Origin of the sequence: Streptomyces sp. NPDC098101 (assembly GCF_044760185.1) — a bacterium.
Classification (GTDB): Bacteria; Actinomycetota; Actinomycetes; order Streptomycetales; family Streptomycetaceae; genus Streptomyces.
In genome coordinates, this window is record NZ_JBIWAS010000004.1 from 771,426 (window position 1) to 995,020 (window position 223,595).

Consider the following 223,595-nt stretch of genomic DNA (forward strand, 5'->3'; position numbering starts at 1 on the left):
CGCGTAACGGGTGAGTCGGGCGTACGTTGGCGAGGTGGCCATGGAGACTGAACGGCCCCTCCGCGTTCCCGTGGGGCGGGACGCCGAGCGGTGGCGGACCTTTCCCGGCGAGCGGACGCTCGTCGTCGCCGCGCGGACCGTCGTCTCCACCACCCGGGTCCTGGAGTGCCTGCCCGCCGTCCTGCGCGACGACAGCCGGGTGAACGTCGTCTTCGCGTACGACCCCACCTCCGCCTTCAACGGCGGCGTCCTCGACCTGCTCCACGACTCCGGCTGCCGCGTGATGCCCTGGTCGCAGTTGGGCGACGTCTCCCCGGACCTCGTCCTCACGGCGAGCGAGAACGTCGACGTCCCCGAGGGGACGTGCCCCGTCCTCGTCCTCCCGCACGGGATCGGCTTCCAGAAGTACGTGCCGGACTCGCGCGCCGACCGCGTGCGGCTCTCGGGCCTGGTGCCCGACGCGCTCCTGGAGGCGGGGCGGGCGTGGCTCGCCACCTCGCACCCGGACCAGGACGAGCAGTTGCTCGCCGCGCACCCCAAGGCCGCCGGGCGGACGCTGCTGGTGGGCGACCCGTGCTTCGACGAGCTCGCGGCGAGCGCCGCGCTGCGCCCCGCGTACCGCTCGGCGCTGGGCGTCGGGGACGACCGGCGGCTCGTCGTGGTCAGCTCGACCTGGGGGCCGACCTCGCTGCTCGGCGAGCACCCGGACCTCCCGGCGCGGCTCCTCGCCGCGCTGCCCCACGACACGTACCGGGTGGCGGCGATCGTGCACCCCAACGTGTGGGCGGCGCACGGCGCCTGGCAGCTCCGGCGGAACCTCGCGGCCGCGCTCGACGCGGGCCTGCTGCTCGTGCCGCCCGCGCACGCGTGGCGCTCGGTGCTGCTCGCCTCGGACCTGGTCGTCGGGGACCACGGGTCGGTGACCCTGTACGGCGCGGCGCTCGGGCGGCCGGTGCTGCTGGGGGCCTTCGGGAGCGACTCGGTGCCGGGGACGGCGGCCGAGGTCCTCGGCCGGCACGCGCCGCGCCTCGCACCGGGCCGGGACGCGCGCCGCCAGGTGGAGGACGCGTTCGAGCCCGCCGCGCGCGCCGGGTACGCGGGGGTGGCGGAGCGGGCGTTCAGCGAACCGGGCCGGGCCCTGGTACGGCTGCGTGCGGTCCTGTACGAGCTGCTCCGGCTGCCCGAGCCGTCGTCGGGGCCGCCGCCGGTCCGGGCCCTCGCCCCCGTGCGGGTCCCGGCCGAGCCGGTCACGTCGTGGCGGGTGCGCACGCGCGTGGCGGTCCGGGACGGCGGGGCGGGCGCGGTCGTCGGGATGGAGCGGGTCCCGGCTGTGGTGGCGCCCGGCCACCGGCCGGAGCCCCCGGGCGTGTTCGAGCACCTCGCCTGCACGGACGCGGAGCGCGACCTGCGGACCGCCGAGAGCGCGTCGGTCGTCCTGGCCGCCGCGCCCGCCGCCTCCGGGGCGGCCGCGCTGCGCTGGATCGACGGGACCCTGGCCTCCCGGCCGGGCTGCCTCGCGGCCGCGGTCCCGCTCGGCGCGGGCGGCCACCTGGTGGGCCTGCGCGACGGCCGGGTCGTCGAGGCGACCGGGCCCGAGGGCGCGCACGGCCCCGAACGCGCGGCGGCGCTCGTGTACGCGTACCTGCGCGCCGGCCTCCCCCTGGCCGGGACGGCGTCCCTGCGCGTCGACGGCCGGCCCGGCGAGGACTTCGTCCTGCGCGTCCGCGCCGTGGAGGGGACGACGGGGCGCGGCTGAGCGGGAGACGGCGCCCTGCCCGGGGGTCTCGTCCCGGGGCGAGGCCCCCGGCTCAGGCGTGGTCGTCTTCCGTCACGCGCAGCACGATCTTCCCCTGGAGGTGCCCCCGTTCGGCGCGGAGGTGGGCCCGGGCCGCCTCGCGCAGCGGGAAGACGGCCTCGATGCCGACCCTCACGCGGCCGGAGTCCAGGAGGGCCGCCAGTTCGGCGAGTTGCCCGCCGTGGGAACGGACCTGCCGGCCCCCGACCGTGACGCCGAGCGCGGCCGCGCGCTCCGGGTCGTACTCCCCGAAGAAGACCGGGGCGAGGTGGCCGCCGCGGCGCACCAGGGGCAGGAGCCGGTGGCCGTCCGGGCCGCCGACCGTGTCGACGAGGAGGTCCACGTCGCGCACGGCCTCCGTGACGTCGGTCCGCGTGTAGTCGACGAACCGGTCGACGCCCAGGTCCTTCAGGAAGGTCTCGTGGCGGCCGGAGGCGACGCCGACGACCGTCCCCGCGCCGGCGACCCCGGCCAGTTGCACGGCGAAGTGGCCGACCCCGCCGGCGGCGCCGTTGACGAGCACGGTGCACCCCTCCCGGAGGCCGGGGTGTTCGAAGAGGAGCTGGTACGCGGTGAGGCCGGCCATCGGTACGGCTGCGGCCTCCTCGTGGCTCAGGGAGGCGGGCTTGCGCGCGAGGTGGGCGGCGGGCGCGGTGGCGTACTCGGCGTAGGCCGCCGACCGGCCGGGGAAGTTCACCAGACCGAACACCTCGTCGCCGACCCGCCACTCGGTGACCCCCGCGCCCACGGCCGCGACGGTCCCCGAGAGGTCCGAGCCCGGGACGAACGGCAGCGGCCGGGCCGGGCGCACCGCTTCGGGGATGTCCACGAAGCCCCTGCGCGCGTACCGGTCGGGCGGATTGAACGCGGCCGCGCGCACCCGGACCAGGACCTCGCCCGGCCCGGCCGCCGGCCTCGGGACCTCCTCGTGCACCAGTCGCTCCGGCCCGCCGAAAGCGTGCACGCGCACGGCCCGCATCGTCTCCGCACCCATGGTGTTCGTCCCCCGTCGTCATGCCACGTGCTCCGCCCGATAGGATCCCGACAGGATGCGGAGCACTGCTCCGCTTAGTAAACGGAGCAGTGCTCCGCTTGTCAACGCGAGGGATTCACATGCCGGATGAGCCGATGCGGCCGGGACGGCGGGCCGACGCCCTGCGCAACCGGGAACGCATCCTGGAGGCCGCCGCCGAGGTCGTCGGCGCGGAGGGCACCCAGGCCTCGCTGCGGGACGTGGCCCGCCGTGCCGGAATCGGCCTGGGGACGCTCTACCGCCACTTCCCCACGCGTGACGATCTGCTGGAGGCCCTGCTGCGCACCGGTTTCGACCGTCTCGCGGCCCGCGCGGACGAACTCCTCGCCGACGACCTGCCGCCCGAGCGGGCGCTGTCCCTGTGGCTCGGCGAGTTCACCCTCCGGTCCGGCTCCTTCCGGGGGCTTCCGGCATCGCTGATGGCGACGCTCGGCGACGAGGAGTCCGCCCTGCACGCCTCCTGCGCGGCGATGCGCGCGGCGGCCGGCCGGCTGCTGCGGGCGGCCCAGGACGACGGGCGGATCCGGCCGGACGTCGACGGCACGGACCTCTTCGCCCTGGCGAACGCGGTCAGTTGGGCCGCCGACCAGGCTCCTTCCCTGGCCGCCCGGCGCGAACACCTGCTCGCCCTGGTCCTGGACGGCCTCGCCCGTCCGGAGGCGTCCTAGCCGCCGGCCCCCGCTACTCGCCCTCCAGAGCGCGCAGGCGTGCCCGCAGGGCCGGGGCGAGGGGGCTGCCGCCCTCCTCGTGGATGCCGGCGGCGCGGTCCAGCCAGCCGGGGACGTCGGCGCGGCGCAGGCCGGTGCGTTCGGCGACGTCCGCGAGGGCGACGAGGGCCTGGGCCTCGTAGTGGGTGGCCCGTGCCGCCCGGAGGGTGGCGGCGGCGTCCTCCAGGACGCGCATCGCCTCCCAGGGGTCGCCGAGGTGGTCGTGCGCGACGCCGAGGGCGGCCGTGGCGCGGGCCGCCATGCGCGGGTCCCGGCACTCCGTCAGCATCCGGTGGGCGTCGTTCAGGGTGGCCAGGGCGGTCACGTGCTGACCGGCGGCGTCCTGGGCGCAGCCGAGGAAGTACGTGGCGATGGCCGCGCCGCGCGCCTCCCCCGCCCGGGTGTTGAGCTCCAGGGAGGCGCGGTAGGAGGCGACGGCGCGGGCCGGGTCGTGCCGGTCCCAGTACCGTCCGTCGAACTCGCGCACCGAGGCGCTGACGACGGCGTCCCCGGCGACCTCGGCGCAGGCGAGGGCCGCGTCGAGCTCGGTCCGGGCCCGCGCGTCCTCCCCCAGGTCGAGCAGGGGCCGGGACAGCAGGCTGCGCAGGCGGGCCTCGGCGGCCGGGGCGACGGCCGTCGCCGCGGCGGCGGCACCCAGCGCGAGGGACTCCCGCCACGGACCGAGGGCCCGCCGGTGGAGGAAGAGCACGCTGTACGCCTCGGCCAGCTGCCACACGGGGGTGTCCAGGCCGCCCCGGGCGGCTCCGGCGCGCAGGACGGCGAGGACGTCGGCGCTCCGGCTCTCCAGCCAGGCGAGCGGATCGGCGCCGGTGGGCCCGGCGAAGGGGTTCGGGGCCTCCGCCAGGAGCGCCCCGAGGTCGGCGACGCGCAGCCTGTCCTCGCGGATCGCCCGGTCGGCGAGGGCCGTGAGGAGCAGGTGGTGGGTGAGGACCCGGGCGACGAGGGCGGACTCCGCGCCGGGCGGCTCCTCGGCGTCGGCGCGCTCGCGGGCGTGCAGCCGGACCAGGTCGTGCATGTGGAATCGGCCGTCGGCGGTCCGCTCGATCAGGCCGTCACCGGCGAGGCGGCGCAGGAGCGGGGCCGTCCCGGCGGGCGGGGCGTCGAGGGCGGCGGCGGCCGACTCGACGTCGAAGGTGGCGCACGGGTACCGGCCGAGGCAGCGGTAGAGGCGGGCGGCGTCGGGCGGAAGCAGGCGGTACGTGGGGTTGAGTACGGCGGACATGGAGTGCTCCTCTCCCAGGGACAGGGCGTCGAGCCGGCGGTTCTCGTCGGCCAGCTCCCCGGCCAGGTCGGCCGCCGTGAGCGAGGGGTCGGTGGCGAGGCGGCCCGCCACGATCCGCAGGGCGACGGGCAGGCCGCCGCACAGCTCGACGAGGCGCTCGGCGGAGTCCGGGTCGGCGGTGATCCGCTCCCCGCCGTGCTCGGCGAGCAGCCGCAGGGCGCCGGCCGGGTCGAGCGGTTTGAGGGCGAGGATCCGCGCCCCGTCCAGGGCCAGTTCGCCGAGCGCCGACGTGCTGGTGACGAGGACGGCGCTGCCGGGGCCCTTGGGCACGAGGGGCCGGACCTGGGCCGGGTCGCCCACGTCGTCCAGGACGACGAGCAGGCGCCGGTCGGCCGTGCGGGTGCGGAAGAGCGCGGCCCGCTCCTGGAGCGAGTCGGGCATGTACGTGTCGAGGACGCCGAGTCCGCGCAGGCACATGGCCACGGCCTCGGAGACGTCGCCGCCGGACTGTCCGCGCAGGGCGGCGAAGTCCACGTACAACTGGCCGTCGGGGTAGCGCTCCCGGGTGCCGGCGGCCCAGTGCCAGGCGGTCGCGGTCTTGCCCACGCCGGGCAGCCCGTGGAGGACGCCGATGCCGACCGGGGGCGTCCCCGGGGCGGGCGGGCCGAACCAGCGGTCGAGTTCGGAGAGGTCGGCGGTGCGGTTGACGAAGGCGGCGGTGAGCGCGGGCACCTGGTCGGGGCGCGGCCGGGGGGCGGGGGGCTGGGGCACGTAGACGTTGATATCGCCGTGGACCGGCGATCCCTGGAAGACCGGGCCGTGGTTCACCCCGGCGCTGACGTACGCGACCGTGCCCGGCGCCCCGAAGGCGGCGACGATCTCCTGGAGTTCGGTCACGGCGGCCGGGTCGTCCCGGAGGGTCCGGAGGAACCTCTCCCGCCACCGCTCCTCGATCGCGGCGGCGGCCGCCTCGTCCCCGGCGGCCCGCGCGGTCGCGACCTCGTGTCCGGCCGCCTCCAGCTCGGCGACGACCTGTTCCGCGTCCCGGTCGGCGCCCTCCCGGGTCCCCCCGTCGGAGCCCCGTCGGCGGAACAGGCGCCAGTCCCGCGCCTTCGCCTGCTCCCAGAGGTCCGAGACGACGAGCCCGAGCACGGTCGTCGCTCCCGACATGGCGAGCACCGTCAGCTCTTCCACCGCTCCCCCATCGTGTCGCGCGGGACGCCGACGAGGCGTCCCGGCTCCACCGTAGAGAGATCGACAAGCCTTTGAACAGCCCGCTCGCCGTCGTTCCGGGACGAGTTCGTGGCGCGTTCCGCTCGCTCGGGGCGGGGCGGTCAGGCCTTTCCGGGGGCCGTGAACGTGACGGCCGCCGCCGGTGCGGTGATCTCCGCGTCGCTTCCGAGGGCGTACGCCGCGACCCGTGAGGCCGTCGCGGCCGGGATCGTCCCGGCGATGCCGGGTGCCGCCGGGACGTCCTGGGTGGCGTGCGCGTCGTACGGCACGACGACGCGGTAGCCGCGGGCCAGGGCCGTGCGGGCGGTCGCCTGTACGCACATCTCGGACATGACCCCGCAGACGGCGACCGCCCGCACGCCCGCGTCGGTGAGGACGCCGCCCAGGGGGGTCCGCCGGAAGCCGTCGTCCTCGGGCTTGCGGATCACCAGTTCCAGGGGGCCCGGTTCCACCGGGTGGTGCAGCTCCCAGCCGGGGGTGTGGGGTTCGTCCTCGGAGCCGGGCGGGCCGTCGTTCTGGAGGTGGACGACGAGCGCCCCGTCCCGCCGGGCCCGGGCGATCAGGTCCGCCGTCCGGTCGACGAGCCGTTCCGCCGCGGGCACGGCTCCGGCGCCGGTGACGAACGCCGACTGCACGTCGACGACGATCAGGGCGTCGACGGGCGGGATCTGTGCGGGCTGGGCGCTGTCGGTCATCCCGTCATCCTCGTCCCCCACCGGGCCGTGCCGCCACGGGATTTCGGCCCGGGAGACACGGCGGGCGGTCAGCCGTCCGTCGTGCGGGACGCCCTGGTCAGGAGCCACCGGCCGGAGGCGCCCATCACCAGGAGGCCGGCGAGCAGGGCGACGAGGGAGGCGCCGGGGCCCGACGCCCAGTCGACCTCCGGGGCGTGGACGGCGAGGACGACGGCGGCGGCGAGGGCCACGGACGGCACCGCGAGGAGGGCCGGACGGAGGCGGGTCAGGTCGTCCTCGACCAGGGAGGCGAGGACGCCGACGCCGAGGGCGAGCGCCCACACCCCGAGGCCCTGCGCGTCGGCGCGGTTCACCGTCCAGGGCACGAGCGGGCCCCAGAAGGCGGGGAAGGCGAGGAGTCCGGCCCCGATGCCGAGCCAGCCGGAGCCGAGCACGGCGAGCGGCGGCTTCGACCAGCCGGGCAGCGGGGCGGCGGGCTCCCGCCGGCCCGCGTCCGCCGGCCGGGCCCGCACCCGGTACTGCGCGACGAGGCAGCCGACGGCGCCGAGCGCGAGGACGCCGAGGGTGGCGACCCAGCCGAGGCTGAACAGGACGAGGAACAGCGGGCCGCCCTTCGCCGCCCGGAGGCTTCCGCCGTTCAGCAGGCTCACCGCGAAGAGGCCGACGAGGACGGTCGCGAGCGGCAGGACGAGGCTGCGGACCTCCTCCCAGAGCCGGGCCCGGCCGACGGTGAGGAGGGCGGGCGCCACCCCGGCCATCGCCGCGCCGACGAGGCCGGGGCTGAGCGCCTCCGGGGACACCCAGGCCCCCGCCGCGTATCCGGCCAGACCGGTGACGGCGAGCAGGGCGCCGACGGTGAGGCTGATGCCCCCGACGACCTTGCTCAGGACCACGACGCCGGGCGAGAGTTCCCGGCCGCCGGGCGTTCCCCGGTCCGCGGCGGTCCGTTCTCCGGTGGTGCTCATGCCCGTTCCCCTTCTCCTCCGGTGACCGGTACGGGAACCGTGGGGACGGGGGCCGGTCGCTCCCCCCGCCGCTTCACGGCCTCCCGGGCGTGCAGGATCCGCAGGCTCACCACCGTGACGGCCGCGTACGCGAGGACGCCGCAGCCGATGCCGACGCCCGCGATCAGGGCCGTCGGCCGGTCGAGGCCGAAGGCCCGCTCCAGGACCGGGGCCGCGACCGCCGAGAACGCGGGGGCCAGGCACAGGGCGGCGAGGTGCAGGGTCCACTCCTCGGCGGCCCAGAGGGACCCCCGGGCGCGGGCGCGGGCCGCCCGCACGGCGATGACGGCGTACATCACGGCGTACGGGACGAGGTACGCGAGCAGGAGCCGCCTTCCCGCCGTGCCCCCGTCGAGGAACGGGACGGCGAGCAGGGCCAGGCCCGCGGCGCCCGCGAGGTGGACGGCGACCAGGACCGGCGCCGGACACCAGGTGCCGGTCAGGCCGGGGACGGCGGTGCGGTGGTCGAGGGCGCGGGAGGCGAGCAGCGCGCCGAAGGAGACGAGCGCGCCGAGGTGCATGATCGCGACGCGGTTGACGTCGAGGATGTCGAGCCCCGGGTGGAGCCGGGGCAGCGCGCCCCATTCGAGCCGCAGCAGCGGAGCGGTCATCAGGAAGCCGTAGCAGAGCAGCATCCAGCGCTGGTGCAGGTCGGGGAAGCCCCGGACGGCGGCCAGGACGCCGAAGGTCACGCTGCCGACGGTGCCGACCAGGATGGTGGCGAGGACGATCCAGAACGCGGCCCCGCTGAACGCCTCCTCCGGCGGGGTGCGCACCAGGTAGAGGGCGGCGCCCGCCATCGACGCGTAGACCGTGACGGCGAAGACGGTTCCGGCGGCCCGGTGCAGCCGGATCCGGCGCCGGACGGCCGAGAGGAGCTGCACGGGCCCGAGGAGCATCAGGAGGCCGCCGAGGACCGAGTGGACGATCAGCGGGACCAGGCTGCGTGCGTACGGTTCCGTCCGGTCGCGGACGGCCTCGGCCACGAACTCCGGCGAGACGGTCCGGCCGAGGACCCATTCGCCGAGGGCGGGCGCGCCCGGTCTCGCGTACGGCCAGAGTTCGGTCACGGCGATCGGCGCGTACGCCAGGCAGACCACCGTCACCGCGAGGGCGGCCGCCCGGCCCCGCCTCGTGCTCGCCGGACGTCCACGTTCCACGGCGGTTCCCCCCTGTCGCCGTCCCCGCGCCCATGTACGCGATAGTCCTGTCTGGACCATGGAGGGACTACGGAGGAAGGTAGGGCCGCCCCGGGGCGGGGTCAACCGGTCGGTAACAACAATCCGCGACGGGGGTCCGCGGCGGCCGTCAGGGCTCGCGGCTCTCGACCCACTGCCAGAAGTCGACCATCATCCGCTCGTAGCGGATGCCGAACTCCAGCGCCTCGCGCTGTCCGCGCGTCAGCAGTTCGCCCACGTCGCGGGCGAGTTCCTCGTACGCGTCGAGGGTCCGCCGGTGCTCGTCGACCTGGACCGGGGCGTGGACGCGGGGACTGGCGCCGAACCACAGCTTGAGGATGCCGCGTTCGCGGGCCTCGACGGGGACGAAGGCCGGGTCGGCGAGCCAGTCGCGCAGGGCGGCCGCCCCTTCTCCGGTGAGGCTCATCAGCCGCCGGTTGCGGCCTCCGGGCTGCCGCACCTCCGAGAGCAGCCCCGCCTCCAGAAGCCGGTCGCACTGCGCGTAGACCTGCGCGTGGGGCATGGACCAGAACGGCGCCACGGTCCGCGCGGCCTCGACCTTCACGTCGTACGGAGTGGCCTCGCCCAGCTTGTCGATGATGCCGAGCACGAGGTAGGAGGGCGTGGTCAACCGGACTTCAGACATGCGGCGACCGTACCCCGGGGCCCCTTCCGCCCGGCGGGCCCGCGCCACGGCCACCGCTCACGCGGCGGGGCCCACCGCCCCCGGCCCCGGTTCCGGTCCCGGCCCCAGCCCGGGAGCCCGTTCCCGCCGGGGCACGGGCACGCCCGGCAGCACGGTCTCCGGCCGGAGGAGGTCGCCGAGGGCGGTCAGGCGGATGAGCCGGAGGATCCAGGGCTGGTCGCAGAGCAGCCGCCAGCGCCTCCCCCGCTCGCGGGTGCGCTCGGCGCAGCGGGCCAGGAGGCCGAGTCCGGTGGCGTCGCAGAAGGTGAGCCTGCGGACGTCGAGGGTCAGGTCCCCGGACCCCCGGGCCAGGGCGTCGAGTTCGGGGCGCAGGTGCCGCACCAGGACGAGGTCGAGCTCGCCCCGGAGCGCGGCGACGGTGAGTCCGTCGGCCGAGCGGACGACGAGATGCGGTTCATGCGGTTCATGCGGTTCGTGACGGGTGATCGGCTGCACAGGCCCCTCCACCGGTTGGCTCCACGTGTCGGGTCGAGCCTGACCGATTCCCGTACGGAAGGGATGTTTCCCCCGTTCCGTCATCACCTGAATCGGTGAAAATCCGGCCCGGATCCCCTCCGCCCGGCATCGGGCCGGCCGTTCAGCGCCCGTCCGCCGCGAGGGCCGCGGCGGCCTCCTCCTGGATCCGGCCGAACTCGGCGCCCATGGCGGCGGCGAGCGCCTGGGCGGCGGAGAGGGGACGGACCATGACGGTGAACTCGTCGATCCGCCCCTCCTCGTCGAAGTGGAGGAAGTCGCAGCCGTTGATCTCCTTGTCCCCGACCTTCGCGGTGAAGACGAGGGCGTGGTCGCGGCCGTCCGCGCCCTCGATCTCGCGGACGTACCGGAAGTCGGTGAAGACGCGGAGGACCCCGCGCAGGATCGCGGCGGTGAGGGCCTTGCCGGGGTACGGCTTGAAGGCGACGGGGCTGGTGAAGACGACGTCCTCGGCGAGCAGGGCCTCGACGGCGTCGAGGTCGCGGTTCTCCACGGCGGTACGGAACGGGTGCACGGCGCGACTCCCTAGACAACTAGTTGATTAGGTGCAGGATCAGCTAACCGCATGGCACGCGCCCGCGTCCAGGGAACGCGGTCAGCCGGCCACCCGCGCCATCCACGCCTCGACCTCGTCCGCCGAGCGCGGCAGACCCGCCGACAGGTTCTCGTGGCCGTCCCCGGTGACCAGCAGGTCGTCCTCGATGCGGACGCCGATGCCCCGCCACTCCTCGGGCACGGTCAGGTCGTCGGGCTGGAAGTACAGGCCCGGCTCGACGGTCAGGACCATGCCCGGCGCGAGGAGGGCGTCGACGTACTCCTCCGTGCGGGCCCGCGCGCAGTCGTGGACGTCCAGGCCCAGCATGTGGCCGGTGCCCGCCATGGTGAAGCGGCGCTGGAGCCCGAGGGCGTACGCGCGGTCCACCGGGCCCTCGACGAACCCCCACTCGACCAGCCGGGCCGTCAGGCTGCGCTGCGCCGCCTCGTGGAAGGCCCGGTAGGGGACGCCCGGCTTCACCGCCGCCATCCCGGCCTCCTGCGCCTCGTACACGGCGTCGTACACCCGGCGCTGGACGGGGGTGAAGGTGCCGTCGATCGGGAGGGTGCGGGTGACGTCGGCGGTGTAGAGCGTGCGGGTCTCCACTCCGGCGTCGAGGAGGAGCAGGTCGCCGGGGCGGACCGGTCCGTCGTTGTCCGTCCAGTGCATGATCGTGGCGTGCTCGCCGGCGGCGCAGATCGAGCCGTAGCCGACGGAGTTGCCCTCCAGGCGGGCCCGGCGGAAGAAGGTGCCCTCGATCCAGCGCTCGGAGGTGGCGACCGCGCGGGAGAGCTCCGCGACGCAGTCGGTGAAGCCGCGCACGGTCGAGTCGACCGCCTTGCGCAGCTCGCCGACCTCCCAGGCGTCCTTGACGAGCCGGAGGCCGCTCAGCGCCTCCTCCAGCTCCTCGTCACGCTTCTCGTCGGTGGTGACGGCCGCTTCGAGGGCCGGGTCGATCCCCCGGACGATCCGGGTCGGGACGCCGGAGCCGGCGGCCAGGTCGGCGGCGGCGGTGCGGACGTCGCGGCAGGGCAGCCCGAGGACGGCGCCGGACTCGGCGAGGGAGGGGCGGCGGCCCGTCCACAGTTCGGCCGTGTAGCCGAGCCAGAACTCGTCGTCCTCCCGGCTGTCGCGGGGCAGCTGGTAGCAGTACGCGTCGTGGCCGCCGCCGGGGCGGGGTTCGAGGACGAGGGCGCCGTCGCGGGCCCGGTCGCCGGTCAGGTGTACGTAGCCCGAGTACGGGCGGAACGGGTAGACGTCGTCGTTGGAGCGGTACTTGAGGTTGCCCGAGGGGACGACCAGGCGCTCGCCGGGGAAGAGCGCGGAGAGCGCGGCGCGGCGGCGGGCCGCGTACGGGGCCTGCTCGCCGGGTGCGAGCCCCTGCCGTTCGGTGTCCGCCCATCCCGTCCTCATCAGGGCGGAGAGCTCCTCGGAGACGCCTTCGTAGAGACCGTTCTTGCGACCCTTCGCCACGTCCTGCTCCTTCTTCCGGTTCTTCGGGTTCTTCGGGTTCTCGTCGGGGAGGTGCACGGCCGCCGGACGTCGACGGCCCCCGGACGGTACTGCGCCCGGCGCCCGCCGGTGGCCGGGGTCCGCCAGTGGCACGGATCGGCCACCGCGAGGTGCGGCGGGCGCCGATAATGCGGTCATGGCGAACGACGCGAGGCTCGGCGAGGCGCTCCGGCTGCTGGGGGTCGGGGAGGGGGCCCGGCGGCTCTATCCGCGCCTCCTGGAGCTCGGGCCCGCGCCGCTGGACGCGATCGGCGCGGCGGCCGGTCTGACCGGCGACGGCCTCGCGGCGGCGTACGGCGAGCTGGTCGACGCGGGGCTCGCGAGCGCCGTCGCGGACGGCGGGGACCCGGTGGCGCCGGTGCCCCCGGCGGCGGGTCTGGAGATCCTGGGCCGGCACCGGGCGGCCGAGCTGGACGAGTCCCGGATCACGGTCGGCGGGGCGTTCGAGGCGTTCCGTCGGCAGAGGCTCGCGGCGTACCACGACGACCTGGTGGAGGTGGTGACCGGGGAGGCGGTCGGTCCCCGGATGCGGCAGGCCTGGGCCAGCGCGCGGCAGCAGATCCGGCAGCTGGACTCGCCCCCGTACTTCCCGCTGCCGGGCGCCACCGAGGACGCCCTCGCGACCCTGGCGCGCGGGGTGACGCAGCGGGTCGTCTACTCGCAGGCGTCCCTGGAGTTCCCGGGGCAGCTGGAGGAGTCGATCGAGCCGTGCGTGGAGGCGGGCGAGCAGGCGCGGGTGCTGCCGTCGGTGCCGGTGAAGCTGCTGGTCATCGACGAGGCGTACGCCCTGGTGTCGCTCTCCATCAGGGAGGCCGACGTCCACAACAGCATGGTGGTCGTGCAGCCGTGCGGCCTGTTCTCGGCGCTCGTGGCGCTCTTCGAGCAGACCTGGCGGAGCGCGCTGCCCCTGCACGGCCGCTCGGTGCGGCCGGCGGGGCTGCTGCCCGCCGACCGCCGGCTGCTCCGGCTGCTCGCGGCCGGGGCGGGCGACGACGTCGTCGCCCGGGAGCTCGGGGTCAGCCGCCGTACGCTCTTCCGCCGGATCCAGGTCCTGATGGCCCGGCTCGGTGCTACGAGCCGGTTCCAGATGGCGCTCCAGGCGCAGCGCTCGGGGTGGTTGTGACGCCGCCGGGGGCGGGCGTGAGGTTCTTCCACAGGAAGGTGTGCAGGAGGGCGCTGTTGTGGGCGGCCTGTTCGTTGTCGCCCGCGCCCGCGTGGCCGCCGCCGGTGTTCTCGTGGAACAGGACGGGGTGGCCGAGCTCCCGGAGCCGCGCGGCCGTCTTGCGGGCGTGGCCGGGGTGGACGCGGTCGTCGCGGGTCGAGGTCGTCAGGAGGACGGGCGGGTAGGCCCGGTCCGCCTCGATGCGGTGGTACGGGGAGAGGTCCCGCAGGTGCGGCAGGTCGGCCTCGTCGTCCGGGTCGCCGTACTCGGCGATCCAGGAGGCGCCCGCGAGGAGCTTGTGGAAGCGGGTCATGTCGAGGAGCGGGACCTGCGCGACGATCGCGCCGAACAGCTCGGGGTACCGGGTGAGCATCGCGCCCATGAGCAGGCCGCCGTTGCTGCCGCCCACCGCGCCGAGCCGGTCCGGGGTGGTGATGCCCCGGGCGACCAGGTCCTCGGCGACGGCCGCGAAGTCCTCGAAGGCGCGCGGCCGTTCGGCGCCGAGCGCGGCCTGGTGCCAGCCGGGGCCGTACTCGCCGCCGCCCCGGATGTTGGCGACGACGTGGGTGCCGCCGCGCTCCAGCCAGGCCAGGCCCCGCACGGCGCCGTAGGAGGGGGTGAGGGAGACCTCGAAGCCGCCGTAGCCGTAGAGCAGGGTGGGGCCGGGGCCGGTGGCCGTGCGGTCGGGGCCGATGACGAAGTACGGCACGCGCGTGCCGTCCCGGGAGGTCGCGAAGTGCTGGGCGACGCTCAGGCCTGTCGTGTCGAAGCGGTCCGGGGCCTGCTTGAGGACCTCCGCGTCGCCGCCGACGCTCCCCCGGTGGAGGGTGGAGGGCTGGAGGAACCCGGACACGTCGAGGAAGTACTCGTCGGAGACGTCCGGGTCGGTGTCGACGACGTCGACTGCGGAGAGGGGCGGGACGCCGACGAGGGGCGCCCGGTCCCAGGGGCCCGCGTCGGTCGGGGTGAGGACCTCGATGCGGGTGGTGACGTCCCGCAGCCTCTCCAGGATCAGGTGGTGGCGGGTCCAGGCGTGCCCGGCGAGGGCGGTCCGCTCGTCGGGGGCGAAGAGGACCTCGAAGGTGCGGTCGCCCGCGAGGAAGGCGTCGAAGCCGAACGCGAGGAGGGAGCCGCTCGGCTGCCCCAGCCACGCGGACCTCGGGGTGACGATCAGGTGCCGCCGGTGGGCGTAGACGACGGCGTCCTCGGGCACGTCGATCCGCACGGGCGTCCCGTCGGGCTCCAGGAGGTACGTCTCGCCGCGGAAGAAGTCCAGCGAGCGGCCGACGAACTCCCGCTCGTAGCCGGGGGTGTCGTCGCGGTAGCCCCAGGCCGACACGTCCCCGGCTTCGGCCTCGAAGACCGTCGCGGCCTCTTCCAGGGGGGTGCCGCGCCGCCAGCGGCGGACCGTGCGGGGGTAGCCGGAGTCGGTCAGGGAGCCCGGTCCGGTGTCCGTGCCGACGAAGACGGTGTCGGCGTCGATCCAGCCGATCTGCGTCTTCGCCTCCGGCAGCCGGAAGCCGTCCGCGACGAACTCCTTCGTCCCCAGGTCGAACTCGCGGACCACGGCGGCGTCGGCGCCGTCCCGCGACAGGCGCACCAGGGCCCGGTCGTGGTCGGGCCGGCGCACGGTCGCCCCGTCCCACACCCACTTCTCGTCCTCCTCGGCGGCGAGCGCGTCGACGTCGAGGAGGACCTCCCACTCGGGCCGGTCCTTGCGGTACTGCTCCAGGGTGGTGCGCCGCCACACCCCGCGCACGTGCTCGGCGTCCTGCCAGAAGTTGTAGAGGTGCGCGCCGCGCCGGGTGGTGTACGGGATGCGGTCCGAGGCGTCGAGCACCTCCCGCAGGCGCTCCTTCAGCGGGGTGAAGCCGGGATCGGCGGCCAGGGCCTCCGCCGTCTCGGCGTTCCGCTCGGCCACCCACGCGAGGGCGGCGTCGCCGGAGACTTCTTCCAGCCACAGGTACGGGTCGTCATCGCTCACCCCCGTATTGTGCGCGACCGGCGCGCGCGGCCTCAGGCGGTCCGGTGGAGCCGTGCGCCCAGGTGGTGCTGGAGGGGGCGGCCGACGGCCGCGAGGTCGTGGACGAAGTCGAGCGTGTCCGGGCCGGCGAGGGTGTAGCGGCGGCGGGTGGCGTCGACCCGCTTGGCGGTGGGGGCGAGGGCGACCTCGTGGGTGGCGAGGTCGACCGTGCCGCCGTCCGCGCGGCCGACGGAGATCTCCGCGATGCCGGTGGGCTGGGTGATCAGCGCCTCGACGCGCCCCTCCGGCTGGAGCCGCCACCAGCCGCTCTCCCGCGCCGAGGGCCGCAGCGGGGCGCCGTCCCCGTCGACCAGCCAGGCGCGCGCCTCGTAGTGGAGGAAGGGCCGCCCGTCGTGGCTGAAGACGACCTCCTGCTCGTACGCGAAGTCCTCGTCGAGCGACGGATATCCGCCCTTCCCCCGGCCGGTCCAGACCCCCAGCAGCCCGAGGACCGGCGCGAGCAGGGGGTGCGGCACGGGCACCGCGTCCGGCCGGAGGGCGTCGGGGTAGGGGTGGGTCCGGTCGCGGTCGGTCATGGGGGTGCTCCTGGGTCGTGGCCTGTGCGGTTCGCAGCCTAGGGCCTGCCCGGCGGCGCGCCGGAACCGGCGCACGGCGACCGGGCGGGGTCCGGCTTACGTTCCGTGTTCTTCCGTGGCCTCGGGGCGGGGTCGCCGGCCGGGGCGCGGACCGTGCGCCGTGGCCGGGCTCGGATCGCACGCGCGCCGCAGTCCGTGCGGCCGACGCCGGGGCCGGGTGGCACGCGGGAAGGACCGGACCGTCCCCGGCCGCCCCGGGCCGGTACGGGGCGGGGTCGTGACGCGGACGTGCCCGCTCGTGGAACGGGGGTCATCCGTGCGCGGCGACGCAGCGGGCGTCCGCCTCTCCCCCCGCGCAGAAGATTCCGTGCGGCCGGCCCGCCACGGTCATCCACACCGCGCTGTAGGGCGCCCGTCGCAGCTCGACGACCGCGTTCCGGCGGTAGCCCTCCTCGTCCGGCCTGTTCGTCGTCTCCAGGCGGCCGCGGAGGACTCCCCCGGCGGCGGGCGTGAGCTTCCCCGTGGCCCTGCCGCCCCACTCCGGCCCGTTGTCGCAGGGCGCCGGCTCCGTGGCGCAGTCCTTGTACAGACGCCACCGGTAGGTGAACCGTCCCTCGGGGTCGATCACGATGTTGCCGTGGCCCCAGCTCCAGGTCCCCACGAAGGGCGCGAGCCCCGACGGCCGGTCGAGTGCGGGCCGGGCGCCGTAGCGGCCGATCCAGAGACGCGTCGGCGCGGGTTCCTCGCTGCCGTCGGGCGCGGATCCCTCGCTGGTGTCGGGCGCGGCTCCCACGCCCAGCGCGATGACCGTTCCGTCGAGTTCGGCGGCGCCGTCCAGGCCGTAGACCTCGTGGAAGAGGTTCTTCCCGGTCGGCGCCTTGGTCCAGCGCCGGCCGTCCGCCGACGTCCACAGGGCGCCGACGGACTCCCCGTGGAGGGCGTCGAAGGCCCGGCCCGAGGCGATGTAGCCGCCGGTGACGGCGCTCACCCCGCTGACGGACTGGAACTTCCTCGGGACGACCCCCTGATCGGGGAGGCGGCCCACGTCCATCGGCTCACCGGCGGTCCACGTCTCCTCGCCGCCCCGGCTCCAGAAGGTGGACACGTACAGGCCAGGTTCCTCGTCCGTGCTCTCGGGGTGACTGATCAGGACGCTGCCACGGGGACCCGTCGCCCCGGCGCCGTTCAGCTCCCCCCTGAAGAGCTCGGGACGGCTCTTCCAGGTCGTGCCGTCGGCGGAGGTGAGGACGACGCGCTTCGACGTGAACGCCTTGTCGGTGCACTGCGCCGACACGACGAAGCCGTGTGCGTCGGCGAGGACCGACACCTCGGGTTCCAGCTTCGGTGACGCCGGACAGGGCACCACGTGGGGCTGGCCGAAACCCCCTCCCTTCCCGGCGGTCCACAGACGCAGGGACTCTCCCCGGTAGGAGTCGTCGGAAGGCTGCTCCTCGCCGAACGGTCCGCCGTCGTGCGCGACGACGACGCTGCCCCGGGGGCCCCGGGCCAGGCCCAGCACCTCGTCGGACGGGCCGCCGCCGGCCAGGATCTCCGCGGGGCCCCACTTCCCCTTCCCGGTGGACCGCCACACGGCCGGCACGGTCGTGCCGGCGTTCGGCGCGTTGCCCGCCAGGGTGGCGCCGTCGGCGGTCGCGGCGACGTGGTCCACGAACGCCGCCTCGGGGCCGGTCTCGTACCAGGTCCGGCCGTCCCGGGAGCCGTAGAGCCCGCCCGTCCTCCGGTACGGAACGCCCAGGACGAGGAACTCCGTCGAGGTCGCGGTGACCTGGAGGGGCCGCAGGCCGTGGAAGACGTACGACGTGTCCTCCTGGGGCACCCGGACCCACTGGATGGTCGCGGGGTCCGGCTCGCGGTCCTTCCGGGAGTCCCCGGATCCCTGGCACGCCGGCACCAGGAGGAGGGCCGCCGCCACCGGGGCCAGGAGCCGTCCGCCCCGGCGGGTCCGGGACCGGCCCCGCGCGGCCGGTGCGGCGCGCATCAGCTCTTCCCCGGGCAGCGCGGTGACGCCGCCGGCAGATGGCGGTATGCCCCGTCCGGGTCCTGGACCACGCACAGCGGGTCGGCGGCGGTGGTGGCGGTGTAGCGGAAGGGCTTGCCGTGGTCGTCCAGGACGACCTCCCCCTTGGACCCTCCGCTGCTCCAGTGGACGACGATGCGGAACTCGGTGTCGTACTTCATGGTCTTCGGGCTGATGACGAAATGTTCCGCGTCCCCCTCCTTGATGGCGTACGGCCATCTCGTGACCCTCTTCTGCTCGGCGTCCGGACGGGGGTCGGGCACGGGCACCAGGGGGGCGCCGTCGACGTCGAGGTCGACTTCGAAGGCGCGGACGGGGACGTCCGACGCGCAGACGGCGGCCAGGTGCGGCCCCTTGAGGGGCGGGCGCCGGGAGACGATCACCGTGCGTGCCCCGGTCAGGACGAGTTCCTCCTGCGTGGTCCCCTGGAGGACGACCGTGATGACGCTTCCGTCGGCCTGGACGCCGCCACGGGGGAACGCGCGCACCATGGGCAGGCCCTCGGCTCCGACGTCGAGGCCGGGCACGACCGCCGAGTCGCCGCATTCCCAGTTGTTCGTGGTGGAGTCGGCCACGGCTTCGGTCCTCACCTTGGCGTCGGCGGTACGGAGCGGCCCGGGATCGTCCTGCCGGAGGGCGAGGACGCCGCCCACCGTCGCGAGGACGGCGAGGACGGGCAGGCCCGCGAGGAACAACCACCGTTTGGACGGCGAGGAGTCGACCAGGGTCCCGATCTGGACGATGCCGCCGTCGACCCTCCCCCTGACTTCGTTGCGGGTGCCGGAGTCCTCCTCGCGCCGCGGGTCCATACGTCTCGCCTCTCCTCGTCGGTGGTCACTCCTCGTGCGCGGGCGCGCGGCTGCGGGAGGTCATTCGTCCGTTCGTCCGCCGGCCGGGTGCGGGGCGTCGCCGAAGGTGTCGCGGGACTGCGTCAGATCGCCCCGCACCGTCGAGTTCTCCACCGAGTTGGAGACGCCACCGGGGTACGGGGCCCTTCCGCGAGGACCCCGCCCGGCCGTCACGTCCCGTGCCTGGAGGACCGCCCCCTCCACCGTCGCGTCGCGGACGACGTTGACGACGTCCCCGTGGTGCCCGGCGGGCGGACCGGAAGGGGTCCGGCGGGTCTGCACCGTTCCGTAGGCGGCGAGCGCCAGGCCGGCGATTCCCACGAACACCCCGATGACACTGGCCAGACGATCGGCGGACTCCAGACCGGAACGGACGAAGAACACCCCCAGGGCGACCAGGCCGATGCCGCCCAGAACCGCCCCGGCCCATGCCCGTACACGCCGCGATGCCACAGCGCCCTCCCCGTTCGACGAGCTCCGGCGGCCATTCTGGCCCGGCCGTGGCTCCGCTGTTCCGCGAACGCGCCAATTGGCTTCGCCTCCGGCCGCGTTCGTCCGGTCGCCGGGCGCCCCACCGGTGCGAGGGGCACGGCCGCACCCCGTTCCGACCGGCGGGACGGCGCGTCCACCCTCCGAGACGCCGTTGACCCGGTGCGGGGTGGCCGCTACGTTCGCGCCATGTTGCGTACAGCCCTGCTCACCACGCGCGGTCACATCGACCTGCTGCGGGTGGCCTCCGCCGCGTGTCGCCGCGGCCGCTGACGCCCTTTCACCGTTCTTCGCCCCCTCCTGACGCCCTGATCGCCGTGTGCGCGCGCCCGTTCCGCGCCCACGGGCGCTGACGCGTACCCTCGCCGCCCCCTCCCTCCCGGAGTCCGTCATGACGGTCGACCATGCCCCACCCCCCTCGGCCCCTGCCGCGCCCGACATATCGGTTCTGCCCGATCCGGACGTCGAGTCCCTCACTCCCGCACGGGGGCCCGGGCGCGGCTTCTCCGTCCCCCGCTGGCTGCGCCGGACCGTGGGACCGCTGCTGCTGCTCCTCGGCTGGCAACTGTCGAGCTCGGCCGGGGTGTTGCCGGCGGACGTGCTCGCCTCGCCGGGGACCATCGCCCGGGCGGCCGGCGAGCTGATCGGGGACGGCACGCTGCCGCACGCGATGGGGGTCTCGCTGCGGCGGGTCGCCGTGGGCCTGCTGCTCGGCGGGGCGGTGGGGATCGCGCTCGCCCTGGTCTCCGGGCTCTCGCGCCTCGGGGAGGACCTCGTCGACGCCCCCGTGCAGATGCTGCGGACGGTGCCCTGAGTCGGGCTCATCCCGCTGTTCATCATCTGGCTGGGCATCGGGGAGGCCCCGAAGGTCGCGCTCATCGCCCTGGGCGTCGCCTTCCACCTCTATCTGAACGTGTACGCCGGGATCCGGGGCGTCGACGCCCAACTCGTCGAGGCCGGCGAGTCCCTGGGGCTCGGCCGGTGGGGCCTGGTCCGGCACGTCGTCCTGCCGGGCGCGCTGCCCGGCGCCATGACCGGTCTGCGGTACTCGCTCGCCACCGCCTGGCTCGCGCTCGTCTTCGGCGAGTCGATCAACGCCGACGCCGGGATCGGCTTCCTCATGAACCAGGCCCGGGAGTTCTTCCGCACGGACGTGATCGTCGTCTGCCTGGTCGTCTACGCCTTCCTCGGCCTGCTCGCCGACGCCCTCGTCCGCACTCTCGAAAGGCTGCTGCTGCAATGGCGACCGACCTTCACCGGGCAGTGACCGTCCAGGGTCTCACCCGCTCCTTCGACGGCCGTCCCGTGGTCGACGGGCTCGATCTGACCCTCCACGCCGGGCAGTTCACCGCGCTGCTCGGGCACAGCGGCTGCGGCAAGTCCACGCTGCTGCGCGTCCTGGCCGGGCTCGACCGGGAGATATCCGGGACCGTCCTCGTCCCGCGCCGCCGCGCCGTCGCCTTCCAGGCGCCGCGCCTCATGCCCTGGAAGAAGGTCTGGCGCAACGTGCTGCTCGGGCTTCCGGGCAAGCCGGGCCGGGAGGTCGCGGAGAAGGCCCTGTCCGAGGTCGGCCTCGGCGAGCGCTCGGGCGCCTGGCCGAAGACCCTCTCCGGCGGCGAGGCCCAACGCGCGTCCCTCGCCAGGGCGTTGGTACGGGATCCGGACCTGCTGCTGCTCGACGAACCGTTCGGCGCGCTGGACGCGCTCACCCGGATCAAAGCACAGCGCCTGGTGGCCGAGCTGTGGCAGCGGCGCGGCTGCACGGTCCTGCTCGTCACGCACGACGTGGACGAGGCGCTGCTGCTCGCGGACCGCGCGCTCGTGATGCGGGACGGCGTCATCGCGTACGACACCGCCGTCGACCTGGACCGGCCCCGCTCCCCCGGTGATCCCGCGCTGGCCGCGCTCCGCACCCGGCTGCTCGCCGAACTCGGCGTGGAGGAGGGGGAGTCGACCGGGAAGGCGGCGTGACCTCCGCACCTCCCCCGCCCGCCCGCGCGCGTCTCCCGGCCCCGCCCTCGCACCTCCCCCGATCCCGCCTTCGTACGTGCCCGCCGCCCCCTCCGTACGCCTCCGTAGGTCCCCATACGTCCCCGTGCATCTCCCTGCACCCCTCTGCATCCCCTGCGTCCCCCTGCGTTCCCGAGGAGAGAACCCCCGTGAAGTCCTTCCGTCTGTCCGCCGCCGCCCTGCTCGTGCCGCTGGCCCTCCTCGCCTCCGCCTGCTCCGGCGCCTCCGCCGCCGGTGAGGGCTCGAACACCGACGGCAAGGGCTCCCTCGTCCTGAACGTCGGCGACCAGAAGGGCGGCGCCGAGGCCCTGCTGCGCGCCGCCGGTGAACTCGACGACCTGCCGTACCGCGTCACCTGGTCGACGTTCACCTCGGGACCACCCCTCCTGGAGGCGGTGAACGCCAAGGCCGTCGACATAGGATCCGTCGGCAACACCCCGCCCGTCTTCGCCGCCGGCGCCGGCTCGAAGATCACCGTGGTCGCCGCGAGCCACGGCGACCCGGCGGGCGAGGCGGTCCTCGTCCCCAAGAACTCGCCGCTGCGCACCGCGCGCGACCTGAAGGGCAAGAAGGTCGCCGTCGCCCAGGGCAGCTCCGCCCACTTCCAGCTCGTCGCCGCGCTCGCGAAGGCCGGGCTGAAGCCGTCCGACGTCCAGGTCACCCTGCTCCAGCCGGCCGACGCCCTGGCCGCGTTCACCACCGGCAAGGTGGACGCCTGGGCCGTCTGGGACCCGTACACCTCGCAGGTCCTGCTCAGCGGAAAGGGCCGGATCCTCACCGACGGACGCGGGACCGTCAACGGCCTCAACTTCCAGGTCGCCGCCCCCTCGGCGCTCGCCGACGAGGAGAAGGCGAAGGCCATCGGCGACTTCGTCGAGCGGCTGCGCCGCGCCCAGGACTGGGTGTACGAGCACCCCGAGGAGTGGGCGACGGCCTGGGCGAAGGAGACCGGCCTGCCGTACGAGGTGGCCCTGGCCTCCGTGAAGCGCAGCAACGGCACCCGCGTCCCCGTCGCCCTCGACGAGGCGGCCATCGCCTCCGAGCAGAAGATCGCCGACACCTTCGCCGAACTCAAGCTGATCCCCAGGAAGTTCCGCTTCGCGGACTACGTGGACACCCGTTTCAACAAGGACCTGCCGCCGTCGACCACCGCGGCGCGCAGCTACGGAAAGGCCTCCTGATGAGCGTCCATCTGCACTGGTTCCTGCCGACCGGCGGCGACGGCCGGACCCTCGTCGACCGGCACGCCTACACGGACGGCGGGATCACCCGGAACCGGACCGTGTCCGGGGTGCGCGCGCCCGACATCGACTATCTGGTCCAGATCGCCAAGGCCGCCGAGCAGTTGGGCTTCGAGGCGGTGCTGACCCCGACCGGCACGTGGTGCGAGGACGCCTGGCTGACGACGGTCGCGCTCGCCCAGCACACCGAGCGCCTGAAGTTCCTGGTGGCGTTCCGGCCGGGGGTGATCTCGCCGGTGCTCGCGGCCCAGATGGCGTCCACGTACCAGCGGATCACCCGGGGACGGCTGCTGCTCAACGTGGTGACCGGCGGCGACTCGGCCGAGCAGCGGCGCTTCGGCGACCACTTGGACCACGACCGGCGGTACGCGCGCACGGCCGAGTTCCTCTCGGTGGTGCGGGGCGTGTGGGGCGGGCGGCCGTACGACTTCGAGGGCGAGCACTTCCGCATCGAGGGCGGACTCACGGCCCTGCCGCCGGACCCGCTGCCCGAGATCTTCTTCGGCGGCTCGTCCGAGGCGGCCGGGCCGGTGGCGGCGGAGCACGCGGACGTGTACCTGACGTGGGGCGAGCCGCCGTGGCAGGTGAAGGAGAAGATCGACTGGATCCGGCGGCTCGCGGAGGAGCGCGGCCGGACGGTCCGGTTCGGCATCCGGCTGCACACCATCTCCCGGGACTCGGCCCGCGAGGCCTGGGCGACCGCCGACCGGCTGCTCTCCGACCTCGACGCCGAGACGGTCGCCGCCGCGCAGGAGCTCCTCGGCCGCAGCGAGTCGGTCGGCCAGCAGCGGATGCTGGCGCTGCACCGGGGCGGCGCGCTCGACCGCGACCGGCTGGAGATCTCGCCGAACCTGTGGGCGGGCGTGGGGCTGGTGCGGGGCGGGGCCGGGACCGCGCTCGTCGGCAGCCACGCCGACGTCGCGGACCGGATCGAGGAGTACCACGACCTCGGGGTGGAGCACTTCGTGCTGTCGGGCTATCCGCACCTGGAGGAGGCGTACTGGTTCGGCGAGGGCGTGACGCCGGAGCTGGCCGCGCGCGGACTGCTCCCCTCTCCCCCGGCCTCCCCGCTCCTGGGCGTCCCGGCGGCGAACGGGCGTCCGGCCTCGGCGCCGGGCGGCGCCCCGCTGCTCGTGCCCGGCGGCCGGTAGGAACCGGCGGCGGTCGTCGGAGGCCGTCGGGGGCCGCCGGGGCCGTCGACCGGGGCGGGGACGCGGGAAGATCCGCGCCCCCGCCCCGGTTGGTAGAAGCGTGAACGATTTCGTGAGGGAAGAAGCGGCGGTCGGGGAAGCCCGCGCGGTGGACGTCGTCGTGATCGGCGCCGGACAGGCGGGCCTCTCCGCCGCCTTCCACCTGCGGCGCACCGGCCTGGAGCCGGACCGGGACTTCGTCGTCCTCGACCACGCCCCGCGCCCGGGCGGCGCCTGGCAGTTCCGCTGGCCCTCCCTCACGTACGGCAAGGTCCACGGGATGCACGCGCTGCCCGGGATGGAGTTGACCGGCGCGGACCCCTCGCGCCCCTCCTCCGAGGTGATCGGCGCCTATTTCGACGCGTACGAGCGGACCTTCGGCCTGCGGGTCCACCGGCCCGTGGACGTCACCGCCGTCCGGGAGGGCGAGGGCGGCCGGCTGCGGGTGGAGACCTCGGAGGACGTCTACGCGACCCGGGCCCTGATCAACGCCACCGGCACCTGGGACCGTCCCTTCTGGCCGCGCTACCCGGGCCAGGAGACCTTCCGGGGCCGTCAGCTGCACACCGCCGGATACCCGGGCCCGGAGGAGTTCGCCGGCGCGCGGGTGCTGGTGGTGGGCGGCGGGGCCTCCGGCACCCAGCACCTGATGGAGATCGCGGAGGTCGCCGCCGACACGTTCTGGGTGACCCGGCGCGAGCCCGTCTTCCGCGAGGGGACGTTCGGCGAGGCGGAGGGCCGGGCGGCCGTCGCGCTCGTGGAGGAGCGGGTGCGGCGCGGACTTCCCCCGAGGAGCGTCGTCTCGGTCACCGGCCTCCCCCTCAACGACGCGATCCGGGCGGCCCGCGCGCGCGGGATCCTGGACCGGCTCCCGATGTTCGACCGGATCACCCCGACCGGGGTGGCCTGGGACGACGGCCGGAGCGTCGACGTGGACGTGATCCTGTGGGCGACCGGCTTCCGGGCCGCGATCGACCACCTGGCCCCGCTGCGGCTGCGGGAGCCGGGCGGCGGCATCCGGCTGGAGGGCACGCGCGCGGTACGGGACGAGCGCGTCCACCTCGTGGGCTACGGCCCCTCGGCCTCGACGATCGGCGCCAACCGGGCCGGGCGCGCGGCGGTCTCCGGCGTCCGGCGGCTGCTGCGCCGCGAAGGGGACCGGGACGGCACTCGCGAAGGGGACCGGGCGGCCGTGCCCACCGGTTGATCCGTCCCCGTCGGCCGACGGATTTCCGCCTGCTGACGCGTTCGCGCCGACCGACGGGTTCCCGCCGTCTCAGGGTCTGCCCGACCTCCGGTTGGCGTTGAACTCGGCCACGTTCGCCTGGTGCGAGGCGTAGTCGGCGGTGAAGCGGGTGTCGCCCGGGGCCACCGTGACGAAGTAGAGCCAGTCCCCGTCCGCCGGACCGACCACCGCGTCCAGGGCCTGCTCCCCCGGGTTGCCGATGGGGGTCGGCGGCAGCCCCTTGTGCGCGTAGGTGTTGTACGGGCTCGTGGAGCGGGTGTCCTCGCGGGTGGTGTCCACGGTGCTGCGGTCGAGCGCGTAGTTGAGGGTCGAGTCCATCTGGAGGGCCATGCCCCGGGCGAGCCGGTTGTGGACGACCCGGGCGACCTTGGCCATGTCGTCCGGGTTGTCGGCCTCGGCCTGGACGATGCTGGCCGCGGTCACCGCCTCGTACACGCTCATCCCGTGGGCCTTGGCGCCCTCGGCGACCTTCGCGGTGCCGAACCGCTTTCCGGCCGTGTCCACCATGAAGCGCAGCAGTTCCTCCGGCGTGGTGGTGGAGAGGACCGGATAGGTGGCGGGGAAGAGGTAGCCCTCGGGGTTGCCGCGGGCCTCGGCGGGCAGCGGGAGGGCGGTGCCGGGCGCGGTCGCGGTCTTCCGGGCGGTGCCCCCGGGCAGTCCGAGGGCCCGGTCGACGGAGGCGTAGACCTGGGCGGAGCGGCGGCCCTCCGGGACGAGCAGGGGGCGGGGCCGCTCGGCGGCCGGGCGCTCGTCGCGGGCGAGCAGCAGGGGGACGGCGACCGCCGCGGCCACGGCGAGGACGGCCCCGAGGAGGAGCACCAGCCGTCCTCGGCGGGTGAGCCGGGGGCGGGGGCGGTGCGGGGGTGCGTACGGTGTCGGCCGGTACGTCATGGCCGCACGCTAACCCGGCCCGTACGGGAATCCGGGGAACCCCGCACGCGACGGCCCCGTACGGCGGCCGGGCGCCCGCCTTCCGGAACGCTCACGCGGACCGGGAGACGGCCGCCTCGAAGGCCGTGGCGCCGTCCCTGCGGACCAGGGCCGCGTACCGTCCGTCCCGGGCGAGCAGCTCCTCGTGCGTCCCGCGCTCCGCGATCCGCCCCTCCTCCAGGACGACGATCTGGTCGGCGTCGCGGACGGTGGAGAGCCGGTGGGCGATGGTGATCGTGGTGCGGCCCGCCGACAGGGCGTCGATGGCCTGCTGCACGGCGTGCTCGGTCCGGGTGTCCAGGGCGCTGGTCGCCTCGTCGAGGATCAGCACGGGCGGGTCGCGCAGGATGGTGCGCGCGATGGCGAGGCGCTGCTTCTCGCCGCCCGAGAAGCGGTAGCCGCGCTCGCCGACCAGGGTGTCGTAGCCGTCCGGGAGCGAGGCGATGTGGTCGTGGATCTGGGCGGCGCGGGCGGCGGCCTCGATCTCCTCGTCGGTGGCGTCCGGCTTGGCGAAGCGGAGGTTGTCGGCGACGGAGGCGTGGAAGAGGTACGTCTCCTGCGAGACGACGCCGACCGCGCGGGCGAGGGTGTCGAAGTCCAGGTCGCGCACGTCGACCCCGTCGAGGGTGACGCGCCCGTCGGTGACGTCGTACAGCCGGGGCACCAGGTAGCTGAGGGTGGACTTGCCGGAGCCGGTCGGGCCGACGACGGCCAGGCTGCCGCCGGCGGGGACGGTCAGGTCGACGGCGTCCAGGGTCGGGCGGCCGGGGGCGCCGGGCTCGTAGCGGAATCCGACCTTCTCGAAGGAGACCTCGCCGCGGACCTCCGGCAGCCGGACCGGCTCGGCGGGCTCGGTGATGTCGACGGGCAGGTCGAGGTATTCGAAGATGCGCTGGAAGAGCGCGAGGGAGGTCTGCATCTGCACGCCGGTGGAGAGCAGGCTGACGGCGGGCCGGAAGAGGCCCTGCTGGAGCGAGACGAAGGCGACGAGCGTGCCGAGGGAGATCGTGGTGCCGGCCGGTCCGGTCGTCAGTCCGGCGACCCAGTAGATCAGGGCGGGCATGGCGGCCATGACGATGCCGATGACGGACATCCGCCAGCGCCCGGCCATGGAGGAGCGCACCTCCAGGTCGACCAGGCGCTCGGACTCCTCGGCGAAGGCCCTGGTCAGCGAGTCGGAGCGACCCATGGTGCGGCCGAGCAGGATGCCGCTGACCGAGAGGGACTCGGTGACGGTGGCGGCCATGGCGGCCATCTGCTTCTGGCGCCGGGTGGTGATCCGCTTGCGCTCGCGGCCGACGCGGCGGCTGATCCAGACGAAGACCGGCAGCAGGAGCAGCGAGACGAGGGTGAGCCGCCAGTCGAGGGCGAGCATGGCGACGACGGTCGCGACGACGGCGGTGAGGTTGGAGACGAGGGAGGTGGCCGTGGAGGTCACGGTCGCCTGCATCCCGCCGATGTCGTTGGCGATGCGAGACTGGACCTCGCCGGTACGCGTGCGCGTGAAGAAGGCGAGCGGCATCCGCTGGAGCTGCTCGTAGACCGCGGTGCGCAGGTCGTGCATGACGCGCTGGCCGACGGTGGTCGAGATCAGGGTCTGGAGGACGCCGAAGACGCTGGTCAGGACAGCGGTGACGATCATGCCGAGGGCGAGCAGGGTGAGCAGGCCGGTGCGGCCCTGGGGGATCGCGACGTCCAGGATCTCCCTGAGGAGGAACGGCGAGGCGACCGTGACGAGCGAGGCGGCGCCGACCAGGAGGCCGACGAGCGCCAGGCGCGCGCGGTAGGGCCGGAAGAGCCGCAGGATGCGCCGCACCTGGGCGGGCTCCTTCGGTTCTCCGGGGTCACGGGGCGGGGGCGTCCATTCGGGCGGGTCGTGGGGGCGCATGGGCTCCTTCGGGGGTGCGGTGTCGATCAGAGCATAGGTCACTGTTACCTATACTCACAATGAACGGCGTCCTGATATTGTTCCCGTCATGAGCACTACCGACCGTACGAGTGATCCGGACGCTCCCGACCGCACGAACGGAGCGGACGGGACGGACCGCGCGGACGAGACGTGCGGGATGGGCGAGACGAACGGGACGGACGGGACGGGCGAGGTCCGTGTCCCCGGCCGCACCGGCGGGCCGCGCGCCTCCGACGCCGACGGGCTCCTCGCCGAGCAGCTGCTCCGGCTCACCCGCCGGCTGCACCGCATCCAGAAGCGCCATCTGGAGCCGGTCGGCATCACCCCCGCGCAGTCCCGGCTCCTGCGCACGGTCGCCGCCTTCGTGGAGCCGCCCCGGATGGCCGACCTCGCGGCCCGTCTGGAGGTCGTCCCCAGGGCGGTGACCAGCCTCGTCGACGGCCTGGAGGCGGCCGGCCGGGTGCGCAGGGCACCCGACCCGGACAACCGCCGGGTGATCCGGATCGAGCTCACCGACGCGGGCCGCGCCACGCTGCGGGAGCTGCGCAGCGCGCGCCGGGCCGCCGCGGAGGACATCCTTGCTCCATTGACCGCCGAACAGCGCGAGGTGCTCGGGGGCCTGCTGACCGCCCTGGTCGACCCCGGCCCGGAGGGCGGCCGCTGACCTCCCGGGGACGGGATCGCGCCGAAGGGGAGCCGTGCCATGCCGCTGCTGGAACCCGACCCGCAGGCCCTCCGTCCCGGCCGGGAACGGACCCCGGCCCCGGACCGGGTCCCGGAGCTGCACGCCAAGGGGACCTCGCGCCGGCTGCGCGAGGAGCTGACCGGGATCCTCGGCCCCGGGAAGGTGCTCGGAAGGATCTCCGACCTGGTCCGCTACGCCTCGGACGCGAGCCCCTACCGCTTCGTCCCGCAGGTCGTCGTGGTCGCCGAGGACCTGGACGACGTCTCCGCCGTCCTGTCGTACGCGCACGGCAAGGGCCGCGAGGTGGTCTTCCGGGCCGCCGGGACCAGCCTCAACGGGCAGGCACAGGGCGAGGACGTCCTGGTGGACGTGCGCCGCCACTGGGCCGGCGTCGAGGTCCTGGACGGCGGCGCCCGCGCCCGGATCCGCCCCGGCACCACCGTCGTCCGGGCCAACGCGGCGCTCGCCCCGTACGGGCGGATCCTCGGCCCCGACCCCGCGAGCGCCATCGCCTGCACGATCGGCGGCGTCGTCGCCAACAACGCCTCGGGCATGACGGCCGGGACGACCCGCAACTCGTACCGGACCGTCGCCTCGCTCACCGCCGTCCTGCCGAGCGGCACCGTGGTCGACACCGCCGGCCCGGACGCCGACGAGGAGCTGGCGCGCGCCGAGCCGGCGCTCTGCGCGGAGCTGCTGGCGCTGAAGGCCGAGATCGAGGCGGACGCCGAACTGACCGCCCGCATCCGGGCCAAGTACACCCTCAAGAACACCAACGGCTACCGGCTCGACGCCTTCCTCGACGGGGACACCCCGGTCGAGATCCTGCGGGGCCTCATGGTGGGCTCCGAGGGCACCCTCGGCTTCCTCTCCGAGGTCGTCTTCGACACCCTGCCGCTGGACCGCGAGGTCTCCACGGCCCTGCTCTTCTTCCCCTCGCTCCCGGCCGCCGCCGCTGCCGTGCCGCCGTTCAACGACGCCGGGGCGATCGCCGTCGAGCTGATGGACGGCAACACGCTGCGGGCCTCGGTCAGCGTGGCGGGCGTGCCCGCCGACTGGGCGGAGCTGCCGAAGGACACCACCGCGCTCCTGGTCGAGTTCCGGGCCCCGGACACCGCCGCCCTGGAGGCGTACGAGCGGGCGGCGGACGCGGTCCTGACCGGGCTCGACCTGGTCGCCCCGGTGGCGTCCGTGGAGAACGCGTTCACCCGCGACCCGAAGCGGATCGGCGGCTACTGGAAGGCCCGCAAGGCGTTCGTGACGGCGGTCGGCGGCTCGCGCCCCTCCGGCACCACCCTGATCACCGAGGACTTCGCGGTGCCGCCGGCCCGGCTCGCGGAGGCCTGCGCCGCGCTGCTCGACCTCCAGGCCCGGCACGGCTTCGACGCGGCCGTGGCCGGTCACGCGGCCCACGGCAACCTCCACTTCCTGCTCGCCTTCGACGCGGCCGACCCGGCCGACGTCGAGCGGTACGCGGCCTTCATGGACGAGTTCTGCAAGCTGACCGTGGAGCGCTTCGACGGCTCCCTGAAGGCCGAGCACGCCACCGGCCGCAACATCGCGCCCTTCCTGGAGCTGGAATGGGGGACGCGGGCGACCGAGCTGATGTGGCGGATCAAGGAGGCCTTCGACCCGGCCGGGGTGCTGGCCCCGAGGATCATCCTGGACCGCGACCCGCAGGCCCATCTGCGCGGCCTGAAGACGATCCCGGCCGTGGAGCGGATCGCCGACCCCTGCATCGAGTGCGGCTTCTGCGAACCGACCTGCCCCAGCCACGACCTGACGACCACTCCGCGCCAGCGGATCGTGCTGCGCCGGGAGATGCTGCGGCAGAACGACGGCTCGCCGGTCGAGACCCGGCTCCTGGAGGAGTACGGGTACGACGCCGTCGACACCTGCGCCGGTGACTCCACCTGCAAGCTGGCCTGTCCGGTCGGCATCGACACGGGCGCCCTCATGAAGGAGTTCCGGCACGAGCGGCACTCGCCGGGCGAGGAGCGGATCGCCGCCCTGACCGCGAAGAACTTCCGGGCCGTGGAGGCCTCCGCGCGGCTCGCGGTCGCCGCCGCCGACCGGATCGGCGACCGGGTCGTGGAGTCGGTGACCGGTCTCGCCCGCCGGGCCGTCCGCCCCGACCTCGTACCGGAGTGGCTGCCGGAGGTCCCCGGAGCGGCCCGGCGCCGGCTGCCCCGTACCCACCGCCCGGCGGCGGTCGCCGTCTACTACCCGGCCTGCGTGAACCGGATCTTCGGCGATCCGGACGGCGAGCCCGGCCCCTCGCTGCCGGAGGCCGTCGTCGCGGTGTCGGCGCGGGCCGGGCGGCCGGTGTGGATCCCGGACGACGTGGCCGGCACCTGCTGCGCGACGATCTGGCACTCCAAGGGGTACGAGCGGGGCAACGAGGTGATGGCGAACCGGATCGTCGAGGCGGCCTGGGGGTGGACGGCGGGCGGACGGCTGCCGCTCGTGGTGGACGCCTCCTCGTGCACGCTCGGCATCGCGCACGAGGTGGTGCCGTACCTGACGGAGGAGAACCGGGAGCTGCACGCCGGACTCACGGTGGTGGACTCGCTCGTGTGGGCAGCGGACGAGCTGCTCCCCCGGCTCGACGTGCGCCGCCGGGTCGGCTCCGCCGTCGTCCATCCGACGTGCTCGATGCGGCACCTGGGCGACGAGGACCGGCTGACCGAACTGGCCGGTGCCTGCGCGGAGGAGGTCGTCGTCCCCGCCGACGCGGGCTGCTGCGCCTTCGCGGGCGACCGGGGGATGCTGCACCCGGAGCTGACGGCGTCGGCGACGGCCCGGGAGGCGGCCGAGGTCACGTCCCGGCCGTTCGACGCGCACCTCTCGGCCAACCGGATGTGCGAGATCGGGATGGACCGGGCGACGGGCCGGACCTATCTGTCGGCGCTGATCGCCCTGGAGCGGGCCACCCGCCCCTGACCCCCCGTCAAACCCCTTGCGTTCCCCGGTCAGCAGGGCCCCTCACCCCGGACGGTGAGGGGCCCTTCGTCCGTTCGGGTGAGGTGCGCAGGCGGGTACGGCTCCGCGCGGGGTCCGGAACAGTACAGTCCGATCATCCGTCTGCCCGTGTCCCGCCGGCGCCCCCACGGGCCGCCGGCCGCCGGGGCCAGGGTCCTGTGCGGGATTCGCGCGACAGCCGTGCACACAGCTCCGGGAGGTTCCGTGAACGAGCAGACCCCGCCCACCCCGAGCCGCCGCAAGGTCCTCAGGACCACGGCGGGAGCGGCCGGAGCGGGCCTCGGCCTCGCCGCCGGAACGGGAACCGCCCGGGCCGTCGCGCCCGCCGGGCCCGCTCCGGCCGCCGTCCCCGCGCCCGCCGCCCCGGTGGCGCCCGGACGCCGGAGCGCCACCATGGCCGGCGTCCCCTTCCCCGGCCGCTCGACGGTGCGGATCGGTCTGGTCGGCCTCGGCAACCGCGGCGGCTCCATGCTCGGCCTCTATCTGTCCCTGCCCTGGGTGCGGGTGGTCGCCGTCTGCGATCCGGTGCGGGAGAAGGCCGAGAAGGCCGCCGCGAAGGTCGTGGCCGCCGGACAGCCGGCCCCCGCCCTGTACACCAAGGGCGAGGAGGACCACGCGAACCTCTGCGCCCGCACCGACCTCGACTTCGTGTACGTGGCGACCCCCTGGGACAGCCACTTCGCGATCGCCCGGACCGCGATGCTGAACGGCAAGCACGTCGGCGTGGAGTGTCCGGTCGCGATGCGGCTCGACGAGCTGTGGGAGCTGGTCGACCTGTCGGAGCGGACCCGGCGGCACTGTATGCAGCTGGAGAACTGCTGCTACGGCCGGACCGAGATGCGGGTCCTGCGGATGGCGCACGCGGGCAAGTTCGGCACGCTGCTGCACGGGGCGGGGGCGTACAACCACGACCTGCGGTCCCTGATGTTCTCGCCGACGTACTACGAGGGGCCCTGGCGCCGGCTGTGGCACACCCGGCTGCGCGGCGACCTCTACCCCAACCACGGCTTCGGTCCGGTCGCCGCCTACATGGACATCAACCGGGGCGACCGGGCGGTGAGCATCAGCAGCTTCGGCACCCCGGCCCTCGGGCTGGCCGAGTACCGGGAGGAGCACGTGCCGTCCGGCGACCCGAGCTGGAAGGAGACGTACGTCGGGAGCGACCGCACGGTCAGCGTGGTCCAGACCGCCAAGGGCCGGGTGATCCGCCTGGAGCACGACGTGTCCACCCCGCACCCGTACAGCAGGGTCAACAGCCTCGGCGGGACGCGCGGGGTCTTCGAGGACTACCCGGCCCGGGTCTACATCGAGCCGGACCACACGGACGACCGGTGGGGGGACTTCTCGGCCTACGCCGCCGAGTTCGACCACTGGCTCTGGAAGGAGCACGCCAATCCGCCGGGCGGGCACGGCGGGATGGACTACATCATGGTCTACCGCCTGATGCAGTGCATGAGGCTCGGCCTGCCCCCGGACTTCGACGTGTACGACGCCGCCACCTGGACGGCCCCGGTACCCCTCAGCCACGCCTCGATCAAGGCGGGCGGGGCCCCACAGGAGATCCCGGACTTCACACGCGGGGAGTGGCAGCGGACCCGCCCGGGACTGGACTCGGTGAAGCCGACCTGAGGAACATGGCCGCGCCCGGCTCCCGTGAGCGAGGGGGCCGGGTAGGGGATGTGGCTTCTGAGCACTTGACCGCATGTTCGGGTCCTGCCGGGGCGCATGGCGGGGCCCGCTCTTCCAAGGAACGCCGAGCGCATTCCCTGGAGGAACAGACATCGTGTTTCCCGAAGTCACAGCACTCGCGCTCTGATGCGGAATATTCACGTTGTCCCGGATCCGAACAACGAACCCGTTCCGGCGGGGACACGTTCGCCACGATGGTGAGAAGGCGTGCCGAATCATGTGCAGTCGGTCTTGCCCTCCAGCAGCTCCAACGCCTCCTCCCACCGGAAGCGGTCCGCTCCCCCGCCCGCCTTCGGCCGGTGCGGCTCGTACGACCCGACCCTCACGCCCATCTCCCGCAGCCGCTCCAGGCTCCGCCCGTACGCCGGGTACGCGGCCATGGCGGCGTTCACGTACGGCAGCACAGCCGTCGGGATCCCCATTCCGTACGCCTCGCACAGGATGCCCAGCGCGAGGGTGTCGGCAATGCCGGCGGCCCACTTGTTGACGGTGTTGAACGTGGCCGGCGCGACGGCGATGGCGTCGGCGGGCGGGAGCGGACGCGCGTCGCCCGGTCTGCGCCACGCCGAGCGGATCGGAAAGCCGGTCTGGGCCTCGACCGCCTCGGTGTCAAGGAAGCCGAGTCCCTGCGGTGTCGCGACGACTCCGACGCCCCAGCCCCGCTCCTGCGCCTCGGTGATCAGCTTGTGGGCGTCGCCCGCGATGCCGGCGGCGCAGACGACGACGTAGAGGAAGGGCTTCCTCGGGTGGTCGTTCACCGCCCGTCTCCCCCGCCGGCAGTCAGGAGACTTGCGGCTTCTTCGGCACAGCCCCACGAGAGCGTGACGCCGGCACCTCCGTGCCCGTAGTTATGCAAGATTACGGTGCCCCCCTCCACCCACTCTGCTTCCACGCGGACCCGGGCTCGGGTCGGTCTGGCACCAATCCGGTGCTCCAGAACGCGGGCCCCAGCAAGGCGGGGTTCGACGGCGGCGCAGCGGGCCAGGATGCTGGCCGCCGCCGTGTCGTCGGGGGCGAGGTGACCTTCACTGTCAATGGCTGTGCCACCCAGGACGACGGTATCGCCGTGGGGGTAGAAGCACAGGAGGTCCGGGGAGAGGCCGGTGTCCTCGGAGAAGAAATCGGTCAATCCCGGGTTGGTGACGACGACGTGCTGTCCGCGGATGGGACGAAGGTCAGGGTCTAGGAGCAGATTCCTCGCACCAAGGCCCGTGCAGTTGACGATCACGGGAGTGGGCGCGGCGTCTGCGAGCGAGGCAAGGCGCCGCCGCTCGATCGTTCCTCCAGCGGTGTCGAGCCGACGCAGAAGGTAGGCAAGGTAGACGGGCATGTCGATCAGCGGCACCGTGAACCGGTAACCGGCCGAAAACCCTGCCGGCAGTTCGGCCGGCTCGCACGGTCGGAAGCCGGGCAGTGCGGTGGCCCAGTCCGGTGGAGCCTCGGCCGTACGGGACGCCTCGATGCCGCTGGTGAGCCGGACGCCCGTGGACGGGTCCTCGGCCAGCTTCCGAAAGATCTCCAGCGACCTTTGTCCCCACTGGTCGACCTTGTCCTTCGGCTCGACCAGGTACGGCCCCCACATCGCCCCGGCCGCCAGCGAGGTGACACCCGGCACCTGCTCGGCGACCACGTGCACCGAGACTCCGGCCTCGGCGAGAACGACAGCGGTGGTGAGCCCTGCCACCCCGGCCCCGACAACGACAACGCGCTCCCCTGCGATCATGATCCTGACCCTAACGACCGGGTTGCGTCGACGGGGCGTGTTCGGCGAGGGCGTGCTCCAGGACTGGCAGGAAGCTGCGCACGTGGGCGTTGCGCTGTCGGCGGCGCAGGTCTGCGGCGAGCTGGTGGAGCAGGGCCTCGCTGCGAGGCGAGCGCACGACGTCGAGGCGGTCAGCGACGATCTGGCCGACCTCGCAGGCGACCTCCAGGTCACCATGGGCGCTGTGGCCCAGGGCCAGCCAGGCCCCTTCGAACATGGCCCTGCGCTGGCTGGGATCGCCGCGCGGGACGCCGTACGCCCCGGACCGGAGCGTCTCCGCCCCCTGGGCGAGGAGGCGCCGTCCCCTCGTGCCGCCGTCCGCCTTCAGCTGGGCGCGGCCCATCTGGATGAGGCCGTAACCGGCCTGGCAGTCCAGGTGGTTGTCGGTGAGGAAGTACATCCATCGGGGTTCCTCTCGGCCGCCGTCCCGGCTGGCGATCAGTTCGCGAGCGGCCCCGCGGGCGTGGGCGAAGTCGTTGTCGCGGCCGGCGGTGGCGTACGCGTACGCGAGCCGGGACAGGACGGATGCCCGGACGACCGGCGGGGCGGCGTCGCTGGCGCGGCGGGCGGCCTCGCCGAGGGCGATGGCGTCTGCCGGGTGGCCCCGGCTGGCCGCCTGGAAGGAGAGGTCACCGAGGATGTGGGCGCAGAGGGGCAAGTCGTTGACCTGGTGTGCTGCCCGCAACGCAGTGGCGAAGTAGCGCTGCGCCAGACCGTGGTCGGCGGCGTCGAAGGCCATCCAGCCAGCCAGCTGGCCGATCTCCGCGAGCGCGCGGATGAGGCGGCTCGCGACGGCGGGAACATGACCGCCTTCGCGGATCAGCAGGCCGACCGCGCGGAACTGTGCACCCACATAGGGGAGATGACGTGCTCCACCGTGCTCGTCATCGAGGGCGGAGAGCATGGGAAGGTGCTGTTCGACTTGGTCCACGAGCGGATCGGCACCTGCGGACGGCGTGATCCTGGGCGCGTACTGGCCGCGCCCCGCGGTGCCGTCGAGGTACTGGGCGACGATCGCGAGGAGCCCCGCGCCCGAGATCGCGAGGAACCGGCGTCGGTCGACGAGCCCTCCCATCACCCAGTCCTCCACGATCGCCTCCATGCCCTGCACGGTCCAGGGCCGTGCGAGATCCGTGTCGGCCGGAACGAGCGCCGAGGAGTCGCCCACGCGGCCCTGCCAGAGTTCGGCCACCGAGACAGGTCTACCCAGTTCCTGGGAGAGCACGTAGGCGGCCATCATCGGTAACGGCGAGCGCGGCAGTGAACCGGCGTCCCGCCAGTGATACGGCGCCGACTCGGCCACCGTCCCCGCTCCGAAAACCCTGTTGAGCTTGCGAGCGAGCGCCTTCGGGCTCCACCCGAGTTCGTCAAGGCACCCAGCCAGTACGGCATTGGGTTCCCCTGCCTGCGGTGCCACGTGCGACCACCTCTTGCCCCAGTGGTTCGTCCATCATTTCTCGCGCTCCCTCATGGTGACGCCCATGGGCGGCCGTTTCACCTTCTTCTCAAGGAAGTTGACCGAGTTGACCCGTTGATCGGGTCCTGCGTGGCCGGCCTCCTCCGGTGTTCTTGGATCCCGGCGGAAGGCACCGCCTTCGGTGCCGACGGAGAAAGGGGTGGGCCTTGAGACACCGCACGAGCACCTCCCGAAGCCGTCCTGGCAGTGTGCTGGAGCGAGACGTCGTACAGTCGGCCTCCGTCGCCAGGCAGGACGACTTCGGCAGCGCCGGCACGACCTCACTGATCACGGATCTGCCGTACGGGCCGAAGGCAGCCGAGATCGCCCGGGAGGCTGTGGCGGTCGCCCTACACGGCGCCGAGGCGGACCTCCTCGATGACGCCCGGCTGATCACGTCCGAGCTCGCGACGAACGCCTTCGCCTCGGGCAGCCCGCCCCTTGTCCTGTGCGTCGACCGCACGACACCGACCACAGGTGGCCTGGAGGTTGAGATCACCGTCACCGACGGCGGCTGCTCCCACTCCCCGCCGTCCTCCCCTCCAGTTCCCGAGGAGGAGGCCGAATCGGGACGAGGGCTGGTCATCGTCGAGGCCCTGGCCGATGCCTGGTCGCTGACGACTGGCGCCCATGGCACCCGCGCCTGGTGCCGACTCACACGAGAGCCCAGCCCGTCGACCGCCAGCACCTGACGCCCACGCCCGCGCTCCCCCTCTTCGAAGGAGGCACCACACGGTGCGCATCGACCATGCCACTCCACCGCCCCCGCCCACGGCCGCTGTACCGGCGGCAGTTCGCCGGCCCCGTGTCGTCGTCGCCCTCCACGAGGGCTTCTACGGCGCGGCGTCGGGCACCGGCTTCAGTAACCGGGCCTTCCTCACGGCCCTGGCCCGCCTGCTGCCGCCTGGCTGCCTCTCCGTGATCACCCCGCGCGTGCCGGAGACGGCAGGAGCCCACGATCGGCGGTGGGCCGACGAGGTCCAGCAGATGTTGCGGCAGGCCGAGGCCGACGTCGTCACGATCCCGGAGGTCCAGGCGGCGCCGGACTCGATCCACGGTTCCACACAGCTGTGCGATCTGGCAGGCGAAGCGGCCATACGCATCGCTGATCGAGCGAGCCGGTGCCTCCTCATCGGCCTCGACGTCCCGTTCCTCGGGCTGGCCCCCTACACCTCGCCGACCACGGATCTGCTGCTCGTACCCCGCTCCACGACCGCGCTGACAAGGCCCAAGGACATGTCCCGCGTCCGCTGGGAGCGGGACGCACTGCGGGCAGCGACCGTCCGAGGCGGGCGGATCGGTGCCATCTCCTCCCACATGCGGGGCCACCTCGTCGTCAGTTACGCCGTCCCGCGAGGAAGCATCGTCAGCGTCCCGAACGGGCTGATTCAGGAAGAGATGGCCCCGCCCACGAGCGCACCGCCCCTGCCCTTCAAGGCCCGCGCCGGCTTCCTTCTCGCCATGGGCCGTGCCGTGCCGACGAAGGGCTTCGACGACCTCCTGGAAGCGCTGCGCATCCTCAAGGAGCGCGGGGTCCGCGCTCCGCACCTGGTCCTGGCGGCGGTGGCCTCGGACGAACACGAGCGCCCGACCTCGTACCAGGAGGACCTGGCGGCGCGCATCCGGGCGTACGGCCTGGACGCGACTCTGATCACCCGCTTCACCCCCGCGATCCGCGCCTGGCTGCACAACCCGGCCCTGCGTGCGGTTGTCGTTCCTTCGCGGGAGGAGCCCTTCGGTCGCATCCCTCTGGAGGCGTTCGCGGCCGGAGCGGGCCCGGTGGTGGCGACCACGGCCGGCGGGCTGGTCCAGACCGTCGTCGAGGGCGAGACCGGCTTCACCGCCGCACCCCGTGACGCCAGGTCCCTGGCCTCCGCGCTCCACCGCGCCCTGACCGTCCTGCCTCGCGAACGCGACCGGCTTCGGAGCGCAGGGGCGGCCCTGGTGCGCTCGCGCCACGACTACGAGGCCAGCATCGGTTCCGTCATCGAACGCATCGCCCCTTGGGCTCTGGTGCCGGCGTCCAGCGCGAAGGGCCGAGCGCGATGAACCGGCCGGTGGTCTTGATCAGACTGGAGTCCCCGCACTCCTTCTGGCGATTGTCCGCCGAGCACGAGCGCGCGCTGCTGGCCGCCTTCCCTGGTGTCGAGTTCCGTACGGCGAGCGAGGAGGCCGTGCCGCATCAGCTGGCCGAGGCGAACGTCTACTTCGGCTGGGTGTTCAAGCCGTCGTGGCTGTTCGGTGCGCCTCATCTGAGGTGGATCGCCTCCCCGGCCGCCGGCACCGACCATCTGCCCGTCGCCGAGGCCCACTCCGTCGGGGTGGCTCTGACTCGCTCGTACGGGTTCCACGGCAGGCCCATGGCCGAGCACGCCATGGGGATGGTCCTGGGCTTCTCCCGCGGGTTGTTCATGAGCCAGCTCGCCCAGCGGAACCGGACCTGGTGGAAGGACGACTTGGCCGAGGAGTTCTTCGACCTCGCGGGGGCAACGATGACCATCGTCGGCTGCGGCAGTATCGGCGGACACCTCGCTCGTGCGGCCCGCTCCTTCGGGATGGATGTCATCGGCGTACGGCGGACGCCGCCGGTGGCCGCCGAGGGCGGGATCACGTGGATGCACACGTCGGCGGTGCACCAGGCGGTCGCCGTCGCCGACGTGGTGGTCGATCTGCTGCCCGCCACCCGGGCCACGGACCGCTTCTTCGACCACGACCTCTTCACGGCGTTCAAGCCCAGGTCCCTCTTCCTCAACCTCGGCCGCGCGTCGACCGTCGACCAGGCTGCCCTCCTGGCCTCCCTCAACACCGGCCACCTTCGCGGCGCCGCATTGGACGTCTTCGACCCGAAACCGCTGCCCGCCCGCCATCCGCTGCGGCTCCACCCCCGGGTCGTCCTCACGCCGAAGAGCTCCACTCTCAGCCGCACGTACATGAACGAGGCGGTCGCGTTCTTCGCTGACAACCTGCGCCGCTACCTCACCGGCCAGCCGCTCAACGGTCTGGCCGAAGTGCCCGCTGCCCGTTCTCCCCTCGTAGGAGGCTGACCGATGCCCGCCACACGACACCGCGACCTGGCCGCCGCCTTCGCCGCGACCGGCCGCAACCACCCCTACCTGGCCTTCACCCTGAACTCGCTCTGCAACCTCGACTGTGTGTTCTGCAAGCCCCGCTGCATGCCGGACTACGGGCACAAGGACCGTCCCCTGGCCGCCTCCGACTACGCGGCTATCGCCGTCGAGGCCGGCGCCTGGAAGATCAAGAAGGCGCACTGCTCCGGCGGCGAACCGACTCTCCGGGCGGACATCCTCGACGTGATCGCGGGCCTGGCCGACGGTCTCGGGACCGGTGCCGCGATCGGCATGACCAGCCACGGCAACCTGCGCCGCGGCCTGAGCGTCGAACAGCTCCACCGCGCCGGCCTGACGTACCTCAACCTCAGCCTCCACAGCCTCGCCCCCGACCGATCCGCCGAGATCATGGGCGGCGGCGACCCGCGCATCACCCGGCGCACCCTCGACACCGCCCTCTCCCTCGGCCTGCGCGTGAAGATCAACTGCGTTCTCCAGCGCACCTATCTGGACGACGCCTTCGCCGTCGCCGAGCTCGCCCGCGACCTGCCCATCGCCGTCCGGCTGATCGAACTCCAGAACATCGGCCCCGCCCAGGCGCTCTTCGACACCGAGTTCATCAGCGAGGCCGAGGTCCGAGACCGTCTCCACGAGTGGTTCGCGAACGCCGGCGAGGTCTGCAGGGACGAGCTCGGGGTCCGCAGCCCCGGGCAGTACCTCCGCCCGGACGGCTGGGCGGGCTCGATCGGCTTCATCTCCAACTCCAGCTGCGCCACCTGCTCCGACGCCAACCGCATCAAGATCACGCCCACGGGCGTCGCCCGCCCCTGCATCCTCCACAATCGTGACATCCCCCTGAAGCCCCACCTCACCGAAGGTACCCTCGGCGACGCCTTCGCCCACCTCTTCCAGGCCATGCTCGACCGCAACGCCAACGACGCCTGGCAGGGCTTCCACTACGTCGACTACGACCTTCGCTGGGACCGGATGGAGCGTCCCGAGGGCGCCCCCGTACTGCCCGTACTGCCTCTGCTCACCACGGACGCGGCCCGGCCCGCCTGCGCCCGCGCCTCCTCGGGGGAACGGTGATGATGGTGGTCAAAGCGCCGTCCCTCTACCTGGGGCTCGGAGCGCTGTACGAACGCGAGCTGGACGCCCACGGCATCGGCGCGGTGATGCTCACACACAAGTGGCAGCCGGCCGACCTGCTGGCTCCCCACTCCGACATCGATGTCCGGGTTCTCCTCCCCCAGGCCCCTGCGGACTGGGAGGAGTGGAACCACCGCCTGGCCGCTGCGCACACCGCCGCAGTCGGTCGGGGGGTATCCCACCGACGCCTCCTCGAGCACCCGCCCGGCTTCGCGTTCACCATGGCCGAGGCGGACGGACGGCTCGTCTCCGCGCCCGAGCTCGCGACCTGGTCGCTGATCAGCGGGAGCCCCCGGGACTTCCAGCGCTGGAAGTCCCGCGCCCAGATGGCGTCGTGGTGCGACGTCGACGAGCGGTTCTACAGGGGCATCCTCCACGGGCGACTGAGCGGCCGGTACCAGCTGGCGGCGGACAGCACCGACAACGTGGCGGAGGACATCGTCTCGTACCGACGCCACTGCGTGGCCTGGCACTACCTGGCCCCGTGCTGGTTCGCCGCCGCCGCGCTCGCGACGCGGACCCGCTGCCCCGGCAAGACGGCTGCGCTCACTCAGTGGCGGCCGGAGGGGCTGGACGGGTACGCCGAGCTGTTCCTCGGGCACGCCGAAGATCGACCCGATGTCCGTCCGCGGAGTCCGCGGCACCTGCTCCGCACGGCCCATGTCGCCCTGGAAGCTGCGATGCGCCGCGTTCCCGCCGCGGGGCCCGCCGGTCAGAGCGACAAGCACGTCCATACCGACTGGGTGATGACCGCCGGGATGCTCCGCGTCCGTGTCGCCCGCTGGCTCTACTACCTCAACCCGCCACCCGGCGTGGCGACCGACTATCTGATCCGGCGCGAGGCGAAGGAACTCCGAACTGCCGCGCACGCCCTGAACGTGCTCGCGGCCGACGAGGCCACTTCCACCCAGCGGCTGGCCGCCCGGATGGCGGCGCTGATCCCCACCGGCCCGACCACCGCCGGCACCCTGCGCTCGACCCTCTCGCTCTGGCACCGGCAGAAGTCCACCGTGCAGGACTTCCTCAGCCTCACCCCCGGTGACGTCCATCCCTGACCCAAGGAGTCCCCGCCATGCCCGCGCGTGCACCCCTGCCCCGCATCCTGAAGACGGCCAAGGTCAAGATCACGACGAAGTGCAACCGGTCCTGCGACTTCTGCATTTTCGCCGACGGCGCCCAGGGCGAGAACATGTCCCTGGAGCTGTTCTCCACCATCCTGGCCCGGCTGGAGATCATCCCGTTCCAGCAGCTGCACATCAACGGCGGCGAGCCCACTGTGCACCGGGACTTCCCCGCCCTCAGCGAGGCGGCCCGCACCCGGCTGCCGGACAAGGTCATGGTCCTGGGCACGAACGCCATCACCCTGGCCCGCAACAAGCGGATTATGGAGGCCACCCTCCGCTCGTACGACCAGATCCTCATCGGCTGCGACGACGAGCACGAGAACTACGACGAGGTGCACGTCGTGGTGCCCCGCCTCCGCGAGGCGGGCAAGACCGTGGTCATCAACAGCGTCCTGGAAGGCATCAGTTCCTCCCGCCTCACGCAGCTCGCGAGGCTGTGCGACAGGCACGGCGCCATCCACGTCACCAACCACGTGCACCACGTCGATATCGGCCAGCCGGCGAACGAGCTGCGCGGCATCTGCGACCGCTACCTCGACCAGCACCTGATGATCGAGATGGACGGGTCCTGCTACCGCTGCTTCAACGCCATGGCGAAGGACGACAGCGAATTCAGCATCTGGGACGAGGACTTCGCGGCCAAGGTGTTCGCGCCCCGAGGCCACCACTTCCGGTTCTGCCTGCGCTGCCACGAGTACACCGACTCCGGCGCCGCCCTCCTCCCCACCTCGGCCCTCGCCGTCTGACCCAGACCGGAGGTACACGACCATGCCCGCAGTCCTCGGACTGAACTTCCACCACGACACCAGCGCCGCCTTACTCGTCGACGGCCGCCTCTACGCGGCCGAGGAGGAACGCTGGAGCGGCGTCAAGCACAACCACCCCACCCGCAAGGGCACGCTCACCGCCCCGACCCGCGCGCTCCAGTGGTGCCTGGAGGCCGCCGGCCTCGAGCCGCAGGACATCGACGCCGTCTGGGCCGCCTCCATGCGCCCCAACCCCGCCGCCGGCTGGTGGCTGGCCGAGGAGCGCGACGAACTCGCCGCCCTCCTGCCCGCCCCGCTCGGCAAACACCTCCGCCTCCTCTCCCACCACACGGCCCACGTGCTCTCCGGCTACCTGCTCTCCGGTCACGAGCACGCGGCGGGCCTCGTCATCGACGCGGGCGGCTCCTCCCTCGGCTCCGACTTCGGCCCTGGCCGCGAGCGAATCACCGGGTACGACCTGCGGCCCGATCGCATCGACCGCCTCCACCAGGGCATGCCGATCGTCATGCCCGGCCAGGCCGGCCCCCGGCGCGTTCACTCCTCCCTCGGGCACTTCTACCGGAACCTCGCGCAGCGCGTGATCCCGCCCGGCAACGAGCCCGAGGGCAGCATGATGGCGCTCGCGGCGTTCGGCGACCCTCAGCGCTACGGAGCGCAGATCAGCGAGCTGGTCCGGCTCGGCGACGACGGCGAGGTCCGCATCGACCCTCCCTGGGGCTCGGCGGACAGCAGTACACCGCTGCTGCTCGCGGGCCGGGCCTGGACCGCCGACAACGTCGCCGAGCAGCCGGCCCATGAGCGGGCCGATCTAGCCGCCGCCGTCCAGGAGGTCTTCGCCGAGTCCGTCGTCCACATCGCCCGTCACCTGCAACGGCTGACCAGGGCATCGACGTTGGTGTTCTCCGGCGGATGCGCCCTGAACTCCCACCTCAACGGCCAGCTGGCCGCCGACAGCGGCTTCGACACCCTGTTCGTGGCCCCAGCCCCGCATGACGCGGGCACCGCCGTCGGCGCCGCGCTCTACGGCTGGCACTACCAGCTCGGGCAGGAGCGCCTTCCGGTGCCGATCGACGCGGCCTGGGGCCCGCACCCGGGCACCGTGCCAACGACGGCGGTGCCACCCGGATACCGCGCGCTGACCGACCTCGGGCCGGGTCTGGCGCCCACGGTAGCCGCGCTCCTCGCGGAGCACCGCATCGTCGGCTGGGTACAGGGACAGCTCGAATTCGGCCCGCGAGCCCTCGGCCATCGCTCGATCCTCGCTCACCCCGGCCACACCGCCACGCGCGACCGGCTCAACGCGATCAAGAAGCGAGCTATGTACCGCCCCTTCGCTCCGGCGGTCCTCGCCGAGCACGCCACGGAGTGGTTCATGTCGTCGGGCGACCCCTTCATGAACCGTGTCGCCCGCGTCCGCCGATGCCGAGCGGACCGCATCCCCGCGGTCACCCACCACGACGGCACCGCCCGAGTCCAGTCCGTCGCCCCCGACCACCAGGGCCTGTACGAACTCCTGGAGCAGTTCCACGAGCGCACCGGACTGCCGCTGCTGCTGAACACCTCCTTCAACCGTAAGGGCACCCCGATCCTGCGGACCGCCGAACAGGCCGTGGCAGCGGCGGCAGACCTCGGCCTCGACGCCCTGGCGATCGGCGACATCCTGCTCCTCGCCGACCACGTGCCCGACCCCCGAGCCACAGCCCTCCGTACGAGGTGAAGCGGATGAACCTCATCGGCCTGGACCACGTCCTGACCGTCCTCGGCGCCGCCGCCTGGAGCACGGAAGAGCAGTCCCGCGCCCGCGTCGCCGGCGCCCTCGCCGTCACCATTTACGACGGCCACACCCGCGACCAGGGCACGCCCTACTTGGAACACCCGCTCGCCATCATCACGCTGCTCGCGACCGAGATTAGGGTCAGCCAGGTCGAAACTCTCCTCCTCGCCCTCCTCCACGACGCCCTTGAGGTGGCCCCCGAATCGGAGGCGCTGCTCGTCCAGCATCTCGGCGTCCCGTTCACCGGCCGTCTGCGTGCGATGACGGCCGACCACCGCCTCGAACGGCGCCCCAAGGCCGCCGGTGACGAGACCCGCTGGCGCTTCAAGCAAGCCGCGCTCCCGCCCGAAGATCTCCTCGTCCGGCTCGCCGACCGCCTCCACAACCTGCGCGATCTCGCCGCCTCGCCCAACGTCGACCGGCGTCGGCGGTTCCTCCAGAGCCTGGAGGACTTCTACCTCCCGCTCGCCGACGCCGCCCGCGGCCTCAGCCCCCACCTGGCGGTCATGCGCTCACTGCTCCACGCCGAGTACGTCCGACACCAACAGGAGGTACGTCTGTGAAGCGGGTCGTCTACTCGATGGAGCCGATCGGCCGGACCGGCGGCCGGGTCTACCTGCGGATGCTCCACGAGGCGACGGCCGACGACGTGGAGTGGCGCACGGTCCCGGACCACAAGCGCACCTACCGTGCCCGCCGCTGGCGCAAGCTCCGTCACCTCGCCCGCCTGGCCCCGGCCATCCGGGCGCTCGACAGCACCACCGGCACCTTCATGTGGGACGACCTGAGCCTGTTGCTCTTCACGCCAGAGATGCGGGCCCGCACGGTATTTCTCCTGCACCACTACGAGCCGCTGCAGCACGACTCCGCCCCTGTCGAGGCCATGCTCTGGGAGCGCCTATTCCGAGTACTGCCCCAGTGCGCCGCCGTGGTCTGCGTCGCCCCGTACTGGGCCGGCTTCCTCCAGGCCCGAGGCGTCCGCAACGTACGGGTGATCTACAACGCCTTCGACATGGCGGAGGTCGAGCGGGCCCGCGGCTTCGACCGGACCGAGTGCCGCGCAGAGTTCGGTCTGTCGCCGGACGTGATCGGGGTGTACGCGGGCAAGGCCGTGCACTGGAAGGGCACCGAGGAGGTCTCGGCGGACCTGGCTGGCTCCCCCGGGCTGCGGGTGATCACCAGCGGCAGCAACACCATCGGCTTCGACGGCGCCCACTACGACGTGGAACGCGAGCGGTACCTGCGGTTGCTGTGCGCGTGCGACGTCGGCGTCTTCCTCCCCCAGATGCGGGAGGGCTGGAGCCGCTGCGCGGCCGAGGCCCTGCTGCTCGGCCTGCCCTGCCTGATCCGCCCGGTGGCCGGCCTGGGCGACCTCGCCACGCTGACCGGCCAGCCGGCCCCGGACCTCCGCCGCCTGCCGGCGCAGGTCCGGGAACGCGCGGCGGCGCGCCAGACCGAGGCCAAGGCCGCGTACGAGGCCCTGGCCCGGTTCGATCTGAACTACTTCGGCAACGCCTGGGGCGACCTTCTCTCGAAGGTCGCCTGACCGGCGCTACGCCTGCGTGACGGCCAGCTTCTTGGCCACCGCGTCCAGACGGGCCAGCACACAGTCCCGGCCGAGCAGCTCCATGGACTCGAACAGCGGGAGTCCGATCGTGCGGCCGGTGACCGCGACCCGGATGGGCGCCTGGGCCTTGCCCAGCTTGAGGCCATGCTTCTCGCCGACGGCAAGCAGGACGGCCTTCAGGTCATCCGCCTTCCAGTCCGCGACGGTGGCCAGCTCGGCACGGGCGTCGGACAGGATGTCGCCGGCGCCGACCTTCATCGCCTTGTTCCACGACGCCTCGTCCTCTACCGGCTCGTCGAGGAACAGGAAGTCCACGTAGCTGGTGATCTCCGACAGCAGCGCCAAGCGGGTCTGGGCCAGCGGGGCCGCCACCTCAAAGAGATCCTTGTCGAACGCATCCGGCGCCCACGGCGCGTACGGGGCGACGAGCCACGGCGCGCAGGCGTTGGCGAACTGCTCCGGCGAGAGTGCGCGAATGTAGTCGCCGTTGAACGCCGTCAGCTTCTTCACGTCGAAGAACGCTGGCGCGGTGTTGACGTCCTCGATCCGGAAGAGCTGCTCCAGCTCCTCGTACGGCATGATCTCGCGGTCGTCACCAGGACCCCAGCCGAGGAGCATGAGGTAGTTCACCATCGCCTCGGGCAGGAAGCCCTCGGCGAGGTAGTCCTCCAGCGCGACCTTGTCGCGGCGCTTGGACAGCTTCTGCCGCTTCTCGTTCACGATCACCGGCAGGTGCGCCCACACCGGCGGCTTCGCGCCGAGCGCCTCCCACAGCAGCTGCTGCTTCGGCGTGTTCGACAGGTGCTCCTCGCCACGGATGACCTGCGTGATGCCCTCGTCCAGGTCGTCGACGACGTTGGCGATCAGGAAGACCGGGGACCCGTCACCACGGGCGATCACGAAGTCCTCGATGGCGCTGTTCGGGAACGCCGGCTCCCCGCGGATCAGGTCGACCACGACGGTCTCGCCCTCGTCCGGCGTCCGGAACCGCAGTGCCCGGCCCTCCTCGAAGGCCAGCCCCCGCTCCCGGCAGAACCCGTCGTACCCGAGGTGGTCCGACCCGGTGCGTTCCTTCAGCTGCTCCCGGGTGCAGTCGCAGTAGTACGCCCGGCCGGCCGTGAAGAGCTGCTGGGCCGCCTCGCGATGCCGGTCGGCGTTGTGCGACTGGAAGTACGGTCCTTCGAAGGCCGCGTCCTCGCCGTGGATGCCGATCGCCGCGAGCGCGTTGATGATCCCGTCGATCCACTCCGGCTTGTTCCGGGCCGCGTCGGTGTCCTCAATCCGCAGGACGAACGTACCGCCGGACTGTCGCGCCACGGCCCAATTGTAGAGAGCGGACCGAGCACCACCGACATGGAACATGCCGGTCGGGGACGGGGCGAAACGAACGCGAACCGGGACAGTAGACATGCGCTCCAGGGTACCGACGCCAGACACCCACCCGGACCACTCCGCCTGCCCCCGCCGCACATCGTTTTCCGGCAGTCCTCTGCTTGTACTCGTGCAGCTGCTGCCTACGGCACCGGCTTCACGTCATCGTTGTGGCGATTCCGCACAGCCACTCCTCGCCGCTTTCCTGCTGCCGCAGTCCCAGATAGACAGCATCCCGTATGGGTGCCGATCGGCCAACGGCTGGCAAGAAAATTCCGATCACCGTAACTTGCCACCGGCCAGCTCGTTCATGGGAGTGGTCGCCTAGTGACGGCCAAGGTCCAGCTCTGGTGGCCCGTGACCACATGGAGCGTCCACGACCCGAAGACGCCTCGCGGCATCACTCCGGCCGAGTCGACATGTTTTGCCCGATAGGCGGCGGGTCACGGGAAACCGGCGCCGGATGGGAATGCACATGTCACGCCATCAAGCCGAGAAGAACGCCACTCGGTCACGCCAAAAGGCGACAGGTCAGTCGTACCAGGCGGCGCTCGTGAGCCTTCGTAACGAGCGGATCGACCATCGCGAGAAGGTGACGAGCGCCCCGCCTTCGGGCCCGACCGCCGACGGCCCCGTGCCCGCCGAGCTCGCAGGACTCGTCCGCTTCCACGCCGACAGTGTCTGCCGCTACCTCAACGATGCGATCCATCGCGCCCGCTACACGAGCCTGCCCTTCTACGACTGGCAGCGGATGACTCTCTGCCACCTCACCGACGCTCTTGAGCACCTCCACCTCCTCATCGGCACGATCGCGGCCTACCTGCAGGAGCACCACGTAAGCGCCGCGCGCATCCGGTCCCATCTGCAAGTGAACGACGAGAAGGCAGTCGCGGCGTTTATCACACCCAGCGCTCTATCCCACCTCTGCGGACTCACCGGCAAGCCGGCCGAAGGGCAACAATCCAGCGTGTGGCACAGCGTCGGCGTGTCCATCGCAACGGGGAGCGGCTGGTCGTGCGCCGAGCAGGAAGACGCACTCGAAGTTTTGCTCGCTGCCCTCTACGCGAATTACCCCGATGACGAGGAAGCCTTTGACAATCTGCCGGCGCCGCTGAAGGAGCGAGCCCTGGCCCTGACCGGACAAATCCGAGCCTGGAGGATGGAAGCCCCACAGGATCTAACGTAGCCGCCCGAATAGCACTCGTTCGGCTCCACCCGACCCCGTCCGGACGGAGTCCGAGGCCATCCACGCTATCCCCCAGCGCGTCCGTGAAGGACGCGCTGGGGCGCGCCCGGCGGTTCAGGATCAGCTCGCCATCGACGGTGATTCCGTTGGTCACCATGACCGCGCCGTCCAGCGAGGGGTGCCACACGTAGCTGGCATCCTGGCAGCCTCCGCCGCACGTCAGAGCTCAGGACGTGAGCCCGTTCACTCGCACAGGCACTGGCACATACTCCAGCACCGGAAGAACGGCCAGATCAACTGCACCGCTCATCATCCCCAAGCGGCAGGATCATGACCATGAGTGACTGGGGAATCGCGCTGATAGCTGCTGGAGCGGCCATCGCGGGCAGCATCACGACAGGCTTCTTCGCATGGGTTGCCGCACATCGTCAGGCACGTGCCGCCGAGTACGCCGGCCATGCGCAAGCAAACGCCCTGATGGCCACTGTCAATGCCAGCCTGAACGAACAACGCCGCGCTCGACTCCTTGACAACCGACGTCAGACGTACCTCCAGTACCTTCATGCTCTGCATGAGATGACCCTGATAGCGGAGGGCTCCACGCCGGGGGGGTGCACTCGAGACGGTTCGCTCCCAATTCCTCCAGGCTAGGACGATGCTTGAACTCACCGGGCCAGCGCCAGTGGTTGAGGCGGCTCATGCCTACGGTGCCGTCGTCGTAGCGTCGCTGCACACAGATCCCAGCGAGACTGAGGCACTCAGGGGGAGAAGGAATCGTCTGCGGGGTGACCTCATCCAAGCAGCCGTTGACGCGCTCTCGGTTGAGCTGCGCCCCTGAGCTAATCACGGGCGGGAGGACCGACCTCGACGTCCACTCTTGTAATGGGCCTGCCCACTCTCTGCCGTCCCGAGAACGCCCGAAGTTTCTCGGGACGGTGACCGGCTGGGTGGGTTCGCGCAGGTCAGAGCCACCCCACTCCCCCATCCGCCAAGTGCCTTCTAAAGGCTTGGCCACAGACCTGCCCCATACTCGCCGGGGGGGGCGGGCACGGTCGTGTCCAGGTGCGGCGTCCCACCCGGTCACGGCCCCAGTGGCGGTGCCGGCCGGGGGCGGTCGTGGCCGGATCCATTCCCCTCAGGTGGAAAATCGATTGCCGGTTCCCGGCGAAAAAGCGAACCTTGCACGGTTTCCGACGCCGTCGCACACCTCCGGCGCGCGTTCCCCCAGAAGGACCCGGAGATCCTGGGACGCCATGCAGATTCGAGATCTTCCCTACGCCGACCCGGGGACCCCCGACGTCCGTTCGGGCACGTGGTTCCTCGTCTGGCTCGGACGCCGGCAACTCGGCGGGCAGCTCAGGTCCCTGGCCTGGGGGCTGCTGCACTACGCGGGCATCGCCGGGCTGCCGTTCGGCATCGGGCTGGCCGTGCAGGCGGTCGTGGACCGGGACGGCGGGCGGCTCGGGGTCGCCGGGGTGCTGCTCGTCGGCTTCGGGATCGCGATCGCGGCGGGCGACACGATGCTGCACCGGACCGCCGTCACCAACTGGATCACCGCCGCCGCGCGGGTGCAGCAGCTGCTCTCCCGCAAGACCGCCGAGCTGGGCTCCGTGCTGACCCGGCGGGTCGCGGCCGGCGAGGTCGTCGCCGTCTCCACCGGGGACGTCGAGAAGATCGGCTGGTTCGTCGAGGCCCTGTCGCGGTTCGCGGCGAGCGTCCTCGTCCTGGTCGCCATCTGCGCGGGCCTCCTCGTCTACCAGCCCGCCCTGGGCGCGATGGTGGCCGTGGGCGTGCCCGTCCTCGCGCTCGCCGTGCTGCCGCTGCTCCCCCGCGCGACCCGTCGGGCCGACGAGCAGCGCGAGAAGGCGGGCCGGGCCACCGAGTTGGCCTCCGACACCGTCGCCGGGCTGCGCGTGCTGCGCGGCATCGGCGGCGAGGAGCTGTTCCTGAACCGCTACCGCGCCGCCTCCCAGGAGGTGCGCGGGGCGGCCGTGCGCAGCGCCCGCATGTGGGCGCTGATCTCCGCCGTCCAGGTCGTGCTGCCCGGCCTGCTGCTCATCGCGGTCGTGGTGTACGGCGCCCGGCTGGCGCTCGACGGGCGGATCACGGTCGGCGAACTGGTCACCGTCTACGGCGCCGTGGCCCTGGCCCACCATCCGCTGCGCACCGTGGAGGAGATCGCGATGGCCTTCGCCTTCTCCCGGCCGTCCGCGAAGCGGGCCGCGCGGGTCCTCGCGCTCGCCCGTACGACCACCGCCACCGGGGACGGGGGCGGGGAGCGCCGGGCGTCCGGCGACCTGTACGACCCGCTGACCGGGGTGCGCGCCCCGGCCGGTCTGTTCACCGCCGTCGTCTGCGGCGACCCTGACGCGGCCGGGCGGCTCGCGGACCGGCTCGGCGGCCATCCGGCCGACCCCGGTCCGGAGCACGCCTCGGTGCTGCTCGGCGGGGTCCCGCTCGACGAACTGCCGCTGGAGGCCGCCCGTACCGCCGTCCTCGTGCAGGACAAGGACCCGGTGCTGCTCTCCGGCACCCTGCGCGAGCTGCTCGACGTGCCCGCGTCGGGCGCGGTGCGGGCCGGGGACGCGCTGGCCGCCGCCCGCTGCGAGGACGTGCTCGACGCGCTGGCCCAGGCGTCCGTGGACACCGGGGGCGACCCGATGCGGACCCGGATCACCGAGCGGGGCCGGTCGCTCTCCGGCGGCCAGCGCCAGCGCCTCGCGCTCGCCCGGTCCCTGGTGGCCGACCCGGAGGTGCTGGTCCTCGACGAGCCGACCTCGGCGGTCGACGCGCACACCGAGACGCGGGTGGCCGCCGGGATCGCCGGGCTGCGGGCGGGCGCGACCACCGTGGTCCTGGCCTCCTCGCCGCTGCTCCTGGACCGCGCCGACCGGGTGGTCCTGGTCCACGACGGCACGGCGGTCGCGGTCGGCACCCACCGCGAGCTGCTCGCCCGGGAGCCCCGCTACCGCGCGGTCGTCACCCGCGAGACCGACGAGGAGCTCGCCGCCGTCCCCGCTCCCGGGGACGCGCTCGAAGCACTGGAAGGGGAATCGGCATGATCGGCCTGGCGCCGCCCTCGTACGACCCGGCGGCCCCGACGACGGCGACGACGCTGCCCGTCGCCACGGCCGCGACCGTCCGCGGCTACGTCCGCGAGCTGTTCGGCCGCCACCGCCGGGCGTTCGCCCTGCTCGTCGGGGTGAACGCGGTCGCCGTGATCGCCTCGATGGCCGGACCGTACCTGCTCGGCTCGGTGGTGGACGACCTGGCGGCCGGGGCGCGCGAGCTGCACCTGGAGCGCACGGTCGCGCTGTTCGCGGTCGCGCTGCTCGTCCAGGCCGTGTTCGTGCGGCTCGTGCGGCTGCGCGGGGCGGTGCTCGGCGAGGAGATGCTCGCGGACCTGCGCGAGGACTTCCTGGTGCGTTCGGTGGGCCTGCCGCCGGGCGTGCTCGAACGGGCCGGGACCGGCGACCTGCTCTCCCGGATCACCACGGACGTCGACCGGCTGGCCAACGCCATGCGCGAGGCCGTGCCCCAGCTGGCGATCGGCGTGGTGTGGGCGGGGCTGCTGCTCGGCGGCCTCGTGGTGACCGCCCCGCCGCTGGTGCTCGCCCCGCTCCTCGCGGCGCCGCTCCTCGTCGTGGGCTGCCGGTGGTACTTCCGGCGGGCGCCCTCGGCGTACCGCTCGGAGGCCGCGGGGTACGCGGCGGTGGCGGCCGCGCTGGCGGAGACCGTCGACGCGGGCCGCACGGTCGAGGCGCACCGCCTCGGCGCGCGCCGCGTCGCCCTGTCGGACCGGCGGGTCGGACAGTGGGTCGCGTGGGAGAGGTACACGCTCTTCCTGCGTTCGGTGCTCTTCCCCGTCGTCGACTTCACGCACGTGGTGGTGCTGTGCGTGGTGCTGCTGCTCGGCGGGACGTTCGTGCTGCGGGGCTGGATGGACGTGGGGCAGCTGACCACGGGCGCGCTGCTCGCGCAGATGCTCGTGGAACCGGTCGGGATCGTGCTGCGCTGGTACGACGAGCTCCAGGTCGCGCAGGTGTCCCTGGCCCGGCTCGTGGGCGTCCGGGAGATCGAGCCGGAGGCGGGCGACGGGAAGGTGCGGCCCGAGGGCCGGACGGTGCGGGCGGACGGGGTGCGGTTCGGCTACCGGGAGGGCGTCGACGTGCTGCACGAGGTGTCCCTGCGGGTGGCGCCGGGCACCCGGCTCGCCCTGGTCGGCCCGTCCGGCGCGGGCAAGTCCACCCTCGGGCGGCTGCTCGCGGGGGTGTACGCGCCCCGGGCCGGGTCGGTCACCCTCGGCGCGGCCGAGCTGGCGCGGATGCCCGCCGAGCGGGTCCGCGAGCACGTGGCCCTGGTCAACCAGGAGCACCACGTCTTCGTGGGCTCCCTCCGGGACAACCTGCTGCTCGCGAGGGCCGGGGCCGACGACGCCGAGCTGTGGGCGGCGCTCGCGGCCGTGGACGCGGAGGGCTGGGCCCGGGGCCTCGACGGGGGCCTGGACACCGAGGTGGGCTCGGGCGGCCGGTCGCTCACCCCGGCGCAGGCCCAGCAGATCGCCCTGGCCCGGCTCGTCCTGGCGGATCCGCACACCCTGGTCCTGGACGAGGCGACCTCGCTGCTGGACCCGCGGGCGGCCCGTCATCTGGAGCGGTCCCTGGGCCGGGTCCTGGACGGGCGCACGGTCGTGGCGATCGCGCACCGGCTGCACACCGCGCACGACGCCGATCTGATCGCGGTGGTCGAGGCCGGCCGGATCAGCGAGCTGGGCAGCCACGAGGAGCTGGTCGCGGCGGACGGGGCGTACGCGGCGCTGTGGCGGTCCTGGCACGGGTGACCGGTCCCCGGGACGTACGCGAGGGGGCCCGCACCAGAGATCCGGAGATCCGGTGCGGGCCCCCTCGCGTACGCCGGAGCTACACCAGGCCGAGCGCGAAGACCGCGCCGATCCCGCCCAGGACCATGAAGGCGGGGGTGAGGACCTTCAGCTCGACCCAGCTGCCGGCCCGGAACCGCATGAACTTGGGCGGGCCGACCGGGTACCAGAACTTGCGGCCGACGGGTATGGGCCAGAGGACCGGGCAGCCCGAGACCGTCAGGGAGTCGCCGATGTCGTGGACGAGGGCGCCGAGGACGATCGGCAGCCCGAGCCACAGGTACTCCTGGCCGGGTCCGGTGAAGAACCAGTTCGCGCCGTTGCCGGGGTCTTCGAGGATGTCCGCCATGATCCAGGCGCCGGCCGCGCCGAGCAGCCAGACCAGGACGTCGCTGGAGGCCCGGGCGGCCTTCCACAGGAGGCCCTCCACGGCCAGGACGACGTGGACGAAGAGGAGGGCGAGGACCGCCCACCGGCCGCCGCTGACCGCCGCCGCGGAGGCCCCGACGCCCATCAGGGCCGCCCAGAGCCAGGTGTGGGTGAGGGTCCGGTGTCCCCCGGTCCGCCGGGGGTCGGCCTTGGAGCGGGTGGCCTTGTAGACGGCGTACGACAGCTTGTCGATGATCCCGCAGAGGATCTTGGAGAGGGGACCGAAGGAGCGCGATATGGTCGCGGACTTGTGGTCGAGGTCGGGGGCGAGGGCGGCGCCCGCGCAGATGAGCGCGCCGACGACGAGCACCGGCCAGGGCATCGGGCGGTCGTAGGCCGCCGCGAGGGCCCCGACCCCCAGCCAGGCCGCCGCTCCGGACAGCGAATGCGCCGGTCCCATCATGGTTGGCCCGCCCCGTTTCTCCCCTGCCGGCGCTCGGTTGACGTCCGGTCGACGGACGAGCCTACCGCTCGTGATCAACACCGTCGGCGGCCGGTTCCCTCCTCGGGGCGGAATCCAGGCAAGATGGGGGCGTGACCCTTATCGACCAGCTCCCGCCGACCGCCGACCCCGACGCCCTCTTCGAAGCCTTCTCCTCCTGGGCCGAGGAGCGGGGCATCACGCTCTACCCGGCCCAGGAAGAGGCGCTGATCGAGGTCGTCTCCGGGGCGAACGTGATTCTGTCCACCCCCACCGGATCGGGAAAGTCGCTGGTCGCGGCGGGGGCGCACTTCACGGCGCTCGCGAACGACCAGGTGACCTTCTACACCGCGCCGATCAAGGCGCTGGTGTCGGAGAAGTTCTTCGACCTGTGCAAGCTCTTCGGCACCGAGAACGTCGGCATGTTGACCGGCGACGCCTCCGTGAACGCGGACGCGCCGGTGATCTGCTGTACGGCGGAGGTCCTCGCCTCGATCGCGCTGCGGGACGGCAAGTACGCCGACATCGGCCAGGTCGTCATGGACGAGTTCCACTTCTACGCCGAGCAGGACCGCGGCTGGGCCTGGCAGATCCCGCTCCTCGAACTCCCCCAGGCGCAGTTCGTCCTGATGTCGGCGACGCTCGGCGACGTGTCGATGTTCGAGAAGGACCTGACCCGGCGCACGGGCCGGCCGACCTCGGTGGTCCGCTCCGCGACCCGGCCGGTGCCGCTGTCGTACGAGTACCGGCTCACGCCCATCACGGACACCCTGACGGAGCTCCTGGAGACCCGGCAGGCGCCCGTCTACATCGTGCACTTCACGCAGGCGCAGGCCGTCGAACGCGCGCAGTCGCTGATGAGCATCAACATGTGCACGCGCGAGGAGAAGGACAGGATCGCCGAGCTGATCGGCAACTTCCGCTTCACCACCAAGTTCGGCCAGAACCTCTCGCGGTACGTGCGGCACGGCATCGGCGTGCACCACGCGGGGATGCTGCCGAAGTACCGGCGGCTCGTGGAGAAGCTGGCGCAGGCCGGTCTGCTGAAGGTGATCTGCGGGACGGACACGCTCGGCGTGGGCGTCAACGTCCCGATCCGCACGGTGCTCTTCACGGCCCTCACCAAGTACGACGGCAACCGGGTGCGCACGCTGCGCGCCCGGGAGTTCCACCAGATCGCGGGCCGGGCGGGCCGGGCGGGCTTCGACACGGCCGGTCTGGTCGTCGCGCAGGCCCCCGAGCACGTCATCGAGAACGAGAAGGCGCTCGCGAAGGCCGGCGACGACCCGAAGAAGCGCCGCAAGGTCGTCCGCAAGAAGGCCCCGGAGGGCTTCGTCGCCTGGAGCGACACGACGTTCGAGAAGCTGATCGCGGCCGAGCCCGAGCCGCTGACCTCCCGCTTCAAGGTCACCAACATCATGCTGCTCTCGGTGATCGCCCGGCCGGGCAACGCCTTCGAGGCCATGCGCAAGCTCCTGGAGGACAACCACGAGCCGCGCAAGGCGCAGCTGCGGCACATCCGCCGGGCCATCGCGATCTACCGCTCGCTGCTCGACGGCGGCGTGGTGGAGCAGCTGGCCGAGCCGGACGCCGAGGGCCGCACGATCCGGCTGACGGTCGACCTCCAGCAGGACTTCGCGCTCAACCAGCCGCTGTCGACGTTCGCGCTCGCCGCGTTCGACCTGCTCGACCCCGAATCCCCCTCGTACGCCCTGGACATGGTGTCCGTCGTGGAGTCGACGCTCGACGACCCGCGCCAGATCCTCGCCGCCATGCAGAACAAGGCGCGCGGCGAGGCCGTGGGGAGGATGAAGGCGGACGGCGTCGAGTACGAGGAGCGGATGGAGCGGCTCCAGGAGATCTCGTACCCGAAGCCGCTGGAGGAGCTGCTCTGGCACGCGTACGGCGTCTACCGGACCTCGCACCCGTGGGTGGGCGACCACCCCGTGTCGCCGAAGTCGGTCATCCGCGACATGTACGAACGGGCCCTGACCTTCACCGAGTTCACCTCCTGGTACGAGCTGGCGCGGACCGAGGGCATCGTCCTGCGCTACCTCGCGAGCGCGTACAAGGCGCTGGACCACACCATCCCGGACGACCTGAAGACCGAGGACCTGGAGGACCTGATCGCCTGGCTGGGCGAGATGGTGCGCCAGGTGGACTCCTCGCTCCTCGACGAGTGGGAGCAGCTGGCGAACCCGGAGGTCCAGACGGCCGAGGAGGCCCAGGAGAAGGCCGACCAGGTCAAGCCGGTCACGGCGAACGCCCGCGCCTTCCGGGTCCTGGTGCGCAACGCCCTGTTCCGCCGGGTGGAGCTGGCCGCCTTGGACAACGTCGACGCGCTCGGCGAGCTCGACGCCGAGTCCGGCTGGGACGCGGACGCGTGGGGCGAGGCGATGGACGCGTACTGGGACGAGTACGACGACCTCGGCACGGGCCCGGACGCGCGCGGCCCGAAGCTGCTGAACATCGAGGAGGACGCCGCCCACGGCCTGTGGCGCGTCCGCCAGACCTTCGCCGACCCCAACGGCGACCATGACTGGGGCATCGGCGCGGAGGTGGATCTCGCGGCCTCCGACGAGGAGGGGCGCGCGGTCGTCCGCGTCACGTCCGTCGGACAGCTGTAGGAGGAGTTCCCGTGGTGACCAATCCCGCCGAGAGACTGGTGGACCTGCTCGACCTGGAACGGATCGAGGTCGACATCTTCCGGGGCCGCAGCCCGCAGGAGTCGCTCCAGCGGGTCTTCGGCGGGCAGGTCGCCGGGCAGGCCCTGGTGGCGGCCGGCCGGACCGTGGAGGACGACCGGCCGGTGCACTCGCTGCACGCCTACTTCCTGCGGCCGGGCCGTCCCGGGGTGCCGATCGTGTACCAGGTGGAGCGGGTGCGCGACGGGCGCTCGTTCACGACCCGCCGGGTCACGGCGGTGCAGGAGGGGCGGACGATCTTCAACCTGACGGCCTCCTTCCACCGGCCGGAGGAGGCCGGCTTCGAGCACCAGCTGCCGCCCCGGCACATGACGGACCCGGAGAGCCTGCCGATGCTGGTGGACGAGATCCGCGACCACCTGGGCGAGCTGCCGGAGGCCCTGGAGCGGATGGCCCGCCGGCAGCCCTTCGACATCCGGTACGTGGACCGGCTGCGCTGGACGAAGGAGGAGGTCGAGGGCGCCGATCCGCGCAGCGCGGTGTGGATGCGGGCCGTGGGGCCGCTGGGCGACGACCCGCTGGTCCACACCTGCGCCCTGACGTACGCCTCGGACATGACCCTCCTGGACGCGGTCCGGATCCCGGTCGAGCCCCTCTGGGGCCCGCGCGGCTTCGACATGGCGTCGCTCGACCACGCGATGTGGTTCCACCGGCCGTTCCGGGCGGACGAGTGGTTCCTGTACGACCAGGAGTCCCCGATCGCCACGGGCGGCCGGGGACTCGCGCGGGGCCGGATCTACGACCGCGAGGGCGAGCTCCTGGTGTCGGTGGTCCAGGAGGGCCTGTTCCGCAAGCTGTGACGGCCCCGGCGGCCGTCACTCGAACTCGGTGCCGCCCTTGCGGGTGAGGTAGGCCGGGCTGACCGCCTTGGCGATGGCCCGGCCGCCCAGGACCGGGCTGTACCGCTCGGTCGCGGACCGCACGACGACGCCCTCCCGCAGGTGCGCCTCCCGGCCGGAGACCGTCTCCCGGCCGCTCGCGTGGGCGAGGACGGTGTCCGGGTCGTACGGGCCGGAGTACAGGCGCGGGACGAGCGGGACCTCGCCGGGCTCCAGGACCTCGGCCGGGTCCAGCCAGCGGACCTGTCCGTCGATCTCGGCGGACACGTCGAAGAGGGCGTACCCGACGGTCCCGCTCCGGGCGTCGGCGCCGTAGGCCAGGTCCTGGACCCCGGAGCCGTACACCTCGCCGAAGAGGCCGACGCGGCGGGCGCCGAGGCGCTGCGCCAGGCGCTCGGCGACGGCGGCCAGGCCGTGGCCGCGGACGGCGCGCCAGTACAGGTTGCGCGGGTCCTCCTTGAGGGCGAGGCCCTTGGCGCCGAAGCCCTTGGAGGAGACCTGGACGCGCCCGTCCCCGGTGTTGTACGTCAGCAGGCAGGCCGTGCCGTGGAGCTTCTCCGTGAGGACGACGGGCTCGCCGGGCTCGAAGACGTCCGGGTAGCGCTGGAGGTTCTCGACGTCGACCCAGGGCAGCAGGTCGGGCGCGGCCTCCACGTCCCCGCTCATGTGCGTCGGTATCGGCGGCGCCCACTTGACGATGCCGAGCCGCTCCGCGAAGTCGGTGCCCTCGGCGGCGGCCCGCACCAGGTCGGTGTCCGCGAGGGCGGCGGGGCGGCAGACGAGCCCCTGGGACAGCTCCCCGCGCAGCCGCACCGCCTTGACCCGGTCCGCGTTCCCCCCGGCGAGGCGCCCGGTCAGTCCCAGCTCCTCGATGAGCGCGGCGGGCAGCACCGCCTGCTCGGGTATGTAGACGGCGGCGTCGCCGGTCGTGTAGGCGCCCTTGGCGACGACGGCCCGGTAGAGGCCGACCTGGGCCAGTTCCAGGGCGTCGGCGTCGGGATGCGGGTGGACGGTCAGGACTTCGGCGGTGACGCGCAGGGTCGACACGGTTCAGGACTCCGGTTCCGGTGGCTCGGGTGGCGTTCTCATCCCGGCCACCCTGCCGGGCGGGGAAACCGCTGGCCCACCGGTTTTTCCGGCTGGTAGCGTCGCGCGGCTCAGGCTCCCGGCGGGTCCAGGCCCGGCAGGACGTCCTGCTCCACCTCGTGGCGGCGGGTGCGGATGTCCGGGCCCGGCGGATGGAGTTTGGCGTCGCAGGTGGGGCCGAGGCCGGTGCGGCGCGAGTCCGCGCCCGTCAGGGGGCGGCCGCAGAGCCGGCAGCGCACCCGGCGCGGTGTCCCCTCCGTGGCGGAATCGATCGAGATTGCCAGTGGTTCGTCACCCATGGTCAGATCAAACCCCATCCCCCTGTACGCGCGAGGAGCGGCCATGAGCCTGTACGACATCCCCCTGAAGACCCTCACCGGCGAGCCGGTCTCCCTGGCCGACTACCGGGGCCGCGCGGTCCTGGTCGTGAACGTCGCCTCCAAGTGCGGTCTGACCCCGCAGTACGCGGGCCTGGAGCGGCTGCAGAAGGAGTACGGGGAGCGCGGCCTCACCGTGCTCGGCGTGCCCTGCAACCAGTTCGCGGGCCAGGAGCCGGGCAGCGCGGAGGAGATCCGGACGTTCTGCTCGACCACGTACGGGGTGTCCTTCCCGCTCCTGGAGAAGACGGACGTCAACGGCGCGGACCGCCACCCGCTCTACGCGGAGCTGGTGAAGGTCCCGGACGCCGACGGCGAGGCCGGTGACGTGCAGTGGAACTTCGAGAAGTTCCTCATCGGCCGGGACGGTCAGGTCACCCGCTTCCGTCCGCGCACCGAGCCGGACGCCCCCGAGATCGTGGCGGCCGTCGAGGCCCAGCTTGCCTGACGCGCCGTCCGGCACGGGGGTGGTCGAACGGCTGCGGGCCGCCGGCTGCGTCTTCGCCGAGGAGGAGGCCGCGATGCTGATCGCGGCGGCTCCCGGGCCCGCCGGGCTCGCCGCGATGGTCGAGCGGCGGGCCTCCGGTCTGCCCCTGGAGCACGTCGTGGGGTGGGCGGAGTTCGCCGGGCTGCGGATCGCCGTGGACCCGGGGGTGTTCGTGCCCCGGCGGCGGACCGAGTTCCTGGTGGAGCGGGCCGTGGCCCTCGCCGCGCCCGGCGCGCTCTGCGTCGACCTGTGCTGCGGCTCGGGAGCGGCGGGCGCGGTGCTCCTCGACCGGGTCGCGGGCGCGGAGGTGCACGCCTCGGACGTCGAGCCGGCGGCGGTGGAGTGCGCCCGGCGGAACGTCGAGCCGCGCGGCGGCCGGGTGTACGCGGGGGACCTGTTCGCGCCGCTGCCGCCGGGGCTGCGGGGCCGGGTCGAGGTCCTGGTCGCCAACGTGCCGTACGTGCCGACCGGGGACATCGGCCTGCTGCCGCCCGAGGCCCGCGACCACGAACCGCTCGTCACGCTCGACGGCGGCCCGGACGGCCTCGACGTACTGCGGCGGGTCGCCGCCGGGGCCCCGGAGTGGCTGGCACCGGGCGGCCACCTGCTGGTGGAGACGAGCGAACGGCAGGCGGACCGGGCGGCGGAGACGGTCACCGCGCACGGCCTGACGGCGGAGGTCGTCACGTGCGGGGAGAGGTACGCGACGGTGCTGATCGCCACGCGGGGGGAGTGAGACGGACGGGTGCCCCTCCGGGGGGCGGCTCGGTGACTTGGTGACTCGGCGTCCCAGGGGCTCGGTGACTCGGTGACCCAGCGGCCCGGCGGCTCAGCGGCCCGGTGACTCGACCGGCTCGGCTTTTCGGCGGCCCGGCTGCTCAGCTGCTCAGCTGCTCGGGAACCCGGCATTCCAGCGGCCCAGCGTTCCGGCGGCCCGGCGGCTCAGTGGCCCGGCGGCTCAGCGGCCGAAGGTGTCGATGTTCTCGACGAGCCAGCGGCCGTCCCGGTGGACGACGTCCACGGCGAACATGGCGCCCGCGTAGACCCCCTGGTCCCGGGCCTTCGACTGCTTGCCCCCGGCCTTCGCGGTCCCGGCCGTGCTCACGCTGCTCTGGTCGGCGTAGACCAGGACGCGGGCGCGTTCGCCGTGGATCCGCTCGACCGCGCTGTCGGTGACCGTCGTGGTGATCACCGTCTTCTGCTCGGCCGCCCGGGCGAGCACCCCGCCGAGCAGGGTCCGGTGCTGTTCCACGGCCTTCCCGGTGAGGAGGGTCTTCCCGGCCTTCTCGAAGGGGGCCGTGTCGGCGTGGTCGTAGGAGAAGAGCGCGGCGACGGCCGCCGCGGTCTGTCCCTTGATCTCGCTGGTGCGGGCCAGGTCGGTGAGGGCCGTGTTGCTCCGGGCGGGGTCGTCGCGGAGCTCGCCCGCCCGGCCGTGCGCCCATCCGGCGAAGCCGCCGAGGAGGAGGGTCAGGACGCAGAGGACCACGAGGGGGACGAGCCGGCGCGGCCCGGACCCGCTCGCGACGGCCTCCTCCTCCGGCGCCCCGGACGTCTCCCGTACGGGCTTCGCCGCCGGTCGCCGCCCGGCCCCGGGGGCGGGCCCGGTCAGGACGCCCACGGAGGCGCGGGGGCGGGGGGCCGTGTCCTCGGGCGCGGCGGCGAGGGCCTGGCGGCGGCGCTGGCGGTTGAGGTGGTGGCGGGGCGTGGGCATCGTGCGTGTCCTTTCGGGTGCGGGCGGCTCTCGCGGTACGGGCCGGGCCGGTCAGCCGGTCGCCGTGCCGCCCACGGGGGCCTGCCCCAGAGCACTGAGCTTCCACCGGCCGTCGGTGCGGGTGAGTTCGCCCAGCATCCGGCTGTCCTTGTCCGTGCTCTTGCTGTCGGGCGTCGTGACGGTGACGCGCAGGGCGACGAGCAGCCGGGCCCGCCCCGCGCGGTCGTCGAGCTCCGTGACGGCGCCGGACAGCACCCGGGCCGTGGTCACCGTCTTCGCGGCCTTCACCTGTCCGGCGAACTCCGTGCGCCCGTCCACGAGCTGCTGGTGGAGTTCGCCGGTCGTGGAGGACTCCCAGAGGTCGAGGCCCTGGTCCACGCGCCGGTGGTCGAGCGTGTTGAGGTTCTGCACGGCCTGCTCCCCCGCCGCGAGCACCCGGTCGCGCTGCACGGCGTACGCGGCGGAGTCGTCGTGGGCCGCGGCGTACCAGTCCCGGCCCGCCCAGGCCGCGAAGGCGCCCGCGACGAGGGTGAGCACGAGGGCCACGGCCAGGGCCGGTCCGATGCCCGCCGGGGTGCGGAACGCGCGTGTCATGGAGTGCTCCCGTCTCCCGCTGCCGCTCATGCTCAGCGGGCCTTGATGTCGACGATCAGCCACCGGTCGTCCCGGAACTCCGCGGTGACGGTGAGCTGGGCGGCGGCGGACGTGGCGGGCGCCCCGTCCCGCCGCGAGGTCTGGTCGAGGAACACGAGGAGGCGCGCGGTGTTCCCCTTGAGCTCGATCACCCCGGTGCGGACGGCCTGGGTGGTGAGGGTGAGGCGCTGCGCGGCGAGGCTCTCGCGGACCTGGGCGAACAGTTCGGCGTACTGGCGGGCGGCGCGTCCGGAGAGGACGGACGCGGCGGAGCGTTCGGCGGCGTCGGCCCGGGCGGGCGCGTAGGAGAAGACCCGGGCGAGGCCCTCGCCGACGTCGCCGCCGACGCGGACGGTGGTGGCGGTGTCGGTGAGCGCCTGGTTGCGGGCGGACGGGGTCGACCGGAGCTGGTGGGCTCCGTAGAAGAACGAGCTCCCGCCGAGGAGGAGGGCGGCGAGGGCCGCGACGAGGACGACCGTCCGCCATCGGGCGATGAACCGGTTGCCGCCGCTGTCGGCGTCACTGCCCGCGTCTTCGTCTTCGGGGGTGTCCGGTGCGTCCCGGGTCTCCTTCCCGTCGGGCTCCGGGGTCTCAGGATCCACCGAGGTTTCCGGGGACTCCGGGGTCCGGTCGGTCGTTCCGCGCAGGAGTCGTGTCACTCGTCCCCGCCCTCCTTTTGCTCGCCGTCGTCCACGCCGGTGACGGGGACCGCGCTCAGGGCCGCGACCTTCCACGTGTCCTCGCCGGTGCGCGTCAGGACGGCTTCCAGGCGCTTGCGGTCGGTGGTCGGGGCGGCGCTCCCGCGCGGGGTGACGTCGACGCGTACGGTCGCGATGAGCTTCGCCGTACCGGCCCGCGTGTCGAGCGCGGTGAGGGCGGCCTCGGTGACCGTGGCGCGCGCCGAGGCGCCCACCACGGGCTGGGTGCGGCCCAGTTCGGTGCGGAGCGGGCCGGTGGAGGCGTCGCGCCAGGCCCGGATGCCCGCCGCGGCGCGCTCGCGGGACGAGGCGTCGAGCGTGTTCAGCACGGTGAGGCGCTGCCGGCCCTCGGCGAGCGCGGCATCCCGTTCGCGGCCGAAGGAGAGGCCCTCGTCGGAGCGGGCCTGCGCGTAGGTCCACGCGCCGGTCCCGCAGAAGCCGAGGGCGACGACCAGGGCGCCGGCGCCGAAAACCCTCGCCCGCCTCATCGCCTGCTCCCGGTGCTCAGGCCGAGGAGCCCGGCCATGTCCACCGGTCCGGCGCCCTGGCCGGGGAGCGCGAGCGCGCCGGGCAGGGCCTGCCGCTGCGAGCCCTTCGCACCGCCGCTCGCGCTGCCCGAGGGAAGGGAGCCAGGCTTGGCCGGAGCGGGGACGGAGCCGCCCTTCGGGGCGTGCGCCGAGCCGCGCACGTTGACCCCGGCCGCGGCGGAACCCGTGCAGGCCGCGCCGGTGTTGAGGGCGGGCGCGGTGCCCAGGTCGAGGCCGTTGCGGTAGCGCGTACCGCCGTATCCGGAGGTGCAGGGCAGGGGTTTGAAGAAGGTGACGGCCATGCCGAAGTTCACCTTTCCGCCGTCGACGGTGGTGGCTCCGGCCGAGACGGCCGCCGGGTACTTCACGAGGAGTTCCTCGATGCCGCGCTGGCGGGTGACGGCGACCTCCGAGGTGGTCAGGAGGTTGGCGAGGACGACGCCCAGGCTCGGGTCGAGGTCGCGCAGGAGGCCGCTGACCTGGCCGGCCGCGTCGGGGGCGACGGTCAGGACGCGCCGCAGGTCGGCGTCGGAGCCCTTGAGGGCGGCGGCGAGGTCGCGCGCTCCGGTGGCGAAGCCCCGGATGGCGCGGCTCTCGTCGGCCTGGGTGCGCAGAACGACCTCCCCGTCGTCGATGAGCCGGACGGTGGAGGGCAGCGCCCGGTCGGCAGCCCGGACGAAGCCGCTGCCGCTGTCGAGGAGGACCTGGAGGTCGTCGCCGTGCCCCTCGAAGGCCTTGCCGAACTCGTCGACGACCGTGCGCAGGGACTCCAGCGGCACGGAGGAGGTGAGGTCGTTCATGCTCGCGAGCACGTCGGTGACCGGCGCGGGCACCTGGGTGTCGGTCTGCTCGATGCGGGCGCCGTCGGCGAGGTAGGGGCCGCCGTCGCTCTCGGGGCGCAGGTCGATGTACTGCTCGCCGACGGCGGAGAGCCCGGCGACGACGGCCTTCGCGTCGGCGGGGATCCGGGCGGCCGACTTCTTGATGCGCAGCTCGGCGACGACCCCTTCGGCGGTGAGGCCGATGTCGCCGACGCGGCCCACGGAGACGCCCCGGTAGGTGACGTCGGAGTGGGTGAACAGGCCTCCCGTGCGGGCGAGGTGGACCTTGACGGTGTAGTGGTCGGCGACGCCGACGTGGCGGCCGAGGTCCGCGTAGCGGATGCCGACGAAGCCGAGGACGAGGACGGCGATGACGAGGAACGCGAGGTTCTTCAGCCGTACGGTACGGGTGATCACCGGTTCTCGCCTCCGTGCGTCGGGGTGCCGCCGGGGTGGACCGGGGGCAGCGGCAGGGCCGTTCCGGTGCCCTGTCCCTGCCGGGCGCCCGGCTCGGGTTCCGGTTCGGGCTCCGGTTCGGGCTCGGGCTCCGGTTCGGGTTCCGGCTCCGGCTCCGGTTCGGGTTCCGGGTCGGTCGTCTCCGGGGGCGAGGGGGTGGGCTCGGGGGTGGGGTCGGCCCCGGGGACCAGGGGCGGGATCACCTCGGTGCCGGGGACGGCGGCGAGGTGCAGATAGGTGTTGAGGTAGTCGCCCTTGATGCCCCGCATCACCTCGTCGGTGAAGGGGTACGTCAGCAGGACCTGGAGCGAGGCGGGCAGGTCGGCGCCGGCGTCCGCGAGGGCCTTCAGGGTCGGCGCGAGGGCCTTCAGGTCGGCCACCATGTCCTGCTTGCTGGCGTTGACGGTGGAGACGGCGACGCCGGACAGGGTGTCCAGGGCGCGCAGCATGGTCAGCAGGGAGCCCCGCTGGTTCTCCAGCGTCTTCAGGCCGGGCGAGAGGCCGGTGAGGACCGTGTCGACGTCCTTCTTGCGACCGGCGAGGGTGGCGGAGAGCCGGTTGACCCCGTCGAGGGCGCGGGTGATGTCGCCGCGGTGCGCGTCCAGGTTGGTGACCAGGGTGTTCACCCGCTTCAGCATCGAGCGGACCTCGGGCTCGCGGCCGCCGAGCGCCGCGTTGAGCTCCCGGGTGATGGTCTTGAGCTGGTTGACGCCGCCGCCGTTGAGCAGCAGGGACAGGGCGCCGAAGACCTCCTCGACCTCCGTGTTCCGGCCGGTGCGCGCCAGCGGGATGACGCTGCCGTCGGTGAGTTCGCCGCCGTCCCGGCGCGCGGCGGCCCGCCGGACGCCGGTCCCGCCCGCGGTGGTCCCGGTCCCGCCCGGTGCGACGAGCTGGACGTACTTCTCGCCCAGCAGGCTGGACTGCTCCAGGCGGGCTCCGGCGTCGGCGGGGAGCCGGACGGCGCCGTTGATCTTCAGGGTGACCCGGGCGGTCCAGCTGCCGGGCACCAGCTCGATGGCGGTGACGCGGCCGACGGCGACGTCGTTGACCTTGACCGCGGACTGCGGCGCGAGGCTCAGGACGTCGTCGAGTTCGGCGGTGACCGTGTAGGGGTGGGGGCCGAGGTCGGCGCCGCCGGGGAGCGGCAGGTCCTCGATGCCGTCGAACCGGATCGGGTTTGCCGGGACCACCCCGAGGACGACGGCGATGCCCAGGCCGAGGGCGATCGTGCCGACGGCTCCGGCGCCGAGGAGCTTCCCGGAGGTCGAGGTGGAGCGTGCCATCACTCCCCCTTCCCGGTGCCCGCGGCGGAGCCGCCGGTCGCCGGCAGCGGGAGCAGCGGTCCGCCCGCGCTGATCTCGTTGAGGTTGGCGCGGCCGTCGAGGGTGCGGGTCTCCGGGTTGTACGCGTTGATGAGGTTGCCGGCGGCGAGCGGGCCGACGTCGAGGGCCTCGGCGAGGGAGGCGCGCTGGTCGACGAGGGTCTGGGTGAGGGGCACGAGCCGGTCGACGTTCTTCTTCAGCTCGCCGCGGTTGTCCTTGATGAAGGTCTTGACCTGGGCGAGGGCCTTGCCGAGCTCCTTGAGGGCGCCGGTGAGGTCGTCCTTGTTGTCGGCGAAGTAGCCGACGACCTCGTCGAGGCGTTCCTGCGCGGTGCGGACGTCGCCGTCCTTCTTCTTGAGCATGGTGGTGAAGGTCTGGAGCTGTCCGAGGCTGGTGAACAGCTGCTCGCTGCTGCCGTCGAGGGTCTTGGCGGCCTTGCCGAACTCCTCGATGGAGGTGCCGATGGAGGCGCCGTTGCCCTTGAGGTTCTTCGCGCCGGTGTCCAGGAGTTCGGACAGGGCTCCGGCGGAGTTGGCGCCGTTCGGGCCGAGCGCCTCGCTGAGGTCGGTGATCGACGCGTAGAGCTGGTCGATCTCGACGGGGACGCGGTTGCGGGAGGCGGGCAGTTCGGCGCCGTCGGCGAGGGCGGGGCCGGTGCTGTAGGCGGGGGCGAGCTGGACGTAGCGGTCGGCGACGATGCTCGGGGCGACGACGGCGGCCCGGGCGTCGGCGGGGACGCGGACGCCCTCGTCGAGGTGGAGCCGGACGCGGACGCGGGTGCCCTGGGGTTCGACGGACTCGACCTCCCCGACCCGTACGCCGAGGACGCGCAGGTCGGATCCGGCGTAGACGCCGACGGCCCGGTCGAAGTAGGCGGTGATGCGGGTGCCGTCGGGTTCGAGGACGCGCACGGCGGCGAATCCGCAGGCGGCGAGGACCACGAGGGCGAGTCCGGCGACGAGGGGCGTTCTGGGCTTGGTCATCGTTCACCGCTCCCCTTGGCCGTCGCCGTCTGTTTCGGCGGCAGGCATCCGGTCGTGGGCTGCGAGGCTTCGGGCAGGTAGTTCCGGGGCACCACGCCGCACAGGTAGCTGTCGAACCAGCGGCCGTTGCCAAGGGTGTTGCCGACGAGCCGGTAGTACGGGCCGACGAGGGCGAGGGTCTCGTCGAGCCGGCCGCTGTTCTTCTCCAGGACGGCGGTGACGCGGCCGAGGGCCTTCAGGGTCGGGCCGAGCTGCCGGTCGTTGTCGCCGACGAGGCCGCTGAGCTGGGTGCCCAGTTCCCTGCTGCCCTTGAGCAGGGCGCGGATGGCGTCGCGGCGCTTCTTGAGCTCGCCGAGCAGGGAGCCGCCGTCCTCGATGAGGGTCTCGAAGCTGGACTTCCTGCCCTCCAGGGTCTTGGTGAACTTCTTGCTGTTCTCCAGGAGGCGGGCGAGTTCGGTGTCGCGCTTGGAGACGGACCTGGACAGTTCGGAGAGGCCGGTGGCGGCGTTGCGGACATGGGGCGGGGAGTTCTTGAAGGTGTCCGAGATCGTCTCGAAGCTCTCCGCGAGCTTCTTCGTGTCGATGGCGTCGACGGTGCCGCTGAGGTCCTGGAAGGCCTGCGTCACGTCGTACGGGGAGGTGGTGCGGGAGCGCGGGATGCGGGTCCCGGGGTCCTGCGGGGCGGAGCCCAGCGGGTCGAGCGCCAGGTACTTCTCGCCCAGGAGGGTCTTGATGGCGATGGCGGCGGTCGACCGGTCGCCGACCCAGGCGTCGCCGACCTCGAACGTCACCTTGACCTTGGGTCCGTCGAGGGCGACTCCGGTGACCTTGCCGACCTTGACGCCGGCGATGCGGACCTCGTCGCCCTCGTCGAGTCCGGCGGCCTCGGTGAAGTCGGCGCTGTAGGCGGTGTCGCCGCCGACGAGGGGGAGCCGTTCCACGTTGTAGGCCAGGGCGGCGAGGAGGGCGAGGAGGAGGAGTCCGACGAGGGCGACGGCGACGGGGCTGCGTTCCTTGACCGGCTTGAACCGGGGGCGGGCGGTCATCCGCGGCACCTCGATTCGGTCACGGTGATGCCGGTCGGGGGCTTGGAGCCGTCGGAGGTTCCCACGCCGCTCACGCGCGCCTCGCAGAGGTAGAGGTTGAACCACGACCCGTAGGAGGAGAGGCGGGCCAGGGCGGTCAGCTTGGCGGGGGTGCGGGCGAGGAAGTCCTCGATGTCGGCGGTGCGGTCGCCGAGGTTCCCGGAGAGCCGGCCCAGTTCGCGGATGTCCTGCTTGAGGGGGGCGCGTCCTTCCCGGAACAGTCCGGCGGTCGTGGTGGTGAGGTCGCCGATGGCCTGGACGGCCTGGCCGAGGGGCTTGCGGTCGGCGTTGAAGCCGGTGACGAGCTTCTGGAGGGTGACGACGAGCTCGTTGAAGCCGGCCTCGCGGTTGTTGAGGGTGGTCAGGACGGTGTTGAGGTGGGTGACGACCTGGCCGATGACCTCGTCCTTGGCGGCGACGGTCTTGGTGAGGGAGCCGATGTGCCGCAGGAGGCTGTCGACGGTTCCGCTCTCGCCCTGGAGGACCTGGACGAGGGAGCCGGCGAGGTCGTTGACGTCGGCGGGCGAGAGGCCCTCGAAGAGCGGCTTGAAGCCGTTGAAGAGCAGGGTGAGGTCGAGCGCGGGCGTGGTGCGCTCCAGCGGGATGGTGTCCCCGGACTGGAGGCTTCCGGTCAGGTCCCCGCTGCCCCGGTCGAGGGAGACGTACCGCTGGCCGACCATGTTGAGGTACTTCACGGCGGCGGTCGCGGAGCGGGGCAGGGAGCGGTCCTCGCGGACCGTGAAGGTGACCTGGGCGGTGCGCCGTTCGACGACGCGGACGTCGGTCACCTCGCCCACCTTCACTCCGGCGATGCGGACGGAGTCGCCCTCGGCGAGGCCGGTGACGTCGGTGAACAGGGCCTTGTAGGAGCGGGTGTCGGTGCCGACGCCGGTGTTGGCGATGCTGAAGCCGAGGACGGTGGTGGCGAGCGCCGTGACCAGGACGAAGACGAGGGACTTCAGGACCGTCCCGGTCAGGCCGCGCCGGCGGGTGTGGGCGGGCGGGGTCGTCATCGGAGGGTCACCTCCGCTCCGCGGAAGGCGGGTCCGGCGAGGAGGCTGCTCCAGTCCGGCAGGTCGCCGGGCCGTTTCTCCGCGGCGGGGGCGAGGAGTTCGTTGACGAGGTCGTTCTCCTGCGGGGAGTTGGCGGGCCCGAGGTCCTGGTCGGCGGCGGTGGAGGCCCGGGCGGCGGGTGCGGCCGGGACGCCGAGGTAGGGCACGGGGTGGCAGCGCGGTCCGCCGCCGGAGCCGTAGGAGGGGGCGTCGCGGCCGGGGACGTAGGCGCCGCGCGAGGGCACGGTGGTGACGTTCACGTGGAGTCCGGGCCGGTTCGTGCCCTTGCCGAGCGCCTTGTCCATGGCGGGCACGAACTGGGCGAGGGTGCGCAGGGTGCAGGGGAAGGACGGGGAGTACTCGGCGAGCAGCTCCAGGGTGGGCCTGCTGGTGGCGCTGAGCCGGATGATGTTGTCCTTGTTCTGGCGCAGGAAGGCGGTCAGGTCCTGGGCCGTGCGGGTGGTGGCGCCGAGGGTGCCGGTCAGTTCGGCCTCCTTCTCGGCGAGGGTGCCGCTGGTGGTGGTGAAGTCGGTGAGCGCGGTGACGATGTCCGGGGCGGCGTCCGCGTAGAGGTGGCTGACCTTCACGAGTTCTTTCAGGTCGCGGTTGAGGGTGGGCAGGTGGGGGTTGAACTCGCGCAGGTGGGCATCGAGCCGGCCGAGGGTGTCGCCGAGCTCGTCGCCGCGTCCCTCCAGGGCCTGGGAGACGGCCGACAGGGTCGCCGAGAGCTTCTGCGGCTGGACGGCGGTCAGCAGGGGCAGGACGTTGTCGAGGACCTGCTGGAGTTCGACGGCGTTGCCGGAGCGGTCCTCGGGGATGACGGCCCCGGGGCCCAGCGGCTTCGTCGAGGGGTTCCCGGGCGGTACGAGGGCCACGAACCGTTCGCCGAAGAGGGTGGTGGGCAGCATCTGGGCGCGTACGTCGGAGGGGACGTGGTCCAGGGTGCCGGGCCGCATGGCGAGGGTGAGCCGGGCTCCGGTGCCGGTGGTGTCGATGGCGCGGACCTCGCCGACGACGACGCCGCGCAGCTTCACCTCGGCGCCGAGGTGCATCTCGTTGCCGACGCTGCCGGTCTCGACGACGACCGGGTCGGACGCGGTGAAGCGCTTCTCGTAGACGGCGACCGCCAGCCAGGCGAGCAGGGCGGGCACCAGCAGGAAGACGATGCCGGCGGACCGGCGGCGCAGGGTCGCGCCTCGGGTGTCGCTCATCTCACCCCGCCACCTTCACGGTCGTGGTCGCGCCCCAGAGGGCCAGCGACAGGAAGAAGTCGGTGACGCTGATCAGCACGATGGCGTTGCGCACGGAGCGGCCGACGGCGATGCCGACGCCGGCGGGGCCGCCGGAGGCGCGGAAGCCGTAGTAGCAGTGGGCGATGATCACCATCACGCTGAAGATCAGCACTTTGAGCACCGACAGGAGGACGTCCGTCGGTGACAGGAAGAGGTTGAAGTAGTGGTCGTAGGTGCCCGCCGACTGGCCGTTGAAGAGGACGGTGATGGAGCGGGAGGCCAGGTAGGAGGAGAGCAGGCCGATCGCGTAGAGCGGGATGATGGCGACGACGCCCGCGATGATGCGGGTGGTGACCAGGTACGGCATGGAGCGGATGCCCATGCCTTCGAGGGCGTCGACCTCCTCGTTGATGCGCATGGCGCCGAGCTGGGCGGTGAAGCCGGCGCCGACGGTCGCGGAGAGGGCGAGGCCGGCGACGAGCGGGGCGATCTCCCGGGTGTTGAAGTAGGCGGAGACGAAGCCGGTGAAGGCGGCGGTGCCGATCTGTTCGAGGGCCGCGTGGCCCTGGAGGCCGACGACGGTCCCGGTGAACAGCGTCATCGCGACCATCACGCCGATGGTGCCGCCGATGACGCCGAGGCCGCCGGAGCCGAAGGCGACCTCGGCGAGCAGCCGCTGCACCTCCTTGAGGTAGCGGCGCAGGGTCCGCGGGATCCAGAGCAGGGCCCGGACGTAGAACAGGAGCTGGTCGCCGGAACGGTCGAGCCAGACGAACGGGGAGGCCATCGGCCTCAGCCTCCCTTCGGCGGGACGATCTGCAGATAGATGCCCGTCAGCACCATGTTCACGAAGAACAGCAGGAGGAAGGTGATGACGACGGACTGGTTGACGGCGTCGCCGACGCCCTTGGGGCCGCCCCGGGGGTTGAGGCCCCGGTAGGCGGCGACGATGCCCGCGATGAACCCGAAGATCAGGGCCTTGAGTTCGCTGATGTAGAGGTCGGGCAGCTGGGCGAGGGCGGAGAAGCTGGAGAGGTAGGCGCCGGGGGTGCCGCCCTGGAGGACGATGTTGAAGAAGTAGCCGCCCAGGGTGCCGACGACGGAGACCATGCCGTTGAGGAGGACGGCGACCGCCATGGTGGCGAGGACCCGGGGGACGACCAGGCGCTGGACGGGCGAGACGCCCATGACCTCCATGGCGTCGAGCTCCTCCCGGATCTTGCGGGAGCCGAGGTCGGCGCAGATGGCGGAGCCGCCGGCGCCGGCGATCAGGAGGGCGACGATGAGCGGGCTGGCCTGCTGGATGACGGCGAGGACGCTGGCGCCGCCGGTGAAGGACTGGGCGCCGAGCTGCTGGGTGAGCGAGCCGACCTGGAGGGCGATCACGGCGCCGAACGGGATCGAGACGAGCGCGGCCGGCAGGATGGTGACGCTCGCGACGAACCAGAACTGCTCGATGAACTCCCGGAACTGGAAGGGGCGCCGGAAGACGGCCCGGGTCACCTCGGCGGCGAGGGCGAAGAGGCGGCCGGTCTGCCGCAGCGCGCCGGTGATCACGAGCCGCTCCCGGCGGCCGGCATCCGCAGGGTGGGTGCCCCGGCGTTTCGCGCGTAGGTGTCCTGGATGGCGGCGCGGGCGGCGGGCGGCAGCCGGTCGAGCATCCCGAGGACCCGTTCCCTGCGGCGCGCGACCGCCGCGCGGGGCGGCAGGCCGGGCGAGGGTTCGAGCTGGGGGACGATGACGCGGGGCGCGTCCGTCCGTACGCCTCCGGCGCTGTCCGCCTCGGCGGCGAGGGTGGCGGCGTCCTTCTCCTCGGACATGCCGATGGGGCCTTCGCGGCGGCCGGCGAGGAACTGGGTGACGACCGGTTCCTCGCTGGTGAGGAGGACTTCGCGGGGTCCGAAGGTGACGAGCTCGCGCCGGAAGAACATCCCCATGTTGTCGGGGACGGTGGCGGCGATGTCGAGGTTGTGGGTGACGATCAGCATCGTCGCGTCGATCCGCGCGTTGAGGTCGATGAGCAGCTGCGAGAGGTACGCGGTGCGGACGGGGTCGAGTCCGGAGTCGGGTTCGTCGCACAGGACGATCTGCGGGTCGAGGACGAGGGCGCGGGCGAGGCCGGCGCGCTTGCGCATACCGCCGCTGATCTCGCCCGGCAGTTTGCCCTCCGCGCCGAGGAGGCCGACGAGTTCGATCCGCTCCATGACGATGCGGCGGATCTCCGACTCCCGCTTGCGGGTGTGCTCGCGCAGCGGGAAGGCGATGTTGTCGAACAGGGTCATGGAGCCGAAGAGGGCCCCGTCCTGGAACATGAGGCCGAAGAGCTTGCGGGTCTCGTAGATGTCGCGTTCGGGGCTGCTGACCATGTCGACCCCGTTGATGAGGACACGGCCCCGCTGGGGTTTCAGCAGTCCGATGAGCGATTTCAGGAAGACGGTCTTACCGGTACCGGAAGGGCCGAGCATCACGCTCACCTCTCCGGCCGGCAATGTCAGCGTCACGTCCTGCCAGATGTTCTGCTTGCCGAAGGACATGGTCAGACCCTCAACGACCACTTCGATTCCCATACCACCTCCAGCAGGCGTGAGTCGGGTGTGCGCCGCGGGCGCACGTTAAGTCGGTGCGGATCACCGGGACAATAGGCGCGTCGCCGCGATCCTTGATCCATTGCCGTTCTTGTCACCGCGGAGACAAAGCCGGGACCGGTCTTTGTCTCCGCCGAGATACAGCGGGCATCGCTTCTCCTCAAGGCCGGGCGAGCGGCTCCCCGTCGCCGGAGTTCCGCCCCGATGCGGCATCGGAACCGGCCCGTGGGTACGCGCCGACCTGCGACTGAGCGTCGCCGGGGGAACGTTACGGCCGAGTAACCTCCCGGGGCAATACCGGGTTCCGAGTTTTCGGAAGACGGGGAAGAACGGCCGGATATTTGTCATCGGGGAAACAGTTCCGCCGTCCGGCTTGTCAGCGCGGAGAGTGAATACGGGCCACTTCGGCGGCATACGGGCCACCGCGGTGCGGCTGGTTACCGACCCTTGGACGATCGATCATAATTGTCGACATTGCGCACCCCGGAACCAAGGCGGTTCCCGCTACCGCTCACCCGCCTGACAGGCAATAAGGCAACTTAAAAGAATCATGAACCCCGCCATTGTTCAGCTAAGTTTCCCGCAAGTAACGTCAGGTTTCGCAGCCCGGGAATCCCGTGCCGCCGGCCGCTCGTCCCCCTCCAACGCGGCCACCCCTCTGCCGGTCAATCCCCAAGGAGAGTCCCAGAGCCATGAAGAAGTCCATCAGAAACCTCGCCGTCGCCGCCGGTGGCGCCTCCGCCGCCCTCGCCCTCACGGTGTCCCCGGCCTCGGCGGTGCCCTCGACGGTCTGGACCGTCACCCCGTCGCCGGCCAGCATCACCGCGGTCAACAGCGGGAACATCGTCCTCAGCGTCAACGGCATCGCCATGACGTGTACGAAGTCGAACGGCGCGGGCACGGGGCAGAGCACCACCGGCAACCCGGCCACCGTCGGCACCATCAACTCCATCGCCTTCGGTGCCACCGGCGCGCCCTGCACCAGCCTCCTGGGCAACGTCACCACCGTGGCGACCACCCCCTGGACGATCGTGGCGCAGGACTACACCGCCGGGACCGGCGTCACCAAGGGCCACGTCGGCAACGTCGACGCCAAGGTGACCGTCGGCGCCTGCGTCTTCCGCGTGACGGGCAAGGCCTCCGGGACGTACACCAACTCGACGGGCGCGCTCGCGGTGAACAGCCTCGCCGGTGAGCTGACCGTCGTCTCGGCGACCAACTGCGGCAGCGCCGTGCCGGTCGGTGCCAAGCCGACCTTCAAGGGCACGTACCTCTTCAAGGCGGGCTCCGTCATCCCGACGATCGTCGGCTCCAACCCGTAAGGCGCAGGAACCCGCGTCCGTCCGGCCGGCGACCCCGGCCGGACGGACGCGGGCCTGTCCGCGCCCCCGACCACCGGTCACGCCCCGAGGAGGGCCCGCACGCGATGAAGAAGCCGAGATGAAGAAGCCGATCGGAAAGTCCGCCGTCGCCGCGGGAGCGGCCGCGGCCACGCTCGTCCTCACGGCGGCACCGGCCTCGGCCGTGCCCTCCACGGTCTGGACCGTCACCCCGTCGCCGGTCGCCTTCTCCGCGAAGAACGCCGTGAACCTGGCGATCTCCATCAACGGCATCGCCATCACGTGCACCACGTCCTCCGCCTCGGGCACGCTCCACAGTTCCGCCGGCAACCCGGCGACCGTCGGCACCATCAGCTCCATCGCCTTCGGCGCCTCCGGCGCACCCTGCACCAGCGTCCTGGGCAACGTCTCCATGGTCCCGACCGCCCCCTGGACGATCGTGGCGCGGGACCACACCGCCGCGACGGGCGTCACCAAGGGCCACGTGGGCGGCATCGACCTCAAACTCACCTGGGGCGCCTGCGTCTTCCGCGTCCGGGGCACGTCCTCCAGCACGTACACCAACGCGACGGGCAAGTTGTCCGTCGCCGGCGTCGCCGGAGAGCTGCCCGTCGTCGCGTCCACCAACTGCGGCTCGGCCATGCCGGTCGGCGCCGGCCTGCTCCTCAAGGCCGACCTCCTGCTCAAGAAGACGGGCACCACCACCGTCCCGACGATCGTCGGGACCAACCCGTGAAGCCCCGTACGGGCTCGTGAAGACCCGCACAGCGCCACCAAGGGCGCCCTCCCGCCTTCGCGGACTGTCCGCACCCCTCGCCGGCCTCCTCGTCCCGCCGGCGCACGAACGATCCGAGCGGAGCACCAGATGAGAGGCCCACGGCCCACCACCCGACCCTCCCGCGTCCGGGCGCGCGGCGCGACGATCGCCGCGTTCGTGGCGCTCGCCCCCCTCCTCCCGGCCGCGGCGGCCGCCGTGGAGACCCTGAAGGTCGACGCCGCGCTGTCCTACGTCTGCGACCTGCCCTCGGGACCACAGCCCGCGACGGTACGGATCACGGCGGCCTTCCCCGAACGGGCGGCGGTGGGAGAGGAGATACGGCCCACCGACGTCACCACCACCGTGGAACTCCCCGCGGCGGCCGTCGCCGACCTCACGGCCCTCAAGGCCGCCGAGGTCCGGGCGGAGACGGCGCTCGGCGTCGCCGTGAGCCAGAACGGCCAGGAGACGGGGGCCGCCTGGCGCGGCACCGCGCAGCCGGTCGGCATACCGGCCGAAGGGCCGCTGGCGCTGGTCACGACCGGCGACGTCCCGGTCGTGACCACGAGCACCGCCGGGGACCTCTCCTTCACCGCGGGGAACCTCGACGTCGGCCTCGCCCTGAGCACGGCCGACGGCACGCCCGCCGACCCCGCGTCCCTCTCCGTCACCTGCGCGCCGGACGCGGACGCGGAGCAGGGCGGACCGCTCGCCACCGTCCCGGTCGCCCCCGGCCCCTCCACCGGGGAACCGAGCGGCTCCCCCTCGCCGTCGGACTCCGCCCCGCCCTCCTCCTCCCCTCCGGCCCCCGGGCCGGACCCCTCGGGGAGCCAGGAGGGCACGATCCCGACGCGCGGCCTTCCGCAGACCGGGGAGAGCGGCCCCGGAGCCGAGAGGCCCCGGGAAGGGGCACCGGCCGGAGCCCCCGAGGTGGCGGACACGGCGCCCGGGGCGTCGGCCGGCACACGCTCCGTACCCACCTGCCGCAACGAGCAGGCGACCCCCACCACCCTGACCGCGTACATCACCGGCTACTCCAACGTGCGCAAGCTGAACGGCGCCAACATCATCCCGGTGTCCTGCGTCTTCATCGAGCAGGGAGAGCCCGGGGTCGAGTTCCGGCCGGACGGGATGCACGTGGTCCAGAAGTCGGACGCCCACCTCTTCCACGAGGGACGCAAGCAGACCCCGCCCTTCGAGGCCACCTTCCTGACGTTCGGCTTCGCCCCGACCACGGCGACCCTGGTCCTGGAGCAGGTGGGGCCCATGAGCGTCGAGTCGGACATGCTCGCCAACTTCCCCGTCTACACCTCGGACGCCTACGTCCGCGCCTCCCTCGTCCTGCGCGTGCTCGACGCCCGGGTCAACGGCACCCCGCTGGACGTCGGCCCCTCCTGCCGTACGGAGAAGCCGCTGGCCTCCGTCGAACCCGACCCCGCCAAGTACCCCGGGGACCACCTGGTGCTGCACGGCAAGGGACGACAGGTCATTCCCGACCCCGCCACCGGCTACCAGCTCACCAGCGGCGGCGCGCTCACCGGCGAGGTGACCATCCCGGCCTTCAAGGGCTGCGGGGCCGGGGGCGAGAACCTCGACCGGCTCTTCACCGCCTCCATCTCCGGTTCCGGCAACTACATCAAGCAGATCCAGGGCCAGACCTGCTCCGCCGGTCTGGAGGACCCGCCCATGGACCAGTGCACCGAGGACCGCCAGCCCCGGGTGATCCCCAAGCCCGAGCGCTGAACCGGCACGCCCGTCCCACCGCTCCCCCGTCCCCACCCCCTTCGTCGAAAGGTGTCCGCCATGCCCCTCGTCTCCTCCCGCACCAAGCTGGCCACCGTCTCCGCCCTCACCGCGCTCGGCGCCTTCGCCTCCATGGGCACGGCGACCGCCGCCGCCCCCGAGCTGAACGGCGGCTGGGCCCCGTCCACCCGCTGCCCCGTCGACGCCCCGGCGATGCTCGCGACCGACGGCCTCGACAGGGCGCCGCAGTGCGTCGTCTCCTTCTCGCTCAGCGGCTCCATCAAGCTGGGCAAGACGACGGTGCACACCGGGAAGACCAACCTCCAGATGGGGGCCATCCAGAACGCCGACGGCACCAGCACGGTCGTCGCCCCGCCCGCCGGCGCGCTCATCGCCGACTCCGCCACCGTCCCCGGCGGCCTGCTCGGCCTGATGTGTCCGAGCGACATCCCGTTCATCACCAGCATCTGCAAGCAGCTGTCCGACGGGAAGCTCAACAAGATCACCGCCACCATGGAATCGGTCGGCTCTCCCTCGGACTTCGACCAGATCGCGGGCGTCCTCACCGACCAGCCGATCGTCACCCTCCCGGTCCGGATCCGCCTGGAGAACCCGTTCCTCGGCAGCAACTGCTACATCGGGACGAAGGCGAAGCCGATCATCCTGCGCCCGCGCAACTACACCGCGCCCGAGTTCGGCCTCGACCGCTTCAGCAACGACGGCACCCCGAACGAGGAGGGCGACATCAGCCGCATCAACCTCCTCGGCTCCACCCAGGGCGACGACACCTTCGCCGTCCCCGGCGCCAGCGGCTGCGGCCTCGGGCTGCTCGGCCTGATCGACGGCGCGGTCAACCTCAAGACGGGCCTGCCCTCCCCCGCCGGGAAGAACAGCCTCGTCCTCAACAACACCCAGACCTATCTGACCGGCCTGTACGCGCCGGGCGTCGCCGCCCCCGACGCCGGAAAGGTCTTCTCCCAGAGCTGGCACTCGGCCGTCAAGTAACGGCCACCCAAGGTCGATTACCGGCCTAGTCGGCGGCACACGCCCTCGCGGGGACGCCAACTCCTGCGCAAGTTGTGTACACCACCGAGCAGTTGTCCTAGCTTCAGCAGTCCCCGCAGGTACGCACCTGACGGCCGTGGCGGCGCCCCGTTCTCCGGGCAGGGCGCCGCACCGCCGTTCCCCCACCGGTCGCGCAGAAGAGCAAGGGATCGGTCCATGCCCGCTATCGCACAGCCGCCGAGCATCGGCGAACCCCTCGACCCGCTCCCCCGGGAGTTCGCCGATCTGATGAGGCCGGAGATCCCCGGGCTCATCAAGGAGATCGGCGTGGAGGTCCAGCGGACCTATCCCGTGTACGCCCACCTCTTCAACGGGCCCCACTCGGACGCGATCCGCCAGGGCGTGGAGCAGGCCCTGGCGGCCTTCGTGGACCGGGTCGCCGACCCCGGGACGAACTCGGCGCTCCGCGACGAGCTGCTGCGCAAGTTCGGCCGGGTGGAGGCCTACGAGGGCCGCGACCTCGACACCCTGCAGGGCGCCTACCGCCTCGGCGCCCGCATCGCGCTGCGCCGGGCCAAGAGCATCGGGCGCACGTACAACCTCTCCCCCACGCTCATTCTGGCCTTCGCGGACGCCCTCTTCGCCTACGTGGAGGAGTTGGAGGCGCTCTCCCGCGAGGGGTACGTCATGGTCCAGGGGCGCGCGGTGTCGGACACGGCGGCGCTGCGCAGACAGCTCCTCCACCTCGTCCTCGCCGGGCCGCCGCTGCCCCGGACGACCATCGCCGAGCTGTGTCGCGAGGCCTCCTGGGAGCTGCCCGCCGAGTGCACGATGGTCGCCTTACGGGCCCCGGTCGCCGAGCTCGTCCAGGCCGGTCTCGACCGGGACGTCCTCGCCGACCTCAGCCTCCCCCAGCCGCACGTGCTCATCCCCGGCCCGCTCACCGCCGAGCGCCTCGCGATGCTCGAATCCGCCCTGGCCGGCACCCCCGCCGTCGTCGGTCTGACCGTGCCCCCGGCGCAGGCCGCGCACTCCGTCCGCTGGGCGCGGCGCGTCCTCCAGCTCATCGACGACGGCCTCGTGGCGGACGCCCCCGTCGTGCACTGCGAGGACCATCTGACAACGTTGTGGTTGCTCTCCGACCCGGCGCTCACGCACCACCTGGCCGCGCGCGAACTGGCCCCGCTCGACGGCCTGTCCGGGAGCCGGCGCGACCGGCTGATCGAGACCCTGCGCGTCCACGTCTCCACCCGGGCCCCGGCCGAGCAGGTCGGCGAGATGCTGGGCGTGCACGCCCAGACGGTCCGCTACCGGCTGCGGAACCTGGACAACCACTTCGGCGACCGGCTCCTCGACCCCGACCGGCGCTTCGCCCTGGAGGCGGTCCTGCGCTCGCTCCACCTGCAGGACAAAAAGCGGAAGGGCTGAGTCCGAACCGGGAGCGTTTCCTCATGACCTTCATATGATCGGATGGAGGTCATGAACGCTCGGACCCTGTACCTGTTCAGCAGTGCCGCCCCACCCGTCTTCGACGTCGCCCGGGTCGTCGAGGAGGCGCAGGCCGACGGCTGGGACGTGTGCCTCGGCCTCACGCCGACGGCCGCCCGCTGGCTCGCCGGCTCCCTCGACGGGCTCGCCGCCCTCACCGGGCACCCCGTGCGCTGGGAGCACCCCTTCCCGGGCCAGCCGGACGTGTGGCCGGCGCCGGACGCGATCGTCGTCGCGCCGGCCACCTTCGACACGGTCAACCGGTGGGCGCTGGGCCTCACGGACACGTGGCTCGTCGGGGTGGTGGCCGAGGGCATCGGGAAGCGGATCCCCATGGCGGTGATGCCGTGCGTGAACTCCGCGTACGCCGCGCACCCCCGGTTCGACCGGTCGCTCGACGTCCTGCGCGGCGCCGGGGTGCGGGTGCTGTACGGCGAGGGCGGGTTCGTACCGCACGAGCCGGGCGGGGAGGATCCGGCGGCCTACCCGTGGCGGACCGCCCTGGACGCCGTCGCGGACGTGCTCCGGCCGTTCTGACGCGTCCGCCCCGCACCTGGAGGGGTGCGGGGCGAACACGTCCTGCGGGTACCTGACTTACTTGGCGATCGTCCGGCTGATGACCAGGCGCTGGATCTCGCTGGTGCCCTCGAAGATCGTGTAGATGGCGGCGTCGCGGTGCATCCGCTCCACCGGGTACTCGCGGGTGTAGCCGTTGCCGCCGAGGATCTGGATGGCCTGGGCGGTGACCTCCTTGGCGACCTCGCTGGCGTACAGCTTGGACATGGAGCCCTCGGCCGAGGTGAAGGGCTTGCCGGCCGTCGCCATCCAGGAGGCGCGCCAGACCAGGAGGCGGGCCGCGTCGATCCGGGTGGCCATGTCGGCGAGCTGGAAGGCGACGCCCTGGTTCTCGATGATCGGGCGGCCGAACTGCACGCGGGTCTTCGCGTAGTCGAGGGCCACCTCGTACGCGGCGCGGGCGGTGCCGACGGCCATGGCGCCGACGGCGGGGCGGGAGGCCTCGAAGGTGGCCATGGCGGCGTTCTTCACGCGCTCGCCGCCCGCCTTGGCCTTCTCCCGGGCGCGGGCGAGGCGCTCGTCCAGCTTCTCCTTGCCGCCGAGGAGGCAGTGGCCGGGGATCCGGACGTCCTCCAGGACGACCTCGGCGGTGTGGGAGGCGCGGATGCCGTGCTTCTGGAACTTCTGCCCCTGGGAGAGGCCGGGGGTGTTCGGCGGCACGATGAAGGAGGCGTGGCCCTTGGAGCCGAGCTCCGGGTCGACGACGGCGACGACGACGTGGACGTTGGCGATGCCGCCGTTGGTCGCCCAGGTCTTGGTGCCGTTGAGGACCCACTCGTCCTTGGTCCCGTCGTAGACGGCCCGGGTGCGCATGGAGGCGACGTCCGAGCCGGCGTCGGGCTCGGAGGAGCAGAAGGCGGCGACCTTGACGTCGTTCGCGTCGCCGTACATCTGCGGGACCCAGGTGCCGATCTGCTCCTCGGTGCCGTTGGCGAGGACGCCGACGGCGGCGAGGCCGGTGCCGACGATGGAGAGGGCGATGCCCGCGTCGCCCCAGAAGAGCTCCTCCATGGTCATGGGGATGCCGAGGCCGGTCGGGTCGAAGAACTGCTGGGCGTAGAAGTCGAGGGAGTAGATTCCGAGCTTGGCCGCTTCCTGGATGATCGGCCAGGGGGTCTCCTCACGCTCGTCCCACTCGGCGGCGGCGGGGCGCATGACGTCGGCCGCGAAGCCGTGGAGCCAGTCGCGCACCTGCTTCTGGTCCTCGTTGAGTTCGAACGTGAACTCGCCCATTTTCCCTCCCAGCAGTATGTTACTTGCGGTAACAGCAGTCTGTTACCGCCGGGTAGGGGCTGTCAACCTGCGCGGAAGCGGTTCGGCCCGACCGGCATCCGGGCCGGGCCGGGTGTTACGTTGCGACGGCCCGACAAACACAGCACCGCGCAACCGCGGGACCGACGACCGTACGGCCGGGGAGACAGGCACATGGACATCGCGCACCGGACCACCGACCAGCAGACGCCCGCCGAGCAGCGGCGGCGCGAACTGCTGGAGGCGGCGGACCGGGTGGTGCTCCGGGACGGCCCCAAGGCGTCCATGAACGCGATCGCGGCCGAGGCCGGCATCACCAAGCCGATCCTCTACCGCCACTTCGGCGACAAGGGCGGTCTGTACCGCGCGCTCGCCACCCGGCACACCGACGCGCTCCTCGACGCCCTGCGAGCCGCGCTCGACGCCCCCTCCGACCGGCGCCGCCGGGTCGAGTCCACCCTCGACACCTACCTCGCCTCGATCGAGGCGATGCCGCAGGTCTACCGCTTCCTCATGCACCCCGCCGAGGAGCCCCACCAGAACGAGCAGGGCTTCGACGTCGGCCGCCACTCGGCCCCGCTGCTGCGCCGCATGGGCGAGGAGCTCGGCCAGGTCATCGCCGAGCGCGTCGACCTGGGCCCCGCCGCCGAGGCCCAGGCCCGGATCTGGGGCCACGGCATCGTCGGCATGATGCACGCGGCCGGCGACTGGTGGCTCGGCGAGCGCCCCTGCTCCCGCGCCGAGCTGGTCCGCAGCCTGGCGGACCTCCTCTGGGGCCGGCTGGCCGAGGCCGACGACCGCGCGGACGGACCGGGGTTCTAGGACCGCCCGGAGACCCCGCCCGGAGGTCCCGCCCGGACGACCCGCGGAAGCCCCCTCAGCCCTCCAGCACCGACACCCCGCCGCCCCACGGCTGCCTGCGGACCGCCCGCAGCAGACGTGACCTCCGCCACCCCGTGACGTGGTCCGCGTAGACCCCGCCCTCCAGGTGGTCGGCCTCGTGCTGGAGGCAGCGGGCGAAGAAACCCGTGCCCTCGACCCGTACCGGGGCCCCGTCCAGGTCCACGCCCTCCACCACCGCGCGGTCGAAGCGGGGCGTCGGGGCCTCCAGGCCCGGCAGGGAGAGGCACCCTTCCGGCCCCCTGACCAGGTCGCCGTCCGCCTCCACCAGGCGCGGGTTCACCACGTGCCCCAGGTGGCGGACCTCCTCGTCGTCGGGGCAGTCGTACACGAAGACCCGCAGGCCGACGCCCACCTGGTTCGCCGCCAGACCCACCCCGTTCGCCGCGTACATCGTGGCGAACATGTCCTCGACCAGCCGGGCCAGTTGGGGTCCGAAGTCGGTGACGGGCGCGCAGGGCGCGTGCAGCACGGGATCGCCGAGCAGGGTCATCGCTCGGACCAGGCCGGAACTGCCGGGGATGGGGCGGTTTCGCATGTCGGTAAGGGTACGGTCCGCCGTGACCTGCCTGTTTCGTACGATCGCTCGGCGGTGCCGCTGTTCGGGCTCCTGGCCGGATCTCGATAGGCTGAGCCCGGACCGACGCGAGGAGGAACAAGAACGATGTCAGGACACCCCGGTAATCCAGAGCCGCTGTCGCCGCGCGCCAAGCTGGCCGTGACGGCGGGCAAGGCCGCGGCCGCGGTGTCGCGGGCGGCGGGTCGCGGAAGCGGATCGGTGATCGGCGGCCGGGTGGCGCTGAAGCTCGACCCCGACCTCCTCGGGCGCCTCGCCCAGCATCTGGACGTCGTCCTGGTGTCGGCGACCAACGGCAAGACGACCACCACCCGGCTGATTGCGGAGGCCCTGCGCGCCGCCGGCCCCGTCGTCTCGAACGCGCTCGGCGCGAACATGCCCGCGGGCATCACCTCGGCGCTCGCCGGCGGCTCGGACTCCAAGTACGGCGTGATCGAGGTCGACGAGAAGTACCTCGCGGGCGTCGCCCGGGACACCACACCCAAGGCGATCGCGCTGCTCAACCTCTCCCGCGACCAGCTCGACCGCGCCGCCGAGACCCGGATGCTCGCCGAGAAGTGGCGCGAGGGCCTCAACGGCACCAAGGCCGTGGTCATCGCCAACGCCGACGACCCGCTGATCGTGTGGGCCGCCTCCTCCTCCCCCAACGTGGTGTGGGTCGCCGCGGGCCAGGAGTGGAAGGACGACGCCTGGTCCTGCCCCGCCTGCGGCGGTGTGATGCAGCGCCCCGGCGACGACTGGTTCTGCGGCGAGTGCGGCTTCCGGCGCCCCGCGCCGAGCTGGGCGCTCAGCGGCGACCACGTGCTCGACCCGCACGGCTCGGCCTGGCCGATCCGCCTCCAGCTGCCCGGCCGCGCCAACAAGGCGAACGCCACCACCTCGGCCGCCGTCGCCGCCGTCTTCGGGGTGCCGCCGCAGGTGGCCCTGGAGCGCATGTACCAGGTGCAGGCCGTCGCCGGCCGCTACGACGTGGTCTCCTTCCAGAACCGCGACCTGCGGCTGCTCCTGGCGAAGAACCCGGCCGGCTGGCTGGAGACCTTCTCCCTCATCGACGGCCCGCCGGCCCCGGTGATCCTCTCCGTCAACGCGCGCGGCGCCGACGGCACGGACACCTCCTGGCTGTGGGACGTCGACTACGGCCGGCTCGCCGGCCACCCGATCATGGTGATCGGCGACCGGCGGCTCGACCTGGCGGTCCGCCTGGAGGTCGCGGGCGTGGACTTCCGCGTCTGCGAGACCCTCGACGAGGCCGTCGCGATGGCCCCGCCCGGGCAGATCGAGCTCATCGCCAACTACACCGCCTTCCAGGACGTCCGCCGCCGCGTCGGCAACTGACCCGTAGAGGACATGCAGCATGAGTGACAGCAGCCTGCGCCTGGTCTGGGTCTACCCGGACCTGCTCAGCACCTACGGCGACCAGGGCAACGTCCTCGTCGTCGAGCGCCGCGCCCTGCAGCGCGGCCTCAGCGTCGAGCGCGTCGACGTCCGCAGCGACCAGCCGGTGCCGACCTCGGGCGACATCTACCTGATCGGCGGCGGCGAGGACCGTCCGCAGCGGCTCGCGGCCGAGCGGCTGCGGCGGGACGGCGGCCTGAGCCGGGCCGCCTCCAACGGCGCGATCATCTTCTCGGTCTGCGCCGGCTACCAGATCCTGGGCCACGAGTTCATCAACGACCTCGGCGAGCGCGAGGGCGGCCTCGGGCTCATCGACGTGATCTCGACCCGCGGCGAGGGCGAGCGGTGCGTCGGCGACGTCCTCGCGGACATCGACCCCCGCCTGGGCCTGCCCCAGCTGACCGGGTTCGAGAACCACCAGGGCATCACCCACCTCGGCCCGACGGCCCGGCCGTTCGCCCGGACCGTGCTCGGCAAGGGCAACGGCACCGGCGACGGCACCGAGGGCGCGTACAACGACACCGTCTTCGGCACGTACATGCACGGCCCCGTCATGGCCCGCAACCCGCAGATCGCGGACCTGCTCCTGAAGCTGGCCCTCGACGTGAACGCGCTGCCGCCGACCGACGACCGCTGGTACGAGGCGCTGCGCGCCGAGCGCATCGCGGCGGCCACGCAGCCCGCCTGACCGGCCCGCACGGCCCGTCCGCGCCGCTCGTACGCACGTGCGTTGTCCACGGTGCGGACATCCGGTTCGGCCCCGCCACCCGGCGGCTATAGGGTGGCGGGGATCCAGCCGGACGACGTGGTCCGGGAGTCGGCCCACGTTGCAAAGGTTTTTGGGCTATGCGCATTGGCGTGCTCACCTCCGGCGGAGACTGCCCCGGTCTGAACGCTGTCATCCGGTCCGTCGTGCACCGCGCCGTGGTGGACCACGGCGACGAGGTCATCGGCTTCCACGACGGGTGGAAGGGCCTCCTGGAGTGCGACTACCGCAAGCTCGACCTGGACGCGGTGGGCGGCATCCTGGCCCGCGGCGGCACCATCCTCGGCTCCTCGCGGGTCCAGCCCGCGCACCTGGTCGACGGCGTCGAGCGGGCCCGGGGCCACGTCGCGGACCTCGGCCTCGACGCCATCATCCCGATCGGCGGCGAGGGCACCCTGAAGGCGGCGAACCTGCTGTCCGAGGCGGGCCTCCCGATCGTCGGCGTCCCGAAGACCATCGACAACGACATCGCCTCCACCGACGTCACCTTCGGCTTCGACACCGCCGTCACCGTGGCGACCGAGGCCCTCGACCGGCTGAAGACCACCGCCGAGTCCCACCAGCGGGTCCTGGTCGTCGAGGTCATGGGCCGCCACACCGGCTGGATAGCGCTGCACTCCGGCATGGCGGCCGGCGCGCACGCGGTCGTCGTCCCCGAGCGCCCCTTCGACATGGACGAGCTGACCGCCCGGGTCGGCGCCCGCTTCGCGGACGGCAAGCGCTTCGCGATCGTGGTGGTCGCGGAGGGCGCGAAGCCGCGCGAGGGCTCGATGGAGTTCAAGACCGCCGGCACCGACATCTACGGCCACGAGCGCTTCACCGGCGTCGCCAACCAGCTCTCCGTCGAGCTGGAGCGCCGCCTCGGCAAGGAGGCCCGCCCGGTCATCCTCGGCCACGTCCAGCGCGGCGGCACCCCGACCGCGTACGACCGCGTCCTCGCGACCCGCTTCGGCTGGCACGCGGTGGAGGCGGCGCACCGCGGCGAGTTCGGGATGCTGACGGCGCTGCGCGGCACGGACATCGTGACGGTCCCGCTGGCGCGGGCCGTGGAGACCCTCAAGACCGTCCCGGCCGACCGCTACGCCGAGGCGGAGTGCGTGCTCTGACGGCTCCCGTGCGTGACCGTACGCCGTCCCGTACGTGACACCCGCCCCCGGTCGCGATCGCGGCCGGGGGCGGTTCTAGTCTGGTGCGGACAACAAGCGCGAATCGGGCTCCGGGAGTGTACGGATGGATCACAGCGGGCACGGCATGACCACGGATCTGCCGCCGTTCACGCTGGGGCGGGGCCTGGAGTTCTCTCCCGACCTCTTCTTCCTGGTCGGCTGCCTCGCGGCGCTCGGCCTGTACGGGTGGGGCGTGGCGCGGCTGCGGCGGCGCGGGGACGCGTGGCCGGTGAGCCGGACGGTGTTCTTCGCGGTCGGCGTCCTCACCGTCGCCCTCGTGATGTGCACCAAGCTGAACGACTACGGCATGGTCATGTTCAGCGTGCACATGGTGCAGCACATGGTGATCTCCATGCTGTCGCCGATCCTGCTGCTGCTCGGCGCGCCGGTGACGCTCGCGCTGCGGGCGCTGCCGGTGGCGGGCCGGGGCTCGACCGGGCCGCGCGAGCTGCTCCTGAAGCTGCTGCACAGCCGGTACGTGAAGGTGATCACGCACCCCGGCTTCACGATCCCGATGTTCATCGCGAGCCTCTACGCGCTGTACTTCACCCCGCTCTTCGACTTCCTGATGGGGTCGAAGCCGGGCCACATCGGCATGATGATCCACTTCCTGATGGTCGGCGTGGTGTTCTTCTGGCCGATCATGGGCGTGGACCCGGGCCCGCACCGGCCGGGGTACGTGATGCGGATGCTGGAGCTGTTCGCCGGGATGCCGTTCCACGCCTTCTTCGGCATCGCGCTGATGATGGCCTCGGAGCCGATGGTCGAGGCGTACGCGAACCCGCCGGCCTCGCTGGGGATCGACGTGCTCGCCGACCAGAACGCGGCGGGCGGCATCGCCTGGGCGTTCAGCGAGATCCCGTCCGTGCTCGTCCTGATCGCCCTCGTCTACCAGTGGTACCACTCCGAGCAGCGGCAGGCGGTCCGCAAGGACCGGGCGGCCGACCGGGACGGGGACAAGGAGCTGGAGGCGTACAACGCGTACCTGGCCTCGCTCCGGGCGCGGGGGAACTGACCTCCGGAAGGTCGTGGACGGGTCCGGTGCCGGGTGCGGCGCCGGGCCCGTTCCGCGTGTGGAAGCCGTTTTCCGGCGCACGCCGGAGCGTCCGGGGAGTAGCGCGCGCCCCCTCCCCCGGGGGACGATGGTCGGAACGGCTTCCGCGGCCTCGGTCGGGAGGAGGGCGGACTGATGTCCGGTCCCACGAAGACGATGGCGGTGCTCACCTGCGCCGCGCTGGTGCTGACCACGGCGTACACGGTGGCGCTCGGCAGCAGCGGCTGGCTCTGGTTCGGTCTGATGGTGCTGATCGTGGTGACGATCGGGGTGGCCGCGTCGGAGAGCGCGACGGCCCCCGCGGGTCCGCGCCGGCGCCCGCCGGAGCGCCCGGGGCCCAGCGGCCCCACGGGCCCGATGGGTCCCCCGGGGATCTGACCTCCGCACGCCTCCTCAGCGGGGCGCGAGGACGATCCAGACCTGCCCCGGGGCGAAGGCCAGGGGCGCCCCGTCCGGGGTGGTGAAGGCCGTGCCGGACGCGGCGGAGGGCCGGGACCAGCGGGCCTCGTGGGCGCGTCCGTCGCGCAGCACGAGCGCGGTGCCCTCGCCGACGGTCTCGGTGTACGGGGAGACCGCGCCGGTCACGTCGCGGAAGTCGGAGGGGCGGACGGTGACGCGCTGGACGACGACCGTCTCCGGGGTGAGCGGTCCGGTGTCGGTGGCGCGGGCCTCGCGGCCGTCCATGGCGACCCGCCAGGCGCGGTCGGCGGCGGACCAGGTGAAGGTGTAGCGGGCCGCCGGGTAGCGGACGGTCGAGGTGGTGGTCGGGGTGCCGTCCGGCGGGGCGGCTCCGAAGCGGAAGCCGATGTCCCGGGCGTCCCCGGCGTCCGGCGCGGCGGCGAGGGCGCGGGCGGGCCGCAGGTAGAGGTTGTGCGGGGCGGCCCGGTCCGGGGAGCGCAGGAAGGCGCCGGGCGCGGTGCTCTCGGTGACCGGGTACAGCGGCGCGGCTTCGAGCAGCGGGTTCAGGGCGGTCTGCGCCCCGGAGTAGGCGAGGGCGGGCCGGCCGAAGGCGGCGAGCAGGGAGATGTCGGACTCGCGGGCGCTGCGGACGGGTCCGACGCGCTCGGGGAGGCGGGAGGAGTAGACGGCCAGGAGCCGGGTGGTGCCGCCCTCGACCTGTTCGACGTAGACGAGGTCGGCCGCGCCGAGCCCGGTGTGGGGGCGGGCCGCCGCCGCGTTGTCGATCTTGACGCCGAGGACGGGGCCGGGTTCGGCGGGGAGGCCCGTGAAGGGCGAGCGGCCGGCCGGGGCCGTCGTGGTGGGGGCCGGGTCCGGCGCGGCCGTGCCGGAGCAGCCGTACAGCCCGGCCGCCGTCAGCGCGCAGAGGAACGCGGTGAGGATCCGGCCGGGGCGTCTCGTGCCGTGTCCATCGGTCATGCTGTGCCCGTTGGTCATGGGGTGCCCGTCGGTCGGGATGACGCTCCCCCACCAGTGGACCACGGGCCCGCGCGCGGATACAACGGGCGTGGCGGGAAGACGAAGAGATGACGGACGGACCGACGGACCGGCGAACGGGGTCGCGAGTGTTCTACCAATTGATGAAGTACGTGCTCCTCGGACCGCTGCTCCGGCTGCTGTTCCGGCCGCGCATCGAGGGCCTGGAGCACGTCCCGGCGGAGGGGGCCGCGATCGTGGCGGGCAACCACCTCTCCTTCTCGGACCACTTCCTGATGCCGGCCGTCCTGGAGCGGCGGATCACCTTCCTGGCGAAGCAGGAGTACTTCACGGGGCCGGGGCTCAAGGGCCGCCTCACGGCCGCCTTCTTCCGGGCCGCCGGGCAGATCCCGGTGGACCGCTCGGGCAAGGAGGCCGGGCAGGCGGCGATCCGGGAGGGGCTCGGCGTCCTTGCCCGGGGCGAGCTGCTCGGCATCTATCCCGAGGGGACCCGTTCGCACGACGGGCGGCTCTACAAGGGCAAGGTGGGCGTGGCGGTGATGGCGCTGCGGGCCGGGGTGCCGGTGGTGCCCTGCGCGATGGTGGGGACCTTCGAGATCCAGCCGCCGGGGCGGGTCGTGCCCCGGATCCGCCGGGTCACCATCCGCTTCGGGGAGCCGCTGGACTTCTCCCGGTTCGCCGGGCAGGAGGGCGAGAAGGCGGTGGTCCGGGCGGTCACGGACGAGATCATGTACGAGATCCTGCGCCTGTCGGGGCAGGAGTACGTGGACGCGTACGCGGCGGTGGTGAAGGCCGCGGAGGCCGGAGACCCGCCGGACGAGGGGCCGCGAAAGTTGCCCGGCGGGGAACGCTGAGGGCGGATCCGCGCACGGCGCAATCCCCTGGGCACGTGCGCCGGGCGGTCGTAGCGTCCCGTCCATGACCAAGGGACACGCGTTCGTGCTGGGTGCGTCGGGACAGGTGGGGCGGGCGGCCGTGCGGGCCCTCGCCGGGGACGGCTGGGAGGTGACGGCCGCCTCGCGGGGCGGCGGGAGGGACGACAGGTGGCCGGAGGAGGTCCGGTCGGTGCGGCTCGACCGGAACGAGGAGGGGGCGCTCGCGGCGGGGATCGGCGACGGCTGCGACGTGCTCGTGGACGTCGTGGCGTACGACCGTTCCCACGCGCGGCAGTTGACGGGGCTCGCGGACCGGATCGGTTCGGCGGTGGTGGTGTCGAGCGGCGCCGTCTACGAGGACGACCGGGGGCGGAGCTTCGACACCCAGGACGAGCCGGACGGCTTCCCCGCCTATCCGGTGCCGCTGTCCGAGGAGTGGCGGACGGTCGCGCCGGGCGGGGCCACGTACGGGACGCGGAAGGTCGCCCTGGAGCGGGAGCTGCTCGCGGCGGGCGGGGCGCTGCCGACGACGCTGCTGCGGGCGGGCGCGATCCACGGGCCGTACTGCCCGGGGCCGCGCGAACTGTGGTTCGTGAAGCGGGCGCTCGACGGGCGGCCGGTGCGCTTCCTCGCGTACGGCGGGAGGTCGCGGTTCCACCCGGCGCACGTGGACAACCTGGCGGAGCTGGTCCGCCTGGCGGCGGCGAGACCGGGGAGCCGGGTGCTCAACGGCGCCGATCCGCAGGCGCCGACGGTGGCGGAGATCGGGGCCGCGATCGACGCGGTCCTGGGCGTGGAGAGCGAGCGGGTCCTGATCGAGGGCCCGCCGGAGGGCCCCGGGGGTCTGGTGGGGCTCACGCCGTGGACCTCGGAGCATCCGATCGTCTACGACATGGCGGCGGCGGAGCGGGAGCTGGGGTACCGGCCGGTGGTGTCGTACGCCGACTCGCTGCCGGAGACGGTGGAGTGGCTGGCCGGACGGGTGCGCGGGCGGGAGTGGCGGGAGGCGTTCCCGAACCTCGCGAAGTACGGGGTGGACTGGTTCGACTACGCGGCGGAGGACGCCTGGCTCGCGGCGCGCGGGTGACGCGGGGGTGGAGGGAGGGACGCTCCCTCCACCCCCGCGCCGGTGCCGTTACGGCTGCGGGGTGGCGTGCGGGGCGCAGGTCTGGTCCCTGGCGTCCGGCTTGCCGGTCAGCAGGTAGGCCTCGACCTTGGTGTTGACGCACGGGTTGACCAGGCCGGTGACGCCGTGGGAGCCGGCGTCCCGCTCCGTGATCAGGCGCGAGCCCTTGAAGCGCTTGTGCAGTTCGACGGCGCCTTCGTACGGGGTGGCGGCGTCGCGCTCGGCCTGGACGATGAGCACCGGCGGCAGTCCCTGGTGGGTCTTGACCTCCACGGGCCGCCGGCTCGGCGCGGACCAAGTGGCGCAGGGCAGGTTCATCCAGGCGTTGGCCCAGGTCATGAACGGGTACTTCCGGTGGAGCCGGGTGTTGTCCCGGTCCCACTTCTTCCAGCTGGTCGGCCAGGGGGCGTCGGCGCACTCGACGGCGGTGTAGACGGCGTTGCCGTTCTCCGAGGAGATGTTGCCGGCCGTGTCGGTGAGGTCGGCGGCGGCCGAGTCGATCAGCGGCTGCGGGTCGCCGGCGGCGTACGCGCTCCAGGCCTCCGCGACCGGGGCCCACATGGAGTCGTAGTAGGGCGCGTTCTGGAAGAAGCCGATGAGTTCGGCCGGTCCGACCTTGCCGCCGAGCGGGTTCTTCTTGGCGGCGGCGCGCAGGACGTCCCACTGCCCGCGCACCTCGGCGTAGCTGTCGCCGAGGTGGTAGGTGGCGTCGTGCCGGGCGACCCAGGTCATCCAGTCCTTGAGGCGGCCCTCGAAGGCGATGTCCTGGTCGAGGTTGGCCTCGTACCAGATCTTGTCCCGGGACGGGTTGACGACGCTGTCGAGGACCATGCGGCCGACGTGGGTGGGGAAGAGGGTCCCGTAGACCGCGCCGAGGTAGGTGCCGTAGGAGACGCCGACGAAGTTGAGCTTCTTCTCGCCGAGGGCGGCGCGGATGACGTCGAGGTCGCGGGCGCTGTTGGGCGTGGTCATGAAGGGCAGCATCGCGCCGCTCTTCTCGGCGCAGCCGTCGGCGTACTCGGCGGCGAGCTTGCGCTGGGCGCGCTTGTCGGCCTCGCCGTCCGGGACCGGGTCGGCCTTGGGGCCCTTGACGAACTCGGTCGGGTCGACGCAGGAGAGGGGGGCCGAGTGGCCGACGCCGCGCGGGTCGAAGCCGACGAAGTCGTAGGCCTTGGCGGCGCCCGCCCAGACGGCGTTCTTGGTGGTGACGCGGCGCGGGAAGCGCAGGCCGGAGGCGCCGGGGCCGCCGGGGTTGTAGAGCAGGGCGCCCTGGCGCTCGCCGGGGGTGCCGGTGGAATTGATCCGGTCCACGGCGAGCTTGATCTTCTTGCCGTGGGGCTTGGCGTAGTCGACGGGGACGGTGACCCAGCCGCACTGGATGGGCTTCTCCAGGCCCCAGTCGGCGGGACAGTCCTGCCAGTCGATGCCCGTGGCGGCGGCCCGGGCGGCGGCGACCGCGACGCCGATCGACTCGGCGTCGCGGTGGTGCCGGTCGCTCTGGGCGTTCGCCGTCGGAGCCGCGAGCGCGCCCGCGACGAGCGCGCCCGTTATCAGCGTGCCGGCCGAGCCGAGCACGGTCGTACGTCTCATGGGTTCTCCCCCGGTGGGGCGCCGTTTCCCGTGGTGGCGCCGGGTGTTGGTGGTCCAGGGGATCCTTTCGCCAGGGGGACCCGGGAGGAAAGAGCGAACGCGTGTTTCTTTGCCGAACCAATAACCGGAGAGCGGTGTACCGCTGAGCGGTGAACGGCGAGGGCCGGGCGGTGCGGGTCAGAACGGGGCGAGCGCGGCCAGCGCGGTGTCGAGGAGGCGGCGCAGGGCCAGGGCGTCCGGGGCGACGGCGGTGACGAGGGCGGCGGGGCCCGCGAGCGGGGCGATCACCGCGTGCTCCCCGAGCAGCCGGGCCTCCACCGGCTTCTCCGCGAACGCCGGTTCGACGACGAGGAGTTGTCCGGTGGCCCGGTGGCCGCCGAGGACCGCGCCGCCGTCCCAGCCGCCGGGGGCGCCGGGGCCGAAGGACAGCTCCTGGTCGAGCAGGGGGCGTCCGGCGCGGCGGACGGTGAGACGGGTGGCGAGGGTGCCGGAGGGTTCGCCGTGCCGCCCGAGGACCTGCTCCTCGCGCAGGACGAGCCGGGCCGCGGGGGCGAGTTCGACGGTGGTCCGCATCCGCAGGTGCGAGCCCTCGACGGAGACCACCTGCTCGGGCAGCCAGCGGAGCACGCCGTCGCCCTCGACGTCGATCCGGACGTCGTACGCGGCCGGGTCGGCGCCGCGGCCCGGCAGGGCGAGGGTGGCGGCGGCCGAGTCGACCAGGAGCCGGGCCCCGGCCCGTACCCGGGTCTCGATCGCGAGCCGGTCGCCGCCGAGCGGGGCACTCATCGCCCCGACGACGGTGACCCGGGTGTACGGCCCCGCCGCCCGGGTGCGGCGCAGGGCGAGGGGGCCGTCGCTCACCAGGAGCGGCAGCCCGCCGGCGGCGTCGGCGTCGATCCGGGCGGTGGCGCGCAGGCTCACGCGGCCCATGCCGCAAGCTGTGCCCGGACCCAGTCGGCGACGGGGCCGACGCCCTCCGCCGAGCGCAGGGAGGTGAAGAGGACGGGCAGGTCGCCGCGCTGCTCCTTCGCGTCGCGGGCCATCCGCTCCAGGTCGGAGCCGACGTACGGGGCGAGGTCGGTCTTGTTGACGACGAGGAGGTCGGCGGTGGTGACGCCGGGGCCGCCCTTGCGCGGGATGTCGTCGCCGCCGGCGACGTCGATGACGAAGATCTGGGCGTCCACGAGGCCCCTGGAGAAGGTGGCGGTGAGGTTGTCGCCGCCGGACTCGACGAGGATGAGGTCGAGCGGGCCGACGGCGTCCTCCAGCTCCTCGACGGCTTCGAGGTTGGCGGAGATGTCGTCGCGGATGGCGGTGTGCGGGCAGGCACCGGTCTCCACGGCTCGGATGCGCTCGGGCGGCAGGACGGCCTCGCGGAGCAGGAACTCGGCGTCCTCGCGGGTGTAGATGTCGTTGGTGACGACGGCGAGGGAGAGGGTGTCGCGCAGGGCGCGGCAGAGGGCGGCGACGGTGGCGGTCTTGCCGGAGCCGACCGGTCCGCCGAGTCCGACGCGCAGGGCGCGGCGGGTGCCGTCGGGGCGGTGGGCGTCGGCGGAGACGGCGCCGTGGTGGGTGTGGGCGTGGCCGAGGTGCATGGGGCGGCTCCGGGGTGGTCGTGTCGGTTGCGTTGGTCGTGTCGCGGAAGAAGGGCGGGGTCCGGGGTGCCGGGGCGTCAGGACGCGAAGAGGCGGACCGGCCAGGCCGCGTGCTGTTCGGCGGTGAGGTCGAGCAGGGGCGCGGAGGCGGCCGGCAGGGCGTCCACCCCGTCCCGGGCGGCCGCGGCGGCCCGCTCGGCCACCCGGTCCATCTCGGGCGCGAGGCGGGCGAGGACGGCGGTGGCCCGGTAGGGGTCGAGGCCCAGGAGGCGGACCACCGCGGTCGCGGGACCGCCGACCGTCTCGTACGCGACGCAGTGCGCCGCGTCCTCGGGGCCGAGTCCGGCGGCCCGGGCGGCGGCGCCGAGGACGACGGGCTGGTGGGCGCCGCGCGGGAAGGCGGCCGCGAGCGCGTCGAGTGCGGGGTCGGGCCAGGCGGCGCGCGCGGCCCGCATCATCTGGCGGCCGAGCCTGCGGGCGGCGGCGCGCAGGGCGGGCGAGGGGGTGCGGGCGTCGGCCGCCGCGTCGAGCGCGTGCGGGTCGAGCCCGTGCGCGGCTCCGGCGGCGAGTCCGGCGGAGGTGAGGCCCGTGGTGTGCAGGCGCCCCCGGCAGAAGGCCTCCAGGTCGTCGGCGTCCTTGATCCGGCCGGCCTTGACGGCGGCCTCGGCGCCTCCGGAGTGGGCGTGCCCGCCAGCCGGGAAGCGGCCGTCGGCGAGCACGAGGAGGGCCGAGCGCGTCATCGTCGGTACTGCCATCAGAAGAGGAAGTAGCGCTGGGCCATGGGCAGTTCGGCGGCGGGGGCCGGTTCGACCGGTTCGCCGTCGATGGTCACCGTGAAGGTGTCCGCGTCGACCTCGACCCGGGGCAGCGCGTCGTTCTCGCGCATGTCGGCCTTGGTGACCCGCCGGGTGTTCCCGATGGCGGTGAACTCCTTGTGCACGCCCAGCCGTTGCGGCAGGTCGTCCTCGATCGCCGCGCCGGCGACGAAGTTGAACGAGCCGGCCGCCGCGGCCTTGCCGAGCGCGCCGAACATCGGCCGGGGCAGGACCGGCTGGGGCGTGGGGATGGAGGCGTTGGCGTCGCCCATCTGCGCGTACGCGATCTGGCCGCCCTTGAGGACGAGGAGCGGCTTCACGCCGAAGAAGGCGGGCTCCCAGAGCACCAGGTCCGCGAGCTTGCCGGGCTCGACGGAGCCGATGAGGTGGTCCATGCCCTGGGCGGCGGCCGGGTTGATCGTGTACTTGGCGACGTAGCGGCGGGCCCGGTGGTTGTCGGCGCGGCCGTCGCCGGGCAGGGCGCCGCGCCGCTTCTTCATGACGTGGGCGGTCTGCCAGGTCCGCATGATCACCTCGCCGATCCGGCCCATGGCCTGGGAGTCGGAGGAGATGATCGAGATGGCGCCGAGGTCGTGCAGGACGTCCTCGGCGGCGATGGTGGAGGGCCGGATGCGGGACTCCGCGAAGGCGAGGTCTTCGGGGACGGCCGGGTTGAGGTGGTGGCAGACCATCAGCATGTCGAGGTGTTCCTCGATGGTGTTGACGGTGTGCGGCCGGGTCGGGTTGGTGGAGCTGGGCAGGACGTACGGCTCGGAGACGACCGTGATGATGTCGGGGGCGTGCCCGCCGCCGGCGCCCTCGGTGTGGTACGCGTGGACGGTGCGGCCGGCGATGGCGGCGAGGGTGTCGCCGACGAAGCCCGCCTCGTTGAGGGTGTCGGTGTGGATGGCGAGCTGGGCGCCGGTCTCCTCGCACACGCCCAGGCAGGCGTCGATGACGGCCGGGGTGGCACCCCAGTCCTCGTGGATCTTGAACCCGAGGGCTCCGCCGCGCAGTTGGGAGTGCATGGCCTCGCGGGACGTGGTGTTGCCCTTGCCGAGGAGGCCGATGTTGACCGGGAAGGTGTCGAGGGCCTCGAACATCCGGGCCAGGTGCCAGGGGCCGGGGGTGATCGTGGTCGCCTTGGTGCCCTCGGCGGGTCCGGTGCCGCCGCCGACGAGGGTGGTGACGCCGGTGGCGAGGGCCTGTTCGACGACGGTCGGTGAGATGAAGTGGACGTGGGCGTCGACGGCCCCGGCGGTGACGATCCGTCCGTTGCCGACGACGATCTCGGTCTCGGGGCCGATCACCAGGCCGGGGTGGACGCCGTCCATGGTGTCGGGGTTGCCGGCCTTGCCGAGGGCGGTGATCCGCCCGTCGCGGATGCCGATGTCGGCCTTGACGATCCCCCAGTGGTCGATGACCACGGCGCCGGTGATCACGGTGTCGGGGGCGCCCTCGGCGCGGGTGGTGCGGGCCTGCCCCATGGACTCGCGGACGACCTTGCCGCCGCCGAAGACGGCTTCCTCCCCGGCGCGGCCGGGGCCGCCGGAGCGGTCCTCCTCGATCTCCACGAGGAGGTCGGTGTCGGCGAGGCGGATCCGGTCGCCGGTGGTGGGGCCGAACAGGTCGGCGTAGACGGCGCGGCGCAGCTCAGGCACGGGGGCCTCCGTCCGTACCGGAGCCCGTACCGGAGTCCGCGCCGGGGCCGGTGGCGCGGTCGGCGTCGAGCGGTCCGGCGGTCTCGCCGCGCAGTCCGGGCACGACGCGGCGGCCGGCGATCGCGACGAGTTCGACCTCGACCGGGATGCCGGGCTCGAAGCGGACGGCGGTTCCGGCGGCGATGTGCAGCCGCAGCCCGTGCGCGGCGGCGCGGTCGAACTCCAGGCCGGGGTTGACCTCGGCGAAGTGGTAGTGGGAGCCGACCTGGACGGGCCGGTCGGCGGCGTTGAGCACGGTGAGGCGGGTGACGGGGCGCCCCTCGTTGAGGGCGACGGGGCCGTCCGCGTACAGGATCTCTCCGGGGATCATCGGCGGCGCCCGTTCAGACGATGGGGTCGTGGACGGTGACGAGCTTGGTGCCGTCCGGGAAGGTGGCCTCGACCTGGACGTCGTGGATCATCTCGGGGATGCCCTCCATGACGTCGTCGCGGGTGAGCACCTTGCGGCCGGAGGCCATCAGCTCGGCGACGGTCCGGCCGTCGCGGGCGCCCTCCAGGACGTGGGAGGTCAGGAGGGCGACGGCCTCGGGGTGGTTGAGCCGTACGCCCCGGGCCCTGCGCTTCTCGGCCACGTCCGCCGCCACATGGATGAGCAGGCGTTCCTGCTCGTGCGGGCTCAGTTGCACTCTTCCACCTCACAGTCGTCGACCGGGACGGCACCCGGACAGCTGCGGACCCTACCGACCGTCAACACTCTGTTGAACGGCCCGGATGCGGCCCGCGGCGAGACATTGCACGTTAGGGCGGAAGTTTTTCCGGCTCGTTAACTCCGGCTTTGCGTTCCCATGATCATCCGACCGGCGGGCCGCTACGGAGCGCCGGGCTCGCGGTGGCGGGCGGCGAGGCCGAAGTGCCCCTGTTCGCCGGGAGCGGAGTCGACGGAGTGGAAACCGGAGACCGAGCGGACCACCGGCTCCTCCTCCGGCCGCGCCGCCCCTTCGAGTACGTCCAGGTCGGCGGCGGAGACCAGGGCGACCAGGGGCTTCCCGTGGCGGGTGACGACGACGCGTTCACCGCCGTACACGACGCGGTTGATGAGGTCCGCGAGCTCGGCTCGCGCTTGCGTCACCGGGATCTCGTAGGTCATGCTCCCCATCTTACGGTCTGTACGTCCTGTACATTTTTTACCGATGGAGGTGCCCGTCATGGAGGCTCGACACGTCCTGCCGGAGTTCACGGAGCGGACCGCTCACGGGATCCGGACCCTCGACCCGTACACGAAACTGCTGGAGTCCCGGATCGTCTTCCTCGGCACGCGGATCGACGAGACCTCGTCCAACGACGTGATCGCCCAGCTCCTGTACCTGGAGTACGCGGCACCCGATCAGGACATCGCGCTCTACGTGAACTCCCCCGGCGGCTCCGTCGACGCCATGACCGCGGTCCACGACACGATCCGGACGCTCGCCTGCGACGTGGCGACCACCTGCCTGGGGCAGGCCGCCTCCACCGCGGCCGTCCTGCTCGCCGCCGGCACCCCGGGCAAGCGCACGATGCTCCCCGGCTCCCGGGTCACGCTCCGGCAGCCCGCCACGGAGGAGCCCCTGCGCGGACAGCCGAGCGACCTCGACATCCGGGCGCGCGAACTGCTCCGCCAGCGCGACCTGGTGGCCGGGATGCTCGCCGAGCACACCGGACGGAGCAGGGAACGGGTCGACGCCGACCTCGACCGCCTCACGGTCCTGGACGCTCCGGCCGCGGTCGAGTACGGCCTGGTGGACCATGTGATCACGCGCCGGCGCGACGCGGTGCGGTGAGCGGGCCGTGGTCCCCGAACCGCCCCCGCTGCCCGCCCTGACGCGGGCCGAGGGCGAACTCGTCGACGCGTACCTCGCGGTGGTCGACCTCCTGGGGAAGATCAATCCATCCAGAACTACGCATACCTATGGGGCACTGAGGGCGGCTCAGGCCCTGGTGGGGCGCGCGGAGGCGCTGCGCGAGGCCCTGGCGCTCATGCACGCGCGGGGCGAGAGCGAGGTCCACGTGGACACCCTGGCGCGCGCCCTGCGGGTGTTGGACGGGGAGCGGCGGGCCGGCCGGGTCACGCTCCCCCGGACATGACGGAGTTGACATTCCGGCATGTCGTGTCGAGGGCCGGACGGCCGACAGCCGCGCCGGAAGCACTCGTCCGTTCGGTGGAGTCGACGAGTCGACATATGGCTCGGGCGAGTTGCGCACCGGGGGTACACATCTGGCGGAATCGGGCGTTCCTTTGCTGGTGCGGGGCTCGCCGGTCAAACCTCCGCGATCACGAAAGCATCCTGTCCACCCGAATGGATCAGTCGTGAGGACTCTCACATATCGCTGTTTCCACTCGGATTTCGACCAGGCTGTGGGGCAAGATCCCTGCCGACGACAAGCCCCCGCCATCCGAGGCGGGGCGGTCCGGGCGGACGCCGAGTCCTGCCGCTGTCCCGGACGTCTGGTCGACAGGATTGGATCGGCAGGAGTGGAGGACCCGAGCAGTACGGGCCGTACGCGCTGTTTCCGCAGCGGGGCCGGCCCTTGGGGTGAAGCCGCAGCCGCGGCCGGGCATCTTCGCCTGCCCGAACCCGACAGGTCATCCTTCACAGGCGGCTGACGAAGGGTTGCGCATGACTGCGCAGATGCACGTCCCGTCCCTGCTGTCCCGGGCCGGAGCCGTCTCGGCTCTCACCCTCGCCGCCGTCGGCGGCACGCTGCTCGCACCGGGCGCGGCACCGGAGGCCCAGGCGGCCACCACACACGCGAACAAGGCGCTGAGCATCGCCGCGTCCAAGAAGGGCGCGCCCTACCGCTACGGGGCCGTCGGCCCCTCCCGGTTCGACTGCTCGGGCCTGACGCTCTACGCGTACAAGAAGGCGGGCAAGTCGCTGCCCCGCACCGCGCAGCAGCAGTACAACAAGACCCGGCACGTCTCCGCCGGGAGCAGGCAGAAGGGGGACCTGGTCTTCTTCCACTCCGGCGGGAAGGTCTACCACGTGGGCATCTACGCCGGGAGCAACAAGATCTGGCACTCGCCCAAGACCGGCTCCTGGGTGAAGCTCGACAAGATCTGGTCCTCGAAGGTCTACTACGGACGCGTCCGGTGACCCCGCCCGGGCGCTGACCGGGCGCCTCGAGACGGACCGGGGGGTGCGGTGGCGCCGCCGCACCCGAACCGCCGTCGCACCCGCACCGCCTTCGCACCCGGGCCGCCGCCGGACGGGCTAACAGCCCACCGGAGCGGCCGCCTTCCACGGCAGGGTGACGCCCACCGTCTTGCCGCCGTCCTCGGTCGGGGTCACCGAGAGGCGGCCGCCGGACTCCGCCGCCAGGGAACGGATGATGGCCATGCCGCGGCCGTTGTCCTGCTGGACCGCCGCGGGGAGGCGGCGGGGGCGGCGGGGATGGCTGTCCGTGACGCCGACGTGGAGCTGTTCCCCGTGCTCCAGGCGGACGCCGACCGTGAAGGAGGGCGACTGGCCGAAGGTGTGCAGGACGGCGTTGGTGGCCAGCTCCGACACCACCAGACGGACCGCGTCCGCCCGGTCGGAGGAGTCGTCGAGACCCCAGGCGGTGAGCACCTCCGCGACGTACCGCCGGGCGGCGGGGACCGAGGCGGGCTCGCTCGGCAGGGTGACGGATGCTTCCTGATGGTCTGCCATGGCGACTCTGTCCCTTTCCCGCCGGGGCCGCTGCCCCGGATCGCACTGCGCGTCAGAGTCCCACCGATGCTGCCGCGCCCCACCCGGTTCCACCAGGCTGTGGCCCCGTCTGTCGCCCGAAGCGGTGAACCGTACGAACCGTGAACGCCCCGGCCCGGCCCTCAGGCGGCGGGCGCGGTCCGCAGGACCGTCTCCACCGCCCGGGCGATCTGCGCGTCCGTCAGGTCGGCGCGGGCCGTCAGACGCAGGCGCGAGACGCCGTCGGGGACGGACGGGGGCCGGAAGCAGCCGACCGCCAGACCCCCTTCCCGGCAGTCCGCCGCCCAGCGCAGCGCCGCCTCCGGGGAGGGCGCGCGGACCGCGACCACGGCCGCGTCGGGCCGGGCCGCGGTGAGTCCGGCCGCGGTCAGCCGCTCGTACAGGGTGGTGGCGACGGTACGGGCCCGCTCGGCGAGCCCCGGTTCGGCGGCGATCAGCCGCAGGCTCGCGAGGGCGCCGCCGACGGCGGCCGGGGCGAGGCCGGTGTCGAAGATGAAGGTGCGGGCGGCGTTCACCAGGTGCTCGATCACCCGGGCCGGGCCGAGGACCGCGCCGCCCTGGCTGCCCAGGGACTTGGAGAGGGTCAGGGTGGCGACCACGTCCTCGTCGCCCGCGAGCCCGGCCCCGTGCACCGCGCCCCGGCCGCCGTCGCCGAGGACGCCGAAGCCGTGGGCGTCGTCCACGACGAGACCGGCGCCGTGCGCGCGGCAGGCGGCGGCCAGCTCCGCGAGCGGGGCCCGGTCGCCGTCGACGGAGAAGACGGAGTCGCTGACGACGAGGGCCTGGCGCCCGGGGTGCGCCTCCAGGGTCTTGCGCACGGCCTCGGGGTCGGCGTGTGGGACGACGGCGGTCTCGGCGCGCGCCAGCCGGCAACCGTCCACCAGGGAGGCGTGGTTGGCGGCGTCCGAGACGATCAGGGAGTCCCGGCTGCCGAGCGCGGTGAGCACGGCGAGGTTGGCGGCGTAGCCGGAGGAGAAGACGAGGGCCGCCTCGAAGCCGCAGAAGTCGGCGAGTTCGCGCTCCAGGTCGGCGTGGAGCAGGGTGGTGCCGGTGACGAGCCGGGAGCCGGTGGAGCCCGCGCCCCAGCGCCGGGCCGCCTCGGCCGCCGCCCCGGTCACCTCGGGCCTGCGGGTGAGGCCGAGGTAGTCGTTGCCCGCCAGGTCGAGGAGGTCCGACTCGGCCGCCCGGGGCCGCAGCGTGCGGACCAGACCGGCGTCGGCCCGGCGGCGCGCCTCGGCGTCGGTCCAGTCGAACGCGGTGCGGCGCGGACCCGCGGCCCGTGCGTCGTCGGCCTGTGGCATACGGGTTCCTCCGTCGGCGCCTTCGGCCGGCCGGCCGGCGCCTTTTGTAGGCAGCGCACAGACCCTAACCGCAGGAGACCGGGATCGTGGTGTGGTCATCCACACACCCCGCTCGGAGCCGTTTGTTCGGATCCTCCTTGGCCCGGGGCCGGGCGATAGGCCAGGATCAGCGGTTATGGACCTGCTGAACACGCTGGTGGAGAAGGGGCTGCGGCGCGAGCCGCCGACCCGTGAAGAAGCGCTCGCCGTCCTGGCGACCTCCGACGACGAACTGCTCGATGTGGTGGCGGCGGCCGGCAAGGTGCGCCGTCAGTGGTTCGGGCGGCGGGTGAAGCTCAACTATCTGGTCAATCTGAAGTCCGGCCTGTGCCCCGAGGACTGCTCGTACTGTTCGCAGCGGCTCGGCTCCAAGGCCGAGATCCTCAAGTACACCTGGCTGAAGCCGGACGAGGCGTCCAAGGCGGCCGCGGCGGGCGTCGCGGGCGGCGCCAAGCGGGTGTGCCTGGTGGCGAGCGGACGCGGTCCGACGGACCGGGACGTCGAGCGGGTCGGCAGGACCATCGAGGCCATCAAGGAGGAGAACGAGGGCGTCGAGGTGTGCGCCTGCCTCGGTCTGCTCTCGGACGGCCAGGCGGAGCGGCTGCGGGAGGCCGGCGCCGACGCGTACAACCACAACCTGAACACGTCCGAGGCGACGTACGGGGGCATCACCAAGACCCACACGTACGCCGATCGGGTGGACACCGTCCAGAAGGCGCACGCGGCCGGGCTCTCGGCCTGCTCGGGTCTGATCGCGGGCATGGGCGAGGCCGACGAGGACCTGGTCGACGTCGTGTACGCGCTGCGGGAGCTGGGATCGGACTCGGTGCCGGTCAACTTCCTCATCCCGTTCGAGGGCACTCCGCTCGCCAAGGAGTGGAACCTGACGCCGCAGCGCTGTCTGCGGATCCTGGCGATGGTGCGGTTCGTCTGCCCCGACGTCGAGGTGCGGATCGCCGGCGGGCGCGAGGTGCACCTGCGCTCGATGCAGCCGCTCGCGCTGCACATCGCGAACTCGATCTTCCTGGGCGACTACCTGACCAGCGAGGGCCAGGCCGGGCAGGCCGACCTGGACATGATCGCGGACGCGGGCTTCGAGGTGGAGGGCGCGGGCACGCCCACGCTGCCCGCCCACCGCGCGGACGCGCTCGCGGCGGCCGGTGGCGGCTGCGGTTCGGGCGCGGGCGCGGAGACCGGTGGCGGCTGCGGCTCGCACGCGCCGGCGGAGGGCGGCGCGGCGGAGGCCGGCGCGGGCTGCGGCTCGCACTCCGGCGGCGGCTGCGGTCCGTGCGGCGGTCACGCCCCGGTGCCCGAGCCCGCCGCGACCCCGGCCGCCGAGGCCGCGCCGGGCGGCGCCCGGACCGATCTGGTGGCGGTGCGCCGCCGGGGAGCCGGGACGGACCTCGCGCCGAATGCGTAACGACGAGCTCCTCGCCCTGGACCGGGCGCACGTCTGGCACCCGTACGGCCCCATGCCGGGCCGCACGGAACCGCTGGTCGTCGCGTCCGCGTCCGGGGTGCGCCTCCGGCTCGCCGAACCCGCCGAGGGGCAGGAGGAGTTGGTCGACGGCATGTCCTCGTGGTGGTCGGCGGTGCACGGCTACAACCACCCCGTCCTCAACGAGGCGGTGCGCGGCCAGCTCGACCGGATGAGCCACGTGATGTTCGGCGGGCTCACCCACGAGCCGGCCGTCCGGCTCGCGAGCCGGCTGGTGGAGATCACCCCCGAGCCGCTGCGGCACGTCTTCCTCAGCGACTCGGGCTCGGTCTCCGTCGAGGTCGCCGTCAAGATGTGCCTGCAGTACTGGCGTTCGCTCGGCCGCCCCGAGAAGCGGCGGCTCTTCACCTGGCGCGGCGGCTACCACGGGGACACCTGGCAGCCGATGTCGGTGTGCGACCCCGAGGGCGGGATGCACGAGCTGTGGTCGGGGGTCCTCCAGCCGCAGGTCTTCACGGACGCCCCGCCGGCCGCGTACGAGGAGTCGTACGCGGAGCTGCTGCGGACCTCGATCGGGCGGCACGCGCACGAGCTGGCCGCGGTGGTCGTGGAGCCGGTGGTGCAGGGCGCGGGCGGGATGCGCTTCCACGACCCGGCGTACCTGCGGGTGCTGCGGGAGGCCTGCGACGAGCACGGCGTGCTGCTGGTGTTCGACGAGATCGCGACCGGGTTCGGGCGCACGGGCACGCTGTTCGCCGCCGACGCGGCCGGGGTGTCCCCCGACGTGATGTGCGTGGGCAAGGCGCTGACGGGCGGTTACCTGTCGATGGCCGCGACCCTCTGCACGAGCCGGGTGGCGGACGGGATCTCGCGGGGCGAGGTGCCGGTCCTGGCGCACGGGCCGACCTTCATGGGAAACCCGCTGGCCTCCGCCGTGGCCCTGGCCTCGATCGACCTGCTGCTCTCGCGGGACTGGCGGGTCGAGGTCAAGCGGATCGAGGCCGGGCTGCGCGAGGGGCTCGCCCCGGCCGCCGCCCTGCCGGGCGTGCGGGACGTGCGGGTGCTCGGCGCGATCGGGGTCGTCCAGCTCGACCACGAGGTCGACATGGCGGCGGCGACGCGCGCGGCGGTCCGGGAGGGCGTGTGGCTGCGCCCGTTCCGGGACCTGATCTACACGATGCCGCCGTACGTGACCGGCGACGAGGACGTGGCCCGGATCTGCGCGGCGGTACGGGCCGCCGCGGCGGCGGGCTGAACGGAAGGACTGGGACAGGCATGGGAATCGTCGTCGTCAGCGGCACCGGGACCGAGATCGGCAAGACGGTCGTGACCGCGGCCGTGGCCGCCGCGGCGACCGCCGCCGGGCGTTCGGTCGCCGTCCTGAAGCCCGCGCAGACGGGCGTCGGACCGGACGAGCGGGGCGACGCGGACGAGGTCGTACGGCTCTCGGGCGCCGCCGCCTCGGCCGAGCTGGGCCGTTTCCCGGAGCCGCTGGCCCCGGGGACGGCCGCCCGGCGGGCCGGTCTCGCGCCGGTCGGGCCCCGGGAGGTCGCCGAGGCCGCCCGGAAGCTGGCCGCCGGACACGACCTGGTGCTCGTGGAGGGGGCGGGCGGGCTGCTCGTCCGCTTCGACGAGGAGGGCGGCACGCTCGCGGACGCGGCGGCGCTGCTCGGCGCGCCGGTCCTGGTGGTGGCCCCGGCCGGGCTCGGGACGCTCAACTCGACCGCTCTGACGGCCGAGGCGCTGCGGGCGCGCGGGATCGCGCAGCTGGGCGTGGTGATCGGCAGCTGGCCGGCCGCGCCGGACCTGGCGGCACGCTGCAACCTGGCCGACCTGCCGGAGGCGGCGGGCGCACCCCTCCTCGGAGCCGTACCGGAGGGCTCGGGCGCCCTGGCCCCGGCGGAGTTCCGGACGGCGGCGGGCGGCTGGCTGGCCCCGGCCCTGGGCGGGACGTGGGACGCGGAGTCGTTCGCACGGACGCACGCGGAGCCGTACGGGGGCTGACCGCCGGTCCGCAGGGGGGAGTGCCCACGTGCCGGGGCACGGTCTTCTCGTACGGGCGGGGCGGGCGAGTCCGGCCCGTCGTCCGGCTCCGGCCCGTCGTCCGGCCCCGGCGCGTGCGGCTCCGTAGGCTGGAGGTGTGCGCGTCCAGGCGTGAGGAGCCTCCGATGACGTCTTCGCGGCCGGTGTCCGGCGGATCGCCCCGGGTGCACCACCCCCTCTTCGCCCGCTTCTACGCCCGGTTCAGCGTCTCCGCCGAGACGCGGGGCGGGATCGGGCCCCTCCGGGCGGAGCTGCTCGCCGGGCTCGCCGGCCGGGTGGTCGAGGTCGGCGCCGGGAACGGGCTGAACTTCGGGCACTACCCGGTCGGGGTCACGGAGGTCGTGGCCGTCGAGCCGGAGGCCCGGCTGCGCGAACTGGCCGGGAGGGCCGCGCGGCGGGCGGCCGTTCCGGTGACCGTGCTGCCGGGGACGGCCGAGGCGCTGCCGGCCGAGGACGGCGCCTTCGACGCGGCGGTGGTCTCCCTGGTCCTGTGCACGGTACGGGATGTTCCGGCGGCCCTCGCGGAGCTGCGCCGGGTCCTGCGCCCCGGCGGCGAGCTGCGCTTCTTCGAGCACGGGGCGGCGGACACGCCGGGGCTCGCGCGGGTGCAGCGGGGCCTCGACCGGACGGTGTGGCCGCTGCTCTTCGGCGGCTGCCACACCTCCCGCGCCCCGCTGGCGGAGATCGGGGGTGCCGGGTTCGCCCTCGGCCCGTACCGCTCCTTCGACGTCCCGGAGGGCGGGCCGAGGCTGCCGTCCTCCCCCTGTGTCCTGGGCACGGCGAGGCGGTGAGGCGCCGCCGTCCCGCCCTCCGGAACTCCCTGGCACGGCCGACGACCCCCGTGATGGGATCCGGCCATGATCGATTTTCAGATACGCGCCGCCACCGCCGACGAGGCCGAGGCCGTCCTGGCCTTCTGGCGGGAGTCCGCCGAGGGGACGTCCGTCTCGGACGACGTGGACGGGGTCACCCGGCTCGTCGCGCGCGATCCGGAGGCCCTGCTCCTCGCGCTGGCCGGCGGCCGGATCGTGGGGTCCGTGATCGCCGGCTGGGACGGCTGGCGCGCCTCCCTCTACCGGCTCGCCGTCCTGCCCACGTACCGGCGCCGGGGGATCTCCACCGCGCTCCTGCGGGCGGCCGAGGAGCGGTTCGCCGCGCTCGGCGGGCGGCGCGCGGACGCCATGGTCCTGGAGGCGAACGGGACGGGGCGGATGGTGTGGGCGGCCGCCGGGTACGCGCGCGAGGACCACTGGCGCCGCTGGGTGAAGCCGCTCGCGGGGCGACAAGAGGAGCAGGAGGGACGATGAGAAGTGCCAGGTGAGGAGCCCCGGGGTGACCAGTACCTCGCTTTGCCCGTCCTTTACCATGGTCTCTCATCCCGACGACCGAAAGGTGTGAGCGTCCGCCCATGGGCGAGCCTCCCAGTAGCACTGGTTTCCACAGACTCGAAAGCTCCGGCCGCCGACGCCGAGCGATCCTCCTCCCGCCGCGTGATCATGGGACGGAGGTGAACCGATGACCGAAGTGCTCCTGCTCCTCCTCGCGCTCCTGCTCTCCCTCGCGTGCGGCGCCTTCGTCGCGGCCGAGTTCTCGCTGACCACGGTCGAGCGCGGCGAACTCGAGGCCGCCGTGAAGCGCGGCGAGCGCGGCGCGTCGAGCGCGCTCAAGGCCGTGAGGTCGCTGACGTTCCAGCTCTCCGGCGCCCAGCTGGGCATCACCGTCACCAACCTGGTGGTCGGAATGCTGGCCGAGCCGTCGATCGCCGCCCTGATCAAGGGCCCGGTCGAGGCCGTCGGCCTCTCCGCCGCGGTCGCCTCCTCGGTGGCCCTGGTCCTGGGCACCGCCCTGTCGACCGTGGTCCTGATGGTGGTCGGCGAGCTGGTCCCCAAGAACTGGGCCATCTCCTCGCCGCTCGCCGTGGCGAAGGTCGTGGCCACCCCGCAGCGCGTGTTCACGGCGGCCTTCAAGCCGCTGATCAGCCACCTCAACAACACCGCGAACCGGATCCTGCGCCGGCTCGGCATGGAGCCGACCGAGGAGCTGGCCTCCGCGCGCTCCCCGCAGGAGCTGGTGGCCCTGGCCCGGCACTCCGCCAAGGAGGGGGCCCTGGAGGCGGACACGGCCGAGCTGTTCGTCCGCACCCTCAACCTGGCGGAGCTGACCGCCGAGAACGTGATGACGCCCCGCGTGCAGGTCACCGCCCTGGACGTGCAGGCGACCGCCGAGGACGTGGCGAACGCGACCCGCGCGACCGGCCTGTCCCGCTTCCCGGTCTACCGGGACAGCCTGGACGCGGTCGTCGGCATCGCCCACATCAAGGACGTCCTCGCCATACCGGCCGCCGAGCGGTACCGCCGCCCGATCGGGGAGATGCTGCGCGAGCCGCTGCTCGTCCCCGAGACGCTGACCGTGGACAAGCTGCTCGACCGGCTGTCCGGGAAGCAGACGATGGCGGTCGTCATCGACGAGTACGGCGGTACGGCCGGGGTCGTGACCCTGGAGGACATCGTCGAGGAGGTCGTCGGCGAGGTCCGCGACGAGCACGACCCGCACGAGACACCGGACCTGGCACGGGCCGGCGAGGACGCGGACGGGCGCGTGCTGTGGTCCGCCGACGGCGCGGCCCGCACCGACCAGGTCGGCGCGATCGGCCTGAAGGTGCCGGACGGCCCGTACGAGACGCTCGCGGGCTTCGTGGCCCACGAGCTGGGCCGGATCCCGGCCGTCGGCGACGGCGTGGAGCTCGCCGGCTGGCGGCTCGACGTCGTGGACGCCTCGGGCCGGCGCGCGGCCCGCGTGCTGCTGCACGAGCCCGCGCACGACACCGAGGACGAGACCGGGGAGGCCGGCCGATGATCGCGATCCAGTTGCTGATCGGCCTGCTCACCCTGGTCGTCAACGCCTTCTTCGTCGGCGCCGAGTTCGCCCTGATCTCGGTCCGCCGCAGCCAGATCGAACCCCTCGCGGAGGCGGGGAACAAGCGGGCGCGCAGTGTCGTCTGGGGTCTGGAGCACGTCTCCGCGATGCTCGCGGCGGCCCAGCTCGGCATCACGCTCTGCACCCTGGTCCTCGGCATCGTCGCCGAACCGGCCATCGCGCACCTGCTCGAACCGGTCTTCGACGCGGTCGGCGTCCCGCACGGCCTGGTGCACCCGATCTCGTTCGTGATCGCCCTGTCGCTCGCGACGTACCTGCACATGCTGCTCGGCGAGATGGTGCCGAAGAACATCGCGCTCGCGGAGCCGACGCGCTCCGCGCTGCTCCTCGGGCCGCCCCTGGTGACGCTCGCCCGGGCGCTGCGGCCGGTGATCTTCACGATCAACGCCTTCGCGAACACCCTGCTCAAGCTGTTGCGGGTGGAGGTCAAGGACGAGGTCTCGGCGACCTTCTCGGACGACGAGCTGGCCCGCATGGTCACCGACGCCGGTGACGCCGGGCTCCTGGACGACCGGGCCGCCGAGCGGCTGCACGACGCCCTGGAGCTGGGCCGCCGTCCCGTACGGGACGTGGTGATGCCGGCGGAGAAGGTGGTGTCCACCCCGGTCGGCACCACCCCCGAGGAGCTGGAGGCGCTGTCGGCGCGGACCGGTTTCTCCCGCTTCCCCGTGGTCGACGCGGAGCGCCACATCATGGGCTACCTGCACGTCAAGGACGCCCTGGACATCGTCCCGCGCGACCTGCCGTTCCCGGTGACGTCGCTGCGGCCGATCGCCCGGGTGCGGGCGGAGACGCCGCTGGACGACGTCCTGACCGCGATGCGCCGCAGCCGGACGCACCTGGCGGCGGTGCTCGACGAGAACGACCGCCCGGCCGGTCTCGTGGCGATGGAGGACGTGCTGCGCGAGCTGGTGGGACGCCCCGCGGCGTCGTAGCCGGTCCGCGTGAACGGAGAAGGGCCCCGGGATCCGTCCCGGGGCCCTTCGGGCTTCTCGCGGAGTTTCAGAGGGTTCGGGGTTCAGAGCGCGGTGGCGGACAGCCAGGCGTCGAGCAGGCTCCGGTCGCCGGTGTGCGCGAAGCACGGCTCGTCGGCGTCGTACCGGCGGTGCAGCAGGAGCAGCAGCTCCCCGGCGTCCGCCTCGACGGCGGCGGTCGGCTCGGCGCCGCCGCTCCCCCGGGTCCAGGTGAAGCCGCCCCCGCCGAGGACGAGGGTCCAGACGGCGTCGGCGTCGCGGGCGGCGAGGCGCAGGACCGCCCCGTCCCGGCCGAGCCGGGAGACCGGCTCGGCGATCCGGCCGACGTACGGGGCGTCGGTCAGGAAGTGGTCGACGGCCTCCGCGGCCGTGCCGGGGTCGAGGGGGCCGGCCTTCCCGTCGACGGCGCGTTCGGCGTCGGCGAGGTGGACCAGGGTCTCGTAGAGCACCCGGCGGGGGTAGTGGCGGACGTGCGGGTCCGCGCCCGGGGACCAGACGGGGGCGTCCGGGTCGGCGGCGCGGGCGGTGGCGGCGAAGCGCTCGGCCCCGGCGACGAGCCAGTCGGCGTACGCGGCGGGGTCGGCCGGCGGGTCCAGGGGGAGGTCCTCCGCGAGGACGCGGACGGCGGAGCGGGTCCGTACGAGGTGCTCGGCCCAGCGGTGGACGGCGCCGACGTGCCGGGCGAGGTCCGCGAGGGTCCGGTCGGGACGGCCGGGGACGGGGGTGGCGGGGTCGGCGGCGCGGACGACGGCGGCGAGGCGCCGGGCGTGCTCCAGAGCGGCGTCGCAGGCGGTGGCGTGGGTGTCCTCGGTGAGGCCCAGGCCCTCGGAGACCTTGAGCAGCCCGTTCCGCCGGGGGCCCTCGGGCTCGCGCAGGGCCGCCGCGCGGAAGAGCCCGTCGAGGGTCCGCCGGTCGGCCGCCGTGAGCCCGGCGAGGGCGTGCCCGGTGGACTCCAGCCACGCCACCGCCGTGTCGGGGTCGAGGACGTCCTCGTCGGCCGCCTCGACCTCCGTCACCAGTCCGGCCAGGGCCTCTGCCAGGGCGCTCAGGAGCGCTTCGCTCATCGGATTTCCCCTCCCGGGTTCTCCACGGCACGCCTCGCATACCGCACGGTATGATCGCTCCGCCATGGAGATCAATGCCACGTACAACAGTTTCGTCGCCCTCGGCGACAGCTTCACCGAGGGTATGTCGGACCTGAGGCCCGACGGTTCCTACGGCGGCTGGGCCGACGCCCTCGCGGGCCGTCTCGCCGCCCGCTCCCCCGGCTTCCGCTACGCGAACCTCGCCGTGCGCGGGAAGCTCATCGGACAGATCGTCGAGGAGCAAGTCGGCCCGGCCGCAACGATGGAGGCCGATGTGGTCACCCTCGTCGGCGGCCTCAACGACACCCTCCGGCCCAAGGTCGACATGGTCCGGGTGAGGGACCTCCTCACCGAGGCAGTGGAACGCCTCACACCCGCCTGCGGGCAGCTCGTCCTGATGCGCAGCCCCGGCCGGAACGGGCCCGTCATGGAGCGCTTCCGGCCCCGGATGGAGGAGCTCTTCGCCCACATCGACGGGCTCGCCGCCCGGCACGGCGCCCTGGTCGTCGACCTGTACGGGGCGCCGTCGCTCGGCGACCCCCGCCTGTGGGACGTGGACCGGCTCCACCTGACGGCCGAGGGGCACCGGCGGGTCGCCGAGGCCGTGTGGCAGGCCCTCGGCCTGGAGCCGGAGGAGGACTGGCGCACCCCGCTGCCGCCGACCGCGCGCCCGCGCTGGGCGAGCCGGCGGCTCGCGGACGCCCGCTTCGCCAGGGAGCACCTGGGCCCCTGGATCGGGCGGCGCCTGACCGGCCGCTCCTCCGGCGACGGCCGCGCGCCCAAGCGCCCGGAGCTGCTTCCGTACGCGCCCTCGGTGAGCGTCCGGTCCGAGCGCCCGTGACCCGCGTCTCGTAGCAAGCTCCACATCGGGCGGCGGCGCCGACCTGCAGAAACCGCCAGGTAAACTCTGCCCACGTGACTGCTGTGACTGCGAAGCCCCGCATCCCCAACGTTCTGGCCGGCCGCTACGCCTCCGCGGAGCTCGCCGTCCTCTGGTCCCCCGAGCAGAAGGTGAAGCTGGAGCGCCGGCTGTGGCTCGCCGTGCTGCGTGCGCAGAAGGACCTCGGGATCGAGGTTCCGGAGGAGGCCCTCGCCGACTACGAGCGCGTCCTCGACCAGGTCGACCTCGGCTCCATCGCCGAGCGCGAGAAGGTCACCCGGCACGACGTGAAGGCCCGCATCGAGGAGTTCAACGCCCTCGCCGGTCACGAGCACGTCCACAAGGGCATGACCTCGCGCGACCTCACCGAGAACGTCGAGCAGCTGCAGATCCGGCTCTCCCTGGAGCTGATGCGGGACCGCACGGTCGCCGTCCTCGCCCGCCTCGGCAAGCTCTCCGCCGAGTACGCCGAGCTGGTCCTGGCCGGCCGCTCGCACAACGTCGCCGCCCAGGCGACCACCCTCGGCAAGCGGTTCGCGACGGCGGCGGACGAGCTGCTCGTGGCGTACGCGCGCCTGGAGGAGCTGCTCGGCCGCTACCCGCTGCGCGGGATCAAGGGCCCGGTCGGCACCGCGCAGGACATGCTGGACCTGCTCGGCGGCGACGCCGGCAAGCTGGCCGACCTGGAGCGGCGGATCGCCGGTCACCTCGGCTTCGCGCACGCCTTCACCTCGGTCGGCCAGGTCTACCCGCGCTCGCTCGACTACGACGTGGTCACCACGCTGGTCCAGCTGGCCGCCGCGCCGTCCTCGACCGCCAAGACGATCCGTCTGATGGCGGGCCACGAGCTGGTCACCGAGGGCTTCAAGCCCGGCCAGGTCGGCTCCTCGGCGATGCCGCACAAGATGAACACCCGCTCCTGCGAGCGCGTCAACGGCCTGATGGTCATCCTGCGCGGCTACGCCTCGATGACCGGCGAGCTGGCCGGCGACCAGTGGAACGAGGGCGACGTGTCCTGCTCCGTGGTCCGCCGGGTCGCGCTGCCGGACGCCTTCTTCGCCCTGGACGGCCTCCTGGAGACCTTCCTGACCGTGCTGGACGAGTTCGGCGCCTTCCCGGCCGTCGTGGCCCGCGAGCTCGACCGCTACCTGCCCTTCCTGGCGACCACCAAGGTCCTCATGGGAGCCGTGCGCGCCGGGGTCGGCCGCGAGGTCGCCCACGAGGCCATCAAGGAGAACGCGGTGGCCTCCGCGCTCGCCATGCGCGAGCAGGGCGCCGAGCGCAACGAGCTGCTCGACAAGCTGGCCGCCGACGAGCGCATCCCGCTGGACCGGGCGCAGCTGGACGAGCTGATGGCGGACAAGCTGTCCTTCACGGGCGCCGCCGCCGACCAGGTCGCGTCCGTGGTCTCCCGCGTCGAGGAGATCCTCAAGCAGCACCCGGAGGCCGCCGCCTACACCCCCGGGGCGATCCTCTGACCCCCTCCCCCCGGTTCACCCGGCAGGAGCTGGAGGCCGCTCGCGACCGCGTCGTTCCCGACGTGGTCGCGGACGGCCTCTCGGTGCTCTTCTGCGGGATCAACCCGGGTCTGATGACGGCGGCGTCCGGACACCACTTCGCCCGGCCGGGCAACCGGTTCTGGCCGGTGCTGCACCTGTCGGGGTTCACCCCGAGGCAGCTGCGGCCGGACGAGCAGGAGGAGCTCCTGACGTACGGGCTCGGGATCACGAACGTGGTGGAGCGGCCGTCCGCGCGGGCCGACGAGCTGACCCGCGAGGAGTACCGGGAGGGCGGGCGGCTGCTCGCCGCGCGGGTGGAGCGGCTGGAGCCGCGCTGGCTCGCGATCGCCGGCGTCACCGCGTACCGCGCGGCCTTCGACGAGCCGAAGGCGGTCATCGGGCCGCAGGAGCGCACGATCGGCACCACCCGGATCTGGGCGCTGCCCAGCCCGAGCGGTCTCAACGCCCACTGGTCGACGGCGGCGATGGCCGAGGAGTTCGCCCGGCTCCGCGAGGCGGCGGGGATCGCGGAGGCGTAGGGCACCTGCCCGTGGAGCGGAGCCGTGGCCCGGAGCGGGGCCCGCGCGCCGTACGACGGCGGGCGAGCCGTATCGGTGGCGGGCGGTGGGTCGTACCGGTGGCGGGCGGGGGTCGTACCCACGGCGGGCGGGAGCCCCGTACGGCCCGTTCCGCTTCGGGTTCCGCCCCCGCCTCCCGCCTGACGTGCGCGTTCGTCGCCGGTGGCGGCGGGGCCCCGGAGGCGGACCGTCACCCAAGCGTGACGGGGGCGGCACTCGCCGCAGCGGGACCCATTGAGTACCATCCGGCTGAATGGCTCACGAGCTGGGAGGACACACGGTGGGGCGGCTGACCGGCGGGGATCCGTCTCTGCTGCGGCGGATCAACTCCGCGGTGGTACTCCATGCGCTGCGGGGCGCCGACGCGCCCACGCTGACCGATCTGACCCGGATCACCGGTCTGTCGCGGCCCACGGTCGAAGGGGTCGTCGAGGGCCTCATGGAGGGCGGGCTCGTCGTCGAGTCGGCGCCCGAGGAGGGCGAGGCCCGGCGGCAGGGGCGTCCGGCGCGGAGGTTCCGCTTCCGCGCGGAGGCCGGTCATCTGCTCGGCATCGAGATCGGCCCGCACCGGGTGGCCGCCCTGCTCTCCGGTCTCGACGGACGGATCATCGGCGCCGGGTCCCGCGAGGTGTCGGAGACGGCGCCCGAGGACGAGCGCCTGGACCGGGTGCGCACGGTGGTCGCGGACGTGCTGCGCAGGGCCGGGGTCGCCCGGTCCAATCTGCGGGCCGTGGGCGTGGGCACGCCCGGCATCGTGGAGGCCGACGGGACGGTGCGCCTGGGCACGGCGCTGCCCGGCTGGACGGGCCTCGCGCTCGGCGAGCGGCTGCGGCGCTCCTTCCGCTGCCCGGTGATCGTGGAGAACGACGCCAACGCGGCGGCCGTGGCCGAGCACTGGAAGGGCGCCGCGACCGACTCCGACGACATCGTGTTCGTCCTGGCCGGGCTGAGCCCGGGGGCCGGTTCGCTGATCGGCGGCCGGCTGCACCGCGGCTTCGGCGGGGCGGCCGGGGAGATCGGCGCCCTGCACCTGCTCGGCCGGGACGTCACCCCCGAGCACCTGCTCTCGACGACGGACGAGCCGCTGCACCCGCTGGACGAGCAGGCGGTCGCGGAGGTCTTCGCGCTGGCCAAGAAGGGCGACGCGCGGGCCGGGGCGGCGGTGGAGCGGTTCATCCAGCGGCTCGTGCACGACGTGGCGGCCCTCGTCCTGGCCATCGACCCCGAGCTGGTCGTGGTGGGCGGCTGGGCGGCCGGTCTCGACGGGGTGCTCCAGCCGCTCCGCGAGGAGCTGGCGCGGTTCTGCCTGCGCCCGCCCCGGGTGGTGCTCTCCCTGCTCGGCGAGGCCGCGGTGGGCACGGGGGCGCTGCGGCTCGCCCTCGACCACGTCGAGGAGCAGCTCTTCGCGGTCGACGGAACGGTGACGGCCCGCCGCTGAACCGCCGGAGGGGCGGTCCCGGGGCGGGCCGGTGTCTGTCGGGGGGCGCGGACTACGAGGCCATGACCAGGTCGACCGAGTCGCCGAAGGTGAGGCGGCAGGTGTCGGCGCGGTAGGTGGCCACCGAGACGGCGGCGGTACGGCCCCCGGAGAGGTAGCGGGTCGTCACGACGAGGACGGGCGCGCCGGGCAGCCGGTCGAGCTCCTTGGCGTCGTCGGCGCGGGCGGAGCCGAGCTCGACGGAGCGGTCCTGGCCGTCCAGGGCGAGGTGCTGGAGCTCGCGGAGCACGGCGCGGGCGCGGGCGGGGCCGGCGGGGGCGTCGATGCCGCTGAGGCCCGGGACGGAGTCGGCCGGGACGTAGAGCAGTTCGGCGGCGACCGGCTGGCCCTGGGTGACGCGGAGGCGGCGGACGACGTGCACCCGGTCCTCGGCGCCGGTCTCCAGGACGCGCGCGACGGCGGCCGGGGGGACGTCGGAGGCGGAGTCCAGGGACTGCCAGGCCTCGTCGCCGACGCCCGGCCAGGCGTGCTGGGTGGTGGAGACGTCCACGCCGACGCGCGGCGGGGCGACCGTGGTGCCGACGCCGCGGCGGCGCTGGAGGCGCCCTTCCAGCTCCAGCTGCTCCAGGGCCTGCCGGAGCGTGGCCCGGGCGACGCCGAAGCGGGCGGCGAGCTCGCGCTCGTTGGGGAGGATCTCCCCGACGGCGAAGTCCGAGTCGAGCGCTTCGCCGATCACTGTCTTGAGGTGCTGGTACTTCGGTTCCGGTACCGATGCCAGCTGCGTGGTCCCCACCCTGATCCTCCGCAATTCGCCGTGTCCCGCGGCGTTTTTCCGCGCCCTTGTTTATTAAAGGTTCCTGCACTAACTCTGCGACCATAAGGCGAGCCACTCCCTTGGTCAAGACCAATCCTCCGTCGAAAACCCCGGAATGTGGCCCTCTGACCTAGATCGTTCACAGGACGTTCGCACCCCTGTGAGGCTCCGGTAGCGGAAAACCCCCGTCGCGGGGCGGCGGGGGCGGGGGTTCGTGCGGCGGCGACGGCGCCGGACGGCGAAGACGCGTGCTCCTCGGGAGCCTCCGGGGAGAGAGCGCCGTGTTATGGCCAAGTGCTATTACCCCGCGCGCCCTCCCCTTCGGAATCATGGGTCATGTCCATGCCGAACCACCGCCCCGCCGGCGGGACCCCGGCATGTGCGCGGCCCCTCCGGGCCGCCCGCCCCCCACACGCGCGCCCGCCGGGCGCGCCCACCGAATCGAGGAACCTTGCGCATCTCACGGCTCGTGCCCACCCTCGCGGCCGCGGCGGTCTCCGTCCTCGCCCTCCTCTCCCCCACCGCCTCCGCGGCACCCGCGCCCCCGGCCGTCCAGGCCGTGCAGCCGATCATCGGCGGCGGCTACGCCTCCAACGCCCCGTGGGCGGCCCGGCTGCTCTCGAACGGCCGGGAGACCTGTTCGGCCACGATCATCGCCCCGACCTGGATCCTCACCGCCAAGCACTGCGTCACCGGCGGCGGCCTCTCGTTCCGCATCGGCAGCCTCGACCAGCACAGCGGCGGCACCCTGGCCAACGGCGCCCAGACCTACACGCACAGCTCGGACCTGGCCCTCGTCCGCCTGGACCGCTCCGTCTCCGCGACCTACGCGACGCTCGGCCAGCCGGGCACCGTGCGCGTCGGCCAGAACGTCCAGGTGTACGGCTGGGGCGCCACGTCCCAGTGCGGCTCCGAGGCCAACTGCCAGTCCCGCTACCTGAAGGTCGCCAACGTCACCGTCACCAGCGGCTGCACCGACGCCTACGGCGGCTCCGCGATCTGCGCCCGCCGGGGCGACGGCATCACCGCCGGCGGCGACTCCGGCGGTCCGATGATGGCAGCAGGCGTCCAGGTCGGCGTGGCCTCCACCAGCGACCGCCAGACCACCACGGCGTACACCAACGTCACGGCGTACCGCTCCTGGATCAGGTCGATAGCGGGCGTGTGACGCGCCCGCGTCCCCGACGGGCGACGGGCCTCCCTCCGCACCGCGGAGGGAGGCCCGTCGTCGTGCCCGGAGGGTCAGGCGCCCTTTCAGGCGTCCTTCAGGCCGTGGAACTTGTCGGGGTTCCGGATGATGTGGACGGTCTGGACGCGTCCGTCCCTCGCTTCGAGCTGGATCACCGTGTCGGGGCGCCCGCCGGCGAACGCGACCAGGGCCGGGGCGCCGTTGAGCTCGACGAGGCGGTACTCGTAGAGGCCCGCGTCCGCGGACACGGCGTGGAGGAAGCGGCCGACCTTGGACGCGGTCTCGATGATCCGCAGCGGCGCCTTGGACTTGCCGCCGCTGTCGCCGACGAGGCGCACGTCCGGGGCGAGCAGGGCGAGCAGTTCGCCCAGGTCGCCGCCGGCGGCCGCGGCGAGGAAGCGCTCCGTGAGGTCGCGGCGCTCGGCCGGGTCGACGTCGTAGCGCGGCCTGCCCTCGTCGACGTGGCGCCGGGCCCGCCCGGCGAGCTGGCGCACGGCCGCCTCGGAGCGGTCCAGGACGGCGGCGATCTCCCCGTACGGGAAGCCGAAGGCCTCGCGCAGCACGAAGACGGCCCGCTCCAGGGGCGAGAGGGATTCCAGAACGACGAGGACCGCGAGCGAGACGGAGTCCGCGAGCAGGGCGCGCTCGGCGGTGTCGGGGGCGGCCGGGCCGAAGTCGGTGACGACGGGCTCGGGCAGCCAGGGGCCGACGTAGGTCTCGCGGCGCGTGTGGGCGAGCCGGAGCCGGTCGATGGCGAGGCGGGTGGTGATGCGCACGAGGAAGGCGCGGGGCTCGCGGACGTCGGCCCGGTCCTCGGCGGTCCAGCGCAGCCAGGCCTCCTGGACGACGTCCTCGGCGTCGGCGGCGCGCCCGAGCATCCGGTAGGCGACGCCGAGGAGCATCGGGCGGTGCTCCTCGAAGAGTTCGGTCGGCGTGTCGGACGGAACGCCGCCGGTGGTGCGCGGGGGGATGCCGGCCTCGGCGCCGGTCGGGGTGTCGGTGGGCACCCGTCCATCCCAGCCCACCGCCTCCGGACTGTCCAGTTCGGACCTGGCTCTTGAACTCCCGGCTACCGACCGGTAATTCTTACTGACGGGTCGTCTAAGAGGTGTCACGACAGGGAGTCCTCATGTCCGCACGGATCACGTTCACGATCGAGACCCCCACGGGTCCCCGGACGACGTCCCTGACGTACGAGAGGAGGGGCGCGGGCGAGCCGCTGCTCCTCCTCCACGGCATCGGACACCACTGGCAGGCCTGGGAGCCCGTCCTCGACGTGCTGGCCGCCGAGCGGGACGTGATCGCCGTCGACCTGCCCGGCTTCGGCGCCTCCGACGCGCTGCCGGAGGGCGCCCCGTACGACCTGTCCACGGTCGTCCCCGTCCTCGGCGCCTTCTGCGGGGCCCTCGGCGTGGAGCGCCCGCACGTGGCCGGGAACTCGCTCGGCGGACTGCTCGCGCTGGAGCTCGGCCGGGAGAAGCTGGTGCGCTCGGTCACCGCCCTCTCCCCCGCCGGCTTCTGGACGGAGGCCGAGCGCCGGTACGCCTTCGGAACGCTGCGGGCCATGCGGGGCGCGGCCCTGTCGCTGCCCGTGCCGGTGATCGAGCGGCTCTCCCGCACGCCCGCCGGGCGCACCGCCCTCACCAGCACCATCTACGCCCGGCCCGCGCGGCGTTCACCCGAGGCGGTCGTCGCCGAGACCCTCGCGCTGCGCGGCGCGACCGGCTTCCACCAGACCCTGGCGGCGGGCCGGACCGTGCTCTTCCGCGACGACGTCTCCTCCGCGGTCCCCGTCACCGTCGCCTGGGGCACCCGCGACCGGCTGCTCCTGCGCCGCCAGGGCGTCCGCGCGAAGCACGCCCTGCCCGGCGCGCGGCTCGTCCGGCTGCCCGGCTGCGGCCACGTGCCCATGAACGACGACCCGGCCCTCGTCGCGCGCGTGATCCTCGACGGCAGCCGCTGACGCCTTCCCCGTACGGGTGAACAGGCCGGTGCCCAGGGCGGCGCCGGCCCCCACCAGCAGGCTGCCGGCCGCCTGCGGGAGGCCGAAGGCGGCGCCCGCGACCAGGACGGCGCTCAGCGCGGCGGCGACCGGGATCGCCCCGGTGAAGAGGGTGGCCCGCTCCATGCCGATCCGCTGCACGCCCATGTAGAAGAGGACGAAGCCGACGACCGTGGCCAGGGCCGCCTGCCAGACGAGCGCCCCCGCCTCCACGCCCGTCGGCGTCCGGACGAAACCGGCGCCGTCCACGAGCAGCCCGAGGAGCGCCGCCTCGGCCGCGCCGACCCCGCAGACGGCGGCGGTGAGCAGCTTCGGGCCGAGGATCCGCAGCACCGGGACGGCCAGGACCGTGAACCCGACCTCGCCCGCGAGCGCCGCCACCGACCAGCCGATCCCGGCCGCGTCCGTCCGCCCCCAGCCCTGCACGGTGAACGCGCCGACGGCGACGAGCAGCGCCCCGTAGAGCACGGCGCGGGCCGGCCTGCGGCCCTCGGCCAGCGGGACCAGGACGGCGACGACGACCGGCGCGCAGCCCACCAGGACGCCCGGGACGGCCGGTTCGGCGGTCCGCTCGGCGGCCAGGACGGCGAGGTTGAAGCCGACCATGCCGACGGCCGCGAGGGCGGCGAGCCGCAGCCAGTGACGGGGGGTCAGGAGCCGGAGCGGGGCGAGTCCTCCGCGTCCGAGCAGCGGGAGCAGGAGCAGACAGGCGGCGCCGTAGCGGAGCGCCTGTCCGCCCGCGTACGGGTAGGCGCCGAGCAGGCTGTTCGCGGTGAAGGAGGCGCCGACGAGGGCATAGGCGAGGGTCACGAGGAGGACCCCGCGCAGGGAGTTCGCGTTCATGGTTCCGACGCTAGGAATCCCGGCGGCGCCGGTTAAGGTCCACTTCCATGACACCATCGGGGACCACTTCGGGCGGGGCTCCGGGCCCCGCCGGGCAGCCCGCGTGGGAGCTGCTGCTCCCGGCCGCCGGAGCACCGGCGCGGCGGCGGGGCCGGGCGCTCCAGGAGGCCCTGCGGGAGGCGGTCCGCTCGGGGCGGCTCGCGGCCGGGACCCGGCTGCCGTCCACCCGTGAGCTCGCGGCCGACCTCGGCGTCTCCCGGGGGCTCGTCACCGAGGCGTACGAGCAGCTGACCGCCGAGGGCTACCTGCGCGGCGAACGGGGCGCGGGGACCTGGGTGGGCGGGGCGGTCAGGGCGGGTCGTGCCGGTGCCGCGACCGGGACCGCGACCGGGACGGGGAGTGCGGCGGCGGCCGGGCCCGGGGGCCGCGATCCGGTCGCCGGAGCGCCGGACGTGCGGGTGGACTTCCGGCCGGGGACCCCGGACCTGTCGCTGTTCCCGAGGAGCGCGTGGGCGGCGGCGCAGCGGTCCGTCCTGGCGCGGCTCCCCCACCGGGCCCTCGGCTACCCCGACCCGCGCGGCCTCCCCGAGCTGCGCGGGGCGCTGGCCGGGATGCTGGCGCGGCGCCGGGGCGTGGTGGCCGATCCGGAACGGCTGGTGGTCTGCTCGGGCGTGGCCCAGGCGTCGACCCTCCTGGGGTTCGTGCTGCGGGCGCGGGGGCTGCGCGCGGTCGGCGTCGAGGACCCCGGCAGCCCGGAGCACGGGCGGCTCTTCGCCTCGACCGGCATGGAGACGGTGTGGCTGCCGCTGGACGGGGAGGGGCTGCGGCCCGGACCGCTCGCCGCCTCGGGGGTGCGGGCCGTGGTCGTGACGCCCTCCCACCAGTTCCCGTCCGGGATCGGCTGGTCGGCGGAGCGCCGCGCCGCGCTCCTCGACTGGGCGCGGACGGTCGACGGCTACGTCCTGGAGGACGACTACGACGGGGACTTCCGGTACGACCGGGCGCCGGTCGGCGCGCTCCAGGGGCTCGATCCGGAGCGGGTCGTCTACGCGGGATCGGTCAGCAAGTCGCTGGCGCCGGGGCTGCGGCTCGGCTGGGCCCTGGTCCCCGAGGCGCTGCTCGACGAGGTCGTCGAGCGGAAGCGGACGATGGACCTGGGCAATCCGGTGCTCGACCAGGCCGTCCTCGCGGAGTTCGTGACGCGGGGCGGGTACGACCGGCAGCTGCGCCGCTGCCAGCGCGCCTACCGGGAGCGGCGGGACGCGCTGCTCGCCGCCCTCGCCGCGCGCCTCCCCGGCACCGAGGTGAGCGGCATCGCGGCCGGACTGCACGTCATCGCGCGCGTACCGGCGCGCTTCGGGCCGCCGGAGCGGTTCCTGGCGCGGGCGGCGGAGGCGGGGGTGGCGCTGCGGGCCCTGGAGGAGTACGGCACGGCCCGGCCCTCGGACGGGGACGTACGGCTCGTCATCGGCTACGCGCACCTGTCGCCGTCGGCGATCGCGGAGGGGATCGCGCTGCTGGCCGGGGTGGTCGGGGGGCGGGTGGGGTCTGCGGGGCCTGTGAGGCCAGTGGGGTCTGTGAGGCCGGTGGGGTCTGCGGGGTCTGCGGGGTCTGCGGGGCCGGGGTGAAGGCGCCCGGTCCGGGGCGAGCGCTTCCCACGGGAGGCCTCACGGGTCCGGCGGGGGTGTTCTGTTCACGCGGGGTTCGCGCGGGCGCCTCCCCCGGCCGTTAGGCATGGGGCGGCGTACCGCCCTTGACCGGAATCGACCACCTCCCGGAGGCCCTTCCATGTCCCACCCCGTGCCCGGCTCCTCCTCCGATCCCGCCTCTGTCCCTGCTCCTGGCCTTGCTCCGGCTCCCGCTCCCGCGAGGCGCAGTGTGCTGCGCGGGTCGTTGGCCGCCTCGGCCGCGCTCACCCTCGGCGGCGTCGGCCTCGCGGCCCCCGCGTTCGCGCTCCGGGGCCGGCCCCGGGCCGCGTGGGGCGTGCAGACGGGCGACGTCACGGCCTCCTCCGGGCTGGTGTGGGTGCGCTCCGACCGACCGGCGCGCATGGTCGTCGAGACCTCCGCGACCGAGTCCTTCCGGCGGGCGCGCCGCCATCACGGGCCGCTGCTCGGGGCGGGCACGGACTTCACCGGCACCACCGCCCTGCGCGGCCTGCCGGCCGGCGAGCAGATCCACTACCGGGTCACCCTGGCGGACCCGGACGACCCGCGCCGTACGGGCGAGCCGGTCACCGGCACGTTCCGCACGGCCCCCGGCCGGCGCCGCGACGGCGTCCGGTTCCTGTGGTCCGGGGACATCGCCGGGCAGGGGTGGGGCATCAACCCGGACGTCGGCGGCTTCCGCGCGTACGACGAGATGCGCCGGCTGGACCCGGACTTCTTCCTGTGCAGCGGCGACGCGATCTACGCGGACGGGGTGATCGAGCCGAGCGTGACCCTGCCGGACGGGCGGATCTGGCGGAACGTCACGACGCCGGAGAAGTCGAAGGTCGCCGAGACCCTCGACGAGTACCGGGGCAACTTCCGGTACAACCTGCTCGACCACAACGTCCGGGCGTTCAACGCGCGCGTGCCGTCGATCGTGCAGTGGGACGACCACGAGGTGCGGAACAACTGGTATCCGGGGCAGATCCTGGACGACCCCCGGTACACGGAGAAGGACGTGGACGTCCTCGCCGCCCGCGCGGCGCGCGCCTTCGGCGAGTACACGCCGGTCTCCTCCCTCCACGTACCGGGCGGACGGGGCGGGCGCGGGCGGTGGGTGCACCGAGTGGTGCGGTACGGGCCGCTGCTCGACGTGTTCGTGCTCGACATGCGCTCGTACCGGAACCCCAACTCGCCCAACCGGCAGGCCGACGACACCACCGGCATCCTCGGCGCGGAGCAACTGGCCTGGCTGAAGCGGGAGCTGGCCGCGTCCACGGCCGTGTGGAAGGTGCTCGCGGCCGACATGCCGATCGGCCTGGTCGTCCCGGACGGGGCGGCGAACTTCGAGGCGATCGCGCAGGGCGATCCGGGCGCGCCGCTGGGCCGGGAGCTCCAGATCGCGGAGCTGCTGCGGTTCGTCAAGCACCGGCGGATCACCGGCACGCTGTGGCTGACGGCGGACGTGCACTACACCTCGGCGCAGCACTACGCGCCGGAGCGGGCGGCCTTCAAGGACTTCGCGCCCTTCTGGGAGTTCGTGTCCGGGCCGCTGGCGGCGGGCGGTTTCCCGGCGAACGCGCTCGACGGGACCTTCGGCCACGAGCGGGTCTTCGTGCGGGCGCCGGAGCGGGCCAACCTGTCGCCGATGGAGAGCCCGCAGTACTTCGGCGAGGTCGACATCGACGGCCACAGCGGCGACCTGACCGTCCGGCTGCGGGCCGAGGGCGGACAGGTCCTGTTCAGCAAGGTGCTGCGGCCGGGGCGCGTCGGGCAGTGACGCGAAGGCGTTCGACGCCACCGGCGTGTCCAGTGACGCGAAGGCGTTCTGCGGCACCGGCGCGTCCGGTGGCACGGGCTCGTCGCACGACACCGGCCAGGCAGGCGCCCCCGGTATGAAAAGCCCTGTTCAGGGGCGTTGTCAGTGGTGGGTCCTACGGTTTTTCCATGACGCGATCCGTACAGGCACTCGCCTACGCACGCCCGTCCGCGCTGGAGTCCACGGGCTCCGGCCGGCTGCTCGGTCTGGAGACGGCGGGCGGCCTCACGCCCCGCGGGGCCGAGGCCCATCCCCGCTTCTTCTCCGGGTTCCTGGCCTCGCCGCAGGTCGCCGCCCGGGGTCTGCTCGCGGTTGCCGACGTGGCCGCGGCCCGCTACTACCAGCGGATACGGCCGGGTTCGCTGGATCCGGTGGTGACGGGGAACGGGGACCGGCTGCGGTTCGAGTCCTTCTCCGGCTGCGGCGGGGTGTACGCGCGTCTGGACGTGCTCGACGAGGGCCTCGACGGCGCGGAGACGGGACACGGCACCACCAACGTCGACGTCAACGACCCGCTGCGCGAGGCGCTGTCGCGGATGACGGGGGACGATCCGCTGCACCTGCGGGTCGGCCCCGACGAGATGGCGGTGAGCACCCTCGCGGGCGCGGTCGTGGAGAAGAAGGTGCCGCTGCCCGACCGCTGGCTGCGGGGGTTCGCCGAGGCCCAGGTCGCCTCGGCGCGGTTCGACCTGCGGGCGGAGCTGACGGGGGCGGAGGCCGTGCGGTTCCTCCGATCCCTGCCGCGCGCGCAGTCCCGGGGGCGCGGTCCGCTGTGGATCGTCCCGTCGGGCCGGACCCTGCGCCCGACGACCCGGCCGGGCGCGGGCGCGGTGTGCCTGCCGGGGCCTGACCGGCTGATCGCCCTGGAGCGGGTGCTGCGGTACGCGACGGGGCTGCGGGTGTACGGGCCGGTGCCGGACGGCACGGCCGCGGCGAGCGCCTGGGAGGTGACCCTGCCGGGAATGCGGCTGACGCTGACGCTGTCGCCCGACCCGGCGCGGGGCTTCTCCGGCGAGGGTGGTGTCCTGGAGGCGCTGGCGACGGAGGAGGCGGAGCAGGACGCCGAGCTGGTCGCGGTGCTGCTCGCCTGGGAGCCGCGGATCGATCCGGCCGACCTCGCGGCGCAGGCGGGCCTGACGGCCGACCGGGTGCGGGCGGCGCTGACCCGGCTCGGCACGGCCGGCCGGGTGGGGTACGACGTGGCGGACGCGGCCTACTTCCACCGGGAGCTGCCCTACGACGCGGACCGCGCCGAGCGCCACAACCCGCGTCTGGTGAGCGCGCGCCGGCTGGTCGCGGAGGGTGCCGTGGAGCTGGACGGGGAGTCGGCGGCGGTGGCCTCGGGCGACCGGCGCTACCGGGTGCGGGAGTCGGACGGGGTCCTGAGCTGCACCTGCCAGTGGTGGGCGGACTACCGGGGGCGCCGGGGGCCGTGCAAGCACGCGCTCGCGGTGCGGATGGCCCGGCGGGGCGCGGTGGTCGCGGCCGGAGCGGCGCCGTGACCGGCATCGGGGAGTGGGCGGCCGGAGCGGTGGCCGGGATCAGGGCACGGGTCGAAGGGGCGGGACGGAAGACAATGGGGGCAGACGTGGGAACCGGTACGGAGAGCGGTGCGGCAGTGTCGGTGGAGGACGGAGCGCGGGGTGCGGCCCCGGGCGGCGCGGCGGTCGGGCGACTGCTCGACGCGGTGCGCGCCGGGCAGGCCCGGCAGGTGCCGAAGCTCCTGGAGCCGCTGGACGCCGCCGCGCGCAAGGAGGCCCTCGGGCGGCTGAAGGCGCTGCGCGCCGAGGTCCGCTCCTGGGACTGGAAGCGGGGGCAGGAGGCGGCCCGCATCCGGCGCGGCCTGTACGTGGCGGGGGCCGGGTGCCACACGGGCGCGGCGGCGGCCGCGACCTGGCTGGCCGGCAGCGACATGCTGGGCTGGGACCTCAAGGACGCGAGCCCGGTCCTGGCGGTGCTCGCCGACCGGGACCCGGCCTGGCTGGCGGACGTGGCGGGACGGCTCGCCAAGCGGCGGAACGTCGCGGAGAGCGCCTACGAACTGATCCGCGGGCTCGTGGTGCGCTCCGGCTGCCCGGTCCCGGCGACCGACGGCTACGTCCTGGGCTGGACGCGGAAGGTGACCGACAAGCGGCTCCTGGAGCGGCTGCGCGCGGACCCGCAGACGCCGGTCCTGGTGGCGCACGCGCTGTCGATGGGTGAGACCCCCGACCGGCTGGTCTGGTCGGTCGGCCCGGAGGCGCCGACGCACTGGCCCACGGCGCTCACGACGCTCGTCGCGGAGGGGGTGCTCGACCGGGCCGCCGTGGTGGACCTGTGCGTGTCCCGGCTACTGCGCGGCGGGCGGGTGCGGGACCTGCGGTTCCCCCTTGAGGTGCTGCGGCTCCTCGCCCCGACCGAACAGGAGCTGCGGGAGCGGATACCGGACTGGATCGGGATGGCGGCCGACGCGCCGTCGCCGGTCGCCGGGTACGCGCAGGAGGTCCTCGCGGGGCTCGCCGGGGCGGGGACGCTGTCGGCCGGGGCGCTGGCCGAGATGACGGGCGCGGTGCTCTTCCGGACCGAGAAGAAGCTGGTGCGGGCGCAGCTGACGCTGGTCGGCAAGGTGCTCGCGCGGGAGCGGGGCGCGGCCGGCGAGCTGCTGCCCGCCGTCGCGGAGGCCTTCGGGCACGAGGACACCGGCGTCCAGGAGCGGGCGCTGAAGCTGGTGGGCCGCTATCTGTCCGCCGTCGGCCCGGAGGTGCGGGACGAGCTGGCCGAGGCGGCCGGGCTGCTCGGCCCGGCGCACCGGCGGGCGGCCGCGGAGGTGTTCGGGGACGCGCTGGTGGCGGTGGACTCCGGGCCGTACGAGGAGATCCTGCCGCCGGTGCCGGGTCCGGAGCCGGTGGCGCCCGCGGCGGCCACGGTCGGGGCGCTGGTGGAGGAGCTGGTGGCGAAGGGGCTCATGGAGGACCCCGTGGCGTTCGAGCGGGCGTTCGACGGTCTGGTGCGGCACGCGCACCGGGACCGGGCGGCGGTGGCGGAGGCGGTGCGGGAGGCGTTCCCGAAGGAGTCCTGGGGCACGCCCCACCACTTCACGCACTACACCCACGGCATCCACGTGGTGCTCGCGTCGCTGCTCGGCCTCGTGCGGCGGTCGGTGATCGACGTCCACCGGGCGGAGGTGCCCGACCGGGACTCCTGTTCCCACGAGGGCCTGTCGGGCGTCCTCCAGGCGCGGCTGTGGGAGGCCGCCGCCCTGGTGGGCACGGACGAGCTGCCGTTCCTGCTCGCCACGCCGACCCAGCACACCGGCGGGATCGACCCGCCGGTCCTCGTGGAGCGGCTGCGGGCCTACCGGGACGCGGGCGTGGAGCCCGCCCCGGTGGACCTCGCCCAGGCCCTGGTCCGGGTCCTGCGGGCCGACCCGTCGGCGGGGCGGGCGGCCGGGGAGGCGGCGGAGCTCGGCACCCCGGCCGGTCTGCGGCTCGCCGCCTGGCTGCGGGACGAGGACGCGCTGGGGGCGACCGTGCGGTTCTTCCCCCGGGGGGCCAAGCAGTTCTCGGGGAAGTGGTGGCTGATCGACCGGACCGTGGTCGAGTTCGGCGAGCGCGCCGTGGTGCGGGAGGGGTTCCCGCCCGCCTTCCACTGGCTGGGCGGAGCCGTGCGGGCGACTCCCCGGCACTGCTACCACTGGTTCGGGGACCGGGCGCAGTGGGCGTCGGTGCTCCCGGCCGACCGCGAGGTCCTGGCGGCCTGTCTGCTTCCGGCCATGGCGCACTCCGTCGACGGGGACCAGCGCGGGGCGACCGAGCCGCTGACCGCACTGGCCGAGGCCGGGGGTCCGGTCGGCCGTGCGGTGCACCTGGCCCTGGCGTTCGGTCTGGGCTGCGTCGACTCCGACGACCGGCTGCGCGCGGTGGACGCGCTGCTCGTCCTGGCGTCGCGGGGCGAGCTGAACGCCCGGGCGCTCGGGGCGGAGCTGACGTGGCTGGTGGCGGAGGGGTCGCTCAAGCCGAACCGGCTGGCGGACGCGGTCCGGACGGCGGCGACCACCGGGGCGTACGGGACGGTCTGGGCGGTCCTGGAGGCGGTGCTGCCGGAGCTGCTCGGCGCGGAGAAGCCGGTGCGGGGGCTGGGTGAGCTGCTCGCGGTCGCGGCCGACTGCGTGGAGCGGTGCGGGGCCCGGGGGGAGGTCGACGGGCTGGACGCGGTGGCCTCGGCGCGGGGTTCCTCGCAGCTGGTGGTGCAGGCCGGACGGCTGCTGAACGCACTCCGCCAGGAGGCCGATCAGACTCCGACAGAAACGGCCTGAATCAGCCGTTAAGCCGCCAGACGGGCGCTTAACCCGTCAGTCACAAAGCGTTCGTGATCACGCAACACCACTGGGTCACAGTGAAGTCATGACCGATGTGACGTCTTCGAAGAGTGCCCGCCATCCGCACCACTGGCGGCACGACCTGATCGAGCTGGCCGCGCTGTTCACCGCCGTGGTGGTGGCCGACACGATCGCCAAGACCATCGCCAAGGGCCCGGAGGGCCCCTACCTGCTGGTGTTCTCGGCGATCGCGCTGGTCGCCACCGCCACCTTCCACACCTGGTGGGCGCGGAGGCGCAGTCATGCCAGCCACGCCCCGCCCGCCGGTGATCCCGGCGGGCGCCGCACCGCCGTCCCCGCGGCGCGGCCGGAGCCCGGCGCGGGGACGGACGAGGAGTCCGGCCGGGCCGCCGGGACCTCGCTGTGGCGGATGCGGACCACCGTCGCGGACACCCCGGGCAGCCTCGCCGCCCTGTGCACGGTCCTCGCCCGCCTGGACGTGGACATCCTCACCCTCCAGACCCACCCGCTGGCGGACGGCACGGTCGACGAGTTCCTGCTGCGCGCCCCCGCCGGCCTCTCCGCCCAGGAGCTGGCCCGCGAGGTCGCGGCGGCCGGCGGCCGGGACACCTGGACCGAGCGGGCCGACGCCCACGACCTGGTGGACACGCCGACCCGGGTCCTCGGGCTCGCCACCCGTACGGCGCTCGACGCGGCCGAACTGCCGCTCGCGCTGCGCCAGCTCCTCGGCCGCTGCACCCTCCACTCCGTGCCGGCCGTCTCGCTCACCGGGCGCCCCACCGGCGAACAGGCCCCGGTCGAAGGGGTCCTGGAGGAGACCGTGATGCGGCTGCGCGACCCGCACGGCGGCACGCTCGTCGTCGAGCGCCCCTACCTCCCCTTCACCCCGACCGAGTTCGCCCGGGCGCGCGCCCTGGTGGAGCTCGACGCCCGGCTCGGCCCGCGCCTCCCGCGCGGCCGGGACGTGCTGACCCTGCCCGAGGGCAACGAGATCACCGTCCGCCGCGCCGACCAGCGCGACCTGGCGGCCGCGCGGGCCATGCACGACCGCTGCTCGGCCCGCACTCTGGGCCTGCGCTACCACGGTCCGGTCGGCGACGCCGACCGCTACCTCGATCACCTGCTCAGCCCCCGCTTCGGGCGCACCCTCGCCGTGCGGACCGCCTCCGGCCGGCTCGTCGCCCTGGGCCACCTGCTGTGGGACGGGGACGAGACGGAGGTCGCGCTGATGGTCGAGGACGACTGGCAGCGGCGCGGCATCGGCGGCGAGCTCCTCGGCCGGCTCGTGGCGATGGCCGAGGAGGCCGGCTGCGACAGCGTGTACGCCGTGACCCAGTCGTCCAACACGGGGATGGTGGCCGCGATGCGGGCGCTCAACCTGCCCCTCGACTACCAGATCGAGGAGGGCACCCTGGTGATCACCGCCCGGCTGGCCCCGGCACGGCATCCCGGTGCCCGGACGCAGCGGCACGAGGGGACCCGGCCGGCGGAGCGCTGAGTGCCTGGGTCAGGTCCCGCCAGATGTCCTCGACGTCCTCCAGGCCGACCGACATCCGCAGCAGGCGGTCGCTGACGCCCGCCGAGCGCCGGTCCCCCTCGGCCACGATCCGGTGGCTGATGGAGGCCGGGTGCTGGATGAGGGTGTCGACGCTGCCGAGACTGACCGCCGGGGTGATGAGCCGTACCCCGGCGATCACGTCGTGCGGCTCCCCGTACACCTCGAAGGCGATCATCGCGCCGCCGATCCGCGGGTAGTGGACGCGGGCGATCCGGGGGTCGGTGGCGAGCCGCCGGACCAGTTCGGCGGCCGTCGTGGACGCCGCCCGCACCCGGACCGGCAGGGTGGCGAGGCCGCGGAGCAGCAGGTAGCCGGCGAGCGGGTGGAGCACCCCGCCGGTGGCGAAGCGGACCTGGCGGAGCGTACGGGCGAACTCCTCGTCGCAGGCGACGACCCCGCCCATGACGTCGCCGTGGCCGCCCAGGTACTTGGTCGCGCTGTGCAGCACGATCCGGGCGCCCTGCTCGACCGGCCGCTGGAGGACGGGGGTGGCGAAGGTGTTGTCGACCAGGAGCGGCACGGAGCCGCAGGAGTGGGCGAGGGCCCGGACGTCGGCCTCGGCGAGGGTGGGGTTGGCGGGCGACTCGACCATGACCAGGCCGGTGTCGGGCCGGATCGCCTCCGCGATGCCGGCCGGGTCGGTCCAGGTCACCTCGGTGCCGAGCAGTCCGGCGTCGAGCAGGTGGTCGCTGCACCCGTACAGCGGGCGGACCGCGACGACGTGCCGCAGGCCCTGGCTCGCCCGGGCCAGCAGGACGGCGGTCAGGGCCGCCATGCCGCTGGCGAAGGCGACGGCCGCCTCGGTGCCCTCCAGACGGGCGAGGGCCTCCTCGAAGCGGGCGACGGTCGGGTTGTCGAGCCGGGCGTAGACGGGCGGGCCGTCGAGCCGGGCGCCGGTGGTGGCGAACTCGTCGATCCGGGCGGCCTCGGCCCGGGCGTCGTACGAGGGGTAGGTGGTGGACAGGTCGATCGGCGGGGCGTGCAGTCCGAGCCCGGCGAGATCCTCGCGGCCCGCGTGCACGGCTTCGGTGGCAAGGGCCCTCGGGGTGGCCGAGGGGCCGAGATCCATGGCGTCCATGGCGGCACTGTGAACGGATACCGGCAAGTAGCGCGGAATCGCCGTGCTACGTTCGGCGGATGGCCGATTCCGTCGTACTGGACCCGGTCGATCTGCACATTCTTCGCCTCCTGCAGAACGACGCCCGGACCACTTACCGCGAGCTCGCCGCCGAGGTCGGCGTCGCTCCCTCGACCTGCCTGGACCGGGTGGCCCGGCTACGGCGCACGGGCGTGATCCTCGGACACCAACTACGTCTGGATCCGGCCAAACTCGGCCGTGGGCTCGAAGCGCTCCTCCTCGTCCAGGTCCGCCCGCACCGGCGGGAACTGATCGGTCCGTTCGTCGACCGGATCCGGGCCCTGCCGGAGTCCCGGGCACTGTTCCACCTCACCGGGCCCGACGACTATCTGGTGCACGTCGCCGTGGCGGACCCCACCGACCTGCAACGACTCGTCCTGGACGAGTTCACCTCCCGCCGCGAGGTGGCCCGGGTGGAGACCCGGCTGATCTTCCAGCAGTGGGAGTGCGGGCCGCTTCTGCCCCCTTCGGCGGGCCCCTCCTTGTCAGCCGTCTGAGGCCTGACGAGGGTGACGGCGGCCCGCCGGAGAGGCCAGGATGGCCCCCATGCCAGAGATTTCCAGCAGCCCGCTGCCCCGCCAGGTCGCCGACGACCACGTCGACGCACTCATCGCCCTCGACCCGATCGTCGGTACGTATCTGGGCGTCAGGGAGAGCGCCGGACTGCTGCCCGACTTCTCGCCCGCCGGTCAGCGGGCCGTGGCCGACCTCGCCCGCCGCACGCTCGCCCGGCTCGACGCGGCCGAGCGGACGCCGGGGGCCGACGGCGACGCCGAGCGGCGGTGCGCCCGGCTGCTGCGGGAGCGCCTGACGGCGGAACTGGCCGTGCACGAGGCCGAGGAGGGCCTCTGTACCGTCAGCAACATGCGCTCGCCCGCGCACAGCGTCCGCATCGCCTTCACCGTGATGCCGACGGAGACCGAGGAGGACTGGACGGCGGTGGCGGCCCGGCTGCGCGCGGTGCCGGCCGCCCTGGAGGGCTACCGCTCCTCGCTCGCCCTGGGCCTGGAGCGCAAGCTGTTCGCGGGCCCCCGCCCCACCGCCACCTTCGTCGGACAGCTCACCGAGTGGGCGGGCGGGGAGGACGGACGGCCCGGCTGGTTCGAGGAGTTCGCCGCCGCCGGGCCCGGCACGCTCCCCGAGAAGCTCCGCGGCGAACTGGCGGCGGCGGGCGGGGAGGCCACCGCGGCCGTGGGCGCGCTGCGGGACTGGATGCGGGACGTGTACGCCCCGGCCGTCGCCGACGCCCCGGACACGGTGGGCCGCGAGCGCTACCGCCGCTGGTCCCGCTTCTTCAACGGCACCGACCTGGACCTCGACCAGGCCTACGCGTACGGCTGGTCCGAGTACCACCGGCTCCTGGGCGAGATGCGGACCGAGGCCGAGCGGATCCTGCCCGGCGCGGACCCCTGGGAGGCGCTCGCCCACCTGGACGAGCACGGCACCCACATCGAGGGCGTCGACGAGGTGCGGACCTGGCTCCAGCGGCTCATGGACGAGGCCATCGAGGCGCTCGACGGCACCCACTTCGAACTCGCCGACCGGGTGCGGCGGGTGGAGTCCCGGATCGCCCCGCCGGGCGGCGCCGCCGCGCCGTACTACACCGGCCCGTCCGAGGACTTCTCGCGCCCCGGCCGCACCTGGCTGCCCGTGGACGGCACGACCCGCTTCCCGGTGTACGACCTGGTGTCGACCTGGTACCACGAGGGCGTGCCGGGCCACCACCTCCAGACCGCGCAGTGGGTGCACGTCGCCGACCGGCTCTCCCGCTACCAGGCGACCATCGGCAAGGTCAGCGCCAACATGGAGGGCTGGGCGCTGTACGCGGAGCGGCTGATGGACGAGCTCGGCTTCCTGCCCGACGCGGAGCGGCGCCTCGGCTACCTCGACGCCCAGATGATGCGCGCGTGCCGGGTCATCGTGGACATCGGGATGCACCTGGGCCTGGAGATCCCGGCGGACTCCCCCTTCCGGCCGGGCGAGCGGTGGACCCCGGAGCTGGCCCAGGAGTTCTTTCAGCTGCACAGCAGCCGCCCGCCGGCCTTCGTGGAGAGCGAGATGACCCGCTACCTGTCGGTGCCGGGCCAGGCGATCGGCTACAAGCTGGGCGAGCGCGCCTGGCTGATCGGCCGCGCCAACGCCCGGGCGGCGCACGGCGAGGCGTTCGACGCGAAGGCCTGGCACATGGCGGCCCTCTCGCAGGGGCCGCTCGGCCTGGACGACCTGGTGGACGAGATCTCGCGGCTCTGAGCACGGGGCGGGGAACCCCCCGGCCGTTCGCCCGACCGGCCGGGGAGCCCCCTTGACCGGCCGGGGATCTCCCCTGCTCGGCCGGAGACCTCCCCTGACCGGCGGGGGACCTCGCTTGATCGGCGGGGATTCCCCTGCTATCCCTCCCCCATGACCACCGCTTACACCCCGGACGCCACCGACTGGCGCATCCTCGCGGCCCTCCAGTCCGAGGGCCGCGCCAGCTTCGCCGAACTCGCGCGCGCCGTGTCGATGTCGCCGTCCGCGGTGACCGACCGGGTGCGGCGCCTGGAGGAGGCCGGAGTGATCACCGGGTACACGGCGCTCGTCGACCAGGACCGGCTCGGGCTCCCCATCCTGGCCTTCGTGCGGCTGCGCTATCCGCACGGCAACTACAAGCCGTTCCACGACCTGCTCGACACCACGCCGGAGGTCCTGGAGGCGCACCACGTCACCGGGGACGACTGTTTCGTCCTCAAGGTCGCGGCGCGCTCCATGAGGGACCTGGAGACGATCACCGGGAAGATCGCCGGGCTCGGCTCGGTGACGACCAGCGTCGTCTACTCCTCGCCGCTGCCCCGGCGTTCCCTCAGCCGCTGAGCGCGTCCCCGCCGGTGCTCAGCCGCACCGCCGAGCCGTGCCGGGCCTTGACGACCTCCAGCTGGGCCGGGATCCGGCGGCGCAGGTCGCCGACGTGGCTGACGATGCCGACGCTGCGGTCCCGCTCGCGCAGCGAGTCGAGGACGTCGAGGACCTCGTCGAGGGTCTGCTCGTCGAGGCTGCCGAAGCCCTCGTCGATGAAGAGGGTGTCGAGCCGGACGCCGCCCGCCTCGTCCGTGACCACGTCGGCGAGGCCGAGGGCGAGGGCGAGGGAGGCGAAGAAGGTCTCGCCGCCGGAGAGCGTGGCCGTGTCGCGCTCGTTGCCGGTCCAGGCGTCGACGACGTGCAGGCCGAGCCCGGCCCGCTTGGCGCCGGAGCGGGCGTCGGAGTGGACGAGGGTGTAGCGGCCCGAGGACATCCGCAGGAGGCGGGCGGTCGCGGCGGCCGCGACCTGTTCGAGCCGGGCGGCCAGGACGTACGACTCCAGGCGCATCCGGCGCTCGTTCTCGGCGGAGGTGCCGGCGGTGAGGGCGGCGAGGCGGGCCACCCGCTCGTACTCCTCGCGGAGCGGCCCCAGGCGGTGGACCTCGGCGGTGGCCTGCCGGGAGAGTCCGGCGAGGTCCGCGACCCGTTCGCGGGCGGCGGCGAGGGCGGAGTCGGCCTCGCGCAGGGCGCGTTCGGCCGCCGTGTGGGCGGCCTCGGCGGCGGCGGGGTCGGCGGGCGGAAGCGCGGCGGCGGCCGCGGTGTCCGGTTCGGCGAGCCGGTCCGCGACGACGGCCTCCTCGGCCTGCCAGGCGTCCAGGCGGTCCTGGAGGTCGCGGCGCGCCCCCTCGGCCAGGAACGCGTCGGCGGCCTCGTCGGGGGTGGCGAAGCCCTCCTTGTAGGCGGCGTCGGCGAGGAGGGCGTCGGCCTCCTTGAGGCGCCGGTCGGCGAGTTCGGCGGAGCGCACGGTGCCGGCGGCGTCGGCGAGGAGGGCGATCCGCCGCTCCAGCCGGTCGGCGTGTTCGGCCACGGTGGCGAACGCGCCGCGTCCCCGGGCGATCTCCTCGTCGAGCGCGGCCCGTTCCCGTTCCAGCGTCTCGCGCCGCGAGGTCCGGGCGGCGGCCCGCCGCTCGGCCTCCCGCTGCGCCGCCACCCGCTCCTCGTGCTCCCGCTCGGCCCCCGCGAGCGCCTGGCGGGCGGCGTGCGCCTGTCCGGCGAGCGCGTGGGCGTCGGCGTGGAGCCGGGTCAACTCCTCGACCTCACCGGCCAGTTCCTCGACGGTGGGGTCTGCGGCGGCCGGGTCGTCGGCCGGTCCGGTCCGGACCTCCGCGCGGGCCGCCGTCCAGGACTCGCGGGTGACGGCCAGCTCGCGCTCGACGGCCGTACGGGCCTCCTCCGCGTCGGCGTAGGCCGCGTAGGCGGCGTCCTCGGCGGCGCGGTCGACGTGGCCGGCGGTGGTGCGGGCGGGGGCCGGGTGGGCGGTGGAGCCGCAGACCTGGCAGGGGGCGCCCGCCTCCAGGGCCTCCGCGAGTTCGGCGGCGATGCCCTCCAGGCGGCGGGACTTGACGTCGAGCCAGGTCTCGTGGGCGTCGTTCCGCCGCTCGCGGGCCTGCGCGAGGCGGCTCTCGGCGGCTTCGGCGCCCCGGGCGAGGGCATCGCGGCGGCGGGCGGCGGCGAGCCTGCGGCGGGCGGGCTCCAGGCGTCCGGAGAGGTGTTCGACGCGGGCGACGGCGTCCCGGGCGGCCTCGGCATGCCCGGTGAGCCGGGCGCGGCGCGGCTCCCAGCCGGCGAGCCAGTCGGCCGCGTCCCGCAGGACGTCCTCGTCGGCGCGCGCCTCCCGTGCCAGTACGGCCCGTTCCTCGGTGAGAACGGCGGCGCGGTGCTCGGCGCGGCGGGCCGCTTCGAGGCCGCCGAGCTCCTCGCGCAGCCGGTCCCCCAGGGCGGAGAGCTGGGCGGTCCCGGCGTCGGCGAGGTCGGGCGGCAGCCGGTCGCGGGAGCGGGCGAGGGCGGCCAGGGCGGTGGCCTGCTCGCGTTCGGCGTCCCGGCGCAGGGCCAGGGCGGGGGCGACCCGGTCGGCCCGGAGGCTCCGGTCGAGGGCGGCCCGGAGGCGGTCGCGCTCGGGGGCCCGCCCGGCGATCCGCTCGCGGCGCAGGAGGGCGTCGGCGTGGCGGGCCTGGCGACCGGCGAGGTCGCGCTCGGCGTCGAGGGCGGCGCGCGCTCCGGTCCGCCGGAGCTCGGCGGCGGCGAGCCGGGCGTCCGCGACGTCGAGGGCCTCACGCGCCTCGGTGCGGGCGACGGCGGCCCAGGTGAGGACGGACGCGGCGAGTCCGGGTTCGCCGGGCCGGCCCTCGACCGGGGTGCGGGCCGCGTCGAGTCCGCCGGCGGCCTGGGCCATCCGGTGGGCGAGGGCGAGCAGCCGCTCGTCCCCCTCCCGCACCCGCTGTTCGGCCACCCGCCGCAGGTCGGCCAGGCGTTCCTCGACGGCGGCGAAGCGGCGGGTGTCGAAGAGGCGGCCGAGGAGCCTGCCCCGGGCCTCGGCGTCGGCGCGCAGGAAGCGGGCGAAGTCGCCCTGCGGCAGGAGGACGACCTGGCAGAACTGCTCGCGGCTCATGCCGAGGAGCTGGGTGATCTCCTCGCCGATCTCCTGGTGGGAGCGGCTGAGGCCGTTCCAGGCGCCGGTGGCGGGGTCGTACTCGCGCAGCCAGGTCTGGGCCTTCTCGGTGGTGAAGCCGCCGCCGCGCTTCTTGGGCCGCTGCTGGGCCGGGCGGCGGGTGATCTCCAGCCGCCGGTCCCCCACGGTCAGTTCGAGGAGGACCTCGGTGTACGTGCCGACGGGGGCGTGGTCGCTGCGCAGGGAGGCGCCGGGGGTCTGGCGGACGCCGGGCACGCTTCCGTACAGGGCGAAGCAGACGGCGTCGAGGACGGAGGTCTTGCCCGCGCCGGTCGGCCCGTGGAGCAGGAACAGCCCGGCGGAGGACAGGGCGTCGAAGTCGACGGTCTGGGTGGCGCCGAAGGGGCCGAAGGCGGTGATCTCCAGGCGGTGCAGCCTCACCGGTCCACCTCGCGCGCGGCCGTGTCGACGCGTACGTCGTCGAAGGCGCCGTACAGGACGGCCCGTTCCGCTCCGTCGAGCGCCGCGCCGCCGCGCACGTGGGCCACGAAGTCCTCCGCGATCTGCTGGTCGCTGCGGTCCCGGAGCCGCCGGGCGTAGGAGGCGCCGGAGTCGTCCTCGGTCCGCTCGGGGTCGAAGACCAGGTTCAGGGTGTGCGGGAAGCGTTCCGCAAGCCGGTTCATGGGGTCGGCGGGCCGGACGGGGTCGGTGAGGGTGGCCTCGACCCAGGATCCTTCGTGGCGGGCGTGCGCGGGGTCGGCGAGGAGGTCGTCGAGCCGGCCCCGGAGCCGGGCGAGGGGGCGCGGGACGGGGCAGTCGAGGCGCTCGGCGTCCAGGACGGCGCCGTCGGGGCCCGCCGGGCCGAGGTCGACGAGCCACATGGTCTTGCGGTGGCCGGCCTCGGAGAAGGAGTACGCGAGGGGGGAGCCGGAGTAGCGGACCCGGGGGGTGAGGGTCTGGCTGCCGTGGAGGTGGCCGAGGGCGACGTAGTCGACGCCGTCGAAGATCCCGGCGGGGACGGCGGAGACGCCGCCGACGGTGATGTCCCGCTCGCTGTCGCTGGGCGCGCCGCCGGCGACGAAGGCGTGGGCGACGACGACGGAGCGGGTCCCGGCGGGCCGGCCGGCGAGGTCGGCGCGGACCCGGTCCATGGCGGCGGCGAGCACGGCCTCGTGACCGGCCTTCCCGGCGCCGAGCCGCTCGCGGACGAGGGCGGGTTCGAGGTAGGGCAGGCCGTAGAGGGCGACGTCGCCGTGGGCGTCGGTGAGGACGACGGGGGTGCCGATGCCGTCGGGGTCGGTGCGGAGGTGGATGCCGGCCCGTTCGATGAGTCCGGCGCCGACGCCGAGGCGGCGGGCCGAGTCGTGGTTGCCGGAGATCATGAGGGTGGGGACCCCGGCCTCGGCGAGCCGGTGCAGGGCGGTGTCGAAGAGCTCGACGGCGGGCAGCGGGGGCACGGCCCGGTCGTAGACGTCCCCGGCGACGAGGACGGCGTCGATCCGCCGCTCGCGGACGGTGGCGACGAGGTGGTCGAGGAAGGCGGCCTGGGCGCCGAGGAGCCCGACGCGGTGGAAGGACCGGCCGAGGTGCCAGTCCGAGGTGTGCAGGAGCCTCACGTCGCCGTCCCTCCCCCACCGGTCCCGCCCGGTTCCCGTTCGTGTGCGTCCACCACGCTATCCCGAGCGGGGGCGTGGGCGCGGCCGTCCCGGTGACGGGCACCGGGGCCGCGCGTCACACCTCTCCGTACGCCTCGCCGCCGAGTTCGCACGTGGCCGTGCCCGCCGTGGCGTCGGCGAGCCAGGCGCGGAAGGCGGTGACGTCGGCGTCCGGGAGGCCGATCTCGATCGTGACGGCGTCGGCGTACCGCACGTCCCGGACGGCGCGGCCGGTCGCCCGCAGGTCGTTCTCCAGCTTGCCCGCCCGCTGGTGGTCGACGGTGACGGTGACCAGCCGGAAGCGCTGCCGGGTCACGGTGCCGAGCGCGTCGAGCGCCTCGCCGACCACTCCTCCGTACGCGCGGATCAGACCGCCCGCGCCGAGCTTCACGCCGCCGTAGTAGCGGGTGACGACGGCGACGACGTACCGCGTCTCGCGGCGCAGCAGCATCTGGAGCATGGGGACGCCGGCCGTGCCGCCCGGTTCGCCGTCGTCGCTGGCCTTCTGCACGGAGGCGTCGGCGCCGATGACGTACGCGAAGCAGTTGTGGGTCGCCGTGGGGTGCTCGCGGCGGATCCTCGCCACGAACTCCTGCGCCTCCTGCTCGTCGGCGACGGGCGCGAGCGCGCAGAGGAAGCGCGAGCGGTTGATCTCGGTCTCGTGCACGCCCTCGCGGGCCGGGGTGCGGTACTGCTCCTGCATCCGGCCAGCCTACGTTCCGTGCGGCCCGGCGCTTCCCGGCGGCCGGCCGGGGCGGCGGGAATCAGGGGTGGGCGCGGCTCGTTCTCCCGGGAGACGGACCGCGCCGAGGAGAGGCAGCAGAGACGATGAGCGCCGACAGCACGACCACCACCGGCCCCGCCGAGTACTCCGCCGCGGAGGCGGTGCGGCGGATCCTGACGTCCACGGGCGACACCTGGGCGGTGGTCGGCCTCTCGAACAACCGGGCGCGGGCGGCCTACGGGGTCGCGGCCGTCCTCCAGCGCTTCGGCAAGCGGATCGTCCCCGTCCACCCGAAGGCGGAGACGGTCCACGGCGAGCCGGGCTACGCGTCCCTCGCGGACGTCCCCTTCCCGGTCGACGTCGTCGACGTCTTCGTCAACAGCGAGCTGGCGGGCGGGATCGCCGACGAGGCGGTGGCGATCGGCGCGAAGGCGGTCTGGTTCCAGCTGGACGTGATCGACGAGGCCGCCTTCGCGCGGACGCGTGAAGCGGGCCTGGAGATGGTGATGGACCGCTGCCCCGCGATCGAGATTCCGCGCCTGGGCTGAGCGGGGTCAGGCGGCGGGGACGCCGAGGCCCTCCAGGACGACCGCGCCGGGGAGCTGTCCGAGGGCCTTGCCGGGGAGGATGAGCTTGCCCCGGCGGCGGCCGCTGCCGACGAGGACCCAGGGCATGTCGACCACGGCGGCGTCCACGAGGAGCGGCCAGGCGGCGGGGAGGCCGACGGGAGTGATCCCGCCGTACTCCATGCCGGTCCCGCCGGTGGCCGCGTCCATCGGGGCGAACGAGGCCTTGCGGGCGCCGAGGTGACGGCGCACCACCCCGTTGACGTCGACGCGGGTGGCGGAGCCGACGACGCAGGCGGCGAGGGTCGTGTCGCCGCCCCGCCGGGCCGCCACGACCACGCAGTTCGCGGAGGCGTCGAGGAGGTCGGCGCCGTGGTGCTCGACGAAGACGGCGGTGTCCGCGATGGCCGGGTCGGTGTCGACGTACAGCACCTGGTCGGCCGGGACGGGACCGGTCCAGGCCCGGACGGCGTCGGCGACGGGTCCGGTCAGGAGGTCGAGGCTGTCCGGGGCGGGCCGGGCGTCGGCGAAGTCTCCGATGGGTGCGCGCATGTCCGCCACGCTAACAACCGGCCCCGGACGGGCGGGGCGCCGTCTCGGAGTACGGGCGGGGGGCGTGCGCCTGCGGGGGCGTCCGTACGTACCGGCGGAGGCGTACGTACGGGGGCCGTCCGTCCGTACCGGCGGGGGTGTACGAACAGGCCCGTCCGTCCGTCAGGACGCCGCCGTGCCCGCCTGCTCGACCTCCCACGCCGCGAGCGCCGCGAGCTGCTCGGGGGTGACGTCCTCCGGGATCGGGACGGGGGCGGGGGTGCGGAGCGGGGGCTGCCAGCCCTTCTCCGGGTCCCAGCTGCGGACCACCCGCGCCGGGGCGCCGGCCACGACCGAGTGGTCGGGGACCTCGCCGCGCACCACCGCGCCCGCCGCGACGACCACGTTCCGGCCGAGGCGCGCGCCGGGCAGGACCACCGCGCCCGTGCCGAGCCAGCAGCCGGGGCCGATGGAGACCGGCGCCGAGCGGGGCCACTGGCGGCCGACCGGCTCGTCCGGGTCGTCGTAGCTGTGGTTCGTCGAGGTGATGTAGACGTACGGGCCGCAGTACGTGTCCGAGCCGATCGTCACCTTCGCGTCGGCGATGACGTGGCTGCCCCGGCCGAGGACGACCCCGTCGCCGAGGGCCAGGACCGTCTCCGTGCCGAGGTCGAGGTCCGGCAGCATCCCGGCCGTCAGCGTGACCTGCTCGGCGATGATGCAGCACGCCCCGATCTCGATCCACCGCTCGCCGAAGACCGTGCCCTGCGGGAAGGCGAGCCGGGTGCCCTCGCCGAGCCGGCGGAAGCGCAGCCGCCCCTGGTGCTCGGCGGTGACGGAGCCGGCCTGCTGCACCCAGCGCCAGGCTCCCTGGAGGGCGTGCGCGACGATCCGGCGCCGCCGGGCGGCGAGGGACGAGAACGTGTTTCTGTTCCTGGGCACCCGGCCACGGTAGTCGGCGCCGTCGCGCCCGATCACCGCCGTGCGCTGTGATGTCCGTCATGAGCACGGCATAGGGTGCGGCACGGGGGCACCCCCGGGCGCGACACGACCGCTGACGATCAGGAGCGAAGAACCATGACAGAGGCGTTGATCAAGGGCGTGGGCGGCAAGGAGCCGCGGATCGACCCGACGGCCTTCACCGCCCCGACCTCGGTGGTCCTCGGCGAGGTCACCCTCGGCGCCCGCGCGAGCGTCTGGTACCACGCGGTGCTGCGGGCGGACTGCGGCCCGATCGAGATCGGCGAGGACTCCAACGTCCAGGACAACTGCACGGTCCACGTCGACCCCGGCTTCCCCGTCTCGATCGGGGACCGGGTGACCGTCGGCCACAACGCCACCGTGCACGGCTGCGTCATCGAGGACGACGTGCTCGTCGGCATGGGCGCCACGGTCCTCAACGGGGCCCGGATCGGCGCCGGGTCGCTGGTCGCCGCCCAGGCGCTCGTCCCGCAGGGCATGGAGGTCCCGCCGGGCTCGCTGGTCGCGGGCGTCCCGGCGAAGGTGCGCCGCCCGCTGACCGAGGAGGAGCGGGCGGGCATCCGGCTCAACGCCGAGATGTACCTGCACCTCGCCAAGGGCCACGCAGAGGCCTTCGGGGACTGAGCGCCGGGAAACCGGGCGCCGGGAAGAGGAAGAGGCGGAGGGCGGCACCCGGCCGGGGTGCCGCCCTCCTCGCCGTACGGGCCGGAGCCGTACGGGACGGGCTCAGTCCGCCAGGACCGGCTCCGGCTTCGCCTCGGCGGCGGGGGCGGCGGAGGCCCGCTCGGCGGCCGCCTTCTTGGCGCGGTTCCTGATGACGAGCATCGAGGTGAGGCCGATCAGGACGGCCAGGACGAGGCCGAGCCAGGAGAAGCGCTTCAGCCACGCCTCGGCGACGACGCCGACCGAGTAGACGACGGCCGTGGTGCCGCCGGCCCAGAGGATTCCGCCGAAGACGTTGGCGACGAGGAACTTCCAGTACGGCATGTGCAGCACGCCCGCGAGCGGACCGGCGAAGATGCGCAGGAGGGCGACGAAGCGGCCGAAGAAGACCGCCCACATGCCCCACTTCTGGAAGGAGCTCTCCGCGAGTCCGATGTTGGCCTCGCTGAAGTGCTTCGGGAACTTCTTCCCCAGCCGGGCGAGCAGGGGCCGGCCGCCCTTGCGGCCGATGGCGTAGCCGATCGAGTCCCCGACGATCGCGCCGACGGTGGCGCAGGCGCCGAGCACGTACGGATTGATGTCGCCGTGCTGCGAGGCGAGCAGCGCCGAGCTGACGAGGACGATCTCGCCGGGCAGCGGGATGCCCAGGCTCTCGAGGCCGATCACCACCCCCACGAGGAGGTAGACGGCGATCGGGGGGATCGTCTCCAGCCACTCCTGGACGTGCAACGCGGCTTCCTCCCGTTTCGGCTCCCCTGTCGCGCCCCGCCCGTGGTCGGGGGCGCGGCGCCGGCGTGCGCCTCGGCGGGCACGCCGGGGCAGCCTACCGGGTCGGGGAGGGCGGACCTGGACGCCGGGGGCGGGGCCGGCCTCCGCCCCCGGCCCGCTTCCGGCCCGCTTCCGGCCTCGTGGCGGGCGCCGGGAACGCGTCCGCCCCCGCACCGGAAGGGGTACGGGGGCGGGGGCGCGGCGTTCCGGGCCGGGTCAGGCGTTCGGGCGCAGGGTCCAGACGACGGTCATCTCGCCGGTCACGGCACCGTCCTCGCGGGTGATGTCGATCCGCACCGGGAACTCCGGGCGCTGTCCGGCGTCGAGCTCGGCGACGACCTCGGCGGCGGGGCGGCCCAGGGTGGCGGTGGCCGTGACGACGCCCATGGCCAGCTTCTTGTAGCCGATCTCGGCCCTGACGGCGAGCGGAACCGCGCGGCTCAGCTGGTCGCCGAAGGCGGCGAGCACGATGGCGCCGCTGGCGGACTCGGCCAGGGTGAACATCGCTCCGGCGTGGGGGCCGCCGACGTGGTTGTGGTAGGCGGGCTGGTCCGGCAGGCGCACGACGGCGCGCTCGGCGGTGGTCTCCAGGAACTCCAGGTTCAGGGTCCCGGCCATGGGCACCGTCGCGGCGAGCATCTCGCCGACGGTCATCTGGTCTGCGCTCATGGAACCCGATGTTACTCACGGGTAGATGTCTTGGCCATCCCCCGCGCGTCCGTCGCGGTCTCCCGGGAGCGGGGGCGGGCGTGGTCGGACGGCCTCCGCACCTCTATGGTTACTGGCCATGTGGCCAGGACAGCAGCCGCCCGGGGGCGAGCAGAACCCGCAGGACCAGAGTCAGAACCCGTACCAGCAGCCGGGGTACCAGCAGCCGAACCCGTACCAGCAGCCGCAGGCCCAGCCCGGGTACCCGCAGCAGCCGCCGACGCAGCCGGGGTACGGACAGCAGCCGCCGGCCCCGCCGGGGTACCCGCAGCCGGGGTACGGCCCGCAGCCGGGACAGCCGAACCCGTACCAGCAGCCGACCGTGCCGCAGCAGTACGCGGTCCCGGGTCCGGGGCAGCCGGGCGGGCCGGGCGGTGTCGGTGGTCCCGGCGGGCCCGGCGGGAAGAAGAGGACGACCGCCGTGGTGATCGTCGCGGCGACCGCCGTGGTCGTCGCGGCCGGCGTCACCGGTTTCCTGGTGCTGAACAAGGACGACGACAAGGACCCGGCCGCCGCCGACCCGAAGCCGTCCGCGACCGCGACCGCCCCCGCGGACCCGTCGGCGATCCCGGCGCCCGAGCCGAGCCGGTCGTCCGAGCTCGACAACCCGCGCGACGACGCCGCGCGGCAGCCGACGATCCCCGGCTGGAAGGTCGTCTACAACCCGAAGTACGGCACCCTCTTCGACGTGCCGCCGGAGTGGGACGTCTCGAAGCCCGGGACGATCAGCTTCCTGGAGGACGAGAAGAAGGGTGACGGCAGCCCGCTCGTCACGATGTCGGGGCCCACGCACCTCAAGAGCAAGTGGTGCACCTACGACACGAACAAGGACGGCAGCGAGGAGTCCTGGAGCCTGGCGTCGGCCGGCACCAAGGGCGGCCAGGGCGCCAAGAGCACGGGCGAGGCCGCGTACAACGAGGCCGGCACGTGGGTGTGGGGCGGCTACGCGCAGCACATGCCGCAGAAGACCATCAAGATCACCAAGGCCGTGCCGTACACGACGAAGTCCGGCCTCACCGGCAGCATGTCGACGGCCACGGCGCCGGGCGTCAAGAAGCGCAACAAGTGCGAGTCGGACGGCAAGGCGATCGCCTTCACCTTCAAGAACGCGCAGAACGACTTCTCGACCTGGGTCCTCAACGCGGCGGACGGCGTCGCGGACGAGCTGCCGGACGCCACGATCCGGCAGATCCTCTCCACGGTCCGCCTCGCGGAGGACTCGTGACGGTCCGGGGCTCGTGACGGTCCGGGACCTCTGACCGCCGGGGCCTGTCGGCCGGGTGGACTGGATGGGCCGGTAGGCCGGGTGGACCGCCGGGCCAGGTGGGCCAGGTGGGCCAGTGGACCACCCGGCCGGTGTCACGGGCCTGTCCGGTGGCACGGCCGACCCGACGTCATGCCCCACCCGGTAACACGCCCGGCCCGGCGCCACGCCCTGCCCAACGCCACCACCTGTCCGAATATCGGTTTGGCACTTCGGGCGGGTGCCGGGGATAGTCCCGGGGTGACATCACCCGCCGGCTCCCCCGACTCCCCCTCGCCCGACTCCCCCGCCCCCGCTCCGGCCCGCTCCCGCCGGCCCGAGTGGGCCGGGCGCAACTACCTCCTGCTGACCGCCGCCACGGTCGTGACCAACCTCGGCACGCACGGCGCCCTGATCGCCACCACCTGGGCGGTCTTCGACTCCGGCGGCGACGCGGGCGACGTGGGTCTCGTGGCGATGGCGCGCTTCCTGCCGCTCGTCCTCTTCCTGCTCGTCGGCGGCGCCGTCGCCGACCGGCTGCCCCGGCACCGGGTGATGGTCGCCGCCAACGTCCTCAACTGCGTCTCGCAGGCCGTCTTCGCCGCCCTCGTCCTCTCCGGCGAGGCCCGGATCTGGCAGATGATGGTGCTCACCGCGCTCTGCGGCACCGGCCAGGCCTTCTTCAACCCGGCGGCCGAGGGAATGCTCATGGCCACCGTCAGCGGGGAGCAGGCGAGCCGGGCGTTCGCCGTCTTCCGGATGGCGATGCACGGCGCCTCCATCGGCGGTGCCGCGCTCGGCGGCGCGCTCGTCGCGTTCGTCGGGCCGGGCTGGGTCCTGGTGGTCGACGCCGTCGCCTTCGCCGTCGCGGGCGGGATGCGCGCCTTCCTCGACGTGAAGGGCGTCCCCGAGCGCGCTCCCGGCGGAGGGCTCTTCGCCGACCTGCGCGAGGGCTGGCAGGAGTTCACCGGCCGCCCCTGGCTGTGGTCGATCGTCGCCCAGTTCTCCGTGGTGGTGGGCCTGATCGGCGCGGTCGAGGCGGTGTACGGGCCGCTGGTCGCCCGGGAGGAGCTGGGCGGCGCGCGCCCCTGGGGCTTCGCGCTCGCCGCGTTCGGCGCGGGGACGGTCGCGGGCGCCGTCCTGATGACCCGGTGGAAACCGCGCCGGATGCTGTTCGTCGGGACGCTGTGCGTCTTCCCGATCGCGCTGCCCTCGGCGGCGCTCGCGGTGCCGCTGCCCGCGGGCGGTCTGACGGCCGCGATGTTCGTGAGCGGCGTGGCGATCGAGGTGTTCGGCGTCTCGTGGATGACGACGATGCACCAGGAGATCCCCGAGGAGAAGCTGTCCCGGGTCTCCGCCTACGACTGGTTCGGCTCGACGGCCCTGCTGCCGCTGACGACGGCGCTCACGGGCCCGGCGGAGGGCGCGTTCGGCCGGAGCGGGGCGCTGTGGGGCGCGGCGGCGCTGATGGTGCTCGTCACCGCCCTCGTCCTGCTGGTCCCGGACGTACGCAACCTGACCCGGCGCCCGCACGCGCCGACCGGGTCCACCGAGCCCACCGGGCCCACCGGGCCCACCGGGAAGGAACTCCCGGCCGTCCCGAGCCCCCGCTCAGCCGATGCCGAAAGCCCCGTCCGGGGGAACGGGTGACGGTACGGCCCCGGCGTCCCCGACCGGTTCCGCGTCCCCGGTGAACCGGGCGAGCGCGTCGCCGTGCTCCACGCGCGCGGGGAAGGCGTCCGCCGCGGCCCGGCGTGTGAGGCGGGCGGTGTCGAGCGCGCGGGCGGAGGCGACCAGGACGGCGTTCCCGAAGCGGCGGCCGCGCAGGACGGCCGGTTCGGCGACGAGCGCGAGCTCGGGGAAGACGGTGGCGAAGGTGGCGAGCTGGGAGCGGAGGAAGGCGAAGGGGGCGCCGTCGGCCAGGTTGGCCGCGTAGACGCCGCCGGGCCGCAGGACGCGCCCGACCTCGCGCGCGTACTCGACGGAGGTGAGGTGGGCGGGCACGCGCGAGCCGCCGAAGACGTCGCCGACGATCAGGTCGGCCGAGGCGGCGGGGGCCGCCTCCAGCCAGCGCCGGGCGTCCGCGCCGTGCACGGCGATCCCGGAGCCCCCGGGCAGCGGCAGGTGCTCCGCGACCAGGGCGAGCAGGCTGCGGTCCGCCTCCACGACGTCCTGGCGCGAGCCGGGCCGGGTGACGGCGACGTACCGGGGCAGGGAGAGCGCCCCGCCGCCGAGGTGCAGGACGTCCAGCGGTTCGCCCTCGCCGGCCGCGCCGTCGACGACGTGGGCGAGCCGTCGCGCGTACTCGAACTCCAGGTGTGCCGGGTCGTCCAGGTCCACGTACGACTGGGGCGCGCCGTCGACCGTCAGGAGCCAGGCCCGCTCCCGGTCGACGTCGGGCATGAGGCGCGCGGTGCCCTGGTCGACCTCGCGGACGACGGGGATGTGCTCGTTCACGCCTCCATTGTGACGGGGCGGGACGGGCCGGTGCGGGGCGGGGCTTGGCACCCGCCGATCGCGGGGTCAGCCGTTCCAGACGGCGGCGACGGCCTCCGCGTGGCGGGCGGCCTGGGCGCGTCCGGCGCGGGCCGCGGCGGCCCGGTGGGCGGGGTCGAGCGCGTTGCGTCCGAAGGCCGCGCGGGACGCGGCGTCGGGGGTGATCACCTCGACGCGGGCCCCCGCGGCGGCGAGGTCGGCGCCCTGCCGGTCCGGCGAGGGAATCGTCTTGCTGCCGCGTCCGTCGGGGGCGACGACCACGACCCTCTCGTACCCGGCGGCGAGGTGGGCGTTGGCCGTGGAGTGCACGCCGCCGTCGATCAGACGGCGTCCGCCGACGGTGGCCGGGGGCTGGAGGCCGGGGACGGCGCAGCTCGCGGTGACGGCGTCGGCCAGGGGGACGCCCGCGTCGGCGTCGTACGCGACGAGCTCGCCGGTGGCGGCGTCGACGGCGGTGACGAGCAGCGGGCGGGCGGGCCACTCCGTGGCCGGTCCGAGCCGCCGGACCACGGTCTCGCGGCGGACCGCCCCGTCCGCCGTGCGGGCGCCGAGGGCCAGTCGGCCGAGCCTGCGTCCGTACTCCTCCGGGGTGCGGGACCGCAGGACGGCGACGGCGTACCGGAGGAGCACGGGGACGCCGAGCCGCGCGGCCGGTTCCGCGTCCTCGTCGCCGAGCTCCCGCTCGTACAGCGCGTCGGGGCCGAGCGCGCCGAGCCGCGCCCCGACGACCGCTCCGGCGGAGCTGCCGACGACGAGGTCGGCCCCGGTCACGTCGAGCCCGGCGTCGAGGAGTCCCCGCAGCACTCCGGTCTCCCAGGCGGCCCCGACCATGCCGCCCGCGCCCAGTACCAGTGCCGTCCGCTTCTGCGTCTCCCGTGTCATGTCCCCATTCTGGCGCGGTGGTTGGGGTGGCCGGGGGGCGGGGTGAGGTTCTTGAGGGCCTCCCGCACGGAGAGCGGGGAGAGCCGGGACCCGTGGGCGGCGACGAAGGCGCGGACCTCGGCGGGGGTGGTCTTGGCGTACTCGCGCAGGCTCCAGCCGATCGCCTTGCGGACGAAGAAGTCGGGGTGGTCGGCGCGGCGCAGGCAGTGGGCGAAGAGGCGGTCCGCATCGGTGTCCCCCTTGAAGCGGAGTTGGTGGAGGAGGGCGGTGCGCGCGACCCACAGGTCCTCGTCCTCGATCCAGACGTCCATCTCGGGGGCCAGGGCGGGGTCGGCGGCGACCAGGCCGCCGACGACGTGGGCGGCGAGGTGGTCGACCGTGTCCCACCAGGAGACGGTGGTGACGAGGCGGCGGGCGACGGGCAGGAAGCCGGAGGAGCAGCGCCGCACGTGGCGGCGGAGGTAGTCGACGGCGAAGTAGTGGTACTCGCGCTCGGGCAGCGCGAAGCAGCGCAGGGCGATCGCGGCGCAGTCGTCCTCGTCGGGGCGCGGGGTGCCGTCGAGGACGGTCCGGGACAGGGCCCGCCGCTCGGGCGTCCGCACCCCGAGGAAGGGCGCGACGCCCTTCATGTACGCGACCATCTCCTGCGCCCGGAAGGGGTTCCCGGCGGCCGGGTAGACGACGGCGAGCCGTGCGAGGACGGTGTCGGCGAGAGCGCTGTCGGGAACTCCGCCGGGCACGGGACCGGTCGCCGGAGGCCTCGGGGCCGGGGCTCCCCCGGGCACCGGAGCGGTCCTCGGGTGCCTCTCGGCCGGGGCTCCCCCGGACGCGGGGTCGGTCGTCATCGGGGCCCTCTCCCTCCCGTCGTGTTCCGGAACCCGGTCCGGACGGACATGACGCACATTACGGCGCTCCTACACCCGCGTCCGTTACTCTCCCCGAATGCTCGCTCCCGTGCCCCGGCTGCCGGGCTCCCTCGCCGTCCGCTGCTCCCGGGCCCTCCTCGCCCCCCGCTCGCGGCTCTCGCTGCTCGCGCTGCTGCTGCTCACGGCGGCCACCCTCGTGGTGCTCTACGAGCCGCAGCGCCTGCTGGCCTCGGGCTGGCCGCCGCGGACGAGCGGCGCGGGCGCGGTGCTGCTCTTCGCCCTGGCGTACGGGGTGTGCACGGCGGCCTTCGTGCCGCGCCCCGTCCTGAACCTGGCGGCGGGCGCGCTCTTCGGCTCGGCCGCCGGTCTGACGGGGGCGGTCGCGGGGACGGTGCTCGGCGCCGGGATCTCGTTCACCCTCGGCCGCTGTCTGGGCCAGGACGCGCTGCGGCCACTGCTGCGGGGCCGTCTCCTCACGGCGGCGGACGGGCAGCTGAGCCGGCACGGGTTCCGCTCGATGCTGGCGATCCGGCTGTTCCCCGGGGTGCCGTTCGCGGCGGCCAACTACTGCGCGGCGGTCTCCCGGATGAAGTACGTGCCGTTCCTCCTGGCGACCGGGATCGGCACGGTCCCGAACACGGCGGCGTACGTGGTGGCGGGCGCCCAGGCCGGGTCGCCGGATTCGCCGGCCTTCCTCTTCTCGGCGGGCTTCATCGTCCTGTCGGGACTCGGCGCCGCGGTGGTGGCCTGGCGCAAGCGGCACGGGCTGCGGGCCCCGGCCCCCGTACGGGACGACACGCCCGAACCGGAACTGGTGGGCAGCGCCCGCTGAGGCCCGCCGACGACGTCCCGGCACGTGGGGCGGGCGCTACTTCGCGTACATGCTCCGTCAGGGGTTTCTTCACCTCGGAGCGGTACGCTGCGCACGACCTTCTGACCACACACGTACAAAACGGGACGGCCCTGGCCCCATGAGTTGGTTCGAATCGTTCATCCTGGGACTCGTCCAGGGGCTGACGGAGTTCCTCCCCACCTCCTCCAGCGCGCACCTGCGCCTCACGGCGGCGTTCGCGGGCTGGCACGACCCGGGGGCGGCGTTCACCGCGATCACCCAGATCGGTACGGAGACGGCGGTCCTGATCTACTTCCGCAAGGACATCGCGCGGATCGTCTCGGCCTGGTTCCGTTCCCTCACCGACAAGTCGATGCGGTCCGACCACGACGCCCAGATGGGCTGGCTGGTGATCGTCGGCTCGATCCCGATCGGCGTCCTCGGCATCACGCTCAAGGACCAGATCGAGGGCCCCTTCCGGGACCTGCGGCTCATCGCCACCACCCTGATCGTCATGGGCGTCGTGCTCGGCGTCGCGGACCGGCTGGCCGCCCGGGACGAGATCGGCGGCCGCCACCGGGCGATCCGCGAGCGCAAGACGCTCAAGGACCTCGGCGTGCGGGACGGCCTGATCTACGGCGTCTGCCAGGCGATGGCCCTGATCCCCGGCGTCTCGCGCTCGGGTGCGACGATCTCCGGCGGCCTCCTCATGGGCTACACCCGCGAGTCGGCGGCCCGCTACTCCTTCCTCCTCGCGATCCCGGCGGTCCTCGCCTCGGGCGCGTACGAACTGAAGGACGCGGGCGAGGGACACGTCTCCTGGGGCCCGACGATCTTCGCGACGATCGTCGCCTTCGTGGTGGGATACGCCGTCATCGCATGGTTCATGCGTTTCATCACCACCAAGAGCTTCATGCCCTTCGTGATCTACCGGATCCTGCTCGGCATCCTGCTCTTCGTCCTGGTCGGCACAGACGTCCTGAGCCCGCACGCGGGCGAGTCGGCCGGGTAGCGGGTTGTCGAAGCCGGCCAGCCACCGCGTGAGCCTTAGCGCAGGCGGGCGACCTGGCTCCGCCACGTCGATTCATCCTGGTGCTCCACCTCGTCGCCCCCTTTGACGCGGGCGTCGGCGGCAGGCCGGTGCGGACACCGGCCGTGGCCCGCCGTGACCACGGGCGAGCAGGAGATCAGGACACCGGGCCGATGGGTGACCCTGTGGGCGCACCCGGTGTCAACGTGCCGCACTCGGACTTGTCGGCGTGATAGGTCGCGTCCGGCCGGGCACCGCTCGTCGAGAACGTCGGCACGGCCCGGACTCGGCCCGTGATCGGGTGTCCGCAGTCGTCACAGCGGCGGGTGCCGTCCTGGGCGGTCATGGCGTGGTGCCTCCGGTCTCGTTCACGGGTCGGGCGTACAGGTCGACGGACACGCACTCGCGGTACCGGCGGTGTCCGGTCCGGCCGGCGTGCTCCAGAGCCCACAGATCGGAGGCCGCCCGGTCGGTGGTCGCGGGCGACTGCCCCGGGCAGTCCTTGCACGCGGTGTACAGGATCGGCAAGGTGCGGTCGGGATCGGGGCCGATGGTCCACAGGGCGTGGCGCAGGACCGTGTCCGGCGTCACCGCGGGGCCTGCGTCGGCTCGTCGACGATCGCGTACCACCAGGTGACACCGCGCTCCTGCGCGCACTTCCGGTGGGCGAAGATGTGGGCCGATCCCGCTGCGGGCGGCTGGACCTGGACGCACACGTCGGCGTTGGGCTCGGGGCAGTACGTACAGGCGCGTGGCCTGCGAGTTCGCGTCGCCATGAGCCGACCGTAGGCCGTGACATTTCATGGCTGGTGGACAATTGCGCCGTATTGCACAGGCCCGTCCGAGGGTTTCACGGGGTTGCTCAGGTCCGCGCAATCGCGGCGCGGATGCGGCCGATGAGGCGCTGCGCCCGGAGCTCGCGGGCGGCGTGCGCGGAGAGCTGGTCCCAGACCCGGAGGTAGAGGGCGACGTCGTCCGGGCTGTCGTACTGGAGCTCGGTGTTGATGGTCTCGACGACGACCCGCTGTTCGTCGAAGATCCAGAAGCCGTGCTTGGGGGTGAGCGGCATGGGCGCGCGGAGGGGGACGATGCCGAGGTCGACGGTCGACATGCCGATGAGACCGACGAGCCGGTCGAGCTGACCGGTCATCGTGTCGGCGGTACCCACCTGGGCGTAGAGAGCAGCCTCCCAGATCAGGACGCGGAACAGACGCTCGGGCTCGTAGAGCACTTCCTGACGGCGCATTCGGGACTGCACGGCGGCCTCGGTGTCCCGGGGTGAGCACATCAGTTTGGCGTTCTGGGTGAGGAGGTGGCGGGCGTAGTCCGCGGTCTGGAAGAGGCCCGGGATGACGCTGGTCTCGTAGCCGCGGGCCGTAGTCGTACGCCGGTACTCGACGACGTACCGGTCCTGGACGGGTGCGTGGCCGGCGGCGAGCTGGCGGCGCCAGTGCGCCGGCTGGGACTCCACTCCCCGGAGGCGGGCGAGGAGCTCGTCGAGGACGTCCGGCCGGTCGGCGGCCGCGGCCCATTCGGTGAGGTCCTCCGGGCTGGGCTTCTGCCTGCCGGACTGGAGCCGGGAGACCTTCGACTCCTGCCAGCCGATCCGTACGGCGAACTCCTTGCCGGTCAGGCCGGTCTCGGCGCGGAGCTCGCGGAGCCGCGCGCCGAGGGCTTCCCGGCTGCTGTCGGGGTCGGTCACGCCGTGGACCGTACCGCCGCCCAGGCCTCGGCAGTAGGCACGGCGGCGGCCTGCGCCGCATCGCGCGCCCGGCACGCGGCGAGAACCGGTGCCTGGTCCTCGACGAGTTCGACGCCGACCGTGGTGTCCGTGTCGTCGATGTGCATCCGGACGAGGACCCGGGAGTCGAAGAGCCAGAAGTCGTGGGCCAGGTCAACCCCGAGGCCCTCGGCCGCAGCGCGGGCCAGGACGCGAATGTCCTCGCCGGCCGCGACGTTCCCGGCGGCGGTCGCCATGAGGAACCGCTGCCCGTCCGTGGGCGGCTCGTCGATGATCCGGACCCGGGAAAAACATGCGCCCTGCCGGGCCTTCTCGCGCACGTTCACGTTCCACGGATGGTTCGGCTCCGAGACCGGGGCGACGCCGCGCATGAACGCCTGGAAGCGGGCGCCGTCCCGATCGGTGGCGTAGCCGCGGCGGGTCTCCAGCCTGAACGCGGTGTGCTGGAACTCGGCGAACAGGTGGGTGACCTCCTCGAAGGGGATCAGCGGGGGCACGGTTACTCCTTGGGGGCGAAGCGGGTGAGGAGCGCGCGGGGGATGACAACGGCGGTCTCGGCGACACCGAGGTCACGGAGCTGGGCCCGCTGCTCGGTGTCGATCTCGTCGCCCTGGACGACGAGGTCGCCGGTCTCGACGACCTCGTACAGGGTGGGGCAGTTGCCGTGCTCGCTGGTGGTGCCGATGAACCTGAGCGTCATGGCGGGCTCCGTCCTCGTCGGGTGGAGCCCCAGCATGGTCGGCAACCGACGTGTGCGCAGGGGAGTTGCGCGAGATTGCGCAACCCGGGCCGGATCCGTGTCGTACGGGGCCGCGGCGATCGAATGGGCTGGAGGGTGGTGTGACAAGAGGGTCTGGCAACGGGGTCCAGACGCGATGAGACTGCCCCTCCGCCCGAAGGCGAAGGGGCACTGTCGTACTACCTGCCGACGCCGCATGGAGCCGAAAAGCCCTGCCGCTCCAGCTCCGCCGCATACTCGCGGCCGAGTACCCGCCTCATCATGGCCGGAGGTCCGGTGTCCCCCTGCGTCAGGACGCCTGGGCCAGGGACTCCCGTACGACGCGCTCGCACAGCTCGTGGGTCAGGAGGGCGTCGCGGGCGCTGAGCACCCGGCCCTCGCGGACCGCGTCGAGGAAGGCGAGCACCGCCTGCTCGATGCCGCGCTGCCGGGCCACCGGCACCCAGTCGCCGCGCCGGCGGACGGTCGGCTGGCCCTTGTGGTCGACGACGTCGGAGAGGTTGAGGACCTGGCGCTTGGTGTCCCGGCCCGAGACCTCCAGGACCTCCTCGGTGGAGCCGTTCATCCGGTTCATCATGCCGATGGCGGTGAAGCCGTCGCCGGAGAGCTGGAGCACCACGTGGTGCATGAGCCCGTCGCGGACCCGGGCCCGCACGTCGATGTGCTCGGTCTCGCCGGGCAGCAGGAAGCGCAGGGTGTCGACGACGTGGATGAAGTCGTCGAGGACCAGCGTGCGGGGGTCCTCGGGCAGCCCGATCCGGTTCTTCTGGAGCAGGATCAGGTCGCGCGGGTGGTCCAGGCACTGGGCGTAGCTCGGGGCGAGGCGCCGGTTGAAGCCGACGGCGAGGGAGACCGAGCGCTTCTCCGCGAGCTCCACGATCCGCTCGGAGTCGGCGTACTCGTACGCGAGCGGCTTGTCGACGTACGTGGGGACGCCGGCCTCGACGAGCCGCTCGGCGATCTCGGCGTGCGCGGCGGTCGACGCGTGCACGAAGGCCGCGTCGAGCCCGACGGAGAGCAGCCCGTCGAGGGTGGTGTGGCGCCGGGCGGCGGGCAGGTGCAGGGTGTCGGCGACCCGCTCCAGGGTGGCGGGGGTGCGGGTCTGGAGGTGCAGTTCGATCCCGGGGAGGGTGGCCAGGACGGGAAGGTAGGCCTTCTGCGCGATGTCGCCGAGTCCGATGCAGCCAACCTTCACGGGGTCTCCCTTGTCGTCGTTCGCCGGCCCCGCCGGTACGGGCCGTTCGCGCCGGTCAGCTTACGCGGGGCCGGTCGGGCCGCCGCGCGGAGAGCCTCGTGGGCGCTCCGGCCCGGAAACCGAACCCGATCCGAACAGAGCCGAATCCGGTGGCATCGCCCCGCGGTCATGGGGAACGATGCCCGGCATGACGACCGAACAGATCGACACCGTCCCGCGCGTCTCCCCGTCCACCACGTCGGGCGAGCGCGAAGCGCTGGAGCAGTGGCTCGACTTCCACCGCGCGACCCTCGCGAGGAAGTGCGAGGGGCTCGACGACGTCCAGCTGCGCACCCCCTCCGCCCCGCCGTCGGACCTCAACCTGCTCGGTCTCGTCCGGCACATGGCCGAGGTCGAGCGCGGCTGGTTCCGCCACACCCTGGCGGGCGAGGAGACCGACTGGATCTACTCGTCGGAGGAGGACCGCGACGGGGACATCCACACCAAGGAGGGGGACACCTACGAGGAGGCCTACGCCACCTGGCAGGCCGAGATCGCCCACGCCCGCACCCTGACGGCGACCCGCGGCCTCGACGACCTGGACTCCGGCAAGCACCACAGCGGGACGAGGTTCAACCTCCGCTGGATCTACCTCCACATGATCGAGGAGTACGCCCGTCACAACGGCCACGCGGACCTGCTCCGGGAGCGGATCGACGGCGCGACCGGCGACTGAGCCGCCCGGCCGGTCCGCGGGGTCAAGAGCGGGCACGCGCCGGCTCACCCGTGCGGGGCATTCCCCGCCGGTAGGGGCGCGGAGACCGCCGCCGGAGCAGCAGAGTGGCGCGGGTGCATGGAACCCGAACCACAGCGAAGATCCTGTTAGGGGCGGCGATGGCCGCGCTGACCGGCTGCGTCTCGGTGGACGCGCCGGCGACGGCGCCCGCCCCCGCTCCGGCGGCGGAGCCCGTACGGCCCGGGAAGGACGTCGCGCCGCAGATCGTCGACGGCCCGGCCCGCGAGGCCCTCGAAGCGGCGCTCCCCGCTCCCCCACCGTCCGCCGCGCCCCGCGCGATCCCCACGGACGGGCGGGGCCGGAGGACGGCGGCCCCGGCGCTCCCGGAGGCCCCGCGCCCCGGCGCCGTACCGCCCCCGCGCGCACGTCCGCGCCCGCCGGCCCGGCCGGACCTGTTCGTACCGGACCCGCCCGGACCGTCCGCGCCCGCCGGGCCGTCCGCGTCGGCCGGACCGCTCCGGCCGGCGGCGGACCTGCCGGGGAACCCGCCGCTCTCCCGGGCCGACGTCTGCGCGCTGGGCGAGCGGTACGGGGCGCTGGGCCCCGGCGGCGACCGGTCGGGGATCTGTCCGGAGCCGTACGGCCGGTGAGCCGGGGGCGGGCGTACGGGCCGGCCGTCCGTCACCGGCCCCGCAGCCGCAGTTCCAGGCGCTCGATCGCGGCCCGCACCCCGTTCCCGTAGCCGTCGTCGTCCAGGTGGGCCGACGCCGCGCGGGCCCGGTCGAGATGGGCGCGCGCGGCGTCGGGCCGGTGAAGCCCGGCGTAGTCGGCGGCCAGGTTGAGGTGGAGCGAGGGGTACAGGGCGCGGACCGCGGCCGAGGCGTCGTGCGCGGCGAGCCGCTCGTCCGTGAGGTCCTCGGCCGCGCTCAGCGCCCGCAGGTCCCAGGCCAGCTCGGTGTCGGGGTCGTCCTGGGCGTCCGCCATGTAGTGCGCGAGGGTGCAGCGGTGCAGGGGGTCCCCGTCCGGGCCGATCTGCTGCCAGAGCAGCCCGAAGCGGTTGCGGGCCTCCTCGCGGTCGCCGCCGTGGAGCAGCATCAGGGCCTGCCCGATCCTGGTCATGACCCCGTCGTCCGACACCTGCTGCTGCTCGGTCACCGCGACCTCCACAAGATCACCACTGGGAGGGCCGACGCTAGCCGTCTCCGGCCCGGATCGGGCCGAGGCTCAGCCGAGGTCGGGGATGCGCCAGTCGATCGGCTCGTGGCCCTGGGCCGCCACGGCCTCATTGATCTGCGTGAAGGGGTGCGACCCGAAGAACTTCTTCGCCGACAGGGGCGAGGGGTGGGCGCCCTTCACCACGACGTGCCGCTCCTCGTCGATGAGGGGCAGCTTCTTCTGCGCGTAGTTGCCCCACAGGACGAAGACGGCCGGGTCGGGGCGCGAGGCGACGGCGGTGATCACCGCGTCCGTGAACTTCTCCCAGCCCTTGCCCTTGTGCGAGTTCGCCTCGCCGGAGCGGACGGTCAGCACCGCGTTGAGCAGGAGGACGCCCTGCTCGGCCCACGGCATCAGATAGCCGTTGTCCGGGATGGGCAGGCCGAGCTCGGCGTTCATCTCCTTGTAGATGTTCCGCAGGGAGGGCGGGGTCTTCACGCCGGGGCGGACGGAGAAGCAGAGGCCGTGGCCCTGGCCCTCGCCGTGGTAGGGGTCCTGACCGAGGATCAGGACCTTCACCTTGTCGTAGGGGGTGGCGTCGAGGGCGGCGAACACCTCGTCCTTCGGGGGGAAGACCGGTCCCTTGGCGCGCTCCTCCTCGACGAACTCGGTGAGCTGGGCGAAGTACGGCTTCTGCAGTTCCTCGCCGAGGACACCCCGCCAGGACTCGGGCAGCATGTTGGTGTCGGTCACGGTCAACAACCTCCGGTGGACGTTCCTGTCTACGCCCCAGAACCTACCGGGGGCCACTGACAGTGGCCCCCGCAGGTCTTCGCGACCGTGTCCGGTCCCCGTCCGTCCGGGTCCGCTACCAGCTGGCCCGGCGGTGCAGCTCCCAGAGCTGCATGACCGTCTGCGGGTCGAGGGCGCGCTCGCCGCCGCCGATGTCCTCGCGGGCCGCGATGTAGAGCTTGCCCTGCCACAGGGGCAGCAGGCGGACGTCCTGGACCATGATCTCCTGGGCCGCCACGAACTCGTCCGTGACGGTCCCGCGGTCGCTCTGGCGGCGGGACTTCGGGAGGAGCTCGTCGGTGATCCGGGGGCTCAGGTAGGGCGTGCCGAGGACGTTCTCCTTGCCCACGAAGGGCGCGACGAAGTTGTCCGGGTCCGGGAAGTCGGGGAACCAGCCGCGGCCGAAGACCGGGTACTCGCCCTTCTGGTAGGCCGCCTGGAACTCCGTCCAGGGCTTGCCGTTCAGGGTGACCTCGAAGAGCCCGGACTCCTCCAGCTGCCGCTTGAGCTCGGCGAACTCGGCGGCCGTCGAGGAGCCGTAGCGGTCCGTGGTGTACCAGAAGCTCAGCTTGACGGGCTCGTCGATGCCGGCCTCGCGGAGGATCTTGGTGGCCTTCTCGACGCTCGGCGTGCCGAAGCGGTCGAAGAACTTGGTGGTGTGGGTCGCGATGCCCTTGGGCACCATGGAGTACAGGGGTTCGGCGGTGCCCTGGTAGACCCGGTTGACCAGTTCGTCGCGGTCGACGAGCTGGGCGATGGCCTTGCGGACGGGGAGCTTGGCGACCGAGGAGTCCTGGGTGTTGAAGACGAGGTAGCGGATGTCGGCGCCGGTGGACTCGACGAGCTGGAGGCCCTTGTTCTCGGGCTTGTCGTCCTGGAGGGAGATGACCTCCTCGGCGGTGAGGCCGCGGTAGGTGGCGTCGATCTCCTTGTTCCGGAGGGCCGTGACCATCGCCTCGGACTCCTTGAAGTACTTGATGGTCACCCCCCCGTTCTTGAGGTGCGCGAAGCCCTTGTAGGTCGGGTTCTTCGTCAGCTCCGCCGTCTTTTCCTCGGTGTACCCGTCGAGGACGTACGGTCCCGAGCCGCTGACCTTGCCGTCCTTGGAGCGGAGGCGGTCGGCCGGATAGTCGGCCGGGTCCACGATGGACATGGCGGGGGTGGCGAGGACGAACGGGAAGGTGGCGTCCGGCTTGTTGAGGCGGAAGACGATCGTGCGGTCGCCGACGGTCTCGATCTTGTCGAGGGAGCCGAGCATCCCGTTGGGGCCGCCCTTGTGGTTGATCGTGCGGATGCGCTCGATCGAGTACTGCACGGCCTTGGCGTCCAGCTTGTGCCCGTTGGAGAACGTGAGGCCGTCGATGAGCTTGCACTCGAAGACCCGGCTGGCGGTGTCCGTGAACTTGCAGTCGGCGGCGTCCGACTGCGGCGTCGTGCTGCCCGTGGGGAAACTCACCAGAGTCTGGAACACATTCCGGAAGAGTTCCCAGGCATTGTCCCAGGACGCGGCTGGATCAAGCGTGGAGGGAGAACTCGTCGTGCCGATCACGAGCCTCTGATCCCCGGGGGATTCGCTGTCCGAAAAGACACCGCATCCGGTCACCAGGGATATGGACACAAGGGCTGCAGCCGCCTGCAGACTGGTCCGGTTGAACACGTGCACGCTCCTCGTTCAGCCATGGGTCGGCCGACGATACCGCAGCACCCCGTCAGGTCAATGTTCGAGCCTGACGGGGCACTTGAGGCATTCGATGCAGAACCGGGCCCAATCCGGACACGAATTCCGGAAAGTGTCCGGTTATCGGTCACCCGACTCCGGCGTTCAGGAAAATCCCGCCGTCGACGACGAGCGTCTGGCCGGTGATCCACTCCGACTGGGAGGAGGTGAGGAAGGCGGCGGCGCCGCCGATGTCCTCCGGCTCGCCGAGCCGGCCGAGCGGATAGGAGGCGGCCGCCTCCGCCTCGCGGCCCTCGTAGAGCGCCTGCGCGAATTTGGTCTTGACAACGGCCGGGGCAATCGCATTGACCCGCACGACCGGCGCGAATTCGTGCGCCAGCTGAAGGGTCAGATTGACCATCGCGGCCTTGCTGATTCCGTACGCCCCGATGAAAGGCGAGGCGGATACGCCGGCGATCGAGGCGATGTTCACGATCGCCCCGCCGTTCCGCTTCTGCCAGGCGTGCCAGGTCCGCTGGGCGAAGCCGAGCGCGGAGACCACATTGGTCTCGAAGACCTTGCGGGCCACATTGAGGTCCAGGTCCGCGATGGGGCCGAAGACCGGATTCGTACCGGCGTTGTTGATCAGGAAGTCCACCCGGCCGAAACCGTCCATCGCCGCCTCGACGGCGGTGGCCTGGTGGGCCTCGTCGTGGGCCTTGCCGGGGACGCCGATCGCCCGGTCGGCGCCGAGCCGCTCGACGGCCTCCTTGAGGGCCTCCTCGCCGCGCCCGGTGATGACGACCCGGTCGCCGCGGGCGACCAGCGCCTCGGCGATGCCGTAGCCGATGCCCCGGCTCGCCCCGGTGACCAGGGCGACCCTGCCGGACGGCTCCGGCTGCTGCTTGGTGCTCATGTCCGTCTCCTCCTGCTCCTGTGGCTGCCGGTCGTCAGTTGAGCGGGCCGCCGGCCACGTACATGACCTGGCCGGAGACGAAGCCGGCGTCGTCGCCCGTGAAGAACGCGATCGCGTTGGCGACGTCCTCGGGGCGGCCGACCCGCTGGACCGGGATCATGGAGGCGGCGGCGGCCTGGAAGTCCTCGAAGCCCATGCCGACGCGCTCGGCGGTCTGCGCGGTCATCTCGGTGACGATGAAGCCGGGGGCGACGGCGTTGGCGGTGACGCCGAACTTGCCGAGCTCCTTGGCGAGGGTCTTGGTGAGGCCCTGGAGACCGGCCTTGACGGCGGAGTAGTTGGCCTGGCCGCGGTTGCCGAGCGCCGAGGAGGAGGAGAGGGAGACGATCCGGCCGAAGCCCGCGTCCACCATGTGCTTCTGACAGGCCTTCGCCATCAGGAAGGCACCCTTCAGGTGCACGTTCACGACGAGGTCCCAGTCCGACTCGGACATCTTGAAGAGCAGGTTGTCGCGGAGCACGCCCGCGTTGTTGACGAGGATCGTCGGCGCCCCGAGCTCGGCGGCGACGCGCGCGACGGCGGCCTCCACCTGGGCGCCGTCGGAGACGTCGCAGCCGACCGCGAGGGCGGTGCCGCCCGCGGCGGTGATCTTCTCGACGGTGTCCTTGCAGGCCGCCTCGTCGAGGTCGAGTACGGCGACGGCGCGGCCCTCGGCCGCGAGGCGGAGCGCGGTGGCCGCGCCGATGCCCCGTGCGGCACCCGTGACGACGGCTACGCGCTGCTCGGTGGTGGACATGCTTGGTTCTCCTCGCCCTTGGATCGTCCCTGGTGGCGGCCGGACCGTCGCCCGCTCCTGCGTCCCGCACATGAGCGACCGCTTAGTATCGTCCGCAGACGAGACGCTAGAAGCCCTGGCACCCGGTGTCAACGGCCCACCGGGTGCACCTGGTCACGCTCCGTCCGGGGGCGGACGCTCAGCGCACGAGGAGATCGAGCAGGCGTTCCACCTCGGCCTCGGGGTCGGCGGTGAGGCCGGTGTGCACGGGCCCCGGCTGCACGACCGTGGAGCGCGGCGCGATCAGCCAGCGGAAGCGGCGCCCCGCGTCGTCGCGCGCGGCCTGACCGGCCGCGTCCCCGCCGAGGCAGACCCCCTCGACGGCGCGGAGGGCCGCCCGTACCCCGGTCACGTCGGCCGCCGGGTCGAGCACCGTCAGCTTGGCCTCGTCCAGGTGCGTGCGGGCGGCCACGAAGGAGCGGGCGCGGCAGTAGACGACCACGCCCGCGTTGAAGCACTCGCCGCGCTCGACCCGCGGCACCACGCGCAGCAGCGCGTACTCGAAGACGTCACGGTCGCTCACGTGGTGCCGTCCTTCTGGGTGGCCTTCTCGGTGGCCTTCTGGGTGGCGTGCGGCCGGGGCGCGAGGCGCTCGGCGAGCCAGCCGGGCGGCTGCTGGGGCCGGTTCTCGGTGCGCGGTCCGAGCGTGATCCGCTCGTGGATGGTGGCGGCGCGGGGCAGCAGCGCCTCGACGTAGGCGGCGCGCACCTCGTCCGGGCCCGAGAAGCCGGGCTCGTCCACCAGCCACTCGTCGGGCACGTCGGCGGCGACCTCGTCGAGGAGCTCGCGCGTGACGAGCGGCGCGAGCTCGGCGGCCGCGGCGGCGACGTCGGGGGCGAAGGGGGCGAGCGCGTGGTCGGAGGCGTCGTACGGTTTGGCGGCGGACGCCTGGGCGCCCTTCCAGTTGTGGTGCCAGATCATGGTGGCGCCGTGGTCGATGAGCCACAGGTCGCCGTGCCAGACGAGCATGTTCGGGTTGCGCCAGGACCGGTCGACGTTGTTGATCACGGCGTCGAACCAGACGACCCGGCCCGCCTCCGCCGGGTCCACCTCGTACGCCAGCGGGTCGAAGCCCAGCGACCCGGGCAGGAAGTCCATGCCCAGGTTGAGCCCGCCGCTCGCCTTGAGCAGCTCCTGCACCTCCTGGTCGGGCTCGGAGAGCCCGATGACCGGGTCGAGCTGGATGGCGACGAGCTCGGGCACCCGCAGCCCGAGCCGGCGGGCCAGCTGCCCGCAGATCACCTCGGCGACCAGGGTCTTGCGGCCCTGCCCCGCGCCGGTGAACTTCATCACGTACGTGCCGAGGTCGTCGGCCTCGACGATCCCGGGGAGCGAGCCGCCTTCACGCAGGGGCGTGACGTAGCGGGTCGCTGTCACTTCTGTCAGCATTTCCCCAGGTTAACCGCCTGAACGAGCCGGGCGGCCCGGATTTCCGGGCCGCCCGGCCGTGACGGCGCGGGCCGCGTCACCAGCGGGACGGCGCCGGAGGTGCGACGACCGGTGGGCGGTCGTCGCAGGTGAGGGTGTTGGGCAGGAGCCAGGGGGCGAGCCAGCCGCCGTCGTTGCCGCCGAGGTCGGTCAGGGCGAACTCCGAGCCCGTGGCGGGGAAGTTGAAGGAGCCGCAGTTGTTGACCCCGACGGCCCCGACGTTGCGGGCGTCGACGTTCTCGAAGGTGGCGGAGCCCTTCACCCGGGCGCTGAGGACGGAGTTGCCGGTGCCGTCGACGCGGACGTCCTTGAAGTGGACGGCCGGGACGTCCACCCGGTCCTTCACCCCGTACTCGCTGACCAGCATGATCGCGTTGTGGGTCGAGTCGAGGTAGTGGTCGCCGGTGACCCGGACGTCGGCGTCGATGCTCCGGTCCAGGGCATAGAACCAGATGGCGCCGAGGCCGATCCTCCAGTTGAGGTCGAGGGTGCCGGCGCGGACCGTGGTGTTGCCGGTGAAGCGGAGGGTGCCGGTGAAGGGCTCGGCGCCGAAGCGGGACCCGGCGTGCAGGCCGCTGCCCTCCCGTACGGGGTCGGCGACGAGGTTGCCGCTGACGGTGTTGTCCTCGCCGCCGTAGATCGCGATGCCGTTGGCGAGGGTCGGGGACTGCACGGTGTTGCGGGAGAAGGTGTTGCGCGCGTCGGCGGTCGTGTCCGACCACATGGCCAGGCCGTCGTCGCCGGTGTTGCGGACGAAGTTGTTGTGGACGAGGGAGTCGGTGACGCCGGTGTGGAAGTTGAGGGCGTCGGCGATCTGGTCGGTGATGACGTTGTTCGTGACCCTCACGTTCGACATCGGGCCGTCGAACCACAGGCCGACCTTGGTGCGGTGCAGGTGGAGGCCGTCGATCGTGGAGTCGCTCATGGCGCCGCCGATGGCGTTGACCTGGTCGGTGTCGATCCGCTCGCGGACGTCGCCCTCGATCGCGAAGCCGCGCAGGTGCACGTCGCGGCTGCCGCCCTCGGCGGCGCTCCTGCCGTAGAGGCCGACGCCGGTGTGGCGGGATCCGTCGGGCGCGGGTTCGGCCAGGGCGACCTGGCGGCCCTTGAGGACCGTGTGCCAGTTGCCCGCGCCGACGATCGTGACGTCGTCGACGACGATGTGCCGGTCGACCCGGAAGGTGCCCGGCGGCAGGTACACGGGCCGGCCGACGCGGCGGGCGAAGGCGATGGCGCGCTCGACGGCGGGGGCCGCGTCCCGGCGGCCGGTGGGGTCGGCGCCGAAGGCCAGGACGTTCACGCCGCCGCGCTCCACGTGCGGCGGGGCGACCAGTTCGGTGTCGAGGAGGTCGATCACGGTCCAGGCGGCGGGGCTGCCGGCCGGGACGGTGAGGCGGATCCGGTCGCCGGCCCGGTACGTACGGCCGAGGAGGAGGCGCTGCTCGTCGTAGAAGTGGGTGGGCCGGAAGGGCTTGGCGATCTCCGGGGCCGGCGTGGTGGCCGCCGGGACGCAGGCGCACTCGGTGATCCACCAGTCGGGGTGGAGCAGGTCGGCGCGCGGGTCGTTGGTGAAGGGGTACTGGTTGTAGAGCCAGGAGTACTGGGAGGTCAGCGTCATCGTCGTGCGGTGGCGTCCGTCGACGGCGACGTCGAGCGGGGCGGTGATGCCGCCGCCCCCGGGCGCGTCGGGGATGCTGTAGCGGACGGTGAGGGCGTTGGCGGCCCGCGGCAGGACGAACTCGACGTGCTGCCCGGCGGTCAGCCGTACGGCGGAGCGCCCCGAGGCCTCGGAGGGAAGCGTGTACGGGGTGCGGTCCGGTCCGATGACCGTGCCGGTGGTGGCGGCGTTCTCCGCCTCCTGCTCGTCGAAGGCCACGGTGGCGCCGCGGCCGGCGACGAGGTCGGGGGCGAGGGCGGCCCGGGTGACCACGGGCCCCCGGGCGGCCGGCCCCCGGCTCCCGGTCCCCGCCGCGGCCACGCCGTCGAGGAGCACGCTCGTGCTCAGTGCGAGGGCGGCGATCGCCAGGGCGGCTCTTCGGCCGCCGCGCGCGCCGCGTCCTGATCGGCTCGGACTCATGTCGGGCTCACTTCTGTCGGAGGTGACACGGATCTGTCGGGGGTGACGCGGAGGTGACGCGGACGTCGTCCGGGCGCGGGGCCCGGGCCGTGGGAGCCGGGAGCCCGGTGCGCGTCCCCGTGGCCGGGGGCGCGCACCGGGCGTTCCGCCGCGGGCGGCGCGGTCAGGTGCGCAGCCAGACGGCGGTGTCCGGGGGGAGGGAGCCGTCCGCCGGCAGCGGCTCGCTGGCCAGCAGGACGCCGGTGTGCGCCGGGAGGTCGACGGGCGCGCCGGAGAGGTTCACCACGCACTGGAGGTCCTCCGCGCGGGCGAAGGCCAGGACCCCCTCGGGCGACGGCAGCCACCGCATGGGCCCGTCCCCGAACGCGGCCTCGGCCCTGCGCAGTTCCAGCGCCGTGCGGTAGAGGACGAGCATCGAGCCCGGGTCGGCGGCCTGCCGGTCGACGGCGTAGCGGCCCCAGCCGTCCGGCTGCGGCAGCCAGGGGTCCGTACCGGCGCCGAATCCGTACGAGGGGGCGTCGGCCTCCCAGGGGAGGGGGACGCGGCAGCCGTCGCGGCCGGGGTCGGTGCCGCCGGAGCGGAAGTGCATGGGGTCCTGGATGCGGTCCAGGGGGATGTCGGCCTCGGGCAGGCCCAGTTCCTCGCCCTGGTACAGGTAGACCGAGCCGGGCAGGGCGAGGGTGAGCAGGGCGGCCGCGCGGGCCCTGCGGGTGCCGAGCTCCGGGTCGGTGGGGGTGCCGAAGCGCTTCTCGGCGAAGTCGAAGCCGGTGTTCGCGCGGCCGTAGCGGGTGGCGGTGCGGGTGACGTCGTGGTTGCAGAGCACCCAGGTGGCGGGGGCGTGGACGGGGGCGTGCTCGGCGAGGGTGTCGTCGATGGTGCGGCGCAGCCGGTCGGGGTCCCAGGGGCAGGCGAGGAAGTTGAAGTTGAAGGCGGTGTGCAGTTCGTCGGGGCGCAGGTAGCGGGCGAAGCGCTCGGCGTCGGGCAGCCAGACCTCGCCGACGAAGACGCCGCCGTACTCGTCCGCGACGGCCCGCCAGGAGCGGTAGACGTCGTGGATCTCGTCGAGGTCGATGTACGGATGGGGGTCGACGCCCTCGGTGAAGTCGCGGAGGTCGGGGTCCTTGGTGAGGAGGGCGGCGGAGTCGATGCGGACGCCGGCGACGCCGCGCGCGAACCAGAAGCGCAGGATGTCCTCGTGCTCGCGGCGGACGTCGGGGTGGGCCCAGTTGAGGTCGGGCTGTTCCGGGGTGAAGAGGTGGAGGTACCACTCGCCGTCGGGGACTCGGGTCCAGGTGTTCCCGGAGAACTGCGAGGGCCAGTCGTTGGGCGGGAGTTCGCCGTTCTCGCCGCGGCCGGGGCGGAAGTGGAAGCGTTCCCGTTCGGGGCTGCCGGGGCCGGCGGCGAGGGCCTCGCGGAACCAGGCGTGCTGGTCGGAGACGTGGTTGGGGACGATGTCGACGATGACGCGCAGGCCCAGTTCGGCGGCTTCGGCGATGAGCTTCTCGGCCTCGTCGAGGGTGCCGAAGGCCGGGTCGACGGCCCGGTAGTCGGCGACGTCGTAGCCGCCGTCCACCATCGGGGAGGCGTACCAGGGGGTGAACCAGAGGGCGTCGACGCCGAGTTCGGCGAGGTAGGGCAGTCTCGCCCGGACGCCCGCGAGGTCCCCGGTGCCGTCGCCGTCGCCGTCGGCGAAGCTGCGCGGGTAGACCTGGTAGATGACGGCGTCGCGCCACCAGTCGTCGGTGCGGGGCGGATGAGGGGCTGCCACGGGACGGTCCTTTCGGGCAGGGTGGTTCTTCGCCGCCGGCCCGGACAGCGGGGCGGCGGAGGGGCCGGCGGCGAAGGCTTATGGGGTGCGGGCTCGTGACGGGGCGGGGGTGCGGGCCTGTTCAGCCCTTGAGGCCGCCGGCGGTGAGGCCGCTCATGATGTTCCGCTGGAAGACCAGGAAGATCAGCAGCGTGGGGAGGGAGGCGATGGTGAGCGCGGCGATCAGCACGTTCACCGGGACGCCGTTGGAGAGCGAGTAGATGCCGACGTTGAGCGTCTGCTTGGACGGGTCGGGCAGGGTGAGCATGGGCCAGAGGAAGTCCTTCCACACCCCCACGACCGCGAAGATCGACACGACGCCGAGGATGGGCCGGGAGATCGGCAGGACGATCGACCACAGGACCCGCAGGGGCGAGGCCCCGTCCATCGAGGCGGCGTCGAGCAGTTCCTTGGGGATGGAGTCGAAGAACCGCTTCAGCAGGAAGATGTTGAAGGCGTTGGTGACGGCCGGGAGCCAGATGGCCCACGGCGTGTTGAGCAGGTTGCGCTCGACGACGGGCACGTCGAGCACGGTGAGGTACTGGGGGACGACGAGGACGGTCGCCGGGATCATCAGGGTGGCGAGCATCATGCCGAGGATCGCCTTGCCGAAGACGGGCCGCAGCTTGGAGAGGGAGTAGGCGGCGGCGACGTCGAGGACGAGCTGGAAGGCGAGGGCGCCGAAGGCGTAGTAGAGGGTGTTGAAGAGGAGGGTGGCGAGGTCCATGACCTCCCAGGCCCGGGTGTAGTTCCCGGGTTCGAAGGAGCCCGGGACCAGGGTGGGCGGGGTCTGGATGACCTCCTGGGCGTCCTTGAAGCCGCTGGACACGAGCCAGTAGAGGGGGCCGAGGAAGACCAGGGTGAAGAGGAGGACGACGGCGGTGAAGACGGTCCAGTAGAGGACCTTGCCGCGGGGCCTGGCGAGGACGGCCGGCGAGATGAGCGTGCGTGTGGACATGGCTGGGTCTCCGGTCCTATTCGTCCTCGGCGCGGCTGAGCTTGACGTACACCGCCGAGAAACCGGCGAGCAGTACGAGCAGGAGCAGGCCGAGCGCCGCCGCGGCACCGTAGTTGTTGAAGTTGAAGGCGTACTGGTAGATGAGGTAGACGACGGTGGTGGTCGAGCCCTCGGGGCCCGCGCCGCCGGTGAGCAGGAACGGCTCCACGAAGACCTGCATCGTGGCGATGACCTGCATGAGCGCCATCAGCGACAGGATGAGGCGGGTCTGCGGGATGGTGACGTGCCAGATCTTGCGCAGCAGGCCGGCGCCGTCGAGCTCGGCGGCCTCGTACAGCTCGCCGGGGATGGACTGGAGCGAGGCGAGGTAGATCAGGGTCGCGCCGCCCATGTTCATCCAGGTGGAGGCGACGACGACGGCGAGCATCGAGAGGTCGGGGTCCTGGAGCCACTGCTGCTCGGGCAGTCCGACCGAGGTGAACAGTTCGTTGAGGAGTCCGTAGCCGGGGTCGTAGAGGTACTTGAAGAGGAGGACCGAGGCGACCGGCGGCAGCATGACGGGCAGGTAGACGAGGAGCCGGAGGTAGCCCTGGCCGTGGTGGAACTCGTTGACGACCACCGCGACGAGGAAGGGCACCGCGAAGCCGAGGACCAGCGCGAGCACGGTGAACAGGGCGGTGTTGCCCCACGCCTGCCAGAAGGCCGGGTCGTTGACGACCGTGTTCAGGTTGTCGAGGCCGACCCAGGTGGTGCGGCCGCCCTCGGTCTTCTGGAAGGCGAGGAAGAACTCCCGCACCATCGGGTACCAGGAGAAGACGCCGAAGCACAGCACCGCGCCGATGAGGAAGCCGTGGGCGGTCAGGTTGCGCCGTAGGCCCCGGGCGAACCGGCCGGCGGCCGGTGCGGGAGCCGCCGCTCGGGGCGGGGCGGGGCGGGGGGCGTCCGCCTTGCTCGGGGTCAGGCTGGGGGCCGACATCGTCTCTCCTCGGTGCTGTCTGCCGGTTTCGGGGCCCGGTGGTGTCGGGCGTACGGGCGGGCCGGTCGACGGGGACCGGCCCGTGGGCGGGGCGGGCTTCCGCCGCCCCGCCCGGACCCGCTCACTGGGTGGCGAGGACCTGGTTGACCTGCGCCTCGGCGGTGGAGAGGAGCTTGTCGACGTCGGCGTCCTTGTTGGTGAGGACGGCGGACATGACGTTGTCGAGGACCTTGTAGACCTCCTGCGCCTTCGGCGGCTCGTTCTTGCCGGCGACCGGGTTGTCCATGAAGGCCTTGAAGTTCTCGACCGGCATGGTGGCGTGCTGGAGGCGGGCGGCGTCGTCCTTGGTCTTGGACTCGTTCAGCCAGAAGTTGGGCTGCGGGATGCCGACCGGGAGGCCGTCGGCCTTGGTGCGGGCCCAGTCGAACTGGCCCTTGCCGACGGTGAGGTTCTTGAAGTTCAGCCAGGCGACCGCGGCCTTGATCTTGTCGCCGGATATGCCCTTCTTGATCATGTAGTCGTTGCCGCCCGCGAGCGTGTTCTTGCCGCCGGGGATCGGGCCCATGCCGAAGTTCTCGTACTTGGCGCCGAGCTGCTGGACCATGTAGGCGATGTCGTCGGGGGCGGCGAGGAACATGCCGAGCTTGTCGGTGGCGATCTGCTTCTGGAGGTCGCCCCACTTGAGCAGCTGGGTCTTGCCCATGGAGTCGTCCTCCCAGCGCATGGCGTGGAGGTTCTTCACGACCTGGCGGCCCAGGTCGGTGTTGAACGCGGCCTTCTTGCCGCTCGCGTCCACGACGTCGCCGCCGAGGCTGTACATCTGCGCGGTGAAGTGCCAGCCGCCGGTGTTGCCCGCGCTGTACTCGCCGAAGCCGGCGACGCCCCCGCCCAGGCCGGCGATCTTCTTGGCGGCGGTGCGGACCTCGTCCCAGGTGCGCGGCGGGGCGTCCGGGTTCAGGCCGGCGTCCTTGAAGAGCTTGCGGTTGATCAGCAGGCCCATGGTGTAGTTGCTGGTGGGCAGGCCGTAGAGCTTGCCGTCCTGCTTGAGCGAGGCGAGGACGTTCGGGTCGATGTCCTTCAGCGCCGGGACGGTCTTGTCGTTGACGTACGCCGTGATGTCCGCGGCGCCGTCGTTGTCGAGGACCTGCGGCAGGTCGGTGAAGTACGTGTAGAACACGTCCGGCTGCGACTTGGCCTTGAGCATCGCGGTGAAGCGCGGGGGCTCCAGGCACTGGCCGGGGGTGGAGCGGCCCTCGATGGTGACGTTCGGGTACGTCTTGTTGAACTCGGCGACGTCCTCCTTCCACTCCTTGAGCTCGGCCGCCTTCGCCGTGGGCGGCATGCAGTCGATCGTGAGCGTCACCTTGGTCTTCGGGTCCAGCGGCGTCGTCGGGTCGGACGAACCGTTCTGCTGGGATCCGTCGCTGTTGTCGTCGCCGCTGCTGCTCGTGCCGCAGGCGGCGAGCGCGGTCAGCGACAGGGCGGAGACGAGGGTGATCGCGGCGGCACGACGGCTGCGACGGAACCGGGCAGTTCTCATGAGTGGACCCCTTCGGGCATGAACGAGGAGGAGCGGTGCGTGGAGTGGAGGTCACCCCGTCGCCGATGGCGTGGCGGGGTGCGGCACACTCAATCACCACCAACAAGTGAACGCAATATCTCGCGCTGATTTCGCAATTGCACGACAGTCAGGCGTAATCGAAACGTGACCGACACGTACCTGGTCGACAGGGAGCAGGGCCGGACGGAGGCGCGCCGGGGCGCGCCGGAGCGTCCCGCGGCGTCGCGGCCGGCCCGGGTCCCTTCCGGGGCCCGGGCCGGCCTCCGTCACCTCCGGGAGACGGCGGGAAGCGGGTGGATCACGGGTTGACGTTGATCTTGAAGGTGGTGGTGTTGTTGCGGATGTCGACGGCGTTGCCGTTCATCCGCAGTCCGTTGAAGGTCACCTCGCCGACGGCGGGGCCCTGCCCCGACTCGGGCATCTCGTTGGCCCAGAGGCCGAAGCCGGACTTGGCGTCCCAGGCGTCGCCGCTCTTGCGGGCCCCGGTGATGGAGATGTCCGTGAGGACGGTGTCCTTGATCGGGAACTGCGGCTGTCCGCCCACGTAGTTCGTCTGGAACATGATGCCGCTGTAGGTGGGGTCGACGATGTCGACGCTGTTCACCCGGATGCCCTGGAACACCTTGGAGGCGGAGAAGAGCCATATCCCGGGGAAGGTCTGGTTGCCCCAGAAGTGGCCGCCCGCCCGGACGATCGAGATGTTCTCGAAGGTCGTGGGCTCGGTGCCGAAGCCGTTCATGGCGTAGCCGAAGTCCAGCGAGGAGATGGTGACGCCGGAGTAGACCAGGGTGTCGGCGATGTGGATGTTGCGGAAGGTGTTGCTGTAGCCGCCGTAGACGGCGAGGCCCGCGGCCCGCCAGGTGAGCGTGCTGGTCAGGTTCTCGTAGACGTTGTTCTTCATGTCGGCGCCGCCGGCGTCGATCGCGGAGAACAGCGCGAAGCTGTCGTCACCGGTGGCCCGGGCGTCGTTGTTGACGACGTGGTTGTCCGTGGAGCCGTTGGTCATGTTGACGCCGTCGGCGAACATGTTGCGGATCCGGGAGTTCTTGATGGTGATCCGGTCCGCGTTGGCGCCCCAGTAGAGGCACACCATGTGCTCGTTCCAGATGTCGTCGATCACGATGTCGGTGACGTTGGCGAAGTCGAAGACCTTGCCGGGGCCGTCGATGCGCGAGGTGTAGTTGCCGAAGTAGGCGAAGCCCTTGAACAGCGAGCCCTTGGCCGCCGCCTCGGCGCGGAAGCCGACGTCGGTGTTGTCCTGGGTCGAGGGCGCGTGGAACTTCGTGTACCAGGGGCCGGCGCCGACCACCTGGACGGGCTTGCCGTACACCTGGAACTTGTTCGACGTCTGGTAGTCGCCGGGCGGCAGGTAGACGCCGGTGAGCTTGCCGGTGGTGTCCATGCGGACCCGGTCGAGGGCGTTCTGGACGTCCTGGTGGGTGAAGCCGGCCGGGACGGCGTACGCGGCCGGGTCCGGGTTGGCGACCGGGGCGACCTGCTCCAGGTCGACGAAGTCGATCGCGTAGTACGCGGCGGTGTTGGCGGCGTCCTTCTGGAGCCGGATCCTGCTGCCGGCCTGGACCGTCTCGCCGAGGAGCAGGTGCGCCTCGTCGTAGATGTGGCGCGGGGCGCCGGAGCCCGGGGAGTTGCCGGGGGAGATCTCGGAGCCGTACAGCCAGGCGTACTTCGAGGTCAGCGGGAGCGCCTTCTTGAAGACGCCGTCCACGTAGACGTTGATCGTGGAGTCGATGCCGCCGCCGCCCGGGGCGTCCGGGATCGAGAAGCGGGTGACCAGGGTGTTGGTGGCGGCGCGGGCGGTGAACTCGACGTACTCCCCCGTCGCGTCCAGGTGGACGGCCTTGCGGCCGGAGGCCTCGCCCGCGATGTCGCCGACGGTGCGGTTGGGCCCGGCGACGGTGGCGCCGCCGCCGACGGTGCCGTCCTCCGCCTCGTACGTGGTGTACGGCATGTTCGCGCCGCGTCCGACGAAGAGGGGCTGGGATGCGGTGTTGTTGGCGCGCTTGACCGGCAGCTCGCCGGCGTCGTCGGCGAGGACCGTCCGCACCGTGTACGAGCCGTTGGCGGCGGTCCACGGGCCGAGGGTCACCACGGTCGAGGCACCGGCGGCGAGGCTGCCGCCGTACGAGCCGGTCAGGGTCTTCACCGTGGCGCCCTGCTTGTCGAGCAGGTTCAGGGTGACGCCGTGGGTGCCCGCCGAGGTGGCCTGGTTGCCCTGGTTCCGCACCGTCGCCCGGAAGGAGACGGTGTCGCCGGCGGACGGGCTGGACGGGGTGGTCGTGACCCCGGTGGTGACCACGTCGGGGCTGCTGACCGGCTTGACCACGAGCGGGGTGGGGCTGGTGAGGGTGTTGTTGGACTCGTTCTGCTCGATGACCGCGTTCGCCTCGTCGGCGACCGCGCTCAGCTCGTACGAGCCGGCCTCCCGGGCGCCGATGGAGGCGCTGACGGTGGTCTGCGCCCCGGCGGCGAGGGCGCCGACCTGGGCGGTGGCGACCTTGGTGCCGCCCAGGCGCAGCGCGACGGCGCTGGCCGGAGCGGCCGCCGGGCCGCTGTTGCGGACGGTGGCGCCGACCGTGATCTGGTCCGACTCGACGGGGGCGGCCGGCGTGGTGGTCAGGCCGGTCACCTCCAGGTCCGGGTTGGGCGCGGGCACGCCGATCACCTGGAACTCGGCGAGCTGGCCCGCCGAGGAGCCGGTGTTGGCGGTGAACCTGAGCTGGACGTCGGCGACGCGGGCGGTGACCGGGACGGTCACGGTGTTCCCGCCGGCCGGGTCGAAAGCGTAGCTCTTCGCGGCGACCAGGCTCGTGAAGCCGGAGGCGCTCTGCTCGCGTCCGAGGACCTCGACGGTCTGGTTGCGCGCGGCCCAGGCGGTGGCCGGGTCGAGCTTGAGGACGAGCCGGTCGAGGTCGGCGTTGGAGCCGAGCTTGACGGTGAGGGTGTTCGGGTAGCTGCCGCCCGCGCCCTCCCAGTAGGTGGCGGTGTTGTTGTCGTTGGCGTTCGCCGCGACGAAGCTGTGGACGGTGGAGGAGGCGCTGATCGGCTTGCCGACGGCGAGGTTGGAGCCCGTGGAGCCGCTGCCGTTGCGGGTGACGGTGTTGCTGTTGACCGACTGGTTGCCCGCCGCGTCCTTGGCCCGGACGTGGTACGTCACCGTCTGGTTGACCGGGCGGCTGTCGGTGTACGTGGTGACGTTGCCCGCCACGCTCGTCAGGAGCGTGTTGTTCGCGTAGACGTCGTACCCGGTGACGCCGGTGTTGTCCGAGGAGGCGCCCCAGGTCAGCTTCACCTGGCCGGAGGTCGCCTCCGTGAACGCCAGGTTCGCCGGGGCCGTCGGGGCCTGCGTGTCCCCGGTGTCGCCCTGGCGGGTGACGGCGTTGCTGTTGGCGGACTGGTTGCCCGCCGCGTCCTTGGCCCGGACGTGGTACGTCACCGTCTGGTTGGCCGGGCGGCTGTCGGTGTACGTGGTGACGTTGCCCGCCACGCTCGTCAGGAGCGTGTTGTTGGCGTAGATGTCGTACCCGGTGACGGCGGTGTTGTCCGTGGCGGCGGTCCAGGTGAGCCGCACCTGACCGGTCGCGGGCTCGGTGAACGCCAGGTTCGCCGGGGCCGTCGGCGCCTGGGTGTCCCCGGTGGCCGGGCCGTAGACCTCCAGCTCGGAGAGCTGGGCCGCCGGCTGCACGGTGTTCGCCGTGACCAGGACCCGGACGTACCGCGCGGTCGTCTCGCCGAACGGGATCGTCACCGAGTTCTGGCCGGAGGGGGCGAACTCGTACGCCTTCGAGGCCGTGAGGTCGGTGAAGTCCGTGCCGTTCGCGCTGCTCTGGACCTTCAGGGTCTGGCTGCGCGCGCCCCAGCCGTCGGGCAGCCGCAGCACGACCCGGTCGACGCGGACGGAGGAGCCGAGGTCGGCCCGCAGCCACTGGGGCAGCTCGTTGTTGCGGCTCTCCCAGTAGGTGGCCTTGTTGCCGTCGTTGGCGTTGCCCGCCGCGTACACCTCGGTGTGGCTGCTCGCGGTCAGGGTCCTGCCCGCGGCGAGGTTGGCGGAGGTGCCGTCGGCGGCGTGCACTTCGAGCTCGGAGAGCTGCGCCGCCTGCCAGCCGGTGTTGGCGGTGATGTCGACGCGCACGAAGCGGGCCTGGGCGGCCGGGAAGCCGACCGTGACGGTGTTGCCGGAGCCCGGGCTGAAGGTGTAGGTGGCCGAGCTCTTGAGGGTGGAGAAGCTGGTTCCGTCGGCGCTGCCCTGGACGGACAGCGTCTGGTTGCGGCTCTCCCAGCCCGCCGGGAGCTTCAGGACGACCTCGTCGACGCGGGTGCTCGTCCCGAGGTCGGTCTGCACCCACTGGGGCAGGCTCGACCCGGAGCTCTGCCAGTACGTGCCCTGGTTGCCGTCGGTGATGTTCGCGGCGCCGTACTCCGGCAGCGCGCTGCCGGCCGACGCGGGGTCGCCCAGCGCGATGTTGGGGCCTCCGGCGGCCTGGGCGGCCATGAGGGGACCTCCCAGCGCGAGGAGGCTCGTCGCGATCACGGCGCTCATGCCCCGTGATCGCCAGGTGTGCAGTCTCATCTGTCCTCGATCTCGGCCCCGCAGGCGGTGGCTGCGCGGCGCGGCTCGTCGGATGGAACTCCGGCTCGAATATGTCGTCGGTTTGCTGCGAGCGGTGAGAGAGTTGCAGACAATTGCCAAGGCGTCTACATCTCGCGGAGTCGGGCTTCCCGCGGCCCTCCGGGGCGTACGAGGGCACGCCGAAGGCCCCGCGCACGAGGGGCTACGGGGTTCGGGGGGAAGCACGGGAGGGGTGGGGGTCCGGTCACCGCCGTGGCCGGACCCCCTCGTCACGGCGCCCGGGGCGCCGCCGACGGCGTTACGGGTTGTTGATGACGAACTGGGATCCGGGCTCGACCAGGACGTTGCCCTGGGCCGAGTTGGTGATCGTCACGTTCGACAGGGTGGCGCTGCCGCGGGCGCCGCTCATCGCGAGGATGCCGGAGCCGTTGTTCGACTTGTCGATGCGGACGTTGGTGATCTTCACGTTCGGCATCTCGCCGCCGCCGGTCTTGAACTGGATGCCGTCGTAGGTCGAGTCGACGATGTCCGTGTCCTTGATGGTGACGCCCGGGATGGGCTGGCCCTGTGCGAACAGGGTGATGGCGCCGAACTCCTGGTCCTCGTTCCAGAACGCGCCGCCCGTGCGGTACAGGGCGTTGTTGGAGATGAGGGTCTGCCCGGAGAAGGGCAGCGGGTCGTGGTCGGTCGCCAGCATGATGCCGGGGTAGTTCATGGTGTCGGAGATGATGTTGTTCTCGATGGTGTTGCCGAATCCGCCGTAGACCGCGATGCCGTTGGCCCGCCAGGGCAGCTGGATCGTGTTGTTGCGGAAGTGGTTGTTGGAGCCGATGTCCACCGAGGTGTCCTTGACGTACTTGCTGGCCCAGACGGCCAGCGCGTCGTCGCCGTTGTTGCGGAAGGACGAGTTGAAGACGGTGGAGTTGCGGGTGCCGTTGGCGAAGTTGATGCCGTCGGCGTAGGTGTTGCGGATCCTCATGCCCGAGAACTCGACGCCGTCGCCCGGTCCCCACAGCTCGGGGATGTTGGTGTAGTCGCGGCCGGCCCAGACGCCGACGTTGGCGTGCTCGATCCAGACGTTGCTGATCTTGGTGTTCTTGCCGAAGCGGCCGTTGAGGCCGACGCCGCCCTCCTCGTTGGCGTTGTTGCCGCGGATGGTGCCGGAGCCGAAGATCGCGATGTCGGAGATCTGCGTGTTGTGGTCGATGTCGAAGCCGAAGTTGCCCTCGTGCGGGTGGTTGATGCCGCCCGCCTGGTGCGGCGGGGTGAGGGTGTAGAGCTGCGAGTGCCACATGCCGGCGCCGCGGATGGTCACGTCGCGGATGCCGACGGTGTTGTAGTTCCCCCGGTTCAGCGGGTCGTCGGTCAGGATCTTCTGCTCCTGGCGCCACTGGCCCGCCGGGATCCACACGCAGGAGATCTCGCCCTTCTGGTCGGCGGTCACCGCGCGCTGGATCGCGTCGGTGTCGTCGAGGCCGTCGTTGGGCACCGCGCCGTAGTTGGTGATCGAGACGCAGCCGGCCGGCTGGGCCGCGGGGGGCGCGACCTGCTCCAGGTCGATCAGGTCGACGACGTAGTAGGAGGCGGTGTCCCCCGCGTCCCGCTGGAGCCGGAACTTGGTGCCGGCCGGGTAGGACTGGGACAGCAGGGCGTTGGACTCGTCGAACAGGCGGCGGGCGTCGGCGCCCGGGGTGTTGCTGAGCCCCTCCGGGTCGTCGGTGGTGCCGTAGAGCCAGCTGTGCTTGGAGGAGAGCGTCAGCTTCCGTACGAACTGTCCGTCGGCGTAGAGGCTCAGCGTGGCTTCCCGTCCGCCGCCGCCGGGGGCGTCGGGGATCGAGTTGCGCACGACGATGGAGTTGGCGGCGTTGGTGGAGGTGAACTCCACGTACTGGCCGGTGGAGTCGAGCCGGACCGACTTGCGGCCGGAGGACTCGGTGGCGAAGTTGGTGTGGCCGAAGGTCCGCTTGGCGTCGGCGGTGAGCAGGGTGCCCTGGTAGCGGGCGTCCTCCGCCTCGTACTCCGTGTAGGGCACGGCGGCGCCGCGGCCGACGACCAGCGAGCGGCTGAAGACGTTGTTGTTCTCGTTGGTCTCGGCCACGATCGCGGTGGCGTCGGCCGTCGCGGTGAGGGTGACTCCCCCGCTCGCGGCGGTCCAGCTGCCGGATATCGGCACGGTGACCGACTGACCGGCGGCGACCGCCGGGGTGGCGCCGTTCAGGGTGGTGGTTCCCGCGGTGAGGCGGGTGACGGTGCCGGCGGCGACGCCGGTGGTGCCCCGGTTCTGGACCGTGGCGGTGAAGGAGACCTGCGCGCCGACCGCCGGGGAGGACGGGTTCGGGGTGATCGCGGTGACCGTGAGGTCGGGGCCGGGCGCCTGGCCGACGACCAGCTTGGTGGAACCGGTCCGGCTGTTGTTGGTGTCGTCCTGCTCCACGACGGTGTTCGCCGGGTCGACGACGGCGGACACGGTGTAGCTGCCCATCGCCTTCCTGCCGACGGGGATCCTGACGGTCGTGGAGGCGCCGGCGGCGAGCGCGCCGACCTGCGCGCTGCCCGCCACGGCGCCTTCGAGGCTGACGTCGACGGAGGTGGCCGGCGAGGCGGCGGTCCCGGCGTTGCGTACGGTGGCACTGACCTCGACGGGGTCCGTCTCCGAGGGGGAGGAGGGGGTCCACGCGAGGTCGGTGACGGTGAGGTCCGGGTTCGGGGCGGCGGCGCCCACCACTTCGAACTCGGCGACCTGGGCGCCGGGGGCGCCGGTGTTGGTGAAGAACTTGAGCTGTACGTCGGCGTACCGGCCGGTCACGGGAATGGTGATCGTGTTGTCGCCGGAGGACGGGCTGAACCGGTAGTCGGCGCGGGCCTTGAGGGTGGTGAAGCCGGACGCGGACTGCTCGCGTCCGAGGACCTCGACGGCCTGGGTGCGCGGACCCCACGCCTGGTCGGGGTTGAGCTTGATCCGGACCGCCTCGACGTCGGCGTTGGCACCGAGCTTGGCGGTCAGGGTCGCGGGGAAGCCGGCCGACTCCCAGTAGGTGCCGGTGTTCCCGTCGTTGGCGTTGGCGGCCACGTACGACTGGGTGACCGAGGAGGCCTCGATCGCCTTGCCGCGCGCCAGGTTGGTGCCGTTGGGCGGCGGGTCGACCGGACCGCCGCCGCCGTCCTCGCCGAAGATCTCCAGCTCGGACAACTGGGCCGCGTTCCAGCCGGTGTTGGCGGCCACCTGCACGCGGACGTAGCGGGCCGTGGTCGCGGTGACGGGGATGCTGACCGTGTTGGCGGCGGCCGGGTCGAAGGTGCGCGCCCCCGATCCGGAGAGCGCGGTGAAGGAGGATCCGTTCGTGCTGCCCAGCACGCTCAGCGTCTGGACGCGGGAGCCCCAGGAGGCGGGCAGCTTCAGCGCGACCCGGTCGATCTCGGTACTGGCCCCCAGGTCGACCTGCACCCACTGGGGGAACGACCCGTTGGGGCCCTCCCAGTAGGACGCCTGGCTTCCGTCGGTCACGTGGCCGGCGACGTAGCTTCCGTTCGTGCCGCCCGCGGTGGCGGGCTTGCCCAGGGCGAGGTTGGGGCCCTCGGCGGCGTGGGCGGGGGCGGGGAGCATCCCCACGCCCATCAGTCCCGCCATCACCGAGCCGACGATCACTCGCCGCCCGTGGTTTCTCAATCGCATGACGTCCTCTTGATTCCTCGTCCGGGCACCCGGCCGTGACCCGCTCCGGCCGGCGGCGCGCACGGCACCGGGGCGGTGGGACGGGGGTGGGGGGCGGATGCGCGGATGAACGATGACAGAGCCCTCGCACGACACCTTCCATGCCCAAGGCGGAACATTTGAGTGCCAGCAAGTGTTTTTGAGTAGTTCAGTCAATCTTTTGCGATTACCGGGTGACAGGTTTCCGGCAGGTCACGTCTTTGTCAACGGGGCTGACACAACTGGACCGTTGGAGGGCGGGCGGCCGACGTCGCCGGGCACGGCGAACGGGCACGACAAAGGGGCCAGACCGTCAGGTCTGGCCCCTGGGGGTCGTCCGCGGGGAGCGCGCCGGCGGACGGGCGGTGCGGATCAGGCGGTGGAGGGCGGCGCGGTCGAGCCCCGCACCACGAGCTCCGGCTCGAAGAGCAGCTCGCCGGGGTGCGCCTGCGTCCCCTGGATCTGGGCGCACAGGAGGTCGACGGCGGCCCGCCCCATCGCCTCGATCGGCTGCCGCACCGTCGACAGCGGCGGCTCGGTGCAGTTCATGAAGGCCGAATCGTCGAACCCGAGCACGGACACGTGGGTGGGAACGGTGAGTCCGCGCCTGCGGGCGGCCCTGATGGCGCCCAGGGCCAGGGGGTCGCTCGCGCAGATGACTCCGGTGACGCCCCGGTCCCACAGCCGGCCCGCTGCGGCCTGTCCGCCTTCGAGCGAGAACATGGAGCGCTCCACGAACTCCTCCGCCAGCTCCGTCCCCGCCGCCGCGGCGGCCGTCCGCGCGGCGGTCAGCTTCCGGCGCGAGGGGATGTGGTCCTCGGGGCCGAGGACCAGGCCGATGCGCTCGTGTCCCAGCGAGGAGAGGTGGCGCCAGGCCTGCTCCACCGCGGCGATGTCGTCACAGGAGACGCACGGGAAGTCGAGCTCCTCGATGGGGGCGTTGACGAGGACGACGGGGATGTTGCGCTCCGCCAGCTGCCGGTAGTGCTCGTGCGGCGCGTCGGCCTGCGCGAAGAGCCCTCCGGCGAAGATCACCCCGGAGACCTGCTGCTGGAGGAGGAGGTCGACATAATCGGCCTCCGAGACCCCGCCCTTGGTCTGCGTGCAGAGCACCGGCGTGAGGCCCTGCTGCGCGAGGGAACCGCCGATGACCTCGGCGAAGGCCGGGAAGATGGGGTTCTGCAGCTCCGGCAGGACCAGGCCCACCAGCCGGGCCCGCTCCCCGCGCAGTTGGGTGGGGCGCTCGTAGCCGAGGACGTCCAGCGCGCTGAGCACGGACTGGCGGGTGGCCTCCGAGACCCCCGGCTTGCCGTTGAGAACTCGGCTGACCGTGGCCTCGCTGACTCCCACTTTTTTCGCTACCAGAGCAAGTCGTCGCGTCACGAACGCAACTCTAGCGCAAAGGAAGTCGGGAAGTTACATGTTTCTTGCCATGATTGCGTCACGTACGTACGTCGTCCTGTTGGGTGCTCGCCCCTCCATACTGCCGCTCCTCGGGCTCCGCGACGCGGGTTCCGTCCCTTGGCCCGTCCCGGCGGTCGAACCGGCGGTCGAACCGGCGGTCGAACCGGCCGAGGAGCGCGGTCAGGAGGACGGCGGTCAGGGTGCCGGCGACGACGCCGCTGCCCAGGATCGTGCGGGCCCAGCCGGGGAAGCCGTCGTACAGGCCCGGGGTCAGGAGCGGCAGCAGGCCGGCCGCGAGGGCCAGGGCGGCGACCATGGTGCCCGTGCCGGTGCCCGAGAGTTCGGCGCGGCGGAGCATCTCGACGCCCATCACGGCGATCACCGCGTAGACGACGAGCGAGGAGCCGCCCACGACCGCCTCCGGGATGCCGGCGAGGGCGCGGGAGACGGGGGTCGCCAGGCCGACGCCGATCAGGAGCGCTCCGGCCCCTGCGGTGACGAAGCGGCTGCGGACCCCGGTGAGCCGGCCGATGCCGATGTTCTCGGCGCTGGTCACCATCAGGGACGTACCGAAGAGGCCGCCCACGAGGGAGACGAGCGCGTCGGCGCGGGCGACCCGGGGGACGTCCCTGCCGGGGTCGGGGGTCCGGCCGACGGTCTCGCTGTTCAGCACGGTCTGGCCGGTGATCTCGGCCAGGGTGGTGAGGCTGAAGACCAGCAGCGGGAGGGCGGCCAGGACGTCGAACACCGGTGTGCCGTACGGCAGGAGGGCGGGCAGCGAGAAGCCGCTGCCGGGCGCGGGCGCGAAGGTGCCGAGGCCGGTGACGACGGCGAGCAGGACGCCGGCCGCCATGCCGGTGAGGATCGCGGTCTGCCGCCAGACCCCGCGCAGCAGGACGTACGCGCCGACGGTGGCGGCGACGGTGAGGCCCGCGAGGAGCACGGCGCGGGGTTCGCCCTCGCCGTCGGGTCCGGTGACGAGCCGGGCGGCGACCCGGATCATCGCGATGCCGATGAGCAGCACGGTGACGCCCATGACGAGCGGCGGGAAGAGCCGGACCACGCGCACGTAGAGCGGGAGCACGGCGATGAGCAGGGCCGCCGCGAGGAGGACGGAACCGGCGGCGGTGGGCGTGCCGTGGTCCTGGGCGATCTGGAGGAAGAGGGCGGTGGCGGCGCCGCCGGGCAGCATGACGAACGGCAGCCGGGCGCCGATCCGCCACACGCCGAGGGACTGGAGCAGGGCGCCCGCCCCGCACAGGATCAGGACGGCGCTGAGCAGCGAGGCCGTCGTGCCGGGCGCGAGGCGCAGGGTCCCGGCGGTGAGGAAGACGGTGGAGACGGGCGCGGCGATCATCGCGAGGACGTGCTGCGCGGCGAGCGGCAGGAGCCGGCGCGCCGGGACGCGGGCGTCGACCGGGGCGGTGCCGGACTCGGCGGCCGGGGCGGGAGCAGCGGTCGGGTTCACGCGCCGGCCCCCAGCCACGGGATGTCGGCGGCCGCGTAGCGGTAGGCGCGGAAGACGGCGTTGGGCTCGGACGGGAAGAGGCCCCGGACCTCGCTCTCGCGGTATCCGGCGAAGTGCGGGACGACGTACTCCCAGCACAGGTAGCCGTCCTTCGTCACCTCGAAGAGCCGGCCGGACGGGGAGTCGGTGACGAGGGTGTTGCCGTTGGGGAGGCGCTGCGCGGAGCCCATGAACGGGGCGAAGAAGAACTCGCGGGCCGGGTCGTGGTACTCCCAGGCGATCGCGCCGCTCTCGCGGTCGATCTCGACGACGCGGGAGTACGGGACGTCGTGGTGCGGCCGGAAGACGCCGTTGTCGAAGACGAGGAACCGGCCGTCGTCGAGTTCGGTCGGGGCGTGCTGCTGGCTGGTGGTGCCGGGGGCGCTGCGCCACAGGATCTCGCCGGTCTCGCGGCTGATGACGACGACGGCGGAGACGCTGCGCAGGCTGGCGAGGACGTTGCCGTCGCGGAGCGGGGTGACGCTGTTGATCAGGGGCCAGTGCTCGCGGGCGTACGCCTCGTGCAGCGGGTACGCGTCGCGGTCGAGGTGCTCGGAGGCGCGCCAGGACCAGAGGAGTTCGCCGTCGGGTCCGATCTCGCGGATGGTGTCGGCCCAGACGGTGTCGCCGCCGGCCTCGGAGCCGGGCACTCCGCCGCGTACGGCCCCGGCGTCCTCGCCCCGGAGGGGTTCGAGGGCGGTGTAGAGGATGCGGCCGTCGTCGAGGTGGTGGGCGTCGTGGTGCTGGAGGGGGTCGCGGTGCTCGCGGAGCACCGTGCCGTCGGGGGCGGCGTGGAGCATGACGCCGCCCCGGTACTTGTGCCACATCGGGAACAGGGCGTCCTCGCCGGGCAGGACGCCGTTGTAGGCGAGGGTGCCGTCGGCGAGGAGGCGGGCGTGGCGGCCGGGGCGGTAGGGCAGGTCCCACCGGTGGACGGTCTCGCCGCGCAGGTCGACGAGGTACACCTCGCCGGTGCCGGTGAGCGGGGCGTAGAGGGTGTGGCCGTCGTAGGCGGCGGTCTCGTCCAGGGCGAGGAGACCGGTCGGTCGTCGGCGGCGGGAGTTCTGGTCGATCGCGGGCATGGCGGGGCTCCTGCGTTCCGGGTCGGCTGCGGGGCTCCTTCGTCAAACTTTCTTTGACTGGAGCAACTGGCTTTGAAACTAGAGGCGTCATGTGACAGGCGTGTGTCGGGCGTGCGAAACCGTGCCCGGATCCCGTCACGACCGCCGCGTAGGGTGCCGGGAGCAGCGAGGATCGCGGCGGGAACCGCCGGGCGGAGAGGGACGGGGACGACGATGGAGGCGAGGGCGCCGCGCGGCGGGGGCCGGGGAAGGGCCGGGGGGACGGGTGCGCCGACTGGCGGGAGCCGGGGGGTAGCCGGGGGGACGGACGCGCTGGACGGCGGAGCGCCGGAAGCGGCGGCGGGCGTATCGCGTGGCGAAGAGACGGAGGCCCCGGCGAGCCCGTCGCGCGGCGGGAGCCGGGAGGCAGCAGGAGGGACGGACGCGCCGGGTGGTGCGGGTCAGGGGGTGAAGGAGGCCGGCCCCCCGCGCGTGGGCGCGGCCGTGCGGCGGCGGCGGCGGTCCCTCGACCTGACCCTGGCCGACGTGGCGGAGCGCAGCGGGCTCTCCTCGCCCTTCCTCAGCCAGATCGAGAACGACCGGGCCCGCCCCAGTATGCGGTCGCTCCAGCGGATCGCCGACGCGCTCGACACGACCGCCGTCCGGCTGCTCGCCGCGTCGGACGAGACCCGCACGGTGGACGTCGTCCGCGCGGGCGACGACAGCGGTCTGCGGGACGGCGCGCGGGTGCGCCCGGTGGTCCGGGGCCGGCACCAGGTGCACGGCCTGGAGTTCACCGGCGAGCACGACGCGGACCGCGAGTTCCTGCACCGCAACGACGAGTTGCTGTACGTCGCGGACGGCGCCGTGGAGGTGGAGGCGGAGGGCCGGGTCCACCGGCTCGGGCGCGGGGACACGCTGCTGATGTCCGGCGGGGTGCGCCACCGCTGGCGGACCGTCGGCCCCGGCGCGCGCGTCCTGGTGGTGGCGGTCGCCGACCACGTGGAGGTCCTGGAACCCTGACGCGGTCGGCGACCGGACCCCTACGGGAGGCCGGTGAGTCCCGTGAGGGCGGAGCCGTCGGAAAGCCGGCCCGTGAGGCGCACCGGGCCTTCCCCGGTGGCCCTGGCCGTCAGGAACGGGCCGCGCGCGGTCGCGGTGACCGCTCCCCCGGCGGTGACGCCGGTCAGCCGGCGGCTGCCCGCCGCGAGCAGGTAGCGCGTGCCCGAGCGGGCCGTCCAGTACGTGCCCGCGAGGACGTGCTGGCCGAAGCGGCCGCACGCGGCCGTGTCCCGGAGCTCCGCGACGGGCCGGGGCGCGGTGCCGCCCGGCGGCTCGAAGGAGACGGCCACCCGGCCGCTCCCCTCCCAGGTGTCCACGCGGGAGCAGACCCACCGGGCCCGGCCCGCCCGCTCGGGCAGGGTCTGCTCGGCGTACTCCCAGCGGTTGACCGACCGGACCCCGGCGCCGTGCAGCGCGGCCAGGGAGCAGGCCGAGCGCGCCCAGGCCGCGAGCCCGCGTGCGCCGGTCGCCTCGCGGGGCGCGCGGGCCGGGGCGCCCGCGCCCGGCGGGGGCGTCCACGTGAGGTGCGCCGGGGCGAGTTCCCCGAGGTCCGCGAGGAGGAAGGTGTGGTCCTCGACGATCAGGGACGAGGAGCGCAGTTGGAGCGCGGTCACGCCCGCGCACGCGCCGGGCGCACGCCCTGGGGCCCCCGAGGTGGACGGGATGTCGTACGGGACGGGGCCGGTCACGCCGTCCGGGGTGACGTCCAGGGGGCGGGCCGGGGTGCCGGGCGCGCCGAGGTCCCGTACCGCCGCCTCGGCGATCCAGGGCGCGAGGAGGTACCGCGCCCGTCCGGGGGCGCGGGTGAGGACGACGGCGGCGCCGGTGGTGACGTCGGCGTCGTCGGCCCGCGCGAGGTCGAGGGCGGCGGGCCCGCGTCCGTCGCGGGGTTCGGCGTACCGGACCAGCCTGGCTCCGTCGTACAGGAGCACCACGTCCGCGCCGTCGACCGTGCCCGCGAAGAGGAGCCGGGGCGGTTCGGCGGGCGGCGAGACGGGCGTGCCCGGGGTGGCGGTCCGCCGTACGCCGTCCCCGGGGCCCCGGGCCCAGGTGTCCAGGGCCCGCCGGAGCAGGGCCGTGTCCGCCGTCCCGGCGCCGCGTGCGGGCCAGGCGGTGAGGTCGACGCGGGCGGTGTCGGCCCAGCGGTCGGCGGACGTGCGGAGGAGCGCGGTGGGGTCGAGCGCCCGGGTGGGGGCGGCCGGGGCGGCGACCGGTTCCGGTTCCGTACCGGCGCGGATCCCGGCGGTGACGGCGGCGCCCGCCGTGACGAGCAGCAGCGCGCCGGCGAGGGCGGCGAGCCGGGTGCGACGGCGGCGGCGCAGGAGGTCGGTGGGGCGGGTGTGGACGGTGCACGGGTCGAACTCGGCGCTGCGGAGGAGCGTCTCGACGTCGGTGCCGGACGCCGCGCCGATCCGTTCGGCGGCGCGGAGGGCGGCGGCGGGCTCCGCGACGCCGGCCGAGGCGAGGAGCCGGGCGGTCGCGTCGGCGGGGAGGCCTTCGAGCGTCCGCAGGGCGAGCGCGGCCCGGGTGGCGGGGGCGGCCTCGGCCAGGGCCCGGTCGAGGGCGAGTTCGTCGGTCCCTCCGGCCCGGGGGAAGAGCCGCAGGCCGAGGACCAGGGGGAACGGGGGCCCGAAGCGGCGCGGCGGGCGGAGCGCGGCCCAGACGACGGTCGCCCGCAGCCACGCGTGCGCGGGGCGCTCGCCGGAACGCTGTCCGGGCAGGGCGGCCCCGGCGCTCGGTGTCCCGGCCCGGGAGGTCCCGGATCCCGCCCGGCCGGCCGCCTCGGCCAGGGAGTTCTGGACGAGGGCGTGGGCGGCGAGGACGCGCCGGTGGCGGCCGAGCGCGGGCGGCAGGACGAGGTAGGCGAGCCGTACGAGCGCGGGGTAGTGCTCGACGAGCGCGGCCTCGGCGGCCTCGCGGGCCGGGCGGTGGGCTGATATCGCGGAGCCGGGGGTGGCGTGACGGGACGGCATGACCGGCAAACGAGTCCGGCGGGTCCGCGTCACTCCGACCCCGTGGCGGATCCACGCCTCTCGGGGCGGCCCGGCGGACGGGAAGGAACGGCGAAACAGGCCGGGGCGGAAAAAGGGACGGAACAACGAGAGGAACAAGGAGAGGAGGGAAAGGGCAGGACAGGGCGACGGGACCACCGGCCCCAAGTCCGGTGGTCCCGCGTGTGAGTGCCCTTCGGATGTGCCGCCCGTACGCGCGCGTGGGGACCGATCCCGTTCGGTCCGTCCCGCGGGCTCCGCGCGCGTGGCGCCTACTTGGGCATGAGGACGGTGTCGACGATGTAGACGGTCGCGTTGGCCGTCGGGACGTTGCCGCAGACGACCTTCGAGGAGTCGTTGACCGTGTATTCCTCGCCGGAGCCCTTCGTGGTCAGGGTGCTCTTCTGGAGGGTCTCGAAGGTGCCGTTCTCCAACTGCTTCGGGGTCAGCTTCTGGCCCACCACGTGGTACGTGAGGATCTTGGTGAGCATCTCCTTGTCGGCGAGGACCTTGTCCAGGTCGGCCTTCGGGATCTTCGCGAAGGCCTCGTTGGTGGGCGCGAACACGGTGATGTTCTGGGCGTTGTTGAGGGTGTCGACCAGGCCCGCCTGCTTGACGGCGGTCACCAGGGTGGACAGGGCCGGGTTGTTCGAGGCGGCCGTGGCGACGGGGTCCTTCGCCATGCCGTCGAAGGAACCGGCGCCCTCCTTCGGCACACCGGCACAGGCCGGACCGAAGGGACCGTCGGGCGTCATGTCCGAGTCGGCGGGGGCCGAGGAGGTCTCCTGCGCCGGTGCGCTGGAGGCCTGGGCACCGGACCCGGACGCCTCGTTCTTTCCGGAGTCCGAGCAGGCGGCCAGGGAGAAGGGCAGGACGGCCGCGGCGGCCACGGCGACGGCGGCGCGGCGGATGCGGGAAGTGGTCATGGCAGGAACCTCTTTGGTCCGGATGCGTAGAGAACTGCGCACGTGTATGAGGAGACGGCACCACCTCCCCGGCGGGGAGCGCGGTGGCGCGTCCGGGCCGTCCGCGGCGAATCGCTCACTTCCGGCCCTGCTGTCACGGGTGATTCGGAACCGGGCGCCGACCGGATGGGTCCGGAGGCGGCTTTCACCCGTTCGAGTGAGAAAAAGCCGCGCGTTAGGGTGTGGGGTGCTTCCCCGGACCCTCCCCGCCCGCCCGTCCCTCGCCGACGCCGTCCTCCTCGGCCATACGGAACAGGGGCGCGCGTGGCCCCTCCTCGTCTGGGCCCCGGGGCCGGGCGTGCGGATGGTGTCGAGCGCCGTGCTCGGCGGGGGCATCGGCGAGCGGGAGTGGGTGGTCAACGCCCAGGTGCCGCCCGGTTACGGCCGGCTCGACCCCGTCGCCCACCTCCGCGAACTCGCCTCGGGCGCGGGGCTCGCGGGCGAGGGCGTGGGCCTCATGACGGCGGCCTCGGTCGCGGACCGGCGCCACGCGGTGGACGGCGGCGCGCACGCGGTGGTCACGGCCGGGATCGGGGTACGGGGCTGGGCCGCCGCCCCGGGGATCGGCGGGGTCACGGTCCCGCGCCCCGGGACGATCAACATCATCGTGTCGCTGCCCGTGCCCCTGACGGACGCGGCCCTCGTGAACGCGGTGGCCACCGCCACCGAGGCGAAGACCCAGGCCCTGGTCGAGCTGGGCGCCGACGCCTCCGGCACCCCGACGGACGCCGTCTGCGTGGCCGCGCCCTCCCCCGCAGGGGGCGGGGACGGGCCGCTCCCCGAACCCTTCGCGGGACCCCGCTCGCTCTGGGGCGCGCGGCTCGCCCGCGCCGTGCACCGGGCGACCCGGGAGGCCTGCGCGGGCCTGCTGGCCGCCGAGCGCACCGGTCCCGCCGTCTGAGCCGTACTCGCATCGTTCGTGCGTCGTAACCTGGCCGTATGAACGACTCGGCGACGTACGGGATCACCACCGGGACGATGGCGCGGCGCCTCGGGGTGTCCCCGACCACCCTGCGCTCGTGGGACCGGCGGTACGGGATCGGGCCCGCCGCCCGCGAGGACGGACGGCACCGGCGGTGGGCCCCGGAGGACGTCGCGATGCTGGAGGAGATGTGCCGGCTGACGGCCTCGGGCGCCCCTCCGGCGGAGGCGGCGCGGATCGCGCGGGCGAGCAGGACGGGGGGCGCGGATCCGGACGCGGGCCTCGGCGCGGGCTTTGGAGCGGCTTCCGGGGCGGGCTCCGGTGCGGCCTCCGACACGGGCTCCGGGGCGGTCTCCGGCACGGCTTCCGGTGCAGGTCCCGGTCCCACGGCTCCGGAGACGCGGGGCCGGTCCACGGAGCCGTACCCGGAACGTCGTGAAGGTCCGGAGCCGGACCGTTCCGAGGCGGCCGGTTCCGTCCGTTCCCCGGGGCCGGAGGAGCAAGGGGCCGAAGAGCCGGACGCCCGGCCCCGTGTCCCCGGCGCCCCGGACGGGCGGCCGCGGCCGGTGGACGGGGCGAGGCCCGCACGGCAGCCCGGGTCCGGCAACGGGCTCCCGCTCGGTGACGTACGGAGGGAGTGCCGGGGGCTCGCGCGGGCCGCCGTGCGGCTCGACAGCCCCGCCCTGGACGCCCTGCTCCGGGAGGCGGTCGCGGACCACGGGCTCGTCACCGCCTGGGAGGAGGTGATGGCCCCCACCCTGCACGCCGTGGGACGCAAGTGGGAGTCGTCCGGGGACCGTTACGTCGAGGTGGAGCACCTGCTGTCCTGGCACGTGTCGACCGCGCTCCGGCAGGTCGTGCCCGCCGGACACGGCTCCGTGGCCTCCGTACCGCCGGTGCTCCTGGCCTGTGTGCCCGGCGAGCAGCACACCCTGCCCCTTGAGGCGCTGGCGGCGGGGCTCTCCGAACGGGGGCTGCCGACCCGGATGTTCGGCGCGGCCGTCCCCGCCGAGGCGCTCGACGCCGCCGTGCGGCGCATGGGCCCGGCCGCGGTCGTGCTCTGGTCGCAGGCGCGCTCCACCGCGAACCACGCCCTCGCCCGGCACGTCGCCGGGAGCTCGTTCGGCGTGAAGGGGGCGCGGACGCGTCCGCTGATGCTCCTGGCCGGTCCCGGCTGGGCGGGCCGGAGGCCGGAGCCGGGGACGCTGCGCCCGGGCGGTCTGCGGGAGGCGCTCGACGCGCTCTCCCAGCACGCGGGGGTACGGGCCGCCCTCCCGGCGTGACCGGGCGCGGGCCGGGGCCCGGCGGTCTCAGCCGTGCGACAGCAGCGCCGCCGTGAGCTCGGCCGCCCGGCGGTGCCAGAGGTCCGCGCCCCGGAGCATGGCGTGGCCGCCGATCCGCATCGGGATGCCGACCGCGTCGGCTCCCGCCGCCCTGGCCCTGCGGACGAAGTCCCAGGACTCGCGGGCGGAGGTGACGCGGTCGGTCTCGTCGTGGAGCAGGTAGAGGCGGCGGCCGCCGAGGTGCTCGACGGGCTCGTCGGACGGGCACCAGGGCGCGAGGGCGACCACCCCGCGCACGGCGGGGTCGCCGGCGGCGCGGAGCGCGGCGCGGCCGCCCATGGAGTGGCCGAGGAGCACGACGGGCACGGACCCGATCCGCTCCCGGAGGTCGTTCAGGGCGGTCTCGGCGTCCTTGGCGGCGTCGGCGCGCGCCCCGTTCCAGCCGCGGTGGCGGTAGCGGACCTCGGCGACGAGGACGCTGCGGCCCCGGACGGCACGGGTCACGGCGGCGGCGAAGGGGCGCATCCGCAGCGCGGGGAGGTTGAGGGCGGGCGGCGGCTCGGGCCCGTCGGCGCGGCCGCCGTGGAGCAGCAGGACGGCGGCGGTGGGGGTGGCGGGAGCGGCGGGGGCGCTGCGGACGAGGAGGGCGCCGGTCTCGGCGCGCCGGGTACGGCAGACGTTCACCGCGCGGCCGTCCCGCCCGTGCGCCGGCGCGCCGGCCGGGAGGAGGGACCGCTCGCGCGGGCCTCGTGGGCCGCGTGTCCGGGCCGCTGTGCCATGGGGGCCTCCAGGAGTCGCTTGCCGCTTCCCCGGATGAGCGGTCCGCTCATGACGAGGGGGGAGACGACCGTGAGGCCCGCAGTCTGCCAGGTCCCACGGGCTGTCAGGTACGGGCCCCACCGGACGGGAAGGCCCCGGAGCGGTCCGGGCGCCGGGCGGGCGGCCGCCCGGGCCCCGGGCCTCCGGGGGGAGGCGGGAACCGGACGGGGCTCGCACGGGACTCGCGCGGGGCTCGCGCGAGGCGGAGAACGTCAGGTCGCCGGGCCCGGGTCAGGCAGTGGCCGCCCGGCCGGTGGCCGCTTCGGCGACGGCGAGGCTGCGGCGCATCCGCTGGAGGCCCCGGCGCGCGTGGCTCTTGACGGTGCCGAGGGGCAGGCCGGTCCGGTGGGCGATCTGCGTCTGCGTCAGGTCCCCGAAGAACGCGAGGGCCAGGACGTCGCGCTGGACGCGCGGCAGGCGGGCGAGTTCGCGGGTGACCACGATCCGGTCGAGGACGTGGTCGGGACCCTCGCCGGTGCCGTCGGACGGGGGCAGCGCCGCTCCGGCGGCGGCGACCAGGTCGAGCCGGCGGGTGCGGGCGGTGAGGGCGTCGGCGATCTTCCGCCGGGTGATGCCGACGAGCCAGGCGGGTACGGAGCCGCGTTCGGGGCGGTATCCGGCACGGCCGCGCCAGGCGGCGAGGAAGACCTGCTGGGTGACGTCCTCGGCCTCGCGGGGGTCGCCCAGGGCGCGGGAGGCCAGGGTGTGCACGAGGCGTGCCCAGCGGTGGTGGGCGAGGGCGAGGCAGCGCTCGTCGCCCCGGACGAGCCCCTGGCCGACCTCGGCGTCGGAGAGGCCGAGGGGGAGGTCCGCCGCTCCGTCCCTCCGGGGGTCCGCAGCGTGGTCCGAGGGGTGGTCCGAGGCGGTCGGTTCGTGGGCGGGGGCGGGGCCGAGGACGGCCGTACGGGCTGCGTTCATGGCGAAGCTCCTCCTCGCTGGGGCTCCGTGCCCCCGGCTCCCTCAGACTCCGGCCGGGGAGCGAGGTGGAACAACTCGCATCGTTTGTGCATCGTCTTTCCTCTTCCGGCGCAGCGCTTCCCGTCCCGCCCTCCCCCCTCTCCCGCTCCTCCCGTCCCTCGGCCTGCCCGCCCTACTCCAGTCCCCTGCCGTGCCGGAAGCGGGCGGTGCCGTCGGCGAGGCCGACGAGCGGCTCGGGGTAGTCGCCCGCGACCCGGTCGCGGTCCTCGCGCTTCCAGGGTTCGTGGACCGACGCGCCGTTCAGGGCGGCGAGTTCGGGGACCCAGCGGCGGACGTAGGCGCCGTTGGGGTCGTAACGCCTGCCCTGGAGCACGGGGTTGAGGACCTTGTTGGGCCGGGTGTCGGCTCCCGTCCCCGCCACCCACTGCCAGTTGAGCTGGTTCTCGGCGACGTCGCCGTCCACGAGGAGGCTCAGGAAGTGCCGGGCGCCCTCCCGCCAGTCGAGGTAGAGCGTCTTGGTGAGGAAGGAGGCGGTGAGCAGCCGGCCCCGGTTGTGCATCCAGCCCTCGTGGGCGAGTTGGCGCAGGGCCGCGTCCACCACGGGGTAGCCGGTCCGGCCCTCCTTCCAGGCCCGCAGGTCCGCCTCGGCCTCCGCGCCCCGCCGCCAGCGGTCGTGCCGGGGCCGGTAGTCCTCGACGGCCGCCGAGGGCCGTGCGGCGAGCATCTGCTGGTGGAAGTCCCGCCAGCACAGCTGCCGTACGAAGGCCTCGGCGCCCGGGCCGCCGCGCGCCCGCGCCCGGTGGACGGCCTCGGTGACCGAGACCGCGCCGAAGTGGAGGTACGGCGAGAGGCGCGAGGTGGTGTCGCCCGCGAGGTCGTCGTGACCGGTCCCGTAGGCGTCGGCGTGCCGGGACAGCCAGGCGCCGAGCCTGCGGCGGCCCGCCTCCTCGCCGCCCTTCGCCAGGCCCTCGGAGACGCCCGGCACGGAGGAACGGGCCGGCAGTTCGTCGGAGCGCAGGCCGTCCGGGACCCGTACCGCCCTGGGGGCCGCCAGGGGCGACCTGAGCGGCTCGGCCGACCAGCGCCGGAAGTACGGGGTGAAGACCGCGAAGTGGTCGGAGGCCTGCGGGGTGACGTCGCCGGGCGGTACGGCGGTGGTCACGGCGTCGTGGACGTAGAGGCGGCGGCCGTCCTCCTCCAGGGCCTGCCGCAGCCGCTCCTCCCGGGCGCGGGCGAAGGCCGAGTACCCGGCGGCCATGTGGACCTCGTCGGCCTCGGACCGCCGCACCACCCCGCACGCCTCGGCCACGGTGTCGCCCGTGCGCACGACGAGCCGCCCGCCGCGCCGCCGCAGCCCGGCGTCCAGGTCGGCCAGGCAGTCGGCGAGGAAGGCGAGCCGGTTCGGCGCGGCGAATCCGGCCCGGTCGACGGCGGGGTCCCGGACGAACAGCGGGACGACCTCGTCCGCCGCGTCCACCGCGGCGCGCAGGGGCGGGTGGTCGTGCACCCGGAGGTCGGAGGTGAAGAGGACGACGGAGACGGTCATGGCGCCTGTTCCTGGGGTTCGGCCACCGGGCCGGGCGCCCGGTGGACTGCGGCTGTGGTGCGGCTGTTCCCGCGACGGGGCCGTGCCCTCCCGGTGGGACGTGTCCGCAGAAGGGCCGTGCCGCCCTTTTTCTCCCGGCGGCGGGTGCGTGGATGCGGGGTGGGGGCGGGAATGACGGTTCCGTGCGTGCGGGGGCGCCCCCGGGAGGCGGTGGCCGCAGGGCTGGGGGCCCGGGGACGTGGCGGGTCCCGGGTCCGGGGCGGGTTTCCGGTACACGGCGGGTCCGGGGTCCGGTACGGCGCCGGGGCGCGACGGGTCCCGGGTCCGGTACGACGCCGGGGGATGCGGCGGCCCCAGGTCCGGGCCGGGTCCCGGACCCCGGATGGTGGGGCTCGGGCCCCGGGGCGGCAGGGTTCAGCTCCGGGGCGGCGCGTCCCCCGCGTGGGCCGGTACGTCCCCGGCGCGGGCCGTCGGCGCGTCCGCTTCCGTACCCGCGTCCTTCGGGGACGCGGCCGCCCGTTCCGCCGTGCGGGCGATGTTCCTCGCCATGCCGCCGAAGACCACCGCGTGGAACGGCGCGACGCTCCACCAGTACAGCTGTCCGGCGAGTCCGCGCGGGTGGAACAGAGCGCGCTGGCGGTAGCGGGTCCGCCCCCGCTCGTCCCGTTCGGAGCGCATCTCCAGCCAGGCGAGCCCGGGGAGCCGCATCTCGGCGCGCAGCCGGAGCAGGCTGCCGCGCTCGATCTCCTCGACCCGCCAGAAGTCGAGCGCGTCGCCGACCCGGAGCCGCTGGGCGTCGCGGCGGCCCCGGCGCAGGCCCACGCCGCCGACGAGCCGGTCGAGCCAGCCGCGTACGGCCCAGGCCAGCGGGAAGGAGTACCAGCCGTTCTCGCCGCCGATGCCCTCGACGACCTTCCAGAGGGTCTCCGGCGGGGCGTCGACGGTCCGTTCGCGTTCGTCGACGTAGAGGCTGCCGCCGGCCCAGTCGGGGTCGGTGGGCAGCGGGTCGCTGGGCGCGCCGGGGAGCGAGGCGGAGGACCAGCGGGTGGTGACCTTGGCCTCCTGGATCCGCCGGAGGGCGAGGGCGAGGGCCCGGTCGAAGGAGATCGGGGCGCCGGGCGGGTCGGGGACGTACTCCGCGATGTCGTGCTCGGCGCAGACGACCTCGTACCGCAGCGACTCCGCGAGCGGCCGGGCCAGGCCGGCGGGGACGGGCGTGACCAGGCCGATCCAGTGGCTGGACAGGCCGGGGGTGAGCATCGGCACGGACACGATGAGGCGCTTGGGCAGACCGGCGACCGCCGCGTACTTGATCATCATGTCGCGGTACGTGAGGACGTCCGGGCCGCCGACGTCGAAGGTCCGGTTGACGTCCGGGGGCATGGTCGCGCTGCCGACGAGGTAGCGCAGCACGTCGCGCACGGCGATGGGCTGGACGTGGGTCCTGACCCAGCTGGGGGTCAGCATCACGGGGAGCCGCTCGGTGAGGTAGCGGAGCATCTCGAAGGAGGCGGATCCGGAGCCGATGACGACGGCGGCCCGCAGCACGGTGGTGGGGACGCCGGAGTCGAGCAGGATGCGTCCGACCTCGGCGCGGGAGCGCAGGTGCGGGGAGAGTTCGCCCTCGGGCACGCCCTTCGGGGTGAGGCCGCCCAGGTAGACGATGCGGCGGACGCCGGCGGCGCGGGCCTCCTCGGCGAAGGTCCGGGCCGCGCGCCGGTCCGTCTCCTCGAAGTCGCGGCCGGCCCCGAGGGAGTGCACCAGGTAGTAGGCCACGTCCACGCCCTCGAACGCGGGCCGCAGGCTCGCCGCGTCGGTGACGTCGCCCTTGACGACCTCGGCCCGGTCCGCCCAGGGGTAGTCGCGGAGGTTGGCGGGGGTGCGGGCCAGACAGCGCACGCGGTGGCCCGCGTCGAGCAGCTCGGGCACGAGCCGGCCGCCGATGTAGCCGCCGGCCCCGGTCACGAGGCAGAGACCGGAACCGGACGGTCCTCCGGGTGCCGCGCCGGGCGGTCCGTCCGGCGTCGGGTCGGGCGTGGCGCTGGGGTGCGTCGCCATGGCGGGGGTGCTCCGTTCCGTCCCGGGGATGGGCGTGCCGGGGCCCGCGCGGAACGGGTCCCACGTCGATTCTTCTCCCGGTCTTCTTCCGTCGCGGCCCGGACGGATGCGGGAGGGCGGGGTCTATAGGCTGAACGCGTGGCCCGCGAAGAAGACCGAGACGTTCCCGCCGCCCCTCCGGGCGCCGCCGGTGACCTGCACAGTTTCGCCGTCGCGCTGCGGCGGACGCAGGGCGAGATCAACCGGCTCGTGCACGGCTTCGCGCAGGCGCAGGGGCTGCACCCCACGGACGTGCAGGCGCTCGCCGTCGTCCTGGACAGCCCCGAGCCGCTGACGCCGGGGCGGCTGCGGGAGCACCTCGGGCTCACCTCCGGCGCGGTGACGGCCTGTCTGGACCGGCTGGAGAGGGCCGGGCACATCCGCAGGTCCCGGGAGAGCGCCGACCGCCGTCTGGTGCACGTGCACTACGAGGACGGGGCGCGGGCGGCGGCCCGGCGGTACTTCCTGCCGCTCGCGGAGGCGACGGCCCGCGCGCGGGACCGGTTCGACGACGACGAACTCGCGGTGGCCCTGCGCTTCCTGAACGTCCTGAACGACGAACTGGGCGCCCTGCGCGTACCGCGCCGCTGAGACGGGCGCGTCGCGAAACGAGCGGGCGCCCCCGGAGCGAACGGGCCCCGAACGGACACCCCGAACCAGCGCGTACGCGGACACTCCCAACGGGCGAGTACTCCGAACGGGTGCATCCGCCCACCCCGCCCCGCCCGAAGCCCCCACGAGAGCACTCGTACGCGGTGTTCCCTGGCATCCGATCGTCCTTTCCGGGTACCCGGGGGTCCGGCCCTTCCCGGCGTGATACACACTTCTCTCAACCATTGAGATACTTAACGGTCAAGTCATAGTTCGGAGACCCGATGCCCAGCGCCCCGCGCCGGACCCGCTTCCTCGTCCCCCTGGTCCTCCTCCTCGTCTGGCTCGCCGTCGGCGGCGGGCTCGGCCCCTTCGCCGGCCGGCTCGGCGAGGTCGCCACCAACGACCAGGCGGCCTTCCTGCCCCGCAGCGCCGAGTCCACCAAGGTCATCGAGGCGCAGAAGGCCTTCCGGACCTCGGAGTCCGTGCCCGCGATCGTGGTGTGGACGGCGAAGGACGGCGGGGCCCTCTCCCCCGGCGCGGCCGCCGACGCCACCCGGGCCCTCGCCTCCCTCTCCGGCCGCCCGGGGATCGCCGGGACCCCCTCCCCCGCCCTGGCCGCCGAGGACGGAAAGGCGCTGCGGGCCGTCGTCCCGCTCCGGCCCGACCTCGGCGACGCCCTGCCGGACACGCTCGAATCGGTGCGGAAGGCGGCGGCCCCGGTGCCCGGGACGACCGTGTGGCTCGCGGGCCCCGCCGCCACCCAGGCCGACCTCTCCGGCGCCTTCTCCGGCATCGACGGACTGCTGCTCGGCGTCGCCCTGATCGCGGTGCTGCTGATCCTGCTCGTCGTCTACCGCAGCGTCCTGCTGCCCCTGATGATCATCGTGGGCGCGGTGTTCGCCCTCGGTCTGGCCTGCGCGGTCGTGTACGTGCTCGCCGACGCCGACCTGGTCAGGGTGGACGGCCAGGTGCAGGGCATCCTGTCCATCCTGGTGATCGGCGCCGCGACCGACTACGCGCTGCTGCTCGCCGCCCGCTACCGGGAGGAACTCACCGCCCCCGGCGCCGACCGCTTCGCCGCCATGCGGAAGGCCCTGCGCCGCTCCTTCGAGCCGATCGTCGCCAGCGCCGCCACCGTCGCCCTCGCGCTGATCGCGCTGCTCGCCAGCGACCTGTCCAACAACCGGGCGCTCGGCCCGGTCGGCGCCATCGGCATCGTCTGCGCGGTCCTCAGCGCGCTCACCTTCCTCCCGGCGGCCCTGGTCCTCACGGGCCGCGCCGCGTACTGGCCGGCCCGTCCGAAGACGCTCCCCGAGGGCGCGGACGGCACGGCCGCGAAGGGCGGTCAGGCCGTCTGGCAGCGCATCGCCGACGTCGTCGACCGCGCGCCCCGCAAGGTGTGGGCGATCACCCTCGCCGGCCTCCTGGCCTGTGCGGCCTTCGCGCCCGCGCTGAACTCCCGGGGCGTCCCCTTCGACGAGATCTTCGTGAACGACGCGCCGTCCGTCGCCGCGCAGGAGACCCTCGGCCGCCACTTCCCCGGCGGCGCGGGCAACCCCGCCGTGATCATCGCCGACGCCGGGGCCGCGACCCGGGTGGCCGCCGCGGCCGAGGACGTCGAGGGCGTCGACTCGGCGTTCCCGGTGGACGCGACGGGCCGCCCGGCCCCCGGGAAGCCGCTCGTGGTCGACGGCCGGGTCCGGATCGACGCCACCCTCGCCGACGCCGCCGACAGCGACGCGGCGCGCGAGACGCTCGCCCGGCTCCGTACCGCCGTGCACGCGGTCCCCGGGGCGGACGCCCTGGTGGGCGGCTCGACGGCGCAGCAGTACGACACCCAGCGGACCGCCGCCCGGGACCGGGCGCTCATCGTGCCGGTGGTCCTGGCGATCATCCTGGTGATCCTGGTGGCGCTGCTGCGCTCGCTCGTGCTGCCGCTGCTGCTCGTCGCCACGGTGGCGCTCAACTTCGCCGCCACCCTGGGCGTCTCGGCGCTCGTCTTCGAGCACGTCTTCGGCTTCACCGGCACGGACTCCTCGGTGCCGCTGTACGGCTTCGTCTTCCTGGTGGCGCTCGGGGTCGACTACAACATCTTCCTGATGTCCCGGGTCCGCGAGGAGTCGCTGCGCCACGGGGTACGCGAGGGCGTCCGCATCGGCCTGACCGCGACCGGCGGCGTGATCACCTCGGCGGGCGTGGTGCTCGCGGCGACCTTCGCCGCGCTCGGCGTGATCCCGCTGGCGTTCCTCGTGCAGATCGCGTTCATCGTGGCCTTCGGCGTCCTGCTCGACACCCTGGTGGTCCGCTCGCTCCTCGTCCCGGCGCTCGTCCGGGACCTCGGCCCGAAGGCGTGGTGGCCGGGCGCGCTGAGCCGCCTCCCGAAGGAGGGGGTGGGCGCTCCGGACCACGCGCGGACCTGACCAATCCCCCGGGGCCGCCGCTCCGAACACCCTCCGGAGCGGCGCACCCGAGGACACCCAGGAGGGCACAGGCGGATGAGAGAGCACGCACGCGTCGGAGGCGGTCCGGCCCCGGACCGGAGCGACGGGCTGCCGGAGCTGATGGTCCGGGTGGCCCGCGGGGACCAGGACGCCTTCGCCGGCGTCTTCGACCGGGTGTCCGGCCCCGTCCTGGGCGTGGTCCGCTCGGTGCTGCGCGACCCCGCGCAGTCCGAGGAGGTGACGCAGGAGGTGATGGTCGACCTCTGGCGCTCCGCCGCCCACTACCGGCCGGACCGGGGCTCCGTCCTGAACTGGGCGCTGACCCTCGCCCACCGCCGGGCCGTGGACCGGGTGCGCTCCGAGCAGGCCGCGTCGGACCGCGCCCGGCGGGTCGCGCTGCTGGACCACAGTCCCGCGTACGACGAGGTGACCGAGGAGGTGGAGAACCGGCTGGACCGCGAGCGGGTACGGCGCTGTCTGCGCGGTCTCACCGAGCGCCAGCGCCAGTCCGTCACCCTCGCCTACTACCGCGGTCTGACCTACCGTGAGGTCGCGGAGCTGCTCTCGCTCCCGCTGGGGACCGTGAAGACCCGGATGCGCGACGGGCTCATCCGGCTCCGCGACTGCCTGGGGGTGACGGCGTGACCACCGACGAGTTGCACACGCTGACCGGCGCCTATGTCCTCGACGCCCTGGAGACGGACGAGGAGCGGGAGGCGGTCGAGCGGCACCTCACCCAGTGCGTCCCGTGCGCGCACGAGGTCCGCGAACTGTCCGAGACGACCGTGCGCCTGGGCCTCGCCGCCGCCGCGCCGGTCGACCCGGCCCTGCGCGCCGAGGTGCTCCGCCGGATCACGGACGTGCGCCAACTGCCGCCCGCCACCCGGCCCGTCGGTCGCTCGGCGGGGGGCCCGCGGGGTCTGCGGCGGCTGCCCCGCTGGGCGCTGGCCGCCTCGCTGGCCGGTCTGGTGGCGCTCGGCGGCATCGCGGGCTGGCAGTACGGGCGCGCGGAGGAGGCCGATCGCCGCGCGGCCGTCGCGGAGGAGCGCGCGGAGGCCGTGGCGGCCGTGCTCGCCGCGCCGGACGCCCGGGTCTCCACGGCCCGGCTCGCGGACGGCGCGGTGGGCACCCTGGTCCACTCGCCGTCCCTGGACCGGGCGGTGTTCGCCGCGACGGGGATGCCCGCGCCGCCGCCCGGGAAGGTCTACCAGCTCTGGTACGACGACTCCGGGACGATGCGGTCGGCCGGTCTGATGACGCCGGACGCGGCGACCTCGACGGTCCTCCTGGAGGGGCCGGCGAACCGCTCGGCCGGCATCGGCATCACCGTGGAGCCGGAGGGCGGTTCGCCCCGCCCGACCTCGGACCCGGTGGCGACGATGGCGATGCCGGCGGCCTGAGGAGGCGGGGCGGTCGCCGCCCCGCCTCACGGCGTCCCGGGCGTCCCGGTCGGCGCCGGCGGGGTGGGGCAGGCGACCGATCCCGGCTTCACGGACAGCTTCAGCTTGGGGGTGGTGAGGAGGCCCGGGAGCTGGAAGTCCTGGGCGGTGCCGACGATCCGGTCGAACTTGGCGTAGCGCGCCTGGATGCCGAAGCGGTGCTGCGGGCTGTTCAGCGGGTTGTCGACGTACGCCCCGGAGGCGTCCTTGACGGTCTTCACGTCGGCGCCGTTGGTGTTGAGGTCGACGATGCCGTCCATGTCGAGGACGCCGGTGGCGTTCTTCAGGTCGAGGACGGTGTTCTTGGTCCTGATCTCCCAGGAGCCGGGGTTGTCGTCGCCGAGGACCAGCATCAGGGTGTACGTGGCTCCGCCGATCTGCTGCTTCTGGCTCAGGCACAGGCCGTTGATCATGCCGTCCGCGAAGCCCATCCGGAGCACCCGCACGGTCCCGGCCGAGCCGTCGGGCCGCACGACGGCCTGGTCGACGACGGCGGCGCCGTACTGCGTCCCGTAGAGGCTGCTGGTGGTGAAGTCGACGGGCCGGTCCTGGATCTGGAGGCCGACCGCCAGCGCGCCGCTCGCCATGGCGGCCCCGAGGCCGCCGGCGGCGAGGAGCGCGGGCACGGCGACGGCGAGGGACCGGCGCCAGTGGGTGCGGCCCTCCTCCTGGACGCGCCCTTCCGGGCTGCGGCTCTCAGGGGTCGTGACGGGGCTCGTGACGGGGCTCATGGGGAGGTCACCGTGATGGTTCCGGGGAGGTGGACGGGGTTGTCGGTGGAGTTCAGGGCCGCGTGGTCGTCGACGGTCCGGATCGCGTAGATGTCCCCGGCGAAGTCCTCGGCCCCGGCGGTCAGCGGGATGATCGAGCCGAAGAAGTCGAGGAGGCCCTGCACCCCGCAGATCTTGACGAGGACGCGGAGGCAGACGTTGGTGATGTTCCCCCACATCGTCGTCGTCTCGGGCTTGCCCGCGCTGTCGTAGCCGCCGAGCGAGCCCTCGTCGGGCACGTCGATGGTGACGGTGTGGCCGTTCGCCCGCTGAACCACGTTCATGTGCGAGCGGATCTTGAGCTTGGTGAAGGTGTACTGGTTGGTGGTCCGGGTCGTGCCGTCCGAGAGCCGGATGGTGACGTTCTTGTCGACGGTCAGCGAGACGGCGACCATGCTGTCGATGGTGACGCGCAGCGGGTCCGGGGAGGGCAGGAAGGGGACGCCGAGGGGCTGGACCGCGGCGGGCGCCCCCGAGGCGCTGCCCGGCTGCCCCGACCAGACGGCGGTGGCGACGGCGAGCACCAGGGCGGTGCTCACGGCGAGCGACTTCCGCCGCGCCGCGCCCGCCCCGCGCGCCTTCCGCACCCCGCGCGCCCCGGCCGTCACCCTTCCACCGCCCTGCGGCGCGGGCGTTTGGCTCCCCAGCCCACCAGCATGGAGCCGCCGAGGACGCCGAGGACCATGCCGAGCAGGAAGCCGCCCAGGTTGGAGACGACCAGCGAGACGACGGCGAGGACCGCGCCGATGAGCCCGAAGGTGTACCGCTGGGCGGGCAGCGCCATCGGGATGAGGCCGCACAGGATCATCCCGCCGCCGACCAGGTAGCCGGCGATCCCCCCGAAGCCCGTGCTCACGATCAGCTGGAGGGAGCTGAGGGAGAACTTGAGGACGGTCCAGCCCCCGGCGACCAGCCACACCCCGCCCCAGAAGGGGCGGGTGCGGCGGAAGGCCCCGAACCAGGCCCACGCGGCCTTCGCCCGGCTCAGCACGTCGTGGCCGTTCCGGGAACGACCTTGATCTTCAGGTCGGGCAGAACGAGCGCGCCCGCCATCTCCGCGTCGTACGCGGTGGCGTTGAGTCCGTGCAGCTTGATGGAGCTGCCGCCCTCGCCGCCCGCCGAGCCGAGTCCGAACCCGCCGGGCAGCGCGCCCGTGAGGGGCTTGCCGGCGACGGTGACCTGGTCGGCGGACTGACCGAGCACCGCGTTCTGGAGGGTGGTGGGCCCGTACGCCTGGAGTTCGGTGGCCTGGATGTAGAGGTTCGAGGCGTCGATGTCGGTGGTGAAGGTCCCGGGCGGGGTGGCCGTCACCTTCTGGCCGCCGGTCAGGAGCAGCGAGTACGGGACTCCGGCGATCTTCTGGTGGACGATGCCGCACAGTCCGGCGAGCCCGGCGCTGGCGAAACCGACGCGCGCCATCGCGGTGTTGGTGGTCGTGGTGCCGTCCGGGCGGCCGACGGCCGGGGTGTTGACGATGGCGCCGAAGCCGCTGCCCTGGACGCCGTTGGAGGTCAGGGTGAAGGGCTCGCCCGTGACGCTGAAATTGGCGGCGAGCGCCCCCTGGGCGAGGGCCGTGCCGAGGGCGCCGATGGCCAGGGCCGAGGGGACGAAGGCGAGCGCGCCGCGTCCCCAGCGGGTGCCGCGACGGGTGTCGTCGGCGGCCTCGGCCAGCATCCGGGTGTTCCAGTCGGCGGCGGCGCGGGCGCCGGCCGTGCGCATCCGGGTGAGGGACTTGGCGAGCCCGCGGGGGCCGGAGAAGAGGTGGTTCATGCGGATCCGCTCCCAATGGACACGGGGGGTACGGGGGTTTCGGTGGCCGTCCGGCCGCGGCGGAAGAGGCCGCCGGCCCGCTTGGCGGGCTTCTCGGGGAGCCAGGCGAAGGCCATGGAGCCGCCGAGGACCGAGAGGACCATGCCGACGAAGAGGCCGCCGAGGTTCGACAGGGGGAAGGAGGCGACGCCCGCGATGACCGCGAGGACGCCCGCGGTGTGGCGCTGGCTGGGCAGCAGCAGGATGAGCAGGGCCATCGCCATGAGGACGACTCCGCCCGCCATGCCCGCGATCCCGCCGATGCCGACCTGGAGGATCTTGCCGAGGGGGGCCATCGGCAGGAAGAAGATGACGAAGCCGCCGGTCCCGGTCCAGACGGCCGCCCAGAAGGGCCGGGTGCGGCGCCAGCGGCGGAAGGCCGCGAGCGCGCCGCGCGGTCGGTCGGGCTCCGCGTCCCCCGCGAAGGAGCCGGTCCCCCCGGCGGAGGCGGCCCCCTCGGTCGGCCGGGACGGCTCGGGCGGGTCGGTCGGCGGATCGGTGCTCATGGAGGCCTCGCAGCGGTGGGTCGGGGGACGTACGGGAGCGGGGGTCGGGGACGTACGGGGGCGGGGGCGGGGGCCCGCGCTCCCGGAGGGCCTGGACGCGGGCCTCCGGGAGCGCGGGCCCCGGCCGGTGGCGGCGGTGCCGGGGCCGTACGGCTCAGCAGCCCTTGTCGCCGTGGGCGATGCCGATCGCCAGGTCGGGCAGGGTGATCGCGCCGGAGATCGTGGCGGCGTTGGCGTCGGCGTTGAGGTTCTTGATGTCCGTCCGCCCGCCGGTGGCGTCCAGGCCGAACTGGCCCGGGGTGCCGTCGGTGATGCCGGTGCTCTTGATCCCGGCGCTGTCGGCGGCCGCGCCGATGACGTTCGGGCTGCCGTCGGCGGCGTGCAGGGTGGCCGTCGACGCCTTGAGCGCCTGGGCGTCCAGGACCAGCTTGTTCGCCTGGAGCCCGGCGCCGGCGACGAGCTGCTCGCTGGTGAGCGGGGTCGCGGCGGCCGGCGAGGAGATGTTGAGCGACCAGGTGCCGAGGCTGCCGATCACCGGGAGGTTGACCGACTGGACGGCGTGGACGCAGATGCCGTCCAGGCCCGCCTTGGCGAGGCCGACCTCCGCGGCGCCCTTCGGCCCGCCCGCGTCGACGGTGTGCATGACCGCGCCGATGCCCTGCGGCGCGGCCACCGTCTTGGAGCTGAGGGTGAAGGGGACGCTCGTCAGCGAGAGGTTCGCGGCGAGGGCGCCCTGCACCATCGCCGTGGCCATGGCGCCGATCGCCACGGTGGCCGGCAGGGCCAGGACCGCCGATCTGCGCCAGCGGGTGACCCCTCTGATCTCTTCCTTCATGTGCTCTCCAACCGTCGTCCCGCACGTGCCGCGCGGGTGGGGATGTGAACACAGCCGTGCGTCCTCGGCCGGATGGTCGGAGACGGGTGACACTTTGCGGCTGCATGTTCGAGAATTGGACACTCTCTTATGGAGTGTCAACACTTCGGACAATCCTGGGGAGAATTCCTCTGGACTAGGCTTGGCCGATGCCACGGTTCAGGGAGACGGTCCGGACACTGCTGCGCGAGCGTCTGCTCGACGCGGCGTACGAGGCGGTCGCGGACCGCGGCTTCGACAAGCTGCGCATGGCGCACCTGGCCGGCGCGGTCGGCGTCAGCCGGCAGACGCTGTACTCGGAGTTCCCCTCCAAGGAGGCGGTCGGCGAGGCCCTCTTCCAGCGCGAGCTGGAGCGCTGCCTCGTCGGCATCCAGGCGGGCCTCGACGCGCACCGGGACGACCTGCGCGCGGCCGTCGAGGCCGCCGTCGGCTTCACGCTCACGCTGGCCGGGCGGAACCCGCTGATCAGGGCCATGCTGACCAGCACCGGCGAGGACGGGCTCCTCCCCTACCTCACGACCCGGTCCGCGGCGGCGTTCGCGACGGCCACGGCGATGGCCGACGCGTACGTCACGGAGGCCTGGCCCACCGTCGACCCGGTGGCGCGCGAGCTGGCCGTGGACGCGGCGGTCCGGCTGACCGCGAGCCACATCGTGCAGGCCACCGCGTCCCCCGAGGTGTCGGCCCGCCGCATCGCGGACACGGTGGTCAGGGTCGCCCTGAGCACGGGCCGCGAGAAGCTCCCGCCGGGCCCGGGGAAGTAGGCCTCAGGGGCTCGGCCCCCGGTACTCCTCCAGGACGGGCCGGTTGCCGATGTCCGGGGACGAGGAGACGGGGAAGGCACGCACGCCGACCCTCCCCTCGACCCGGTCGATCTCGCCCCAGCCGTACGCCCGCGAGTCGTCCGACAGGTCGGGGTTGTCGCCCAGGTAGAAGAACGCCCCCTCGGGCACGGTCCGCAGCTCGGCCCGCGACGAGCGGGTGCCCTCCGGCGTGCAGCAGGCGCCCGTACGGTGGGCCTGCGCGGCCCACTGGGGCGCCGCCACCCGGTACACGGGCCCCTTGCCGCCCTCCTGGAGGAGGACCTGGAAGGGCGTGTCCGGCGTGGAGACGATCGCGACCCGGTCGCCGGGGAGTCCGATCACCCGCTTGACCAGGAGGGTGTCCTTCCCGGTGGCCCGCAGCAGCACCACGTCGAACCGGCGGGCCTCCCCGGCGGAGCCCGGGGCGGCGAGCACGCGGTCGCCCTGGTGGAGGGTGGGGGCCATGCTGGTGCCGTCGACCCGGATGCCGAGGGCGGTGACGGCCACCCCCGCGAGGAGGCAGAGCAGGACTCCGGTCCCGAGGACGGCGCCGGCCGCCCGGCGCGCGTTCACCGGCGCCGGGTGGGGTCCGGGCGCCGCACGCGGCCGGACCGGTCGATTTCGGTCATGGCGGGACGGTAGGCCGGACGGCGGCCGTCGGCCGTGACCGTACCGCTCGGGGTTGTTGACCGCGCGGGCCCGGCAGCCGGTACGGGGTCACCCCCGGCCCCTCCCCTGGTACGCGCGGGGCGTCTCGCCCGTCCAGCGCCGGAACGCCCGGTGGAAGGCGCTGGGTTCGGAGAAGCCGAGCTGCCGGGAGAGCCGCTCGATGGAGACCCGGCCGCCGGCCAGTTCGGCGAGGGCGTGGTCGCGCCGCACCTGGTCGCGCAGGCGCTGGTACGTCGTCCCCTCGGCGGCGAGGCGGCGGCGCAGGGTCTGCGGGCTGACGGAGAGCCGGACGGCGAGCTGCTCGGGCGTCGGCACGGGACCGGCGGGCAGGGAGCGCCCGATCAGGTGCCGCACCCGGCCGGTGAGGGTGCTGCCGTAGTCGGCGGAGACGAGCACGTCGACGGGGGCGCGGCGCAGGAAGACCTTGAGCGCGGCGCCGTCGCGGAGGACGGGCTCGTCGAGGTCCGCCCGGTCGAAGACGATGGCCGTCCGCTCCGCGCCGAAGACGCGGGGGGCGCCGAACAGGAGGCCGTACTCGCGGGCGTGCCGGGGCTCGGGGTGGACGAACTCGACCCGGCGCAGGCCGATCCTGCGCCGGATCAGCCAGCCGGCGAAGCGGTGGGCGACGAGGACCGTGGACTCGGCGCCGAAGTGGAGGGGGTCGTCGTACCCGGAGAGGTCGAACTCCAGCCGCGCCTCGTCGGCCGCCTCCTCGCCGGGGAGGTCCTCGCCCGGCGCGGGTTCCACGAGCCGGAAGCGCGGCCCGGCCGGGAAGAGGGAGTAGAAGGTCTGGGCGCGCCGCAGGGCCTCGCGCAGGTCCCGGCTGCCGTGGACCACGACGTGGGCCATCATCGCGAAGGTGCCGACCTTGCTGGGCGCGCCGCCGAAGCCGATCAGCTCGTCGTCCAGGGTGGCCCACAGCGTCCTGACGAGTCGGCCGAACTGCTCGGCGGGGACCCGGGCCTGGGGTTCCTCCAGGAGCGCGGAGGGCAGTCCGGCCCGGGCGAGGAGCGGCCCGGGGGCCACCCCGCGCCGCTCGGCGCCGAGCAGCGCGGCCCGCACGTGGTGGGAGCTGACCGACCGTGTCGACACGCGCGTCGCCTCCGTTCCGGCCGCGTCGCGCCCCGGGTTCCCCGAAGCTGGACACTTTCCTGGAAGGATGTCCAGGTTCGGACATTCTACCGAGAACTGTAAGGCTTGCCAGGTCCCCTTCCCGGAGGGCGGGGGCACGGCTCGCGGTCGCCCCGGCGCCCCCGGAGGGCGAGGGAGCCGGGGCGAGGGAGCCGCCCCGCACCCCCTTGCCCGCGCACGCCCCGTCCCCCATGCTTCCGACACCCGCTCAGCGAACCGGAAGGGTACGGACGATGACCGCCGCACAGCGCCGTGGACGCCGGATCATGATGACCCCGGCCGAGCTCGACTCCTACCTCGCGCGGCAGCGCACCTGCCGGGTCGCGACCGTGTCGGCCGACGGGCGCCCGCACGCGAGCGCGCTCTGGTTCGCCTGGGACGGCACCTCGCTGTGGCTGTACTCCCTGACCCGCAGCCGCCGCTGGGCGGACCTGCGCGCCGACCCGAGGATCGCCGTGGTGGTGGACGACGGCGAGGAGTACGGCGAGCTGCGCGGCGCGGAGCTGTCGGGCACGGCCGTCCCCGTCGGGGAGGCGCCCCGCACCGGCGAGCCGTGCCCCGCGCTCGACGTGCCGGAAAGGCTCTTCGCCGCCAAGTACTTCGGTCTGGACGCGATGCCCCACGACGGCCGCCACGCCTGGCTCCGCCTGACGCCGGACGCGGTCGCCTCCTGGGACTTCCGCAAGATCGCCGGCACCTGACCGGCCCGGTCGCCCCGGTCCCGCCCCGGTCGCCCCGGTCCCGCCCCGGTCGCCCCGGTCTCGCCCCGGGAGCACCCCGCCTCAGCAGCCCAGCGGTTCGGCCACCGCCCGCAGGGCCCCGACGACCGCGCGGACGGAGGGGCGGCGGCCCGCGTCGGCGCGCCAGGTGGCGTAGATGTGCCGCCGCATCTTCTGGCGTACGGGCACGAAGGCCACGCCCTCCGGCACCGGGCGGCCCAGGCGGGGGGTCACGCAGACGCCGAGACCGGCCGCGACGAGCGCGAGCTGGGTGTGGTGCTCGCCCGCGAAGTGGCCGATGCGCGGCTCGATGCCCTGCGAGCGCAGGGTGAACATCAGCCAGTCGTGGCAGAACTCGCCCTCCGGCCAGGAGACCCACTCCTCGTCGGCGAAGTCGACCAGGTCCACCGCCTCGCGCCCGGCCAGCGGGTGTCCGGCGGGCAGGGCCACGTCGGCGGTGTCGTCGAAGAGGTGGGCGCGCTCCAGGCCGCCGGGCACGGGCGCCCGCTTGTTGCTCCAGTCCAGGACGATCGCGAGGTCGGCGTCGCCGCGCAGCACCGCGCGGACCCCCGGCTCGGGCTCCAGCTCCGTCGTGCGGACCCGGAGTTCGGGGTGGCCGGCGCGCAGCGCGGCGAGCGCGCCCGGGAAGAGGCCCCGGGCCGCCGTGGGGAAGCCGGCGAGCCGCACCTCGCCCACGACCCGGCCCCGCTGGGCCTCGATGTCGGCCTGGGCCAGCTGCACCTGGGAGAGGATCCGGGCGGCGTGCTCGGCGAGCAGCACCCCGGCGTCGGTGAGGCGCACGCCCCGCCCGTTCCTGGCGAGCAGCCGCTGCCCGACCTCGCGCTCCAGCTTGGCCAGTTGCTGGGAGACGGCGGAGGTCGTGACGTGCAGGCCGTCGGCCGCGCCGCTGACGGAACCGTGCCGGGCGACGGCGTCGAGGGTGCGGAGGCGCTCCAGGTTCAACATGTAAGCAATGCTAAGGGAAGGGGTCGAGGAAGTCTCACTTGTCCTAAGCGATTGTTCCGGCCACCCTGAGGAGCATGAGCCCCGCAGCCCCGCCCTCCGTTCCCCCCGTCCCCGCCGCCCCCACCACTCCTCCCGCCCCCGCCTCCCGTCTGCTCGACTGGCGCGTCCGGTTCGGCGCGCTGGCCCTCATCTGGGGTTTCAGCTTCCTCTTCATCAAGGTCGGCACGGAGGGCTTCGCGCCCTTCCAGGTCACCTTCGGGCGGCTCCTGTTCGGTACGGCGGTGCTCGCCGTCGCCCTGGTCGTGAAGCGGGACCGGCTGCCGCGCGGCGCCCGCGTCTGGGGCCACCTGACGGTCGCGGCCTTCCTCCTGAACGCGCTGCCGTTCTCCCTCTTCGCGTACGCGGAGCTGACGATCCCCTCGACCCTGGCGGGCATCTGCAACGCGACGACCCCGCTGTGGGGCATGGTGCTCTCCCTCGTCGCGCTCTCCGAGGACCGCCCGACCCGGGTCCGCGCGGCCGGTCTGGGCATCGGCTTCGTCGGCGTGCTGACGGTGCTCGGCGCCTGGCAGGGCTTCTCCGGCCTCGACGTGACCGGCACCGCGCTGGCCCTCCTCGCCTCCTTCAGCTACGCGGTCGGCTGGATCTACGTCCGCCGGACGCTGAGCGGCACCGGCGTCTCGAACCTCTCGCTCGCCGGTTCCCAGCTGGGCCTGGCGACGCTGCAACTGGCCGTGGTCACCCCCATGTTCACCTCGGTGCCGGAATCCGTGGAGCTCCTGCCGCTGCTCGCCGTGCTCGCGCTCGGCGCGCTCGGCACGGGGTACGCGATGCTGCTCCAGTACGGCATCGTCGCGGAGGTCGGCCCGACGACGGCCTCCATGGTCACGTACTTCATCCCGGTCATCGCCACGGCGGCGGGCGTCACGCTCCTGGGCGAGGACCTCGGCTGGAACACCCCGGTCGGCGCCGTCGTGGTCCTGGCGGGCGCGGCCCTCACCCAGACCCGCGCCTCCCGCCGCCGCACGCCCCCGCTCCCCGGAGAGACGGAGCCGCTCCCCGCGGCCTCCCTCCCCGCCAAGGCGGCCGCCCTGCGCACCGCTTCGGCCCGCCTCCCCGACGTACGGGAGCCCGCCCCCGCCGCTCCCCGGGATCCCGCGACCCGCGCCTGAGCTTCCGTACCCCCGGGGTGACGACCCGGGGGTGCGGACCGCCCTCTCACGCCTCCGTACGGCGGTGGGCGAGGTTGCGTTCCAGGAGGCGGGTCGAAACGGCGACCCCGACGCCGCCGTCCGGGCCGGGGTCCGGCAGCCTGCCGTCGGCGCGCTTCAGTTCGGCGAGCGCCGAGTCGATCGCCCGGTGGGCGGCGAAGAGGCAGGGGGTGCTGTAGATCGCCACGTCCACGCCGAGCGCGGTGAGTTCGGCGAGCGAGAGGCGCGGGGACTTCCCGCCCGCGATCTGGTTGAAGAGCAGCGGCTTGTCGCCGGTCACCTCGCGGATCGCGCGGATCCCCGCCACGTCGCGCACGCCGTCCACGAGGACCACGTCGGCTTCGGTGGCGGCCAGGCACTTGGCCCGGTGGAGGATGTCCTCCTCCTCGGTGGCGTCCGTACGGGCCACCACGACCATGTCCCGGCGGGTCGCGAGGACCGCCTCCAGCTTGGCGAGGTACTCGTCGAGCGGCAGCACGCGCTTGCCGTCCGCGTGGCCGCACCGGCGGGGCCGCTTCTGGTCCTCCAGGATCACGCCCGAGGCGCCGATCCGCTCCAGGCCCTCCACCACGTGGCAGGCCACCTCGGGGTCGACGTAACCGTCGTCGATGTCCACGAGGAGGTGGTGCCGGGGGAACGCGCCGCGCAGCCGCTGCACGAACGCGACCATGTCGGGCCAGGCGATGAAGCCGATGTCCGGCAGCCCGTAGTGCGAGGCGGCGAAGCCGAAGCCGGAGACGAACATCCCGTCGTAGTGCGCGGCCGACAGGGAGGCCGAGTACATGTCGTACACGCCGATCAGGGGGGTCGTCCCCGGCTCCGCGATCCGGTCGCGCAACCTGCTGCCGTGGCTCATCGTCCTGCTCCTGGGGGTCGGGGAAAGCACGGGAAACGTGGAGGGGCGCACACCACCGGGAAACGGTGGGACCGCGCCGGAACCCGATGATTCCCCGACCCGGAGGGGGACTTCCGCCCCGCAGGGGGACGACTCACCCTCCAGGCGTAGCGCATTCACCGCAGAAACGTCACTGGAGCGGCACCCGCCACCAGCGGCACCCCCGGCGGGCCTCCTACCCGTAACTCCGCGCCGGCGCGGGCCCCGCCGCCCCGGCGACGGCGTCGGCCAGCGGCTCGACGTCCGCGACGGACAGGCCGGAGACGGTGAGCCGGACGGCCGGCCCGGTGGCCACCCGGAACCTCGCGCCGGGGGCCACCGCCCAGCCCGCCGCGAGGAGCCGCGCGACCGCGCCCGTCTCGTCGGCGACCGGCACCCACACGTTCATCCCGGAGCGCCCGTACGCCTCGACGCCGCGCCGGGCGAGGGCGCGGACCAGCCCGTCGCGCCGCTCGCCGTACGCGCGCGCGACGACGGCCGGGTCGACCGACTCCGAGGCCCAGAGGTGCGCGACGGTCCGCTGGAGCAGCCGGCTGACCCAGCCGGGGCCGAGCCGCTGCCGTCCGAGGACCCGGTCGACGGTCTCGGCGTCCCCGGTGAAGGCGGCGATCCGCAGGTCGGGGCCGTAGGCCTTGGCGACCGAACGGACGAGAACCCAGCGGTCGGTGACCCCGGCCAGGGGGTGCAGCGGCTGCGCGACGATGCCGTGCCCGTGGTCGTCCTCCACGAGCAGGACGCCGGGGTGCGCGGCGAGGACCCGCCGCAGCTCCCGGGCCCGCTCCTCGCCGACGCAGGCGCCGGTCGGGTTCTGCGCCCGGTCGGTGACGATCACCGCCCGCGCCCCGTCCCGCCGGAGCGCGCGCTCGACCTCCCCGGGGAGCGGCCCCTCGTCGTCGACGGCGACCGGCACCGGCCGCAGTCCGAGCGCGGGCACCAGGTCGAGGAGGCTGCCCCAGCCGGGGTCCTCGACGGCGACGGCGTCGCCCGGTCTGAGGTGGACCGCGAGGACCCGTTCGATGGCGTCGAGGGAGCCCGAGGCCGCGCCGACGGGCCCGGCCGGGACGCCGTCCGCGTCGAAGGCGGCGCGGGCGAGCCGCCCGAACTCCTCGTCGACCGGGGCCTCCCCGTACATGCCGGGCCGCTCGGCGTACCGCCGGGCGACCTCCGCGAGGGCGTCGCCGAGGGGCGGGAGGAGGGCGGGGTCGGGGCTGCCGTTGCTGACGTCCCGGACCCCGGCGGGCGCCTCGACGCGGATCGAGCCGCGCGCGGTCGTGGCGGGGCGGGGCCGCACCCGGCTGCCGCGCCGTCCGTCCGTCTCGATGACCCCGCGCTCGCGCAGGGTGCGGTAGGCGGCGGCGACGGTGTTGGGGTTCACCCCCAGGGTGGTCGCCAGTTCCCGCATGGGCGGCAGGAGTTGGCCGGGCGCCAGCGCGCCGGCGCCGACCCCCCGCTCGACGCTGGCGGCGATGTCCGATGCGCGACGACCCTCGATCCGATACTCTCCTAGCACAAACCTCAGTATGCACTAGTGCAATGGAGTGCGCAATGAGCGACACCGCCGAAGCCCCCTCTCCCGCCACGACCGCCGACCCCGCCCCCGTACCGCCCTCGGACGCCTACACACCGGACGCCTACACGCCGACCGCCCGGACCGTGCCCACCCGCTCCCGGGACCGCGCCTCGTACGACCGGGAGCTGGTCCACTCGATCCTCGACGAGGCCTACGTCTGCCACCTCGGCTTCGTCCGCGACGGCGTGCCCGTCGTGCTCCCCACCCTCTTCGGCCGGGTCGGCGAGCGGCTCTACGTCCACGGCTCCACCGGCTCGCGACCGCTGCGCGCGACCGGCGACGGCACGAAGGCCCCCGGCCTGCCGGTCTGCCTGACCGTGACCCACGTCGACGGCCTGGTGCTCGCCCGCTCCGCCTTCCACCACTCCCTCAACTACCGCTCGGTCGTCGTCCACGGCACCGCCCACCGGGTCACCGACCCCGAGGAACTGCGGACCGCCCTGGACGCCTTGGTGGACCACGTCGTCCCCGGCCGCTCCGCCGACTCGCGCCCCGCGAACGCCAAGGAACTCGCCGCCACCGCCGTGATCCGCCTCGACCTCGACGAGGTCTCCGCGAAGGTCCGCACCGGCGGCCCCAACGACGACCCCGAGGACCTGACCCTCCCCCACTGGACCGGCGTGGTCCCCGTGCGCGGCGGCTACGGCACCCCGGTCCCGGCGGACGACCTCGACCCGTCCGTCGCCCTGCCCGACTACCTCGCCGCGCTCTGACGGCGGGCGAAGGGACGCACGAACGATGCTGATCCACCCCTGGGACGCGGCCCGCGACGAGGACGAGTGGCGCGCGTGGCTCTCCCGGCACGACTTCGGCCAGCTCGCCGTCAACGGCCCGCCGGGCGAACCGCCGTGGGTGCAGCCGACGCACTTCCTGTACGAACCGGAGCCCGGCTCCCACGGCCGCGTCCTGATCCATCTGGCCCGGCCCAACCCGCTCTGGCGGGCCCTGGAGGCGAGCCCCGCGGTGCTCCTGAGCGTGGTCGACGACTACGTCTTCGTGCCGGGCCACTGGACGGCCGCCGAGGGCGCCCCGCCCGAGCACGGCACGCCGACCTCGTACTACGCCGCCGTCCAGCTGCGCTGCACCGCGCGCGTGGTCGACGACCCGGCGGAGAAGGCCGCGCTCCTCAACCGCCAGGTCGCCCACTTCCAGCCGGAGGGCGGCACCGCGCCCGCCGCACCCGGCGAGGTGCCGTTCGGCCGCCTCCTGTCGGGCATCCGCGTCCTCGACCTCGAAGTGAACGACGTACGGGCCAAGTTCAAGTACGCGGGCAACAAGCCCCGAGAGGTCCGCGAGCGCGTCGCCCAGCACCTCTCGGAACGCGCCGGGCCCGGCGACCGGGAGGCCCGGACCCACCAGCTGCGCCGCCTCGCGGCCGACTGACGCCCCGGGCCGGGCCCTACACGGCCGCGGCCTCCCGCCTGCGTTCCACCGCCGTCCGCGTCTCCGCGAGGGCGAGGCCCGCGACGGCCGCGAGCAGCAGCAGCGTGCCGAGCACGATCGCGGCGGTGAGCCGCTCGCCGAGGAGCGAGACCGCGATCAGGGCGGCGCTCACCGGCTCCAGGAGCATGATCACGGAGACGGTGGCGGCCCGGACGACGGCCGCTCCGGCGAAGTACAGCGCGTAGGCGAGCGCGGTCGGCACCGCCGCCACGTACACGAGGAGGAGCAGCACGCCCAGCGGCGCCCCGGTGTGCGGGACGATCCCCTCCGCGAGCGCCGCGGGCAGCAGCCCGGCGGTTCCGATCGCGAAGGCCCAGGCGGTCGTCGTCAGGGCGTCCGCGCCGCCGCCGTCGCGGCCGAGGCGGCGGGTGAGCAGGGTGATCGCCGCGTATCCGGCCGCCGAGACGACCGCGAGGGCGACGCCGAGGGGGCGCACCTCGGCGGTGCCGCCGCCCAGGACGAGGACGACGAGCCCGGCGAGCGCCCCGACGACGGCGAGGGTCCCGCCCCGGCCCAGGCGCTCGCCCAGGGCGAGGCGGGCGCCGAGCGCGATGAGGACGGGGCCCGCGCCGAGGGTGACGACGGTGCCGACGGCCAGGCCCGTGGCCTCGACGGCGGCGAAGTAGGCGCTCTGGAAGACGGTGAGCCCGACGCCGGTGCCGAGGACGCGGACCGCCCTCCGGCGGCGCGGCTCCTTCACGGCGGGGACGGCCGCCCGCCGGGACCGCAGGGCGAGGGCGCCGAGCAGCAGGACCAGGCCGCCGGCGCAGCGCCAGAAGGAGAGGGCCAGGGGACCCATGTCGCTGACGCGGAAGATCAGCGAGGCGGCGGCACCGGCCGTGCCCCAGGCGATCCCGGCGACGATCAGATAGAAGAGGCTCCGCCCGACGGACAGGGCGGATCCCGAGGAGTTCGACACGTGACTTCTCCGTGGAAGACGGGAGGGAAGGGTGGTCGCTGGACTCCGCGCGCGGGCAGCGACGAACCGCCCGGCGGCGGGGGATCGCCGCCCGGGCCCGGTCTTCGTCGGGAAGGGTCCCCCGCGCGCTAGGCGGCGGGAGGCGGAAGCACGGTCGAATGCATGATCGGCACCCTACGGGGCGGTCCGTCCGGCGGACAACCCGGCGCCCCGGGCGGCCTCCGCGTCCGCCTCAGGTTCGCCCCCGGCCCCGCCCGCGTCGCCCGTCCCACCGGCCACGGGCCCGGACGGCGGCGCCTTCGGCGTCGAGGACTGGGCGATGAAGGCGCCGACGAGGACCACCGCCCCGCCGGCGATCTGCGGCACGCCCAGGTGCTCGCCGAGCAGGACCCAGGCCAGGACGGTCGCGATGACGGCCTCCAGGCAGGCCACGACGCCCGCCACCTGCGGGGAGAGCCGGCGCACCGAGACGACCCCGGTGGTGTAGGCGAAGACGGTGGCGATCAGCACGATCCAGCCGAGCAGCAGCCAGGCGGGCACACTGGCGTCGTCCATGGTGGCGCGGCCGCCGAGGACCGCCCAGTCCATGCCCCACGGCCGGGCCACGACGGTGAGGACGAGCGCGCCGATGAGCAGTCCGTACGCGATGACGCCGACCGGGTCGGCCGGCTCGGCCTCGTCGGCGCCCTGGTCGGAGAGGACGAAGTAGCCGACCTGGCAGCAGGCGGCGGCGAGCGCGAGGAGGAGGCCGAGGAGGTCGAAGCCCAGTCCGGACCAGACCTGCACGACGCACGCGAGCCCGCCGACGGCGAGGACGACGCCGAAGGCGGCGGCGCGGGTGACGGGCCGGCGCTGGACGAAGCGGACCCAGCCGAGGACGAGGGCCGGGGCGAGGTACTCGACGAGGAGGGCGACGCCGACCGGGATGCGGGAGATCGAGGCGAAGTAGAAGGCCTGGACACCGGCGACGGCGAGCAGGCCGAAGCCCACGAGGAGGGCGGGTTTGCGGCGCAGGAGGTCCCGGTGGCGCCAGGCCACCGGCAGCATGACGAGCGCGGCGCCGGCGACCCGGAGCCAGACGACGTGGAGCGGGTCGAGCCCCGCCTCGATGAGCGGCTTGGCCGCCACTCCCGAACCACCGAATGCGAAGGCCGAGGCCAGGGCGAGTCCCAGGCCGGCGCTTCTCCCCTGAGACGCGTGCATGGGGTCATCATGACAGGGCGCCGTCAGGGGCGTAAGCCCCGTTACACCTGTTGAGACGGCCCCTCGTGGCGGGCCGGATCGCCCGCGCGGTCGAGGGCCTCGCACGGGGCGGCGGCGAGGTCGGCGCGGGCGGCCAGGGCGGCCGGGTCGACCCCGGCGCGGCGCAGCACCTCGACGGCCCGGCTCTCGGGGTCGGCGGCGACGACGGCGAGCAGGTCGACGCCCCGGGCCTGCGGCTCGCCGCGCCCGGCGGCCCGGCGGAGGGCTCCCTCCAGGGCGGCGGTGGCGGCGGGCGACCAGCCGGGGGTCCGGGCGTTCCGGAGGTCGGTCCCGCGCGTCGCGGGCAGCAGGCGCCGGGCCGTCGAGTCCTCGACGGAGCGCTGCCAGCGCAGGCCGTAGCCGATGGACCGCTGGACGAGGTAGCCGAGGACGCGGGCGAGCTGCTCGCGGCCCTCGAACGCGGCGGCGGCCTCGGGGTCGGACTCGACGAGCGAGTGCAGCAGGTGCGCGGTGTCGATCTGGCGGTCCCCGTCCCGGAGGGCCCTGCGGCGCGCGCCCGAGACGGCCGCCGCGAGCGACGGCGTCAGGTAGGGGGTGAGCTCCGCGCGCGGGACTGCGGGCGGCCGGAACGACGGGGGACGCGGGACGGGACTGTGCACCCTTCCACCTCATCAGGCCGGAACGGCCGGAACATCACCGGAGAGGAGCATGTCCGCGTCCCACCGGAGTCGGGTACGGGCGTCCGGTTCCTCCTCCTTGCGGAGGAGATCGCGCGCGACACGCCCCGGGAGGCGCGCGCCGCCTTGCCTCGCGCCCCTCCTGCAACCACGACCCCCTCCGCGCACGTCCTTCCGCACGTGTTCTGGATGGTGGGCCTGCTCGCGCTCGACGGGCGGCAGTACGTGTACCGGGTGTACGCGCCCCGGGAGGCGCTGCCCGCCGATCTGTTCTGGGCCGCGTTCCACTGCCACGAGGAGGACGGGGCGCCGCGCGCCTCCGACAGCTTCGACGCGGCGGAGATCTGGTGGATCGGCGGCGGGACGGGCCCGACCGCGGCGGAGCTGACGGTCCACCGGTCCTGAGGGTCCGGGGGAACGGAAAACCCCAAGGGGGCGGGGGAACGGAAGAAGGGGCCCGCGGCAGTCGCCGCGGGCCCCTTCCCCCCTTGCCTCAGTGCTCGTCGGCCAGGATCAGGTACAGCTTCTTGCGGGCCTCGTTGATCACGGCGACCGCCTTCTCGCGCTGCTCGGGGCTGCCGGTCTTCCAGACCTGCCCGAACGCCTCCATCAGGCCGAAGCCGGCCTGCCGGATCTCGTTCACGGCGTCCCAGTCGACCCCGCGCCCGGCCTCCTCCCAGGGAGCCTCGGGCCCGTTCTCGGCCTCGGCGCGCCCGGAGTCGGTGAGCGTGAACAGCTTCTTGCCACCCTCGCTCGCGCTGGTGATCAGCCCCTCGTCCTCCAGGAGCTGGAGGGTGGGGTAGACGGAGCCGGGACTGGGCTTCCAGGCCCCGTCGCTGCGCTCGCCGATCTCGCGGATCATCTCGTAGCCGTGCATCGGGCGGTCCTTCAGGAGCGCCAGGATCGAGGCCCGCACGTCACCGCGCCGCGCCCGTCCCCGGCCGCCACCGCGACCCCGGCCCCCGAAGGGGCCACCGCCGAACGGCCCGCCGCCGAACCCGGGCCCGAAGGGCCCGAACGCGGCACGCCGCCCCTCGAAGTCTCCCCGGCCTCCGGGGCCACGGCCTCCATGACCGGCCCCGTGTCCGTTTCCGTACTCGTGTCCATGTGAACGCATCGCAACGCTCCTTCCATCGGGATTTCTTCTACGAACCATCGCGATGGCTCAACGATATATCGGAACTGTTCGGTAAGCAAGAAGCCGGAGAGATGGCGGACAGAAACCGAACACCAGTTCGACTCACGGGCAAAAAGAAAGCGCCCCCGGCCATAGGGGGGCGCCTTCGTGGACCTCAGTCCAGACAGAACTCGTTGCCCTCGATGTCCTGCATCGCGATGCAGGACTCGTTCTCCTCGTCGGCGAACAGCGTGTACAGATGGACCGCGCCCAACTCGACCAGCCGCGCGCACTCCGCCTGGAGCGTGCCGAGGCGCTCCTCGCCCACCAGGCCGGTGCCGGCCCGGACGTCGAGGTGGACCCGGTTCTTGGCGGTCTTGCCCTCGGGGACGCGCTGGAAGAACAGCCGCGGGCCCTTGCCCGAGGGATCGACGCAGGCGAACCACTTGACCTCGTGCCCGTCCGGCAGCGAGCGGTGGTAGTCGTCCCACGTGTCGAACCCCTGCGGCACCGGCGGCAGGACGTAGCCCAGCACCTCGCACCAGAAGCGGGCCATGCGCGCGGGGTCCGCGCAGTCGAAGGTGACCTGGACTTCCCTGATCGTTGCCATCGGCACACCCTAGGGGCACGCGCGGTCCGCCAGAAAGCCAATATTTGACCTTGACACCGTGGCAAGCCCTTCACTGGCGTCGAGGAGGTGGTCCCGATGACCACGGTGAACGAGGAGACGGCGCGGGCCCTGCGCGCCCTGGAGAGCGACGACCCGTCGGTCCGGCTGCGGGCGGCCCTGGCGGTCGGCACGGCCCCGGACCCGGAGGCCGTGGACGGGCTGGTCGGACGGTGCGCGGTCGAACCCGACTTCTCCGTACGCGAGATGCTGACGTGGGCGCTCACCCGTCATCCGCCGTCGGCGACGGTCCCGAAGCTGCTCCCCGAGGTCCGCTCGGGAAGCGCGCGGGCCAGGAGCCAGGCGCTGCACACCCTGTCCAAGATCGGGGACCGGCGGGCGTGGCCGGTGATCACCCCGGCGCTGCTGTCCGACGCCGACGACGAGGTGGCCCGGAGCGCCTGGCGGGCGGCGGTCGTCCTGGTGCCCGAGGGCGGGGAGCACGAGCTGGCCGTAGCGTTGGCCACGCAGCTCGGACGCGGCGGACGCGAGACGCGGCTGAGCCTCAGCCGGGCGCTGATCGCGCTCGGGGAGCCTATGCTGCCGGTCCTCGCCGCCGCGGCGACGGACCCCGGCCCCCACGTGCGCGCGCACGCGATCGCCACGGAGCGGTTGTGGCGCGACCCGGACGCCGGGTTCGAGTTCGCGGTCGAGGAGGCGAAGCGCGTCGTGGCCCTGGGCGGGGCCGGACAGGAGGGGTGACGGGCGTGTTGATCGGTGACGTGGCCCGGCGGTCCGGGGTCAGCGCCCGGATGCTCCGGCACTACGAGTCGCTCGGCCTGGTCCGCCCGACCGGCCGCACCGGCTCCGGCTACCGGGAGTACTCCGACGAGGACATCCGGCGGATCTTCCACATCGAGAGCCTGCGGTCGCTGGGCCTGTCGCTGCGCGAGGTCGGACGCGCCCTCGACGATCCCGGCTTCGCGCCCACCGAGCTGGTCGAGGACCTCGCCCGCCGGACGCGGGACCGCATCGCGGCGGAGACCGAACTGCTCACGCGCCTGCGCCGGATCGGCGCCGCCGAACCCGCCGGCTGGGAGGACGTCCTCCAGACCGTCGCGCTGCTCCGGGCGCTGGGGTCGAAGAGCGCGGACACGCGCCAGCGCGCGGCCCTGGCCACGTCAGGGGAGGCCCCCCTGCCGGTGGAGGCGCTGGTCGAGGCCGTACTGAACGAATCGGACCCGAACGTCGCCGGAGCCCTCCGCTGGGCCCTCGTACGAGCGGGCGAGGACGCTCCGGCCCTCCTCGCGGAAGGCCTCGGCTCCCCCGCGGCCGAGGTGCGCAAACGCGCCGTCCTGTCCCTCGCCGAGCTCCCGGGCGACGAGGCGACCGCACTCCTGCGGGACGCCCTCGCCCACCCCGACGTCACGGTCCGCCGGTACGCGGCCCTGGCGCTCGGGACCCGGGGAGTGGCCGACGCGATCCCGACGCTCGTCGCCATGGCCGTGGGCGAGACGGAGAGGGCGAAGGGGGCCGCGGAGACGAACGACGTCGACGCGGCCGACGCGCTGAGCGCGCTGGCGAGCGACCCCGTACTCGCGGACCGCATCGCCACCGGCCTCGTCGACCACCTCGCCCGCGCCGCCGCCGGACCGCCCGCACGCCGGCGGCTGGTCCAGACCCTCGCGGACATCCCGGGCCCCACGGCGTCCCGCGCCCTCGCGGCCCTGTCGCACGACGAGGACCGCACCGTCGCCCTCACCGCGACGTACGTCCTCGGACTGCGCGACCGGCGCTGACGCGCCCCCCGGCGCCGGATACTGGACGGCGTGATCACCGAGTACCCGTACGCACCGCTCAACGGCCCGGCGGACTTCGCGTCCCGCCTGGCCGCGGCCGAGGACTGGACGTACACCGCCCTGGAGGCCCGGCAGGAGGGGCGGTGGACCCCGACGGAGACCGAGGGCCCGGTCCTGGCCGACGTGGTGGCGGCCACCAACCCCCTGCACGGCGGCCTCCTGCCCCCGCACACCGGCGCGTCGGTCCACGTGCGGCTCGGCAGGATCGAGAACTGGGCCGGCGTGCTGCGGCTCGCCGCCCGGGCCGGGGGCTGGGAACTCCGTCCCGTCGTGGGCACGGACCCCTCCTCCCTCACCCGGCCCTTCGGCGCGGCCGACCTGCTGTCCGGCATCTACGCGCTCGCCGAGCAGGGCGAACAGTGGCAGCGGCTGATGCTGGTGACCGTCACCGACCTCAACGCCTCCGCCCGCGACCGGCCCGCACGACGGCCCCTGGAAGAGGTACTCGAAGAACGCGCGCCCGGATTCGCGAGGGAACTGGCCGCCGCGGAGGCGTTCTTCACCGGTCCCGGCACGCTGGAGGACCTCCCGTCCTACCTCGGCCTCACCCCGCCACCGCAGGTCGATACCCTGACCGCGTGACGCCCGACGAAGACCTCCGCTTCCCTCCCGCGCTCGCCGCCGCCCTGGCGGTCCGGTCCGCGCACACCGGTGGTGACGGCGTCGACTTCGAGCCCTTCCCCGCCTTCCTCCCCTCCGGCGAGACCACCGAGTGGATCCGCGCGTGGACCGGGAACGAGCAGCTCACCGGCGAGGACTTCCGCGTGTTCGGGCAGGACGGCACCGGCGGGTACGCCGCGTTCTGGCTGGTCCGCCCGGACCGGGCGCCGGACGGGCAGCCCGTCGTCTTCCTCGGCTCCGAGGGCGAGACCGGCGTCGTCGCGCGCGACCTGGGCTCCTTCCTGTGGCTGCTGGCCGACGGCGTCGGCCCCTGGGAGGCGACCAACCCGTACGGGCCCGTACCCGCCTCGTACCCCCACCCCGAACTGACCGCCGTCGCGGAGCGGTACGCACCGGGCCTCCGGGCCCCGGCGGCCGACCTGATCGAGCGGGCCGCCCGGGAGTTCCCCGGCTTCGACGACGTCATCGCGAAGCTCTGCGGCTGACCCGGCCCTCAAGGACCGTCCCGCCGCGCCCGGACCGCCCGGACCAGGCGGGTGATCCCGTACCCGAGGAGCCAGGGCAGGACCGTGATGCCCCCGATGTACACGGCGGCGTAGCCGACCAGGTCCTCGGTGCGCTTCTCCTGGTCCAGCGGCAGGAGCATCACGGCCGTGGAGACCCCCACCGGCACCAGCGGGAGCAGCACCGACCACAGCCGGGGCTTCGGGCCGGGCCGGGCCGCGCACCACGCCCCCGCGGCCCCCATCAGGAAGGGCCCGAACGGCACCCACAGCAGGACCGGGTAGAGGAACAGGACCCACCAGTCGTCCGCGTACCCGAACATCATCGAAGCCCCCCGAGGCCGCTCGCGGCGGACACCCCGCGCGCCCCCTCCGCAACGACGCGCGGACCGGCCGGTCCAGTTCTCCGCGATTGGCCTTGGCCGCCGGAAATCCGCCCCCGGTACCGTCGGCGCCATGCGCATCCGAATCGTCGACGCCTTCACCGACCGGCCCTTCTCCGGCAACCCCGCGGGGGTCCTCCTCCTCGACTCCTTCCCGGAGGACGCCTGGCTCCAGAAGGTCGCCGCCGAGGTCAACCTCTCCGAGACCGCCTTCGCGCACCCGCTGCCCTCCGGCGGCGGGGCCGACTGGGCGCTGCGCTGGTTCACGCCGACCACCGAGGTCGACATGTGCGGCCACGCCACCCTGGCCACGGCCCACGTCCTGCACACCACCGGCGCCGCGACCGGCACCGTCCGCTTCGCGGCCCGCTGCGGCGTCCTCGGCGCCACCGCCGAGGCCGACGGGACGATCACGATGGACTTCCCGACCTCGCCCCTCGTCCCCGTGCCCGGTCCCGACGGCCTGGAGAAGGCACTCGGCTCCGAGGTCCTCGCCGTCCACGACACCGGGGCCCACATCGGGGACCTCGTCGTCGAGCTGCGCGACGAGGCCGCCGTCCGCTCCCTCGCTCCCGACCTCACCGCCCTGAAGGGCATGTCCTCGCGCGGGACCATCGTGACCGCCGCCGCCGAACGTCCGGACGGCGGCTACGACTTCGTCTCGCGCGGCTTCTTCCCGGCCGTCGGCATCGACGAGGACCCGGTGACCGGCAGCGCCCACACCGCGCTCGCCCCCTACTGGTCGGCCCGGTTCGGCCGCGACGACCTCACCGGCCTCCAGGGCGGCGCCCGCACCGGCCTCGTCCGCACCCGGCTGCGCGGCGACCGCACCCTCCTCGGCGGCCGTGCCGTCACGGTCATCGAGGGCGACCTGCACGCCTGACCGGCCGGAAGCACGACGACGGAAGGGGCGTACGGAGGAGATCCCGTACGCCCCTTCGCCGTGAGCGGCCTCCCGTCACACGGTCGGCAGCCACCCCACCTTGCCCGCGAGCAGCCCGTACCCGACGAAGGCCACGATGTCGAGCAGCGCGTGCGCCACGACCAGCGGTCCGACCCGGCCCCATCGGCGGTACAGCAGGACGAAGACCACGCCCATCACCATGTTGCCGATGAAGCCGCCGATGCCCTGGTAGAGGTGGTACGAGCCGCGCAGCACCGAGCTGGCCACCAGGGCGGCCATCGGCGTCCACCCCAACTGCCCCAGTCTGCGCAGCAGGTAGCCGACGACGATCACCTCCTCCACGACGGAGTTCTGGATCGCCGACAGGATGAGGACGGGGTACTTCCACCACACGTCCGGCAGCGACTCGGGCACCACCGTCAGGTTGAACCCGCTCGCCCGCGCCGCCAGGTAGAAGGCGAGTCCGGCGCTCCCGATCCCCGCCGCGACCAGCGCCCCGCGCCCGAGGTCGGGCCACGGGCGGGTGCGGTCGAAGCCGATGGCCCGCAGCCCGGAGCCCTCCCGCAGCAGGAGGTGGGCGACGAGGACGACCGGCACGAGCGCCGTGGCGATGCCGAAGAGCTGCCAGGACAGGTCGAGCCAGGGCCGTCCGGGGGCGTACGAGCCGTTGAGCGTCGCCGCCTGCTCCTTCAGCGCCCCGGGCCTGGTCAGCGAGCCGATGAAGCTGATGAGGGCCGAGACCGCGCTCGCCCCGAGCGAGAGGGCGAGCACGATGAGCGTCTCGGAGCGCAGCACCGCGCGCGGCGGTTCCCCCGGAGACGACAGGTCGTCCCTTACTCGTTGCTCCGCCACCACACCCGTCTCCACTTCCCGGACGCCACGCTTCCCGGACGGCACCGCCCGGACGACCCGAACCGTCTGGACATGATCGCCCATGAGCCGCCCGGGAAGGGGACGGGGGCCGGGAGGCGCGTCAGTGGATGCCCACCGGCCAGGTGTGCACCGGCTCCCCCTCCCGCATGAGCGTCCGGTAGCGGCGCGTCGTCGCCGCGAGCGCCGTCTTCCGGTCGAGGCCCGCCTCCAGGGCCCGGTGGAAGGTGTCGACCTGCCAGGACGCGCCGTTCACCCGCAGCCGGCAGCGCTGCTCGATCACCCCGAGGTAGAAGTCCCGGTCGGCGGGTTCGACGTGCCAGGCGTCGAGCCCCGACGCGGCGAGCGGCAGCAGTTCGTCGAGGACGAGCCGTACCGCCGGCAGGGTGGCGACGCCGCCCGCGCGTCCCGGCCGGGGCCAGCGCAGCTCCGCCTCGATGCCGTGGCGGCAGGCCGCGTCGAAGTTGGCCTCGGCGTCCTCGAAGGCCATCCGCTTCCACACGGGCCGGGGCTCGTCGGCGAGCGCGCGCACCAGGCCGTAGTAGAAGGCCGCGTTCGCGATGACGTCCGTCACGGTCGGTCCGGCCGGCAGGACCCGGTTCTCGACGCGCAGGTGCGGGACGCCGTCGACCAGGCCGTACACCGGCCGGTTCCAGCGGTAGACCGTGCCGTTGTGCAGGACGAGCTCCTGGAGGCGCGGCACCCCGCCCCGGTCGAGGACGAGCAACGGGTCCTCCTCGTCGTGGAGCGGGAGGAGGGCGGGGAAGTAGCGGAGGTTCTCCTCGAAGAGGTCGTACGCCGAGTCGATCCACCGCTCCCCGAACCAGGTGCGCGGCCGCACCCCCTGGGCCTGCAGCTCGGGCGGCCGGGTGTCGGTGGCCTGCTGGAAGAGCGGCGGGCGGGACTCCCGCCACAGCTCGCGGCCGAAGACGAAGGGCGCGTTGGCGCCGAGCGCGATCTGCACCCCGGAGACGGCCTGCGCCGCGTTCCAGACGGGGGCGAACCTGGCCGGGGTCACCTGGAGGTGGAGCTGGACCGAGGTGCAGGCGGCCTCGGGGACGATCGACTCCGAGGTGCACCGGAGGTGTTCGACGCCGTGGATGTCGAGGATGAAGTCCTCGCCCCGTGCGGCGAGTATCTGGTCGTTGAGGAGGGCGTAGCGGTCGTTGTCCGACAGGTTCTCGGGGACCAGGTCGTGCTGTTCGAGGGTGGGCAGCACGCCGATCATGACGACGCCCGCGTCGAGCTCCGCCGCCTTGCGGTCGGCGTACCCGATTCCGGCTCCGATCTCCTCCGCGAGCCGGCCGAATACATGGCCTTCCAGCTGGTGGGGAGCGATGTTCACTTCGAGATTGAACATTCCGAGTTCGGTCTGGAAATCGGGGCTCGCGATCTTTTCGAGAACCGGCCCGTTCAACATGCGGGGCAGGCCGTCGGCACCGGCGAGATTGAGTTCGATCTCCACGCCCATGAGATTGCGCGGCCGGTCGAACCTCTTCTCCGCCAGGAGCCTCGCGAGCCCCGCCAGACATTGCTGGAGTTTCCTCCGGTACTGCTGCCGGTCGGACGGGCCGAACCCGTCGGCCACGACCTTCTCGCCCATCGAAGCGTCCTTCCCCGGGTGGGCGGCCGTCACGGCGGCCGCGCGTCACGGACCATGATGCCCACCTCTTTGATCCACAACGCCTGCGGAGGGAGCCTGTCGGAGGATAGGCTGGATGCAGCACCCCAACGGCACATTCCACGGGCATGGAACAGACGACATATACCAATGTCATATTGTCGCTGGATTCGGGGTCGGAATTCAGCCGACCGGCTCCTCGCGGTATCCGCAGGTGGGGACGGTATCGTCCTTCTGATTCCTCTTGAACGCCCCTCGATGACGACCTGATGATGTCTTGTCAGGAATATCGGCGACGTCTAGCGGAAACACTGTGTGAACACATGTCGTATAAACTCCGCGGACGAGGCAGAGTGTTGGCGCCCGGCCATGGCCCCATGGCCCCTCTCTGGCCCCGCCGCCGACAGCGCCGTCGTACCTGCCCACGCGTCACCGTGTCTCCTGAGCGAGAGGCGACCCACCATGCTCCGACCCTCCCCGGCCCCTGCGCCGGCCCTCCGCAGCGTCCTCGCGGCGCTCGGCTCACCGACCGCCGTCCGTGAGGCGCGCACACCCGCCCTGCGGGCCGCGCAGGGACCACTGAGCCCTGAACTCCCCCTGCCCGTCCATGTGTTGGGCGTCACCGGAGCACCGGGACACCCTCCCCGCACCCGGCTCGCCGGATGGCGCTTCCTGATCCGGAACGGGGACCGGACGATCGCCGCCGCGGACACCATGCTCACCCCGGACGGCTGGTCCTTCTCGCACTTCTTCGAGGGGCCGTACGTCTCCGCCACGGAACGGGCCCTGCACCAGGCCGAGGGGCTGCCGGCCACCTACCGGCCGCGGCTGCTCTCCGTGCCGGAGCTGTACATGCTGACCCTCTGGCTGCACGCCGACCCGGAGACGGACGACACCACCGTCGCTCCGGCCACCGACGACCTGTTGGTACCCATGGCCCCCGCGCCACCGGGAATCGCGGCCCACCGGCCCTACCCGGTCGCCGACCTCCTGCCCGTCCTCAGCACGCGCCTCGCGCCGCCGCCCCTCCTGGGCTCGGCGGCGCCCGCCTGATCCACCGTACGCGCGCCGCGCCCCGTGACCCGGGCGGGTCACGGGGCGCACTGCTGTCCGAACCACCCGTCCGAACGCGCCGCCCGAACACCCCTCCCTTACGGACTAGCCCGCTCGGGCCACCCCGAACCACCCGAAGGGACGGGGTGGTTGAGCTGAACCGCCCGTGGGAGTGACGCGTCCTCCCCGGAGAGGACGAGCTGCCGCGAAATCCCTGCGGAAGTCCGTCCCGGGGGCAAGACTTGGACCGGAACCGAACCGACCGACGGGGCGGCCATGAGCGCGCAGAGCCGCAGGACATCCACCACGACGCAGCGAAAGAACCCACCCATGTGCCAGCACCAGCCCGCCTGTCCCACCGCCGACTCCGCCGACCGGGAGGCGGCCCGACTGACGGCACACCACCCGGAGCAGGGCTGGAGCCTGCTGTGCAACGGCGTCCTGCTCTTCGAGGACACCGGTGAACTCCTGCCGGACGGACAGATCATCGCTCCGCACCGGCCGCTCACGGCGGGCCGGGTGACGACCGCCGCCTGAGGAACGCGTACGAGGGACCGAAGCCCGGGGGCCGGCCCGGAGAAGAACTCTCCGGACCGGCCCCCGGTCATGGAACCCCCGTCACGAGGGCGCGGCCCCTCAGTGGTCGTACTCGTCCAGCGGCGGGCAGGAGCAGACCAGGTTCCGGTCGCCGAAGGCGCCGTCGATGCGGCGCACCGGCGGCCAGTACTTGTCGGCGGCCGAGACGCCGGCCGGGAAGACCGCCTCGTCCCGGGTGTAGGCGTGGTTCCACTCGCCGCCGAGCGCGGCCGCGGTGTGCGGGGCGTTGTGCAGCGGGTTGTCGTCCGCCGGCCACTCGCCCGAGGCGACCTTCTCGATCTCGGCCCGGATCGCGATCATCGTGTCGCAGAAGCGGTCCAGCTCGGTCAGGTCCTCGGACTCGGTCGGCTCGATCATCAGCGTGCCGGCCACCGGGAAGGACATCGTCGGCGCGTGGAAGCCGTAGTCGATCAGGCGCTTGGCGATGTCGTCGACGGTGACGCCGGTCGCCTTGGACAGCGGGCGCAGGTCCACGATGCACTCGTGGGCGACCAGACCGGCCGGGCCGGTGTAGAGCACCGGGAAGTGCGGCTCCAGGCGCTTGGCGATGTAGTTCGCCGCGAGCACCGCGACCTGGGTGGCGCGCTTGAGGCCCTCGCCGCCCATCAGGCGCACGTACGACCAGGAGATCGGCAGGATGCCGGCGGAGCCCCACGGGGCGGCCGAGATCGGGCCGACGCCGGTCTCCGGGCCCGCGGTGGGCTGGAGCGGATGGTTCGGCAGGTACGGGGCGAGGTGGGCGCGGACGCCGACCGGGCCGACGCCGGGGCCGCCGCCGCCGTGCGGGATGCAGAAGGTCTTGTGCAGGTTGAGGTGCGAGACGTCGCCGCCGAAGTGACCCGGCTTGGCCAGGCCCACCAGGGCGTTGAGGTTGGCGCCGTCGACGTACACCTGGCCACCGGCCTCGTGGACCTCGGCGCAGATGTCCGCGACGTGCTCCTCGAACACGCCGTGCGTGGACGGGTACGTGATCATCAGGACGGACAGCTCGTCGCGGTACTGGGCGATCTTGGCCCGCAGGTCCTCGACGTCGACCTCGCCGTCGTCGGCGGTCTTCACCACGACGACCTTCATGCCGGCCATCACCGCGGAGGCGGCGTTGGTGCCGTGCGCGGAGGACGGGATGAGGCAGACGGTGCGCTGCTCGTCGCCGTTGGCCCGGTGGTAGGCGCGGACGGCGAGGAGGCCGGCCAGCTCGCCCTGCGAACCGGCGTTGGGCTGGATCGACACCTTGTCGTAGCCGGTGACCTCGGCCAGGCGCTCCTCCAGCTCGGTGATGAGCGTGACGTAGCCCTGGGCCTGCTCGACCGGGGCGAAGGGGTGGATCTGGCCGAACTCGGGCCAGGTCACCGGCTCCATCTCGGTGGTCGCGTTCAGCTTCATCGTGCAGGAGCCGAGCGGGATCATGCCGCGGTCGAGCGCGTAGTCGCGGTCCGCGAGGCGGCGCAGGTAGCGCAGCATCGAGGTCTCGGAGCGGTGCGCGTGGAAGACCGGGTGGGTCAGGTACGCGTCGGAGCGCAGCAGACCGGCGGGCAGCACGTCCTCGGTGGCGGCGTCCAGGGCCTCGACGTCGGCGGTGACGCCGAAGGCGCCCCAGACGGCGACGAGCTGCTCGCGCGTGGTGGTCTCGTCGCAGGAGACCGACACGCGGTCGGCGTCGACGCGGTACAGGTTCACGCCGGCCTCGCGGGCGGCGGCCACGACCTCGTCGGCCTTGCCGGGCACGCGGGCGGTGAGGGTGTCGAAGAAGACGTCCCCGGTCAGCTCGACGCCCCCGGCGCGCAGACCGGCGGCAAGGATCGCGGCGTACCGGTGGGTGCGGCGGGCGATGCCCTTGAGGCCCTCGGGGCCGTGGTAGACGGCGTACATGCCGGCCATGACGGCGAGCAGCACCTGAGCGGTACAGATGTTGCTGGTGGCCTTCTCGCGGCGGATGTGCTGCTCGCGGGTCTGGAGGGCCAGGCGGTAGGCGCGGTTGCCGTCGGCGTCGACGGAGACGCCCACGAGGCGGCCGGGCAGGGAGCGGGCGTGCTTGTCCTG

205 protein-coding genes, 2 pseudogenes and 1 riboswitch (1 of these 208 only partly in view) are annotated in these 223,595 nt (G+C 73.6%); of the genes and pseudogenes, 93 read left to right on the forward strand and 114 right to left on the reverse strand.

Annotated elements, in window-relative coordinates; genetic code table 11:
* Positions 1 to 40: 40 nt before the first annotated feature.
* Positions 41 to 1,756 (forward strand): hypothetical protein, encoded by a 1,716-nt coding sequence (locus ACIQVI_RS21775; protein ID WP_403598757.1) that lies wholly within the window; start codon positions 41 to 43, stop codon positions 1,754 to 1,756.
* 52 nt (positions 1,757 to 1,808) lie between these two features.
* Here ACIQVI_RS21775 and ACIQVI_RS21780 read toward each other — a convergent pair whose 3' ends face one another.
* Positions 1,809 to 2,774 carry an NADP-dependent oxidoreductase gene (locus ACIQVI_RS21780; protein ID WP_351973015.1) on the reverse strand — a complete coding sequence of 322 codons (966 nt, stop codon included), beginning with the start codon at positions 2,772 to 2,774 and terminating at the stop codon, positions 1,809 to 1,811.
* A 134-nt stretch (positions 2,775 to 2,908) separates the two neighbouring features.
* Between ACIQVI_RS21780 and ACIQVI_RS21785 the strand changes: the two genes are divergently transcribed.
* Complete coding sequence (locus tag ACIQVI_RS21785) at positions 2,909 to 3,496, forward strand: helix-turn-helix domain-containing protein (protein WP_351973013.1); 588 nt, start codon at positions 2,909 to 2,911, stop codon at positions 3,494 to 3,496.
* Between the two features lie 13 nt (positions 3,497 to 3,509).
* Here the strand turns inward: ACIQVI_RS21785 and ACIQVI_RS21790 are convergent, their stop codons facing one another.
* The 8 genes from ACIQVI_RS21790 to ACIQVI_RS21825 form a co-directional block, all read right to left on the reverse strand.
* Positions 3,510 to 5,972 carry an NB-ARC domain-containing protein gene (locus ACIQVI_RS21790; protein ID WP_403598239.1) on the reverse strand — a complete coding sequence of 821 codons (2,463 nt, stop codon included), beginning with the start codon at positions 5,970 to 5,972 and terminating at the stop codon, positions 3,510 to 3,512.
* A gap of 140 nt (positions 5,973 to 6,112) precedes the next feature.
* The gene (locus ACIQVI_RS21795; protein ID WP_403598242.1) at positions 6,113 to 6,706 is read right to left on the reverse strand and encodes an isochorismatase family protein; all 594 of its coding nucleotides are present in this window, start codon (positions 6,704 to 6,706) and stop codon (positions 6,113 to 6,115) included.
* A gap of 68 nt (positions 6,707 to 6,774) precedes the next feature.
* Entirely contained in the window at positions 6,775 to 7,671 is an 897-nt protein-coding gene (locus tag ACIQVI_RS21800) for a hypothetical protein (protein WP_403598245.1), read from the reverse strand.
* Complete coding sequence (locus tag ACIQVI_RS21805) at positions 7,668 to 8,870, reverse strand: DUF2306 domain-containing protein (RefSeq protein WP_403598248.1); 1,203 nt, start codon at positions 8,868 to 8,870, stop codon at positions 7,668 to 7,670. Before ACIQVI_RS21805 ends, ACIQVI_RS21800 begins: the two co-directional genes overlap by 4 nt.
* A 148-nt stretch (positions 8,871 to 9,018) precedes the next feature.
* Positions 9,019 to 9,534: a PadR family transcriptional regulator gene (locus ACIQVI_RS21810; RefSeq protein WP_163013870.1), complete on the reverse strand. Its 516-nt coding sequence runs from the start codon at positions 9,532 to 9,534 to the stop codon at positions 9,019 to 9,021.
* Between the two features lie 57 nt (positions 9,535 to 9,591).
* Positions 9,592 to 10,029, reverse strand: a complete 438-nt coding sequence (locus tag ACIQVI_RS21815; RefSeq protein ID WP_403598251.1) for an STAS domain-containing protein — start codon at positions 10,027 to 10,029, stop codon at positions 9,592 to 9,594.
* Positions 10,030 to 10,171: 142 nt separating this feature from the next.
* On the reverse strand, positions 10,172 to 10,582 hold the full coding sequence (locus tag ACIQVI_RS21820; RefSeq protein ID WP_351973007.1) for a nuclear transport factor 2 family protein: 411 nt from the start codon (positions 10,580 to 10,582) through the stop codon (positions 10,172 to 10,174).
* Between the two features lie 81 nt (positions 10,583 to 10,663).
* Positions 10,664 to 12,076: an aminopeptidase P family protein gene (locus ACIQVI_RS21825; protein WP_403598762.1), complete on the reverse strand. Its 1,413-nt coding sequence runs from the start codon at positions 12,074 to 12,076 to the stop codon at positions 10,664 to 10,666.
* Positions 12,077 to 12,251: 175 nt separating this feature from the next.
* Between ACIQVI_RS21825 and ACIQVI_RS21830 the strand changes: the two genes are divergently transcribed.
* The gene (locus ACIQVI_RS21830; RefSeq protein ID WP_403598255.1) at positions 12,252 to 13,238 is read left to right on the forward strand and encodes a LuxR family transcriptional regulator; all 987 of its coding nucleotides are present in this window, start codon (positions 12,252 to 12,254) and stop codon (positions 13,236 to 13,238) included.
* Here the strand turns inward: ACIQVI_RS21830 and ACIQVI_RS21835 are convergent.
* From ACIQVI_RS21835 to ACIQVI_RS21855, 5 genes are all read right to left on the reverse strand, one after another.
* Entirely contained in the window at positions 13,186 to 15,261 is a 2,076-nt protein-coding gene (locus tag ACIQVI_RS21835) for a prolyl oligopeptidase family protein (RefSeq protein WP_403598258.1), read from the reverse strand. The two genes, ACIQVI_RS21830 and ACIQVI_RS21835, sit on opposite strands and share 53 nt — an antisense overlap.
* 32 nt (positions 15,262 to 15,293) lie before the next feature.
* Complete coding sequence (locus tag ACIQVI_RS21840; protein ID WP_403598261.1) at positions 15,294 to 15,836, reverse strand: FABP family protein; 543 nt, start codon at positions 15,834 to 15,836, stop codon at positions 15,294 to 15,296.
* A 310-nt stretch (positions 15,837 to 16,146) separates the two neighbouring features.
* Positions 16,147 to 17,835: a hypothetical protein gene (locus ACIQVI_RS21845; RefSeq protein ID WP_403598263.1), complete on the reverse strand. Its 1,689-nt coding sequence runs from the start codon at positions 17,833 to 17,835 to the stop codon at positions 16,147 to 16,149.
* The gene (locus ACIQVI_RS21850; protein WP_403598266.1) at positions 17,835 to 18,683 is read right to left on the reverse strand and encodes a hypothetical protein; all 849 of its coding nucleotides are present in this window, start codon (positions 18,681 to 18,683) and stop codon (positions 17,835 to 17,837) included. Before ACIQVI_RS21850 ends, ACIQVI_RS21845 begins: the two co-directional genes overlap by 1 nt.
* Positions 18,684 to 18,743: 60 nt before the next feature.
* Positions 18,744 to 19,175, reverse strand: a complete 432-nt coding sequence (locus tag ACIQVI_RS21855) for a hypothetical protein (RefSeq protein WP_403598269.1) — start codon at positions 19,173 to 19,175, stop codon at positions 18,744 to 18,746.
* 427 nt (positions 19,176 to 19,602) lie between these two features.
* Between ACIQVI_RS21855 and ACIQVI_RS21860 the strand changes: the two are divergent.
* The 5 genes and pseudogenes from ACIQVI_RS21860 (at position 19,603) to ACIQVI_RS21880 (ending at position 24,859) form a co-directional block, all read left to right on the forward strand.
* Positions 19,603 to 20,478: pseudogene (locus ACIQVI_RS21860) on the forward strand (ABC transporter permease).
* The gene (locus tag ACIQVI_RS21865; protein ID WP_351971898.1) at positions 20,451 to 21,182 is read left to right on the forward strand and encodes an ABC transporter ATP-binding protein; all 732 of its coding nucleotides are present in this window, start codon (positions 20,451 to 20,453) and stop codon (positions 21,180 to 21,182) included. The pseudogene ACIQVI_RS21860 and the gene ACIQVI_RS21865 overlap by 28 nt, the downstream one beginning before the upstream one ends.
* Positions 21,183 to 21,370: 188 nt before the next feature.
* Positions 21,371 to 22,402: an ABC transporter substrate-binding protein gene (locus tag ACIQVI_RS21870; RefSeq protein WP_403598272.1), complete on the forward strand. Its 1,032-nt coding sequence runs from the start codon at positions 21,371 to 21,373 to the stop codon at positions 22,400 to 22,402.
* The gene (locus ACIQVI_RS21875; protein ID WP_403598275.1) at positions 22,402 to 23,613 is read left to right on the forward strand and encodes an LLM class flavin-dependent oxidoreductase; all 1,212 of its coding nucleotides are present in this window, start codon (positions 22,402 to 22,404) and stop codon (positions 23,611 to 23,613) included. The genes ACIQVI_RS21870 and ACIQVI_RS21875 overlap by 1 nt, the downstream gene beginning before the upstream one ends.
* Positions 23,614 to 23,713: 100 nt before the next feature.
* A complete protein-coding gene (locus tag ACIQVI_RS21880; RefSeq protein ID WP_403598278.1) occupies positions 23,714 to 24,859 on the forward strand; it encodes an NAD(P)-binding domain-containing protein in 1,146 nt (381 codons plus the stop codon).
* 69 nt (positions 24,860 to 24,928) lie between these two features.
* Here the strand turns inward: ACIQVI_RS21880 and mltG are convergent, their stop codons facing one another.
* Both mltG and ACIQVI_RS21890 read right to left on the reverse strand, forming a co-directional pair.
* The gene (gene mltG, locus ACIQVI_RS21885; protein WP_403598281.1) at positions 24,929 to 25,789 is read right to left on the reverse strand and encodes an endolytic transglycosylase MltG; all 861 of its coding nucleotides are present in this window, start codon (positions 25,787 to 25,789) and stop codon (positions 24,929 to 24,931) included.
* Between the two features lie 91 nt (positions 25,790 to 25,880).
* Positions 25,881 to 27,716 carry an ABC transporter ATP-binding protein gene (locus ACIQVI_RS21890; RefSeq protein ID WP_351972266.1) on the reverse strand — a complete coding sequence of 612 codons (1,836 nt, stop codon included), beginning with the start codon at positions 27,714 to 27,716 and terminating at the stop codon, positions 25,881 to 25,883.
* An 88-nt stretch (positions 27,717 to 27,804) separates the two neighbouring features.
* On the opposite strand from ACIQVI_RS21890, the gene ACIQVI_RS21895 reads away from it, so the two are divergent.
* From ACIQVI_RS21895 to ACIQVI_RS21905, 3 genes are all read left to right on the forward strand, one after another.
* Entirely contained in the window at positions 27,805 to 28,401 is a 597-nt protein-coding gene (locus ACIQVI_RS21895; protein ID WP_403598284.1) for a MarR family winged helix-turn-helix transcriptional regulator, read from the forward strand.
* A gap of 39 nt (positions 28,402 to 28,440) precedes the next feature.
* Complete coding sequence (locus ACIQVI_RS21900) at positions 28,441 to 31,365, forward strand: FAD-binding and (Fe-S)-binding domain-containing protein (protein ID WP_403598287.1); 2,925 nt, start codon at positions 28,441 to 28,443, stop codon at positions 31,363 to 31,365.
* 243 nt (positions 31,366 to 31,608) lie between these two features.
* A complete protein-coding gene (locus ACIQVI_RS21905; RefSeq protein WP_403598289.1) occupies positions 31,609 to 33,033 on the forward strand; it encodes a Gfo/Idh/MocA family protein in 1,425 nt (474 codons plus the stop codon).
* Positions 33,034 to 33,308: 275 nt separating this feature from the next.
* On the opposite strand, the gene ACIQVI_RS21910 is transcribed toward ACIQVI_RS21905, so the two are convergent.
* Genes ACIQVI_RS21910 through ACIQVI_RS21920 form a run of 3 tightly spaced genes read right to left on the reverse strand, consistent with a single transcriptional unit; the run spans position 33,309 to position 36,272 of the window.
* Entirely contained in the window at positions 33,309 to 33,851 is a 543-nt protein-coding gene (locus ACIQVI_RS21910) for a flavoprotein (RefSeq protein WP_403598292.1), read from the reverse strand.
* On the reverse strand, positions 33,848 to 34,816 hold the full coding sequence (locus ACIQVI_RS21915; protein WP_403598295.1) for an FAD-dependent oxidoreductase: 969 nt from the start codon (positions 34,814 to 34,816) through the stop codon (positions 33,848 to 33,850). Before ACIQVI_RS21915 ends, ACIQVI_RS21910 begins: the two co-directional genes overlap by 4 nt.
* A 10-nt stretch (positions 34,817 to 34,826) precedes the next feature.
* Positions 34,827 to 36,272, reverse strand: a complete 1,446-nt coding sequence (locus ACIQVI_RS21920; protein WP_403598298.1) for a carph-isopro domain-containing protein — start codon at positions 36,270 to 36,272, stop codon at positions 34,827 to 34,829.
* A 248-nt stretch (positions 36,273 to 36,520) separates the two neighbouring features.
* On the opposite strand from ACIQVI_RS21920, the gene ACIQVI_RS21925 reads away from it, so the two are divergent.
* The 9 genes from ACIQVI_RS21925 to ACIQVI_RS21965 are packed head-to-tail and all read left to right on the forward strand — an operon-like array spanning position 36,521 to position 45,739.
* Positions 36,521 to 37,003, forward strand: coding sequence for an ATP-binding protein (locus ACIQVI_RS21925; RefSeq protein ID WP_403598301.1), 483 nt, complete (start codon positions 36,521 to 36,523; stop codon positions 37,001 to 37,003).
* A 43-nt stretch (positions 37,004 to 37,046) separates the two neighbouring features.
* Entirely contained in the window at positions 37,047 to 38,360 is a 1,314-nt protein-coding gene (locus ACIQVI_RS21930; RefSeq protein WP_403598304.1) for a glycosyltransferase family 4 protein, read from the forward strand.
* On the forward strand, positions 38,357 to 39,355 hold the full coding sequence (locus ACIQVI_RS21935; RefSeq protein ID WP_403598307.1) for a D-2-hydroxyacid dehydrogenase: 999 nt from the start codon (positions 38,357 to 38,359) through the stop codon (positions 39,353 to 39,355). Before ACIQVI_RS21930 ends, ACIQVI_RS21935 begins: the two co-directional genes overlap by 4 nt.
* A 3-nt stretch (positions 39,356 to 39,358) precedes the next feature.
* Positions 39,359 to 40,468 (forward strand): radical SAM protein, encoded by a 1,110-nt coding sequence (locus ACIQVI_RS21940; RefSeq protein WP_403598310.1) that lies wholly within the window; start codon positions 39,359 to 39,361, stop codon positions 40,466 to 40,468.
* Positions 40,468 to 41,583: a hypothetical protein gene (locus tag ACIQVI_RS21945; protein ID WP_403598313.1), complete on the forward strand. Its 1,116-nt coding sequence runs from the start codon at positions 40,468 to 40,470 to the stop codon at positions 41,581 to 41,583. The genes ACIQVI_RS21940 and ACIQVI_RS21945 overlap by 1 nt, the downstream gene beginning before the upstream one ends.
* A 17-nt stretch (positions 41,584 to 41,600) precedes the next feature.
* Entirely contained in the window at positions 41,601 to 42,398 is a 798-nt protein-coding gene (locus ACIQVI_RS21950; protein ID WP_403598315.1) for a radical SAM protein, read from the forward strand.
* Between the two features lie 22 nt (positions 42,399 to 42,420).
* Positions 42,421 to 44,136 carry a carbamoyltransferase C-terminal domain-containing protein gene (locus ACIQVI_RS21955; RefSeq protein WP_403598318.1) on the forward strand — a complete coding sequence of 572 codons (1,716 nt, stop codon included), beginning with the start codon at positions 42,421 to 42,423 and terminating at the stop codon, positions 44,134 to 44,136.
* Between the two features lie 5 nt (positions 44,137 to 44,141).
* Positions 44,142 to 44,756 (forward strand): HD domain-containing protein, encoded by a 615-nt coding sequence (locus ACIQVI_RS21960; RefSeq protein ID WP_403598321.1) that lies wholly within the window; start codon positions 44,142 to 44,144, stop codon positions 44,754 to 44,756.
* A complete protein-coding gene (locus ACIQVI_RS21965; RefSeq protein ID WP_403598324.1) occupies positions 44,753 to 45,739 on the forward strand; it encodes a glycosyltransferase in 987 nt (328 codons plus the stop codon). Before ACIQVI_RS21960 ends, ACIQVI_RS21965 begins: the two co-directional genes overlap by 4 nt.
* A 6-nt stretch (positions 45,740 to 45,745) precedes the next feature.
* Here ACIQVI_RS21965 and gltX read toward each other — a convergent pair whose 3' ends face one another.
* Positions 45,746 to 47,122, reverse strand: coding sequence for a glutamate--tRNA ligase (gltX, locus tag ACIQVI_RS21970; protein ID WP_403598766.1), 1,377 nt, complete (start codon positions 47,120 to 47,122; stop codon positions 45,746 to 45,748).
* Positions 47,123 to 47,606: 484 nt separating this feature from the next.
* Between gltX and ACIQVI_RS21975 the strand changes: the two genes are divergently transcribed.
* Positions 47,607 to 48,317: a hypothetical protein gene (locus ACIQVI_RS21975; RefSeq protein WP_403598328.1), complete on the forward strand. Its 711-nt coding sequence runs from the start codon at positions 47,607 to 47,609 to the stop codon at positions 48,315 to 48,317.
* Between the two features lie 309 nt (positions 48,318 to 48,626).
* Here ACIQVI_RS21975 and ACIQVI_RS21980 read toward each other — a convergent pair whose 3' ends face one another.
* A complete protein-coding gene (locus ACIQVI_RS21980; RefSeq protein ID WP_403598331.1) occupies positions 48,627 to 48,890 on the reverse strand; it encodes a hypothetical protein in 264 nt (87 codons plus the stop codon).
* A 680-nt stretch (positions 48,891 to 49,570) separates the two neighbouring features.
* Here ACIQVI_RS21980 and ACIQVI_RS21985 point away from each other — a divergent pair.
* Positions 49,571 to 51,379 (forward strand): ABC transporter transmembrane domain-containing protein, encoded by a 1,809-nt coding sequence (locus ACIQVI_RS21985; protein ID WP_403598334.1) that lies wholly within the window; start codon positions 49,571 to 49,573, stop codon positions 51,377 to 51,379.
* Complete coding sequence (locus tag ACIQVI_RS21990; RefSeq protein WP_403598336.1) at positions 51,376 to 53,157, forward strand: ABC transporter ATP-binding protein; 1,782 nt, start codon at positions 51,376 to 51,378, stop codon at positions 53,155 to 53,157. Before ACIQVI_RS21985 ends, ACIQVI_RS21990 begins: the two co-directional genes overlap by 4 nt.
* A gap of 79 nt (positions 53,158 to 53,236) precedes the next feature.
* On the opposite strand, the gene ACIQVI_RS21995 is transcribed toward ACIQVI_RS21990, so the two are convergent.
* Positions 53,237 to 54,028 (reverse strand): metal-dependent hydrolase, encoded by a 792-nt coding sequence (locus tag ACIQVI_RS21995; protein WP_403598339.1) that lies wholly within the window; start codon positions 54,026 to 54,028, stop codon positions 53,237 to 53,239.
* Between the two features lie 131 nt (positions 54,029 to 54,159).
* Here ACIQVI_RS21995 and ACIQVI_RS22000 point away from each other — a divergent pair, with 131 nt between their 5' ends.
* Positions 54,160 to 56,673: a DUF3516 domain-containing protein gene (locus tag ACIQVI_RS22000; protein ID WP_351973377.1), complete on the forward strand. Its 2,514-nt coding sequence runs from the start codon at positions 54,160 to 54,162 to the stop codon at positions 56,671 to 56,673.
* 14 nt (positions 56,674 to 56,687) lie between these two features.
* Entirely contained in the window at positions 56,688 to 57,551 is an 864-nt protein-coding gene (locus tag ACIQVI_RS22005) for an acyl-CoA thioesterase II (RefSeq protein ID WP_351973385.1), read from the forward strand.
* 15 nt (positions 57,552 to 57,566) lie between these two features.
* On the opposite strand, the gene ACIQVI_RS22010 is transcribed toward ACIQVI_RS22005, so the two are convergent.
* Both ACIQVI_RS22010 and ACIQVI_RS22015 read right to left on the reverse strand, forming a co-directional pair.
* Entirely contained in the window at positions 57,567 to 58,637 is a 1,071-nt protein-coding gene (locus ACIQVI_RS22010) for an RNA ligase (ATP) (protein ID WP_351973378.1), read from the reverse strand.
* 110 nt (positions 58,638 to 58,747) lie between these two features.
* Positions 58,748 to 58,975: a DUF6011 domain-containing protein gene (locus ACIQVI_RS22015; RefSeq protein WP_351973379.1), complete on the reverse strand. Its 228-nt coding sequence runs from the start codon at positions 58,973 to 58,975 to the stop codon at positions 58,748 to 58,750.
* 43 nt (positions 58,976 to 59,018) lie between these two features.
* On the opposite strand from ACIQVI_RS22015, the gene ACIQVI_RS22020 reads away from it, so the two are divergent.
* Positions 59,019 to 59,501 carry a glutathione peroxidase gene (locus ACIQVI_RS22020; protein ID WP_403598344.1) on the forward strand — a complete coding sequence of 161 codons (483 nt, stop codon included), beginning with the start codon at positions 59,019 to 59,021 and terminating at the stop codon, positions 59,499 to 59,501.
* Positions 59,494 to 60,276, forward strand: a complete 783-nt coding sequence (locus tag ACIQVI_RS22025) for a putative protein N(5)-glutamine methyltransferase (RefSeq protein ID WP_403598347.1) — start codon at positions 59,494 to 59,496, stop codon at positions 60,274 to 60,276. Before ACIQVI_RS22020 ends, ACIQVI_RS22025 begins: the two co-directional genes overlap by 8 nt.
* Positions 60,277 to 60,498: 222 nt before the next feature.
* Here the strand turns inward: ACIQVI_RS22025 and ACIQVI_RS22030 are convergent, their stop codons facing one another.
* Genes ACIQVI_RS22030 through ACIQVI_RS22090 form a run of 13 tightly spaced genes read right to left on the reverse strand, consistent with a single transcriptional unit; the run spans position 60,499 to position 72,627 of the window.
* Entirely contained in the window at positions 60,499 to 61,251 is a 753-nt protein-coding gene (locus ACIQVI_RS22030; protein ID WP_403598350.1) for a hypothetical protein, read from the reverse strand.
* A 51-nt stretch (positions 61,252 to 61,302) separates the two neighbouring features.
* Positions 61,303 to 61,845 (reverse strand): nuclear transport factor 2 family protein, encoded by a 543-nt coding sequence (locus ACIQVI_RS22035; protein WP_351973383.1) that lies wholly within the window; start codon positions 61,843 to 61,845, stop codon positions 61,303 to 61,305.
* A 32-nt stretch (positions 61,846 to 61,877) separates the two neighbouring features.
* Positions 61,878 to 62,543 carry a hypothetical protein gene (locus tag ACIQVI_RS22040; RefSeq protein ID WP_403598353.1) on the reverse strand — a complete coding sequence of 222 codons (666 nt, stop codon included), beginning with the start codon at positions 62,541 to 62,543 and terminating at the stop codon, positions 61,878 to 61,880.
* The gene (locus ACIQVI_RS22045) at positions 62,540 to 63,070 is read right to left on the reverse strand and encodes a hypothetical protein (RefSeq protein ID WP_403598356.1); all 531 of its coding nucleotides are present in this window, start codon (positions 63,068 to 63,070) and stop codon (positions 62,540 to 62,542) included. Before ACIQVI_RS22045 ends, ACIQVI_RS22040 begins: the two co-directional genes overlap by 4 nt.
* Complete coding sequence (locus tag ACIQVI_RS22050; RefSeq protein ID WP_403598358.1) at positions 63,067 to 64,347, reverse strand: MCE family protein; 1,281 nt, start codon at positions 64,345 to 64,347, stop codon at positions 63,067 to 63,069. The genes ACIQVI_RS22045 and ACIQVI_RS22050 overlap by 4 nt, the downstream gene beginning before the upstream one ends.
* Positions 64,344 to 65,669 carry an MCE family protein gene (locus ACIQVI_RS22055; RefSeq protein WP_403598360.1) on the reverse strand — a complete coding sequence of 442 codons (1,326 nt, stop codon included), beginning with the start codon at positions 65,667 to 65,669 and terminating at the stop codon, positions 64,344 to 64,346. Before ACIQVI_RS22055 ends, ACIQVI_RS22050 begins: the two co-directional genes overlap by 4 nt.
* Entirely contained in the window at positions 65,669 to 66,691 is a 1,023-nt protein-coding gene (locus ACIQVI_RS22060; RefSeq protein WP_403598363.1) for an MCE family protein, read from the reverse strand. The genes ACIQVI_RS22055 and ACIQVI_RS22060 overlap by 1 nt, the downstream gene beginning before the upstream one ends.
* Entirely contained in the window at positions 66,688 to 67,737 is a 1,050-nt protein-coding gene (locus ACIQVI_RS22065) for an MCE family protein (protein ID WP_403598365.1), read from the reverse strand. Before ACIQVI_RS22065 ends, ACIQVI_RS22060 begins: the two co-directional genes overlap by 4 nt.
* Entirely contained in the window at positions 67,734 to 68,789 is a 1,056-nt protein-coding gene (locus ACIQVI_RS22070) for an MCE family protein (protein ID WP_403598368.1), read from the reverse strand. The genes ACIQVI_RS22065 and ACIQVI_RS22070 overlap by 4 nt, the downstream gene beginning before the upstream one ends.
* On the reverse strand, positions 68,786 to 70,039 hold the full coding sequence (locus ACIQVI_RS22075) for an MCE family protein (RefSeq protein ID WP_351973027.1): 1,254 nt from the start codon (positions 70,037 to 70,039) through the stop codon (positions 68,786 to 68,788). The genes ACIQVI_RS22070 and ACIQVI_RS22075 overlap by 4 nt, the downstream gene beginning before the upstream one ends.
* Before the next feature lies 1 nt (position 70,040).
* Complete coding sequence (locus tag ACIQVI_RS22080) at positions 70,041 to 70,847, reverse strand: ABC transporter permease (RefSeq protein ID WP_351973028.1); 807 nt, start codon at positions 70,845 to 70,847, stop codon at positions 70,041 to 70,043.
* A 5-nt stretch (positions 70,848 to 70,852) separates the two neighbouring features.
* Positions 70,853 to 71,617, reverse strand: a complete 765-nt coding sequence (locus ACIQVI_RS22085; protein WP_053645526.1) for an ABC transporter permease — start codon at positions 71,615 to 71,617, stop codon at positions 70,853 to 70,855.
* Positions 71,614 to 72,627 carry an ATP-binding cassette domain-containing protein gene (locus ACIQVI_RS22090; RefSeq protein WP_351973029.1) on the reverse strand — a complete coding sequence of 338 codons (1,014 nt, stop codon included), beginning with the start codon at positions 72,625 to 72,627 and terminating at the stop codon, positions 71,614 to 71,616. The genes ACIQVI_RS22085 and ACIQVI_RS22090 overlap by 4 nt, the downstream gene beginning before the upstream one ends.
* Positions 72,628 to 73,337: 710 nt before the next feature.
* Here ACIQVI_RS22090 and ACIQVI_RS22095 point away from each other — a divergent pair.
* The 6 genes from ACIQVI_RS22095 to ACIQVI_RS22120 all read left to right on the forward strand — a co-directional run bounded on the left by ACIQVI_RS22095 (position 73,338) and on the right by ACIQVI_RS22120 (position 79,515).
* Positions 73,338 to 73,967 carry a hypothetical protein gene (locus ACIQVI_RS22095; RefSeq protein ID WP_403598374.1) on the forward strand — a complete coding sequence of 210 codons (630 nt, stop codon included), beginning with the start codon at positions 73,338 to 73,340 and terminating at the stop codon, positions 73,965 to 73,967.
* A 118-nt stretch (positions 73,968 to 74,085) separates the two neighbouring features.
* Positions 74,086 to 74,721: a hypothetical protein gene (locus tag ACIQVI_RS22100; RefSeq protein ID WP_403598377.1), complete on the forward strand. Its 636-nt coding sequence runs from the start codon at positions 74,086 to 74,088 to the stop codon at positions 74,719 to 74,721.
* A gap of 129 nt (positions 74,722 to 74,850) precedes the next feature.
* Positions 74,851 to 76,485, forward strand: a complete 1,635-nt coding sequence (locus ACIQVI_RS22105; RefSeq protein ID WP_403598381.1) for a DUF6801 domain-containing protein — start codon at positions 74,851 to 74,853, stop codon at positions 76,483 to 76,485.
* Positions 76,486 to 76,545: 60 nt separating this feature from the next.
* Complete coding sequence (locus tag ACIQVI_RS22110) at positions 76,546 to 77,490, forward strand: hypothetical protein (protein WP_351972079.1); 945 nt, start codon at positions 76,546 to 76,548, stop codon at positions 77,488 to 77,490.
* A gap of 216 nt (positions 77,491 to 77,706) precedes the next feature.
* Positions 77,707 to 78,918 (forward strand): helix-turn-helix domain-containing protein, encoded by a 1,212-nt coding sequence (locus ACIQVI_RS22115; protein WP_351972080.1) that lies wholly within the window; start codon positions 77,707 to 77,709, stop codon positions 78,916 to 78,918.
* Positions 78,919 to 78,969: 51 nt separating this feature from the next.
* A complete protein-coding gene (locus ACIQVI_RS22120; protein ID WP_403598386.1) occupies positions 78,970 to 79,515 on the forward strand; it encodes a flavoprotein in 546 nt (181 codons plus the stop codon).
* A gap of 57 nt (positions 79,516 to 79,572) precedes the next feature.
* On the opposite strand, the gene ACIQVI_RS22125 is transcribed toward ACIQVI_RS22120, so the two are convergent.
* Positions 79,573 to 80,787, reverse strand: coding sequence for an acyl-CoA dehydrogenase family protein (locus tag ACIQVI_RS22125; protein ID WP_403598389.1), 1,215 nt, complete (start codon positions 80,785 to 80,787; stop codon positions 79,573 to 79,575).
* Positions 80,788 to 80,979: 192 nt separating this feature from the next.
* Here ACIQVI_RS22125 and ACIQVI_RS22130 point away from each other — a divergent pair, with 192 nt between their 5' ends.
* A complete protein-coding gene (locus tag ACIQVI_RS22130) occupies positions 80,980 to 81,627 on the forward strand; it encodes a TetR family transcriptional regulator (protein WP_121829985.1) in 648 nt (215 codons plus the stop codon).
* Positions 81,628 to 81,682: 55 nt separating this feature from the next.
* Here the strand turns inward: ACIQVI_RS22130 and def are convergent, their stop codons facing one another.
* On the reverse strand, positions 81,683 to 82,243 hold the full coding sequence (gene def / locus ACIQVI_RS22135) for a peptide deformylase (RefSeq protein ID WP_351972083.1): 561 nt from the start codon (positions 82,241 to 82,243) through the stop codon (positions 81,683 to 81,685).
* Positions 82,244 to 82,369: 126 nt separating this feature from the next.
* Here def and ACIQVI_RS22140 point away from each other — a divergent pair, with 126 nt between their 5' ends.
* From ACIQVI_RS22140 to ACIQVI_RS22160, 5 genes are all read left to right on the forward strand, one after another.
* Positions 82,370 to 83,617 (forward strand): MurT ligase domain-containing protein, encoded by a 1,248-nt coding sequence (locus tag ACIQVI_RS22140; RefSeq protein WP_351972084.1) that lies wholly within the window; start codon positions 82,370 to 82,372, stop codon positions 83,615 to 83,617.
* 19 nt (positions 83,618 to 83,636) lie between these two features.
* Positions 83,637 to 84,365, forward strand: coding sequence for a type 1 glutamine amidotransferase (locus tag ACIQVI_RS22145; RefSeq protein WP_030214258.1), 729 nt, complete (start codon positions 83,637 to 83,639; stop codon positions 84,363 to 84,365).
* A 158-nt stretch (positions 84,366 to 84,523) separates the two neighbouring features.
* Complete coding sequence (locus tag ACIQVI_RS22150) at positions 84,524 to 85,549, forward strand: 6-phosphofructokinase (protein WP_351972085.1); 1,026 nt, start codon at positions 84,524 to 84,526, stop codon at positions 85,547 to 85,549.
* Between the two features lie 124 nt (positions 85,550 to 85,673).
* Positions 85,674 to 86,624: a cytochrome c oxidase assembly protein gene (locus ACIQVI_RS22155; protein WP_121829981.1), complete on the forward strand. Its 951-nt coding sequence runs from the start codon at positions 85,674 to 85,676 to the stop codon at positions 86,622 to 86,624.
* A gap of 174 nt (positions 86,625 to 86,798) precedes the next feature.
* The gene (locus ACIQVI_RS22160; RefSeq protein ID WP_351972086.1) at positions 86,799 to 87,041 is read left to right on the forward strand and encodes a hypothetical protein; all 243 of its coding nucleotides are present in this window, start codon (positions 86,799 to 86,801) and stop codon (positions 87,039 to 87,041) included.
* A 15-nt stretch (positions 87,042 to 87,056) separates the two neighbouring features.
* Here the strand turns inward: ACIQVI_RS22160 and ACIQVI_RS22165 are convergent, their stop codons facing one another.
* Entirely contained in the window at positions 87,057 to 88,040 is a 984-nt protein-coding gene (locus ACIQVI_RS22165; protein ID WP_403598396.1) for a DUF3048 domain-containing protein, read from the reverse strand.
* Between the two features lie 146 nt (positions 88,041 to 88,186).
* On the opposite strand from ACIQVI_RS22165, the gene ACIQVI_RS22170 reads away from it, so the two are divergent.
* Complete coding sequence (locus tag ACIQVI_RS22170) at positions 88,187 to 88,912, forward strand: lysophospholipid acyltransferase family protein (protein ID WP_351972088.1); 726 nt, start codon at positions 88,187 to 88,189, stop codon at positions 88,910 to 88,912.
* Between the two features lie 64 nt (positions 88,913 to 88,976).
* Positions 88,977 to 90,020 carry an NAD-dependent epimerase/dehydratase family protein gene (locus ACIQVI_RS22175; protein ID WP_403598399.1) on the forward strand — a complete coding sequence of 348 codons (1,044 nt, stop codon included), beginning with the start codon at positions 88,977 to 88,979 and terminating at the stop codon, positions 90,018 to 90,020.
* A 48-nt stretch (positions 90,021 to 90,068) separates the two neighbouring features.
* Here the strand turns inward: ACIQVI_RS22175 and ACIQVI_RS22180 are convergent, their stop codons facing one another.
* From ACIQVI_RS22180 to ACIQVI_RS22215, 8 genes are all read right to left on the reverse strand, one after another.
* The gene (locus ACIQVI_RS22180; RefSeq protein WP_403598402.1) at positions 90,069 to 91,649 is read right to left on the reverse strand and encodes an alpha/beta hydrolase; all 1,581 of its coding nucleotides are present in this window, start codon (positions 91,647 to 91,649) and stop codon (positions 90,069 to 90,071) included.
* Between the two features lie 177 nt (positions 91,650 to 91,826).
* Positions 91,827 to 92,570: an urease accessory protein UreD gene (locus ACIQVI_RS22185; protein ID WP_403598769.1), complete on the reverse strand. Its 744-nt coding sequence runs from the start codon at positions 92,568 to 92,570 to the stop codon at positions 91,827 to 91,829.
* A complete protein-coding gene (ureG, locus tag ACIQVI_RS22190; protein WP_403598405.1) occupies positions 92,567 to 93,244 on the reverse strand; it encodes an urease accessory protein UreG in 678 nt (225 codons plus the stop codon). The genes ACIQVI_RS22185 and ureG overlap by 4 nt, the downstream gene beginning before the upstream one ends.
* A gap of 77 nt (positions 93,245 to 93,321) precedes the next feature.
* Positions 93,322 to 93,984 carry an urease accessory UreF family protein gene (locus tag ACIQVI_RS22195; RefSeq protein WP_351971179.1) on the reverse strand — a complete coding sequence of 221 codons (663 nt, stop codon included), beginning with the start codon at positions 93,982 to 93,984 and terminating at the stop codon, positions 93,322 to 93,324.
* Positions 93,985 to 93,998: 14 nt separating this feature from the next.
* Positions 93,999 to 95,720: an urease subunit alpha gene (locus ACIQVI_RS22200; protein WP_403598408.1), complete on the reverse strand. Its 1,722-nt coding sequence runs from the start codon at positions 95,718 to 95,720 to the stop codon at positions 93,999 to 94,001.
* Entirely contained in the window at positions 95,713 to 96,090 is a 378-nt protein-coding gene (locus ACIQVI_RS22205; protein WP_403598411.1) for an urease subunit beta, read from the reverse strand. Before ACIQVI_RS22205 ends, ACIQVI_RS22200 begins: the two co-directional genes overlap by 8 nt.
* A gap of 13 nt (positions 96,091 to 96,103) precedes the next feature.
* Positions 96,104 to 96,406 carry an urease subunit gamma gene (locus tag ACIQVI_RS22210; RefSeq protein ID WP_121833608.1) on the reverse strand — a complete coding sequence of 101 codons (303 nt, stop codon included), beginning with the start codon at positions 96,404 to 96,406 and terminating at the stop codon, positions 96,104 to 96,106.
* A gap of 182 nt (positions 96,407 to 96,588) precedes the next feature.
* Complete coding sequence (locus tag ACIQVI_RS22215; RefSeq protein WP_351971160.1) at positions 96,589 to 96,867, reverse strand: type II toxin-antitoxin system Phd/YefM family antitoxin; 279 nt, start codon at positions 96,865 to 96,867, stop codon at positions 96,589 to 96,591.
* A gap of 58 nt (positions 96,868 to 96,925) precedes the next feature.
* Between ACIQVI_RS22215 and ACIQVI_RS22220 the strand changes: the two genes are divergently transcribed.
* The 3 genes from ACIQVI_RS22220 (at position 96,926) to ACIQVI_RS22230 (ending at position 98,851) form a co-directional block, all read left to right on the forward strand.
* A complete protein-coding gene (locus tag ACIQVI_RS22220; RefSeq protein ID WP_403598415.1) occupies positions 96,926 to 97,537 on the forward strand; it encodes an ATP-dependent Clp protease proteolytic subunit in 612 nt (203 codons plus the stop codon).
* A 7-nt stretch (positions 97,538 to 97,544) separates the two neighbouring features.
* Positions 97,545 to 97,841: a hypothetical protein gene (locus ACIQVI_RS22225; RefSeq protein WP_403598418.1), complete on the forward strand. Its 297-nt coding sequence runs from the start codon at positions 97,545 to 97,547 to the stop codon at positions 97,839 to 97,841.
* Positions 97,842 to 98,240: 399 nt separating this feature from the next.
* Positions 98,241 to 98,371, forward strand: a riboswitch (cyclic di-AMP (ydaO/yuaA leader).
* Between the two features lie 3 nt (positions 98,372 to 98,374).
* A complete protein-coding gene (locus tag ACIQVI_RS22230) occupies positions 98,375 to 98,851 on the forward strand; it encodes a C40 family peptidase (protein WP_351971163.1) in 477 nt (158 codons plus the stop codon).
* Between the two features lie 117 nt (positions 98,852 to 98,968).
* On the opposite strand, the gene ACIQVI_RS22235 is transcribed toward ACIQVI_RS22230, so the two are convergent.
* Together ACIQVI_RS22235 and ACIQVI_RS22240 are read right to left on the reverse strand one after the other, a co-directional pair.
* Positions 98,969 to 99,406, reverse strand: a complete 438-nt coding sequence (locus tag ACIQVI_RS22235) for an ATP-binding protein (RefSeq protein WP_403598422.1) — start codon at positions 99,404 to 99,406, stop codon at positions 98,969 to 98,971.
* Positions 99,407 to 99,567: 161 nt separating this feature from the next.
* Positions 99,568 to 100,746 (reverse strand): 8-amino-7-oxononanoate synthase, encoded by a 1,179-nt coding sequence (locus ACIQVI_RS22240; RefSeq protein WP_403598425.1) that lies wholly within the window; start codon positions 100,744 to 100,746, stop codon positions 99,568 to 99,570.
* A 175-nt stretch (positions 100,747 to 100,921) separates the two neighbouring features.
* On the opposite strand from ACIQVI_RS22240, the gene bioB reads away from it, so the two are divergent.
* The 7 genes from bioB to ACIQVI_RS22275 all read left to right on the forward strand — a co-directional run bounded on the left by bioB (position 100,922) and on the right by ACIQVI_RS22275 (position 108,138).
* Positions 100,922 to 102,205, forward strand: a complete 1,284-nt coding sequence (bioB, locus tag ACIQVI_RS22245) for a biotin synthase BioB (protein ID WP_403598427.1) — start codon at positions 100,922 to 100,924, stop codon at positions 102,203 to 102,205.
* The gene (locus ACIQVI_RS22250) at positions 102,198 to 103,478 is read left to right on the forward strand and encodes an adenosylmethionine--8-amino-7-oxononanoate transaminase (RefSeq protein WP_403598430.1); all 1,281 of its coding nucleotides are present in this window, start codon (positions 102,198 to 102,200) and stop codon (positions 103,476 to 103,478) included. The genes bioB and ACIQVI_RS22250 overlap by 8 nt, the downstream gene beginning before the upstream one ends.
* Positions 103,479 to 103,498: 20 nt before the next feature.
* On the forward strand, positions 103,499 to 104,227 hold the full coding sequence (gene bioD / locus ACIQVI_RS22255; RefSeq protein WP_403598432.1) for a dethiobiotin synthase: 729 nt from the start codon (positions 103,499 to 103,501) through the stop codon (positions 104,225 to 104,227).
* Between the two features lie 164 nt (positions 104,228 to 104,391).
* Positions 104,392 to 105,057 (forward strand): class I SAM-dependent methyltransferase, encoded by a 666-nt coding sequence (locus tag ACIQVI_RS22260; protein ID WP_403598435.1) that lies wholly within the window; start codon positions 104,392 to 104,394, stop codon positions 105,055 to 105,057.
* 66 nt (positions 105,058 to 105,123) lie between these two features.
* Positions 105,124 to 105,573 carry a GNAT family N-acetyltransferase gene (locus tag ACIQVI_RS22265; RefSeq protein ID WP_403598438.1) on the forward strand — a complete coding sequence of 150 codons (450 nt, stop codon included), beginning with the start codon at positions 105,124 to 105,126 and terminating at the stop codon, positions 105,571 to 105,573.
* A gap of 208 nt (positions 105,574 to 105,781) precedes the next feature.
* Positions 105,782 to 107,122, forward strand: a complete 1,341-nt coding sequence (locus ACIQVI_RS22270; protein ID WP_351971171.1) for a hemolysin family protein — start codon at positions 105,782 to 105,784, stop codon at positions 107,120 to 107,122.
* Complete coding sequence (locus ACIQVI_RS22275) at positions 107,119 to 108,138, forward strand: hemolysin family protein (protein WP_351971172.1); 1,020 nt, start codon at positions 107,119 to 107,121, stop codon at positions 108,136 to 108,138. Before ACIQVI_RS22270 ends, ACIQVI_RS22275 begins: the two co-directional genes overlap by 4 nt.
* 83 nt (positions 108,139 to 108,221) lie before the next feature.
* Here the strand turns inward: ACIQVI_RS22275 and ACIQVI_RS22280 are convergent, their stop codons facing one another.
* Complete coding sequence (locus ACIQVI_RS22280; RefSeq protein WP_403598442.1) at positions 108,222 to 109,241, reverse strand: maleylpyruvate isomerase N-terminal domain-containing protein; 1,020 nt, start codon at positions 109,239 to 109,241, stop codon at positions 108,222 to 108,224.
* Between the two features lie 64 nt (positions 109,242 to 109,305).
* Between ACIQVI_RS22280 and ACIQVI_RS22285 the strand changes: the two genes are divergently transcribed.
* From ACIQVI_RS22285 to ACIQVI_RS22300, 4 genes are all read left to right on the forward strand, one after another.
* Positions 109,306 to 110,103, forward strand: a complete 798-nt coding sequence (locus ACIQVI_RS22285) for an SGNH/GDSL hydrolase family protein (RefSeq protein WP_351971174.1) — start codon at positions 109,306 to 109,308, stop codon at positions 110,101 to 110,103.
* Between the two features lie 74 nt (positions 110,104 to 110,177).
* Positions 110,178 to 111,620 carry an adenylosuccinate lyase gene (gene purB / locus ACIQVI_RS22290; protein ID WP_351971175.1) on the forward strand — a complete coding sequence of 481 codons (1,443 nt, stop codon included), beginning with the start codon at positions 110,178 to 110,180 and terminating at the stop codon, positions 111,618 to 111,620.
* Positions 111,621 to 111,682: 62 nt separating this feature from the next.
* The gene (gene mug / locus ACIQVI_RS22295) at positions 111,683 to 112,180 is read left to right on the forward strand and encodes a G/U mismatch-specific DNA glycosylase (protein WP_351971176.1); all 498 of its coding nucleotides are present in this window, start codon (positions 111,683 to 111,685) and stop codon (positions 112,178 to 112,180) included.
* A 319-nt stretch (positions 112,181 to 112,499) separates the two neighbouring features.
* On the forward strand, positions 112,500 to 113,657 hold the full coding sequence (locus ACIQVI_RS22300) for an ROK family transcriptional regulator (protein WP_121831754.1): 1,158 nt from the start codon (positions 112,500 to 112,502) through the stop codon (positions 113,655 to 113,657).
* 52 nt (positions 113,658 to 113,709) lie between these two features.
* Here ACIQVI_RS22300 and ACIQVI_RS22305 read toward each other — a convergent pair whose 3' ends face one another.
* Complete coding sequence (locus ACIQVI_RS22305; RefSeq protein ID WP_121831755.1) at positions 113,710 to 114,450, reverse strand: GntR family transcriptional regulator; 741 nt, start codon at positions 114,448 to 114,450, stop codon at positions 113,710 to 113,712.
* A gap of 472 nt (positions 114,451 to 114,922) precedes the next feature.
* Here ACIQVI_RS22305 and ACIQVI_RS22310 point away from each other — a divergent pair, with 472 nt between their 5' ends.
* A complete protein-coding gene (locus ACIQVI_RS22310) occupies positions 114,923 to 115,639 on the forward strand; it encodes a S1 family peptidase (RefSeq protein WP_403598447.1) in 717 nt (238 codons plus the stop codon).
* Between the two features lie 86 nt (positions 115,640 to 115,725).
* Here the strand turns inward: ACIQVI_RS22310 and sigJ are convergent, their stop codons facing one another.
* The gene (gene sigJ, locus ACIQVI_RS22315) at positions 115,726 to 116,631 is read right to left on the reverse strand and encodes an RNA polymerase sigma factor SigJ (RefSeq protein WP_403598774.1); all 906 of its coding nucleotides are present in this window, start codon (positions 116,629 to 116,631) and stop codon (positions 115,726 to 115,728) included.
* 158 nt (positions 116,632 to 116,789) lie between these two features.
* Here sigJ and ACIQVI_RS22320 point away from each other — a divergent pair, with 158 nt between their 5' ends.
* Positions 116,790 to 117,623: an alpha/beta fold hydrolase gene (locus ACIQVI_RS22320; RefSeq protein ID WP_403598450.1), complete on the forward strand. Its 834-nt coding sequence runs from the start codon at positions 116,790 to 116,792 to the stop codon at positions 117,621 to 117,623.
* 45 nt (positions 117,624 to 117,668) lie between these two features.
* Here ACIQVI_RS22320 and ACIQVI_RS22325 read toward each other — a convergent pair.
* Positions 117,669 to 118,562, reverse strand: a pseudogene (locus ACIQVI_RS22325) (EamA family transporter); the annotation flags it as partial.
* Here ACIQVI_RS22325 and ACIQVI_RS22330 point away from each other — a divergent pair.
* The 5 genes from ACIQVI_RS22330 to ACIQVI_RS22350 all read left to right on the forward strand — a co-directional run bounded on the left by ACIQVI_RS22330 (position 118,553) and on the right by ACIQVI_RS22350 (position 127,789).
* A complete protein-coding gene (locus ACIQVI_RS22330) occupies positions 118,553 to 120,133 on the forward strand; it encodes a PLP-dependent aminotransferase family protein (protein ID WP_403598453.1) in 1,581 nt (526 codons plus the stop codon). The pseudogene ACIQVI_RS22325 and the gene ACIQVI_RS22330 sit on opposite strands and share 10 nt — an antisense overlap.
* 160 nt (positions 120,134 to 120,293) lie before the next feature.
* Complete coding sequence (locus ACIQVI_RS22335; RefSeq protein WP_403598457.1) at positions 120,294 to 121,934, forward strand: alkaline phosphatase D family protein; 1,641 nt, start codon at positions 120,294 to 120,296, stop codon at positions 121,932 to 121,934.
* 167 nt (positions 121,935 to 122,101) lie between these two features.
* Positions 122,102 to 123,475, forward strand: coding sequence for an SWIM zinc finger family protein (locus tag ACIQVI_RS22340; protein ID WP_403598460.1), 1,374 nt, complete (start codon positions 122,102 to 122,104; stop codon positions 123,473 to 123,475).
* Between the two features lie 86 nt (positions 123,476 to 123,561).
* Complete coding sequence (locus ACIQVI_RS22345) at positions 123,562 to 126,267, forward strand: DUF6493 family protein (RefSeq protein ID WP_403598463.1); 2,706 nt, start codon at positions 123,562 to 123,564, stop codon at positions 126,265 to 126,267.
* 97 nt (positions 126,268 to 126,364) lie between these two features.
* Positions 126,365 to 127,789 carry a GNAT family N-acetyltransferase gene (locus tag ACIQVI_RS22350; protein WP_403598777.1) on the forward strand — a complete coding sequence of 475 codons (1,425 nt, stop codon included), beginning with the start codon at positions 126,365 to 126,367 and terminating at the stop codon, positions 127,787 to 127,789.
* Here the strand turns inward: ACIQVI_RS22350 and ACIQVI_RS22355 are convergent.
* Positions 127,710 to 128,927, reverse strand: a complete 1,218-nt coding sequence (locus tag ACIQVI_RS22355) for a trans-sulfuration enzyme family protein (RefSeq protein WP_403598466.1) — start codon at positions 128,925 to 128,927, stop codon at positions 127,710 to 127,712. The genes ACIQVI_RS22350 and ACIQVI_RS22355 overlap by 80 nt on opposite strands.
* Positions 128,928 to 128,986: 59 nt before the next feature.
* On the opposite strand from ACIQVI_RS22355, the gene ACIQVI_RS22360 reads away from it, so the two are divergent.
* The 3 genes from ACIQVI_RS22360 to ACIQVI_RS22370 all read left to right on the forward strand — a co-directional run bounded on the left by ACIQVI_RS22360 (position 128,987) and on the right by ACIQVI_RS22370 (position 131,837).
* A complete protein-coding gene (locus ACIQVI_RS22360; RefSeq protein WP_053649087.1) occupies positions 128,987 to 129,484 on the forward strand; it encodes an Lrp/AsnC family transcriptional regulator in 498 nt (165 codons plus the stop codon).
* Between the two features lie 49 nt (positions 129,485 to 129,533).
* A complete protein-coding gene (locus ACIQVI_RS22365) occupies positions 129,534 to 131,237 on the forward strand; it encodes a DUF885 domain-containing protein (protein WP_351971149.1) in 1,704 nt (567 codons plus the stop codon).
* 150 nt (positions 131,238 to 131,387) lie between these two features.
* Positions 131,388 to 131,837, forward strand: coding sequence for an Lrp/AsnC family transcriptional regulator (locus ACIQVI_RS22370; protein ID WP_351971148.1), 450 nt, complete (start codon positions 131,388 to 131,390; stop codon positions 131,835 to 131,837).
* Here ACIQVI_RS22370 and ACIQVI_RS22375 read toward each other — a convergent pair.
* The 3 genes from ACIQVI_RS22375 to ACIQVI_RS22385 form a co-directional block, all read right to left on the reverse strand.
* Positions 131,827 to 134,871 carry an AAA family ATPase gene (locus ACIQVI_RS22375; protein WP_403598471.1) on the reverse strand — a complete coding sequence of 1,015 codons (3,045 nt, stop codon included), beginning with the start codon at positions 134,869 to 134,871 and terminating at the stop codon, positions 131,827 to 131,829. The genes ACIQVI_RS22370 and ACIQVI_RS22375 overlap by 11 nt on opposite strands.
* A complete protein-coding gene (locus ACIQVI_RS22380; RefSeq protein WP_403598474.1) occupies positions 134,868 to 136,046 on the reverse strand; it encodes an exonuclease SbcCD subunit D in 1,179 nt (392 codons plus the stop codon). The genes ACIQVI_RS22375 and ACIQVI_RS22380 overlap by 4 nt, the downstream gene beginning before the upstream one ends.
* Before the next feature lie 115 nt (positions 136,047 to 136,161).
* Positions 136,162 to 136,788, reverse strand: a complete 627-nt coding sequence (locus ACIQVI_RS22385) for a YigZ family protein (protein ID WP_351971145.1) — start codon at positions 136,786 to 136,788, stop codon at positions 136,162 to 136,164.
* A gap of 125 nt (positions 136,789 to 136,913) precedes the next feature.
* On the opposite strand from ACIQVI_RS22385, the gene ACIQVI_RS22390 reads away from it, so the two are divergent.
* Entirely contained in the window at positions 136,914 to 137,357 is a 444-nt protein-coding gene (locus tag ACIQVI_RS22390) for a CoA-binding protein (RefSeq protein ID WP_403598477.1), read from the forward strand.
* A gap of 6 nt (positions 137,358 to 137,363) precedes the next feature.
* On the opposite strand, the gene ACIQVI_RS22395 is transcribed toward ACIQVI_RS22390, so the two are convergent.
* The gene (locus ACIQVI_RS22395) at positions 137,364 to 137,927 is read right to left on the reverse strand and encodes a YbaK/EbsC family protein (RefSeq protein ID WP_403598480.1); all 564 of its coding nucleotides are present in this window, start codon (positions 137,925 to 137,927) and stop codon (positions 137,364 to 137,366) included.
* Positions 137,928 to 138,089: 162 nt separating this feature from the next.
* Positions 138,090 to 138,848, reverse strand: a complete 759-nt coding sequence (locus ACIQVI_RS22400; RefSeq protein WP_351971142.1) for an acyltransferase — start codon at positions 138,846 to 138,848, stop codon at positions 138,090 to 138,092.
* Positions 138,849 to 138,983: 135 nt separating this feature from the next.
* Between ACIQVI_RS22400 and ACIQVI_RS22405 the strand changes: the two genes are divergently transcribed.
* Positions 138,984 to 139,511, forward strand: a complete 528-nt coding sequence (locus ACIQVI_RS22405; RefSeq protein ID WP_121833323.1) for a gamma carbonic anhydrase family protein — start codon at positions 138,984 to 138,986, stop codon at positions 139,509 to 139,511.
* Positions 139,512 to 139,613: 102 nt separating this feature from the next.
* Here the strand turns inward: ACIQVI_RS22405 and ACIQVI_RS22410 are convergent, their stop codons facing one another.
* Together ACIQVI_RS22410 and ACIQVI_RS22415 are read right to left on the reverse strand one after the other, a co-directional pair.
* The gene (locus ACIQVI_RS22410) at positions 139,614 to 140,279 is read right to left on the reverse strand and encodes a DedA family protein (protein WP_403598484.1); all 666 of its coding nucleotides are present in this window, start codon (positions 140,277 to 140,279) and stop codon (positions 139,614 to 139,616) included.
* A gap of 255 nt (positions 140,280 to 140,534) precedes the next feature.
* Complete coding sequence (locus tag ACIQVI_RS22415) at positions 140,535 to 140,972, reverse strand: DUF4442 domain-containing protein (protein ID WP_053649067.1); 438 nt, start codon at positions 140,970 to 140,972, stop codon at positions 140,535 to 140,537.
* A 133-nt stretch (positions 140,973 to 141,105) separates the two neighbouring features.
* Between ACIQVI_RS22415 and ACIQVI_RS22420 the strand changes: the two genes are divergently transcribed.
* Together ACIQVI_RS22420 and ACIQVI_RS22425 are read left to right on the forward strand one after the other, a co-directional pair.
* The gene (locus tag ACIQVI_RS22420) at positions 141,106 to 142,251 is read left to right on the forward strand and encodes a hypothetical protein (RefSeq protein ID WP_403598487.1); all 1,146 of its coding nucleotides are present in this window, start codon (positions 141,106 to 141,108) and stop codon (positions 142,249 to 142,251) included.
* A 279-nt stretch (positions 142,252 to 142,530) separates the two neighbouring features.
* Positions 142,531 to 143,919 carry an MFS transporter gene (locus tag ACIQVI_RS22425; protein ID WP_403598490.1) on the forward strand — a complete coding sequence of 463 codons (1,389 nt, stop codon included), beginning with the start codon at positions 142,531 to 142,533 and terminating at the stop codon, positions 143,917 to 143,919.
* Here ACIQVI_RS22425 and ACIQVI_RS22430 read toward each other — a convergent pair.
* From ACIQVI_RS22430 to ACIQVI_RS22440, 3 genes are all read right to left on the reverse strand, one after another.
* Positions 143,881 to 144,726, reverse strand: a complete 846-nt coding sequence (locus ACIQVI_RS22430; protein ID WP_403598493.1) for a spermidine synthase — start codon at positions 144,724 to 144,726, stop codon at positions 143,881 to 143,883. The two genes, ACIQVI_RS22425 and ACIQVI_RS22430, sit on opposite strands and share 39 nt — an antisense overlap.
* 66 nt (positions 144,727 to 144,792) lie before the next feature.
* On the reverse strand, positions 144,793 to 145,647 hold the full coding sequence (locus ACIQVI_RS22435; protein WP_403598496.1) for a patatin-like phospholipase family protein: 855 nt from the start codon (positions 145,645 to 145,647) through the stop codon (positions 144,793 to 144,795).
* Positions 145,644 to 146,492 carry a DNA alkylation repair protein gene (locus ACIQVI_RS22440; RefSeq protein WP_403598499.1) on the reverse strand — a complete coding sequence of 283 codons (849 nt, stop codon included), beginning with the start codon at positions 146,490 to 146,492 and terminating at the stop codon, positions 145,644 to 145,646. Before ACIQVI_RS22440 ends, ACIQVI_RS22435 begins: the two co-directional genes overlap by 4 nt.
* A 97-nt stretch (positions 146,493 to 146,589) precedes the next feature.
* On the opposite strand from ACIQVI_RS22440, the gene ACIQVI_RS22445 reads away from it, so the two are divergent.
* Positions 146,590 to 147,345 (forward strand): TVP38/TMEM64 family protein, encoded by a 756-nt coding sequence (locus ACIQVI_RS22445; protein ID WP_403598502.1) that lies wholly within the window; start codon positions 146,590 to 146,592, stop codon positions 147,343 to 147,345.
* Positions 147,346 to 147,484: 139 nt separating this feature from the next.
* On the forward strand, positions 147,485 to 148,357 hold the full coding sequence (locus tag ACIQVI_RS22450; protein ID WP_403598505.1) for an undecaprenyl-diphosphate phosphatase: 873 nt from the start codon (positions 147,485 to 147,487) through the stop codon (positions 148,355 to 148,357).
* Between the two features lie 360 nt (positions 148,358 to 148,717).
* Here ACIQVI_RS22450 and ACIQVI_RS22455 read toward each other — a convergent pair whose 3' ends face one another.
* The 6 genes from ACIQVI_RS22455 to ACIQVI_RS22480 all read right to left on the reverse strand — a co-directional run bounded on the left by ACIQVI_RS22455 (position 148,718) and on the right by ACIQVI_RS22480 (position 152,050).
* Positions 148,718 to 148,966: a hypothetical protein gene (locus tag ACIQVI_RS22455; RefSeq protein ID WP_403598507.1), complete on the reverse strand. Its 249-nt coding sequence runs from the start codon at positions 148,964 to 148,966 to the stop codon at positions 148,718 to 148,720.
* Complete coding sequence (locus tag ACIQVI_RS22460) at positions 148,963 to 149,151, reverse strand: hypothetical protein (RefSeq protein WP_403598510.1); 189 nt, start codon at positions 149,149 to 149,151, stop codon at positions 148,963 to 148,965. The genes ACIQVI_RS22455 and ACIQVI_RS22460 overlap by 4 nt, the downstream gene beginning before the upstream one ends.
* Before the next feature lie 86 nt (positions 149,152 to 149,237).
* Positions 149,238 to 150,077 carry a helix-turn-helix domain-containing protein gene (locus ACIQVI_RS22465; protein WP_403598513.1) on the reverse strand — a complete coding sequence of 280 codons (840 nt, stop codon included), beginning with the start codon at positions 150,075 to 150,077 and terminating at the stop codon, positions 149,238 to 149,240.
* Entirely contained in the window at positions 150,074 to 150,613 is a 540-nt protein-coding gene (locus ACIQVI_RS22470) for a DUF6879 family protein (RefSeq protein ID WP_403598516.1), read from the reverse strand. Before ACIQVI_RS22470 ends, ACIQVI_RS22465 begins: the two co-directional genes overlap by 4 nt.
* A 2-nt stretch (positions 150,614 to 150,615) precedes the next feature.
* Positions 150,616 to 150,816 (reverse strand): hypothetical protein, encoded by a 201-nt coding sequence (locus ACIQVI_RS22475; RefSeq protein WP_403598519.1) that lies wholly within the window; start codon positions 150,814 to 150,816, stop codon positions 150,616 to 150,618.
* A gap of 328 nt (positions 150,817 to 151,144) precedes the next feature.
* Complete coding sequence (locus ACIQVI_RS22480) at positions 151,145 to 152,050, reverse strand: Gfo/Idh/MocA family protein (protein ID WP_403598521.1); 906 nt, start codon at positions 152,048 to 152,050, stop codon at positions 151,145 to 151,147.
* Between the two features lie 178 nt (positions 152,051 to 152,228).
* On the opposite strand from ACIQVI_RS22480, the gene ACIQVI_RS22485 reads away from it, so the two are divergent.
* Positions 152,229 to 152,765: a DinB family protein gene (locus tag ACIQVI_RS22485; RefSeq protein ID WP_351969155.1), complete on the forward strand. Its 537-nt coding sequence runs from the start codon at positions 152,229 to 152,231 to the stop codon at positions 152,763 to 152,765.
* Between the two features lie 158 nt (positions 152,766 to 152,923).
* On the forward strand, positions 152,924 to 153,415 hold the full coding sequence (locus ACIQVI_RS22490) for a hypothetical protein (protein ID WP_403598525.1): 492 nt from the start codon (positions 152,924 to 152,926) through the stop codon (positions 153,413 to 153,415).
* Positions 153,416 to 153,446: 31 nt separating this feature from the next.
* Here the strand turns inward: ACIQVI_RS22490 and ACIQVI_RS22495 are convergent, their stop codons facing one another.
* The 17 genes from ACIQVI_RS22495 to ACIQVI_RS22575 form a co-directional block, all read right to left on the reverse strand.
* Entirely contained in the window at positions 153,447 to 153,920 is a 474-nt protein-coding gene (locus ACIQVI_RS22495) for a hypothetical protein (RefSeq protein ID WP_121831386.1), read from the reverse strand.
* Positions 153,921 to 153,989: 69 nt separating this feature from the next.
* The gene (gene ung, locus ACIQVI_RS22500; RefSeq protein WP_351969157.1) at positions 153,990 to 154,673 is read right to left on the reverse strand and encodes a uracil-DNA glycosylase; all 684 of its coding nucleotides are present in this window, start codon (positions 154,671 to 154,673) and stop codon (positions 153,990 to 153,992) included.
* A 115-nt stretch (positions 154,674 to 154,788) separates the two neighbouring features.
* Entirely contained in the window at positions 154,789 to 156,369 is a 1,581-nt protein-coding gene (locus tag ACIQVI_RS22505) for an ABC transporter substrate-binding protein (RefSeq protein ID WP_351969158.1), read from the reverse strand.
* 148 nt (positions 156,370 to 156,517) lie between these two features.
* Positions 156,518 to 157,285 (reverse strand): SDR family oxidoreductase, encoded by a 768-nt coding sequence (locus tag ACIQVI_RS22510; protein ID WP_351969159.1) that lies wholly within the window; start codon positions 157,283 to 157,285, stop codon positions 156,518 to 156,520.
* A gap of 34 nt (positions 157,286 to 157,319) precedes the next feature.
* Positions 157,320 to 158,081 carry a 3-oxoacyl-ACP reductase FabG gene (gene fabG, locus ACIQVI_RS22515; protein ID WP_403598530.1) on the reverse strand — a complete coding sequence of 254 codons (762 nt, stop codon included), beginning with the start codon at positions 158,079 to 158,081 and terminating at the stop codon, positions 157,320 to 157,322.
* Positions 158,082 to 158,259: 178 nt separating this feature from the next.
* Positions 158,260 to 158,643 (reverse strand): DUF3037 domain-containing protein, encoded by a 384-nt coding sequence (locus tag ACIQVI_RS22520; RefSeq protein WP_030214460.1) that lies wholly within the window; start codon positions 158,641 to 158,643, stop codon positions 158,260 to 158,262.
* Complete coding sequence (locus tag ACIQVI_RS22525) at positions 158,640 to 159,509, reverse strand: HipA family kinase (protein WP_403598533.1); 870 nt, start codon at positions 159,507 to 159,509, stop codon at positions 158,640 to 158,642. Before ACIQVI_RS22525 ends, ACIQVI_RS22520 begins: the two co-directional genes overlap by 4 nt.
* 76 nt (positions 159,510 to 159,585) lie before the next feature.
* On the reverse strand, positions 159,586 to 161,625 hold the full coding sequence (locus tag ACIQVI_RS22530) for a glycosyl hydrolase family 28-related protein (RefSeq protein ID WP_403598536.1): 2,040 nt from the start codon (positions 161,623 to 161,625) through the stop codon (positions 159,586 to 159,588).
* A 163-nt stretch (positions 161,626 to 161,788) separates the two neighbouring features.
* Complete coding sequence (locus ACIQVI_RS22535; RefSeq protein WP_351970895.1) at positions 161,789 to 163,393, reverse strand: glycoside hydrolase family 13 protein; 1,605 nt, start codon at positions 163,391 to 163,393, stop codon at positions 161,789 to 161,791.
* Between the two features lie 121 nt (positions 163,394 to 163,514).
* Positions 163,515 to 164,390 carry a carbohydrate ABC transporter permease gene (locus ACIQVI_RS22540; RefSeq protein ID WP_403598539.1) on the reverse strand — a complete coding sequence of 292 codons (876 nt, stop codon included), beginning with the start codon at positions 164,388 to 164,390 and terminating at the stop codon, positions 163,515 to 163,517.
* Positions 164,391 to 164,406: 16 nt separating this feature from the next.
* Positions 164,407 to 165,366, reverse strand: a complete 960-nt coding sequence (locus ACIQVI_RS22545) for a carbohydrate ABC transporter permease (RefSeq protein WP_403598542.1) — start codon at positions 165,364 to 165,366, stop codon at positions 164,407 to 164,409.
* Between the two features lie 121 nt (positions 165,367 to 165,487).
* Complete coding sequence (locus ACIQVI_RS22550; protein ID WP_403598545.1) at positions 165,488 to 166,906, reverse strand: ABC transporter substrate-binding protein; 1,419 nt, start codon at positions 166,904 to 166,906, stop codon at positions 165,488 to 165,490.
* A gap of 319 nt (positions 166,907 to 167,225) precedes the next feature.
* Positions 167,226 to 171,515, reverse strand: coding sequence for a discoidin domain-containing protein (locus ACIQVI_RS22555; protein WP_403598548.1), 4,290 nt, complete (start codon positions 171,513 to 171,515; stop codon positions 167,226 to 167,228).
* 298 nt (positions 171,516 to 171,813) lie between these two features.
* A complete protein-coding gene (locus tag ACIQVI_RS22560; protein WP_403598781.1) occupies positions 171,814 to 175,143 on the reverse strand; it encodes a CARDB domain-containing protein in 3,330 nt (1,109 codons plus the stop codon).
* A 435-nt stretch (positions 175,144 to 175,578) separates the two neighbouring features.
* Positions 175,579 to 176,589 (reverse strand): LacI family DNA-binding transcriptional regulator, encoded by a 1,011-nt coding sequence (locus tag ACIQVI_RS22565; RefSeq protein WP_351970889.1) that lies wholly within the window; start codon positions 176,587 to 176,589, stop codon positions 175,579 to 175,581.
* A 58-nt stretch (positions 176,590 to 176,647) separates the two neighbouring features.
* On the reverse strand, positions 176,648 to 178,078 hold the full coding sequence (locus ACIQVI_RS22570) for a uracil-xanthine permease family protein (RefSeq protein ID WP_403598552.1): 1,431 nt from the start codon (positions 178,076 to 178,078) through the stop codon (positions 176,648 to 176,650).
* Positions 178,075 to 179,199, reverse strand: coding sequence for an aryl-sulfate sulfotransferase (locus ACIQVI_RS22575; protein ID WP_403598555.1), 1,125 nt, complete (start codon positions 179,197 to 179,199; stop codon positions 178,075 to 178,077). The genes ACIQVI_RS22570 and ACIQVI_RS22575 overlap by 4 nt, the downstream gene beginning before the upstream one ends.
* A 447-nt stretch (positions 179,200 to 179,646) precedes the next feature.
* On the opposite strand from ACIQVI_RS22575, the gene ACIQVI_RS22580 reads away from it, so the two are divergent.
* Complete coding sequence (locus ACIQVI_RS22580) at positions 179,647 to 180,201, forward strand: XRE family transcriptional regulator (RefSeq protein ID WP_351970886.1); 555 nt, start codon at positions 179,647 to 179,649, stop codon at positions 180,199 to 180,201.
* A gap of 20 nt (positions 180,202 to 180,221) precedes the next feature.
* On the opposite strand, the gene ACIQVI_RS22585 is transcribed toward ACIQVI_RS22580, so the two are convergent.
* Positions 180,222 to 182,213 (reverse strand): hypothetical protein, encoded by a 1,992-nt coding sequence (locus tag ACIQVI_RS22585; RefSeq protein ID WP_403598559.1) that lies wholly within the window; start codon positions 182,211 to 182,213, stop codon positions 180,222 to 180,224.
* Positions 182,214 to 182,503: 290 nt separating this feature from the next.
* Positions 182,504 to 183,157, reverse strand: a complete 654-nt coding sequence (locus tag ACIQVI_RS22590; RefSeq protein ID WP_351970884.1) for a fasciclin domain-containing protein — start codon at positions 183,155 to 183,157, stop codon at positions 182,504 to 182,506.
* Between the two features lie 226 nt (positions 183,158 to 183,383).
* On the opposite strand from ACIQVI_RS22590, the gene ACIQVI_RS22595 reads away from it, so the two are divergent.
* Both ACIQVI_RS22595 and ACIQVI_RS22600 read left to right on the forward strand, forming a co-directional pair.
* Entirely contained in the window at positions 183,384 to 184,097 is a 714-nt protein-coding gene (locus tag ACIQVI_RS22595; protein ID WP_403598562.1) for an adenosylcobinamide amidohydrolase, read from the forward strand.
* A 77-nt stretch (positions 184,098 to 184,174) separates the two neighbouring features.
* Positions 184,175 to 185,401, forward strand: a complete 1,227-nt coding sequence (locus ACIQVI_RS22600) for a MerR family transcriptional regulator (RefSeq protein ID WP_403598784.1) — start codon at positions 184,175 to 184,177, stop codon at positions 185,399 to 185,401.
* Between the two features lie 27 nt (positions 185,402 to 185,428).
* Here the strand turns inward: ACIQVI_RS22600 and ACIQVI_RS22605 are convergent, their stop codons facing one another.
* The 4 genes from ACIQVI_RS22605 to ACIQVI_RS22620 form a co-directional block, all read right to left on the reverse strand.
* Positions 185,429 to 186,085 carry an alpha/beta fold hydrolase gene (locus ACIQVI_RS22605; protein WP_351970881.1) on the reverse strand — a complete coding sequence of 219 codons (657 nt, stop codon included), beginning with the start codon at positions 186,083 to 186,085 and terminating at the stop codon, positions 185,429 to 185,431.
* Positions 186,086 to 186,451: 366 nt separating this feature from the next.
* Positions 186,452 to 187,138: a sigma-70 family RNA polymerase sigma factor gene (locus tag ACIQVI_RS22610; RefSeq protein ID WP_403598565.1), complete on the reverse strand. Its 687-nt coding sequence runs from the start codon at positions 187,136 to 187,138 to the stop codon at positions 186,452 to 186,454.
* A gap of 172 nt (positions 187,139 to 187,310) precedes the next feature.
* Complete coding sequence (locus tag ACIQVI_RS22615) at positions 187,311 to 188,684, reverse strand: cryptochrome/photolyase family protein (protein WP_403598568.1); 1,374 nt, start codon at positions 188,682 to 188,684, stop codon at positions 187,311 to 187,313.
* A 414-nt stretch (positions 188,685 to 189,098) separates the two neighbouring features.
* A complete protein-coding gene (locus tag ACIQVI_RS22620; RefSeq protein WP_403598571.1) occupies positions 189,099 to 190,742 on the reverse strand; it encodes an SDR family oxidoreductase in 1,644 nt (547 codons plus the stop codon).
* A gap of 138 nt (positions 190,743 to 190,880) precedes the next feature.
* Between ACIQVI_RS22620 and ACIQVI_RS22625 the strand changes: the two genes are divergently transcribed.
* From ACIQVI_RS22625 to ACIQVI_RS22640, 4 genes are all read left to right on the forward strand, one after another.
* On the forward strand, positions 190,881 to 191,372 hold the full coding sequence (locus tag ACIQVI_RS22625) for a MarR family transcriptional regulator (protein WP_351973877.1): 492 nt from the start codon (positions 190,881 to 190,883) through the stop codon (positions 191,370 to 191,372).
* Positions 191,373 to 191,656: 284 nt separating this feature from the next.
* Entirely contained in the window at positions 191,657 to 193,795 is a 2,139-nt protein-coding gene (locus tag ACIQVI_RS22630) for an MMPL family transporter (RefSeq protein WP_403598575.1), read from the forward strand.
* Positions 193,796 to 193,870: 75 nt separating this feature from the next.
* Complete coding sequence (locus ACIQVI_RS22635) at positions 193,871 to 194,461, forward strand: sigma-70 family RNA polymerase sigma factor (protein ID WP_351973983.1); 591 nt, start codon at positions 193,871 to 193,873, stop codon at positions 194,459 to 194,461.
* Positions 194,458 to 195,216, forward strand: a complete 759-nt coding sequence (locus ACIQVI_RS22640; RefSeq protein ID WP_403598579.1) for an anti-sigma factor domain-containing protein — start codon at positions 194,458 to 194,460, stop codon at positions 195,214 to 195,216. The genes ACIQVI_RS22635 and ACIQVI_RS22640 overlap by 4 nt, the downstream gene beginning before the upstream one ends.
* Before the next feature lie 26 nt (positions 195,217 to 195,242).
* Here ACIQVI_RS22640 and ACIQVI_RS22645 read toward each other — a convergent pair whose 3' ends face one another.
* The 6 genes from ACIQVI_RS22645 to ACIQVI_RS22670 form a co-directional block, all read right to left on the reverse strand.
* Complete coding sequence (locus tag ACIQVI_RS22645) at positions 195,243 to 195,986, reverse strand: DUF6230 family protein (RefSeq protein ID WP_403598582.1); 744 nt, start codon at positions 195,984 to 195,986, stop codon at positions 195,243 to 195,245.
* Positions 195,983 to 196,564, reverse strand: coding sequence for a hypothetical protein (locus tag ACIQVI_RS22650; RefSeq protein ID WP_351973986.1), 582 nt, complete (start codon positions 196,562 to 196,564; stop codon positions 195,983 to 195,985). Before ACIQVI_RS22650 ends, ACIQVI_RS22645 begins: the two co-directional genes overlap by 4 nt.
* 65 nt (positions 196,565 to 196,629) lie before the next feature.
* On the reverse strand, positions 196,630 to 197,016 hold the full coding sequence (locus ACIQVI_RS22655) for a DUF6114 domain-containing protein (RefSeq protein ID WP_121833967.1): 387 nt from the start codon (positions 197,014 to 197,016) through the stop codon (positions 196,630 to 196,632).
* On the reverse strand, positions 197,010 to 197,795 hold the full coding sequence (locus ACIQVI_RS22660) for a DUF6230 family protein (RefSeq protein WP_403598588.1): 786 nt from the start codon (positions 197,793 to 197,795) through the stop codon (positions 197,010 to 197,012). The genes ACIQVI_RS22655 and ACIQVI_RS22660 overlap by 7 nt, the downstream gene beginning before the upstream one ends.
* Complete coding sequence (locus ACIQVI_RS22665; RefSeq protein ID WP_403598591.1) at positions 197,792 to 198,340, reverse strand: DUF6114 domain-containing protein; 549 nt, start codon at positions 198,338 to 198,340, stop codon at positions 197,792 to 197,794. Before ACIQVI_RS22665 ends, ACIQVI_RS22660 begins: the two co-directional genes overlap by 4 nt.
* Positions 198,341 to 198,494: 154 nt before the next feature.
* Positions 198,495 to 199,175: a cholesterol esterase gene (locus ACIQVI_RS22670; protein ID WP_351969890.1), complete on the reverse strand. Its 681-nt coding sequence runs from the start codon at positions 199,173 to 199,175 to the stop codon at positions 198,495 to 198,497.
* Positions 199,176 to 199,363: 188 nt separating this feature from the next.
* Between ACIQVI_RS22670 and ACIQVI_RS22675 the strand changes: the two genes are divergently transcribed.
* Positions 199,364 to 199,978 (forward strand): TetR/AcrR family transcriptional regulator, encoded by a 615-nt coding sequence (locus ACIQVI_RS22675; RefSeq protein WP_351969891.1) that lies wholly within the window; start codon positions 199,364 to 199,366, stop codon positions 199,976 to 199,978.
* A 3-nt stretch (positions 199,979 to 199,981) separates the two neighbouring features.
* On the opposite strand, the gene lepB is transcribed toward ACIQVI_RS22675, so the two are convergent.
* Together lepB and ACIQVI_RS22685 are read right to left on the reverse strand one after the other, a co-directional pair.
* Positions 199,982 to 200,590: a signal peptidase I gene (gene lepB, locus ACIQVI_RS22680; protein WP_351969892.1), complete on the reverse strand. Its 609-nt coding sequence runs from the start codon at positions 200,588 to 200,590 to the stop codon at positions 199,982 to 199,984.
* Positions 200,591 to 200,734: 144 nt separating this feature from the next.
* A complete protein-coding gene (locus ACIQVI_RS22685) occupies positions 200,735 to 201,778 on the reverse strand; it encodes an AraC family transcriptional regulator (protein ID WP_403598596.1) in 1,044 nt (347 codons plus the stop codon).
* Positions 201,779 to 202,050: 272 nt separating this feature from the next.
* Here ACIQVI_RS22685 and ACIQVI_RS22690 point away from each other — a divergent pair, with 272 nt between their 5' ends.
* Positions 202,051 to 202,518 (forward strand): pyridoxamine 5'-phosphate oxidase family protein, encoded by a 468-nt coding sequence (locus ACIQVI_RS22690; protein WP_403598599.1) that lies wholly within the window; start codon positions 202,051 to 202,053, stop codon positions 202,516 to 202,518.
* Between the two features lie 81 nt (positions 202,519 to 202,599).
* Here ACIQVI_RS22690 and ACIQVI_RS22695 read toward each other — a convergent pair whose 3' ends face one another.
* A complete protein-coding gene (locus ACIQVI_RS22695) occupies positions 202,600 to 203,502 on the reverse strand; it encodes a LysR family transcriptional regulator (RefSeq protein ID WP_351969895.1) in 903 nt (300 codons plus the stop codon).
* Between the two features lie 74 nt (positions 203,503 to 203,576).
* On the opposite strand from ACIQVI_RS22695, the gene ACIQVI_RS22700 reads away from it, so the two are divergent.
* Positions 203,577 to 204,674, forward strand: a complete 1,098-nt coding sequence (locus tag ACIQVI_RS22700; protein ID WP_403598603.1) for a DMT family transporter — start codon at positions 203,577 to 203,579, stop codon at positions 204,672 to 204,674.
* Between the two features lie 46 nt (positions 204,675 to 204,720).
* Here ACIQVI_RS22700 and ACIQVI_RS22705 read toward each other — a convergent pair whose 3' ends face one another.
* Together ACIQVI_RS22705 and ACIQVI_RS22710 are read right to left on the reverse strand one after the other, a co-directional pair.
* A complete protein-coding gene (locus ACIQVI_RS22705; protein ID WP_403598606.1) occupies positions 204,721 to 205,569 on the reverse strand; it encodes an oxaloacetate decarboxylase in 849 nt (282 codons plus the stop codon).
* A 214-nt stretch (positions 205,570 to 205,783) separates the two neighbouring features.
* A complete protein-coding gene (locus ACIQVI_RS22710) occupies positions 205,784 to 207,118 on the reverse strand; it encodes an aminotransferase class I/II-fold pyridoxal phosphate-dependent enzyme (protein ID WP_403598609.1) in 1,335 nt (444 codons plus the stop codon).
* 35 nt (positions 207,119 to 207,153) lie between these two features.
* On the opposite strand from ACIQVI_RS22710, the gene ACIQVI_RS22715 reads away from it, so the two are divergent.
* Together ACIQVI_RS22715 and ACIQVI_RS22720 are read left to right on the forward strand one after the other, a co-directional pair.
* The gene (locus ACIQVI_RS22715; protein ID WP_403598612.1) at positions 207,154 to 207,891 is read left to right on the forward strand and encodes a pyridoxamine 5'-phosphate oxidase family protein; all 738 of its coding nucleotides are present in this window, start codon (positions 207,154 to 207,156) and stop codon (positions 207,889 to 207,891) included.
* Positions 207,892 to 207,916: 25 nt separating this feature from the next.
* Positions 207,917 to 208,561: an FMN-binding negative transcriptional regulator gene (locus ACIQVI_RS22720; RefSeq protein ID WP_403598615.1), complete on the forward strand. Its 645-nt coding sequence runs from the start codon at positions 207,917 to 207,919 to the stop codon at positions 208,559 to 208,561.
* Positions 208,562 to 208,577: 16 nt separating this feature from the next.
* Here ACIQVI_RS22720 and ACIQVI_RS22725 read toward each other — a convergent pair whose 3' ends face one another.
* From ACIQVI_RS22725 to ACIQVI_RS22735, 3 genes are all read right to left on the reverse strand, one after another.
* A complete protein-coding gene (locus ACIQVI_RS22725) occupies positions 208,578 to 209,540 on the reverse strand; it encodes a DMT family transporter (protein ID WP_403598618.1) in 963 nt (320 codons plus the stop codon).
* Positions 209,541 to 209,714: 174 nt separating this feature from the next.
* Positions 209,715 to 210,743 (reverse strand): EamA family transporter, encoded by a 1,029-nt coding sequence (locus ACIQVI_RS22730; protein ID WP_403598621.1) that lies wholly within the window; start codon positions 210,741 to 210,743, stop codon positions 209,715 to 209,717.
* Positions 210,744 to 210,784: 41 nt separating this feature from the next.
* A complete protein-coding gene (locus ACIQVI_RS22735; protein ID WP_403598624.1) occupies positions 210,785 to 211,402 on the reverse strand; it encodes a Clp protease N-terminal domain-containing protein in 618 nt (205 codons plus the stop codon).
* Between the two features lie 198 nt (positions 211,403 to 211,600).
* Between ACIQVI_RS22735 and ACIQVI_RS22740 the strand changes: the two genes are divergently transcribed.
* Entirely contained in the window at positions 211,601 to 211,825 is a 225-nt protein-coding gene (locus ACIQVI_RS22740) for a hypothetical protein (RefSeq protein ID WP_121831622.1), read from the forward strand.
* Positions 211,826 to 211,913: 88 nt separating this feature from the next.
* On the opposite strand, the gene ACIQVI_RS22745 is transcribed toward ACIQVI_RS22740, so the two are convergent.
* Both ACIQVI_RS22745 and ACIQVI_RS22750 read right to left on the reverse strand, forming a co-directional pair.
* On the reverse strand, positions 211,914 to 212,537 hold the full coding sequence (locus tag ACIQVI_RS22745) for a PadR family transcriptional regulator (RefSeq protein ID WP_161371250.1): 624 nt from the start codon (positions 212,535 to 212,537) through the stop codon (positions 211,914 to 211,916).
* 175 nt (positions 212,538 to 212,712) lie between these two features.
* Positions 212,713 to 213,147 carry a VOC family protein gene (locus ACIQVI_RS22750; protein WP_403598629.1) on the reverse strand — a complete coding sequence of 145 codons (435 nt, stop codon included), beginning with the start codon at positions 213,145 to 213,147 and terminating at the stop codon, positions 212,713 to 212,715.
* A 96-nt stretch (positions 213,148 to 213,243) separates the two neighbouring features.
* Between ACIQVI_RS22750 and ACIQVI_RS22755 the strand changes: the two genes are divergently transcribed.
* Genes ACIQVI_RS22755 through ACIQVI_RS22770 form a run of 4 tightly spaced genes read left to right on the forward strand, consistent with a single transcriptional unit; the run spans position 213,244 to position 216,109 of the window.
* Positions 213,244 to 213,906 carry a HEAT repeat domain-containing protein gene (locus ACIQVI_RS22755; protein ID WP_403598632.1) on the forward strand — a complete coding sequence of 221 codons (663 nt, stop codon included), beginning with the start codon at positions 213,244 to 213,246 and terminating at the stop codon, positions 213,904 to 213,906.
* 5 nt (positions 213,907 to 213,911) lie between these two features.
* Positions 213,912 to 214,943 carry a MerR family transcriptional regulator gene (locus ACIQVI_RS22760; RefSeq protein WP_403598635.1) on the forward strand — a complete coding sequence of 344 codons (1,032 nt, stop codon included), beginning with the start codon at positions 213,912 to 213,914 and terminating at the stop codon, positions 214,941 to 214,943.
* A 30-nt stretch (positions 214,944 to 214,973) separates the two neighbouring features.
* Positions 214,974 to 215,585, forward strand: coding sequence for a hypothetical protein (locus ACIQVI_RS22765; protein ID WP_403598638.1), 612 nt, complete (start codon positions 214,974 to 214,976; stop codon positions 215,583 to 215,585).
* Entirely contained in the window at positions 215,582 to 216,109 is a 528-nt protein-coding gene (locus tag ACIQVI_RS22770) for an SMI1/KNR4 family protein (RefSeq protein ID WP_351969908.1), read from the forward strand. The genes ACIQVI_RS22765 and ACIQVI_RS22770 overlap by 4 nt, the downstream gene beginning before the upstream one ends.
* 8 nt (positions 216,110 to 216,117) lie before the next feature.
* On the opposite strand, the gene ACIQVI_RS22775 is transcribed toward ACIQVI_RS22770, so the two are convergent.
* Complete coding sequence (locus ACIQVI_RS22775; RefSeq protein WP_403598642.1) at positions 216,118 to 216,453, reverse strand: hypothetical protein; 336 nt, start codon at positions 216,451 to 216,453, stop codon at positions 216,118 to 216,120.
* A gap of 130 nt (positions 216,454 to 216,583) precedes the next feature.
* On the opposite strand from ACIQVI_RS22775, the gene ACIQVI_RS22780 reads away from it, so the two are divergent.
* On the forward strand, positions 216,584 to 217,393 hold the full coding sequence (locus tag ACIQVI_RS22780; protein WP_403598645.1) for a PhzF family phenazine biosynthesis protein: 810 nt from the start codon (positions 216,584 to 216,586) through the stop codon (positions 217,391 to 217,393).
* A 75-nt stretch (positions 217,394 to 217,468) separates the two neighbouring features.
* Here ACIQVI_RS22780 and ACIQVI_RS22785 read toward each other — a convergent pair whose 3' ends face one another.
* Together ACIQVI_RS22785 and ACIQVI_RS22790 are read right to left on the reverse strand one after the other, a co-directional pair.
* Positions 217,469 to 218,266 carry a CPBP family intramembrane glutamic endopeptidase gene (locus ACIQVI_RS22785; protein WP_403598648.1) on the reverse strand — a complete coding sequence of 266 codons (798 nt, stop codon included), beginning with the start codon at positions 218,264 to 218,266 and terminating at the stop codon, positions 217,469 to 217,471.
* A gap of 121 nt (positions 218,267 to 218,387) precedes the next feature.
* Positions 218,388 to 219,887 (reverse strand): glutamate--cysteine ligase, encoded by a 1,500-nt coding sequence (locus ACIQVI_RS22790; protein WP_351969911.1) that lies wholly within the window; start codon positions 219,885 to 219,887, stop codon positions 218,388 to 218,390.
* Positions 219,888 to 220,367: 480 nt separating this feature from the next.
* On the opposite strand from ACIQVI_RS22790, the gene ACIQVI_RS22795 reads away from it, so the two are divergent.
* Together ACIQVI_RS22795 and ACIQVI_RS22800 are read left to right on the forward strand one after the other, a co-directional pair.
* Positions 220,368 to 220,958, forward strand: a complete 591-nt coding sequence (locus ACIQVI_RS22795; RefSeq protein WP_403598651.1) for a hypothetical protein — start codon at positions 220,368 to 220,370, stop codon at positions 220,956 to 220,958.
* A 330-nt stretch (positions 220,959 to 221,288) separates the two neighbouring features.
* Positions 221,289 to 221,495, forward strand: a complete 207-nt coding sequence (locus tag ACIQVI_RS22800; protein ID WP_053648929.1) for a DUF5999 family protein — start codon at positions 221,289 to 221,291, stop codon at positions 221,493 to 221,495.
* Between the two features lie 99 nt (positions 221,496 to 221,594).
* Here the strand turns inward: ACIQVI_RS22800 and gcvP are convergent, their stop codons facing one another.
* Positions 221,595 to 223,595, reverse strand: the 3' portion of a protein-coding gene (gene gcvP / locus ACIQVI_RS22805) for an aminomethyl-transferring glycine dehydrogenase (protein WP_403598655.1). It continues 885 nt past the right edge of the window; the window shows 2,001 of its 2,886 coding nt (coding positions 886–2,886); the start codon falls outside the window, past its right edge; it ends in the stop codon at positions 221,595 to 221,597.

Excerpts from the sequence above, each read along its gene's own strand:
- ACIQVI_RS21775 (WP_403598757.1), top strand. The coding sequence starts at position 41 with ATGGAGACTGAACGGCCCCTCCGCGTTCCCGTGGGGCGGGACGCCGAG.
- ACIQVI_RS21780 (WP_351973015.1), bottom strand. The coding sequence starts at position 2,774 with ATGCGGGCCGTGCGCGTGCACGCTTTCGGCGGGCCGGAGCGACTGGTG.
- ACIQVI_RS21785 (WP_351973013.1), top strand. The coding sequence starts at position 2,909 with ATGCCGGATGAGCCGATGCGGCCGGGACGGCGGGCCGACGCCCTGCGC.
- ACIQVI_RS21795 (WP_403598242.1), bottom strand. The coding sequence starts at position 6,706 with ATGACCGACAGCGCCCAGCCCGCACAGATCCCGCCCGTCGACGCCCTG.
- ACIQVI_RS21800 (WP_403598245.1), bottom strand. The coding sequence starts at position 7,671 with ATGAGCACCACCGGAGAACGGACCGCCGCGGACCGGGGAACGCCCGGC.
- ACIQVI_RS21810 (WP_163013870.1), bottom strand. The coding sequence starts at position 9,534 with ATGTCTGAAGTCCGGTTGACCACGCCCTCCTACCTCGTGCTCGGCATC.
- ACIQVI_RS21830 (WP_403598255.1), top strand. The coding sequence starts at position 12,252 with ATGGCGAACGACGCGAGGCTCGGCGAGGCGCTCCGGCTGCTGGGGGTC.
- ACIQVI_RS21840 (WP_403598261.1), bottom strand. The coding sequence starts at position 15,836 with ATGACCGACCGCGACCGGACCCACCCCTACCCCGACGCCCTCCGGCCG.
- ACIQVI_RS21845 (WP_403598263.1), bottom strand. The coding sequence starts at position 17,835 with ATGCGCGCCGCACCGGCCGCGCGGGGCCGGTCCCGGACCCGCCGGGGC.
- ACIQVI_RS21850 (WP_403598266.1), bottom strand. The coding sequence starts at position 18,683 with ATGGACCCGCGGCGCGAGGAGGACTCCGGCACCCGCAACGAAGTCAGG.
- ACIQVI_RS21865 (WP_351971898.1), top strand. The coding sequence starts at position 20,451 with ATGGCGACCGACCTTCACCGGGCAGTGACCGTCCAGGGTCTCACCCGC.
- ACIQVI_RS21875 (WP_403598275.1), top strand. The coding sequence starts at position 22,402 with ATGAGCGTCCATCTGCACTGGTTCCTGCCGACCGGCGGCGACGGCCGG.
- mltG (WP_403598281.1), bottom strand. The coding sequence starts at position 25,789 with ATGACGTACCGGCCGACACCGTACGCACCCCCGCACCGCCCCCGCCCC.
- ACIQVI_RS21890 (WP_351972266.1), bottom strand. The coding sequence starts at position 27,716 with ATGCGCCCCCACGACCCGCCCGAATGGACGCCCCCGCCCCGTGACCCC.
- ACIQVI_RS21895 (WP_403598284.1), top strand. The coding sequence starts at position 27,805 with ATGAGCACTACCGACCGTACGAGTGATCCGGACGCTCCCGACCGCACG.
- ACIQVI_RS21900 (WP_403598287.1), top strand. The coding sequence starts at position 28,441 with ATGCCGCTGCTGGAACCCGACCCGCAGGCCCTCCGTCCCGGCCGGGAA.
- ACIQVI_RS21915 (WP_403598295.1), bottom strand. The coding sequence starts at position 34,816 with ATGATCGCAGGGGAGCGCGTTGTCGTTGTCGGGGCCGGGGTGGCAGGG.
- ACIQVI_RS21935 (WP_403598307.1), top strand. The coding sequence starts at position 38,357 with ATGAACCGGCCGGTGGTCTTGATCAGACTGGAGTCCCCGCACTCCTTC.
- ACIQVI_RS21940 (WP_403598310.1), top strand. The coding sequence starts at position 39,359 with ATGCCCGCCACACGACACCGCGACCTGGCCGCCGCCTTCGCCGCGACC.
- ACIQVI_RS21945 (WP_403598313.1), top strand. The coding sequence starts at position 40,468 with ATGATGGTGGTCAAAGCGCCGTCCCTCTACCTGGGGCTCGGAGCGCTG.
- ACIQVI_RS21950 (WP_403598315.1), top strand. The coding sequence starts at position 41,601 with ATGCCCGCGCGTGCACCCCTGCCCCGCATCCTGAAGACGGCCAAGGTC.
- ACIQVI_RS21955 (WP_403598318.1), top strand. The coding sequence starts at position 42,421 with ATGCCCGCAGTCCTCGGACTGAACTTCCACCACGACACCAGCGCCGCC.
- ACIQVI_RS21960 (WP_403598321.1), top strand. The coding sequence starts at position 44,142 with ATGAACCTCATCGGCCTGGACCACGTCCTGACCGTCCTCGGCGCCGCC.
- gltX (WP_403598766.1), bottom strand. The coding sequence starts at position 47,122 with ATGTTCCATGTCGGTGGTGCTCGGTCCGCTCTCTACAATTGGGCCGTG.
- ACIQVI_RS21975 (WP_403598328.1), top strand. The coding sequence starts at position 47,607 with ATGTCACGCCATCAAGCCGAGAAGAACGCCACTCGGTCACGCCAAAAG.
- ACIQVI_RS21980 (WP_403598331.1), bottom strand. The coding sequence starts at position 48,890 with ATGCAGAGCATGAAGGTACTGGAGGTACGTCTGACGTCGGTTGTCAAG.
- ACIQVI_RS21985 (WP_403598334.1), top strand. The coding sequence starts at position 49,571 with ATGCAGATTCGAGATCTTCCCTACGCCGACCCGGGGACCCCCGACGTC.
- ACIQVI_RS21990 (WP_403598336.1), top strand. The coding sequence starts at position 51,376 with ATGATCGGCCTGGCGCCGCCCTCGTACGACCCGGCGGCCCCGACGACG.
- ACIQVI_RS21995 (WP_403598339.1), bottom strand. The coding sequence starts at position 54,028 with ATGATGGGACCGGCGCATTCGCTGTCCGGAGCGGCGGCCTGGCTGGGG.
- ACIQVI_RS22015 (WP_351973379.1), bottom strand. The coding sequence starts at position 58,975 with ATGGGTGACGAACCACTGGCAATCTCGATCGATTCCGCCACGGAGGGG.
- ACIQVI_RS22020 (WP_403598344.1), top strand. The coding sequence starts at position 59,019 with ATGAGCCTGTACGACATCCCCCTGAAGACCCTCACCGGCGAGCCGGTC.
- ACIQVI_RS22030 (WP_403598350.1), bottom strand. The coding sequence starts at position 61,251 with ATGCCCACGCCCCGCCACCACCTCAACCGCCAGCGCCGCCGCCAGGCC.
- ACIQVI_RS22035 (WP_351973383.1), bottom strand. The coding sequence starts at position 61,845 with ATGACACGCGCGTTCCGCACCCCGGCGGGCATCGGACCGGCCCTGGCC.
- ACIQVI_RS22045 (WP_403598356.1), bottom strand. The coding sequence starts at position 63,070 with ATGAGGCGGGCGAGGGTTTTCGGCGCCGGCGCCCTGGTCGTCGCCCTC.
- ACIQVI_RS22055 (WP_403598360.1), bottom strand. The coding sequence starts at position 65,669 with ATGGCACGCTCCACCTCGACCTCCGGGAAGCTCCTCGGCGCCGGAGCC.
- ACIQVI_RS22060 (WP_403598363.1), bottom strand. The coding sequence starts at position 66,691 with ATGACCAAGCCCAGAACGCCCCTCGTCGCCGGACTCGCCCTCGTGGTC.
- ACIQVI_RS22065 (WP_403598365.1), bottom strand. The coding sequence starts at position 67,737 with ATGACCGCCCGCCCCCGGTTCAAGCCGGTCAAGGAACGCAGCCCCGTC.
- ACIQVI_RS22070 (WP_403598368.1), bottom strand. The coding sequence starts at position 68,789 with ATGACGACCCCGCCCGCCCACACCCGCCGGCGCGGCCTGACCGGGACG.
- ACIQVI_RS22075 (WP_351973027.1), bottom strand. The coding sequence starts at position 70,039 with ATGAGCGACACCCGAGGCGCGACCCTGCGCCGCCGGTCCGCCGGCATC.
- ACIQVI_RS22080 (WP_351973028.1), bottom strand. The coding sequence starts at position 70,847 with ATGGCCTCCCCGTTCGTCTGGCTCGACCGTTCCGGCGACCAGCTCCTG.
- ACIQVI_RS22090 (WP_351973029.1), bottom strand. The coding sequence starts at position 72,627 with ATGGGAATCGAAGTGGTCGTTGAGGGTCTGACCATGTCCTTCGGCAAG.
- ACIQVI_RS22095 (WP_403598374.1), top strand. The coding sequence starts at position 73,338 with ATGAAGAAGTCCATCAGAAACCTCGCCGTCGCCGCCGGTGGCGCCTCC.
- ACIQVI_RS22100 (WP_403598377.1), top strand. The coding sequence starts at position 74,086 with ATGAAGAAGCCGATCGGAAAGTCCGCCGTCGCCGCGGGAGCGGCCGCG.
- ACIQVI_RS22105 (WP_403598381.1), top strand. The coding sequence starts at position 74,851 with ATGAGAGGCCCACGGCCCACCACCCGACCCTCCCGCGTCCGGGCGCGC.
- ACIQVI_RS22110 (WP_351972079.1), top strand. The coding sequence starts at position 76,546 with ATGCCCCTCGTCTCCTCCCGCACCAAGCTGGCCACCGTCTCCGCCCTC.
- ACIQVI_RS22115 (WP_351972080.1), top strand. The coding sequence starts at position 77,707 with ATGCCCGCTATCGCACAGCCGCCGAGCATCGGCGAACCCCTCGACCCG.
- ACIQVI_RS22120 (WP_403598386.1), top strand. The coding sequence starts at position 78,970 with ATGAACGCTCGGACCCTGTACCTGTTCAGCAGTGCCGCCCCACCCGTC.
- ACIQVI_RS22125 (WP_403598389.1), bottom strand. The coding sequence starts at position 80,787 with ATGGGCGAGTTCACGTTCGAACTCAACGAGGACCAGAAGCAGGTGCGC.
- ACIQVI_RS22130 (WP_121829985.1), top strand. The coding sequence starts at position 80,980 with ATGGACATCGCGCACCGGACCACCGACCAGCAGACGCCCGCCGAGCAG.
- def (WP_351972083.1), bottom strand. The coding sequence starts at position 82,243 with ATGCGAAACCGCCCCATCCCCGGCAGTTCCGGCCTGGTCCGAGCGATG.
- ACIQVI_RS22140 (WP_351972084.1), top strand. The coding sequence starts at position 82,370 with ATGTCAGGACACCCCGGTAATCCAGAGCCGCTGTCGCCGCGCGCCAAG.
- ACIQVI_RS22145 (WP_030214258.1), top strand. The coding sequence starts at position 83,637 with ATGAGTGACAGCAGCCTGCGCCTGGTCTGGGTCTACCCGGACCTGCTC.
- ACIQVI_RS22150 (WP_351972085.1), top strand. The coding sequence starts at position 84,524 with ATGCGCATTGGCGTGCTCACCTCCGGCGGAGACTGCCCCGGTCTGAAC.
- ACIQVI_RS22155 (WP_121829981.1), top strand. The coding sequence starts at position 85,674 with ATGGATCACAGCGGGCACGGCATGACCACGGATCTGCCGCCGTTCACG.
- ACIQVI_RS22160 (WP_351972086.1), top strand. The coding sequence starts at position 86,799 with ATGTCCGGTCCCACGAAGACGATGGCGGTGCTCACCTGCGCCGCGCTG.
- ACIQVI_RS22165 (WP_403598396.1), bottom strand. The coding sequence starts at position 88,040 with ATGACCGATGGACACGGCACGAGACGCCCCGGCCGGATCCTCACCGCG.
- ACIQVI_RS22175 (WP_403598399.1), top strand. The coding sequence starts at position 88,977 with ATGACCAAGGGACACGCGTTCGTGCTGGGTGCGTCGGGACAGGTGGGG.
- ACIQVI_RS22180 (WP_403598402.1), bottom strand. The coding sequence starts at position 91,649 with ATGAGACGTACGACCGTGCTCGGCTCGGCCGGCACGCTGATAACGGGC.
- ureG (WP_403598405.1), bottom strand. The coding sequence starts at position 93,244 with ATGCACCTCGGCCACGCCCACACCCACCACGGCGCCGTCTCCGCCGAC.
- ACIQVI_RS22195 (WP_351971179.1), bottom strand. The coding sequence starts at position 93,984 with ATGACGCGCTCGGCCCTCCTCGTGCTCGCCGACGGCCGCTTCCCGGCT.
- ACIQVI_RS22205 (WP_403598411.1), bottom strand. The coding sequence starts at position 96,090 with ATGATCCCCGGAGAGATCCTGTACGCGGACGGCCCCGTCGCCCTCAAC.
- ACIQVI_RS22215 (WP_351971160.1), bottom strand. The coding sequence starts at position 96,867 with ATGACCTACGAGATCCCGGTGACGCAAGCGCGAGCCGAGCTCGCGGAC.
- ACIQVI_RS22220 (WP_403598415.1), top strand. The coding sequence starts at position 96,926 with ATGGAGGCTCGACACGTCCTGCCGGAGTTCACGGAGCGGACCGCTCAC.
- ACIQVI_RS22230 (WP_351971163.1), top strand. The coding sequence starts at position 98,375 with ATGACTGCGCAGATGCACGTCCCGTCCCTGCTGTCCCGGGCCGGAGCC.
- ACIQVI_RS22235 (WP_403598422.1), bottom strand. The coding sequence starts at position 99,406 with ATGGCAGACCATCAGGAAGCATCCGTCACCCTGCCGAGCGAGCCCGCC.
- ACIQVI_RS22240 (WP_403598425.1), bottom strand. The coding sequence starts at position 100,746 with ATGCCACAGGCCGACGACGCACGGGCCGCGGGTCCGCGCCGCACCGCG.
- bioB (WP_403598427.1), top strand. The coding sequence starts at position 100,922 with ATGGACCTGCTGAACACGCTGGTGGAGAAGGGGCTGCGGCGCGAGCCG.
- ACIQVI_RS22250 (WP_403598430.1), top strand. The coding sequence starts at position 102,198 with ATGCGTAACGACGAGCTCCTCGCCCTGGACCGGGCGCACGTCTGGCAC.
- bioD (WP_403598432.1), top strand. The coding sequence starts at position 103,499 with ATGGGAATCGTCGTCGTCAGCGGCACCGGGACCGAGATCGGCAAGACG.
- ACIQVI_RS22260 (WP_403598435.1), top strand. The coding sequence starts at position 104,392 with ATGACGTCTTCGCGGCCGGTGTCCGGCGGATCGCCCCGGGTGCACCAC.
- ACIQVI_RS22265 (WP_403598438.1), top strand. The coding sequence starts at position 105,124 with ATGATCGATTTTCAGATACGCGCCGCCACCGCCGACGAGGCCGAGGCC.
- ACIQVI_RS22270 (WP_351971171.1), top strand. The coding sequence starts at position 105,782 with ATGACCGAAGTGCTCCTGCTCCTCCTCGCGCTCCTGCTCTCCCTCGCG.
- ACIQVI_RS22275 (WP_351971172.1), top strand. The coding sequence starts at position 107,119 with ATGATCGCGATCCAGTTGCTGATCGGCCTGCTCACCCTGGTCGTCAAC.
- ACIQVI_RS22280 (WP_403598442.1), bottom strand. The coding sequence starts at position 109,241 with ATGAGCGAAGCGCTCCTGAGCGCCCTGGCAGAGGCCCTGGCCGGACTG.
- ACIQVI_RS22285 (WP_351971174.1), top strand. The coding sequence starts at position 109,306 with ATGGAGATCAATGCCACGTACAACAGTTTCGTCGCCCTCGGCGACAGC.
- ACIQVI_RS22320 (WP_403598450.1), top strand. The coding sequence starts at position 116,790 with ATGTCCGCACGGATCACGTTCACGATCGAGACCCCCACGGGTCCCCGG.
- ACIQVI_RS22330 (WP_403598453.1), top strand. The coding sequence starts at position 118,553 with ATGACACCATCGGGGACCACTTCGGGCGGGGCTCCGGGCCCCGCCGGG.
- ACIQVI_RS22335 (WP_403598457.1), top strand. The coding sequence starts at position 120,294 with ATGTCCCACCCCGTGCCCGGCTCCTCCTCCGATCCCGCCTCTGTCCCT.
- ACIQVI_RS22340 (WP_403598460.1), top strand. The coding sequence starts at position 122,102 with ATGACGCGATCCGTACAGGCACTCGCCTACGCACGCCCGTCCGCGCTG.
- ACIQVI_RS22355 (WP_403598466.1), bottom strand. The coding sequence starts at position 128,927 with ATGGACGCCATGGATCTCGGCCCCTCGGCCACCCCGAGGGCCCTTGCC.
- ACIQVI_RS22360 (WP_053649087.1), top strand. The coding sequence starts at position 128,987 with ATGGCCGATTCCGTCGTACTGGACCCGGTCGATCTGCACATTCTTCGC.
- ACIQVI_RS22365 (WP_351971149.1), top strand. The coding sequence starts at position 129,534 with ATGCCAGAGATTTCCAGCAGCCCGCTGCCCCGCCAGGTCGCCGACGAC.
- ACIQVI_RS22370 (WP_351971148.1), top strand. The coding sequence starts at position 131,388 with ATGACCACCGCTTACACCCCGGACGCCACCGACTGGCGCATCCTCGCG.
- ACIQVI_RS22385 (WP_351971145.1), bottom strand. The coding sequence starts at position 136,788 with ATGCAGGAGCAGTACCGCACCCCGGCCCGCGAGGGCGTGCACGAGACC.
- ACIQVI_RS22390 (WP_403598477.1), top strand. The coding sequence starts at position 136,914 with ATGAGCGCCGACAGCACGACCACCACCGGCCCCGCCGAGTACTCCGCC.
- ACIQVI_RS22395 (WP_403598480.1), bottom strand. The coding sequence starts at position 137,927 with ATGCGCGCACCCATCGGAGACTTCGCCGACGCCCGGCCCGCCCCGGAC.
- ACIQVI_RS22405 (WP_121833323.1), top strand. The coding sequence starts at position 138,984 with ATGACAGAGGCGTTGATCAAGGGCGTGGGCGGCAAGGAGCCGCGGATC.
- ACIQVI_RS22415 (WP_053649067.1), bottom strand. The coding sequence starts at position 140,972 with ATGACCGTCGGCGAGATGCTCGCCGCGACGGTGCCCATGGCCGGGACC.
- ACIQVI_RS22420 (WP_403598487.1), top strand. The coding sequence starts at position 141,106 with ATGTGGCCAGGACAGCAGCCGCCCGGGGGCGAGCAGAACCCGCAGGAC.
- ACIQVI_RS22435 (WP_403598496.1), bottom strand. The coding sequence starts at position 145,647 with ATGACACGGGAGACGCAGAAGCGGACGGCACTGGTACTGGGCGCGGGC.
- ACIQVI_RS22440 (WP_403598499.1), bottom strand. The coding sequence starts at position 146,492 with ATGACGACCGACCCCGCGTCCGGGGGAGCCCCGGCCGAGAGGCACCCG.
- ACIQVI_RS22445 (WP_403598502.1), top strand. The coding sequence starts at position 146,590 with ATGCTCGCTCCCGTGCCCCGGCTGCCGGGCTCCCTCGCCGTCCGCTGC.
- ACIQVI_RS22450 (WP_403598505.1), top strand. The coding sequence starts at position 147,485 with ATGAGTTGGTTCGAATCGTTCATCCTGGGACTCGTCCAGGGGCTGACG.
- ACIQVI_RS22460 (WP_403598510.1), bottom strand. The coding sequence starts at position 149,151 with ATGGCGACGCGAACTCGCAGGCCACGCGCCTGTACGTACTGCCCCGAG.
- ACIQVI_RS22475 (WP_403598519.1), bottom strand. The coding sequence starts at position 150,816 with ATGACGCTCAGGTTCATCGGCACCACCAGCGAGCACGGCAACTGCCCC.
- ACIQVI_RS22485 (WP_351969155.1), top strand. The coding sequence starts at position 152,229 with ATGCCCGGCATGACGACCGAACAGATCGACACCGTCCCGCGCGTCTCC.
- ACIQVI_RS22490 (WP_403598525.1), top strand. The coding sequence starts at position 152,924 with ATGGCCGCGCTGACCGGCTGCGTCTCGGTGGACGCGCCGGCGACGGCG.
- ACIQVI_RS22510 (WP_351969159.1), bottom strand. The coding sequence starts at position 157,285 with ATGAGCACCAAGCAGCAGCCGGAGCCGTCCGGCAGGGTCGCCCTGGTC.
- fabG (WP_403598530.1), bottom strand. The coding sequence starts at position 158,081 with ATGTCCACCACCGAGCAGCGCGTAGCCGTCGTCACGGGTGCCGCACGG.
- ACIQVI_RS22525 (WP_403598533.1), bottom strand. The coding sequence starts at position 159,509 with ATGCTGACAGAAGTGACAGCGACCCGCTACGTCACGCCCCTGCGTGAA.
- ACIQVI_RS22530 (WP_403598536.1), bottom strand. The coding sequence starts at position 161,625 with ATGAGTCCGAGCCGATCAGGACGCGGCGCGCGCGGCGGCCGAAGAGCC.
- ACIQVI_RS22540 (WP_403598539.1), bottom strand. The coding sequence starts at position 164,390 with ATGTCCACACGCACGCTCATCTCGCCGGCCGTCCTCGCCAGGCCCCGC.
- ACIQVI_RS22545 (WP_403598542.1), bottom strand. The coding sequence starts at position 165,366 with ATGTCGGCCCCCAGCCTGACCCCGAGCAAGGCGGACGCCCCCCGCCCC.
- ACIQVI_RS22550 (WP_403598545.1), bottom strand. The coding sequence starts at position 166,906 with ATGAGAACTGCCCGGTTCCGTCGCAGCCGTCGTGCCGCCGCGATCACC.
- ACIQVI_RS22555 (WP_403598548.1), bottom strand. The coding sequence starts at position 171,515 with ATGAGACTGCACACCTGGCGATCACGGGGCATGAGCGCCGTGATCGCG.
- ACIQVI_RS22560 (WP_403598781.1), bottom strand. The coding sequence starts at position 175,143 with ATGGCGGGACTGATGGGCGTGGGGATGCTCCCCGCCCCCGCCCACGCC.
- ACIQVI_RS22575 (WP_403598555.1), bottom strand. The coding sequence starts at position 179,199 with ATGCCCGCGATCGACCAGAACTCCCGCCGCCGACGACCGACCGGTCTC.
- ACIQVI_RS22585 (WP_403598559.1), bottom strand. The coding sequence starts at position 182,213 with ATGCCGTCCCGTCACGCCACCCCCGGCTCCGCGATATCAGCCCACCGC.
- ACIQVI_RS22590 (WP_351970884.1), bottom strand. The coding sequence starts at position 183,157 with ATGACCACTTCCCGCATCCGCCGCGCCGCCGTCGCCGTGGCCGCCGCG.
- ACIQVI_RS22600 (WP_403598784.1), top strand. The coding sequence starts at position 184,175 with ATGGCGCGGCGCCTCGGGGTGTCCCCGACCACCCTGCGCTCGTGGGAC.
- ACIQVI_RS22610 (WP_403598565.1), bottom strand. The coding sequence starts at position 187,138 with ATGAACGCAGCCCGTACGGCCGTCCTCGGCCCCGCCCCCGCCCACGAA.
- ACIQVI_RS22615 (WP_403598568.1), bottom strand. The coding sequence starts at position 188,684 with ATGACCGTCTCCGTCGTCCTCTTCACCTCCGACCTCCGGGTGCACGAC.
- ACIQVI_RS22620 (WP_403598571.1), bottom strand. The coding sequence starts at position 190,742 with ATGGCGACGCACCCCAGCGCCACGCCCGACCCGACGCCGGACGGACCG.
- ACIQVI_RS22630 (WP_403598575.1), top strand. The coding sequence starts at position 191,657 with ATGCCCAGCGCCCCGCGCCGGACCCGCTTCCTCGTCCCCCTGGTCCTC.
- ACIQVI_RS22635 (WP_351973983.1), top strand. The coding sequence starts at position 193,871 with ATGAGAGAGCACGCACGCGTCGGAGGCGGTCCGGCCCCGGACCGGAGC.
- ACIQVI_RS22645 (WP_403598582.1), bottom strand. The coding sequence starts at position 195,986 with ATGAGCCCCGTCACGAGCCCCGTCACGACCCCTGAGAGCCGCAGCCCG.
- ACIQVI_RS22660 (WP_403598588.1), bottom strand. The coding sequence starts at position 197,795 with ATGAACCACCTCTTCTCCGGCCCCCGCGGGCTCGCCAAGTCCCTCACC.
- ACIQVI_RS22665 (WP_403598591.1), bottom strand. The coding sequence starts at position 198,340 with ATGAGCACCGATCCGCCGACCGACCCGCCCGAGCCGTCCCGGCCGACC.
- ACIQVI_RS22670 (WP_351969890.1), bottom strand. The coding sequence starts at position 199,175 with ATGAAGGAAGAGATCAGAGGGGTCACCCGCTGGCGCAGATCGGCGGTC.
- ACIQVI_RS22675 (WP_351969891.1), top strand. The coding sequence starts at position 199,364 with ATGCCACGGTTCAGGGAGACGGTCCGGACACTGCTGCGCGAGCGTCTG.
- ACIQVI_RS22690 (WP_403598599.1), top strand. The coding sequence starts at position 202,051 with ATGACCGCCGCACAGCGCCGTGGACGCCGGATCATGATGACCCCGGCC.
- ACIQVI_RS22695 (WP_351969895.1), bottom strand. The coding sequence starts at position 203,502 with ATGTTGAACCTGGAGCGCCTCCGCACCCTCGACGCCGTCGCCCGGCAC.
- ACIQVI_RS22700 (WP_403598603.1), top strand. The coding sequence starts at position 203,577 with ATGAGCCCCGCAGCCCCGCCCTCCGTTCCCCCCGTCCCCGCCGCCCCC.
- ACIQVI_RS22705 (WP_403598606.1), bottom strand. The coding sequence starts at position 205,569 with ATGAGCCACGGCAGCAGGTTGCGCGACCGGATCGCGGAGCCGGGGACG.
- ACIQVI_RS22715 (WP_403598612.1), top strand. The coding sequence starts at position 207,154 with ATGAGCGACACCGCCGAAGCCCCCTCTCCCGCCACGACCGCCGACCCC.
- ACIQVI_RS22720 (WP_403598615.1), top strand. The coding sequence starts at position 207,917 with ATGCTGATCCACCCCTGGGACGCGGCCCGCGACGAGGACGAGTGGCGC.
- ACIQVI_RS22730 (WP_403598621.1), bottom strand. The coding sequence starts at position 210,743 with ATGCACGCGTCTCAGGGGAGAAGCGCCGGCCTGGGACTCGCCCTGGCC.
- ACIQVI_RS22745 (WP_161371250.1), bottom strand. The coding sequence starts at position 212,537 with ATGCGTTCACATGGACACGAGTACGGAAACGGACACGGGGCCGGTCAT.
- ACIQVI_RS22750 (WP_403598629.1), bottom strand. The coding sequence starts at position 213,147 with ATGGCAACGATCAGGGAAGTCCAGGTCACCTTCGACTGCGCGGACCCC.
- ACIQVI_RS22755 (WP_403598632.1), top strand. The coding sequence starts at position 213,244 with ATGACCACGGTGAACGAGGAGACGGCGCGGGCCCTGCGCGCCCTGGAG.
- ACIQVI_RS22775 (WP_403598642.1), bottom strand. The coding sequence starts at position 216,453 with ATGATGTTCGGGTACGCGGACGACTGGTGGGTCCTGTTCCTCTACCCG.
- ACIQVI_RS22780 (WP_403598645.1), top strand. The coding sequence starts at position 216,584 with ATGCGCATCCGAATCGTCGACGCCTTCACCGACCGGCCCTTCTCCGGC.
- ACIQVI_RS22790 (WP_351969911.1), bottom strand. The coding sequence starts at position 219,887 with ATGGGCGAGAAGGTCGTGGCCGACGGGTTCGGCCCGTCCGACCGGCAG.
- ACIQVI_RS22795 (WP_403598651.1), top strand. The coding sequence starts at position 220,368 with ATGCTCCGACCCTCCCCGGCCCCTGCGCCGGCCCTCCGCAGCGTCCTC.
- ACIQVI_RS22800 (WP_053648929.1), top strand. The coding sequence starts at position 221,289 with ATGTGCCAGCACCAGCCCGCCTGTCCCACCGCCGACTCCGCCGACCGG.